This window comes from Streptomyces sp. NPDC018026 (assembly GCF_044327745.1).
In the GTDB taxonomy this organism is placed as follows: Bacteria; Actinomycetota; Actinomycetes; order Streptomycetales; family Streptomycetaceae; genus Streptomyces; species Streptomyces rubrogriseus.
This window is the reverse complement of record NZ_JBIRFY010000001.1, coordinates 753,698-984,383: the sequence shown is the minus strand read 5'-3', so window position 1 is coordinate 984,383 and position 230,686 is coordinate 753,698. Positions and strand designations below refer to the sequence as shown.

Genomic DNA, 230,686 nt, shown 5'->3' with positions numbered 1-230,686 from the left:
GAGATGGAGTTCACGCCGAGCCCGGGTCGCGAGGACGTAGTACGCCATGCGCAGAGCCGCCGAGGTCGGGTCGGTGGCCGCGTCCGTGTGGGTGTCCGGGACGACGACGGTGTCGAAGCCCAGGCCCTTGGCGCTGGCCCGGTGGACGATGACGATGCCGGGGCGGCCGAGGTCGAGATTGCGGTACTGACCTCCTTTGGCCTCCGACGTGTACAGCTGGGGCTTCAGCCGTGGTGCCCTGCGCGACAGGCTGCCCAGCAAGGAGAACTGGGTGTGCCTGGAGTTGACGATCACTCCGATGGTGTCCCCGGGGTGCCGCTCGGCGAGCAGCGCCAGCAGATCGGCCGCGCCTCGCTCGGGGAACCGGTGCAGCCGGGGCGGCGGGCCCTGCCGGTCGGGCAGCAGCGGCGTACCGGCCCCCGTGCGGAAATGAGCCGCGAACGACGCGATCTGTTCCGTGTTGCGGTGGTTCCCGTCCAGGTCGTGGCGGCCACAGCGGCCGAGCCGTCCGGCGATCTCGGCGAGGGTGGAGTGGGTGTCGGTGAGGCGCTGGCACTCGTCCGCGAAGACCGTGACGCGGGCGCCGAGCATCCGGCAGAGCCGGTAGAACTCGGGCGGCAGATCCTGACCCTCGTCGACAACCAGGGTGAGGTCCGGCACCGGTCCGGTGTCGGCTGCCCGGTCGAACAGCGCGCTCCAGTCGTACCAGCCGTCCGCGGTGGTCGGAGCCTTGCCCTCGTACCACTGGGCGAGCCAGGCGTGCGCCGTGGTGACTCGCACACCTCGGTCGGTGGGGGCCAGTGCGTGGACCGTCGCGGCCAGCGACTGCCGCAGCAGGTTGGAGCGGGTGAGCAGGGCGACCGGGGGGCCGGTGAGGCTGAGCATGACGGCCCGTTGAGCCGCCAGGATGCTTTTGCCGCTGCCCGGCGGTCCACTGACCAGGTGGTTGCCGTCGAAGGGCAGGGCGTCGAGACCGGCCCGCTGATCGGGGGTGAGGTCGAGGTAGGTGAGGGTCACGACTCCTCCAACGCGTCGGCCGCGGCGGCCCGTGCGGCGGTGACGATCGGCTCCAGGTATCCCGGTACGTGCTCGCCGCCGACGACGAGGGTCCGGTCCAGGAGGGTGTTGCCGGTCTCACAGCTGGTCTCCGGCAGCAGTGCGCAGGCGTGGCAGGCCGCGCGGTTGAGGTTGCCGAAGCCCTGCCCCGTGTGTTCCGAGCACAGCGGGTCGGCGGAACACCAGGCGGCGGCCTCCGTCATGCGCAGCAGTGTCTCCGCGAGCCGCGGGGGCTCGCCCTGGCGTACGAGTCCGCCGAGAGTGCCCTCGGCGTCCCCGGCGGCGGTGTAGACGAGGATGCCGTACTGGTCCTGCTCGGGGCGGGCGTAGACGCGCTCGCGCAGGCTCGCGGTGGTGTAACCGGATTCGAAGGAGAGCTGGCGGATCAGCAGGTGCGCGAGCGTGTGCAGGAGGACGAACCGGGGGGCGAGTTCGGGTCCCGTGAGGGCTTCCAGACGGTCCCGCTGGAAGGAGCGGTCCAGGTCGGCCCGCATTCCGCTGACGCGCTTGCGTACCTCCCCGTCCACCTCCCAGCCGGCGAGTCCGGCCGGATTCAGACTGAGGAAGATCCCCTCGCCGAACACCTCGACGGCCGGCAGCCACTTGAGCCGGCGGGCGGTGTCGGCCGGTACCACCGCCGCGTCCGGGGAGACCCTCGTGAAGCCGGACAACGCGCGCACCTCGCGGAGCCGGTCGGCCAGGACGATCCTGCCGAAGCGGCGGTCGAGCGCAGCCCAGGGGTCGGCGCTCTCCCCCGCCAGGCCGAGGGTGGTCTCGCGCAACGCGAAGTCCCGGGTGGCGGGCGGCGTCGGCGCGGTGAACGCGGCCCACTCCTCACGGCTGAGGTCGGGGCGTGCCGGACCGGTCTGCGGATCGGACGACGGCACACCTGGGGAAGGCGCAGTCTCCCCCGTCTCCTGCGCGATCAGTGCGTCCAGGAGGGCGTCGTCGGCCCCGGTGTCCTCCTGGATCATCGTGCGGAACGCCGCGGCCCGCGGTGTCGCGGCCACCCGGCACAGGGGGACCCACAGGTCGTGCTCCCGCACCTTGGCCACGACGGCCTCGTCGCCGTGGGCCGCCGGTGCGTCGCTCTCCGGGATGTCGAGGGCCGAGTGCACGATCGGGTAGTACAGATTGCCGGCCGTGCGCTGCACGATCTGCACCGGTCGGGGGCATTCCACCCGTTCGTTCGCCCGCTGCCACGGGTTGCGTCCCGAGCAGCGCATGCCATGGGTGCCGAGGATGTCGAGCAGGTCGCGGGACGCACCGCAGCCCTTGGCGGTGCAGGTCACGGACAGCGCCTCGAGGCCGGACGCCCGTTCCGAGACCAGGAACCTCAGCCGGTCCCGCTCCGCACAGCGCCGACGTTCACCGGCGTCGCGCCGCGAGTGGGCCCAGAACCACCAGTCGACGTCGCTGAGGTGTCCGGCCTGGCAGATCTGCACGAACCGCATGGGCGCCAGCGTCCGGGCCGGTGAGCAGGAGGGGCAGCGCGGCGGCTGACCGGGCCTCTCGTCGGCGATCCGCCAGCGCTTCATCCGCCGACAGGACCCGCAGAACAGCCAGGACGGGAAACGGATGTACGGCGCTCCGGGCGCGTCCGGGACGTCGAAGCGGTCGTTCGCGGTCGCCGGGGCGGCGTAGAAGCCGGTGACGCCGAGGCGGGAGGCGAGACGGGCGGACTCGACCCGCTGCCTTCCCCTGGGGGGCCAGTCTCCGATGCCGGTGGCGACGAAGGACTCACCCTGGATGTCGAAGACCGCTCCGACGCCGAACGGCACCACCGTCTGCGACTGCCGTACCCGCAGTGTGCGGCTCACAGGTCCGCTCCCTTCACCGTCACCTGGCACTCCCGGTCCACGTTGCGCATGGAGTTCGGTGTCTCCCAGAGGCCGTAGTTCTGTTCGAAGCTCTTGATCAGGTTGGACTGGCCCTTGCCCTGGCTGCGGTAGTACAGCTCGCGGCCGTCCTTGTGGGCCTGGCGGGCCGCGTCCTCCCAGTCGGTGATCAGGCCCGCGAGTTCCGCCCGCACCTCGTCGCCGACGTCGGGTTCGGCGCCCACGGCACGCGCGGTCAGCTCGTCGGCGAGCGCTTCCAGCTCGGGTATGCGGTCCAGGACGTGTCCGGCCTGGTTCTCGGCGGCGAGCCCGAGCCGGTGCCGGACGAGGACGACCAGCGCGGCGTGCAGGGCCCGCCGGCGGGAGGGCACCGACCAGGGGGTGACGCTGGTGGGCTCCACCTGCCGGTACAAGGACCGGTGGTACACGTCGAAGGTCTCGTAGTGCGAACGGTCCCTGGGACGGGTGGCGTTGAAGAACGTCACCACGAGGCCGGGCACGGTGTGCCGGCCCACGCGGCTGGTGGCCTGGATGTACTCGGCGGTCGTCTTCGGCTGCCCCTGCATCAGCATCAGTGCGAGCCTCTTGACGTCCACGCCGACGGACAGCATGTTCGTGCAGGGCAGGAAGGACACCGACTGCGGGTCGTCCCAGCCCTTCTCCAACCGGTCCAGCAGTACGGGCTGTTCGGCCCGCGGGAGGTTGCTGGTCAGTTCCTGCACCTGGTGGTCGGGCAGGGCCCGAACCGCGTTGCCGGTGTCGAGTCCGGCGAGCTGGGCGGGGATGTCGTCGGCCGCGGCCGTGACCGTGCGGCCGAGCTCGCGCAGGCTGTGGTGGTAGGCCACCAGCGTCCAGTAGGCGTCCCGGTGTTCCAGGGGGAGTTCCCACGCCCCTTGGAGCAGCGCGGCGGCGGTGGCCACGGCGGCACGGCCGGCCGTGTGTCCCTGGGCCATGACGCCGAGGTAGCGGCGGCCGGGCCTGGAGGTGTCGGGTTCGGCGAAGTAGGAGTGGCGGGCGTCGAGACCGGCCGGCGGGAAGAGCTGGACGCTCCCGCCGTACAGGGCGCGGACCTGCTCTCCGGAGCGGCGGATGGTGGCGGTGGAGGCGACGACCTTGGGGCCGGTGCCGTCGGGCCCGACGCACAGCCCGAGGACGGCGGACTCGTACAGTCCGACGGTGGTGCCCAGTGGTCCGGTGAGCAGGTGCAGTTCGTCCTGGATGACGAGCGAGGGAGGCAGGTTTCCCGCGCCGGCGCCGCTCGGCGCGCCGAACAGCCGGCCCGCCCGCGGTTCCCAGGCCAGCCGGGCGAACTTGTCCACGGTCCCCAGGACGAACGTCGGCGGCCGGTCGTAGAGGTGCTCGTCCACGACGGCGACGGGCAGTTCGTCGTGGAAGACGCACTCTCGCCGCGGGCAGAAGAAGGCGAAGGAGTCGGCGGTCGCGCGCACCCCGTAGTCGCCCGCGTCGGGTGACTTGTGCGCGGGCAGGATGCGCGTACCGCACCAGGGGCAGCGGTCGAGGATGAAGACGTCGTCGGGCTGGGCGGCCTGGCGCGCGTTCTCGTAGGCGGTGCGGGCCTTGTCGTAGGTGTTCGGGGTGGTGGTCTCGCCCACCCACAGACCGATGGAGAACGGTTCGCTTCCGTACACCGCCGGTTCGGCACGGCGCAGCGTCTCGAGAGCGCAGACGGTGGTGGCGGCGCGCTGGAACTGCTGGGTGGTGAGCAGGCTGAGCGTGTAACGGCTGAGTACGGCCGTGCCCCCGCCGCCCGCTTCCCGTCGTCGCAGCACCATGGCGAAGGCGGCCAGCAACAGATACGCCTCGGTCTTGCCACCGCCGGTCGGGAACCAGATCAGGTCGGTCACGGCCCGGTCCGGGTGCCGCGGATCGGCCGTGCCGTCCACGGCGAGCAGGAAGAAGGCCAGCTGGAACGGGCGCCAGGTGGCCCCCTGGTACGGCTCGGGGTCCGGCGGTACCGCCTCGCCGGGCGAGCGCCGGGTACCCGCGAGATCAGCGGCGGAGTGGCGCATCTGCAGCGCCATGGCGCGGTTGGCGGCGCGGAAGGCGTGCAGCAGTTCGGGGCGGCGCGGGTCGCAGAGGGTGCGGACACCCGACTCGATGCGGGTCACCGCCGCGCCGATACGGTCGAGGACCCGGGCGGCGGCATCGCGTCCCCATTCGGGAACGTCCTCGTTCAGCTGCCCCACATACCAGGCCCGGTAGTGCGCGGCGAACTCGGCCAGCTCCTCTCGCAGTTGCTCGACCGACACGGCCGGGTCGGAGAGGTGCAGGAGATCGAGCACCGGCGAACCGCTGAGCCCCGCGGCCCGTACGCCGGTGACCTCGGCCTCCGGCATGACGGCCGCGCTCAGCTCGGTCACCTGCTCCCCGGCGTCGTCGCGCCGTTCCGCCACCGCGCATCCGTGGCCGACGGCATGGGTGCGGACGTGGCGGTACTGGAGGCGGAGTTCCTGCTCCTCCGGATCACGGCTCGCCAGTCGAACGCTGGGGTACTGCAGCACCCTGCCGTCCACGGGCCGGGCCCGCAGTTCCACCTGGAACAGCATCCGGTCCCAGTGGGCGGACTTGCCGAGACCGGGTTCGTGGCGGGCGGAGTTCACCAGCGCGACGGTGATGAGTCTGCCGGTGCCGAACGTCCGGTGCCGCACACGGATTTCGGCCCGGCCGTCCAGCACCGTGACCTGATCGCGATCGGGCGTGAGCCGGTGCGTCTCGGCCGGCAGCGGGACCCGCTGCCAGCTACGGCCCCGCTCGCTCGTGCCGGCCCGGGTCTCGTAGCGCGCGGCGGAGCAGTCGACCTCCACGGTGTCCGCGTCGGTGTAGAAGCTGAACCCGAGGGAGGAGGGCAGCCACGAGTTGGACTCGGGGACCGGGTCGGAGGCCGGGGCGGCGTCCTCGGCCCGGGTCTCCGTACCGGCACCTTCCAGTTCCTCGGCGGCCACTTCCAACTGACGCTGGAGATCGGCTTCCTGCGGATAGAGGGTTCCCATGAGGTACTGCCGGTCGGGCGGGGCGTCGAGACTCTCGCGTTCGCCTTCGGCCGGGCCGACGAGCTGCCGCCGGAGGTAGGAGACGAGTTCCTGTCGGGGGTCCATGGCGTTCCTGGGGGTGTGTCGAGTCCGTGAGGTGATCGGACGGAGCGAGGATGAGGGCGTCAGGCGGGGGGAGGTGGCGGCGCTGCACGGGCGGCGACGCCTCAGGTTCGGCGCCAGCGGTCCCGGATCGAGGTGCGGCCCACAGCCGCCTCCTGCGCCGGCGCCAGCTGCCCCTGCGCGTCGCCGAGTTGTGTTCGCAGATCGCTGAGCTGGGTCTGCAGGTCGCTGAGTTGTGTCTCCAGATCGGTGACACGCAGCCAGGCGTTGTGCTCGCTCTGCGCGATCCGCTGGGCCGCCTCCTGCTCGGCTTCCTCCGCACGCCGCCGGGCCGCCTGGACGAACAGGTCCCGCTGAGCGACCGCCGCCTCGGCGTCCCGCAGCCGCGCCTCCATCTCGACGGCTCGGGCACCGGCGGCGCGCTCCCGCTCGACGGCGACCGTCTCGGCGTCCCTCAGGCGGGACTCCAGCTCCCTGATCCGGACCTCCGCGCCCTCGCGGTAGTCGTACAGCCGCCGCTCCAGCTCCTGCGCCCGCCGCTCCCCGTCCGACGCGTCAAGAGCGACCTCCTCCGCGAGTTCGGCCCTGCGCAGCAACGCCGCGCAGGCCTCGCGATGACGTTCCTCCAGCTCCGCGACGCGCGCCTGCGTCTGGCGCCGCATGTGTGCCGCATGCCGTTCCCGTGCCCGGTCGGCGCGGTGCAGCAGCTCCTCTTCGAGCGCGTCGAGCTGTCTCTCGGCCTCCGCGCGGACCGCCGCCACCCGCTCGTCGGCGGCGTCGCGAACCGCGCCCAGCCGTCGCTCGTGTTCCTGCGCGAGCGCCGCGAGGGCCGTCTCGTGCCGAGCGCGGGCGTCGGGGTCGGGATCGGAGTCGGGGCTCGCGTCGACGGCGGCTTCGGGTTCGGTTTCCGTCTTGGCTTCGGCTTCGGCTTCGGCTTCGGCTTCGGCCGTAGCTTCGACAGGTGAGGAGTCGACTACAACCAGCGGCTGATCGACCGGACCGGATTCTGGCGAAGGGAAGGTTGCCGAACGTCCGGCGACGAACTCCCGCAAGGCCTCACTGACGGCGGCTCGCGACTCGGCCCGCACCAGTGGCTTCGAGGCCAGGTAGGTCCGGGGAGTCGCCCCGGCCAGCGCGGCGACAGGCCGTTCGAAGAAGTGCTCGGGTCGCAGACCTGCGTCCTTGACGGCGTCAAGGACCGTCTTGAGGACTTCAAGCGCCTCCACCACGGGCCGGTCGAGCATCCCCCGTTGCCGCGCGGACCGCACAACGGCATCCGTCACGGAAGGTCCCAGCAGTACGGTCAACTGCAGATGCCCGAGAGCCAGCAGCGCGTACTCGGCGAGCCAGCCGACTCCTCCGCCCATAGGCGGCTGCGTCAGGGTCAGGGCCTTGTCCCAGTCGGCGGTAGTCTGCGGCGCAGCCGGGGCGCTGCCCTCCCCCACGACCGGCGCAGGCTCGGCCTTGTCGGCTCCACTCACCGATTCCTGAGCTTGGGCGCCCATGCCTGTCTGTTCCGGCTCCTCCACCACCCGGTCACCGGAGGGCGCCGCGGCGAGCAGCTCTCGCAGGCTGTCGCGCACGGCCAGGCGCGACTCACGGTTCACCAGCGGCCTGACCGCGAGATAGCCGCGGGGCGTCGCCCCTCGCAGGGAATCGGCGGGGCGTTCGAAGAAGTCGTCCGGTCGCTGCCCGGCTTCCACCAGGGCGTCAAGCACCCGGCGCAGCACCTCCAGCGCGGTGAGCACGTCACGCGGAAGACGTCCGTTCCCCGGGGCGTCCCGCACCACCACGTCGGTGGCCGGCTGTCCCAGCAGAGCGGTCAAGCCCTCGTCTCCCAACGCCGTGCGCACGTAGTCGGCGAGCCACGAGACCTGGTCGACGGGTGCTCCCGCCATCCGACAGGCGCGTTCCCAGTCGGCGGCGACCGTCATCGAAACCCCGGCTTCAGCGGCCTCCGCCACGGGCTCGTTGTCCGCCAGCCGTCCCTGCTGCTGTTCCCGCTCCCGCCTCACCTGGGCCAGGCGCTCCGCCCTGGCCTTGCGAAGGGCGAACCGGGCTCGGGCCGTGCGGGCCGCGTGGGTGGCACGGACGTACCGTGCCGCTCTCTTGGCCGCGGCCGCCTTCTCCGCGGCGCGCTCGGCCTCCTCACACAGGGCGTCCAGACCGACGAGTCCCGCCGCGCGCACCCGCTCCCGCAGCAGCGGACGCGTCTTGACCTCGATCTGCCGGATCCGCTCCCGTGTGACGCCGAACTCTCGTCCGAGGTCGTCCAGCGTCGAGGGTTCGTCCCCGTCCAGGCCGAGCCGCCGCACGAGGATCCGCGCCTCGCGCTCGGTGAACGTGTCGACCACGTCCATGACGGCCTCGGCGAACAGGGCACCGATCACCTGCCGGTCGACCGAAGGCAGGAGGTGCGTCCGGGCCACGAAGTCCCCCAGGGTCGCGCCGTCACCGATGACGCGGTCCAGGGAGTCGGTGCGACGGGTGAGGCGGCGGATCTCCGCCACCTTCTGCAGGGTCATGTCGCACCGCACCGCGACGTCGGCCGCGCTCGCGTACCGTCCCTCGGCGACCAGACTGCGCTCGGCCCCGGCCACCTTGCGCATCTGTTCGTGCATGTGCACGGGGATCCGGATCAACGCGCCCTCGTCCGCGATGGCCCGGGTGATGGCCTGCCGGATCCACCAGGTGGCGTAGGTGGAGAACTTGTTGCCCATGGTCGGGTCGAACTTCCGCGTGGCCCGCATCAACCCGAGTACGCCGTGCTGCACCAGGTCGTCGTAGTCGAGCCCCTGTTCCAGATGGGGACGCACCAGGGAGTGCACGAGCCGCACATTGTGAAGGACCAGACAGTCGCGGGCCCGGACTCGGACGTCGTCGCGCGGCAGCGCCTTGAGCTCCTCCTCGCCGGGCTCCTGCGCGATGCGTTCCACCCCACCCCGCAGGAGTGCGGTCAGCCCCACCTCGGCCTCTGCGCTCAACAGTCGCTTATGTGCGTTGCGTTCGAACCGGTCGGTTTCCAGCACCGCCCGGGCGGCCGCCACAGCGCCGGCAAGATCGCCTTCCGGCGCGACGGCGGCCTCGTCGACCGACGGCGCCGCAGCGGTTCCCCGGAGCTCTTCGGACACCCCGGCGTCGCCCGTCACCTCAGCGTCCGCGGCATCCGCAACAGGTCGCACGTCGACCCCTGCCCGCAACGCCGCAGCCTCGCGGGCATCAAGCCCCGCCAGTCGTATCACGCCCTCGACGACCCGGGACGACAGGGCTCCATCGCCGTCCCTATAGCGGGAGAGCAGCGTCCGAGCGACCAACACACGCGAGGTCACATCTTCTTCACCTACGCATACAACCTTTTCACCATCAGGTGAGTCGACCTCCACGTGCATATGCAATTCCCGGACCAGGAGGCCCATCCGGGCCAGCTCGGCACGCAACCGAGCCCGTTCGGCGTCGCTCAGGCCGAGCGCGTGCGCCTCCTGGACGAACGCCTGCTCCGGCACCACCCCGTCGGCCGCGACAATCCGCAGCCGCTTGAGCAGCTCGCTCAGCGCGGCCGTCGACACGGGCATGCCGGACTCCTTCACCATGCGGCGCCTCACCATCTCCACTCCCTGAACGCGAGCGAGTCTACTGCCGCGTGTTGACAACATCAACGTGTTGACGACATAACTCTCGTGTACAGAATTGAGGAGGCGGCCATGGGCCACGAGCTGATCGACGACAGATGACGATCCTGCGCAGCCGAACGGGCGCCCTGATCGACACCGAGCCTGGAGAACCCGTTGGTGGACTGGACGGCGAGAGCTACACCTCCACCCTCACCCCGCCCCCCGGGCCACGGCCCTCGACCCTCCGCCCCCTGAGAGCACTCCCTTGATCGACAGCACGCCCACGCGGCGGGGCGGGTCCTCCCCCGTCCCGCCGTCCACCGTCCCCTCCCCCTCCGCAATCCGCGCAGAGCGCCGCCAACTCATCGAGTCGATCCGCGCCCTCCGCCGCCTCCTCGACAAGCGACCAGCCTTCGAGGTCTCCGACCAGCAACGCCTGAACCGCGAGGCGCGGGACCGCAACCGCGCCGAGGCGGTCCACGGCAAGGCCCTTCAGCGCATCCACGAGCGACAGGCACGCCAGGAAGCCTCGCTCAACCAACAGCTCAACGGCCTGGACGGCAAGCGCGAGACCCAGGAGACGCGCGCCCTGGCCGTCCTGCGCCGTGAGTCCATCGAGCGCACGCTCAGCCGCACGTACCTCACCTCGAGCGAGGTGAACGGCATCGGCAAGGGACTCATCCGCGACCTCGCAGCGCACGGAATCAGGACGGCCGCCGATTTCGAACGCGTCAGTTGGGAGAAGGCACCGAACGGCAAGGGCGGCGACGTCCTCTACATTCACCGCACCAAGGGCGGCAAGGTCCACATCAACGGCATCGGCCAGCACCGCGGACGTCCCCTCCTGGAATGGCGTCAGTCCGTCCTTGCCCGCGCGGAAGCCCGCGCCCCACGTCTGTTGCCGCCGGACGAACGCCACCGCATCGCCGAGATCATCGACGCCGAACGCGTCCGCCTGCGACAGGAACTGGCAGAGGCCCCGCGAGCAGCAGGCAAGGCGCGCGAGGAAGCCACCCAACTGCAGACCGAAACCCTCGGCCGACTCACCACCTCCGGAGAAGAGGCCAGTCGGCTCGCTGCGTCGCGCAGGGCTGAATTCGACGCCATGGCCGAGAAGCTGCTCGACCTCCAAACACAACTGTCGGCCCACATGGACACGTACGGCGACATCGGCCTCCGCATCCGCCGCGCGCAGCGCCGTGCCCTGCGGCCGATTCCCCAGGCTCCGCCGCTCTCCGGCATCCCGTCCCCGCGCACTGCGGGGGACGCCCCGGCCCTGGTCAACCTCACCAAGGTCACCGACCGGACCAGTGAGCCCACCCCACTCCCGGCACCCGGGCGCACCCCGGCTGGTTGGTCCCGATTCTCTACTTCACGCTCACAACCGTCGTCGGCGTCGGGGAACTCGGAGACAACACAGCTTCCCTCTCCCTGATGATCACGTCCCGTCTTGTGGCCTTCGCAGCCACCGTGGAGCTCCTGCGCCTGTGGGTGCCGCGCATCCGCTGGCGTACCGCAAGCCCCATGCCGTCCGGAACCGGCTGGCAGACCTCCGGAGTGTTCCTCGGTCTGACCGCCGCAGGCATGTTCGCGGACGAACACTCAGACGTCTTCGGAGCCGCCTGCGTCGTGTCCGTCCTCGCCGGATTGTGCTTGCTGGCGGGAACCGGCCTGCGCATCGCCGCCGCCCGCGCAAAGGGCGTGGTCCGTCACCACCATCCCCATGAGGAGCAGCGGTGACCGAGGTGCCCGGAGGCACGAGTCCCCGTACCGAGATCCTGGCCCTCCTGCTCGAGCCGCTGGGGGTCGACGCCATGGCCGGACAGGCCGCGCTCCGGCGGCTCGCCGAGAACGTGGACGCGGTGGCACAGGAGTACGGGTGTGCCGGTCTGCCCGCGTACGGGAGCACGCTTTCGTGGGTCTCGGACGCCCTGGCGACGTGCGTCGAGGAACACGAGCTGGCCGGTACGGGCGCGACCCCCGACGAGGCCAGGGCTCTGCGGGAGTTGGCGCGGCTCGAAGGAGCGCGATCGCACCTTCGGGCCCTTGAGGGCGTCCCGGTGGAGGCGCTACGGGCGGACCGCGCGTCTGTGACGACCGCGGAACGCCTGATACCCAAGGCCCTCGAACCGTACTGTCGTGCGGATCAGGACTGGCCCGAGGAGATCTGGCGTTCGATCGGCGACATCGACATGGACGGTGCTCTGGCCGACCTGAACCGCCCCCGCGCCACTCGTCGGGCGGCGGCCGCGCGGGAGCTCGTGCTCCAGCACAGCGTCTCGGCGGCCCAGGATCTGCAGAACCGGGAGCTGGCGGCGCGACTCGAGAAGGTGCGGATCTTCGTCGCGGCGCGGAAGGCGTACGACGCGTTCCTCGCCGCACGGCCGGGATGGTGGCGCTGGCTCGTGCCGGACGCGCACTCCGGGCTCGCATCGGACCGGCGCGACGCTCTGATGTGGGCGCTCACGGCCCGCGACACCGGCGCCCTGTCCGGGAGCGCTCTGGAACTGCTCGCAACGGACGCCTGCCGGGCCGTGCTCGCACACGCGCCGGGGCCGACGCCGGCACTGGCAGCGGCCGCCCCTCCCGCCTCCGCCATGTCCCTGGCCGTACCACCGCCGGCCACGAGTTCGGCCGCACGGCTCGTCTCGGGGCTTCTCTCGGTCGGCTCCCGGCACGACGCCGGCCGGCTGCACGCTCTCGAGTCCTGGTACGCGAAGAACATCGCGCTGTTCGACCGCGTGGCGGCGGCCATGGACCTGCGGGAGAGCGAACCTGGGCTCCGCGGCGCTCTCGACCCCCTGGTCGGCGAACTCGCCCTACCGCCCGGAGCGGTGGACACGAGCCGCTCGGACTACCGCGCCGTCCAGGCCGTTCTCCGGGCCGAGGTCGAGGACCCCCTGCGGCGAACGGGGCAAACGGTGCACTCCGGGCACGCAGTGGGGAGCGAGCGACTCGGCAGGGTCGTCGGCCGCGTCGGAACGGTCGAGCGTGAACTCCGCGATGCCATGCGACCCCTGCCTGCCGTCCGAGGCAAGTTGCTCGTGGCCGTCGCCGGAAGAACCAAGTCCGGGAAAACCACGCTCCGCAAGGCCCTGAGCCGCGACGCGGACCGGTCCGGGATCGGGCGAGGGGCGCACCGCACCACACGGAAGACCGCCGCATTCGACGTCGGACCCGTGACCTACCTGGACACGCCCGGCTTCGCCGCGAAGGACGACGACTTCGACGCGCAGCACGCGCGGGCGGCGTGCGACAGCGCCGACGCGGTCATCTGGAACTACGCCGACACGATGCACGACGAGGAGGCCGCGGAGTTCCAGCGGCTTCTCCTCTCCGGGAAGCCGCTGCTGGCCGTCGTCAATGTGAAGGGGAAGGTCAACGAAACCGCGCGCCTCGCGGTCTTCGCCAAGTCCCCGGACAGAGAATTCCGAGCCGCGTCGGGGCACACCGCACGGATCGAGCAGGTCGCCCGCGCGGCCGGGGCCGCCCCGCCCGTCGTCCTCACGGTCCATTCCGGTGCCGCGCACGAGTCGCTGTCCGTGGCGGATCGCGAGCTGGGCGACAAGGCCCTGGAGGCGAGCAGACTTCTCGAACTGGAGTTGGCCCTCACCCAGCTCCTGGCAGAGCGCTCGATTCCGCTTCGTGCCGTACGGCTGGCCGAGGACGTGCGACGGCCGCTCGCCATCTTCCACGACCGGGCGTCCGAAGAGCTCCCGCGGATCGGTCTCGCGCTCGACGCACTGGAACGCTCGACGCCTGGTGAACGGACCGCACTGCTAGAAGCGTTCCGGACCGCGGGCCGCGAGGCGCGCGAACGTCTCGAAGCCGAACGCCACCGGGCCCGGGAGCGGTTGCCGGAAACGGTCCGGAACCTGGGCGGCGAGGACCACGCACAGCGGTGGAGCGACTTCCTCACCGAACTGGAATGGGACGGCCTCATTCTCGGACTTGACGACGAACTCGCGCGGCGAGCGGGGGAACGGGGACGGACGCTGCGTGCACCGGCGAGCGTCCCGGAGCGGCAGGACGACGGACACCCGCGCGTGGAACCGCAACCCGGCCCGAAGATCGCTTCGGCCGCCGTCAAGGGGGCGGCCACCACCCTCCTGGAGTCGCTCTCCACCGAGGGGCTCGCCAAGGGACTCACCAAGGTGTTCTCCAAGAAACTGGCCGCCTCCGCCGCCACCACCGCGGCCTCGGCTCCCGTCACCGCGGCGCTCTACGCGACGGAGGCCCTGCTCGGTGCGATGAAGGCGGTGAGCAGCGAGATCGACCGCGCACGGCAGGCGGAGGAGGAGTGGGTCAGAACGGCCACGGAAGTGGCCGAGACCTGCCTCGACGATGTGTTCGACTGGGTCGACACCCGGCTGGCGAGCGTCCTCGAGGACGCGGCGGCCCAGGTCGAGGCTCAGTTCGCGGCAGAGACCACGGGCATCGGCAGCACCCGCGAGCGGTTCGAACGGCTCGGCCGGCTGCAGTCGTCCGTGGGGTCCGCCCTCGACACGATCGACCTCACCCTGGCACGCCGGCTGCTGTCTCTCGCGGGCGGGGACCCGGCGGCCGTCCTCGGAGCACGCCGGACGCCGGGGATCGAACTCCGCGTCTGGACCGATAGATCCCGCGTCGCGGACGTGCGGGCACACCTGCACGGGCACCTCGTGGATGTCCTTACCGAGCGGATCGAGGTCTGCCCGGATTCAAGAAGCGGAGAAGGCGATGGGACTGCGGACGACGGCTGACGGGGGGCCGAGCGCCCGCGTGCTCGCCCTGAGCGCACGGGCCGAGGAGGTTCTGAACGCCCACCCGCGCACGCGGGACCTGACGGCCTCGCTGCCCCGCACGGACACGGGCCCGCTACGGATCGCGCTCCTGGGCCCGTACAGCTCGGGGAAGTCGACACTCATCGCCGCACTCCTCCGACTCCCGGCGGCAGAGGTCGAAGAACTCGTCGACGCGGCACCCAAAACACTGGAGGAGACGCCGTACCCGTGGAAGGGCGTGACCCTGGTCGACCTGCCCGGAACCCTGTCGGGCGACGACTCGCACCTTGCCTCGGCCGAGCGCGGCGTGCGCGGCGCAGACGCGCTGATGATCGTGACGACGAGCGAACTGCCGGGCGAGGCGGAGACGGAGGCCATTGTCCGAGCCCTCGACGCCGACGGCTTCGCCGACCGGAGTGTGGTCGTCGTCAACAAGATGAACGCCGAGAACAGCGACCGCGAGGTCATTCTCGACGAGATGCGCAAACGGCTCGGCCCCTTCGCCGACCGGGTTGCCATCGTCCCAACCGATGCCCGCGACTTCCTCGACGCGGCCAACGATCCCGACCTCACCGCTGAAGAGCGCGAGTTGCTGGCTTCGGGGAGTGGCATCGACGCTCTCACCTCCGAGTTGCAAAGAATCGTCGCCCCCGGCGTCAGCGGCGTCCGGCCCAGGGCGCAGGCGTACGAACTCCTCCGGGTACTGGCGGACGCCGAAGACATGTGGCACCTGCACGGCGAGGACCTCGACGCCGTGCGGACCGCGGAGAAGGTCGAGGCGTCGCTTTCCCGGGCGAGGGAGGGCGTGCTGGAAGCCCTGGAGAGGGAGACCGAGGTCCTCGCCGCCAGGATCAGAACGGAAGGGGGCCGGATCGCCGACAGTGTCTCGGAGAAGAACGGCACCGTCCCTATCGGCATCGCGACCGACGCCGCCGGAAAGCTGGTCGATTCCCACACCGACTTCGACCTCAATTTCTCCTCCTCGACGAGGGCGGCGTACGACGCGCTGACCGCCGAGTACGGAGATGTCGTACCGGAGCCCGAGGAGTGGGTGAACGACGTCAATCCGCCCGAGGCGAATCCCGCCAAGCACACGCAGTCACCTCTTGAGGAAGCGGTCAAGAAGGCGGCGGAGAAGGCCGCGAAGCAGGGGGCCGGGAAGTTGTCGGAGTGGCTCAGGACGATCGCGAACGACAAAGATAAGGCAGCGGCCGTAGCGGACTGGCTCAACAAGAACAAGGTGGGCCAGAAGCTGCTCGACTCCGGCGGGAAGGTCACCAACGGTGTGAAGAAGTTCAAGCCGTGGGGCAAGGTCAACGCGACCAACAAGGTCTCCAGTTGGGCGGGAAAGGCACATTGGGCGGTGACGGCCATGGGCCCCACCCTGGACGCGGTGAGCCTCGTCAAGGACCAGAGCGAACGGATGGCGGTGGACAAACGCCGAAAGGAACTCCGGGACCACTTCGCCGACGAGGCTCTCCAGCAGCGGGACAGTCTGGTCGACGCCGGCGAAGAGCACCTGCGCGAGTGGATCGCCGCCGTGGAACAGGCACTGGGCGATCTCACCCACCCGGGCGGACGGATCGGCGCCACACGCGAGGCGGCGCTGAACGAGATCGGAAGTCTGCGCGACGCGGCGAAGAAGCTCATCGAGCAGACAGCAGGCTGACCCGGCGGGCCTTCGGCGCCACGTTCGGCGCCTTCTTCCTTATGCTGATCAGCGCCGGCATGAGCAGCGTCTGACGCTGCCGCACCCCGTGGAACGGCGGCCGGCCACCCGTATGATCGACTGCTCAGGGTCAGTCCGGGGTGGGGAGTGGGCACCGTGCCACAGCTTGCGTTCGCCAACAGTTTCTGGGAGAGCTACGACGCTCTCGAGAAGCCGGTCAGGAACGGCGTGCGCAAGGCGATGCAGAAGTTTCAGCAGCTCACCGTGCCGGAGCTGCAGCAGGACAAGGGGTTGCATCTCGAGTCGGTCGAGAAGGCCGCCGACCGTCGTATGCGGACCATCCGCATCAACGACTTCTGGCGGGGTGTCGTGCTGGCCCCGGACGACGGCAGTGATGTGTTCCTCCTGGTCAACGTGGTCAGGCACGACGACGCCTACACCTGGGCCGCCAAGCGGCTGTACACGACCAACTCCGCCACCCGGGCCCTCGAGGTGCGCAACGTACGGGCGATCGAGCAGCTGACGCCGCAGCTCGAGAAGGCGGCCGCCACCGCTGACTCGCTGCTGTTCGCCGGGTACTCGGACACGGTGCTGCGCGAGCTGGGTGTCGACGACCAGGTGCTGCGGGCCGTGCGCACCGTCATCGACAAGGCGCAGCTGGAGGCCTTCGGGACGTTGCTGCCGGAGGACCAGTTCGAGGTGCTGCAGTACCTCGCCGAGGGCTTTCCTCCCGAGGAGGTCTACCGGGACGTCGTCGCCGTACGGCGCCCGGTGCACGCCGGTCCCGATCCCGACGAGACGCTCGCCGCGGCCATCGCCAACACGGCGAGCCGGATCACCCTCGTCAGCGGGCCGGAGGAGCTCTCCGAGATCCTCGAGAAGCCGTTCGCCGCCTGGCGGGTGTTCCTGCATCCCTCGCAGCGCCGGGTCGCCTACCGGGTGTCGTACGGGGGCCCGGTGCAGGTGACCGGCGGGCCGGGGACGGGCAAGACGGTGGCCGCACTGCACCGGGTCAAGCATCTCCTGGCCAGATCGCCGGACACCCGGATTCTCCTCACCACGTACACCAACGCGCTGGCCGCCTCTTTGCGCGAGAGCCTCGGTCTGCTGCTGGACGGTGAGGAGTCGGTGCTCGACCGGGTGGAGGTGACCACGGTCAACGCGTACGCGCGCGGTGTCGTGGCCCGTGCCGAGGGCAGTGTGCTCTCCCCCGTCGGTGACCGGGAGGAGCGGCAGCTGTGGCAGCGGGTCGTCAAAAGGCTGGGGCTGCCGTGGACGGAGCAGTTCCTCGCGCAGGAGTACCGGCATGTGGTGCTGGCCCAGGACGTGCGCACGATGGAGTCCTACCGCTCGGTCTCTCGACGGGGACGCGGCAGCGCGTTGGGGCCGGCCCGGAGGGAGCAGCTGTGGCCTGCGGTCGAGCTGTTCGAGTCGATGCTGCGCGACCAGAGGGCGACGACGCATCTGAAGGTGTGTGCCAGGGCGGCGGAGCTCTTGGCCGCTTCGGCGCCCACGCACGATCACGTCGTGGTCGACGAGGCGCAGGACCTGCACCCGGCCCAGTGGCGGGTGCTGCGCGGCGCGGTGGCGGCGGGCAGCGACGACCTGTTCCTCACCGGCGATCCGCACCAGCGCATCTACGATTCCCGGGTCTCACTCGGTTCCCTCGGCATCTCCGTGGCGGGGCGCACCCATCGGCTGCGCATCAACTACCGCAGCACGGAGGAGATCCTCACCTGGTCGACCGGCATCCTGGCAACGGTGTCCGTCGACGACCTGGGAGGCGAGGGCAGTGACACGCTGGCCGGGTACCGTTCGCTGCTGCACGGCCGACGGCCGCAGGTGGCGGGGCACGGCTCGGAGCAGGCGGAGGTCGCGGCGCTGGTGGAGCGGGTCCGGGGCTGGATCGCTCAGGGCATCGCTCCGTCCGAGATCGGCGTGTGCACCCGGTTCAATGTGCTGCTGGACAAGGCGTACGACCGGTTGACCGCGGCCGGAGTACCTGTTGTCCGGGTCAAGGACGGTCAGGGATCGGGTGTTGACGGCGTGCGTCTCGCGACGATGCATGCCATGAAGGGGCTGGAGTTCCGTTGTGTCGCAGTCCTGGGTGTGACGGCGGGTGCGGTGCCGTTCGCGCGCGAGGTGACACCGGTCTCGGTCGACTCCTTGCAGCACGACTCCGACCTGATGCGGGAACGCTGCCTCTTGTTCGTTGCCTGCACCCGGGCACGCGAGGCTCTGGCCGTCACGTGGAGCGGAGCGGGCAGCCCGTTCATCCCGGACGCCTCGTGACGGGCCGTCACTCGGGCGGTCGCAGCGCACCGTTCCCGATGCCGTCGCGGGCCAGCTCGGATGCCTGTCTGCTCAGCTCGGCGACTCTGCGCGCCAGTTCCTGAAACGCCTGCAGCCTGCGGAAGGCATCTCCGTAACGGCGCTGCTCGGCGATGTCCATCTGCGGGATGCGGGCTCCCTTGCCGTCCAGCCGGAAGGTGCCGCTGGCGCTGGTGGAACGCCGGGTGTTGGACGCGCTGCGCAGGAAACCCTGGAGGAAGTCCGTGTCGAGCTGATCGCTGGTCGACACGGGTTCCAGGTCTCCGTACTCGACCAGACCGGCGCGCGCGAGGTCGGACACGCTCACCGAGGAACCGTCCAGGGCGCCGGAGCCCTCGCCGGAGACCAGCTCCGGCAGCGACTCGGCCAGCATCCGCACCTGTTCGCTCAACTCCTGCCGGACCACCGCGTACTCGGCCGCGTAGTCCCGGTGCGATCCCTCCACGTGGCGGCCGGGCGTGAGGTCGACCGTATCGTCGAGGAGGTCGATGAGCGGAACTTCGGCGATCTGCTCGGGTGCCGGCGCCAGCTCTCCGTCCGGGTCGTTGGCGGTCAGGTCGATCATGCGCACGCTCGTCGCAGCGTCGCTGACGGCCGCAGGGCGACGCAGGTGCCACAGGTGCACGGGGAGGGCGTGCGAGGCCGCGCTGCCCGCCGGCAGGGAGACGACCTGGGTGAGGACGCCGCGGCGCACCAGCTCGGCACGGATGCGCCGGCCCGCCTTGCGGTAGGCGACCGAAGCAGGCATGACCATGATGACCTGACCACCCGCTGCGGTGTGCGCGTAAGCGTGCTGGAGCCAGGCGAGCTCGCCTTCGGCACGCGAGGGTGTTCCGAGCTCCCACCGGGAGTCGAGAAGCAGGTCCTCCCGCCCCCAGTCGGCGTCGCCCACGGGAGGGTCGCAGACGACGAGGTCCGCCTTGAGGCTCGGCCATTTGTCATCACGCATGGAGTCTCCGGCGACGACCTCCACACCGGTACGGCTCGCGAGATCCGCGCGCAACTGGGCGAACCGAGCACTGTGCGGCTCGCTCTCCTGGCCTCGCCGTCTCGGGCCCCGGTCGGGACCGACGGCGAGCAGCAGAGAACCGATTCCGCATGCGGGATCGAAAACGGTGGCGTCAGATGCCACCTCGCCCGCGAAGTGACGCAGTGCCCGAACGATGCGCGGCGAGGTGACCTGGTCGGACCCGGCTCTGCGTACGGAGTCCGTGAAGCGCTCAGCCAGAGCCTCCACCACTTCACTTGCCGGCCCTGTCCCGGCAAGGGCATCCACCAGACGAACGGCGTCTGCCGGAAGCTCGGAGGATTGCGGCCTCTTCCCCTCGGAGAGAACCTGCGCAACCCCCGCGAGCCCCCGGATCATGTCCTCGCCGTAAGTCGCCCGCAACGCCTGCCAGAGCTGTACCTCCTCGGACACGTCCTGGCCCTTGCGCTGCTTGCTCAGCCATGCCTGCACGTCGGCCAAGGCGAAGAGCGGACTGTTCGCACTCCCACCGGCGGGCGCGGGGAAGTCGTCATACCGGCGTCTCCAATTGGAGACCGCGGCACGGGTGACGCCTGCGAGCCGAGCGATCTCGGAGCCGGTGACCATGGGGGCGTCCGGGGCCGCGGGAGTGTCTACCATAGTCCGCTACCGTACACACCGCTTACCGCCGGTTCAATGAACCCTTTCGTTGACTACGCTAACGGCACCATTGGGGCGATCGCTCGTAAAAGCGTGCCGGACTGCCCAGGCAGCCCGACTTGAGTCACACCGGCAGCGCGTGCAGCTTCTTGCCGTGCAGGGCGAAGACGTGTTTGCCGTCCGTTGCCACCAGCCAGGCGTGGTAGTCGCCCGTCTTGTCGTTGAAGGTCCAGCGCACCGCGCCGGTCCTCGCGTCCATGGCGATGATGCCGCCCTGCTTGTCCAGGTCCGTGGCGCCGTAGAGGGTGTCGCCCGCCTTGACGTACTGCCGCGGCACCTGGAGCCCGGCGTCCGCGAGGGCCTCGGACTTCCAGAGCTGTTTGCCGGTGCGCGGGTCCACGGCCCACATGGTCCTGGCGCTGTCGGAGATGTAGAGGACGTCCTCCAGTGCGGCCGGTTCGCGGAAGAGGGCCCCGTCCGACGCTTCCAGGGACCACTTCTCCTTGCCGTCGGCCAGGTTGAAGGCCTGGAGCACGTTCCCTTGGGGGACGATGACCAGGTCCTGGTGGACGGTGAAGAAGCCGTAGTTCGTCTTCGTCGTCTTGTGCGTCCACACCTGCCCGCCGCTCGCGGTGTCGCGCACGGTGAGGTTCTTCTTGAAGTCGGTGTAGACGAGGTGGCGGCCCCGGACGGCGGCGTGGATGCCGTTCTGCTCGGTGCCGACGTCGCGCTGTTCCTTCCAGGCGACCCTGCCCGTGGTGCTGTTGAGGGCGGCGATGACGTTGGTCTTGGACGAGCCGTCCTCCTCGAGGATCTCGGCGATGACGTACACCTGCTCCTCGTCCACCGCGATCGGTCGCGGCTGCCGGTACTCCTTGCCCAGCCGGCTGCGCCAGGTCTCCTTGCCGGAGGCCGGGGCGTATCCGATGACGGAGCCGTCGTACTCGCTGCTGGCCAGGTACAAGGTGTCCTCGCTGAGCAGCAGGGGTGCGCCGGGGACCGCGCCGCCCGGCAGGGTCCACTTCTGCCCGCCGGTCGCGGCGTCGAGGGCGGCCAGCGGGCTGCCGCTGGCGATCACGACGCCACCCGCGGCCACCAGCTCGTCGTTGTCCCCGTAGGTCTCGGCCGAAGTCGGCTTCGTCCACAGCGGCTCGGGGGCCTCGCCCTCCTTGCCGGCGCCGCCACCGTCTCCGGAGTCCTTGCCTCCGCCCTTCGGCTCGTCACCGCCGGCGCTTCCCGGCTCCTCGACCCCCACGGCATCCTCGTCGCAGCCGACCGTGCCGGCGGTCAGCGCCGCCAGCGCGAGACCGCCGCCGGCCAGCCGCAGTACCCGCCGCCGGGAAGGAGGAGCGTACGCCCCAGGTGTTCTGTCGTCCGACGTGCTGTCTCGCATGGCCATGTGCCGTACCCCCGTGATGCGTCAGTGCGGGAACCCGAGCAGGAAGACCCACGCCGTACCGAGCATACGGACGTGCGCCTCTGCGACCAGGAACGTTAGCCGGGCTCCCGCGCCGCTCCCACCGCCAGATCCCAACCGCGACAGCACCGTGAAGCAATCGAGACAACTCGTCGCCGATCACGTCACGCCCCTCACACGCCTCACGCACCCCACGACGGTGCCGCGCGCGGGGCCGCGCCGTCTGATCTCAGGCCCCCTCCGCAGCCGGGTCGAGGGCCTTGCCCAGGAGATCCACCAGCTGGCGCAGCTCCTCGTCCCCAAGCCGTGCGAAGGGCGTCAGCGCCAGCGTCGCCTCGATGACCGCCGCCCGCACACGGCGCCCGTCGTCCGTCAGGGCCACGACGCGGGAGCGGCGGTCGGCGGGGTCGGCGGAGCGTTCGACCAGGCCGCGGTCGGTGAGCTGGTTCATGACGAAGCTGAGGTTGGGCGCGTTGCAGTACAGGCGGCCGGCCAGCGTCTTCATCGAGGGCGGTGCCTGGTCCGGGTCGATGGCCCACAGGGCCTGAGCGGTCGCGGGGGTCAGGCCGTGCTCCGCCAGGACGGCCTCGATCCGGTCGCCGGTCCGCATGAAGAGCTCGTGGTTCGCCGCCACCGCCGCCTCGAGGGTGCTTCGCGTCATGGGCCCATCGTACGCCTATTTACTTCGAGACTCGAAGTGTATGTTGAGGGCCGAAGGATTGGTTCGAGGCTCGAAGCATTTGCCTGCGGGCCGTGCCATGCCTTCTTCCAGTCGCACTTTCTCCGGTCGCACAGAAAGCACTCACCCATGCACGACTACACGAACACCACCGCCCTGGTCACCGGCGCATCCAAGGGTCTGGGCGAGGCCTACGCACGCGAGCTCGCCTCCCGAGGCGCGCACTTGGTCCTCGTCGCCCGCTCGGCCGACGCCCTGAACGCCCTCGCCGACGAGATTCGCGCCACGCATTCCGTCCGCGTCGACGTGATCGCCGCGGACCTGTCCGACCGCCGGTCGCCGCAGCGGATCCTCGATGCCGTCGACGGGCTCGGCCTGGACGTGGATCTCCTGGTCAACAACGCCGGGATGGGGGCCGTGGGGCCCTTCCTCGACCGGCCTCTCGAACCCAATCTCCAGTCCGTCGACGTGAACGTCACCGCCCTGGTCGGCCTGGTCCACCTTCTGGGCGCCCGCATGGTCGAACGCGGTCACGGCGGCATCGTCAACATCGCCTCCACCGCCGCCTTCCAGCCCATGCCGTACCAGGCGAGCTACGCCGCGACCAAGGCGTTCGTGCTCTCGTTCACCGAGGCGGTCGCCGAGGAGGTCCGCGGCACCGGCGTACGGGTGATGGCGGCGCACCCGGGAGCCACCGCCACGGGGTTCTTCGAGCGGACGACCGCGTCCATGAACCCCAAGTTCACGGATGCCCCCGCCGACGTGGCCGCCAGGACGCTCGACGACTTCGCCCGGGGCCGGGCCGTCTCCTTCCCCGGGCGTGCGTCCCAGCGCATCGGGGTCTGGGCGTCGAGGGTGCTTCCCCGCACCACGGTCACGCGTGTCACGGGCGCCCTCAACCGCCGGCTGGGATTCCACGACGTCAGCGACCGCGACCCCGCCGCCGCGCCGGGGCGGTGATGATCCTGGGTGGCATACCGCGCGAAGAAGAGGAGTGAACAGGGGGCGGGCCGTGAAGTGGTCCCAGCGCGAGCGGGGGACCGGGCGGAGCCGGACCGGCCCGCTGGTGCGGTGACCGCGGCCCGAGGACGGTCGCTGCCGGACCGTGCCTCATCTGCGGGCGCTCGATCCAGGCGGGCAACCATCGGTGATCCGGGCTCAACGACCGTTGCCTCTCGGCGTGTTCATCACATAGGGTCCCGTGAGCGACACCAGGCGTCAGCCCCCGAACCGGGAGTGCAACGGTGGCATCAGCCTCTCCCCTCTCCGAAACCCTGCGGCGTCTCGACCGGGTCGTCCAGGAGAAGGAAGTCCGTTCGAAGCTGCCGGACGCGGCGGAGCTCGCCGGCCGGGCGGCACTGCCGGTGTCCACCGTCCGCAGCCTGCTCCAGGGCGGTGTGCCACCGGACGACTCCGTCAACGACCGGGTCCGGATGCGGATCGCCCGGCTCGCCGAAGCCGAGATGGCCGCGACCGGCAAACGCATGTCCGACCTGGCCTCGGACATCTCGGAGCGGCTCGGTGTCTCCGGGTACTGGGCCCGGCAGGTCTGCGACGGCAAGAAGGTGCCCAGCGTCGAGTTGCTGCACGGGCTCGTCGAGTACTTCGGGGTCGAGGAGGGGGAGGCGTTCTTCACCGCGTCGGCCGCCGACGCGCTGAACCGCGTCCTGCTCCCCGTCCTGCACGGCCTGGAGCACCCCGAGAACGATCCCGTGCTTGCCCTGATGGATCGGTACGGCGTGAGGTCCGCCGATCTGCGCGCGCACGGTTCCCTGACCCGCGAGCAGTTGGAGCGCCTCCTCGAAGGCGTCCTGCGGTCGGTCGTACCCCCGGACGGAGGTCGCGAGCGGTGAGCACCAAGGCGATGAAGTCCTTACTGTCCGTCCTGGGCCGGCACACGGCAGGGGCCATTCAGCGGCCGGCCGAGCCCCGGGAGGTCATGGAAGCCTTCTGCGAGGCCATGCGGGCACGCACCGGTCGGCCGATCCGCCTCGTGTTCCGGGGGTTCCCGCCGGACATTCCGGTCTCCGGCATGCGCCTGGACTGCGGGGACCACTCCATCATCGTGGTGGAGGAACACACGGTCCCCGAGGCGCAGTTGGTCATTCTGGGTCATGAGCTGTGGCACGAGGAGCAGGGGGACTGCGGGCACCACGTGGCGGGGATGCCGACCGCCGCCCGTGCACTGCCCACCGAGCAGGCCGGGGAAGTGATCGAGCGGGCCGTCGAACAGATCCTCGCAGCGCACGAGGTACCCCCGGACGCGCTCCTTGCCGTAGCGGCCCGTGCCGAGTCACGCGACGACCACGAGGCGGACGCCGAGACGTTCGGGCTCCTGTTCGGCCGGGAGGTCCGCACCTGGATGAAGGGCCGTTACGCGCGGGGCCCGGTCAGCGCGGACACCGTGGAAGGCCGCATCAATCTGTCCCTGAGCAACCGCGGCGGGCGCCTGCTGTCATGAGCCCGTCCTTCCACATTCCCTACATCCTGCCCACCGCGCTGCTGGCGCTGGCCCTGGTGCTGAAGCTCCCCACGTTCCTGCGGGCCTCGCGGGACCCTGACGTCAGGGCGACCACTCTCCTGTTGATCTGGGCCACCGCGGTCCTGGTCGTGATCACCCCGGTCAACATAGAACGGCTCAACGTCCTCACGGGTGTGCCGAACATCGCCTCGCCCTGGGCCTACTCCTTCCTGACCGCCTTCTGCGCCACCGGCCTGACCATGATCATGCGCTGGCGGGAGGCACCGTCGGTGGGACGGCGGCGCCGAATCCGCCGCATCTACTGGATCTACGCGGGGATCGTCGCAGTCCTGTGGCTGACGTTCATCCTGGCCGACGTCCCCACGGCACGCGTCTACGACCTGGACACCTACTACGCCGGCACCCCCTGGATGCGCGAGCACATCCTCCTCTACATCGCCGCGCACACGGTGTCGTCCCTCGTGGCGGTCTCCATGCTGTGGAAGTGGTTCCCCGAAGTGGCCGACCGCTGGCTGAAGGCGGGAGTGGTGTTCCTGCAACTGGGCTTCGCGTCCGGGCTCGTCTTCGACGGCGCGAAGCTGGCTGCCATCGGCGCCCGCTGGTCGGGACACGACTGGGACGCAGTGAGCACCCGGGCCGCGCCCCCGTTCGCGCTGCTGGAAGCCGCCCTGGTCGCGCTCGGCTTCATCGTCCCCCAGGCCGGGCCCTTCCTGCAGAAGTGGATCCGGGACCGGCGCGAGTACCGTCGGCTCGCCCCGCTGTGGCACGCGCTGAGCGGCCTCACCCCCGCGGCAGCCGAAGCACGCTTCGGACCGTGGACTCCACTCGACCTGCGGCTGTTGCAACGCCGGCAGCGCATCCACGACGCGCTGCGCATGCTCGGCCCCTACGTCGACCCGGCTCTCCACCAGCAGGCCCGCGAGGCCGCACGGGCCGGGTACGGCGTCCCGGACGCCGACGCGGACGGTGTCGCCGGAGCCGTCACGATCAGCGCCGCCATCAGCACCTACCAGCGGGGCGGACCTCCAGTCGCCCAACTCCAGGGGCCGCAGGGAAGCGCGGTCGTGGGCGGCCACATCGAAGGCATCGCGTCCGCCCTGCACCGGCCCCGCATTCTCCAAGACGTCCGCCGACGCATGACCAGCACAGAAAGCGCGCATCACCATGGCTGAAGGAACCGTCACCCGCCGGCCCACCGCAGTGGTCGTCGGCGCCAGTGCCACCGGTCTGTTCGCCGCGGCCGCCCTCGCGGACTTCGCCGACGTCACCGTCGTCGAACGCGACCGCCTCCCCGACGGGCCCGAACCGCGCAGGGGCGTTCCCCAGGCCCGCCACGCACACCTGGTGTGGAGCGGAGGAGTCAAGGCGTTCGACGACCTGCTCCCCGGTCTCACCGGTGAAATCGTCGCCCACGGCGGCCGCCTGGTGCACATCATGGGCGACATGGTCTCCCGGGCCCCCAACGAAGTGTGGTTCCGCCGTTTCACCTCCACCCATCACCGCAACCTGGTCTGCTCCCGCGACCTCCTCGACTCCGTCCTGCGCAACCGCGTCCTGGCCGACCAACGCATCACACTCCGCCAGGAGACCACCGCGCTCCGCCTCGAAGGGGACGCCACAGCGGTCACCGGAGTCCGCATACGCGCAGACACCGGCCCAGGCGCCGATGCCGATGCCGACGCCGACACTGCCGCCCGGGAACGCACCCTGCGCGCAGACCTGGTCGTCGACGCTTCGGGCCGAGGGTCCCGCGCGCCGCAATGGCTCACCGAGCTGGGAGCACCGAGCGTCACGGAGCGCGAGGTCAACGCCGGCGTCGCCTACGCCACCCGTCTCTACCGCGCCCCCGAAGCGGCCCGGAACATCAACTTCCCCCTCGTGAACGTGCAGGCCAACCCCGCCAAGGCACCCGGGCGGGGAGGCATCGTCCTGCCCATCGAGGGGAACCGCTGGATCGTCACGCTGGCCGGCACCCGCGGCGGTGAACCCACCGGCGATCGCGACGCCTTCGTCGACTTCGCACTCAACCTCGACGATCCCGTCATCGGCGAACTCCTCAAGGGCCTCGAGCCACTCGGGGACATCGTCACCACCCGGGCGACGGCCAACCGCCGCCGCTACTACGAGCAGGTCAAACGCTGGCCGGACGGCTTCCTCGTCCTCGGCGACGCCATCGCCGGCTACAACCCCGTCTACGGCCACGGTCTGACCGTCGCCGCCCAGTGCGCCCTCGCCGTCCGCGACACGCTCGGCGCGACGGGGCTCCAACAGCCGGGCCTCGCACGGCGTCTTCAGCGCGCCGCCGCACGACCGGTGGCCGCCGCCTGGGACTTGGCCGTCGGCCAGGACGCCCTGTATCCGGGAGCCGCCGACACCCGGCCGAACGGCATCGAACGTCTCCTCGCGCGCTTCGTCGACAAGGCCGTGGAGACCGGCGCACGCAATCCGCGCGCCATGGCCGCCCTGCTGGATGTCATGAGCCTGGAGCGGCCCGCGACCCGGCTGTTCTCCCCCGACATGCTCATCCCCATGCTCCTCGGTCCCAGGAGGCCGCACCTGCAAGGGCCGCCCCTCACCGACGCGGAGCGAAAAGCCGCCATGCCGTAGCGCTGTTGTGCCGTGCGTCCGCTACGACCAGCTCAGGAACATCGTGTACGTGTCGAGGAGGTCGTTGTCCACGCTGGTCGTCGCCCCACTGCCGCTGGTCGGCACCACTCTGAAGTCGGGCTTGCGGTACGAGTAGTCGTCGTCGCTCCGCCGGGCGTTGGGCTCGTGGACGGCGACGAGGAACCGCTTCCCGTCCGGCGACACCAGCATTCCCTCCGCGACGGTCCCGTCCTGCGGGCCGACCACGCTGACCGGGGCGCCCGAGGCTCGGCCGGTACGGGCGTCCATGATCCGGAAGTTGCCGGTCGAGGTGCGGCACAGCACCCGGTCGTCGCCGGTCCAGCCGACGACTCCCACACAGCCACTGAGCAGGGTGGCCCGGTGCGCCGAGCGAGAGGTGAGCGGTCCTGAGGAGTTCCAGGTGTCGAAGACGTTCCCGAAGACCTTCGGCGCCTTGGCGGTGAGCCGCCGGCCGCCCGGTGCGAGGTGGACCGTGTCCGCCTGGACGGCGCGCGGGGGCTTGCCCAGTACGGTCAGGGGCAGGCCGTGTCCGGCGGCCGGGCCCTCGTCGGACAGGTGGTGGGAGCCCTCGGTGGGGCGGGAGCCGATCCGCTGCCCGCCGCCCTTCGCCGTGTAGGTGAACCACACGCTGCGCCCGTCCGGCGACATCACCGCGTTCTGTTCGTCGGCACCCGCCGCCCCGCCCAACCGCACGACCTCGTCGAGGTCGGCGCCGCTCACCACGTAACCGACGTGGGAATCCGCCTTGTTGCCGGGATCACGCAGGACCACGGCCATGCGTGTGAAGGCCAGGTCGAAGAGTGCGCGGACCCGGGGAGCCATGTACTCCAGGGTGGCGACCTTGTAGGGGGACGGGTTGTCCGGATTCATGCCGCAGAGGTCCACCAGGGGGCTGTTGACCGCCTTCGCCCCGGCGTAGTTCGTGAACGCGGCGTCGCCGGGGATGGGGAACGTCCGTTCCGCGCGCGGTTGCCACGTCTCGGGGTCCCAGGCCCGGACGGTGACCGCGGCGTAGCGGGCACCCATGCCGCACGTGGCCGTGACGACCGTGTCGTCGCGGGTGAAGGGACTGTCCGGGAGGACGTAGTCCCGGTTGCCCAGGAAGGGCGCCCCCGACGAGGAGGACGTGGAGGCCGGTTTCTCCTCGGCCGATGGCGCGCTGCACCCCTGGATGCACAGGGCGGCCACGGCGGCCAGGGCGAGGGCGGTCACGGTCTTGGCGGTCAGACCAGGTCGCACAACGACCCCTCGGGATTCTTGTGGCACGGCGTCCAGGCGACGGAACCGAAGACCCACTTCTGCTGGAGGTCCGCCGGGACGGACTCCGTACGGATGCGCAGCGGCTTGCCCTTGGCGTCCTTCAGCTGGAGCCACTCGCCCTTCTGGTAGGAGTCGTTGTAGTGGACCTTGATGCCCCACTCGCACGCCTGTCCCGGTGGCGCGATCGCCTCCACCCTGAGGCCGCCCGAGGGCTGGCCGCCTCCGACCTCGATGTAGTGGGTGCCGAAGTAGGACTCGCCCTGCCCCTCGGCGTCGTCGGTGAGCACGGGCTCGTCGGCGCGCGGCGGAAGATGGAGCCGGATGCCCTGATAGGTGGCTCCGCCCTGGGGCGGCAGGGCGACGACGGTCTGCATGGTGCTCTTGTGGCACGTGATGTCGGTGGTCTTCCAGCCGTCGATGACCACGGCGGAGGACCGGGTGCTCAGCACGGTCATCTTGAACGCGTCGGTGAGTTCCAGGCGGCCGTCCCTGGTGTTCCGCTCGTACCGGTCGGGGGCGTGTTCCATCACGGACGCGTACACGAGCGGGCGCCCACCCAGCTCACGCAGGTAGGAGAAGGCGGAGCCGGGGTCGCCGGTCGTCAGCCTGCGCGTCTCGTCGGCGGTCAGCTTCCGGTCGAGGACCATCGCCCACGTCGAGGGCGCGCCCTCCTCCGGCCGCACCGACACCGTGAACGGGGTCTTGGCCGCGTCGATACCGGTGTTGGTCTCGTTCTCCCTGACCGTGCTCGGCTCGATCATGAAGTACGCCACCCACACCGCGCCCAGGACGCCCAGGAGCCCGACGGCCGCCTTCACGGACAGCCAGCGGAGCTTCTTGCGCCGGGAGGCGTCGGGGTCCACCCCGAGCACGTCGGAGACGAGCGCCTCGAAGCGCTCGTCGGGGCGGCCTCCCCCGTCGGCGGGCGGCGGGGGGTCGGCGGGCGGTGGCGGGGTGTCCCCGTCCGCGTCCGCGTGCTGCCCCGTGGGCTCGGCGGGGGCGCCGCCGTCGTCGTCAGGGCGCGGCTCCGGAGTCCCGTCCGGTGAAGCGGTCGTCGTCATGCTCGTCCCCCTGCAACACGTCGCGTCCCGTCTCCGGCGGCCGCGGCCGATGGCGCCCGCGTCGGCCGGATCGCTCGAAGCCCACCTGATCCCTGGTCACGTACCGGTTCACCCGTCACGTACAGCAGTCTGCCGTACCGGGGTCACCCCTGGTGACACACCGGTCACAGCCGGGGCCCCGGCGCCACGCACGTCGCTTCCCCACAGCACTACCCGCCCGACACGGCCATGGCAAGGGTGCTGTCGACGGAGGGGCCTCAGTCGGCCACGCCTTCCTCCTCGCTTCGCCGACGGGCGCGGTCCACCTCGGCCATGTGTGCCTCGGCCCACTCGCGGAGTGCGGCCAGCGGCTCTTCCAGGGTCAGGCCGAGCGGGGTGAGCCGGTAGTACACGCGCGGCGGGACCGTCGGCTCCACCCGGCGGCCGACCAGGCCGTCGCGGGTAAGGCCCTGAAGGGTCACCGACAGCATCTTCTGCGAGATGCCGGTCATCCTGCGCTGCAGTTCCGCGAACCGCACCTCCTCCGGGGAGGCCTCCGCGAGCACCTTGACGGCCATGGACGTCCACTTGGTGCCGATCCGGTCGAGGAGGCGGCGGGTGGGGCACTGCGGGTCGAACAGGTCTCCGCGAGGGACGTGCGGAGGGCGTGACGTCGAGGAGGTCACCCGGGGCTCACCACCTGTAGCGCAAGTGCGGTCTTGGATCGCCCAGCCTAGTTTCCTATCGTTCTGTTGTCACCATTGGTAACCGCCGCTTCGGGCGGCCGACCCCAGGGATCCTTGTGCATACGCCCGTCGCCTCGTCCCACTCCTCCGATCCCCTCCCTCCGGGCGTCGAACTCCGGCGCGTCGCGGTCAACGGCGTCGAACTCGACGTGGCCCTCCAGGGCGAGGGACCGGCCGTGCTGCTGCTGCACGGTTTCCCGCACACCTGGCGGCTGTGGACCCGTGTCATGGGCCCCCTCGCCGAACACCACCGGGTCGTCGCACCGGACATGCGGGGCGCGGGGGCGAGTACGCGTGCGGCGGACGGATACGACGCCGGCACACTCGCGTGCGATGCCGAAGCGCTGCTGGCGGCCCTCGGAGTCCGCTCGGCGGACGTGGTCGGCATCGATGCCGGAACACCGCCCGCGTTCCTTCTCGCCATGCGCCGGCCCGACCTCGTCAGGCGGCTCGTCGTCATGGAGTCACTGCTGGGCGGGCTGCCGGGGGCCGAGGAGTTCCTCGCGCGCGGGGCGCCCTGGTGGTTCGGCTTCCACGCGGTGCCCGGTCTCGCGGAGACGGTGCTGACCGGGCACGAGGCCCAGTACATCGACTGGTTCCTGGACGCCGGTTCCCTCGGGGAGGGCGTCGATCCCGCCGTCCGGGACGCCTTCGTACGGGCGTACACCGGGACGGACGCCCTGCGCTGCGCCTTCTCGTACTACCGGGCGCTGCCCACGAGCAGCGAGCAGATCGCGGAGGCCGTCGCCGGCGGGCGGTTGACCGTCCCCACCCTGGCCGTCGGCGCCCGTCCGGTGGGCCGGGCCCTCGAACGGCAGCTGCGGCCGGTCGCCGATCACCTGGTCGGCCACGTGATCGAGGACTGCGGGCACATCATCCCGCTGCATCGTCCCGAAGAGCTGCTCCGCCTCCTCGAACCGTTCCTCGCCGTCAGTGGTACTCCATCGGGAGCACCGATGATTTCCGGGCCGGCCGGCAGTCGTTACGGACACGAGAGCAAGGAGTCCGTCATGTCCGTGCAACGACCTGCCGCCGAGCAGCCCACGACCGAGCTCGACGCCCGCTACAGCTCCGCACTCCATCCCCGTCCCGGCGCCGCGGACGTCACCGCCACCGAGTGGGACGAGGCCCGGCGGCGTACGGAGGCCGCCGAGATCTTCTGGGCGGTCACGATGCGGCCCGGCGGCGGGCCGCACGTCACGCCGGTGATCGCGGCGTGGCACGACGGTGTGCTGTATTTCTCCACCGGGCCGGGTGAGCAGAAGGCCCGGAACCTGGCGCACGACGCGCACTGCGCGCTGATCACGGGTGGAAACTCGCTCACCGAGGGGTTCGACCTCGTCGTCGAGGGCGAGGCGGAGCCGGTCGGTGATCCTGCGGTGCTGGAGGGGGTGATCGCGGCGTACGAGGCGAAGTACGGGTCGCACATCACGTCGGCCGAAGGCACCTTCCACGGCATCGGGGACGCCATGCGGCGCGGCGACGCGGTGCTGTTCGCGGTGGCCCCGGTCACCGCGTACGGGTTCGGGCGGGACGACGGGGTCTACAGCCATACGCGGTGGGGGTTCTGAGCCGCCGGACGCCGTGTGTCAGCGGCCGACCGTCCAGGACGTACCAGCGCAGCCGCGGGCGGGAAAGACCCGTGCCGGCGCCCAGGCCGCAGCGGGGCGAGGGCGGTTGCCGCCGCCGACCTGCGCAGGCCTGTGTGCACGAAGCTCTCCCGGTGTCGTGCCGGTCAGTCGCCGACGCCGAGCGCCCCCAGCAGCATCGGCAGGGACGCGTGCAGCTCGCGCTCCCAGTAGGCCCAGCCGTGGGTCCCCGGGCCGTAGAAGTTGGTCGTCACGTGCCGCGCGCCGACGCGCTTCAGCTCGGCCGCGAGCGCGTGGTTCTGCCGGTTGAAGTCGGCCTCCAGGGCACTCGTGGCGCCCGGCGCGTCCAGGGGGCCGGTGGTGCCGTCGCCGCAGGAGAGGTAGACCGGGATCGACCTCAGTCGCTTGGCGAGGTGGAAGGGGTCGTGGGCCTGCCAGATGCCGCGTTGGGCGACCGGGTCGCCCCAGACGCGGAGCGGGTCGTCGCCCTGGCCGGCGAAGAAGCCCATGATGCGGTCGGCCGACTCGTCGTTCAGGAGGGGGTGGGCGGAGCCGGAGAAGGCGGCCGTCGCCCTGAACATCCCGGGGTGCCGGGCGGCGTACAGCAGGGCGCCCTGGCCGCCCATGGACAGGCCGGCGACCACGCGGTCGCTGCCCGCGCCCCAGTCGCGCTCCAGGAGGTGGCGCAGTTCCTTGGTGTGAAACGTCTCCCATGCCGGGTCGCCGCCCTGCCCGTGGTTCCACCAGTCGCTGTACCAGCCGTTCCAGCCCGCCTCGGGCATCACGACCAGGACGTCGCGCAGACTCTCCGTCTCCGCCACGTCCGTCATGCTCGTCCACGACGTGTAGTCGCCGCAGCAGCCGTGCAGGAGCCAGAGGGTGGGCCAGTGCTGCCGGTGGCGTCGGTCGTGCGGGTTCCAGCCGTCGGGGGTGAGGAGGCGGACCTCGACCGTGCGGCCACCCAGGGCCGTCGACCGTACCGACAGGTCGACCTGCCGGTCCGCGACCCTGGTGACGGCGACGACCTCCGCGCCGGGGCGGGTGGCGCCGGTCTCCGGTCTCCCGGCGGCCAGGGCGCCCGGAGCGGTCGGCGTCAGGACGGCCAGCAGGACGGCGAGGACCAGGAGGAGTCTGGCTCGCACTGGGGTGAGGAAAGTGGGCACGTTCGCGAACACGGCGGCTCCCTGGGTGGGTTGCTGTGCGTGGTGCGTGGTGCGTGGTGCTTGGTGCGTTGTATGTGGTGCGTGGTCGTCCGGCGGGCGGTCGCGGCGGACCGCGGCAGGGTCAGGTGTCGTGCCGGTGCGGCAGGATCAACAGCGCGTCGCCGACCGGGCGTTCGCCTGCGGCGTCCGAGGGGGAGTTGAGTACGGCGCCCTCGGCCACCATCGTCGTCGAGCCGCCGCCGTCCAGGTTGACGGCGTCGCGCAGGCCGAGTGACCTCGCGACCTCCGCGCTCTCGCCGATGCTGAGCCCGAGGGAGTCCGTGCTGCGTCCGTCGGCGGTGACGAGGACGGTGCGGCCCGCGGCGTCCACCCCGGCCAGGGTGCGCGGGTTGCGCTTGTGGACCCAGCCGTAGTACCAGCTCGGGTCGCCGGGGTGCACCATGCCGTCGGTGGCGGGGGTGACGTGGACGCGGCCGTCGCGGACCAGCTCGGGACCGGCGTTCACGATGTCGGTACGGGGCGAGGTGGACATCCGGCGACCTCGGTCGTCCAGCAGGGTCGTGTTCACGCGCAGGCGGTCGCCCACGTGGGCCAGGGCGGTCAGGTCGGCGACGCGTTCGCCCGTCGCCTGGACCGCGCTGCCGCCCCGGGGGATGGTTCCACCGCGTGGTGAGCGCAGTTCCACGACCCGCTCGTGGGCGTCCAGCACTGCTTCCACGCCTTCGCCCGCGGGGGTGCGGCCGCCGTAGTCCGGGGTGAAGGCGACCAGCTCGTCGGGGTTGGTGCAGGTGACGTCGTGCAGCGGGAGCGACGTCGGGGTGTCGCCCGCGCCGCCGCCGCAGTTCCTGATCAGGCCGGGTACGCGGTTGACGCCGTTCAGGGGGAGGGAGGCGGCTCGGGTGGCGATCCGGCCCTGCCAGGTGAGGCGGGCGATCTCGGTGCGGCGGCCGTTGTCGTGGACGACCAGGGCCGGGCGTCCGGCCACCGGTTCGCTCAGCAGGCGGCCGTCGTACACGCCCACTCCGGCGGGGTCGCCCGGTGCGCCCGCCCTGGGGTCGAGGACGAAGAAGCCGGCGTTGACCGCGGCCGTCGCGGCGGCCGACGCCGAGAGGGCGCTGGTCGTCTCGCGGTTCTCCAGGTCGGGGCCGTAGGACGCGTCGAGGGTGCCGCGGAATGTGCGGGGGTCGATGGTGAGTACGTCGACACGCCACGGGCCCCGGTCCGTCGTCTCGCCGTCCCAGCCGGTGTAGACGGCGGAGCCCGAGTACCCGGCCGCTCTCAGGCGGGTGCGTTCGGCCGTCGCGGCGGCCTGCGAAGCGAAGGTGCCGATGCGGACCCGCCGGCCGAGGGTGCCGCCCCGGTAGTCGGCCGTCGCGGGTGTCGTCACCTCCTCCACCCTCGCTTCGAAGCCGTCGCGGCGCAGTTCGGCGGCCAGTTCCTCGGCGCTGGCCCGGTCCTTGAGGGCCGTCGGCGGCGCGTCGGGGTCCGGGGAGCTGTCGCCGCCGGGGATGGACGCCTCGACTGTCCAGTGGAGTGCCGGGTCGTCGGCGTTCCCGCGCACGATACGGGTCAGGGTGACGCCCGGCTGGAGGGTGGTCGTGGTGCGGCGCTCGGGGAGGCCTGCGGGGCCCAGCGGGAGGGGGGTGTGACGGGCCGTCGGCGGGTGCCCACCGGGGTGCGGGGACGCCACGGCGGCCGGTGGAAGCGCGGCCGGTGCGGTGAGGGCGCCGAGAAGGACTCCCGTGGCGGCCCACAGCCGCCTCTTCCTCTGCTTGATCTGCTTCATCTGTCGTCCCGTCCCACGCCGACCACGGACACCGACCGACCCATGCTGCGCACAAGTATCGGCCGGTCCCCGCCCACGTCAAGGCCGCCCCGGGAAACGGGAGTTCGTTCGCCTCGCACGCGGTCCCGGTCAGGGGGTCCGCGCCACGCCGGCGTAGAAGCCGCTGCGTTCCCGCACCGGTGCCGGTTCCTCCTGGTACCACTCGGTCGCGAACACCAGGCCGGGCTCGACGAGTTCGAGGCCGGAGAAGAAGGGCTCGACCTCGCTCCGGGTGCGCATCCGCAGCGGGATGGCCCCCTTCTTGTAGGCGGACTCGGTCTCCTGCTTCAGCTCCGGGTGCTGGTCGGCGGTGCCGTGCGACAGGAGCAGGTAGCTGCCCGAGGGCAGGGTGTCCACGAGGGTGCTCACGACACGGTACGGGTCCTCGTCGTCCGGCAGGAAGTGCAGGAGCGCGATCAGGGAGAGGGCGATCGGACGGTCGAAGTCCAGTACCTCGCGGGCGCGTTCGAGGATGGTCGCGGGCTGTCGTACGTCCGCGTGGAGGAAGTCCGTGACTCCCTGCGGAGTGCTGGTCAGCAGCGCCTCCGCGTGCCTGAGGACGATCGGGTCGTTGTCCGCGTAGACGATCCGGGCGGCCGGGTTGATCGCCTGCACGATCTGGTGCAGGTTGGGTTCGGTGGGGATGCCGGTGCCGATGTCCAGGAACTGGTCGACGCCGTTCTTCGCCAGCCAGGCCGCCGCGCGGTGCATGAACGCCCGGTTGCGGGCCGCGTTGCCGCGCGCCTCCTCGGGGAGGGTCTCGCCGACCCGCTGGTCGACGGGGTAGTTGTCCTTGCCGCCCAGCAGCCAGTCGTAGACGCGGGCCGGGTGCGGCTTGCTCGTGTCGATGTGAGGTCTGGGTGCACCGGCGGTCACAGGACACTCCTCCGTACGCGAAACGGCATCGTCGGGTCGTCAGCGTAGCGGGACCGACGCCCGCTCTCGTGCCAAGATGATGTTCCGACCGGCGCTCGCCCAGGTGCTCGGCACTCCAACGCCTTGGGTGGCCCACGAGTTGAGGACGGAGTCAGGCCGCATGACCTCCCTGAGCAGTGGCGAGAGCGCCGCCCACCCCGACCGGATCGACACGAGCAGGCCCCATCCGGCGCGGATGTACGACTACTTCCTCGGCGGGAAGGACAACTACGAGGTCGACCAGCGGGCCGCGGAGCAGTTCATGAAGGCGGCGCCCGAGGTGCGTGAGGGAGTCCTCGCCAACCGGCACTTCATGCACCGGGCGGTGCGGCACGTGGTGGCCGAGGGCGGCGTCCGCCAGATACTCGACGTGGGCACGGGCCTGCCCACCGAACCCAACGTGCACCAGATCGCGCGGTCCCTCGCGCCCGGTACCCGGGTCGCGTACGTCGACAACGACCCCATCGTCGCCACCCACTCGCGGGCCCTGGCGGACGATCCGGACACCGCCGTCGTCCTGGCCGACCTGCGCGATCCCCGCACGATCCTCGACCATCCCGAGGTGCGCGCGGTCATCGACTTCGACCGGCCGGTGGCGCTGCTGCTGGTCGCCGTCGTGCACTTCGTGGCCGACGCGCAGGACCCGGCGGGCATCGTCGCGACGCTGCGCGACGCGCTGCCCGCCGGTTCCTACCTCGTTCTGTCGCACGCGACGGGCGACGTCCACGAGGACCGGCGCGAGGACGCGGCGGCCGTCTACAACAAGGCCACCGCGTCCCTCAACCTGCGTTCGCACGCCGCGGTCCTCGACCTGTTCGGTGACTTCTCGATGGTCGAGCCGGGGCTGGTCCGGGTCACCGACTGGCGCCCCGAGGAGGCGCGGCGCCCCGACGCCCCGCCGATCGGCATCTACGGCGGAGTGGCACGGAAGGACGCCTGACGCACGGCGACGGCCCGGCCCCGCCCCGCCCGGTGGGGCCGGCTACCCCTTCTGCTCCACCCGCACCCAGTCCACCTCGGCCTGCACTCCCCCGGCCGCGATCCGGTCCACGCTGGACTGCGGCAGCCCCCAGTACGGACTGGTCACCTGGTTCCAGCCCGCCGGGTAGGCGCCGCCGAGCGCGAGGTTCAGGATGACGTACTGGTCGTGGTCGAAGACCCAGGCGCCGCGCGTCGACTCCAGCTTGTTGCGGGTCGTCTCCTGGACCACCCGGTCGTCGACGGAGAACTTCATGCCCGTCGGCGTCCACTCCACCGCGTAGGTGTGCCACTGGTCGGCCCGGCCGCCGCCCGGGTACACCTGGCGTGCGCCGATGTTGCCGTCGGCCGAGTAGCCGGGGCCGTGCAGGGCGCTGCTGGTCCAGTCGCCGTAGCCGATGTTCTCCATGATGTCGGTCTCGCCGGAGGCCGGCCAGGACACGGAGGGGTCGTCGACGTTGCTGCCGAGCAGCCAGAAGGCGGGCCAGAAGCCGTCGCCGACGGGGAGTTTCATGCGGGCGCTGACCCGGCCGTAGGTGAAGTCGAACTTGGTGTTGGTGTCGATGCGGCCGGACGTGAAGTCGTAGGTGCCGCCGCCTGCCTTGGTGCAGCCCTTGCAGTGCTCGGCACGCAGGACCAGGGCGCCGTTCTCCAGGCGGATGTTGTCGGCCGAGTCGACGTAGGCCTGCGACTCGCCGTTGACGGAGCCCATCTCCGTGCCGGTGCGGACGACGCGCCACTTGCCGCGGTCCAGCGCCGCCGCGGTGAAGTCGTCGAAGAACGTGGTCCGGTAGGTGCCGGACTGCTCGCCGGGCAGCGCCGGGTAGGCGGCGGCCGCGCTGCCTCCGGTGCCCCAGACCTCGAACTCGTAGAGGGAGTAGCCGAACTGGGCGGTGGCGGGTGCCGGGTTGTAGAAGGAGCGGCGTTCCTTGCCGAGCATGCGGACGTAGCGGCCGGTGGCGGGCTGGGGCAGGCGCACGGTGTCGTGGCGGCCGGTGGCCTCGCCCGGGGACCTGACGTCGGCGCGGCGGGCGGCGACCTCGTCGGCGGAGGGGCGGTACACGGTGCGCCAGGTGCGGTTGTCGTCGGAGACCTGGAGTTCGTAGTCGACGGCGTAGGCCGCCTCCCAGTACAGCTCGACCGTGTCGACGGTGGAGGTGGCGCCGAGGTCGACGGAGACCCAGCGGTCGGCGTTCCAGTCGCTGGACCAGCGGGTGGCGTCGGCCTTGAGGTCGGCGGGGCGGCCGCCGTCGGTGACGAACGCCGGTGAGTTGCCCGCGTGCTGGTAGACGTTGGAGTACGCGGGGTGGTTCAGGGCGAGGTTGGTGCGGGTGGTGGACGCGGGAGCCGGTTCGCCGCCGTAGACCTTGAAGGAGTAGAGGGAGTAGCCGTAGGGGGTGGCGCGTTCGATGCCGCGCATGCGGACGTAGCGGGCCCGCACCTCCTGCGGGTAGGTGTGCGCGGTGACCGAGCCTCCGGTGCCTGCGGTCTCGGTGTAGAAGGGCGTCCAGTCGGTGCCGTTCGTGGACGCCTCCAGTACGTATCTCTTGCCGTAGGCCGCCTCCCAGTCCAGGGTCACCCGGTCGACGCGGATCGTGGTGCCCAGGTCGACGCGGAGCCAGGCGCCGTCGGTGAAGTCGCTGGACCAGCGGGTGCCGCCGTCGCCGTCGAAGGCGAGGCCGGGCGCGGTGCCTCCGTTCTCACTGGCCGAGGCGGTGACCGCGGCCGGGTCGGCGGCGTACGCGGTGGCCGCCCGGTCGGTGTCCCAGGCCGCGGCCGCGGCGGCCGACGGTTCGGCGACGGCCGGGGTCGCGGCGGTGAGGGACGGGACCGCGGCCAGCAGGGCGAGCGCGGTCAGGGCGGTCAGAAGGGTGCGGGGGGTACGGGACGGCATGCGGTTCTTCTCCTTGGGACGACTGGACAACGCCATGGGTGACGGCATGGGGTATGTCATGCACCTGACAGAAGAGTTCGTGCGCGTGGACCGTGGTGGGCGCGGACTCCCGCATCCGCACCCACCACGGGGTCTCAGGCGGCCTTGCGCTCCCTCCCGCGCGCCCGGCCGACGATGTCCGCGTAGTGGTGTCCGCTGCCCTTGATCGTGCGGACCTGGGTCGCGTAGTCGACGTGGACCAGGCCGAAGCGCTTGTCGTAGCCGTACGCCCACTCGAAGTTGTCCAGCAGCGACCAGGCGAAGTAGCCGGCCAGCGGGGCTCCCCTGCGGGCGGCGGAGGCGCAGGCCGCGAGGTGGGCGGTCAGGTACTCCTGGCGCTCCGGGTCGTCGATCGTGCCGTCGGGACGGATCACGTCGGGGAAGGCGGAGCCGTTCTCGGTGACGTACAGCTTGCGCGGCCCGTACTCCTCGGTCAGGCGCAGCAGCAGGTCCTCGATGCCGCCGGCGTCGATCTCCCAGTCCATGCCGGTGCGCGGGACGCCGGTGCGGCGGACGGTGCGCACCTGCGGGGCGGGCCCGGTGGGGTCGGCGGCGACGGTCTGGGGGAAGTAGTAGTTCAGGCCCAGCCAGTCCAGTTCGGCGCCGATGAGCCGCATGTCGCCGGGCTGCTCGGGGAGTTCGACGCCGTAGACCTCGCGCATGTCCTCCGGGAAGCCGCGGCCGTGGATCGGGTCGAGCCACCAGCGGTTGGTGTGGCCGTCCATGCGGCGCGCGGCGGCCAGGTCCTCTTCGCGGTCGGTGGCGGCGTGGATGGTGGAGAGGTTGTTGACGATGCCCACCTGCGCGTCCGGGGCCGCCGCGCGGATGGCCTCCATCGCCAGGCCGTGGCCGAGGAGCAGGTGGTAGGAGGCGCGGACGGCCGCCGTCAGATCGGTCCAGCCGGGGGCCATCTTGCCCTCCAGGTGACCGATCCAGGCCGAGCACAGCGGCTCGTTGAGGGTGGCCCAGTGGCCGACTCGGTCCCCGAGGCGTTCGGCGACGACGGCGGCGTACGCGGCGAAGTGTTCGGCGGTCGCCCGCTCCGGCCAGCCGCCCCGGTCCTGGAGCACCTGGGGCAGGTCCCAGTGGTAGAGGGTGACGGACGGGGTGATGCCGGCCGCCAGCAGGTCGTCGACGAGCCGGTCGTAGAAGGCCAGGCCCTTCGCGTTGACCGGGCCGTCGCCGCCCGGCAGGACGCGCGGCCAGGCGATGGAGAGGCGGTAGGCGTTGGTGCCCAGCCGCCGCATCAGCTCGATGTCCTCGTGGGTGCGGTGGTAGTGGTCGCAGGCGACGTCGCCGTGGTCGTTGTTGTCGATCTTCCCGGGGGTGTGCGAGAAGGTGTCCCAGATCGACGGCGAACGTCCGTCCTCCGCCACGGCTCCCTCGATCTGGTACGCCGATGTGGCCGTGCCCCACAGGAAGTCGTCCGGGAGTGCGGCGAAGTCGATGGTCACGAAGGTCCTTTCGGTTTGGGGAAGGGTGCGGCGCGCGGGGACGGTGGTCACTTCACCGCTCCGGCCGTCAGGCCCGCCACGAGATAGCGCTGGAGGAGCAGGAAGCCCGCGACCACGGGGACGCTCACGACCAGCGAGGCGGCCATGATCTGGTTCCAGTAGACGTCGTTCTGCGTGGAGTAGCCCTGGAGTCCCACCGCGAGGGTGCGGGTGGCGTCGTTGGTCATCACCGAGGCGAACAGGACCTCGCCCCAGGCGGTCATGAAGGCGTAGACGGCGACGGCGACGATGCCGGGGACCGCGGCGGGCACCACGACCTTGAACAGGGCGCGCAGCGGCCCGCAGCCGTCCACGAGGGCCGCCTCGTCCAGGTCGCGGGGGACCGAGTCGAAGTACCCGATCAGCATCCAGATGGAGAAGGGCAGGGAGAAGGTCAGATAGGTGAGGATGAGGCCGCCGCGGGAGCCGAACAGGGCGATGCCGGTGGCGTTGCCGATGTTGACGTAGATCAGGAACAGGGGCAGCAGGAAGAGGATGCCCGGGAACATCTGCGTGGACAGGACGGTCACCGAGAAGACCCGCTTGCCGCGGAACTCGTAGCGGCTGACGGCGTAGGCGGCGAAGACCGCGATCACGACCGAGCAGACGGTCGCCGCGCCCGCCACGATCAGCGAGTTCACGAAGTACTTCGCCAGCGGGACGGTCGACCAGATGTCGATGTAGGGGCGGACGGTGAGGTTGCTCGGCAGCCAGTGGAACTGGCTGGAGACGTCCTCCAGCGGCTTCAGCGAACTGGACACCATGACGTACACCGGCAGCAGGACGAAGCCGGTCAGCAGGGTGAGGAAGACGCGTCGGGTCCAGGTGAAGGAACGCGGCGCCGCCATCGGGGACCTAGACATCGGCCGTCTTCCTTTCCTCGTGCTTCCGCGGCGCCCGTGGGGTCCTGGTGGCCCTGGAGGTCACGAACAGGTACACGCCCGTCACCAGCAGCAGAAAGAGCAGCAGCAGGACCGACATCGCGGAGCCCGCGCCGAAGTTCCAGGTGACGAACGACGACTGGTAGATGTGGATGGAGATCAGGTCGGCGGCTTCCGGCGCCGCCTTGCCGAACAGGACGAACGGCGTGTTGAAGTCGTTGAAGGTCCACAGGAACAGCACCAGGACCAGGACCTGGTTGACCGGACGCAGCGACGGCAGGGTGATGCGGCGGATCTGCTGCCAGACGCCGGCGCCGTCCAGGGCGGCGGCCTCGTACAGCTCCTTGGGGATGTTCTGCAGTCCGGCCATGACGATGAGGAAGGCGAACGGCCAGCCCTTCCACACCGACACGACGAGCAGCGCGACGAAGCTGTTGTCGCCGATCAGCCAGAAGGAGGGCTTGTCGGTGAGGCCGAGCTGGTCGTGCAGGACGTGGTTCACCAGGCCGTTGTCGTGCTGGAACATGAACGCCCAGGTGATGACGGCCGCGTAGACCGGCAGGGCGTACGGCACCAGGAAGATCGCGCGGAGCAGGCCCCGGCCGCGGAAGGCGTCCTGCATGCAGATCGCGGCGGCGGTGCCGATCAGCCAGCACAGGCCGACGGAGAGGATCGTGAAGGCGCAGGTGACGAGGAAGGAGTGGAGCAGCGCCTCGCCGACGGGGGCGTCGAAGTCCACCGACATGGTGAAGTTGTCGAGCCCGGTCCACGGGGCGGTGGTCCAGTCGCGGATGTAGAACTGGGTGAGTTCCTTGAAGCTCATCACGATGCCGATGACCATCGGCACCAGGTGGACGAGGAGTTCGAGGAGCAGGGCCGGCAGGAGCAGCAGGTAGGGCAGGCCGATGCGGCGGATCCGCCCGGGGCGGCGGCGGGGTCCGCGCGCCGTCCCGGGGGAGCTCTTGCCGACCGTCCGCTCGCCGGGCTGCGCCGAGGCGGTCGTGGTGGTCATCGCTGGGTCCGTGTCCGTGTCGGAGTCGGTGGGGCTGGGACGAAGGTCGGGGCGCTCACTTGTTGGGCATCTGCTGCTGTGCCTTGGCGAGCTTCTCCTTGACGGACTCGGTGGTCACCTCGCGCCCGTTCGCGGCGTCGGCGAAGAGTTCCTTGACGGCGGTGCCGACCGCGGTCTCGAACTGCGACTCGTCGGGCACCTGGGGCAGGGCCGCGGCACTGGTGGCGAGGGTCTCGCGGAGCACGGCGGTGGCCTGGGTGTTGAAGGCCGGGTCGGACTGGGCGGCCTTGACCGGCGGGATGGAGCCGTAGGCCTTGTTGAGGAGCTTCTGCTCGGCGTCGCCGGTCATGAACTTCACGAACTTGGTGGCGCCGTCGATGTTGTCGCTGTTCTTGAAGACGGCCATGTTGATGCCCGCGACCATGGAGTTGGTGGCCTTGTCGGCGCCGGGGGCCCCGGACGGGACGGGTGCGGGGGCGACGCCCCACTCGTCGTCCTTCATGCCCATGGTCTTGAAGGTGGCGGAGGCGGTCTGCCACAGCACCATCGCGGTCTTGCCCTTGGCGAAGTCGCTGAGGGACTGGTTCTGGGCGTACTCGGCGTTGCCGGGCGCGACGACCTTGTCCACGGCCATCAGGTCGACGTACTGCTTGACGGCGGCGACGGCGCCGTCGGAGGTGAAGTCGGGCTTGCCGTCGGCGGTGAAGAAGTCGGCGCCGTGCTGCTTGGCGAGGACGAAGACCTGGTGGATGTTGTTGGACAGGTTGGAGCCCTCGGCGCCCAGGCCCCACTTGCCGTCCTTGGAGATCTTCTTGCCGGTCGCCACCAGCTCGTCCCAGGTGGCCGGGGGCTTGGTGATGCCGGCGTCGGCGAACATCTGCTTGTTGTAGTAGAGCGCGTAGGCCATCGAGTACAGCGGGACCGCGGCCGGGTCCTGGCCCTCGACGCCGGTGGAGCCGAGCGCGGATTCGACGAAGCGGTCCCTGCCGCCGATCTTGTCGAAGTTCTTGGCGTCCCAGGGCAGTAGTGCGCCGGTGGCCTGGAGGGAGGCGCTCCAGGTGTTGCCGATGTTCAGGACGTCGGGGCCCTGTCCCGAGGTGGTGGCGGTGAGGATCCGGTTCAGCAGGTCGGACCAGGGCACCACCTCCAGTTTCACCTTGATGCCGGTCTCCTTCTCGAACTTGTCGAGTTCGGGCTGGAGGACCTTCTTGTCGACCTCGACACTGGCGCCCTGGTTGGAGGCCCAGTAGGTGAGTTCCTTCGGCGAGTCGTTGGATCCGCCGCCCGAGGAGGAGCCCCCTCCGCAGGCCGTGGCGGCGAGTGCGAGAGACATGGTGACGGCGCCTACGGCCGCGGCTCGGATGCTGCGCATGGCTCCTGGGTTCCTTCCGGGAGTCGGTCGGGAAGTCCCGACGGCGGCTTCGGCTGTTTCCCTTCCGAAGCCCCTCATGGCTTAATTTAGGACGTGAGTTAAACCCCGAGAGAAAGACTCGTCAAGGTCTCGCGCACGTTCGAGGGGCCTGCGGGGGCGGAAAGGGAAGGGGCCGGATGGCCAGGCACGGCGGGCGCACGGTCCGTGACCTGCGGCGGGAGAGTCGCAGCACCGTTCTGCAACGGTTGTATTTCGACGGGCCGATGAGCCGGCTCGCACTGGGCTCGGCGGCCGGCCTGAGTTCGGGTTCCGTCAGCACCGTGGTCGCCGAGCTGATGGCCGACGGACTGGTGGAGGAGGCGGGCACCCTCGGCGCGGACGGCGGACGGCCGCGCACCCTGGTCCGCGTCGCGGCGGACCGGGGGCGGCTCGTCGGGGTCGACGTCGGCGAGACCCGGGTACGCGTGGAGCTGTTCGACCTGTCGATGTCCGAACTCGCCCGCACGGAGCGCGTGCTGCCCGGCCACGGGTCGCGCTCCTACGACGTCGGTGTCGTCGCCGGGCACATCCTCGACGGGGTCGCGGAAGTGCTGAGTGCCGATGGCTCCGACCGCGCCGACGGCTCCGACGGCCGGGCGCAGGGCCGCGGGGAGCTGCTGGGGGTCGGCATCGGTGTCCCCGGCATCGTCGAGCACGCCGCCGACGGCACCCTGGTGCACGGCCAGACCGTCGGCTGGGACGCGGTCCCGCTGGAGGCGCTGTTGCGCGACCCGGGCCGGCTGCCCGCGCACGTACCGCTGTTCATCGAGAACGGCGCCAGGACGCTGGGGCAGGCGGAGATGTGGTTCGGCGGCGGACGCGGCGCGCGCAACGCCGTGGTCGTGCTCTTCGGCTCCGGGGTCGGCGCGTGCGTCGTCACCGACGAGGTCGAGCAGGGACGCGCGGTGGAGTGGGGACACCTGACGGTACGGGTGCGCGGGCGCCGCTGCCGGTGCGGCGCCCAGGGCTGTCTGGAGGCGTACGCCGGGGCGGAGGCGCTGCTCGCGCGGTGGCGGGAGGCGGGCGGACAGCCGCCGTCCGGCGTCGACGAGGAGGCCGCGCTGACCGCCATGCTGTCCGCGGCCAGGCCGGCGGACGGGGGCGAACCTGACCCGGTGGCGTCGCGGGTGCTGGCGGAGACCGCCGAGTACCTGGGCGCGGGGCTGGCCGACCTGGTCAACCTCTTCCAGCCCGAGCGGATCCTGGTAGGCGGCTGGGCCGGACTGCAACTGGGCCCGGCCTTCCTGGAGTCCGTACGGGCCCACACGCTCGCCCACGCCCTGCGGCACCCCGCCGGACGGGTGGGCATCGCGCTGGGCCGCCTCGGACCCGACGCAGTGACGGTGGGCGCCGCGATCCTGCCCCTGGCGGCGTTCTTCGCCCGCGGCGGTCGGCGTCCGCCGGTCGACTCCCCCGCGCCGGCCCCGGCGTGGCGGGCGGCCCTCGGCGGGCGGCTGGCGGGGCAGCGCGGCGGGGCATGAGGGCATGCGCGCGGCGCGTGCAACGGCAGGCGCGTGGACTAGGCTGAGCCGACCGGCAGGGCCGGGCGGGAGCGACCCATGGCGTCCGGCGGCGACCGATAACGTCCGACGGCGACCCATGGCGACCGATGGCGACCGATGGCGACCGATGGCGACAGGGAGAACGACGAGATGGCAGGCCGAAGGCGCTGGTCGACCGAGCAGATCCTGGACGCGGCGGCGGAGCTGCTGCTCGCGGGTGACGCCGAGACGTTCAGCGTGCGCAAGCTCGCCGCGGCACTGGGAACCGACTCCTCCAGCCTCTACCGGCACTTCCGCAACAAGACCGAACTGCTGCGCGCGGTTGCCGACCGGATCCTGCTGTCCGCCATGGACGGTTACCGGCCCGAGGGTGACTGGAAGCAGCGCCTCACCGCCGTGGCCCTGCGGCTGCGGGAGGCCTTCGGGCAGCAGCCGCAGCTCGCCGCGGTCTGGGGGCGCCACGGGTCGGGCGGCACTGGTTCCCGGCTGATGATGGAAGAGGTATTGCAGGCCCTGCGCGCCTCGGGCCTGCCGGACGACGAGATCCCGGGGCGCTACCACCGGCTCGTGATCCTGATCTCCTCGCTGATCACCGCCGAGGGCGGATTCGGCGCCGTCGGCGCCCAGGAGCACGAGCAGGGCATGGAGCAGTTCCGGGTCGCGGTGCTGGGCGCCGATCCCGAGCGCTTCCCCGCGCTGGCCCACTTCGCCCGCGAGATCCGCCCGCTGGGCGCGGACCGCGGCGCCGCCTTCGAGGAGATCCTCGCCGCCCACCTCGCCCACGTCGAGGCCGCGATCCCCTGACCCGGACCGCCCTGGCTATGCCGACTCCCGTACCACCAGCTCCGGGTCGAAGATCACCGACGTAGGCTCGCCGCGCGCGCCCTTGATGTGGTCGTCGAGGAGACGTGCCATCGTGGCCGCCATCTCCTCCACCGGCTGCCGTACGGTGGTCAGCCGGGGCCGGCAGGTGACGGCCACGCTGGAGTCGTCGAAGCCGACGACCGCGACGTCCTGCGGCACCCGGCGCCCGTGGTCCCGCAGCACCTGGACGGCGCCCTGGGCCATCAGGTCGTTGGCGGTGAACACGCCGTCGGTGTCGGGGTGTTCGGCGAGCAGTGCCGTCATCGCGGCCATGCCGCTGTCCACCGTGAAGCCGCCCTCGGCCACCGGCACGTACGGGTGCCCGTGCCGGGCCAGGGTGTCGCGGAAGCCGGCCAGCCGCTCCTGGCTGGCCGCGACCGCCAGCGGGCCCGCGACGGTGGCTATCCGGCGGCACCCCCGCTCCAGCAGGTGCTCCGCGGCGAGCCGGCCGCCGTCGCGGTGGGCCAGGTCGACGTAGCTGAGCGGCACGGGGCGGCCCGGACGCGCGAACAGCACCGCCGGCAGTCCGGCTCCGGCGAGCAGCGCGGGCAGCGGGTCGTCGGGGTGCGTGGACACCACCAGCGCACCGTCCGCGCCACCCTGCCTGAGGTAGGCCACGACCTCCTGCCGGGCCTCGGGCGTCTCGGCGAACATCAGCACCGGATGCATCCTGCGCGGCCGCAGATGCCCGACCACGCCGCCGACGACGCGGCCGAAGAAGGGGTCGGCGAAGACCCGCGTGGCGAACGCGTTCTGCTCCGTGTCCGTGGCGTCGCCCGCGCCCGAGACGACCAGCGCGACGGTGGTCGTGCGCCGGGTGACCAGCTGTCTGGCTGCCTGGTTGGGGGCGTACCCGGTCCGTTCGATGGCGCGGCGGACCAGGTCCTGGATGGCCGGGTCCACGTTGCGGACGCCGTTGACCACCCGCGAGACGGTGGCCCGGGAGACGCCGGCCTCCCGGGCCACGTCCTCCAGGGTCGGGGCCTGTCTGCTCATGCCCGCACCCTAACCGGCGGGGTCCGGCGCACGGTAGAGCGCTCTCCGCGCACCCGACGCGCTCTGCCCGACGCGCTCTGCCCTGCGCACTCTGCCCGACGCGCTCTGCCCGCCGTGCTCCGGCCGCCTCGCTCCGGCCGCCTCGCTCCGACCGCAGCCCTCACGCGGAGGCCGGAGGCACCGCCTCCACCACCTCCACCTCCGCGGCCAGCGGCACGTCCCCCGCCGACCGCCCGGCCAGCACCCGGCAGGGCCCCGCCTCCGTACGCCAGGCGTGCTCCGCGACCGACCAGTGGCGCAGGGCCCGCGCCGGGACGCGTACCGTCGCCGTCACCGTCTCCCCCGGGCGCGCCCGCACCGCCGCGTACCCGGCGAGCCACCGCGCGGGACGGTCGAGGACCGACGCGGGCCGGGCCAGGTACACCTGGACGACCTCCCGGCCGGCTCGCGCACCGGTGTTGCGCACCCGCACGCGCACGGTGAGGGCATCGCCCGCCCGGGTCACCGGCGGGGCGGTCAGCTCCTCGTACCGCCACGTGGTGTAGCCGAGCCCGTGTCCGAACCAGTAGGCGGGCGTGCGGTGGTGGCGCAGCCAGCCCCGGTGACCGAGGTGCAGGCCCTCGTCGTAGTCGAGGCGGCCGCCGTCGGGGCGGGTGCGGGTGACCGGGGCGTCGGCGAGGGCGGCCGGCCAGGTGGTGGGCAGCCGGCCGCCCGGCTCGGCGTGTCCGAAGAGCACGTCGGCCAGTCCACGCCCGCCCTCCTGTCCGGGAAACCAGGCCAGCAGCACCGCGCCCGCCTGTTCCCGCCAGGGCAGTTCCACCGGGCCGCCGCTGTTGACGACGGCGACGGTGCGCGGGTTGGCGGCCGCGACGGCGCGGACCAGCGCGTCCTGGGTGGCGCCGAGCGCCAGGCCCGTACGGTCGTAGCCCTCCGACTCCCCGTGCTCGGTGGTGCCGACGACCACGACCGCGGCGTCCGCCGCACCCGCCGCGCGGGCGGCCTCGGCGAGCGAAGCGGTCACGTCCGGGGCGGGCGGGGCCGCGACGAGGACGGTCGCCCGGCCGGTGCCGGGTGCCAGCTCGCGCCGGGCCACCAGCAGGGTGTCCCGGCCGGTGGTGAGGTCGGCGGTGGCGTACTGGGCGGGCGGGTTGACGTGCACCACCGCCGGATCGTCGGTGGACGGCGGGAAGTCCCCCTCCAGCAGGGTGCGTCCGTCCATCGTCAGGCTCATCCGGCCGAACCCGGCCACGCCCAGGGACCAGGAGCCGCCGGTGCGGGGACACAGCCGGGCGCGGATCTCGACGGTGTGCGCGCCCGGCACCAGGCGGGGCTCCAGCAGGCGTCCGCCGCGGCGCCGTTCGGCGTACAGCTCGCGGCCGTCCGCGTCGAGCATCCGCAGCAGGACGCCAGGGAGCCCCGAGCGCGGGTCGGTGCAGGTGTCCGGGTCCAGTGGAGGTGCGGGGCCGTCCGGCCGGGGGCCCGGGACGTGCACGACGCGGGCCCGGCCGCGCAGTTCGGCCCGGATGCCGTCGAGGACGGACACCTCGTCCTGCGGGAACACGCCCGCGCTGCCGCCGCCCTGGGTACGGGTCCGCACGGCGTGCGCACCGATCACGGCGACCGTCCCGAGGCGCTCGGGGTCGAGTGGCAGGACGTCCCTGTTGGCCAGCAGTACGGCACCGGCTGCGACGGCCCGACGGGCCAGCGCCCTACCGTCACCGGCACGCTCCGGGGCCGACGAGTCGGTCGGCCGGTGCGGGACCGGCGAGTCGGCAGGCCTGCCCGGGGCCGGTGACCGTGACGCGTCGCGCCCGCCCAGCGCGCCCAGCCACGCCGCGAGTCGCAGCAGGCGCCGCGCCTTGTCGTCGACGGCCGGCTCGGGCACCGCGCCCTCGGCCACCGCGCGGGCCAGCGCCTCGCCCCAGGGGCCGTCGGGTCCCGGCATGGCGAGGTCGAGGCCGGCGCGGGCGGTGTCGGCGGTGGCACGCACCGCGCCCCAGTCGGAGACGACGACGCCGTCGAATCCCCACTCGCTCTTCAGCGGGTCGGTGAGCAGGGCGTTCGCGGTCATCGTGGTGCCGTTGACCGCGTTGTACCCCGCCATGACGAGCCGGACCCCGGCGGCCACCGCCGCCTCGAAGGGGGCGAGGTAGACCTCTCGCAGCGCCCGTTCGCCCATCCGCACGTCGACGGTGAGGCGGTCGGTCTCGGAGTCGTTGGCCACGTAGTGCTTGGCGGTGGCGGCCACGCCGTGCGCCTGGATCCCGCGGACCAGCGCGACGCCGATCCGGCCGGTCAGCTCGGGGTCCTCGGAGAGGCACTCGAAGTGCCGGCCGCCCAGCGGGCTGCGGTGCAGGTTGAGGGTCGGGGCGAGGAGGACGTCCACGCCCTTGCGCCGGGCCTCGGCGGCGAGCAGGCCGCCGAGGCCTTCGACCAGCGCCTCGTCCCAGGTGGCGGCGAGCGCCGAGGCGGAGGGCAGCAGGATGGAGGTGCTCCGCTCGTCCCAGGCCTCGCCCCGTACGCCCGCCGGACCGTCCGACATCACCAACTCCCGGAGACCCACCGCCGGTTCCGCCTTCGTGCGCCAGGTCGTGGCGCCGTTCAGCAGCAGCGCGCGGGCGCGCGGTGTCAGTTTGCCGAGCAGCCGGTCGATCTCTTCGTCACTCGTCCCCACCCGGGTCTCCCCCCTTCCCCTCGTCCCCGGCGTCAGGCGTAGACGCCGAACTCGTACAGCGAGTAGCCGTAACCCGTGCCGCGTGCGGTGCCGTTGACCCGTACGTAGCGGCCGGTGCCGGACACGTCGAGGGTGTCGACGCCGCCGTTGCCGTCGGTCACCGTGGACACGGTCCGCCAGTTCTGTCCGTCGTCCGAGGTCTGGACGGTGTAGGCCTTGGCGTAGGAGGCCTCCCAGTACAGCTGGACGTGCCGGAAGTCGGTGCGGGTGCCGAGGTCCACCTGGACCCACTGCGGGTCGCTCCAGTCGCTGGCCCACCGGGTGTCCGGGTTCCCGTCCACGGCGTTGGCGGCGGTGCAGGGGCAGTCGCCGTAGCTGGGCTGGAAGGAGGACGCGGTGGCCGGTTTGCCCAGGGCGACGTTCGTACCGTCCACGGCGGGCGGCACGACCCGCGCCGAGAGGGTCTCGACGCCGACGTTGCCCTTGCCGTCGGTGGCCTTGACGTACAGCTTCCAGACGCCGGGCCGGTCGGGGGCGGTGACCTTGAGGCGTCCGCCGCCGAGGTCGGTGACGGGGAGGGTGGTCAACTGCTTGCTCTGGTCGATGTAGTTGCTGTTGGCCAGCACCTCGTACGCGATCGGGTCGCCGTCCGGGTCACTGGCGCGCACCGTGAGGACCAGGTCCTTGCCGGCCTGCACCTTGCCCGCGTCGCCCTCGACGCCGAAGCCGCTCACCACCGGCGGGGTGTTGTCGCCGGAGGTGTCACCGCCGTAGGCCCGCTTCACGGCGTAGTACGACAGCCGCTTCTGGCCGGCGGGCAGCAGGTTGAACCAGATGCCGCCGAAGTCGTACTCGGTGCCGTAGTGGAACAGGGTCGCGCCCAGGGCGACTCCGCGGTGCCCGGTGACGCAGTTCCAGGCGTCGGTGTAGCCCTGCGCCTTGGCCTGGTCGGTGGGTTCCTCCGGTACGCCGTTGGCGTCGTCCGGCACCTCCCACTCGCCGGCCGGTCCCGACTCGGTGACGATGTACGGCTTGGTGTAGCCGCCCTGTTCCCAGGCGGCCCGGACGTCGCAGACGGCGTCGTAGGAGTTGACGGCGTACAGGTCCAGGTCGGGGGCGTTCTTCTTGTAGTAGGGCCAGGCGCCGACCCAGGCGTCGGTGGAGGTGACCGGGTGGTTCGGGTCGACGGCGTGGATCTTCTTGGTGACGTCGTTGACGAAGGTGGTGTAGGCGTCGCGCTGGCGCTCCAGTTCGTCACCGCTGTAGCAGTTCTGCAGGCCCAGCACCGACTCGTTGCCGACGTTCCACATCAGCACGCCGGGGTGGTCCTTGTACTCCTGGACCCAGCGCGGGAACTCGGCGAGCATCTGGTCCTTGTACGCGGTGTCGGTCAGGTAGTTGACGCACCCACCGCTGCCCGGACCACCGCCGGGCTGGAGCCAGAAGCCCGCGACGACCTTGACGCCGTGGGCGGCGGCGGAGTCGAGGAGCGGACGGCTGCTCGCGTCGGTGCCCCAGGTGCGGATGGTGTTGACGCCCATGGACGCCAGGTCGGGCATGTACCGCTCGGCGTCGGCGGGGGACGGGCCCCAGGTGAGGCCCTTGACGGTGTACGGGCTGCCGTCCACGGTCAGCTGCCAGTTGCCCTGGCTGCCGGTGACCTTCACGACGCTGCCTGCGGCGTGCGCCTGCGCGGCGGGCAGGGCGGTGAGTGCGCCGAGCGTGAGCAGGCCGGCCGTCAGGGGGGCGGTGAGTCTGCGGGCGGGGGTGAGTCTGCTGGTGGGGGTACGGGGTCGGCTCATCGGGATGTGTCTCCGGTCTGCGGGGTATGGGGGGCGGCCCGGCCGTGGCGGGGACAGGGACGGCCGGGCCGGTCTCAGGGCCGAGGGGCGGTCAGGGCAGCTCGTAGTCCTCGTTGAGCGCCGCTCCGGCCTCCGGGTGGTTCTGGTCGTAGCCGCGCGCGTCGCACTGGAGCCCGCCGACGATGCAGTGGCCGACCATGGCGTCCAGGGTCGCCTCGTCCCAGGCGTTGAAGAAGTCGTAGTGGAACGAGTAGCTCGCGCCACTGGCCAGCCGTACCCGGGAGAGGTCGCCGTTGACCGGGAAGGCCATCTTGAACTCGATCATCGGCAGGGCGACCGGGTGGTCGGCCGGGCAGATGTTGTTGTTGGTCCCGGGGTTGACCACCGGATACGCCATGTGGCTCTTGTGGTCCGGTGTGTCCAGGTTCTTGCCGTCCCAGCAACTGGGCGCCTGGAAGCGGATGTTGACCTGGACGTCCTGGCGTTCGGGGCAGTCGGTCGGGAAGTCGACGTTGAAGAAGCTGTCGCCGCACTCCCAGCCCTCGACGAACCCGGGGTGGTCGCGGAACTCCTCAGCGCTCTGCATCGGGCTGGCGACGACGTAGCGCAGGCCCTTCGGGAAGGGCCGCACGCTGGTGTAGTCGGTGACGCCGGCCTTGTAGTAGATGACCTGCGGGCCGACCGGGAGCACCGGGCGGTCGCCGTCGTACATGGTCGGCATCCAGTAGCCCGAGCGGTCGCCGGGCGCCAGGCAGGTGGTGGACCCGGCGTCGAGCGAGGCGGTGGTGCTGTACGCGTTGGTCGTCGTGTTGCCCATGAAGGTGTGGTCGCGGGACTTCCCCGGCTGCTGCGCGTAGACGATCGGGTCGTCGGGCGCCGTGTGGCTGACCCCGCAGTTGGCCTGGAACTCGTGGAAGTAGCGGTGCGGCGGCTCCTTCGTGGACGGGGTGACACCGGTGACCGGCGGATTGGCGGGGATGTAGCCGTCGCCGTCCGGGTCCTCGGGCGAGGCGGCGGTCGAGACCGCCATGGTGTGCCCGGCGTGCGCGGCTCGGGCGGGGGCGGACGCGGCGGTCGCGGCGGGTGTGTCCGCGTTGGCGGCGACCGTGCCGATACCGATCGAGGTCAGCAGTAACGCGCTCGCGACGAGGGTGCCGGACAGAACTTTCGATCTCCGTGGCATGGAGACCTCCTGAGAAGGTCGGGGAAATTCTCGGAGAGCGCTCTCCCACGTCGGAGTGTTGAGGGCACGGGGGAAGGGTGTCAAGGGCTTGGACGGAAGCGGCGCCTGGTGGACCAACGCGCCGCGCCCCCCTACTTGTTGAACGCAGCACACAAGAAACGGTCGCAACTCTTGACGTGTCGTGCGCGCGGATGAAGCATGCACACCCAGAGAGCGCTCCCCCACCCCCACTTCGTTCACTTTCCGAACAAGGAGAGCCGCCCGCATGCCCTCTTCCCCCACGCCCTCCCCCACGCCCCCGTCCGCGCCCGAGCCCTCCGGGGTACGGCGCCGCAGCCTCCTCGCGGCAGCCGCCGCGGCACCCGTGCTGGCCTCACTCGCCGGCGCGGCAACCGCCGCCGCCGACTCCCCCGACGGCCCTCGTGCCCTGCCCGGCGGTGGCGACCTCGGGCCGAACGTCATCGTCTTCGACCCGTCCACGGCGAACATCCAGGGCAGACTGGACGAGATCTTCAAGCAGCAGGAGTCCGCCCAGTTCGGCACGGGGCGCTACGCGCTGCTGTTCAAGCCCGGCACCTACAGCGGACTCAACGCCCAGCTCGGCTTCTACACCTCCATCGCGGGTCTCGGCTTCTCCCCCGACGACACCACCATCAACGGCGACGTCACGGTGGACGCCGGCTGGTTCGACGGCAACGCCACGCAGAACTTCTGGCGTTCGGCGGAGAACCTCGCACTGGTCCCGGTCAGCGGCACCAACCGCTGGGCGGTCTCGCAGGCGGCGCCCTTCCGGCGCATGCACGTGCGCGGCGGCCTCAACCTCGCCCCCGACGGCTACGGCTGGGCCAGCGGCGGCTACATCGCCGACAGCCGGATCGACGGCACGGTCGGCCCGTACTCCCAGCAGCAGTGGTACACCCGGGACAGCTCGGTCGGCGGCTGGCTCAACGCCGTGTGGAACATGGTGTTCTCCGGCGTGGAGGGCGCGCCCGCGCAGAGCTTCCCCGAACCGCCGTACACGACGCTGGAGACGACGCCCGTCTCCCGGGAGAAGCCGTTCCTGTACCTCGACGGCGACGAGTACCGCGTCTTCCTGCCGGAGAAGCGCACCGACGCCCGCGGCGTCTCCTGGGGCAACGGCACCCCGCGCGGCACCTCGCTCCCGCTGTCCCAGTTCTACGTGGCCAAGCCCGACGACTCGGCGGCCACCCTCAACCAGGCACTGGAGGAGGGCCTGCACCTGCTGCTGACGCCGGGGATCTACCACCTCGACCGGACCGTGGACGTGAAGCGGGCGGGCACGGTCGTCCTGGGCCTCGGCTACGCCACGCTCATCCCCGACAACGGCGTCACCGCACTGAAGGTCGCCGACGTGGACGGCGTAAGGCTGGCCGGGTTCCTCGTGGACGCGGGTCCGGTCAACTCCGCGACCCTGGTGGAGGTCGGGCCCGAGGGGGCGTCAGCGGACCACTCGGCCAACCCGACCACCGTGCAGGACGTGTTCGTCCGGATCGGCGGCGCGGGCCCCGGCAAGGCGACCACGAGCCTGGTCGTCAACAGCCGGCACACCATCGTGGACCACACCTGGGTGTGGCGCGCCGACCACGGCGACGGCGTCGGCTGGGAGACCAACCGCGCCGACTACGGCGTGGTGGTCAACGGCGACGACGTACTGATCACCGGCCTGTTCGTGGAGCACTTCAACAAGTACGACGTGCAGTGGAACGGCGAGCGCGGCCGCACGGTCTTCTTCCAGAACGAGAAGGCGTACGACGCCCCGGACCAGGCCGCGATCCAGAACGGCTCGGTCAAGGGCTATGCCGCCTACAAGGTCGGCGACGACGTCACCGAGCACGAGGGCTGGGGTCTGGGCAGCTACTGCTACTACAACGTGAACCCGTCCATCGTGCAGCACCACGGCTTCGCCGCGCCGAACCGTTCCGGGGTGCGCTTCCACGGGCTGCTCGTGGTGTCGCTCGGCGGCAACGGGCAGTACGAGTGCGTCATCAACGACACGGGTTCACCCACGTCGGGAACGGACACCGTGCCGTCGAAGGTGGTGCAGTACCCCTGAGCCGAACGTGACGTCGGCCTTCGGGACCCGGCTGCCCGGCTGCGGTCCTGGAGGCCGACGTCACGTGCCAGGTGATCGATGTCAACGATAGGCTCGGCCCGTGATGCGCATGACAGCAAGCGGGCGGTGGCTCTTCGCCGTGCTCGCCGCGTCCGCGGTGCTCGTCTCGGGGTGCTCGGGGCCGGTCGACCCGGAGAAGCTGCCCGGTGTGTACCGCAATGACGAGGGCGGGCACATCGAACTCTCGGAAGACGGCACGTTCTCGGCCACCCGCGTGACGACGAGCGACGGCTCGGATCCGGCCGACTTCAGCGGCAGCTGGGACTACGAGGATCCGGGTGGTTCCGACGATTTCGTGTACCTGGGCATCGAGGACGGCGGGCTCGGCAGGATCGGCGGCATCCAGCTGTACGTCGACGATCAGGACACGCTGTACTTCCGGTCCGATCCGGACGGGCCGATCACGCAGAAGCTCAGCAGGAAGGGCTGAACGGCCCGCCTCACCCGGATCCCTGTGCGGTGGAGGGTGCGGGTCTGGCGTGCGGGGTGCCCCCTGGGTCGGGCGGGGGCACCCCGCACTTCTACCACGCGCCTACCGCACTCCTACCGCGCGGCTGCCGTCGGCGTCGGCGCCGGCGCGTAACCGGTGGGCCGGGCGGTGAAGGTGCCCCGGCCCTGGGTGCGGCTGCGCAGCCGGGTCGCGTAGCCGAACAGCTCGGCCAGCGGGACCGTGGCCGTGACGACCGCCGCGCCGCCCCGCGTGTCGGAACCGGTGACCCGGCCGCGGCGCGCGGCGAGGTCACCGAGCACGCCGCCGACACCGTCCTCGGGCACGGTGACCGTGACCTCCACGACCGGTTCGAGCAGGATCATCGCCGAGGCGCGCAGGGCGTCGCGGAGACCGAACCGGCCGGCGGTGCGGAAGGCCGTGTCCGAGGAGTCCTTCACGTGCGTCTGACCGTCGGTCAGCGTGACCCGCAGGCCGGTCACCGGGTGGCCGCCCAGCGGACCCTCGGCGAGGGCGTCCCGGCAGCCCGCCTCGACGGCCCGGACGTACTCCTGCGGCACGCGTCCGCCGACGACCGTCGAGCGGAACACGAAGCCGCCGCCCGCACCGTCCTCGTCCGCGTCCTCCTCCCAGGGCTCGACGTCGAGCACGACGTGCGCGAACTGCCCGGCGCCGCCGTCCTGTTTGACGTGCCGGTGGACGAAGCCGGTGACCCCTTCGCCGACCGTCTCGCGGTACGCCACACCGGGGCGGCCGACCGTGACCTCCAGCCCGTGCTCGCGCCGGACGCGCTCCACCGCGACCTCCAGGTGCAGTTCGCCCATGCCCGACAGCACGGTCTGCCCGGTCTCCGGGTCGGTCCGCACGGCCAGCGAGGGGTCCTCCTCGGTGAGCCGGGCGAGCGCGGCGGCCAGCCGGTCTGTTTCGGTGGCACGCCGGGCCTCCACGGCCACGTGCACCACCGGTTCGGCCACGCCCGGGGGTTCCAGGAGCAGTGGCTCGCCCGGTGCGCACAGGGTGGAGCCGGCGCGGGCCGTCTTCAGCCCGACCACGGCCACGATGTCCCCGGCGACCGCGCGCTCCAGCGGGTCGTGCCGGTCGGCCCGTACCCGCAGGATGCGCCCGACGCGCTCGGTGCGGCGCGTGCCCGCGTCCAGCACGGTGTCTCCCTTCCCGATCGTGCCCGAGTACACCCTCAGGTACGTCAGCCGTCCCGTCGGGGTGGCGTTCACCTTGAACGCCAGTGCCGCCATCGGCGCCGCCGGATCGGCGGGCCGCTCCCGCTCCGCGCCGTCGTGCGTGCCGCGTACCGGGGGCACGTCCAGCGGCGAGGGCAGGTACGCCACCACGGCGTCCAGCAGCGGTTCGACGCCGCGGTTGCGGTAGGCGGAGCCGCACAGCACGACCACGCCGTCGCCGGTGCGCGTCAGGTCGCGCAGGGCGCCGGTGAGGGTGGCCGCGGTGAGCGTCTCCCGGTCGCAGAACTCCTCCAGCGCGCCCGGGTGGCGTTCGGCGACCGCCTCCTCCAGCAGCCGACGCCTGCGGGCGGCCTCCTCGCGCAGCGTCTCGGGCACCGGACCCTCCTCGGCCGTGTCCGCGCCGTCGGCCCATACGAGGGCGCGCATGCGCGGCAGGTCGACGACGCCGGTGAAGCCGTCCTCGGTGCCGATGGGCAGCTGCACGACCAGGGGTACGGGGTGCAGCCGCTCGCGGATCGAGGCGACGGCGGAGTCGAGGTCGGCGCCCGCCCGGTCCATCTTGTTGACGAACGCGATCCTGGGCACGCCGTGCCGGTCGGCCTGCCGCCACACGGACTCGCTCTGCGGCTCCACGCCCGCGACCGCGTCGAAGACGGCGACCGCGCCGTCCAGCACGCGCAGGGAGCGTTCGACCTCGTCGGCGAAGTCGACGTGGCCCGGGGTGTCGATGAGGTTGATCCGGTGGCCCGCCCAGGCGCAACTGACGGCCGCGGCGAAGATGGTGATGCCGCGGTCGCGTTCCTGCGGGTCGAAGTCGGTGACGGTGGTGCCGTCGTGGACCTCGCCGCGCTTGTGGGTGGTACCGGTGAGGTAGAGGATCCGCTCGGTGACGGTGGTCTTCCCGGCGTCGACATGGGCGAGGATGCCCAGGTTGCGGACGGTGGTGAGCGGGTTGGTGCGCATGGCCCGAAGCCTTTCGGAGGAACCGGAGAAGGGCAGCGCGATTTCTCCCGACGCACGCGCCGGACGTTCCCGGCAGGGAACGTCGGCTGTCAGATGTGCGTCGCGGGCATCCGGTGCCGGCCGCGCAGCGGGCACCGGACGGCCGAAGACACCAGGATCACCTCGTGCCGGGACGGGGGAACGACGGGTGCGGTGCGGCTGCGCACGGCCCTGCTCCCCTCACTCGGTCTCGGTGTCACGGTGAGTGTAGGGAGGCCGGGATCCGGACCGCATCGTATTTTTCGGCGGTCCACGAAACGAGAGATGCCGGACGGGACATCTCCCGGCCGGCATCTCTGTTTGATCTTCTGCGTCTTCTGTTCTTCGGTGTCCGAGGGGGGACTTGAACCCCCACGCCCGATAAAGGGCACTAGCACCTCAAGCTAGCGCGTCTGCCATTCCGCCACCCGGACCAGGTGTCTGTCGCGGTGCGGGGGTGCTCCCCGCGGCGACATGGACAACCATACCAAGGTTTCGCGGTGCCTTTCACCTGCGTTTCCTTCCCCACTCCTCCCCTGAGCGGCGGTCCGGGACCGGCGGCCGAGCTGCGCCTAGGGTCGCACCATGAGTGACTGGATGGTTACGCAGGGCCCGCTTCCGCGCCGTCGGCCGCGGGCGTTGTCGCCGCTCCGGGAGCATCTGCGGGACACGTTCTGGTTCGCGCCCACCGCGGCGATGGCGGGTGTCTTCGTGGTCTGGCTGGTGGCCCAGGAGCTCGACGCGGCCCTCGTCCGTTCGCTGCAGGACGACGGCGACTACGACACGCTCGCCGAGCTGCTGCGTTTCGCGGACGACGCGAAGACGGTGGTGTCGGCGGTCGGCTCGGCGATGATGACCTTCATCGGTGTGGTGTTCAGCATCTCCCTGGTCGCGGTGCAGATGGCGAGTGGACAGTTCACCCCGCGGGTGGTGCGGCTCTTCGTCCGCAGCCGGATCACCAAGGCGACGTTCGCCGTCTTCCTCGCCACCTTCGTGCTGACGCTGCTCGTGCTGACCAGCTACGACAGCAGTCCCGACCCCCGCGCCGCCACGTCCGTCCCGCTGGTGCAGTCGGTACTCACCCTGGTGATGGTCGCGTTGAGTCTGCTGCTCTTCGTGATGTACGTGAACGCCACCCTGCGCCTGATGCGGGTCAGCCATGTGATCGCCCGCATCGCCGCCGAGTCCTTCCGGGTGGCGGCGCTGATGCCGGGGCCGGCGGACGGCGGCGCGGCGCCCGGGCTCGGGCCCGTGACGGCGTGGATCGCCCACGACGGGCCGGGCGGCGTACTGCGGGACGTGCACATCGCCCGGCTGATGCGGGTGGCCCGGGGGCACGGGGTGGTGCTGCGGCTGGTCCCGCGGATCGGTGACTTCCTGGTGCCGGGCACACCGGTCCTGGCGGTGCACGGCGGGGCGGCTCCGCCGCGCCGTGCGCTGCGCCACGCCCTGTCCGTGGGGGTGGAGCGCACCTTCCACCAGGACCTGGCGTTCGGGTTGCGCCAGCTGTCCGACATCGGGCTGCGTGCCCTGTCGCCCGCGGTCAACGATCCGACGACCGCGGTGCAGGCGCTGGACCGGGTCGTGCAGATCCTGGCCACGCTGTCCCGGCGGCCGCTGGACGCCGCGCTGCACCGGGACCGCCGCGGCGCGCTCCGGCTGGTGCAGCCCGTACCCGGCTGGGCGGAGCTGGTGGACCTGGGGTTCGCCGAGGTCCGGGTCTGCGCCACCGGGTCGCCGCAGGTCACCCGGCGCCTGGTGGCCGGTCTCGACGACCTGCTGCGGCTCGTGCCGCCGGAGCGGCGCGCACCGCTGCTGCGCCACCGTGAGCTGCTGCGGCAGGCCGTCGAGCGGACCGCGCCGACCGCGGCGGACCGGGCCTTCGCCCTGCGGCCGGACCGCCAGGGCATCGGCTGACCGCCCCGAAAGCACCCGTCCCCTTCCCCCCCGTTACGGCATGAGGTGGTGGTCCGGGAAGTTCCCCGGCAGCCGCTCCCCCGCCGGTCCGCGGGTCACGGCGCGCACCAGCAGCTCGCCGCCCACGAAGGCGCCCCGCCAGGACGCCCCGTGTCCGCCGAACAGCTCGTCGCGGTCCCCGCGGGAGCGCGGTACGCCGTGGCCGACCTTGAACGCGCGGATCTGCGGCGCCAGCCTGTCGTACGTCGCCGGGTCGTCCGTGGACAGCGTGGCCACCAGGGCGCCGTTGGAGGCGTTCATCGCGGCGAGCAGCTCGGCCTCGGTGTCGACCAGGACGATGGTGTCGACCGGGCCGAAGGGTTCCGCGTGGTGCAGGGGTGAGGAGCGGGGCGGGTTGAGCAGGGTGACCGGCTGGACGTAGGCCGAGGTGTCCTGGCCGGGCAGGAACCGGGCGTCGGCCGCGCCGGCGCGGTGCAGCGGGACGGCGCCCCGGTCGACGGCCTCGGCGACCTGGTCGTGCAGCTCCTTGGCCTTGGCCGCGTTGATCACCGGGCCGAAGTCGAGTGCCGGGTACGGGTCGTCCGGCGCGGCCACGGCGAGCGGGTGGCCGACGCGCAGGGTGCGAACGGCCGGGAGGTACGCCGCGAGGAACGCGTCGAACCGCTGCCGCTGGACGACGAAGCGCGGGTAGGCGGTGCAGCGTTGCTTGGCGTAGTCGAAGAGCTTCGGGACGACCCGGGTGAGCGCGTCCCAGTCCGTGAAGTTCCAGATGCCCCAGGTGTTGAGTCCTTCCTGTTCGAGGATGTGCCGCTTGCCGAGGTCGGCGAGGGCGGTGGCGACGTGCGCGCCGGTGTCCCGGCCGCCGACGAAGGAGACACAGCCGATCTCGGGCGCCCGGACCAGTGCCTGGGACAGCTCCCGGCCGCTGCCGCTGAGGAGGGTGACGGGAAGTCCTTCGCGGGCGGCGAGTGCGCAGGCCAGGGTCAGGCAGGCTACTCCGCCGTCGGTCGGGGTCTTGGCGATGACCGCGTTGCCCGCCAGTGCCTGGATGAGCAGGGCGTGGACGAGGACGCTCATCGGGTAGTTCCAGCTGGCGATGTTGGACACCGGGCCGTCCAGCGGAGCGCGCCCGTCGAGCATGTCCTCGATGCCGTCCAGGTACCAGCGCACGCCGTCGACGGCCCGGTCGACATCGGCCGTCGCCGACCGCCAGGGCTTGCCGATCTCCCAGACCAGCAGCAGCGCGAGCAGTTCGCGGTGCTGGGCGAGGGCGTCGAGGGTGGCCGCGACGCGGGCGCGGCGCTCGGGCAGCGGGACGTGGCGCCAGGCCCGGTGCTGGTCGAGCGAGGCGCGTACGGCGTGGTGGGCCGTGGCGGCGTCGATCCGGGGCGGGCCTGCGATCGGGGTGCCGTCGACCGGGCTGGTGGCCGGCAGGACCCGGCCGTCCGCCCGCCAGCCGGCGTCCCAGAGGTTGAGGACGCGGTCGTCGCGGAAGGCCTCGGGGGCGACGGCGCGGCAGCGGTGCCAGGAGTCGGTCCAGGAGGTGCCCGACTTCAGGGTGCGGGGCGCGGTGTCCGCAGCGCCGGCCGCCGTCATGCGCGGGCTCCGTCGCGGGCCGCGCCGTCCGGTGCGGCACCTCGGGGTGCGTCGAGTACGTCGAGTGCCTTGAGTACGTGCCGTGCCGTCTCGGTCGGTGTGCTCCCGACCCGTACGCCGGCCGACTCCAGCGCCTCCTGCTTCGCCCGCGCCGTGCCCGAGGAGCCGGAGACGATGGCGCCGGCGTGGCCCATCGTCCTGCCCTCGGGCGCGGTGAAGCCGGCGATGTAGGCGACGACGGGCTTGGTGACGTGCGCGCGGATGTGGGCCGCCGCGCGTTCCTCCGCGTCGCCGCCGATCTCGCCGATGAGGACGATCAGCTCGGTGTCGGGGTCGTCCTCGAAGGCGGCGAGGCAGTCGATGTGACTGGTGCCGACGACCGGGTCGCCGCCGATGCCGACGCAGGTGGAGAAGCCGATGTCGCGCAGTTCGTACATGAGTTGGTAGGTGAGGGTGCCCGACTTGGAGACCAGGCCGATGCGGCCGGGCTTGGTGATGTCGGGCGGGATGATGCCCGCGTTGGACTGGCCGGGGGTGATCAGGCCGGGGCAGTTGGGGCCGATGACGCGGGTGCCCTTGGCCCGGGCGTGGGCGGTGAGGGCGACGGAGTCGTGGACCGGGATGCCCTCGGTGATGACGACCGCGAGGCCGATACCGGCGTCGGCGGCCTCGACGACCGCATCCTGGGCGAAGGCGGGCGGCACGAAGACGACCGTGACGTCGGCGCCCGTGCGTTCGACGCCCTCGCGGACCGACCCGAAGACCGGGACGTTGCGGTGGTCGAAGTCGACGGTGCGGCCCGCCTTGCGCGGGTTGACGCCGCCGACGACGTCGGTGCCCGCGGCCAGCATGCGGCGGGTGTGCTTCATGCCCTCGGCACCGGTCATGCCCTGGACGAGGACCTTGCTCTCCTTGGTGAGGTAGATCGCCATGTCGTCCTGTCTCCTTATCCGGCTTGTCCGGCGGTGGATGCCGCGGCGGCGAGCCGGGCGGCACGGCGGGCGGCGCCGTCCATGGTGGTGGCCTGTTCGACCAGGGGATGCGCGTGTGCGTCGAGCAGGGCCCGGCCCCGCGCGGCGTTGTTGCCGTCGAGGCGTACGACGAGCGGTTTGGTGAGCCGGACCTCGTCGAGGGCGCGCACGATGCCGTCGGCGACCGCGTCGCAGGCGGTGATGCCGCCGAAGACGTTGACGAGGACGGACCGCACGTCGGGGTCGGAGAGGACGACCGACAGCCCGTCGGCCATGACCCTGGCGGAGGCGCCGCCGCCGATGTCGAGGAAGTTGGCGGGGCGGGCACCGCATCCGGCGACCACGTCGAGTGTCGACATGACCAGCCCGGCGCCGTTGCCGATGACGCCGACCTCGCCGTCCAGCTTGACGTAGTTGAGGCCCTTGGCACCGGCCCGCGCCTCCAGGGAGTCGGCGGCCTCCTGCTTCGGCTCGCCCCAACGGGACTGCCGGAAGCGGGCGTTGTCGTCGAGGGTGACCTTGCCGTCGAGGGCCACGATCCGGCCCTCGGCCGTCCTGACCAACGGGTTGACCTCGACCAGGAGGGCGTCCTCGCGGACCAGTACCTTCCACAGCCGCACCAGCGTGTCGACGGTCTGCGGGGGCAGGCCCGCGGCGTCGGCGATGCGTACCGCGGTGGCCGTGTGCACGCCCGTGGCGGGGTCGACGGGGATGCGTGCCACGGCCTCGGGCCGCCGGGCGGCGACCTCCTCGATCTCCATGCCGCCCTCGGCGGAGGCGATGGCGAGGAAGCCGCCGGACGCCCGGTCGAGGACGTAGGAGACGTAGAACTCCCGCTCGATGGCGCAGGGTTCGGCGAGCATGACGGTGTCGACCGGGTGCCCCTTGATGTCCATGCCGAGGATGTGCCGAGCCGCCTCCTCGGCCTCGGCGGGGTCGGCGGCGAGCCGCACTCCGCCCGCCTTGCCGCGGCCGCCGGTCTTCACCTGCGCCTTGACGACGGCGCGGCCGCCGAGTGCGCGGGCGATCTCCCGGGCCCGTTCGGGCGAGTCGGTGACCTCGGCCCTCGGGACCACGATCCCGTGTTCCTTGAAGAGTTCCCTTGCCTGGTGTTCGTACAGGTCCATCTCGGCTCCTGACTGAAAGTGCCGCACGCCCCCTGGACACCACCCACCGGATGCGGGATAACAAGCTTCATACAGTATTCGTCGACTGTATGCAATGTACCGCGAGAGCGCCCCAACCCCTCGTGAAGGGACAGGACTTCGCCATGCCCGACGACACCCAGGACGTCATCTCCGGCGGCCACCTCGTTGCCAAGGCACTCAAGGCAGAGGGGGTCGACCGCATCTACACGCTGTGCGGCGGCCACATCATCGACATCTACGACGGCTGCGTCGACGAGGGCATCGAGGTCGTCGACGTACGCCACGAGCAGGTCGCCGCGCACGCCGCCGACGGATACGCCCGTATCACCGGCAGGCCCGGCTGCGCGGTGGTCACCGCGGGGCCGGGCACCACCGACGCCGTGACCGGGGTCGCCAACGCCTTCCGCGCCGAGTCGCCCATGCTGCTGATCGGCGGTCAGGGCGCGCACACCCAGCACAAGATGGGGTCGCTCCAGGACCTGCCGCACGTCGACATGATGACGCCGATCACCAAGTTCGCGGCGACCGTGCCGGACACCGCCCGCACCGCCGACATGGTGTCGATGGCGTTCAGGGAGTGCTACCACGGGGCCCCGGGGCCGTCCTTCCTGGAGATTCCGCGCGACGTGCTGGACGCCAAGGTGCCGGCGGAGAAGGCGCGGGTGCCGCAGGCTGGGGCCTACCGCGCCTCCACCCGGTCGGCCGGTGACCCGGAGGCCGTCGAGAAGCTCGCCGACCTGCTGGTGCACGCCGAGAAGCCGGCCATCCTGCTCGGCAGCCAGGTGTGGACGACCCGCGCGACCGAGGCCGCCGTCGAGCTGGTCCGCACGCTGAACGTCCCGGCGTACATGAACGGCGCCGGACGCGGCACCCTGCCGCCGGGCGACCCGCACCACTTCCAGCTCTCCCGCCGCTACGCCTTCTCCAACGCCGACGTGATCGTCATCGTCGGCACCCCCTTCGACTTCCGGATGGGCTACGGCAAGCGGCTCTCCCCGGACGCGACCGTCGTGCAGATCGACCTCGACTACCGCACCGTCGGCAAGAACCGCGACATCGACCTCGGCATCGTCGGCGACGCGGGACTGGTGCTGAAGTCGGTGACCGAGGCCGCGTCCGGACGGATCAACGGGGGCGCGGCGAAGCGCAAGGAATGGCTGGACGAACTGCGCGCGGCCGAGCGGACGGCGCTGGACAAGCGGCTGCCGCAGCTCAGGTCGGACGCCTCCCCCATCCACCCGTACCGGCTGGTCAGCGAGATCAACGACTTCCTCACCGAGGACTCGATCTACATCGGCGACGGCGGCGACATCGTCACCTTCTCCGGGCAGGTCGTGCAGCCCAAGTCACCCGGCCACTGGATGGACCCCGGCCCGCTCGGCACCCTCGGCGTCGGCGTCCCCTTCGTGCTGGCCGCCAAGCAGGCGCGGCCCGACAAGGAGGTCGTCGCCCTCTTCGGCGACGGCGCCTTCTCGCTCACCGGCTGGGACTTCGAGACCCTCGTCCGCTACGACCTCCCCTTCGTCGGCATCATCGGCAACAACTCCTCGATGAACCAGATCCGCTACGGCCAGGCCGTGAAGTACGGCAAGGAGCGCGAGCGGGTCGGCAACACGCTCGGCGACGTGCCGTACGACCGGTTCGCACGAATGCTCGGCGGCCACGGCGAGGAGGTCCGCGACCCCGCCGACATCGGCCCCGCGCTGCGCCGCGCCCGCGAGTCCGGCAAACCGTCCCTGATCAACGTCTGGGTGGACCCGGACGCGTACGCCCCCGGAACCATGAACCAGACGATGTACAAGTGAGGTGACCCCCCATGACAGGCACGCCTGCGAAGGCTCTTGAGGGCATCCGCGTCCTGGACATGACGCATGTGCAGTCCGGGCCCTCGGCGACCCAGCTGCTCGCCTGGCTCGGCGCGGACGTCGTGAAGCTGGAGGCGCCGCACGGCGACATCACGCGCGGGCAGTTGCGCGATCTGCCGGACGTCGACTCCCTCTACTTCACGATGCTCAACTGCAACAAGCGCAGCATCACCCTGAACACCAAGACCGAGCGCGGCAAGGAGATCCTCACCGAGCTGATCCGACGCTCGGACGTCATGGTCGAGAACTTCGGACCGGGCGCGGTGGACCGGATGGGCTTCACCTGGGACCGCATCAAGGAGATCAATCCACGGATCGTCTATGCCTCCATCAAGGGGTTCGGCGAGGGCCCGTACACCGCGTTCAAGGCGTACGAGGTCGTCGCGCAGGCCATGGGCGGATCGATGTCCACCACCGGTTTCGAGGACGGGCCGCCGCTGGCGACGGGGGCCCAGATAGGGGACTCGGGCACGGGCGTGCACGTCGTGGCGGGCATCCTCGCCGCGCTCTACCAGCGGGAGCACACCGGACGTGGCCAGCGGGTGAACGTGGCCATGCAGCACGCGGTGCTCAACCTCTGCCGGGTGAAGCTGCGCGACCAGCAGCGCCTGAGCCATGGTCCACTCGCCGAATATCCCAACGAGGACTTCGGCGACGAGGTTCCCAGGTCCGGCAACGCGTCCGGCGGCGGGCAGCCGGGGTGGGCGGTCAAGTGCGCGCCGGGCGGCCCCAACGACTACGTGTACGTCATCGTCCAGCCGGTCGGCTGGCAGCCGCTCAGTGAACTGATCGGCCGGCCCGAGCTGGCCGACGACCCCGAGTGGGCGACCCCGCGGGCCCGGCTGCCGAAGCTGAACAAGATGTTCCAGCTGATCGAGGAGTGGTCGTCCACCCTGCCCAAGTGGGAGGTGCTGGAGCGGCTCAACGCCCACAACATCCCGTGCGGGCCGATCCTGTCCACGAAGGAGATCATCGAGGACGAGTCCCTGGTCGCCAACGAGATGGTCGTCACCGTCCCGCACCCCGAGCGGGGCGAGTTCGTGACCGTGGGCAGCCCGCTCAAGCTCTCCGACTCCCCGGTGGAGGTGACCGGTTCACCGCTGCTCGGCGAGCACAACGAAGAGGTCTACGTCGGCGAGCTGGGCCTCGGCGACGAGGAACTGCGGCTGCTCAAGTCGAGCGGGGTGATCTGACGTGATGGCCGAGGACCGCCTGGCGCGGGTGCGCGGGCTCCTGGACGCCGTACGGGCCGAGGGGCGCACCGCGCTCACCGCACCGGAGGGCAAGGTGCTCGCCGACGCGTACGGGATCGCCGTACCGGGCGAGGAGCTGGCGCGGGACGTCGACGAGGCGGTGGCGTGCGCGGCCCGGTTCGGCGGAGCCGTGGTGATGAAGATCGTCTCGCCGGACATCCTGCACAAGACCGACGCCGGCGGTGTGGTCGTCGGGGTGGAGGGCGCGGCGGAGGTGAGGGCGGCGTTCTGCCGGATCGTCGACAACGCGCGCGCGTACGACGCCTCCGCGCGGATCGAGGGCGTGCAGATCCAGGAGCTGCTGCCGCAGGGGCAGGAGGTCATCGTCGGGGCGGTCACCGACCCGACGTTCGGCAAGGTGGTGGCGTTCGGGCTCGGCGGGGTGCTGGTCGAAGTGCTGAAGGACGTCACCTTCCGGCTGGCTCCCGTGGACGCCGACGAGGCGCTGTCCATGCTGGACTCGATCAGGGCGGCCGAGGTGCTGCGCGGGGTGCGCGGGCGGGCCGGGGTGGACCGGTGGGCGGTGGCGGAGCAGATCCGCCGGGTCTCCGAGCTGGTCGCCGACTTCCCGGAGATCGCCGAGGTGGACCTGAATCCCGTGATCGCCACGCCCGGGGGTGCGGTCGCCGCCGACATCAGGGTGATCCTGGCGACCGGCACGCCGAAGGAGCGGCGCCGGTACACACGCGAGGAGATCCTCACCTCGATGCGCCGCCTGATGCAGCCCGCGTCGGTCGCGGTGATCGGCGCGTCGGGCGAGCCGGGGAAGATCGGCAACTCCGTGATGCGCAACCTCGTCGACGGCGGCTTCGCGGGCGAGATCCACCCGGTGAACCCCAGGGCCGATGACATCTTGGGCCGCAAGGCGTACAAGAGTGTCACCGACGTTCCCGGTGAGGTGGATGTGGCGGTCTTCGCGATCCCCGCGCGGTTCGTGGCGGCGGCCCTGGAGGAGGTGGGGCGCAAGCGGATCCCCAACGCCGTGCTCATCCCCTCCGGCTTCGCCGAGACCGGGGAACAGGCGCTCCAGGACGAGATCGTGGCGGTCGCCGAACGGCACGGCATCCGGCTGCTGGGGCCGAACATCTACGGCTACTACTCCACCTGGCAGGACCTGTGCGCCACGTTCTGCACGCCGTACGACGTCAAGGGCGGCGTCGCGCTGACCTCGCAGTCGGGCGGCATCGGCATGGCCATCCTGGGCTTCGCGCGGACGACGAAGACCGGCGTGTCGGCGATCGTGGGGCTGGGCAACAAGTCGGACCTGGACGAGGACGACCTGCTGACCTGGTTCGGCGAGGACCCGCACACCGAGTGCATCGCGATGCACCTGGAGGACCTCAAGGACGGCCGTGCCTTCGTCGAGGCCGCGCGCGCGACCGTGCCGAGGAAGCCGGTCGTGGTGCTCAAGGCGGGGCGTACGGCGGCGGGCGCCAAGGCGGCCGGGTCGCACACCGGGGCACTGGCCGGGGACGACGCCGTGTACGACGACATCCTGCGGCAGGCCGGCGTCATCCGGGCGCCGGGGCTGAACGAGATGCTGGAGTACGCGCGCGCGTTGCCCGTGCTGCCCGCCCCCAAGGGCGACAACGTGGTCATCGTCACCGGCGCCGGCGGCAGCGGTGTGCTGCTGTCCGACGCGGTGACGGACAACGGGCTGTCGCTGATGGAGATTCCGCCCGACCTGGACAGGGCGTTCCGCGCCTTCATCCCGCCGTTCGGTGCGGCCGGCAACCCGGTGGACATCACCGGGGGCGAGCCGCCGTCGACGTACGAGGCGACGATCCGGCTCGGCCTGGAGGACCCGCGCATCCACGCGCTCGTCCTCGGCTACTGGCACACCATCGTCACGCCTCCCATGGTGTTCGCCGAACTCACCGCGCGCGTGGTGGCCGAGTTCCGCGAACGCGGCGTCGAGAAGCCCGTGGTGGCCTCCCTGGCGGGCGACGTGGAGGTGGAGGAGGCGTGCCAGTACCTCTTCGAGCGCGGCGTCGTGGCGTATCCGTACACGACCGAGAAGCCGGTGGCGGTCCTGGGCGCGAAGTACCGGTGGGCGCGGGCCGCGGGGTTGTTGGGGGGCGGTTCATGACGTGAGACGGCGAGGGGCCGGCCGACGGGTGCGCGTCGGCCGGCCCCGGGGACCCGCGCGCGCACGAAAGGCATTGGACAGGGGGCGCTGGCCAGAACTTTCGACGCTAGGGGTGCAAACGACATGACAACCACCGATGTCACACGGGTCGCCGCCTACCGGGAGGTGACCGACAGGAACGGACGCCTCTACCGCGTGGGCGAGTCCGACATCGACATCATGGGGCGCAAGCGCAAGTGGATGGTGATCCTGCCCTGGATCGGGATGATGGGCATCTCCTCCGCCGAGTACGCGTTCGCGTCCGCCGAGGACACGCTGCACGAGGCCCACCACTGGTCCAGCGGCAGCATCTACTGGATGATGACCGCCTGGGTGTTCTGCCAGGCCGCGGTCGCGTTTCCGGCGGGGCGGCTGCGGGAGAGCGGCAGGCTGCCGGCCCGCTGGGCGATGATGCTGGGGTCGGCCGGCACGCTGCTGGGCTATCTGTCGCTGGCGTACGCGCCACATGTCTCGCTCGCCTTCATCGGGTTCGGCGTGTTCAGCGGCATGGGTGCCGGCATGGTGTACGCGACCTGCGTCAACATGGTCGGCAAGTGGTACCCGGAGCGCCGGGGCGGGAAGACCGGCTTCGTCAACGGCGGTTTCGCCTACGGCTCGGTGCCGTTCGTCTTCATCTTCCACGGCTACATGGACACGTCCAACTTCCGCTGGGTGCTGGTCTCGGCGGGTGTCCTGCTCGCCGCGATGGTGGCGGTCGCCGGCTTCTACTTCCGGGACCCGCCGAAGAACTGGTGGCCGTCCGCCGTCGACCCGCTGAACCCGCCGGCCGACCCGCGGGCCCGGCGTTCACTGGAGAAGAACCCGCCGGCCGTCAAGCAGTACTCCCCGATGGAGGCCTGGCGGACCGGCCGGGTGGCGCTGATGTGGTTCTGTCTCGCCTGCACCTCCGGCGTGAACATCTTCGGCATCGCCTTCCAGGTCGACATCGGCGAGGAGGCGGGCTTCGCGGCCGGGATCGTGGCCACCGCGATGTCGCTCAAGGCGATCGTCAACGGCACCGGACGCGGCGTCATCGGCTGGCTCTCCGACCTGTACGGCCGCAAGCGGTGCCTGCTGTACGTGTGCGCCATCCTGGGCCTCGCCCAGTTCGGCATCATCTGGTCGGCCGAGATCAAGAACCTGCCGCTGTTCCTGATCTTCTCCGCCGTCTCCGGTTTCGGCGGCGGTGCCATCTTCCCGATGTTCGCCGCGCTGACGGCGGACTACTTCGGGGAGAACAACAACGCCACCAACTACGGGATGGTCTACAGCTCCAAGCTGGTCTCCGGCCTGGGCGCGGGCATGGGGTCCGTGGTCGTCGGCGCCTGGGGCTACAACGGTGCCTTCAGCCTGGCGGGCAGCATCTCGATCTTCGCCGGGTTCGTGGCGCTGTTCCTGCAGCCACCGGGACGCTCGAAGGGCAAGCGCGTCACGCCCAATCCCCAGCCGCTCGGCGAGGGATGAACCGACGGAGGCTTCTTCGCACGGACCGGGCGGCCCCTCCCCAGAACGCTGGGAGGGGCCGCCCGGTCCGTGCTCCGGGTCAGTGGCGCCGCTTGCGCAGGGCGGCCAGGTTGTCGTAGCTGATCTTGGCCTCCCGCAGGGACTGCGAGGGATCGGTGGCACTCGGGGAGTTGTCGTCCTCGATCATCGGGTTGTGGTAGTTGCGCTGTCCGACCCGGGAGAAGAACGTCGTGTAGTCGATGACACCGGTACCGAACGGCACCATGTCGTAGCCCATGCCGTTGGTGGTGCTGACCACGCCGTCCTTGGCGTGGAAGAGCGGGTAGCGCCGGTTGTTGCGGACGACCAGGCCGGCCGGGTCGAAGACGTTCTTCCGGGTGGAGCCGTCGTGGGCGGTGTACTCGTGGAACTTGTACTGGGCGACGTGCGCCCAGAAGATGTCCATCTCCAGCCAGACCACCCGCGGGTCGGTGATCTTGAGGAAGTACTCCAGCTTCCGGATGCCCGAACTGCGGGTCGGCCGGCCCTGGTCGTCCAGCGGGCCACCGTCGAGCAGGAAGCCGTAGGCGCCGTCGTGGTTGTGGGTGTAGAGCTTGATGCCCTCCCGGTGGGCGATCGCGCCGAGGGCGTTCCACTTGTCGGCGGCCACGTCCCAGTCGGCACGGTAGGAGCTGCCGGTCGGGTCGCCGCCGGTGCCCATGTGGTCCATGCCGAGGATGTTGGCGATCTCCAGGTGCTTCTTGAAGGTGTCCTTGTCCGCCTGGGTCAGCGGCCAGGAGGACGGGATGAAGCCGTGGTTGCCCTGGGCGCGCAGCCCGTAGTCGTCGAGCCAGGAGCGCAGCAGCCGGGCGCCCTGGACGGACTCCAGGCTGGCGCCGCCCGGCGCGTTGGCGTGCTGGTTGTATCCGGCGAACTCCACCTGGCGGTAGCCGTGGCGGGACAGCTGCTTGAAGACCTCGCGGAAGCCGGAGGGCAGGTCGGAGGCGAGGGGGTCGCGGGCGGTGGCGTCGCGGACGGTGTAGAGGATGATGCCGCGCTTGTCCGCCGGGACGAGGATCTGCCCGTGGCCGTGCCCATGGCCGTGGTCGTGGTCGTGGTCGTGGTCTCTGCCCCGGTCGTGGGCGAGCGCCGGGGAGGCGCCGAAGACGGGCGCGGCGACGGCTCCGGCGGCCACTGCGGTGCAGGTGCTGAGGAAGCGGCGCCGGTTCACGCCGAGGGAGCGGCGCAGGCTCTCGCCCGGGCCGTCGGCGGACGGGTCGGCGTCGGTGCGGGAGGAGTCGGTGAACGGGGTCACGGATGCCTGCCTTCTGGGTCGTGGCCTGCGCCGATGCGGTTCGGGCGGGCCGTTGTCAGTGCCGTGTGTTTCACTCTCAGTAGTCGGAATTCGGCGGGCGTACCGGGTGGTGCGTCAGCCGAGTCCGGCCAGCCGGAGCAGGAGTTGTTTCACGTCGGTGGCCGCGACGCGGTCTCCGACAGCGCGGGGGGTGGAGCAGATGAGGAGCGGACCGTCGTCGTCGCTCGCGGGGAGGCGGCCGTGGCTGCCTCGAATAGGTGAGGCGTCCAGGGGCACGACCGCCATGCGGTAGCGCATGCCGAGCTTCTTGCGGGCCAGTGCGCCGGCCGCCTTGACCTTGACGTAGGGGTCGTGCGGGTCCATGAACAGTTCGACCGGGTCGTAGCCGGGTTTGCGGTGGATCTCGACGAGCTGCGCGAAGTCGGGCGCGCGGTCGTCGTCGAGCCAGTAGTAGTACGTGAACCAGGCGTCCGGCTCTGCGACGGCGACCAGTTCGCCGGCCCGCGGGTGGTCGAGGTGCTGGGCCTTCTTGCCCTCGTCGTCGAGGAGTTGCTCGATGCCGGGCAGTCCGTCCAGGGCGGCACGGGTGGCGTCGAGGTCCTCGGGGCGGCGGACGTACACGTGGGCGATCTGGTGGTCGGCGACCGCGAAGGCGCGGGAGGCCATCGGGTCGAGGTACTCCATGCCGTCCTGGGTGTGCACCTCGAGGAGTCCGGCGCGGCGCAGGGCGCGGTTGATGTCCACGGGCCGGCTGACGGGGGTGATGCCGTACTCGGACAGCGCGACGACGGTGCGGCCCTCGGCGCGGGCGTCGTCGAGCAGTGGGGCCAGCGCCGCGTCGAGGTCGGCGGCGGCCTTCAGGGAGCGCGGGTCGTCGGGGCCGAAGCGCTGCAGGTCGTAGTCGAGGTGGGGGAGGTAGCACAGGGTCAGGTCGGGGTGCCGGGTGGCCATGATGTGCCGGGTGGCGTCGATGATCCACTGGCTGGAGACCAGGTCGGCGCCGGGTCCCCAGAAGTGGAAGAGGGGGAAGGTGCCGAGTTTGGCGGTGAGTTCGTCGTGCAGGGCCGGGGGCCTGGTGTAGCAGTCGGGTTCCTTGCGGCCGTCGGCGTAGTAGACGGGACGGGGGGTGACGGTGATGTCGGTGTCGGCGCCCATGGCGTACCACCAGCAGATGTTGGCGACGGTGTAGCCGGGGTGGGCGCGGCGGGCGGCGTCCCAGAGTTTGTCGCCGGCCACGAGTCCGTTGTGCTGGCGCCACAGCAGGACGTCGCCGAGTTCGCGGAAGTACCAGCCGTTGCCGACGATGCCGTGCTCGGAGGGCATGGTGCCGGTCAGGAAGGTGGACTGGGCCGCGCAGGTGACGGCGGGCAGCACGGTGCCGAGCGGCGCCCGGGAGCCGGACTGGCCGAGCTGCTTGAGGTGGGGCATGTGATCGAGGAGACGGGGGGTGAGGCCGACGACGTCGAGGACGAGGAGGGGGGTCGGTCCGTCGGAGGGGGTGGGTCGGGTCATGGCAGTTCCTTCAGGCCGAGGTCCGTCAACAGGTCGCGGGCGAGGGTCAGCTCGGCGGCGATGCCGTCGGTGAGCTGGGCGCGGGCGCGGGGCCGCAGCTCGGGCGGGAGGGCCTGCCAGGTGTAGGTCTCGACCTCCAGGTTGCGGGTGAGGGGGTGCGGGCCGCCGACGAGCCGGGTCAGCGCGGCCTTGAGGACCGGAAGGGTGGAGGTGAGGGGCGCGGCGGGGGCCGCGTGCAGGGGGACGTGGAAGTGGGCGCGCCAGGGTGCGGTGCCGGGCAGCGGGCCGCCGTCCGCGAGGGCCTCGTCGAGGTCGTCGGTGCCGTGCAGGCCGCCGGAAGGGGTGGTGGTGCGGGTCTGGTGCAGGAAGCGCGGCTCGGCGAAGGCGGCCAGGGCTTCGCGGACCGCGGGGTCGGCGGGGTGTTCGGCGTGCAGTGCGGCGGACAGCTGGGACTTGACGATGGGCACGCGGGCGGCCGTGAGGGCGTCCAGGGCGGTGTGCGGGTCTTCGAAGGAGGTGGCGAGGTGGCAGGTGTCGACGCAGACGCCGATGCGGTCGTGGGCGATCGCGGTCAGCGGGGCGATGGCGTCGTGGGTGGTCTCGACGACGCAGCCGGGTTCCGGTTCCAGGCCGACGCGGATGGAGCGGCCGGTGAGTTCCTGGAGCGCGTCGAGGCGTTCGGCGAGGGTGCCGAGGGCGGCGCGTGCCTGGTCGGCGCGGTTTTCGTCGTACGCGGTGCGCCAGGCCAGCGGCAGGGTGGAGATGGTGCCGTCCGTGACGTCGTCGGGCAGCAGTCCGGCGAGGAGACGGGCCAGGGAGGTGGTGTGTTCGAGGCGTTCGGGATCGGCCCAGTCCGGCTTGTAGACGCGGTACTTGACCTCTTCGGCGCCGAAGCCCTCATAGGGGAAGCCGTTGAGGGTGACGACCTCCAGGCCGCGCCGGTCGAGTTCGGTGCGCAGGCCGCGCAGCGCGGCTGGGTCGGTGACCAGGGCGTGGGCGGCGTCGCGGGCGAGCCACAGGCCGATGCCGAGGCGGTCGCGGCCCAGGCGTTTGCGGACCGGCTCGCAGTGGTCGCGGAGCTGGGCGAGGACGCCGTCCAGGGTTTCGGCGGGGTGCACGTTGGTGCAGTAGGCGAGGTGGACGGTGGAGCCGTCGGGGTGCCTGAAGCGCATGGCTCACTCCCCGCCGCGCAGGATGGAGTTGCCCTCGTGCGTGGCGTCCCCGGCGGCCACGTCGAGTTCCAGGCGCCCGCTGAGCCCGTAGAAGGCGACGGGGTTGCGCCACAGCACGCGGTCCACGTCGTCCTCGGTGAAGCCCTCGGCGAGCATCAGGTCGCCGACCTTGCGGGTCTTGAGCGGGTCGCTCTTCCCCCAGTCGGCGGCGGAGTTCACCAGGACCCGCTCCGGACCGTACTCGCGCAGCAGGGCGACCATCCGGGCCTCGTCCATCTTGGTGTCCGGATAGACGGAAAAGCCGAGCCAGGCGCCCGAGTCCTTGGCTTCCTTGACGGTGGTCTCGTTGAGGTGGTCGACCAGGACCCGCTCCGTCGGCAGCGCGGACTCCCGGACCGCGTCCAGGGTGCGGCGCAGGCCGGCGAGTTTGTCGCGGTGCGGGGTGTGCACGAGGGCGGGCAGCCCGTGGTCGGCGGCGAGCTGGAGCTGGGTGGCCAGGGCGGTGTCCTCGGCGGGCGTCATCGAGTCGTAGCCGATCTCGCCGACCGCCACCACCCGGTCCTTGACGAGATAGCGGGGCAGCTCGTCGAGGACGGGCAGGCACCGGGGGTCGTTGGCCTCCTTGGGGTTCAGGGCGATGGTGCAGTGGTGGGCGATGCCGTACTGGGCGGCGCGGAAGGGTTCCCAGCCGAGCAGGGCGTCGAAGTAGTCGCGGAAGGAGTCGGGCGAGGTGCGGGGCTGGCCCAGCCAGAAGGACGGCTCGACGAGGGCGCGGACACCGGCCGCGTACATGGCCTCGTAGTCGTCGGTGGTGCGGGAGGTCATGTGGATGTGGGGGTCGAAGATGCGCATCAGGACTCCTTGCCGTGGGGGTCGGCCGTGCCGGGCGCGGGGCGTCCGGACTCGGTCAGGGCCAGGACGCGGTGCAGGTCTTCGGGGACGGTGCGGTCCGCGGCGGTGCGTTCGGCGGCGTAGTCGGCGAGCATGCGGGCGAGTTCGTCGTCCCCGCGGGACCGGCGGGCGAGGTCCGCCACGCTGTCGACGGGGACACCGGTGAACAGGCACTTGAGCACGGCGTGCCGCCACTGGTGGCCGTCGAGGTGCCGGGCGGCGTACGGGCCGAGGGCGGCGGCGACGAGCCGGGTGTCGTTGGTGCGCAGGGCGTCCTCGACGAGCGGGAGGGCGTCCGGTCCCGGCACCAGGTGGGGCAGGGCGTGCAGGACGGCGCGGCGTTCGTCGGCGGTGCCCTGGGAGTACACCCGGGTCAGGGCGCCGGTGTCGGCGCGGGCGGCGTGCAGGACGAGGACGCGTGCGGCGTCGGCGTGGGCGGGCCCGCAGCGGCGGCCGGCCTCGGCGAGGCGCAGTTCCCACACCGAGATGGGGCCGTGGGTGCCGGGGTGGGAGGCGGCCTCGTCGAGGGCCTGGTCCAGCCAGGCCCGGGCGGCTCCGCCGAGCCGGGCGGCGAGGGCGGCGCGCAGGTCGGCGGGCGGGACGTGGGCGGGGGTGGTGCCCTGGGGGTCCTGCCCGTCGGGAGTGCCGTCCGCGTCCTGGGTGTCGGGGGTGACGTGGGCGGTGTGCGGCTGCGTCATGGTGCGGCTCCCTTCAGTGGGTGGCGGAGGGCTCGCCCGAGCGGTTGGTGCGGGGTGGTGCCGGGGCGGCCCGGCGCAGGAACGGGAGGGAGCGTTCGGCGAAGTGGGGACCGGCGTGCGAGTGGCGGGGCAGTTCGACGACGGTCAGGCCCTGGTAGCCGGTGGCGGCGAGGGCCTCGAGGACGGGCGGGAAGTCGATCTCGCCGTCACCGAAGGGGAGGTGTTCGTGGACGCCGCGGCGCATGTCCTCGATCTGCACGTGGCGCAGCCAAGGGGCGGCGGCGCGCACGCAGTCGGCGGGAGGGAGCGGTTCGAGGCACTGGCAGTGGCCGATGTCCAGGGTGAGTCCGAGGTGTCCGGGATCGCCGAGGGCGTGGCGCAGGGTGTGGAAGTCGGCGAGGGTGGCGAGCAGGTGCCCCGGTTCGGGCTCCACCGCGAGGGGGACGCCCGCGGTGGCGGCGGCGTCCAGGACCGGCGTGAGGGCTTCGGCCAGCCGCTTCCAGGCCGTGTCCTCGTCCGTGCCCACCGGGGTGACGCCGCTGAAGCAGTGCACGGCGTGGGCCCCGAGTTCGGCGGCGACGTCGACGGCGCGCAGCAGGAGGCCGGTGCGGCGGGCGCGGTCCTCCGGGTCGGGGTCGAGCAGGGAGGGTCCGTGTTTGCGGCGCGGGTCGAGCACGTAGCGGGCGCCGGTCTCCACGGTGACGCCCAGACCGAGGGTGTCCAGCCGCCGGGCGAGGCGGCGGGTGCGGGCGGCGAGGTCGTCGGCGAGGGGGTCGAGGTGCATGTGGTCGAGGGTCAGGCCGACGCCGTCGTACCCGAGGTCGGCGAGCAGGGCGAGGGCGTCGTCGAGGCGGAGGTCGGCGAGGCCGTTGGTGCCGTAGCCGAAGCGGAGCGGGTGGGTGGCGGGACCGTCTCCGGCCCCGTTCGGCCCCTGGTTCGGGTTCCGGCTCACGTGATGCTCACCTTCCTCATGGCGGACCTCTTCGCGAACCGCCGGCCGGCCGGCGCGAGGGCCGCCACCAGCAGGGACGTGGCGCCGGCACCGGAGCGGGCGGCGAGCGCGGCCTGGAGCGGGATCGTGGCCCGGATGCCGCCGCCCACGGCGCGCTGGGTGAGCGGGGGTGAGGGGTTGAGCGCGGCGTGGAAGTAGGGGCGGGCGGCCGTCGCGGCGTAGGCGGCGCCCAGGGCGGCCGCGAGGGCGTCGGTGACGGTGGGTGCCGGGGTGGAGCCCGACAGGCCGGGGGCGGCTGCTGCCCGCCGGCCTGCCGGGAGTCGGGTGCGGCGCCGGGCGACCAGGCCGGTCAGTGCGCCCGTCGTCGCGAGGGCGGCGAGCGGGGCCAAGACGGAACCGCCGGTGGTCTCCCGGCGGGAGACGGCCGTGACCGCGAGGGTGTGGCTGCCGAGCAGGGCGGCGGAGGGCAGCGCGGCACGGGTGCCGCCGCCGGTGGCGGCCGCGCCCAGGAGCAGGTCCAGCCCGCGGGCGGCCGCCATGGCCGCGGGGCCGGCCGGAGTGTGCTTCAGGCGGAGGTCGTAGGCCCAGACGGTGGCCGCCAGCGGCGCCGCGAGGGCGAGGGCGGGACGTCCCGCACCGGCCGCCAGCGCCAGGCCCGCGCCGGTGAGCACCCCGGCGGCGGTGAGGGCGGCGGCGGGGCGGATACGGCCGGACGGGAGGGGGCGGTGCGGGCGTTCCGCGGCGTCCTCCGCGCGGTCGGCCCAGTCGTTGAGGGCCATGCCGGCCTCGTACAGGCACAGGGAGGATCCGATGGCGAGCAGGGTGCGGGGCCCGGGGCGCGCACCGGCGGCCGCCGCGCCGGCCAGGGCGTCGCCGGGGACGGTGAACAGGGCGGGCAGCCGCAGCAGTTCGGCCCAGGCGCCGAGGCGGGCGGAGCGCGTGCGGGGAGCGGGCGGGGTGCGAGGCTCGGGACGATCGGAGGGAGGTGGGGTGTCCCGGGAGCCGGCGGCGTCGGCCTGCGGTGCTCCGGGCTCCCGTGCGGTCGTCGCCCGGTCCGTGGCGACGGTGCGGTTCATCGCCGCGCCCCGCGATCGCCGGTGGCGTCGGATTCGGCGTCGGCGTCGGAGTCGAGGGCGGCGCCGTCGGCCAGCCGTCCGGCGAAGCGTTTCAGCTCCGTGTACTGCTCGGCCAGGGACGACGGTCCTTCCCCCACCGGGTCCTTGAAGAAGAAGCCCAGTTCGCCCAGGGGTCCGGACAGGCCCCGCTCGTGGGCGCGGGCGACCAGGCGGGCCAGGTCCAGGACGAGCGGTGCGGCCAGCGACGAGTCGCAGCCCTGCCAGGTGGTCTGGAGGAACATGCGGGCGCCGAGGAAGCCGTCGAAGGCGATGTGGTCCCAGGCGGTCTTCCAGTCGCCGAGCGCGGGCACGTCGTCGATGTGGACCTCGCCCTCGACGGGCGCGCCGAGGGTGTCGGCGAGCACGCGCTCCTTTCCGGCGTTCTTCGCCGCGGCGGCCGCCGGGTCGGCGAGGGCGGCGCCGTCGCCCCCGCCCAGGAGGTTGGTGCCGGACCAGGCACGCACCGCCAGCGCCCGCTGCGCGAACATCGGGCCGAGCACCGAGCGCAGCAGGGTCTGCCCGGTCTTGCCGTCGCGGCCCGCGTAGGGCAGGCCGCTCGCGTCCGCCTGCGCGGACAGCGCCGGGTGGTGCAGGCCGGTCGACGGGGTGAAGTTGACGTACGGGCAGCCGGCCCGCAGGGCGGCGGCCGCGTACAGCGAGCTGGCGGGGAGGGCGCCCCCGGCGGGCGCGGGTTCGGTGGAGGCCACGTTCACCACCACCGTCCGCTCCGCACCCGAGCGGCGCGCGAAGTCGGTGATGTCCGCGGCGAACGCGGCGATCAGCTCCTCCTCGCCGCGGGTGTCGCCGGGCAGGGGGCCGCCGGGGCGGATCTCGCGGTCGGCCGCGGCCAGTTCCGCGTGCACGGCGGAGGGCAGTCCGTGCGGCAGCACGCCACCGTCGGCCAGGGCCTCGGCCCGCTTGGGCAGGGGGCAGTCCACGGTGTCGTGACCGCCGAAGACGAGGGCCGGGAGGGCGGTCAGTCCCGCGTCGGCGAAGTCGGGGGATTCGGTGACCATGCCGGTCGGCGGGTGCAGCCCCGCGGTCACGGCGGCGCAGCCCGCCACCACCGTGGTGGCGACGGAGCCGCGGGCTCCGATCAGCCAGACACCGGTACGGGAGCCACGGGAGGAAGCAGAGGGGGACGCGGACATGGGCAGCCTCCTTGTCGAGCGCGTCGGGCACACACGAGCGGTGGTACGGCCGGGAGGTTTGGTTCGGGGTGACGGCGGGCGGAGGTCCGGCGTCCTCCGCCCGCCGCCGTTCCGGTCGCCCCCTCAGGGGCGGGTCCGCCCTAGGAGGGCAGTTCCTTGAGCTGGATGTTGCGGAAGGAGACCTGGTCGTCGGCGCCGTGGTTCTGCAGGCCGATGTAGCCGTCGGTCAGGCTCCGCTCGGGGTCCTTGTTGGTGAAGTCGTTGATCTTGACTCCGTTGAGGAACACCTGGAGGCGTTCGCCCCGGACCTTGATCTCGTAGGAGTTCCACTGGCCGGGCGGCCGCAGAACCTGGTCACGGGCCTTGATGTTCGCCGCCTTGAAGGTGTAGATCGCACCGGTGGTGCGGTCCACGGCGTCCGTGGCGTCGATCTGGATCTCGTAGCCCTTGTTGACGGCGGACCAGGGGTCGTCGGAGGCCGGGAAGCCCACGAAGACGCCGGAGTTGTCGTCGCCCCGCATCTTCCAGTCGAGCTTGAGGGAGTACGACTTCAGTTCCTTGGCCTGGTACCAGAGCAGGCCCATGCCGCCCTCGGACTCCAGGACGCCGTCCTTGACGTTGAACTTTCCGGGGCCGGCCTGCTTCCAGCCTTCCAGGGTCTGGCCGTTGAAGATGTCCCGGTAGCCCTTGGCCGGCTTGCAGTCCGCCTTGACCTGGCCGGTGGCGTACTGCATGCCGCCGAGCAGGTGGCCGCGGAAGGCCTCGTCCGCGTAGGACTCCTTGGTGTGGCCGAGGCCGGTGTAGAAGGCGCGGCCGCCCTCGTAGGGCTGGCACCAGGCGATCGGGTGGTCGCCCTTCATGTTGCCGCCCTGGTAGGTGGTCTCGTCGAGGGTGGCGAGGACCTTGGCCTGCTCACGCGGGTTGGTGCGGTAGTTGTACAGCTCGTCGGTGTGCACCCAGGCGTCGTCCAGGTGGGCGGTGGCCGGGTGGTCGTGGTCCTCGACGCGGACGGTGGCCTTCTGGATCGCCGGGTGCGAGTCGAAGTAGGCGCCGACGAGGCCGCCGTAGAACTCCCAGTCGTACTCGGTGTCGGCGGCGGCGTGGATGCCCATGTAGCCGCCGCCGTTCTTGACGTAGTTCTCGAACGCCTTCTGCTGATCGGCGTTGAGTACGTCACCGGTGGTGGACAGGAAGGCGACCGCGTCGTACTTGGCGAGGTTGGCCGTGGTGAACTGTCCGGCCTCCTCGGTCGCGGTGACCGAGATGCCGGCCGGGGTGCCCAGCTCCTTCAGGGCGGCGATGCCGGCCGGGATGGAGTCGTGGCGGAAGCCCGCGGTCCTGGAGAAGACCAGGACCTTCTTGCCGGCCTTGAACGGCTCCGTGGAGAACTCGAAGTCGTCGATGTCGAACAGCGCGCCCTCGCCGCCCCTGAAGACCAGGTAGACGTCGGTGGTCTTCTTGGGCAGGGCCCGCAGCGGCACGTCGACGTTCTGGAAGGTCTCCCAGCTGCCGGTCGGCGGGATGTACGCGGAGCCGTGCAGCGGACCGGTGGGCGAGCCGGTGCGGACCTCGACGTAGCCGCCGGCGCCGCCGGAGGAGGCCCGTACGGTCAGCTTCTTCTGCCCGTCGAACTTGTAGGGGCTGAAGGAGATCCAGTCGCCGTCGTTGATGTCGCCGACGGTCTTGCCGCCGTTGGCGCCGGTCTTGTCGATCGGCGACACGCCCTGCTGGGTGGTGAAGTGCTCGGCCTGGCGGTGCGGGGGCTGGATCACGGTGCGGGCGGTGCCGGTCAGCGCCTCCTGGCCGTTGGCCCCGCCGTCGGTGTAGCTGGCGCCGACGACGCCGTAGATGTTGGCGTTGGGGTCGTGGCCGCCGTCGCCGGGCGGCGGGTTGAGGGTGCCCTCACAGCCCATCTCGCTGGTCAGCTCGTGGGCGTGGGAGTCGTGGCCGAGGCTGTAGGCGACCTTGACCTTGGAGCAGTCGATCGTCTCCTCGGGGTCGGTGACCTTCACCTTGAAGGGGATGGGCTCGCCCATGGGCAGCAGCGTGCCGTTGCCGGGGGTCTCGATGACCACCTTGGGCTCGGTGTTGCCGACCACGATCCGGACGCTGGCGTTGCCGGTGTTGCCCTCGGGGTCCTTGGCGGTGAAGGTCGCGGTGTAGGTGCCGACCTTCTTGTACTTGTGGGTGGGGTTCAGCCCCTCGCCCTTGGTGCCGTCGCCGAAGTCCCAGCCGTAGGTGAGGTCCGGGGAGTCGGCGTCCTTGGCCGTGGCGGTGAAGGCGACCTTCAGTCCGGCCGCGCCGGAGGTCTTGTTCGCGCTCACCTCGGCGATCGGCGAGAAGCCGTCCGCGGCGTTCTCGATCCGGTACAGGGCGGAGTCCTTGTCGCCCTGGAACCAGGACAGGCCGTAGTCCAGGACGTAGAGCGCGCCGTCGGGGCCGAACTCCATGTCCATGATCTGGGTGCCGGTCCACGGGAAGTCGTTGATCTTGGAGACCGCGCCGTCCTCGGTCTGCTCGATCCGCTTGATCCAGCGGCGGCCGAACTCACCGGCGAAGAAGTCCCCGTCGTACTCCTCGGGGAACTTCACGCTGGAGTCGAGGTCGGGGTCGTAGCGGTAGACCGGGCCGCCCATCGGGGACTCGGAGCCGCTGCCGAACTCGGGCACGGAGTCGTCGTCGTAGGGGATCCACGCGGCCTGCGCGGGCGGCAGGTCGGTGAGGCCGGTGTTGTGCGGCGAGGTGTTCTTCGGGGCCGCGCAGTCGAAGGTCTCGCCGGAGGTGCCGGTGGCGAAGTCGTAGTCGACGTACGGGTCGTTGTCGCCGGTGCAGAAGGGCCAGCCGAAGTTGGCGGCCTTGGTGACCTTGGCGAACTCGACCTGTCCGGCCGGACCGCGCTTCGGGTCGGCGGCGCCGGCGTCGGGGCCGTAGTCGCCGACGTAGACCGTGCCGGTCTTCTTGTCGACGCTGATCCGGAACGGGTTGCGGAAGCCCATCGCGTAGATCTCGGGCCGGGTCTTCTCGGTGCCGGGCTCGAAGAGGTTGCCCTCCGGGATGGTGTACGAGCCGTCCTCGGCGACCTTGATGCGCAGCAGCTTGCCGCGCAGGTCGTTGGTGTTGCCGGCGCTGCGGCGGGCGTCGAAGGCCGGGTTGCGGTCGGCGCGCTCGTCGATCGGCGTGTAGCCGTCGGAGGCGAACGGGTTGGTGTCGTCGCCGGTGGAGAGGTAGAGGTTGCCCTCGGCGTCGAAGGCGATGTCGCCGCCGACGTGGCAGCAGGTGCCGCGGGAGGCCGCGACGTCCAGGACCTTCTTCTCGCTGGACATGTCCAGCGTGCCGTTGGCGTTCAGGACGAAGCGGGAGAGGCGGTTGACGCCGTCGAACGGCTTGAAGTCCTCGGCGGTGCCGTTCTCCGGGGCGTCGCCCGCGGGGGTGTCGAGCGGCGGGGCGTAGTACAGGTAGATCGCCCGGTTGTTCTCGAAGTCCGGGTCGATGCCGACGCCCTGCAGGCCCTCCTCGTCGTGGTTGTAGACGGGGATCTTGCCGGCGACCTTGGTGACGCCGCCCTGGTCGGTCAGGCGCAGTGTGCCGTCGCGGGCGGTGTGCAGGACGCTGCGGTCCGGGAGTACGGCGAGCGACATCGGCTCGCCCATCTCGGGCTCGCCCTTGGCGAGCGGTACCTGCTGGAACTGTCCCTCGGCGGCGGCCGCGGTCTCGTCGTGCTCCGGGTGGCCCGGGTGGGCTCCGGCGACGGTCGCCGGGGTGCCCACGGCCAGCAGCAGGCCGGTGAACAGGGCGAGGGTGGTGCGAAGCCTGGGGCGCCTCGCGGAGCTGGTGCCTCTGAGTCTGGTTCTGTGCACGAAGTCCCTCCGGGAACGGGTGGGCCGTACGGGATGGGTGCGAAGACGTGCGATGCGGGCGCCGGGGTGCGCCGTCACCCCGGAGGCGTGAGTGTCCTGAACACTTCAGGGACGGTAACCGCGTTCTTCCGGGGCGAACACCCCTTGGACCGCAGCTGGTTGAACTTTTTCCCAACTCAGGACAAAGCGGGATTCGGGCAGGCCGGACCGGGGACCGGCGGGTGGTCCGGTCCCCGTCCCGGCCTGCGGTCGGGAGCGCGCGATCAGCTGTTGAACGCGGCGTCGAAGGACGCGCTGGGCGGCTCGAAGTCGAAGGCCTTGAGCCGGGTGAGGGCCTCGGGCGCGCCCTGCAGCCGGTCCATGCCGGCGTCCTCCCACTCGACGGAGACGGGCCCCTGGTAGTCGATGGAGCGCAGCATGCGGAAGACGTCCTCCCAGGGGACGTCGCCGTGCCCGGCCGACACGAAGTCCCAGCCGCGCCGCGGGTCGCCCCACGGCAGGTGGGAGCCGAGCCGCCCGTTGCGGCCGTCGAGGCGCTTGCGGGCCTCCTTGCAGTCGACGTGGTAGATGCGGTCGCGGAAGTCCCACAGGAAGCCGACGGGGTCGAGGTCCTGCCACACGAAGTGGGAGGGGTCGAAGTTGAGGCCGAACGCGGGCCGGTGGCCGACCGCCTCCAGGGCCCTCTGCGTGGTCCAGTAGTCGTAGGCGATCTCGCTGGGGTGCACCTCGTGGGCGAATCGCACGCCCTCGGCGTCGAAGACGTCCAGGATCGGGTTCCAGCGGTCCGCGAAGTCCTGGTAGCCGCGCTCGATCATGGATTCGGGCGCCGGCGGGAACATGGCGACCAGGTGCCAGATCGCCGAGCCGGTGAAGCCGATGACGGTGTCGACGCCGAGCCGGGCGGCGGCGCGTGCGGTGTCCTTGATCTCGGCGGCGGCGCGCTGCCGTACGCCTTCCGCGTCGCCGTCGCCCCAGATGCGGGCGGGCAGGATGGCCTCGTGGCGCTCGTCGATGATGGCGTCGCAGACGGCCTGGCCGACCAGGTGGTTGGAGATGGCCCAGCACTTGAGGCCGTACTTGTCGAGCAGCTGGTGCCGGGAGTCCACGTAGGAGGGATCCGCGAGGGCCTTGTCGACCTCGAAGTGGTCGCCCCAGCAGGCGAGTTCCAGGCCGTCGTAGCCGAAGTCGCGGGCGAGGCGGCAGACCTCCTCCAGCGGCAGGTCCGCCCACTGTCCGGTGAAGAGCGTGAAGTTGCGTGGCATGGCGCTGCCGGCCTCCTCAGGGGGTGATCGGTGTGTAGACGGAGTTCTTCTCGGCGCTCTCCTCCACGGCGGCGAGCACGCGCTGTACCTGCAGCCCGTCCGCGAAGGAGGGTTCGGGGCCCCGGCCTTCGGCGACGGCGTGCACGAGGTCGCGCGCCTGGTGCACGAAGGTGTGCTCGTAGCCGAGTCCGTGGCCCGGCGGCCACCAGGCGTCCAGGTAGGGGTGTCCGGGTTCGGTGACCAGGATGCGGCGGAAGCCCGCGTGCTCCCCCGGTTCGGTCCCGTCGTGGTACTCCAGTTCGTTGAGCCGTTCCAGGTCGAAGGCGAGTGAGCCGCGCTCGCCGTTGAGTTCGATGCGCAGGGCGTTCTTGCGGCCGGTGGCGTAGCGGGTGGCCTCGAAGGAGACCAGGGCGCCGGAGGTGAGGCGGCCGGTGAACACGGCGGCGTCGTCGACGGTCACCTGTCCCGTCGCCCCGTCCGCCGAGCCCGCGGACAGGCCCCGGGGGGCACCGGCGGGCAGCGGGCGTTCCCGTACGAAGGTCTCGGTGAGGGCGGAGACGCCCGCGATCCGCTCCCCCGACAGGTACTGGGCGAGGTCGACGATGTGGGCGCCCAGGTCGCCGAGCGCCCCCGACCCGGCCAGCTCCTTGCGCAGCCGCCAGGTGAGCGGGGCCTTCAGGTCGACCAGCCAGTCCTGGAGGTAGGTCACCCGCAGGTGCCGCAGCCGGCCGACGCGGCCCTCGGCGACCATCCGCCGGGCCAGCGCGGTGGCGGGAACCCGGCGGTAGTTGAAGCCGACCATCGCCAACTGGCCCCGGCCCGCGGCCTCCTCGGCGGCGCGGGTCATCGCCTGCGCCTCCTCGACGGTGTTGGCCAGCGGCTTCTCGCACAGCACGTGTTTCCCGGCGGCGAGCGCGGCCAGCGCGATCTCGGCGTGGCTGTCGCCGGGGGTGCAGATGTCGACGAGGTCGATGTCGTCCCGTTCGACCAGGGTCCGCCAGTCGGTCTCGGTGCTCGCCCAGCCGTGCCGGTCGGCCGCCAGGCGGACGGCGTCGGCGTCCCGTCCGCAGATCGCGGCCAGTACCGGGTTCAGCGGCAGGTCGAAGACCCGGCCGGCGGTGCGCCAGCCCTGGGAGTGCGCGGCGCCCATGAAGGCGTAGCCGACCATGCCGACCCGCAGGGGCGGTCTGGTCGCGGACGCCCCCGTCGCCGCCCCGGCCCCGGCACCGGTCCCGGTATCGGCACCGGCACCGGTATCGGTCCCGGCACCGGTCCCGCTGTCGGTCCCGGCGGCTGCCTCCTCGGCGCCGGCCCCCTCGGGCTGCTGCGGCTGTCCCATGCGGATGTCCTCCTCGTCGTGGTGGCGCGGTGGGGTGGGCCCCGCCCCGGCGGCGGCTGGTCAGGCCGCTGCCGGAGCGGCAGCCCTCACTTGAAGCCCGTGGACATGTACTGGTCGACGTTGTCCTTGTCGACGACGGCCGAGTAGCAGGTGACGGTCGAGGGGATCTCGAACTCGGCGAGACCGCTGACGCCCTTGCCCTGGCCGAGGGCGCGGGCCAGGTCGATCGCGGAGGCGGCCATGGTCGGCGGGTAGAGCACCGTCGCCTTGAGTACGCCGCTGTCGGCCTTGATGGCCTCGAAGGCGGAGAGCGCGCCCGCGCCGCCGACCATCAGGAAGTCGTCGCGTCCGGCCTGCTCGATGGCGCGCAGGGCGCCCACGCCCTGGTCGTCGTCGTGGTTCCACAGGGCGTCGAAGTCCGACTGGGCCTGGAGCAGCTGGGCCATCTTGGCCTGGCCGGACTCGACGGTGAACTCGGCGGCCTGGCGGGCCACCTTCTTGATGTTCGGGTAGTTCTTCAGGCCGTCGTCGAAGCCCTGGGTGCGCTGCTGGGTGAGTTCCAGGTTGTCGATGCCGGCCAGCTCGATGACCTTGGCGTCCGACTTGTCCTTGAGCTTCTGGCCGATGTAGTGGGCGGCGTTGAGACCCATGCCGTAGTTGTCGCCGCCGACCCAGCAGCGGTAGGCCTGGGGGCTGTTGAAGATCCGGTCGAGGTTGATGACCGGGATGCCCGCCCGCATCGCCTTCAGGCCGACCTGGGTGAGGGCCTTGCCGTCGGCCGGCAGGATGACCAGGACGTCGACCTTCTTGTTGATAAGGGTCTCGATCTGGCCGATCTGCTGCGCGGTGTCGTTGGAGCCCTCGGTGATCTCCATGGTGATCTCGGAGTACTTCTCGGCGCGCTTCTTGGCCTGGTCGTTGACGGCGTTGAGCCAGCCGTGGTCGGCCTGCGGGCCGGCGTAGCCGATGGTGACCGGCTTGCCGGGCTTGTCGTCGGCGGCCGGCTGGGTGTCCGCGGCGGCCTTGTCGTCGCCGCCGTCGGGGTCGTTGCTGGTGCACCCGGCGAGGACGGCACCGGCGGACACGGCGGCGGCCCCGAAGAGCATCCCTCTGCGACTCGTGAGCTTCGTCATGACGGTGAACCCTTTCCTCAATGCGTGCTTGCGGTACGGCGCTGGACCAGCACGGCGGCGACGATGATCGCGCCCTTGGCGATCTGCTGGACGTCGCTCTGCAGGTTGTTCAGGGCGAAGATGTTGGTGATCGTGGTGAAGATCAGGACGCCGAGCACGGAGCCGAGGATGTGGCCCCGGCCGCCGGTCAGCAGCGTTCCGCCGATGATCGCGGCGGCGATGGCGTCGAGTTCGTAGAGGTTGCCGTTGGTGTTCTGGCCGGAGCCGGCGAGGGCCACCAGCAGGAAGGCGGCGATGCCGCAGCACAGCCCGGACAGCAGGTAGAGGTAGAGCCGCTGGCGGCGGACGTCGATGCCGGCCAGCCGGGCGGCCTCGGCGTTGCCGCCGACGGCGACGGTGCGGCGGCCGAAGGTGGTCCGGTTCAGGACCAGCCAGCCGACGACGGTGACGGCCGCGAAGACCAGCACCAGCGGCGGTATGCCGAGCACGTACGAGTCGCGCTCGGCGAGGTCGAGGACGCTCGGCACGGTGACGACCTGGGTGCGGCCGTCGGTGATCTGGAGCGCCAGTCCGCGCGCCGAGGCCAGCATGGCGAGGGTGGCGATGAACGGGACCATCCCGCCGAAGGAGATGAGCAGGCCGTTGACCAGGCCGCAGCCGACGCCGACCACGATCGCCGTGAAGAGGATGCCGGCGAAGCCGAACTCCTGGGTGGCCACCGTGGTCGCCCACACCGAGGAGAGGGCGACGATGGCGCCGACCGACAGGTCGATGCCGCCGGAGATGATCACGAAGGTGACGCCGACGGTGACGACGCCGATCACGGACGCCTGGGTGAGCACCAGTTGCAGGTTGCGGGTGTCGAGGAACGCGTCGGGCTGGGTGATGCCGCCGATGAGGACCAGTGCGGCGAGCACACCGAGCAGGGTGAGGGTGCGGACGTCGGCGCGGCCCAACCGGACCCGCCAGGCGGGCGGCCCCTCCACGGGTGCCGCCTTGTCGGTGCCGCCCCGTGGCGGGGACACGTGCTGCGTCATGACGCCGGGCTTCCTTCCATCACGAGGTCGAGTACGCGGTGTTCGTCGAGTTCGCGGGCGGGGGCCTCGTGCACCACGCGGCCCTCGCGCAGCACCAGTACGCGGTCGGCGAGGCCCAGCACCTCGGGCACCTCGCTGGAGACCAGCAGGACGGCGAGGCCCTCGTCGGCGAGGCGCCGGATGACGGCGTACAGCTCGGCGCGGGCGCCGACGTCGACGCCGCGGGTGGGTTCGTCGAGCAGCAGGACCCGGCAGCCGCGCAGCAGCCAGCGGGCGAGGACCGCCTTCTGCTGGTTGCCGCCGGACAGGGTGCGCACGGGCACCGCCGGGTTGTCGGGCCGCAGCGACAGCTCGCGGGTCGCCTTGTGGGCCGCGCCGAGTTCGGCGCCGTGGTCGATCCAGCCGCCGCGCGAGAAGCGGGACATGGCGGAGACCGACACGTTGCGGGTAACGGACTCCAGCATCAGCAGGGCCTGGGCCTTGCGTTCCTCGGGGGCGAGACCGAGCCCGGCGCGGACCGCGGCGCGCACGCTGCCGGGCCTGAGCGGCCGCCCGTCGACGAGGACCTGGCCGGTGCTCGCCTTCCGGGCGCCGTAGACCGTCTCCAGGATCTCGGAGCGGCCGGAGCCGACCAGTCCGGCGAGGCCGACGATCTCGCCGGGGCGCACCTCCAGGTCGAGCCGGTCGAACTCGCCGGCCCGGGACAGTCCCTTGACGCTCAGCACGGGTTCGCCCGCGGGCGGTGCGGTGGGCCGGTCCGGGAAGACGTACTCGACGTTGCGGCCGGTCATCAGCGCCACCACCTCGCTGGTCGGCGTCGACTCGGCGGGCAGCCCGCCGGCCACCGCGCGGCCGTCCTTGAGGACGGTGACCCGGTCGCCGATGCGGCGGATCTCCTCCAGGCGGTGCGAGATGTAGACGACGGCGACTCCGTCCGCGGTGAGGTCGGCGACGATGCGGAAGAGGTTGTCGACCTCGTCCGGGTCGAGAGCGGCGGACGGCTCGTCCATCACGATCAGCCGTACGTCGTGCGACAGCGCCCGGGCCATGGACACGATCTGCTGCTGCGCCGCCGACAGCTCCCCGACCAGCCGCCCCGGATCGACCTCGGGGTGCCCGAGCCGCTTGAGCAGCGCGGCCGTCGACGCCTTGGCCGCCCGCCCCCGTACGACGAAGCCGGCGGCGGTCGGCTCGTGACCGAGGTGGACGTTCTCGGCGACCGACAGGTGCTCGACCAGGTCGAGTTCCTGGTAGATGGTGGCGATGCCGAGGCGCATGGCCGCGATGGGCGAGCGCAGGGTGACCTCCTCGCCGCGCCAGCGGATGGTGCCGGTGTCGGGCTGGTGGGCGCCGGCCAGCACCTTGATGAGGGTGGACTTCCCGGCGCCGTTCTGACCGAGGAGGCAGTGCACCTCGCCGGCCTGGACGTCGAGGTCGACGCCGTCCAGGGCCCGGACTCCGGGGAACGACTTGGTGATGCCGGACATGCTGAGCAGCGGTGGTTCTGGTGCCATGTGAGGTCCCCTCGGCGGGCGTGCGGGCCGGTGTCAGGGCAGAGCAGGGCTGGGCGTGGCGGAACAGGACGTGACGGTACGGAGCAGGGCAGGGCTGAGTAGAGCGCTGTGCTGGGTGGTGCTCAAGAACCGAACGGTGCTACGCGGGTGAGAACAGGTGGTCGCTGATCAGCCGGGCCGCGCCGATGACTCCGGCGGTGGGGCCCAGCTCCCCCAGAACGATGGGCAGGTTGCCGGTCGCCAGGGGCAGCGACTGGCGGTAGACCTGGGTGCGGATCGCGGCGAGCAGGTTGTGGCCGAGGCCGGTCACCCCGCCGCCGATCACCACCAGGCCCGGGTTGAAGAAGCTGACCAGGCCGGCGATGACCTGGCCGGTGCTGCGGCCGCCCTCCCTGATCAGGTCCAGTGCGGTGGCGTCGCCCGCGGCCGCCGCGGCGGCGACGTCGGCGGCGCTGAGGCCTCCGTTCGCCTCCAGCCGGTTCGCCAGCTCGACCGACTGCCCCTGCTCGGCGGCCTCCGTGGCGTCGCGGGCCAGGGCCGCGCCGCTGAAGTGGGCCTCCAGGCAGCCCCGGTTGCCGCAGGCGCACTGGCGTCCGTCGGGCACGGCCTGGATGTGCCCGATGTCGCCCGCGCTGCCGGTCGTACCGCGGTAGACCTCGCCGCCGACGACGATGCCGCAGCCGATGCCGGTACCGATCTTGACGACGAGGAAGTCGTGCTGGGTGCGGGCGACGCCCGCGTGCTGCTCCCCCAGCGCCATCAGGTTCACGTCGTTGTCGACCATGACCGGGCAGCCGAGTTCCTGGCTGAGCGCCTCCCGTACGGGGAAGCCGTCCCAGCCCGGCATGATCGGCGGAGCCACCGGCACGCCCTCGGGGAAGCGGACCGGTCCCGGGACGCCGATACCGGCGCCGTCGAAGCCTTCGGCGAGCCCGGAGGCGCGCAGTTTCGCGGCCATGGAGAGCACTTGCTCGAAGACCGCGACCGGGCCCTCGCGCACGTCCAGTGGCTGGTTGATGTGTCCGAGGATCTCCAGCTCGGCGTTGGTGACGGCGACGTCGACCGAGGTCGCGCCGATGTCGACGCCGAGGAAGCGGAGTTCGGGGTTGAGGCGGACGTTGTGGCTGCGGCGCCCGCCGCGCGAGGCGGCGAGTCCGTCGGCCACGACGAGTCCGGTCTCCAGCAGCCGGTCCACCTCGACGGCCAGCTTGGACCTGGAGAGGTCGACCTGGTCGCCCAGCTGGGCACGGGAGTTGGGCCCTCCGTCGCGCAGCAGCTGGAGCAGTCGCGCTTGGTGGGCGTTAGCGGGTCGTGCGGTCATGCGTCTCACGAGCCCCTCCCCGCCTCGATCGGCCTTGGGTCCGCCGGTTTCCGGCCACGTCCGTGACTTGTCGGCGTGGCGTGCTTTCGGAGGGAACGTAGCAGTGGGCGCCGGGTGTGGGAAGAAGTCACGCATGAATTGCTGCGAACTTTCTCCACTGAGTGGACAAAGGAGGGTGCGGCGCAGGACGGCCCCGGACACGACGAGGCCGTCCGGACCATGTGCCGGACGGCCTGTGAACCCGCTGCGGAAGGGCTGTGACCTTACGATTCTCCGCGGGCGTGGTACGAGCGGCGGGTGTGCTCGGTGTGCTCGCGCATCAGCCGGGTCGCCGCCTGCTCGTCCCGTTCGGTGACGGCGGCGATCAGCCCGCGGTGCTCGATCCAGGACTGACGGCCGCGCTGACGGGCGACCGGCGTGTAGTACCAGCGGACCCGGCGGTCGACCTGCGCGGCGAGTTCGGCGAGGACGGCGTTGCCCGCCAACTCCATGACCTTGCCGTGGAATCGGGCGTTGCAGGCGACGGCGGCGTCCACGTCCTCGGCGGCGACGGCCCGCTCCCCCTCCTCGCACAGTTCCTCCAGCGCCGCGATGCCTGCGCTGGAGGCGTTGGCGGCGGCGAGCCGGGCCGCCTCGGCCTCCAGGAGCGTGCGCACCGTCAGGAGCTGGTCCGCCTCCTCCTCCGTCGGCTCGTGCACGAACGCGCCCTGCGCGGGGCGCAGATCGACCCAGCCCTCGGTGTTCAGCCGTTGCAGCGCCTCGCGCACGGGCTGCCTCGACACCCCGAGGTGACCGGCGAGTTCGCTCTCCACGAGGTGCTGGCCGGGCTGGAGGGCCCGGGTGGTGATGAGTTCGAGCAGCGCCTCGTAGACACGGTCCCGCAGCGGGCCGGGCCTTTCGAGCCTGGGCACCGCGCCCTGCGGCAGTCCTGCGGACAACATCGGTCCCCCCTCGACGGCCGGAACACAACCAGTACGCGAAGTATTGATTGTCTTTCGTCTACAGTCTACGGCGCGCCGAGGCCGGGACGCCGCGGGTGTAGGCCACGTCACATCAAGGGACGGTCCGGGGACGGTCCGGGACCGTCCGGGACGTTCAGGGGCAGCGGACGACCTGTCCGGCGTAGGAGAGGTTGCCGCCGAAGCCGAAGAGCAGGGCCGGGTCGCCGGTGGTGATCTCGCCCCGCTCCACGAGCTTGGAGAGCGCCAGCGGGATGCTCGCGGCGGAGGTGTTGCCGGATTCGACGACGTCGCGGGCGACCACGGCGTTGACGGCGCCGATCTTCGCGGCGAGTGGTTCGACGATGCGCAGGTTGGCCTGGTGCAGGACGACCGCGGCGAGGTCGGCCGGCTGGAGACCGGACCGCTCGCAGGCCTGGCGTGCGATGGCGGGCAGCCGGGTGGTGGCCCAGCGGTAGACGCTCTGCCCCTCCTGTGCGAAACGCGGCGGCGTCCCCTCGATGCGGACCGCGTTGCCCATCTCGGGCACCGACCCCCACAGCACGGGACCGATCCCCGGCTGCTCGCCCGGAGCGCAGGCCTCGACGACGGCGGCCCCCGCCCCGTCGCCGACCAGCACGCAGGTGGTGCGGTCGGTCCAGTCGACGACCTCGGACATCTTGTCCGCGCCGACGACCAGCGCCCGGCTCGCGGAACCGGCCCGTACGGCGTGGTCGGCGGTGGCCAGGGCGTGGGTGAAGCCGGCGCACACGACGTTGAGGTCCAGCGCGGCCGGGCCGGGGATGCCGAGGCGGGCCGCGACGCGGGCGGCGGTGTTCGGGGAGCGGTCGATCGCGGTGGAGGTGGCGACCACGACCAGGTCCACGTCGGCGGGGGTCAGCCCGGCCGCCGCGAGCGCCTTCGCGGCGGCGTGGCCGGCCAGCTCGTCGACCGGCTCGTCGGGCCCGGCGATCCGGCGCGTACGAATGCCCACCCGGCTCCGGATCCACTCGTCGCTGGTGTCGACCATGCCCGCCAGGTCCTCGTTGGTGAGGATCCGGGCGGGCTGGTAGTGGCCGACGGCGGTGATGCGGGAGCCTTGGTGCATGGGTGGAGTCCTCGCTGCCTCGGGGTACGGGATCCACCAGTGTGATCAGTGACCGACGGGTACGACGGCAGGTGATACGACAGGATTCCGGCGCCCGGCTTGTCGGCTTCGGTCAGCATCCTCAGCCGCCCTCGACCGTCCCGGGCCGCCGGCCCGCGCGCTCACCCGGTGAAGAGCTGGGTCGCCTTCCGCACGAGTTCGTAGAGACCGTAGGCGAGCGGCGCGCCCACCCAGAGCCAGGTGAAGGCGATCAGCGGCCGCCGGTCGGGCGTCCCGGCGGCGTCAGGCGGACTCTGGCTGCGGTCGGGTGACATCGTTGCCCTCCTGCTGCGTCGGGGTGGCGGGTTCGTGGTGCCGGGCGTGGACGGGGCGGACGAGTTCGTTGGCGACGAAGCCGACGACCAGCAGCCCGATCATGATGAGGAAGGACGTGCCGTACAGGGCCGAGCCGTGCCGTCCGGCCTCCTCCTGGTGATCGGCGATCCAGTTCACGATCAGCGGCCCGAGGACACCGGCCAGCGACCAGGCGGTGAGCAGCCGCCCGTGGATCGCGCCGACCTGGTAGGTGCCGAAGAGATCCTTGAGGTAGGCGGGGGCCGTGGCGAAGCCGCCGCCGTAGAAGGACACGACGACCAGGGCGCACAGGACGAACAGCGGTTTGGAGGAGTCGCCGAACAGCGCGATCAGCGTGTACATCAGCGCGCCGACGCCGAGGTACACGCGGTAGATGTTCTTGCGTCCGATCAGGTCGGAGGCGGAGGACCAGCCGAACCGGCCCGCCATGTTGGCCGCCGACAGCAGGGCCACGAAACCGGCCGCGGCGGTCACGGACACCGGCGTGGAGGTGTCGGAGAAGAAGTCCGTGATCATCGGCGCGGCCTTCTCCAGGATGCCGATGCCGGCCGTGACGTTCATGCAGAGCACGAGCCACAGCAGCCAGAACTGCGGGGTGCGCATGGCCGACCGCGCCGAGACCTGGACCCCTTCGAGCGGGGCGGGGCGGCCGTCGGCCCGCTCCTTGGGCCGCGGCACCCGGACCAGCAGCACACCGAGGAGCATGAAGACGGCGTACGTCAGTCCGTGGACGAGGAAGGCGAGGGCGATCCCCGAGTTGTCGGTGCCGAAGGACTTCAGCATCTGCGCCGACCAGGGCGAGGCGATGAGCGCGCCGCCGCCGAAGCCCATGATGGCGATGCCGGTGGCCATGCCCGGCCGGTCGGGGAACCACTTGATCAGTGTGGAGACGGGCGAGATGTAGCCGATACCGAGGCCGATGCCGCCGACGAAGCCGTAGCCGAGGACGATCAGCCAGTACTGCTCGGCCGCCGCGCCAAGCGCGGAGAGCAGGAAGCCGGACGAGAAGCAGATCAGCGCGACCGTCATCGCCCAGCGCGGCCCGTGCCGTTCCACGAGCGTGCCGCCGAACGCGGCCGAGAGCCCGAGCATGACGATGCCGAGCTGGAAGGGCAGCGCGCTCTGCGTGCCGCTGAGGCCGAGCGCGGACTCCAGGGGCGGTTTGAACACGGACCAGGCGTAGGCCTGGCCGATGGAGAGGTGGACCGAGAGAGCGGCCGGGGGAACGAGCCAGCGGCTCCAGCCCGGGGGTGCGACGGGGGGACTCATGGGTCCCCAACCGTAGGCATCCGGAAAGCGCTTGAGAAGACTGTTGAGCGGACAACTACAGACCACCACTACTGCTGCACAAAGCCTTGCTGCTCCAACCTCCATACTGTAGACAATATTTCGTCGACAGACACTTTTCGGTTCCTCCTCGGTATCCCTCGACCGAACGGAGCTCCCCCGCCATGAAAGTCGCAGTCCTCGGCGCCGGGGCGATCGGCGCCTACGTCGGCGCCGCGCTCCACCGTGCGGGCGCCGACGTGCATCTCATCGCCCGTGGACCGCATCTGGCGGCCATGAGGCAGTACGGAGTACGGGTGCGCAGCCCGCGCGGCGACTTCACCGCGCGTCCGCACGCCACCGACGACCCGGCCGAAGTCGGCCCGGTCGACTACGTGTTCCTGGGTCTGAAGGCCAACTCGTACGCGGCGTGCGGGCCGCTGATCGAGCCGCTGCTGCACCCGGCCACGGCGGTCGTGGCCGCCCAGAACGGCATCCCCTGGTGGTACTTCCACCGACACGGCGGCCCGTACGACGGGCGCCGCCTCGAAAGCGTCGACCCGGCCGGCGCGGTCAGTGCGGTGCTCGCGCCCGAACGGGCCGTCGGCTGCGTCGTGTACGCGGCCACCGAACTGGAACAGCCGGGCGTCGTACGGCATGTGGAAGGCACCCGGTTCTCGATCGGCGAGCCCGGCCGGGAGGTCTCGCCGCGGTGTCTGGCGCTCAGCGAGGCGATGCGGGCGGGCGGCCTGAAGTGCCCGGTCGAGCCGGACCTGCGGGGCGACATCTGGCTGAAGCTGCTGGGCAACATCTCCTTCAACCCGATCAGCGCCCTGGCCCGGGCCACCATGCGCCAGATGTGCCTGCACGGCGGCACCCGCGAGGTCATCGAGACCATGATGACCGAGACGCTGGCGGTCGCCGCGGCCCTCGGCTGCGAGGTCGGCGTCTCCATCGAACGCCGGCTCGCGGGCGCCGAACGGGTCGGCGACCACCGCACCTCCACGCTCCAGGACCTGGAGCGCGGCAAGCCGCTCGAACTCGACGTGCTGCTCGCGGCCGTCGTCGAACTGGCGGAGATCACCGGGGTCCCGGTGCCCACCCTGCGCACCGTGCACGCCCTGTCGGACCTGCTCGCGCTGAGGAGCGCCGCATGAGGAAACGCGACCGAACCCCCAACACCTACACCCGCCTCACCCACCCCCTGGTCCGGGACTCGCGCGAGGCGCCCTTCCGCCGGGCGACCTGGGAGGAGGCCCTGGACCGCACGGCCCGGGGCCTTACGGCGGCGCGCGGCGCGTTCGGGATGTTCTCCTGCGCGCGGGCGACCAACGAGATGAACTACGTGGCGCAGAAGTTCGCCCGGGTGGTCATGGGCACCCACAACGTGGACTCCTGCAACCGCACCTGTCACGCACCGAGCGTGGCGGGCCTGTCGGCCGCCTTCGGCTCGGGCGGCGGCACCTCCTCCTACGAGGAGATCGAGCACACCGACGTCATCGTGATGTGGGGCTCCAACGCCCGCTTCGCGCACCCGATCTTCTTCCAGCACGTGCTGAAGGGCATCCGGGGCGGCGCCCGCATGTACGCGGTGGACCCGCGCCGCACCTCGACCGCCGAGTGGGCGGAGAGCTGGCTCGGACCGAACGTCGGCACGGACATACCGCTGGCGCACGCGGTCGGCCGGGAGATCATCCACGCGGGCCTGGCCAACGAGGCGTTCATCGAACGCGCGACGACGGGCTACGACGACTACAAGGCCCTGGTCGAGCCCTGGACCCTCTCCCTCGCCGAGAAGGTGACCGGCGTACCGGCCGCCGCCATCCGCGAACTGGCGCACGCCTACGCCCGCGCCGAGCGCGCCCAGCTGTGCTGGACCCTCGGCATCACCGAGCACCACAACGGCACGGACAACGTCCGCGCCCTGATCAACCTCTCCCTGCTCACCGGCCACGTCGGCCGCTACGGCTCCGGGCTGCAACCCCTGCGCGGGCAGAACAACGTGCAGGGCGGCGGCGACATGGGCGCCATCCCCAACCGCCTGCCCGGCTTCCAGGACGTCCTCGACCCGGAGGTCCGCCGGAAGTTCGAGACGGCGTGGGACACGGTGGTCGAGCCGCGCCACGGCCTCACCCTGACGGAGATGTTCGAGGCGATGGACGAGGGCACGCTCCGCGCCGTCTACTGCATCGGCGAGAACCCGGCCCAGTCGGAGGCGGACGCCGACCGGGCGGTACGCCGCCTGCGCGCCCTGGACTTCCTGGTGGTCCAGGACATCTTCCTCACCAAGACCGCCGAACTGGCCGACGTGGTCCTCCCGGCGACGGCGGGCTGGGCGGAGACCGAGGGCACCACCACCAACAGCGAACGACGGGTGCAACGCGTCCGCAGGGCCGTGGCCCCGCCCGGCGAGGCCCGCGAGGACATCGACATCCTCTGCGACCTCGCCGCCCGCCTGGGCCACGACTGGAAGTACGCCGACGCCGAGGCGGTCTGGAACGAGCTGCGCTCCCTCTCCCCCGACCACCACGGCATGACCTACGCCCGCCTGGAGGAGCACCAGGGCATCCAGTGGCCGTGCCCGAGCACGGAGGAGCTGGAACCGACGTACCTGCACGGCAGGTTGTGGGCCCCGGACCCGGCCGACCGGGGCCACCGGGCCCCCTTCGGCCTCGTCCGGCACGACCCGCCGGTGGACCTCACCGACGAGCGGTACCCGATCCGGCTGACCACGGGACGCCGCCTCGACTCCTACAACACGGGGGTGCAGAGCGGCGGTTACGCCTCCCCGCTGCGCCGCGGCGAGTCCGTCGAGCTGTGCCCGGAGGACGCCGAGCGCTACGGGGTCGTGGTCGGCGAGGAGGTCCGGGTCACCTCCCGGCGCGGTTCGCTCCTCGCGCCCGTCTGGGTCGACACGGCCCTGCGCCCCGGCCTGGCCTTCATGAGCTTCCACTTTCCCGACGAGGTGGACACCAACCAGCTGACCATCGAGGCGAACTGTCCCATCGCCGGGACGGCGGAGTTCAAGGCCTCGGCGATCCGGATCGAGAAGGTGAGCACCGGTGGACCTGCGCTTCGGTGACGGCAAGCCCACGGACGAGGAACGCGCGGCCGTGGACGCCCTGCTCGGCCCGCCCGAGTCCTCCTGGGAGGGCGCGGACCGCTCCGACGCGGACCTCAGATGGGCACGCGGCGGCCGGGCGGCCCGGGACCGCCGCGACCAGCTCCTCCCGGCCCTGCACGCGCTCAACGACCGCGTCGGCTGGATCAGCGAGGGCGCCCTGGACTACGTGTGCCGCCGCCTGACCGTCCCCCCGGCCGAGGCGTACGGCGTGGCCACCTTCTACGCCATGTTCTCGGTCCGCCCCCGCCCGGCCACGGTCCTGCACGTCTGCACGGACCTGGCGTGCACGGCGGCGGGCGCGAGTGAGTTGTGCGCGGCGGTGGAGTCACGGCTGGGCCCGGAGAGCGGAGTGAAGGTCGAACGGTCTCCATGCCTGGGCCTGTGCGAACGTGCCCCGGCGACTCTGACGATCCGGGCGGGCACTCCAGCCCGTCCGGCGCTTGAGGACGAGGCCGTCCAGGCCGAAGGGGGGTCCGGGGGCGCAGCCCCCAGGGACGGGACAGGGAAGGGGCGGCGGGGGCGAAACACCCTCCACGCGACGGCGGTATGCGCCCCCGCAACCCCCGCCCAAGCGATCGCGGCGGCCACCACCCCCGAATCCGCCCCCACCGAACCCGCCCCCGAGACCGCCGTCCCCCAGACCGGCACCCCTACCCTCACCCTCCTGCACCGCATCGGCACCACGGACCCCACCTCCCTCGACGACTACCGCGCCCACGGCGGCTACACCGCCCTCCGCCGCGCCTTCGCCCTCGGCCCCGCCGCCGTCATCCGCGAGGTCACCGACGCCGGCCTGGTCGGCCGCGGCGGCGCCGCCTTCCCCACCGGCCGCAAGTGGCAGGCGACGGCCGCCCAGCCCGACCACCCGCACTACCTCGTCTGCAACGCCGACGAATCAGAACCGGGCACCTTCAAGGACCGCGTCCTGATGGAGGGCGACCCGTACGCACTGGTCGAGGCCATGACGATCGCGGCCTACGCGACCGGTGCCCACCGGGGCCACCTCTACCTCCGCGGCGAGTACCCCCGCGCGCTGGCCCGCCTCACCCACGCCGTCGAGCAGGCCCGCACCCGCGGCCTGCTCGGCGACGACGTCCTCGGCCAGGGGTACGCCTTCGACATCGAGATCCGGCGCGGCGCCGGCGCGTACATCTGCGGCGAGGAGACGGCCCTGTTCAACTCCATCGAGGGCCACCGCGGCGAGCCCCGCTCCAAGCCGCCGTTCCCGGTCGAGAAGGGCCTGTTCGGCAAACCCACGGTGGAGAACAACGTCGAGACGCTGGTCAACGTCCTGCCCATCCTCACGATGGGCGCCGAGGCGTACGCCGCCATCGGCACGCCGACGTCCACCGGCCCGAAGCTGTTCTGCGTGTCCGGCACGGTGGCCCGCCCCGGCGTCTACGAACTCCCCTTCGGCGCGACGCTCGGCGAGCTGCTCACCCTCGCCGGGGTCCGCGACAACCTCCGCGCGGTCCTGCTCGGCGGCGCCGCGGGCGGCTTCGTCCGCCCCGACGAACTGGACATCCCGCTCACCTTCGAAGGCACCCGCGAGGCGGGCACGACCCTGGGCTCCGGCGTCGTCATGGCCTTCGACGACACGGTCCCGCTCCCCCGCCTGCTCCTGCGGATCGCCGAGTTCTTCCGCGACGAGTCGTGCGGCCAGTGCGTGCCGTGCCGGGTCGGCACCGTACGCCAGGAGGAGGCCCTCCAGCGGATCGTCGACCGTACGGGCGCCGACGCCGCCGGTGACATCACCCTCCTGCGCGAGGTCGGCCGCGCGATGCGGGACGCCTCGATCTGCGGTCTGGGGCAGACCGCGTGGAACGCCGTGGAATCCGCCATCGACCGTCTGGGGGCGTACGAATGACCGCGATACCGCTCGGAGTGCCGCGCCGCCTGGTGGAGTTCACCCTCGACGGACAGGAGGCCCGGGTCCCCGAAGGGTCCACGATCCTCGACGCCTGCCGGGCCGCGGGGAAGGACGTGCCGACCCTGTGCGAGGGCGACACGCTCACCCCGAAGAACGCCTGTCGGGTCTGCGTGGTGGACGTGGAGGGCGCCAGGACCCTCGCGCCGGCCTGCTCACGCAAGGCGGAGCCCGGCATGGTGGTGCGCACGGACACCGACCGCGCCCGGCACAGCCGCAAGGTCGTCCTCGAACTCCTCGCCTCCTCGGTCGACCTGTCCACGACCCCCTCGGTCGCCCAGTGGATCAAGGAGTACGAGGCCAAGCCCGACCGCTTCGGCCCGGACGCGGCCCGCGTCGACGAGGAACCGCGCGTCGACAACGACCTCTACGTGCGCGACTACGGCAAGTGCATCCTCTGCTACAAGTGTGTGGACGCCTGCGGCGACCAGTGGCAGAACAGCTTCGCCATCTCGGTCTCCGGCCGCGGCTTCGACGCCCGGATCTCGGTCGAGCACGACGGCCCGCTGACCGACTCGGCGTGCGTGTACTGCGGCAACTGCATCGAGGTGTGCCCCACGGGCGCCCTGTCCTTCAAGTCGGAGTACGACATGCGGGCGGCGGGCACCTGGGACGAGGAGCGGCAGACGGAGACGACGACGGTGTGCGCCTACTGCGGTGTGGGCTGCAATCTCACGCTCCATGTGCAGGACAATGAGATCGTGAAGGTCACCTCTCCGCACGACAATCCGGTGACCCACGGCAACCTGTGCATCAAGGGCCGCTTCGGCTACCAGCACGTACAGAACCGGGACTGACCGGCACACCGACCGGCGCAAGGGGCACGAACATGGGACGAGTCACGGAACGACGCAAGGTCATCCGCATCAGGGACGGAGCGGTCTCCACCCGCCCGGACACGCTCGTCGCCGAGGAACCGCTGGAGATCCGGCTCAACGGCAAGCCCCTCGCCATCACCATGCGCACCCCCGGCGACGACTTCGCGCTGGCGGCGGGCTTCCTGGTGAGCGAGGGGGTGCTCGCCGAGCAGGGAGACCTCCAGAACATCGTGTACTGCGCGGGCGCCACCGTCGACGGCTCCAACACCTACAACGTCGTCGACGTACGGACGGCCCCCGGCGTGCGCGTCCCGGACATCACCCTGGAGCGGAACGTCTACACCACCTCGTCCTGCGGGCTGTGCGGCAAGGCGAGCCTGGACGCGGTGCGCACGACGGCCCGCTGGCCCATCGCCGACACTCCGCCGGTCCGCGTCACCCCGGAGCTGCTGGCCGACCTGCCCGGCCGGCTGCGCGCGTCCCAGCGGGTCTTCGACCGGACCGGCGGGCTGCACGCGGCGGCACTGTTCACCGAGGACGGTGAGCTGGTGGACGTGCGGGAGGACGTGGGCCGGCACAACGCGGTCGACAAACTGGTCGGGCGTGCCCTGCAGAACGGGGACCTGCCGCTGTCCCGTTCCGTGCTGCTGGTGTCGGGCCGGGCCTCCTTCGAGCTGGCGCAGAAGGCCGTGATGGCGGGCATCCCGGTACTGGCCGCGGTCTCCGCGCCGTCCTCGCTGGCCGTGGACCTGGCCGCCGAGACCGGTCTGACACTGGTGGGCTTCCTGCGCGGCAGCTCCATGAACGTGTACGCGGGTGAGGACCGGGTCGCCCTGCGGGCCGCGGTCGCCCAGGGCTGACCCCGCCCTCCCCGCTGCACGGCGGCGGGGCCCCTGCCGGGCGGGGAGCGCCCCCTGCGCCCCGGGGGCCCCGCCTCGACCCGTCGGTGTCCGACACGCGGGGGACGGTGCGGTCCCCGCGGACACAAGGTGTCTCTTGTACTGATGTCCGCACGAATGGGTCCCCTCCACCAGCCGCCCGAAGGGCAGACCGCGCCATGCCCCCTCGAACCCGCCGTCCCTTCTGGCTCGCGCTCGCCACGTCCTGCGCGCTCGCCCTGTCGTCTCCCTTCCCGGCCCACGCGCGACCCGGCGACCGCGCACCCGGGTTCGAGGAGCAGGTGCTCTTCGACGCGGCCCGCGATCCCGGCGGGTACGCCTGCTTCCGTATCCCGGCGATCGTGCGCACGACGGACGGCACGCTGCTCGCCTTCGCCGAGGGCCGCGTCCTGGACTGCGGGGACGCCGGTGACATCGACGTCGTCCTCAAGCGCTCCACCGACGGCGGAGTCACCTGGGGCCCGCTCCAGGTCGTCAACGACGGCGGCGGCGACACCCACGGCAATCCGGCCCCGGTCGTCGACCGTGCCACCGGCCGCGTCCTGCTTCTGGAGACGTACAACGCGGGCCGCACCGACGGCGCCAACTGCGCGGTGCCCTGCGCCCGCAGGCCGTACCTCCAGCACAGCGACGACGACGGCCGCACCTGGTCCGCGCCCCGCGACCTGGGCTCCGAGATCCTGCCGCCCGACTGGAACTCCTGGTACGCCACCGGCCCCGTGCACGGCGTCCAGCTCACCGGCGGCGCCCACCCCGGCCGGCTCGTCGTCGGCGTCAACGCCGAGACGTGGGACGGCACCCGCGTCACCGCCAACCACGCGGCCCTCGTGGTCAGCGACGACGGCGGCGAGCACTGGCGGACCGGCGCCACCGACACCTGGCCCGTCGCCGCCGACGGCACCTTCCGGCAGAAGCCCTCCGAACTGACCCTCACCGAACGCGCGGACGGTGCGCTCCTGGTCAGCGGCCGGGAGGAGAACGGCACCGACCTCGGCCACCGCACCCAGGCGCTCAGCCGGGACGGCGGCGACGGTTTCGCGGCCCCGTTCCGGGCCCTGCCCGACCTGTACGCCCCGCAGGTGCAGGGTGCGGTGCTGCGGCTCGGCGACCGCATCCTGCTGTCGGCGCCCGCCGACCCCGACCGCCGCCGGACGATGACGGTCCGCTCCTCCCGGGACGGCGGCGCGACCTGGGACAGCGTGGACCGCGGCACGGTCGTCACCCGGGACTGGTCGGGCTACTCGGACCTGGTGACGGTCGACGACGACACCGTGGGCCTGCTGTACGAGGGCGGGAAGACCGACGCCCGCGACGAGATCCGCTTCGCCCGCCTCGCCGCGGACCGGCTCGCTCCGCCCCGGGGTCCCGACCCCACCACCCCCGACCTCGCCGCCGGTGCCGCCCCCGCGGCCGTGCTCGGCGGGGCCGCGCCGACCGCGGACGGCGCGGTGGGCGGCGCGCTCGCGTTCGACGGCGCGGACGACGCCGTACGGCTGCCCTACGACGGGCGGCTGGCGCTCGGGGAGGGGGACTTCACGGCGTCGCTGTGGTTCCGGTACTCGGCGGCCGACGGGGAGCAGCCGCTGCTGTGGCTGGGCGGCATCGGCACCACCCAGCCCCAGGTGTGGCTGCGCGCCGAACCGGACGCCGGGCGGGTACAGGGGCTGATCACCGCGCGCGACGGCGCGACGGCCCCGCGCTCGGCCTGGGTGCGCACGGACCGCGCGTACGACGACGGGCGGTGGCACCGTCTGACGCTGCGCCGCGGCGGGGGGCGGCTCACCCTGTTCGTCGACGGTTCGGCGGCGGCCGACGCGGCGGACGTGCCGGGCTCGGTCAGCCGGAACTCGCCCTTCGGGGTGCACATCGGGGAACGGATGGACGGCCGGGCCCGCTTCACCGGCGCCGTCGACGACGTACGGGTGTGGAACAGGGCCCTGACGGACGCGGAGATCGCCGCGGGTGACGCGCCCGCCACCACTGGGAGCACCGTCCTGCACCTCCCCCTGGACCGGGTGGACGAGGCGGCCACGGACACCGGCACGGGCGTGGCCACGGGCGGCTGACCGGCACCGCGTCGGAACGCGGCGGCCTCAGCCGGAACGGCTGCCGGTGCCGACCGCGGTCCGCACCGGGGCGGCCGGCTCCTCGGACGCGAGCGCCTCCGGGTCGCGCGACCGGCGTTTGGCGATCACGGCGCACACCATCAGCTGCATCTGGTGGAAGAGCATCAGCGGCAGCACCGCCAGCGAGGCCTGGGCGCCGAACAGCACGCTCGCCATGGGCAGTCCGGCGGCCAGCGACTTCTTGGACCCGGCGAACTGGATCGCGATCCGGTCCTCCCGCCCGAAGCCGAGACCCTTCGCCCCGTACCAGGTCAGGGCGAGCATCACGGCCAGGAGCACCGCCTGGACGGCCAGCAGCCCGGCCAGCCGCGCCGGACTCACCTGGTGCCAGATGCCCTGGACCATGCCCTCGCTGAACGCGGTGTAGACGACCAGGAGGATCGAGCCGCGGTCGACGAGCCCGAGCGCCCTCTTGTGCCGGGCGACGAAGCCTCCGATCCACCGGCGCAGCAGTTGCCCGGCCACGAACGGCACCAGCAGTTGCAGCACGATCTTCACCACCGAGTCGGCGGAGAACCCGCCCCCGCTGCCGCCCAGCAGGGCGGCGGCCAGCAGCGGTGTGACGACGATGCCGACCAGCGAGGAGAAGGACCCGGCGCAGATGGCGGCGGGCACGTTGCCGCGGGCGATGGAGGTGAAGGCGATCGACGACTGGATGGTCGACGGGACCAGGGTGAGGAAGAGCAGGCCCTGCTGGAGGGGGTCGGTCAGGAGCACCGGGACCAGACCGCGCGACGCGAGGCCGAGCAGCGGGAAGACGACGAAGGTGCAGGCCAGCACGGTGACGTGGAGCCGCCAGTGCCGTACGCCGTCCATCGCCTCACGGGTGGAGAGCCGGGCGCCGTAGAGGAAGAAGAGGAACGCGATCGCGCCGGTGGAGGCGCCGGAGGCAACGTCCGCGCCCGTGCCGCGGGCCGGCAGCAGCGCCGCGAGGCCCACCGTGCCGAGCAGCAGCAGGATGTACGGGTCGATCGGCATCCAACGCGGCCAACGCAGGCGTTTCACGGTGCTCCACTTGCTCGCTGCTTACTCGTTCCCGCTCGTTCCGATGGGGTCGCGGGTCCCCGCTCCATCGTGCTCCTCCGTCCGGCGATCGGGAATCCGGCATACCACTCTGACTGTCATCATGATCTCCGATCACCGATAGCCTGGGGTCATGTACGACCCCTCGCATCTGCGCACCTTCCTGTCGGTGGCCCAGACGCTGAGCTTCACTCAGGCCGCCCGGCGGCTCGGGCTGCGTCAGTCGACGGTGAGCCAGCACGTGCGGCGGCTGGAGGACGCCACCGGGCGGCAGCTGTTCAGCCGGGACACGCACTCCGTGGAGCTGACGGAGGACGGGGAGGCGATGCTCGGGTTCGCGCGCCGGATCCTGGAGGTGCACGAGCAGGCGACGGCCTTCTTCACGGGCACCCGGCTGCGCGGGCGGCTGCGGTTCGGCGCCTCCGAGGACTTCGTGCTGACCCGGCTGCCGGAGATCCTGGAGGCCTTCCGGCACGACCACCCCGAGGTCGACCTGGAGCTGACGGTCGAGCTGTCGGGCACGCTGCACGAGCGGTTGGCGGCCGGGAAGCTGGACCTGGTGCTCGCCAAGCGGCGGCCCGAGGACCCGCGCGGCGAGCCGGTGTGGAGCGACCGGCTGGTGTGGATCGGCGCGGAGCGGCTGCGCCTGGATGCGGACCGCCCGGTGCCGCTCATCGTCTACCCGCCGCCCGGCATCACCCGCGCACTCGCCCTGGACGCGCTGCAGCGGGAGGGCCACGCGTGGCACATCGCGTGCACGAGCGGCAGCCTCAACGGCCTGATCGCCGCCGCCCGGGCGGGCCTGGGCGTGATGGCGCACTCGCGCGGCCTGGTCCCGCCCGGGCTGGTACGGGTGCCGGACCGGGCCGGGCTGCCCGAGCTGGGCGGCGTCGACTTCGTGCTGGTGCACGGCCGCCGCCGCCCCTCCGCGCAGGGCGCCGCCGACGCGCTGGCGGCGGCGATCCTGGCGGGCGGCGACCGGCTGCACCGGCCTCAGCGCACGGGCCGCGGATAGGTGAGCTGCTTGACCCGGCGCAGATACGGGGACGCCTCCACGTGCTGGACGCCCTCCAGACGGCCGAGCGGGCCGCTGAGGTAGGCGTAGAGGTCGGCCGTGCTGCGGACGACCGCGGTGGCGACGATGTTGGACGGGCCCGCGGTGGCCGCGGCGTGGGCGATCTCGTCGTGTGCGGCGAGCGCCTCGCCGACCCGGTGCAGGGCGGCCGGACCGGTGGTGAGCCACAGGACGGCGGCGGTCGGATATCCGAGGATCTCCGAGTGGTACTCCACGTCGATGTACACGGCGCCGGAGCCGAGCAGCGCGGCCAGGCGGCGCTTGACCGCGGACTCGGAGCGGCCGGTGGCGCGCTGGAGTTCGGGGTGTCCGGCGCGCCCGTCGCGTTCCAGGACGTCGAGCAGCGGTTCGTCCTCGGGGTCGATACGGGCCGGTCCGGGCGGGGGCGGGCCGGTCTGCGGCCGCAGCGCCGCGACCTGGTCGGCGCTGAGGACGCCGAACTTGCGGAGCCAGCCGCTGGGTCCGCCGTAGAAGCGGTGCAGGATCTGGTGGGCGTGGATCTCCAGCACGCTCGGGGTGCGCGGCAGCTTGCCGAGGAGCAGGTCGTCCCGGTCGCCGGGGCTGCGCGGCCGGGTGCCGAAGATGATCTCCGTGCCGCCCGCGGCCAGCCCGATCCAGTTGGTGTCGGGGCGCTTGGCGAGGGCGTCCGCGATGGCCGGTGCGCTGTCGGGGACGCAGCGCAGCCGAAGCGTCCAGTGGTCCTGGCCGAGCCGCTCGGCGTCCCGGACGGCGACCACCCGCAGCCCGCCCTCGGCGCACAGCCTGCGGTAGCGGCGGGCGACGGTCTGGTCGGAGACGCCGAGTACCGCCCCGATGCGGCTGAAGGAGGCGCGGCCGTTCACCTCCAGCGCGTCCAGCACACGCAGGTCGAGTTCGTCGAAGGTGTCGGATTCCATCCGCATGCCGGTCACTCCTGTCGGATTCCGTCCCGGTGTCGCCGTGAACCCGTGCGATCGTCCGGATGAGCACCATCGTACGAGGGCACGGACATCACGTACGACACGGGAGAGAAGACGGAACATGCGTACATGGGGGCCGCTCACGGCGGTGTGCCTGGGGACGTTCATGCTGTTGCTGGACGTGACGATCGCGGTCGTCGCGCTGCCGGACATGGCCCGGGGGCTGCACGCCTCGCTGAGCGATCTGCAGTGGGTGATGGACGGCTACGCGCTGGCGCTGGCCGCGCTGCTGCTGGGACTGGGGGCGGCGGCCGACGTCCTGGGACGGCGCCGGGTGCACGTGGTGGGCGTGGTGCTGTTCGCGGTGGCGTCGCTGCTGTGCGGGCTGGCCACCGGGCCGGGCATGCTGGTCGCCGCGCGCGGGCTGCAGGGGCTGGGCGCGGCGGCGATGTTCGCCACCACGCTGCCGCTGCTCGGCTCGGTCTACCAGGGGCGCCGGCGGTCGATGGCGCTCGGGGTGTGGGGTGCGGTCAGCGGGGCGGCGGCGGCCGTGGGTCCGGTGCTGGGCGGGCTGCTCACCGACGGTCCGGGCTGGCGCTGGATCTTCTGGGTGAACCTGCCGGTGAGCGTGGCGGCGGTCTGGCTGACGCTGCGCGTGGTGCCGGAGTCGCGCGGGGCGGCCGGGCGCCGCGTGGACTGGGCGGGTACGGCCACGTTCGCGGCGTTCGCCGGGGCGGTGACGTACGGGGCGGTGCGGGCCGGGTCGCACGGGTGGACGGAGGGCGGCACGCTCGTCTCCTTCGTGCTCGCGGTGGTGGCGCTGGGCGCGTTCGTCGCCGTGGAGCGCCGGGTCGCCGATCCGCTGCTGGACCCTCGGCTGTTCCTGCGGCCCGCCTTCTCGGGCGTGATGCTGGGCGGGCTGGCCTTCAACGCGGCGGCGTTCGGGGTGATGGCGTACACCTCCATATGGCTGCAGACGATGCTGGGCATGAGCCCGGTGCGCGGCGGTCTGGTGTTCGTGTGGCTGTCCCTGGCGTCGTTCGTGGTGGCCGCGGCGGGCGGGCGGCTGCTGCACGGGGTGCCGGCCCGGCTGACCATCGGCGGCGGGCTGCTGCTGATCGCGGCGGGGCAGTTCTGCATGGCGTTCCTGGACGCGGGTTCCACGGCGTCCGCCCTGGTGCCGGGGCTGCTCCTGGTGGGCGTCGGAACGGGCCTGGTGTCGCCCGGCATCGCGGGCGCGGCGCTGGCCGCGGTCCCGGCGGAGCGGTCCGGCATGGCCGGGGGTGCGGTCAACACCTTCCGCCAGCTCGGGTACGCGCTCGGCATCGCCGTGTTCGGCACGGTGCTGACCTCGCGGATGCAGGACACGCTTCCGCACGACGCGGCGCACGGTCTGGCGGGCGGTGCGGCGGGCGCCCTGCGGGGGGTGTTCGGCGAGCACGCGCTGCGGGCCTCGTTCGCCTCCGGACTGAACGCGGCCGCGGTGGCCGCGGGCGCGGTCGCGGCGGTCGCCGGGGTGCTGGTGCTCCTGCTGGTGAGGGCCGATCGCGGCGGCCGGAATGCCGGTGTGACGGATTCCGCGCCGCCCGCGCTGAAAGAGGAGGAGGCCGTTCCGGCACCGCCGTACCGGCGGTAGGCGGGTCGTACAGATTCGGTGGAGATTACGGCACCGAAACTTACTCAACCGTCAGGAAACTGTCCGACCCTTCCCCATGTGAGCGCATTTCCTCTCGCTGACCAGCGCGAACATGAGCCCTGTTCGATTTTGCCGCCCCTCCCGTCCCCGCGCCGGGTGGGGTAGCTTTCACCGCGCTGTGCGGGGGCGACATCGAAAAGCGGGGATCGAAAAGCGGGGAGCGGGGTTTGCGCGAGTTCACCAGTCCTCCGTTGACGTTGGCACCACCGGTGGGCGGTCTGGCCGACGTCGTCTTCGAGCATGCCCGGGAGGATCCGCGGCACATCGCGCTCGGCCGCAAGGACGAGGCCGGGCAGTGGCGGGACGTCACCGCCGGTGCCTTCCGCGACGAGGTGCTGGCCCTCGCCAAGGGGCTGCTGGCCCAGGGCATCCGCTTCGGCGACCGGGTCGCCATCATGTCCCGCACCCGCTACGAGTGGACCCTGTTCGACTTCGCCCTGTGGACGATCGGCGCCCAGGTGGTGCCGATCTACCCGACCTCCTCGGCCGAGCAGTGCATGTGGATGCTCTACGACGCCGAGGTGACGGCCGCGGTCGTGGAGCACGAGGACCACGCCATGACGATCGCCACCGTCATCGACCGGCTGCCGCACCTGCGCGGTCTGTGGCAGCTGGACTCCGGAGCCGTGCAGGAGCTGTACGACGCGGGCGCGCACCTCGACGACGAGGTGGTCCACCGGCACCGCAAGGCGGTCACACCGGAATCGGTCGCCACCGTCATCTACACCTCGGGCACGACCGGCCGCCCCAAGGGCTGTGTGCTGACCCACGGCAACTTCATGTACGAGGCGGACACCGTCATCGCGCGCTGGGAGCCGGTGTTCCACTCCAAGCGGGGCGACGAGGCGGCGACGCTGCTGTTCCTGCCGCTCGCGCACGTCTTCGGCCGGATGGTGGAGGTCGCGGCGATCCGCGGCCGGGTCCGCTTCGGCCACCAGCCGCAGCTCAACGCCGCGGCGCTGCTGCCCGACCTGGCCGCCTTCCGGCCGACCTTCATCCTCGCGGTGCCGTACATCTTCGAGAAGGTGTTCAACGCGGCGCGGCGCAAGGCGGAGAAGGAGGGGAAGGCCGGCCCCTTCGAGAAGGCCGTGGACGTGGCCGTGAAGTACGCCGAGGCGGTGGAGGCGAAGGCCTGGGGCATCGGGCCGGGCCCCTCGGCGGGGCTGCGGATGCAGCACCAGCTCTTCGACAAGCTCGTCTACGCCAAGGTGCGGGCGGCCATGGGTGGTCGCATCCGCAACGCCATGTCGGGCGGGTCGGCGATGGACCGGCGGCTGGGACTGTTCTTCGCGGGCGCGGGCGTGCAGATCTACGAGGGCTACGGCCTGACCGAGTCCACGGCGGCCGCCACCGCCAACCCGCCCGAGCGCACCCGCTACGGCACCGTCGGGCAGCCGATACCGGGCATGACCGTGCACATCGCGGACGACGGCGAGATCTGGCTCAACGGCGACAACGTCTTCGAGGGCTACCTGAACAACCCCAAGGCCACCGACGAGACCCTGCACGACGGCTGGCTGGCCACCGGCGACCTCGGCGCCCTGGACGAGGACGGCTACCTCACCATCACCGGCCGCAAGAAGGAGATCCTGGTGACCTCCGGCGGCAAGAGCGTCTCCCCGGGACTCCTGGAGGAGCGGGTGCGCGACCATCCGCTGGTCAACCAGTGCATCGTCGTCGGCAACGACCGCCCCTACGTCGCCGCCCTGATCACGCTGGACCAGGAGGCGGTCGAGCACTGGCTGACGATGCGCAACAAGCCGCAGATGTCCCCGGCCGACCTGGTGCACGACGCCGACCTGGAGACGGAGGTGCGGCGCGCGGTCGTCGCCGCCAACACGCTGGTGTCCCAGGCCGAGTCGATCCGCACCTTCCGCATCCTCGCCCAGCCGTTCACCGAGGAGCACGGGCTGCTGACGCCCTCGCTGAAGCTGAAGCGCAAGGCCATCGAGAACGCCTACGGGACCGAGGTCGAGGCCCTTTACACAGCGTGAGTTCCACGGTCAGGAATGCGTCCGGGCTCGTGATCGTTGACGATATGAGTACCACCTGACCACAACCGAAGGATCAAGAGCTCGTGAGCAGCAAGGTCCCCCCGATCATCCTGAACAACGGCGTCGAGATGCCCCAGCTGGGCTTCGGCGTCTGGCAGGTGCCGGACGACGAGGCGCAGACCGCCGTCGCCCTGGCCCTGGAGGCCGGGTACCGCAGCATCGACACAGCGGCGATCTACGGCAATGAAGAGGGCACCGGCAGGGCGCTCGCCGCCTCCGGTCTGGCCCGCGAGGACCTCTTCGTCACCACCAAGCTCTGGAACAGCGACCAGGGGTACGACTCCACCCTCCGCGCCTTCGACGCCTCGATGGCGAAGCTCGGCCTGGAGTACCTCGACCTCTACCTGATCCACTGGCCCATGCCGGCCAGGGAGAAGTACGTCGACAGCTACAAGGCGTTCGAGAAGCTCCTGGCCGACGGCCGGGTCCGCGCCATCGGCGTGTCCAACTTCCTGCCGGAGCACCTGGAGCGGCTGACCGCCGAGACGTCGGTGATCCCGGCCGTCAACCAGATCGAGCTGCACCCCCACCTCCAGCAGCACGCCGCCCGCGAGGTGCACGCGGAGCAGGGCATCGCCACCGAGGCCTGGTCCCCGCTCGGCTCCGGCAAGGGCATCCTGGACATCCCGGCGATCGTGGCGATCGCCCAGAAGCACGGGCGCACCCCGGCCCAGGTCGTGCTGCGCTGGCACCTCCAGCTGGGCAACGTGGTGATCCCGAAGTCCGTGACGCCGTCCCGGATCAAGGAGAACCTCGACGTGTTCGGCTTCAGCCTGGACACCGAGGACCTCGCGGCGATCAGCGCGCTCAACGAGGACCGTCGGCTGGGCTCGGACCCGGCGGACGTCAACTCCTGAGCGGCACGCACGGACGGAGGGGCTCGGCCGCGTACTCGGCCGAGCCCCTCCGTCCGTTTTCAGTTGGGCTGCCCGAGCGGCCGTACGACCACGGTGTTGACGTCGACCCCGGCGGGCTGGGTCATGGCCCAGACGACCGAGTCGGCGATCTGCCCGGCGGTCAGCAGCTCGCCGGGCGGCAGGCCGCCGGTGCCGTCCCAGAACGGGGTCTCCACCCGGCCGGGCGCGATCAGGGTCACGCCCACGCCCCACTGCGTCACCTCGCGCCGGGTGTTCTCGGCGAGACCGGTCACCGCCCACTTGGTGGCGCCGTAGATGTTGCCCGGGGTGTTCACGAAACCGGCGACGCTGCCCACCAGCACGATCCGGCCGCGGCTCTCCTTGAGCGCGTCGATGGAGGCCCTGATCAGCAGGGCCGGGCCGAGGACGTTGGTCAGCACCATCTCGGTCCAGCCCGCGGGGTCGCCCTCGGCGACCGAGTCATGGGTGGCGAAACCGGCGTTGGCGACGACCGTGTCGAGACGGCCGAACTCCTTGAGCGTGGCCTCGACCGCGGAGGCCACCTGTGCGTGCTCGGCGGCACTGCCCCGAATCGTCAGCAGGCCCTCGGGATCGCCGAGTTCCGCACTGAACGCCCGCAGCCTCGCCTCCCCGCGCCCGGTGACGGCCACCCGCTGCCCCGCGTCCAGCAGCCGGCGGGCGACGGCGGCTCCGATGCCGCTGCCGCCGCCGGTGATGAGCGTGACCGGTGTGTCGGTCATGAGTCCCCCTGTGTCTGTTCCTGCTTCTCTCACGGACAGCGGGGAGTCCATCACTTGGAGCGCTCTCGAAGTCAAGCGCGAGCGTCGGCCTCAGACCGGCCGTACCGCCGTGTAGACGGTGTGCGCCACCAGTACGAACAGATCCTGGCGGCGGTGCACACCCGCCTCGTCGGCGGGATCGAGCAGCCGGTCCAGGGTGGCGCGGTCCTCGGCGTCGAGGCGCTCGCCGATCCGCTCGCGCAGCCGGGACAGTGACGTGGTGACGTAGTCGCGGGCCGCTTCGGAGAGGGGCGCGGGCAGGTCGAGCAGGAAGCTGCGGGTGCCGGTGTGCTCCAGTCCGGCGGCCGTCAGCATCGCGGGCCAGTCCTCGGCCTCGGCCACGGAGTCCGGCAGGTCCGCGCGCATCTCGGCGAACGCGTCCTCCTCCACGGCGCGGATCCTGGCCTGGAGCCCGGGGCGTCCGGTCCCGATGTCACGGGGCAGGAACCGGGCGGGCAGTCCGCCCTCCAGGATCGCCAGGGTGCCGCCGGGCGCGAGGTGCCCGCCGAGAGCGGCGAGGGCGGCCCGCTGGTCGGGGAGGTGGTGCAGGCTCTGGCTGGCCCACATCAGGTCGGCGGGGTAGTCCAGCTCGGCCAGTGCGCCGGGCAGGTCCCCGGCGAGGGTCCCGAAGCGGTCGCCGAACCCGAGCCGCTCGGCGCGGGCGCGGGCCCGCTCCAGGAGCGGTGCGGCGCCGTCCGCGGCGACCACGCGGGCGCCGGGGAAGGTGTCGGCGAACAGGGAGGAGACGACGCCGGGTCCGCTGCCGACGTCGACGATCAGACCGGGCTCCGTGACCTCCCCGGCCAGCCAGGACAGGGCCTGCCGGTACAGCGGCGTGTACAGCTCGGCCTGCGCCTCCAGGTGCGGGGCCATCTCGGACCAGTCGATGTCGGCGTGGTCGTGCGGGTGGTGATGATCTTCGTGATGGTGGTCGTGCGCCATGCGTGCAGCCTCCCGTTCGCGGTGCCGCCAGGGTGCGACGACTCACCGGACCGGGGCAACCGATGTTGCCGCTCCCGCAAAAAAGAGCAGGCCGCCGGGGCCCGGCCCGCAAGGACCGGACCCCGGCGGTTCACCCGCGCGGCATGCGCGGGCACCCGCTCACGACAGGGGCGGGTAGGCGTTCTTCATCAGCTCCTGGAACTGCGCGGAGAACCAGGCCCCGGAGATCGGGGCGTCGGGCAGGGCGCCCGACATGCTGTTGCCGTTGCGCTCGTTGCCCGTGTAGGTGGGGTCGCACATCCGGTCGAAGCCCTTGCCGTCCGGGTTCTCGATCAGCTTGCTGGAGCCGTCGGACTCGCCCGGGGGCTTCATCCACACGTACGCGTCGATCCCGGCGGCGGGGCTGGCCTGCGGGCGTTCACCGAGGCCGGCTCCGGACTGGTTGCACCAGTTGCCGGGGTGGATGCGGCGGTCGTAGCGCCCGTCGTTCACGTAGGTGTTCACGTCGGTCGTCGCGCCCGGTCCGGTGGGCCGGTCGGCGCCGCCCCAGCCGTTGCGGGAGGTGTCGATCAGCATGCCGAGGTTGCTGTCGAAGCCGAGCGAGACCAGCTTGTCGCGCATGGCCTGGGCGTAGGACAGCTCGTCGGTGTACTGGTTCCAGTCGACCCAGTCGGACTGGCGCACGGAGGTCCCGTTCACCGAGTCCGTGATCTTGAAGTTCTCCTCCTTCAGGGCGCTGTAGTTGGCGGTGTTGACGATGAAGCCGTGCACGTCGTCGAGGGTCGCCCCCTCGGTGGTGGCGGCGGTCTTGAAGATCTCGGCTGAGGGGCCGAAGTTGCTGTCCCAGCCGAGCCAGCCGTGGTGCCCGGCGTCGACGTAGTTGTAGACGTTGCCGGCGTCGGCGAGCTTGTTCAGGGCGTAGCCGACGCCCTTCTGGTAGTTGCCGTTGGCCTTCATCACGTCGCAGTTCTCCGTGACGGTCGGCCGCCCGGAGACGTTGGTGATCAGGTTGGGCAGGGAGTCGATCTCGACCGTGGTGACGATCCGGAGGTCCGCGTACTTCGAGTCGGAGAGGATCTCGGCGATCGGGTCGATGTACTCGGTCTTGTACCGGTCGATCTCGGTCGGGCCCAGCTCGCCGTTGGAGGCGAGGGCGGAGCAGTCGCGTCCCGGCAGGTTGTAGATGACCAGCTGGACGACCATCTCGCCGGAGCCCTTCTGCTCCAGCGCGGCGTCCAGGTGGTCGCGCAGGCCCATGCCGCCGTTCGCGCCCTCGATGGCGGCGATCCGGTCGAGCCACACACCGGTCGGCTGGTCGGCGATGCGGTCACCGCCGGGTTCGGCCGCGGCGTGGGCGGACCACTCGGGGTTCACGTAGACCTGGGCGCCGTCATAGGGGTTGTCCACCCGGTCGCCCGGGCCGGTGGGGTCGGTCGGCGGGTCGGTCGGATCGGTGGGCGGGTCCGTGGGGTCGGTCCCGCCGTCCACGTTGCAGGTCACGCCGTTGAGGGTGAAGGTGTCCGGGATCGCGTTGCTGCCGCTGTAGGTGCCCTGGAAGCCGAAGCTCGCCGAACCGCCGGTGGACAGGGTGCCGTTGTAGGACTCGTTGGCCGCGGTGACGGCGGCACCGCTCTGAGTGACCTTCGCGTTCCAGCTGTTGGTGACCTTCTGGCTGCCTGCGTAGGTCCATCCCAGCGACCAGTTGGACGTGGCGGCACCGTTGTTGGTGACGGTCACGGCAGCGGTGAATCCGCTTCCCCAGTCGTTCTGCACCTGGTAGTCGACGGTGCAGGCGGCGGCCGCGGCCCCGGCGCTCGCGGAGTGGGCGGCCAGTGCCGTGCCGGAGGCGCCGGCGACCAGGGTCAGGGCGGCGAGCATCGCGGTTCTGGTACGGGTCATGAGTGCGGGTTCCTTCTTTCGTGGGGGTGCTGCTGTCGTCCCGGGCCGCGCCTGGGTCGGCGCGGCCCGCTGCCGATCGGCATGGGGGTGCCGTCGTGATCGGAGGTCAGGAACGGCCCGCGGGCACGGTGGAACGGCCCGCGGGGTGAGCGATCCGGCACACGGGCCGGCGAGGCGTCGGACACGTAGCGGCCACGGCTGCGGCAACGGCTAAAAGTCCTGAACGCGGGGGGTGGAGCGGGGGGTGGCGCATGAGCGACTCCTTGCAGTTCGGGCGCGCCGTGACGGACGCGTCGACTGGTGGAACCGCTCCCACTGGTGCAGCGAAGGTAGCGCCAAGTGACGGTAAAGAACAGAGGAGTTACCGACTTTCTCCCCGTCGAACCCGTCGAATCTTTTCGACTGTTCACACATCTTGACCGCACCAGGCACCCTCTCCACTATGGGAGCGCTCCCACTGGTTCAAGGCTTGTTGCTCCTCCCCCACCCCCTCCCCGAGCCGCAAGGAGGAACCAGCACCATGCACTCACGACACAGACCCGGACGCCGCACCGCGCGGCGCTGGTGGACCGCCGCGCTGGCGGCGCTCGCACTCCCTCTCACGATGCTGGGCACAGGTTCAACTCCGGCCCAGGCGGCCGCACTTCAGTGCAGCGTGGACTACAGGACCAACGACTGGGGCGCCGGCTTCACCGCGGAGCTGACGCTGACCAACCACGGCACCGACGCCCTCGACGGCTGGACGCTGACCTACTCCTACGCGGGCAACCAGAAGCTCACGAACGGCTGGAACGGCACCTGGTCCCAGTCCGGCCAGAACGTCACCGTGCAGAACGCCTCGTACAACGCGCGGATCGCCGCCGGGGCCGCCGTCTCCACCGGCGGACAGTTCACGTACAGCGGCAGCAACGCCGCACCGACCGACTTCGCGGTCAACGGCACCTCCTGCACCGGCGCGCACCAGCCGCCGATCACCGTGCTGACCAGCCCGGAGGCGGGCGCCGTGTACTCGCAGGGCGAGGCGGTGCCGCTGGCGGCCACGGCGGCCGCCGCCGACGGCGCCACGATCAGCAAGGTGGAGTTCTACGACGACGCCACCCTGCTGGGCACCGACACCAGCTCGCCCTACACGTACTCCGCCTCTGGCTTGACCGTGGGCAGTCATTCTCTGGTGGCGAAGGCCTACGACAGCATGGGTGCCTCCGCGGACTCGACCCCGGTCGGCGTCACGGTGGCCGCGGGACCGACCGTGGTCGCCTCACCGAGTCAACTGGGCGTCCAGCAGGGCGAGTCGGGGACCTTCGAGGTCAAACTCTCGGAGCAGCCGACCGCGGACGTGACCGTCACGACCACCCGCGCGAGCGGCAACACGGGCCTGTCGCTCACCGGCGGCGCGAGCCTCACCTTCACCCCGTCCGACTGGGACACCGCCCAGCCGGTGACCGTCTCGGCGGACGCCTCCGGCAACGGCTCGGCGGTCTTCGAGTCGACGGCCCCGGGCCACGGCAAGGCCACGGTCACCGTGACCGAGCTGGCGGCGGCGAAGGACTACGACGCCCGCTTCCTGGAGCTGTACGGCAAGATCACCGACCCGGCGAACGGCTACTTCTCGCCCGAGGGCATCCCCTACCACTCGGTGGAGACCCTCATCGTCGAGGCGCCCGACCACGGCCACGAGACCACGTCGGAGGCGTACAGCTACCTGCTGTGGCTCCAGGCCATGTACGGCAAGGTGACCGGCGACTGGTCGAAGTTCAACAACGCCTGGGAGATCATGGAGACGTACATGATCCCCACCCACGCGGACCAGCCGACCAACTCCTCCTACAACGCCTCGAAGCCGGCGACCTACGCGCCCGAGCTGGACACGCCGAACGAGTACCCGGCGCCGCTGGACGGCACCGTCTCGGTGGGCTCCGACCCGATCGCCGGTGAGCTGAAGTCGGCGTACGGCACGGACGACGTGTACGGCATGCACTGGCTCCAGGACGTCGACAACACCTACGGCTACGGCAACTCGCCCGGCAACTGCGAGGCGGGCCCCTCGGACACCGGTCCCTCCTACATCAACACCTTCCAGCGCGGCGCGCAGGAGTCGGTGTGGGAGACGGTGCCGCAGCCGACCTGCGACGCCTTCAAGTACGGCGGGAAGAACGGCTACCTGGACCTGTTCACCGGTGACGCCTCCTACGCCAAGCAGTGGAAGTTCACCAACGCCCCGGACGCCGACGCGCGCGCCGTGCAGGCCGCGTACTGGGCGGACATCTGGGCCGGTGAGCAGGGCAAGAGCGACGAGATCTCCGCGACCCTGGACAAGGCCGCGAAGATGGGCGACTACCTGCGCTACGCCATGTTCGACAAGTACTTCAAGAAGATCGGCGACTGCGTCGGGCCGTCGGCCTGCCCGGCAGGCACCGGCAAGGACTCCTCGATGTACCTGCTGTCCTGGTACTACGCCTGGGGCGGCGCGGTGGACACCTCGGCGGGCTGGGCCTGGCGCATCGGCTCCAGCCACACCCACGGCGGCTACCAGAACCCGCTGGCCGCGTACGCGCTGAGCACCGACGCCGACCTGAAGCCGAAGTCGGCGACGGGCCAGTCCGACTGGGCCAAGTCCCTGGACCGGCAGGTGGAGTTCTACCGCTGGCTGCAGTCCGACGAGGGTGCCATCGCGGGCGGCGCGACCAACAGCTGGGCGGGCCGCTACGCGACGCCGCCGGCCGGTACGCCGACCTTCTACGGCATGTACTACGACGAGAAGCCGGTGTACCACGACCCGCCGTCCAACCAGTGGTTCGGCTTCCAGGCGTGGTCGATGGAGCGGGTCGCCGAGTACTACCAGCAGAGCGGTGACGCCGACGCCAAGGCGGTCCTGGACAAGTGGGTCGACTGGGCGCTGTCGGAGACGACCGTCAACCCGGACGGCACCTTCCGGATCCCCTCGACGCTCCAGTGGTCGGGGCAGCCCGACACCTGGAACGCCGCGTCCCCGGGTGACAACGGCGGCCTGCACGTCGAGGTCGCGGACTACACCAACGACGTCGGTGTGGCGGCGGCGTACGCCAAGACCCTGACGTACTACGCCGACCGCTCGGGCGACACCGAGGCGGCCTCGACCGCCAAGGCGCTGCTCGACGGCATGTGGGAGAACAACCAGGACGCGCTCGGCATCGCCGTCCCGGAGACCCGCGCCGACTACAACCGCTTCGACGACGGCATCTACGTCCCGAGCGGCTGGAGCGGCACCATGCCGAACGGCGACACGGTCGACGCCTCGTCGACCTTCGCCTCGATCCGGTCCTTCTACCAGGACGACCCGGCGTGGTCGAAGATCGAGAGCTATCTCCAGGGCGGCGCCGCGCCCACGTTCACGTACCACCGGTTCTGGGCCCAGGCGGACATAGCCCTCGCCATGGGTTCGTACGCGGAGCTACTGGAATAGCCCCCGCGAAGCGCTCCGCGGGTTGGGCGGTTCGATTTCGGCTGCGGGCTGAGTGTGGCTGGTCGCGCAGTTCCCCGCGCCCCTGACGGGGCGCTGTGGGCACCGTCTCCTTCCCGGTAGCGCTTGACGGCTCCGCGTGCTCGGTCTCGTCACCGGACGACGGGACCAACCGACCGGGCGGCCCCTGCCCACGCCTGGGGCCGCCCGGTCCTCGCATGTGTTCTGTTCCTGACGGAAGGACGGTTCCCCACCGTGCGAAGAACCCGGATCCTCACCGTGCTGCTGGCCCTCGCGGCCGGTCTGCTGGCGGGCAGTCCGCCCACCGCGCTGGCCGCCGAAACTCCGAGGGCGGCGGCCTCCGCCGACAGTTACACCTGGAAGAACGCCCGCATCGACGGCGGCGGCTTCGTGCCCGGCATCGTCTTCAACCGCACCGAGAAGGACCTGGCCTACGCCCGCACCGACATCGGCGGCGCCTACCGCTGGCAGGAGTCGTCCCACACCTGGACGCCGCTCCTGGACCACGTCGGCTGGGACGACTGGGGCCACACCGGCGTGGTGAGCGTCGCCTCCGACTCCGTCGACCCCGACCGGGTGTACACGGCGGTCGGCACGTACACCAACGACTGGGACCCGACGAACGGCGCGGTGCTGCGCTCCGGCGACCGCGGCGCGACCTGGGAGAAGACGGACCTGCCGTTCAAGCTGGGCGGCAACATGCCCGGCCGCGGCATGGGCGAGCGCCTGGCCGTCGACCCGAACGACAACGACGTGCTGTACCTGGGTGCCCCCAGCGGCCACGGGCTGTGGCGGTCCACCGACGCGGGCGTCACCTGGTCCGAGGTGACGGCCTTCCCCAACCCGGGCAACTACGCCCAGGACCCGGGCGACACGTCCGGCTACGCCTCCGACAACCAGGGCATCACCTGGGTCACCTTCGACGAGTCGACGGGCAGCGCGGGTACGGCCACGACGACGGTGTACGTCGGGGTCGCCGACAAGGAGAACGCGGTCTACCGCTCGACGGACGCCGGCGCGACCTGGGAGCGGCTCGCGGGGCAGCCCACGGGCTACCTGGCCCACAAGGGCGTGCTGGACGCGGAGAACGGCTACCTCTACCTGGCCTACAGCGACACGGGCGGCCCGTACGACGGCGGCAAGGGGCGGTTGTACCGGTACGCGACGGCGACCGGTACCTGGACGGACATCAGCCCGGCCGCGGAGGCGGACACGTACTACGGCTTCAGCGGCCTGACGGTCGACCGGCAGCGCCCGGGGACGGTGATGGCGACCGCGTACAGCTCGTGGTGGCCGGACACGCAGATCTTCCGCTCGACGGACAGCGGCGCGACGTGGTCCCAGGCGTGGAGCTACACCTCCTACCCGGACCGCGCGAACCGCTACACGATGGACGTGTCCTCGTCCCCGTGGCTCACCTGGGGCGCGAACCCGGCGCCGCCCGAACAGACCCCGAAGCTGGGCTGGATGACGGAGGCGCTGGAGATCGACCCGTTCGACTCGGACCGGATGGTGTACGGCACGGGCGCCACGATCTACGGCACGGAGAACCTGACGAACTGGGACGACGAGGGCGGCACGTTCGACGTCGAGCCCATGGTGCGCGGCCTGGAGGAGACCGCGGTCAACGACCTGGCCTCGCCCCCGTCCGGCGCCCCGCTGCTGAGCGCGCTGGGTGACGTCGGCGGCTTCCGGCACACCAGCCTGACCGAGGTCCCGTCGATGATGTACACCTCGCCGAACTTCACCTCGACGACGAGCCTGGACTTCGCGGAGACGAAGCCGGACGTCGTGGTCCGGGCGGGCAACCTCGACTCCGGCCCGCACATCGCGTTCTCCACGGACAACGGCGCCAACTGGTTCGGCGGCACCGACCCGTCCGGGGTCAGCGGCGGCGGCACGGTCGCGGCGGGCGCGGACGGCAGCCGCTTCGTGTGGAGCCCGGAGGGCACCGGCGTGCGGTACACGACCGGCTTCGGTACGTCCTGGCAGGCGTCGACCGGCCTCCCGGCGGGCGCGATCGTCGAGTCGGACCGGGTGAACCCCACGACCTTCTACGGCTTCAAGTCCGGGAAGTTCTACGTCAGTACCGACGGCGGCGCGACCTTCACCGCCTCGGCGGCGACCGGGCTGCCCGCCGGTGACAGCGTCCGCTTCAAGGCTCTGCCGGGCGGGGAGGGCGACGTCTGGCTGGCCGGCGGGGCGGCGGACGGCCCGTACGGGCTGTGGCACTCGACGGACGGCGGGGAGACCTTCACCAAGCTGGCGGGTGTCGACGCGGCGGACACCGTCGGCTTCGGCAAGGCGGCCCCGGGCGCCTCCTACCAGACCCTCTTCACCAGCGCGGAGATCGGCGGGGTGCGCGGCATCTTCCGCTCCACCGACGCGGGCGCGACCTGGACCCGCATCAACGACGACGCCCACCAGTGGGGCTGGACCGGCGCCGCCATCACCGGCGACCCGCGGGTGTACGGCAGGGTGTACGTGGCGACCAACGGCCGGGGGGTGATCTACGGCGACACCTCGGACACCGGCGGGGGCACCGATCCGGGGCCCGGACCCGACCCCACCCCCACCGGCGCCTGCGAGCTGACGTACACGGTCACGAACCAGTGGTCGGGCGGCTTCCAGGCGGACGTCCGCCTCACCAACACCGGCACGTCGGCCTGGAACGGCTGGACCCTGGGCTGGTCGTTCCCCGGCGACCAGCAGGTGACGCAGATGTGGAACGCCGAGCACACCCGGACGGGTACGACGGAGACTGCGAAGAACGTCGGCTGGAACAGCGGCGTGGCACCGGGCGCTTCGGTGGGCTTCGGGTTCACGGGCACGTGGTCGGGCACGAACACGGAACCGGCGTCCTTCCGGCTGGGTGCCGAGGTCTGTACCCGCCGGTGATCCTCCGGGAGGGCGCGTGTCGACGGCGCCCTCTCCCGGGTTCGTGCCCCATGTGCCCGTTTCACGCCCTTGTGGCTCCGCCGCCCTTCTTCGACCGTTGAGTGGGCGGGAGTGGTGGCGAGGACTGGGGGCTGCATGGCACGAACCTGGGAGGGACCGGCGGGGCGGCTGCTGCTCGGACTTGCGGTGCTGCTGCACCGGACGGTCACGGACAGGGCCGCTAAGAGAAGACTCGAACACTGGCGCAACGCCGCTCTGCGCGCCGCGTACCGGCGGGGCGTGCCCGTCGAGGTGCTCGCCTCCCGGACGCGGCTGACGCAGAGGTGGGTCAGGACGGTTGTCACCGGCGGGAAGCCCCCGCCGGTGGACGAGGCCGCATGAGGGTCAGGGCGTGTGGACCGACGGCCGCGGGGCCGTCGGCATCCCGCTTCCGATGAAGAAGCTCGGGTGCGGGGGCTGGTTGTAGGCGGTGTTCTGCCAGGCCAGGGCGGTGCGGTACTGGGTGTCGTGGAGGAGGGTCGTGATGCGGGTGTCCGTGTCGTAGGGGGTGGAGTAGATGCGCAGGGCCGTGTTGTTCGACGTGCGCCAGACGACCTCCTCGCGCCAGTCGCCGAGGATGTCGCCGGCCAGGACCGGGGTGGCCTTGGTGCCGTTGTTGGAGGCGACGCCGGAGCCGGTGAGCAGGCGGGTGTCGCCGGAGGGGGCGTACTTGTCGATGCGGGTGCCGTCGAGGAGTTCGCGGACGGTGTCGCCGTCCCACCAGGACAGGAAGTTGGCGCTGGAGGGCTTGCGGCCGTTCACCACCGTGCCCTTGGGGTTGCGGATGCCGCTCTCCGCCGACGACCAGGACTCGGCGCCCGCGCTGCCCGACCAGATGTCCCCGGAGACGCCGCGGCCGTTGTCGCCGCTCGCGCCGGTGGACCAGAGGATCTGGCCCGTGCGCGCGTCCGCCATGTACGACGAGGGCTTCGAGCCGTCCTCGTCGACCTTGAACTCCTCCAGGCCCGCACGGGACGGGTCGAGGTCGCCGACGTGCATGGCGTCGCCGTGGCCGTTCCGGGTGGTCCACAGGGCGTAGCCGTTGTCGTCGACGGCCATCGCGCCGTAGACGATCTCGTCCCGGCCGTCGCCGTCGACGTCCGCGACGGAGAGCTGGTGGTTGCCCTGGCCGTCGTAGCCCTTGCCGCTGTTGGTGGAGGAGTTGGTGTCGAAGGTCCAGCGGCGGGTGAACCGGCCGTCCCGCCAGTCCCAGGCCGCGATCACCGTGCGCGTGTAGTAGCCGCGCGCCATGATCACGGAGGGGCGGGAGCCGTCCAGGTACGCCGTGCCGGCCAGGAAGCGGTCGACGCGGTTGCCGTAGGAGTCGCCCCAGGAGGAGACCGAGCCGCGGGCGGGGACGTAGTCGACGGTGCCCATGGCGCTGCCGGTCCGGCCGTTGAACATGGTGAGGTATTCGGGGCCCGAGAGGACGTAGCCGCTGGAGTTGCGGTGGTCCGCCGAGGAACTGCCGATGACCGTGCCGGTGCCGTCCCTGGTGCCGTCGGCGGTCTTCATGGCGACCTCCGCCCGGCCGTCGCCGTCGTAGTCGTACACCTGGAACTGGGTGTAGTGGGCGCCGGAGCGGATGTTGCGGCCCAGGTCGACGCGCCACAGGCGGGTGCCGTCGAGCTTGATGCCGTCGACGATGGTGTTGCCGGTGTAGCCGGACTGGGAGTTGTCCTTGGCGTTGGTCGGCTGCCACTTGAGGACGATGTCGAGCGCGCCGTCGCCGTCGAGGTCGCCGACGGAGGCGTCGTTGGCCTCGTAGGTGTAGGAGACGCCGTCGGGGGTGGTGCCGCCGGACGGCGGGCTGATCGGTACGTCCTTGTAGCCGGCGCGGAACTGGATGGCGTGGACGGAGTCGCCCTGCTCGGTGCCGTTCACGACCGCGCGGACGGTGTAGTCGGCGTGGGAGGGCGCGCCGGAGTGGAAGTAGGTGGTGGAGCCGGTGACGGGGCTGGAGTTGACCTTCGTACCGGCCCGGTAGACGTTGAACGCGACGTTGTCCGGGTCGGTGCCGAGCCAGCGCCAGCCGACCAGGTTCCCGTCGCCGGTGTGGACGCTGACGACGCCCCGGTCCAGGGCCTCGACCTGGCGTGCCGTGGCGGCCTCGGCGGTGTCGGGGGCCAGCGTCGTCAGGCCCGCGCCGAGGAGTCCGGCGGCGGCGAGGGCCGCGGCCAGGGCGCGTGGGCGTCTGCGGTGCGGGTGGGGGGCGTGCGGGCGGGTGTGGGGGTGCCTCACGGGACGAACCTCCTGGAGGGCGGATGGATTCCGCCTCTCAGTCGCCGCCCGGGGCGTCCGGGTTGCCGCCCTGCGCCGAGGACTTCGTGAACGCCGCGAGGGTGAAGACCGGGTCGGGCCGGGGCCGGTCCTGGTCCGGCAGGGCCGCGAGGCGCGCGGCGAACTCCTCCGCGAGCGGCTCCCCCGGCGGCAGCGTGACGAACCAGCCGCGCCGCAGGTCGGCGACGGTCCGGCGGGGGCTGCGACCCTGGCCGTGTCCGGTGAAGCGGGCCCCGCCGACGGGAACCAGGCCGTTCTCGCGGGCGTACGCCTCGACCAGGTGGGCGGCGTCGTGGGCGATGCTGGGCGGCCGGGCGGCGAGCACGGCGTCGATGTCGCTGCCCACGTTGTGCGAGGCGCCCTTGTCGACGGTGGTCACATAGGTCCCGCCGGGCCGCAGCACCCGGGCGCACTCGGCGACGATCGCCCGCACGTTCTCGGCGCCGCCGGCCAGGTGCAGCAGCCACACGCTGGTGACCGCGTCGAACTCCCCGTCGGCGAAGGGCAGTCGGCGGCTGTCGGCGAGGACGACGGCGCCGGGCAGCCGGGCGGCGGCGCGGTGGGCCATGGCGGGGGCGAGGTCGACGCCGGTCACCCGCAGGCCGCCGTCGCGGCCGGCCGCGATCCGGCGGGTGACGATGCCGGTGCCGCAGGCCACGTCGAGCAGCCGGCGGGCCTGCGGCGGCACCAGGCTCAGCACGCCCTCCGCGGCCGCCGCGGCCCTGGGCTCGCCGCCGCGGGAGTCGTCGTAGCGTTCCGCTTCCTTGTCGTAGTCGAGCACACCGTCAGTGTGCCCCGTGACCGGCGGCCAGGTCCTCCACCCTGCGGGCGAGCTCGACGTCCTTCTCGGTGACGGCGCCGCCCGCGCTGTGGGTGTGCACCGCGAGGGCGACCGTGTTGTAGCCGAGGGTCAGGTCGGAGTGGTGGTCGAGCTCCTCCTGCACCTGGGCGACGTGGACGACCATCGCGGCCGCCGCGAAGTGCGAGCCGAGCCGGTAGGAGCGGGTGAGACGGCCGGCGTCGAGGGACCAGCCGGGCAGTGCGGCCAGCCGCTCCTCGACCTCCTGCGGCGACAGCGGTTCGACGGGCATGGGCTGCGCTCCTCTCCTGGGCGGGTTCGCCTCAGCCTGCCACAGCGCGGCCGCTCCGGCGCGCCCCGGCGTCGACTACCGTTCCGGGTATGACCGCACTCGTGTCCGGCACCTCCCCCTCCACCGACCGGGGCGTGGGACCGATGCTGCGTGCCTGGCGGGAGCGGCGGCGGGTCAGCCAGCTCGAGCTGGCGCTGCGCGCCGACTCCTCCGCCCGGCACATCAGCTTCGTCGAGACGGGCCGCTCCCGGCCGAGCGAGGAGATGGTGCTTCGCCTGGCCGAGCACCTGGACGTCCCGGTGCGTGAGCGCAACGCGCTGCTGCTCGCGGCCGGTTACGCCCCGCACTACCCGGAGACCCCGCTGGACGACCCCGCGCTGGGCGCCCTGCGCGAGGGCATGGAGCGGCTGATCCGGGGGTACGAGCCGTATCCGGCGCTGGTCGTCGACGCGAGGTACCAGGTGCTGGCGGCCAACCGGGGGATCGCGATGCTGATGGACGGCGTCGCGGAGCACCTGCTCGCGCCGCCGCTGAACGCCATCCGGCTGACGCTGCACCCGGACGGCCTGGCGCCGCGCATCCGCAACCTGCGCGAGTGGCGCGGACACCTGCTGGAGCAGATGGAGCGGCAGATCGCCCTGCACCGCTCGCGGCCGCTGCGGGAGCTGTACGACGAGGTGGCCGCCTATCCGGTGCCGGAGAGCGAGCCGGGCGCCGAGCCGGACGAACCGGTGCCGTACTTCGCGCTGCCCATGCAGATCGAGCACGAGGGACACGTCCTGTCGTTCATCTCGTCCATCTCCACCTTCAACACCCCGATGGATGTGACCGTCGCCGAGCTGGCCATCGAGACGCTGCTCCCGGCCGACCCGGCGACGGTCAAGTACCTTCAGACGCTGCTGCCCTGATCCTGTCTCAGGGCCCCGTACTGGAGCAGCGCGAACGCGGCGACGACGAGGGCCTGGAGCACCGTCCACACCGCCCCGGCCGCGGTGGGCGTGAGCCACAGGGCGAGGGCGGCGAAGCTGACGGCCGCCCAGGCGAGGTTGACCTCGACGACGGCCCGGACGCCGAGCGCCGGGGGCAGGGGGCGGGCAGCCAGCAGGCCCACGCACCCCGCGTACACCGCGAGGAGGGCGCCGAGGGCTATGAGCAGCCCGGAGCCGGCGCCGAGGTAGCGGCCGAGCGGGCCGGACAGGGCGAGGTAGGCGAGCGCGTTGGCGCCGGTCACCGCCGCGTCGAAGGCCAGGAAGCGGCGGAGCATCAGCCGCGGTTCGGCCGTACGGGCGAGTGCGGCAAGCTGGTGCGTGGACATGACGAGTCACCCTCCGTCGGGTCGGAGATGCTGGGGTCGGGCCGGGTTCCGGGCCGGAGTGCGCCGGACCGGAACCCGGTGGCTCCACGATCCCGCCCCGCACGGGCGCGGTCGATTACCTGCCGGGTAATGCGTCCGGTCCGAGAATGATCCACGAACACCCCTGTGAGACTGACAGAGGAACATGACAGACTGCGACGAGACTTGGGCGCGTTGGGGAGGCGTGGCGTGAGCGAGCGACGGGCCGCACCCACCGTGGGCCAGGTGGTCCTCGGCAGACGGCTGCAGGAACTGCGGGAGACGGCGGGACTCAAGCGCGAGGAGGCCGCCAAGGTGCTCCGCGTGGCCCCGGCGACCGTGCGGCGCATGGAAATGGCCGAGGTCGCGCTGAAAATACCGTATGTCCAGATACTGCTGACGGCGTACGGAGTCGCCTCCGACGAGGTCGCGGCGTTCGTCGCGCTCGCCGAGGAGGCGAACCAGCCGGGCTGGTGGCAGCGGTACCACGACGTGCTGCCGGACTGGTTCAGCCTCTATGTGAGCCTGGAGGGCGCCGCGCGGATCGTCCGGTCCTACGAGCCGCACTTCGTCCCCGGGCTGCTGCAGACCGAGGACTACGCGCGCTCGGTCCTGGAGGCCGGGACGATCGGCAACGCGGGCGCGGACGCGGTGGAGCGGCACGTGTCCCTGCGCATGGAGCGGCAGCGGCTCCTCGACCGCCCGGACCCGCCCCACCTGTGGGTGGTGATGGACGAGACGGTGCTGCGGCGGCCGGTGAGCATCCACGGCCGGGTGATGCGCGAGCAGCTCGACAAGCTGCTGGAGTTCGCCGGCCGGGACCGGGTGACGCTCCAGGTCGCCGAGTTCGAGGACGGGCCGCACCCCGGGACGTACGCGCCGTTCACCCTGTTCCGCTTCGCGGAGCCGGAGCTGCCCGACATGGTCTTCACCGAGTACCTGACGGGCGCGCTGTACCTGGACTCCCGTACCGAGGTCTCGGCGCACCTGGAGGTCCTGGACCACATGACGGCGCGCGCCGCCTCGACCCAGCGCACCGAGAAGATCCTGTGCGCGTACCGCGAGAACTTCTGACCGGCGAGACCCGCACGCAGCCCGCACAGCCAGCCCTGAGGAGACGACACCGCATGACCGGTTCCGAGCCCGCGCCCCTCGACACCAGCAGGCCGCACCCGGCCCGGGTCTACGACTGGTGGCTGGGCGGCAAGGACAACTACCCGGTGGACGAGGAGCTGGCCCGCAGGATCCTCGCGGCGGACAGCACGGCGGTGCGCGGGGCGCGCGCGAACCGCCGGTTCATGCACCGGGCGGTGCGTACCCTCGCCGAGGCCGGGATCCGGCAGTTCCTGGACATAGGCACCGGCATCCCCACCGAGCCGAACCTGCACCAGGTGGCGCAGGCGGTGGCCCCCGAGTCGCGGGTCGTCTACGCCGACAACGACCCGATCGTCCTCCGGCACGCCGAGGCGCTGCTGCACGGCTCGGCGGAGGGCGCCACCGAGTACGTCCACGCGGACGTCCGGGACCCGGACCTGATCCTGCGGCTGGCGGGCGAGTCCCTGGACTTCGGCCGGCCCGTCGCCCTGTCGCTGGTGGCCCTGACGCACTACCTCGGCGACGCGGCCGACGGCGACGACGTGCACGGCCTGCTCAAGCGGTACAAGGACGTGCTCGCGCCGGGCAGCTACCTGGTCCTCTCGCAGGTCACGCCCGATCTGAACCCGGCGGCGGTGGGGAAGGCCGCGGAGCTGTTCGCCCGCGGCGGCACACCCTTCCACCCGCGCTCCCTCACCGAGTTCGCGCGCTTCTTCGACGGTCTGGAACTGCTGGGCCCCGGCATCATCCCGGTCACCGGCTGGCGGCCGGACCCGGAGGACGTGGCGGCCCAGACGGAGGGCATCGTGCCGGTGTACGCGGGGGTGGCCCGCAAGCCCTGACCCGTACGGGCGCCGCGAACAGGTGCGCTCCCGCGCCCGGCCCTAGGTTCGTGAACCAGGGCCTGGCGAGCACCCGGCACCGGGTGAGCAAGGGAGCGCACGTGACCGACACGCGGACACCGCCCACCGAGCCGGGCGCGGCGCTGCTGCGCGCGGGACGGTTCTTCCGGCCGGGCACCGCCGCACCCGACCTGCACAGCATCGGACTGGTCGGCGGGCGGGAGTCGGACGCCTTCTACCGGGACCGCTGGAGCCACGACAAGGTCGTGACGTCGACGCACGGCGTGAACTGCACGGGTTCGTGCCGGTGGAACGTGTACGTCAAGGACGGCATCATCACCTGGGAGACCCAGGCCACGGACTATCCGTCGGTCGGCCCCGACCGCCCCGAGTACGAGCCGCGCGGCTGCCCCCGGGGCGCGGCGTTCTCCTGGTACACCTACTCCCCCACCCGCGTGCGGTACCCGTACGTGCGCGGCGTGCTGCTGACGATGTACCGGGAGGCGAAGGCCCGGCTGACGGACCCGGTCCTGGCGTGGGCCGACATCCAGGGCGATCCCGAGCGGCGCGGGCGCTACCAGCGGGCGCGCGGCAAGGGCGGCCTGGTCCGGGCGAGCTGGGACGAGGCGGTCGAGATGGTCGCCGCCGCCCACGTGCACACCATCCGCACCCAGGGCCCCGACCGCATCGCGGGCTTCTCCCCCATCCCCGCGATGTCGATGGTGTCGCACGCGGCGGGCGCCCGCTTCCACTCGCTGATCGGCGCCCCGATGCTGTCGTTCTACGACTGGTACGCCGACCTGCCCGTGGCGTCCCCGCAGGTCTTCGGGGACCAGACGGACGTGCCGGAGTCGGGCGACTGGTGGGACGCGGCGTACCTGATCATGTGGGGCACGAACGTGCCGGTGACCCGCACGCCGGACGCGCACTGGATGGCGGAGGCCCGCTACCGGGGCCAGAAGGTGGTCGTGGTCTCGCCCGACTACGCCGACAACACCAAGTTCGCCGACCAGTGGCTGCACCCGCACCCCGGGACGGACGCGGCGCTCGCCATGGCGATGGGGCACGTGGTGCTCAAGGAGTTCTTCGTCGACCGGACGACCCCGTTCTTCGACGACTACGTGCGGCGCTTCACCGACCTGCCGTTCCTGGTGACGCTGGCCGAACGGGACGGGGCGTACGTGCCGGACAAGTTCCTGCGCGCCGCCGACCTGGGGCAGGGCGGCGACGACGCCCGCTGGAAGACGGTCGTCCTGGACGAGGCGACGGGCCGCGCGGTGGTCCCGAACGGCTCGCTGGGCTTCCGCTGGAACGACGCCGACCGGGGGAAGTGGAACCTGGACCTGGGCGACGTACGCCCCCGGCTGAGCCTGCACGGCCACGAGATGGGCTCGGGCGTGGAAGTGCTCCTCCCCCGCTTCGACACCGAGGGCGGCACCCACGGGCAGGGGCGCGGCGACGTCCTGCGCCGCGGGGTGCCGGCGACCCGCCTCGGCGGGGCGACCGGTCCGCTGGTGACGACGGTCTTCGACCTGATGCTGGCCCAGTACGGCGTGACCCGGCCGGACCTGCCGGGCGACTGGCCGGTGTCGTACGAGGACGCCGAGGCGCCCGCGACCCCCGCCTGGCAGGAGACGCACACCTCGGTCCCGGCGGCGGCCTGCGTCCGCATCGCCCGGGAGTTCGCGCGCACCGCCGAACGCTCCAAGGGCCGCTGCATGATCCTGATGGGCGCGGGCACCAACCACTGGTTCCACTCCGAGACGATCTACCGGGGCTTTTTGGCCCTGCTCCAGCTGACCGGCTGCCAGGGCCGCAACGGCGGCGGCTGGGCGCACTACGTGGGCCAGGAGAAGTGCCGCCCGGTGACCGGCTGGGCGTCGCTGGCCGCCGCGTCGGACTGGTCGCGCCCGCCGCGCCAGGCGATCGGCACCGGCTACTGGTACCTGCACACCGACCAGTGGCGCTACGACCGGTTCCGCGCCGACGTCCTCGCCTCGCCGCTGGGCGAGGGGCGGCTGGCCGGGATGGCCGGCGCGGACTGCCTCGCCCTGTCGGCGCGCACGGGCTGGATGCCCTCGTACCCGACCTTCGACCGCAACCCGCTGGAGCTGGGCGAGTCCTTCGGCGACCCGGTGGCGAACGCGGTGGCCGAACTGCGGGCGGGGACGCTCAAGTTCGCGGGCGAGGACCCGGACGCGCCGGAGAACTGGCCGCGGATCGTGACCCTGTGGCGGGCCAACCTGCTCGGTTCGTCCGGCAAGGGCGCCGAGTACTTCACCAAGCACCTACTGGGCACCCAGTCCTCGCTGCGGGCCGAGGAGGCGGCGCCCGGCGAGCGGCCCCGGGACGTGGTCTGGCACGAGGAGGCGCCCGAGGGAAAACTCGACCTGCTCCTCTCCCTGGACTTCCGGCACACCTCGTCCACACTGCTGTCCGACGTGGTGCTGCCCGCCGCGACCTGGTACGAGAAGCACGACCTGTCCAGCACGGACATGCACCCCTACGTGCACGCCTTCTCCCCGGCGGTGAACCCGCCCTGGCAGGCGCGCACCGACTTCGACACCTTCAAGCTCCTCGCGGAGAAGCTGAGCGAGCTGGCCGAGGACCATCTCGGGGTGCGCAAGGACCTGGTGGCGGCGCCGCTCCAGCACGACACCCCGGGCGAGATCGCCCAGCCGGGCGGTGTCGTACGGGACTGGCGGCGCGGGGAGTGCGAGCCGGAGCCCGGGAAGACCATGCCGAACCTCGTGGTCGTCGAGCGCGACTACCCGGCGGTCGGCGCGAAGTTCGCGGCGCTGGGCCCGCTGGTGGAGGCCAAGGGGCTGCCCGCCAAGGGCATCACGCTGCGGCCGGACGAGGAGGTGGCGCGGCTGCGGGACCTGAACGGCACGGTGCGCGGCGGCCCGGCCGACGGGCGCCCGGCGCTGGACACGGCCGTGAAGGCTGCCAACACCATCCTGACCCTGTCCGGCACCACCAACGGCCGCCTGGCCACCCAGGGCTTCCACACCCTGGAGGCGAAGACCGGGCAGGAGATGGCCCACCTGGCCGCCGAGCACGAGGGCAAGCGCATCACCTACGCCGACACCCAGGCGGCGCCCGTGCCGGTGATCACCTCGCCGGAGTGGTCGGGCAGCGAGGCGGGCGGGCGGCGCTACACGGCGTTCACGCTCAACACCGAGCACCTCAAGCCCTGGCACACCCTCACCGGCCGGCAGCACTTCTTCGTCGACCACGACTGGATGCACGAGCTGGGCGAGGCGCTGCCCGTGTACCGGCCGCCGCTGGACATGCACCGGCTGTTCGGCGAGCCGCGGCTGGGTCCCGACGGGCACCGCGAGGTGACGGTGCGCTACCTCACCCCGCACAACAAGTGGTCCATCCACTCCGAGTACCAGGACAACCTGTTCATGCTGGCGCTGTCCCGGGGCGGGCAGACCATCTGGATGTCCGTCGAGGACGCGGCGGCGATCGGGGTCGCCGACGACGACTGGATCGAGGCGGTCAACCGCAACGGCGTCGTCGTGGCCCGCGCGATCGTCTCGCACCGCATGCCGGCCGGCACGGTCTTCATGCACCACGCCCAGGAACGCACGGTGAACGTCCCGCTCACGGAGACCACCGGGAAACGCGGCGGCGTCCACAACTCACTCACCCGTCTGCTCCTCAAGCCGACCCATCTCATCGGCGGCTACGCCCAGTTGTCCTGGGCGTTCAACTACCTGGGCCCGACGGGCAACCAGCGCGACGAGGTGACGGTCATCCGCCGCCGCTCCCAGGAGGTCGAGTACTGATGCGTCCGATGGCCCAGGTGGCGATGGTCATGAACCTCGACAAGTGCATCGGCTGCCACACCTGTTCGGTCACCTGCAAACAGGCGTGGACCAACCGGCGGGGCATGGAGTACGTCTGGTTCAACAACGTCGAGACCCGCCCGGGACAGGGCTATCCGCGCCGCTACGAGGACCAGGAGAAGTGGCGGGGCGGCTGGGAGCTGAACCGGCGCGGCGCGCTGCGGCTGAAGGCGGGCGGCCGGTTCAAGAAGCTCGCCGGGATCTTCTCCAACCCCCGGCTCCCGGAGATCAAGGACTACTACGAGCCCTGGACGTACGACTACAGGAACCTCACCGACGCCCCGCTCGGCACGGACTACCCCGTCGCCCGGCCGGTCTCCCAGCTCGACGGCAAGCCGATGAAGATCGGCTGGTCCTCCAACTGGGACGACAGCCTGGGCGGCGCCCCCGCCTACGGCGACCTGGACCCGATGGTGGAGCGCACCCGGCAACAGGCTTCGGAGAAGGTGCGGTTCGCGTACGAAGAGACGTTCATGTTCTACCTGCCGCGCATCTGCGAGCACTGTCTGAACCCGTCGTGCGTGGCGTCGTGTCCGTCCGGGGCGATGTACAAGCGCTCGGAGGACGGCATCGTCCTGGTCGACCAGGACCGCTGCCGGGGCTGGCGGATGTGCGTGACCGGCTGCCCGTACAAGAAGGTGTACTTCAACCACCGCACCGGCAAGGCGGAGAAGTGCACCTTCTGCTACCCGCGCATCGAGGTCGGCCAGCCCACGGTCTGCTCGGAGACCTGCGTGGGACGGCTCAGGTACCTGGGCGTGGTCCTGTACGACGCCGACAAGGTGACCGAGGCCGCCGAGACGCCGAACGAACGCGACCTGTACGAGGCACAGTTGGGTGTCTTCCTCGATCCGGAGGACCCCGGGGTGCGGCGGGCCGCCGAGGAGGCGGGGATCCCGTTCGACTGGATCGAGGCGGCCCGCCGCTCCCCCGTGCACGCGCTGGTCAGCAAGTACAAGGTGGCGCTGCCGCTGCATCCGGAGTACCGCACGATGCCGATGGTCTGGTACATCCCGCCGCTGTCGCCGGTCGTGGACGCGCTGACGGAGACCGGGCACGACGGCGAGGACGCGGACAACCTGTTCGGCGCCATCGACACGCTGCGCATCCCGCTGGAGTACCTGGCGGAGCTGTTCACCGCCGGAGACACCGGCCCGGTGCGGGCGTCGCTGGAGAAGCTCGCCGCGATGCGGGCCCACATGCGGTCGGTCAACCTCGGCGAGGACCCCGACCCGGCCGTCTGCGCGGGCGTCGGCATGCGCCCCGAGGAGGTCGAGGAGATGTACCGGCTGCTGGCGATCGCCAAGTACGAGGAGCGGTACGTGATCCCGACGGCGGCCGTCGGGGACGCGCACCGGCTGGAGGCGTCCGCGCTGCCGGACACGTGCAGCCTGGACACCGACGGCGGCCCCGGCATGGGCGGCGACGGGCCGTTCGGCCAGGACTCGGGACGCAAACGGCTGCCGCTGGTGCCGGTGGAGAACTTCCACATCCTGCGCAGGCGGCAGACCGCGGACGACGAGAGGGAGGTCTGAACCGATGCCCGGCTTCGAGGTGCTCTACCAGGCGGCGGCGCTCTGTCTGACGTATCCCGACGACGACTTCCGCGCCCGGCTGCCGCTGCTGCGCGAGGCGGCGCCGCAACTGCGCGGCTTCACCGACCACGCGGCGGCGACCGGGCAGAGTGAACTCCAGGCGCACTACGTCGAGGTCTTCGACTTCAGGAACCGGCACAGCCTGTACCTGAGCTGGTGGACCGACGGCGACACCCGCAACCGCGGGATGTCCCTGGTCCGCTTCAAGGAGCTGTACCGCGCCCACGGCCTGGAGTTCACCGGCGAGGAGCTGCCGGACTTCCTGCCCGCGGTCCTGGAGTTCGTCTCCCGCACCGGGGACATGGGGATGCTCACCGAGCACCGCGACGCCCTGGACCAGCTGCGCGCCCGGCTCACCGCCTTCGGCACGCCCTACGCGTGCGTCCTGGACGCCGTGTGCGCCACCCTGCCGCCCGCACCCACCGGAGTCCGCCGATGAACGTCTTCCTGTGGGGCGTGCTGCCCTACGCCGCCTTCGCGCTGCTGATCGCGGGGCTGGTCTGGCGGCACCGCTACGACCGCTTCGGCTGGACGACCCGCTCCTCGCAGGTCTACGAGTCCAAGCTGCTGAACATCGCCTCGCCGGTCTTCCACTACGGCATCCTGTTCGTGCTGGCCGGCCATCTGATCGGCCTGTTCATTCCGGCGTCCTGGACCCAGGCCATCGGCATCAACGAGCATGCGTACCACCTGTTCTCGCTCTACGGCGGCACGGTCTCCGGGGTCCTCGCGGTCGCCGGGATCGGCATCCTGATCTACCGGCGCCGCACCAACGCGCCCGTGTTCCGTGCCACCACGGCCAACGACAAGCTCATGTACGTCTTCCTGCTCGGCGCCCTGCTCCTGGGCATGATCGCCAAGCTCTCCGACACCTCCGGCAACGGCTACGACTACCGCAGCACCATCGCCCCCTGGTCGCGCAGTCTGTTCACGCTGAATCCGAAGACGGAGCTGATGGAGGGCGTCCCGGTGCTTTACCACGTGCACGCGGTGGTCGGCATGGTGCTGATCGCCCTGGTGCCCTACACCCGCCTGGTGCACATGTTCAGCGCGCCCTTGCAGTACCTGACCCGCCCGTACGTGGTCTACCGGTCGCGCGACCCCAGGCAGCTGGGGCCGCGCCCGGACCGGCGGGGCTGGGAGCGCGCGGGCTCCTAGCCGAGGTCAGGCCAGCTTGGCCGACAGGGTGATGGTCGTGCCGGTCAGGGCCTGGCTGACCGGGCAGTTCTTCTTGGCGTCCTCGGCGGCGGCGACGAACGCGTCGTTGTCCAGGCCGGGGACGGTGCCCTCCACGGTGAGGTGGATGCCCTTGATGCCCTCGCCGGGCTGGAAGGTGACGTCGGCGGAGGTGGTGAGCTTGGTGGGCGGGGTGCCGGCGCCGGCCAGGCCGTGCGACAGCGCCATGGAGAAGCAGCTGGAGTGGGCGGCGGCGATCAGCTCTTCGGGGCTGGTCTTGCCGTTCGCCTGCTCGGCGCGCGACGGCCACGACACCGGCTGCTCGCCGATGCCGGACGAGTCGAAGGTGACGACACCGTTACCCTCGAGCAGGTTGCCTTCCCAGACGGTGTGTGCGGAGCGCGTGGTTGCCACGGCGGTTCCTCTCGAATTCTCTTGCTGTACCTGGGTGGTGGGAGACCGGCGGCCGGGCTCCCACCCCCCATCCGATCACACTCCGGCTCAGCTCACCCGGAAGACCGGCCCTCGGGCGGTGAACGGCAGCCGCGCGCCCTGCGGAATCAGGTAGGCGTGCTCGCGCCGCACCCGCAGGACGTCGCACCAGCCGTCGGTGACGACGAGGACCGGCGCGGTGGGCGGGAAGTCCTCGGCGCGCAGCAGCAGATCGATGCCGGGCTGAAGGACGGTGCCGCCCCGGCCGTGCACCCGCACCCTCCCGGCGATGTCCGTCACCGGGAGGTACCCGGCGTCGTGCGGCGCGGCGTCGCAGAACACGACCCGGGCGGCGGGCACGTCGCGGGCCTCGGCGTAGGAGGCGATCGCGCCGAGCGCCTTGCCGAGCAGGGTGCGGTCCATGGAGCCGGAGGTGTCCAGGACGACGCCGAAGGTGCAGCGGGCGATCTCCTCCGGGGGGAAGTACCGTCCGGCGCGCGGGATGCCGGGGGTGGCGGCCTGGCGCCGGGAGGGGCGGGCGTAGGTCCGTACGGGCTCGGGGCGGGGCACGAACTCGTCGAACCAGCGGGCGAGCCGCGCGTCCCAGGGCAGCGGCGGGTGGCTGAGGACGCGGATCTCCTGGACCAGGCCGGCGGGCAGGAAGCCGCGCTCCTGCTGCTGGTGCAGGTCGAATCCCTGGGTCAGGCCCCGGCGGTAGAAGCCGTCGAGGTCGACGTGGTCGCGGGGCGGGCCGAGCGGGCCGCCGAGGACGTCGCCGACGCCCTTGCCGCGCAGGGTGGACAGGCGGCGCATGCGGCGCAGGTCCGCGGCGATGCGGTCGTAGACCTCCTCGGCGGAGAGCCCGGCCAGCTCCGGGTCGTGCAGCAGTCCCTCGGGCATGGTGCCGACCTGCATCTCGACGAGCCAGCCGTTGATGACGTAGTCGCAGGCCACGTTGAACAGGTACGGGTCGCGGGTGCCGCAGCGGTCGCCGTGGCGTAGGGCGGCGTGCAGCATCTCGTGGGCGAGGATGAAGCGCCATTCCTCGTCGTCGTACCGGCGCAGCGGGTTGACGTAGATCTCCCCCGCCTCGGCGTTGACGGCGGCGACGGAGATGCCGTGGGCGCGGGCCAGTTCGGCGTCGGCGACGAGGGTGATGCCGGAGGCGATGCCGCCGAGCAGCGGATAGGAGGAGACGAACCAGCTCAGGGCCCGCTGCCAGGGCTGAAGCCGGGTGGGGCCGCCGAGCATGGCGTCGCGGCGGCCGCCCGCGAGGTCGAGGGCGGTGGACATGGTGCGGGTGAGGGCGTGGGCGAAGGCCAGTTGCCAGTCGGGGACCTGGAGGTTCCAGCCGTCCCAGGGGACGAGCAGCTGGTCGGGGTCGCCGCCCGCGGTGCCGCAGTGCTCGTAGGCGGCGGGGATGCCGCCCTCGCGGCGCCAGGCGGCGGCGATGCGCTCCTCGTCGCCGTCGGGGTACGTCGGCGGCAGGTGGTCCGGGGTGCGGCCGACCGGGAAGGTCAGCAGGAAGCGGTTGACCACGGTGCAGCGGGCGGCGAGGTCGTAGCGGTCGGGCTGGACGCGTTCGCCGCTTGCGGCGGGGACGTGACCGAAGCCGAGGTGGATCAGGGCGTGGGCGATGGCCCAGGCCCAGTCGGCGGGTTCGGCGTGGCGGGTGGGGTTCAGGTGGACCCGGCCGTTGGAGCTGACGCGGACGAGGCCCTGCCGGGGTGCGACCTCGCACTCCTCCTCCCGGCAGAGCTTGACCTCCATGGCCGCGAGCGCCGGGTTGGCCCACACCAGCTGCACGCCCTTGGCGCAGTCCTCGGCGGCCGGGTCCTTCTTCTTCTGCTGCTGCTTCTGCCTGCGGGTGCGGCTCATCGGCGGGCCTCAACCAGCCGGGGCATGTCGCGGGCGGCCTCGACGAGGAACCAGGCGGGCAGCAGCGGGTTGCCGTCGGCGTCGGAGGCGATGACGCTCTGGGCGACCTCGACGGAGATCTCGGCGAGCTGCACGAGCAGCGACTTGGCGCGGTAGGCGGTCTGGCGGCCGTTCGCCGACATGTGCTCCTTGCTCGCGGGCAGTTCCTTGACCAGGCGGCCGCGGAAGGACTCGGCGAGGTAGTAGAGCAGGTCGCGGTCCTGGAGGCGGCTGGGCCAGCGGGCCTCGCCCTTGAGGATCGCCTCGATGCCGAAGCGGCTGCGGACGATCTTGACGTAGCCGCAGAAGGCGGTCGCGTGGGCCGGGGTGAGGGTGCCGTGGGCGAGGACCTTCAGGGTCTCCTCGTCGAGGTCCTTCCCGAAGGAGTGCAGGGCGTCGGAGAGCATGTGCCAGGAGCGCGGGGTGGAGAACGGCTCCTCGGTCTTGGGTGGCTTGGACCACAGGTGGTCGGGGCGGTCGGTGAGGTGGTCGGTGATCCACGGGTGGATGCCGTTCTCTCCTGCCCACACCAGCCAGTCCTTGGCGGAGGCGTCCAGGTGGACGTGGGTGAGGCGGTTGACCAGCGCGGAGGCGATGGGGCGGGCCAGCGCGTTGTCGGTGGCGCGGTTTCCGGCGCCGATGACGATGGAGCCCTTGGGGAGTTCGTAGTTCCCGATGCGGCGGTCGAGGATCAGCGAGTAGAACGCCTTCTGCACGTCCGGGGTGGCCGCGTTCAGCTCGTCCAGGAAGAGGCAGTACGGCTCGTCGCGGGCGATGGACTCGGGCGGGCAGAACACCGACCGGCCGTCCCGGATCTGCGGAACGCCGATCAGGTCCTCGGGCGCGAGCTGGGTGCCGAGCAGGCTCACGCACTCCAGGCCCAGCGAGTCGGCGAAGTTCCTCACCAGGGAGGACTTGCCGATGCCGGGTGCGCCCCACAGGAAGACCGGCCGCACGGTGGCGAGGCCGAGCAGCAGTTCCGGGAGGCGGGCGGGAGTGACGGTGACGGCTGCCTGCACGCAGGGGCTCCTTGGCGGGAGAGGGGGGCGGGAGGTGACCGGCCCAGTGTGCGTGCCCGCCGGGGTGCCGCGCAGCCGAATTACGGGGCGCCGGACGTCTCCGCGCGCCGCCTGCGGGCCGCCATCACCGCGTACACGAGCACGCCCGCGAAGAGGAACAGCACGCCCTGGTAGACCGCCGCGTAGCCGGCGCCCGCGACCAGCCACAGGGAGAAGGCCGCCGCGACGGACGCGACGATGCCGTCCCGCACCAGTCGCGCCCGGTCGACCTTCTCGCCCTGTCCGGAGACCAGGTGGAAGAGCTGGGCTGCCGTGGCCAGCAGGTAGGGCACGGTGGCGGTGAAGGTGGTGACCAGGACCAGGACCTCGAAGACCTTCGCCGAACCGGACGTGTAGTTGTAGACGGTGAGGAGGGAGGCGAGGACCACGGTGACGCCGACGCCCACCGTGGGCACCCCGCGCCGCTTGCGCGCGAACGCGGCCGGGAAGAGGCCGTCCCTGGCCGCCGCGTACGGGGTCTGGGCGCTGAGCAGGGTCCAGCCGTTGAGGCACCCGGTCATCGAGACCAGCGCGGCCAACGCGACGGCCCAGCCGCCCCACGCGCCGCCGAACATGGCGTTCACGGCGTCCGAAAAGGGAGCGTCCGAGGTGACCAGGCGGTCGTGGGCGACGGTGCCGAAGACCGAGAGGGTGCCGAGCAGGTAGACGAGGGCGGCGCCCGCGGTGCCGATGACCGTGGCGCGGCCGACGGTGCGGCGGGGGTCCTTGACCTCCCCGGCGCTGACGGCGGCGGACTCCACGCCGAGGTAGGAGAAGAGCAGGATCGCGGCGGCGGCGGAGACCGCGCCGATACCGCTGGAGCCGCTCGCGTTGAACGGGCCGAGGTTGTCCGGGTCGAAGAAGAACAGTCCGCCGACCGCGACCAGCAGCAGCGGCGCGAACTTCAGCACGGTGGAGACCAGTTGCACGGCGCCCACCCAGCGGGTGCCGGCGAAGTTGGCGAGCGCGGGCAGCCACTGGATGACGAGGGCGGCCAGGCACGCGGTCCAGCGGTGGTCGTTCACCGGGATCAGGACGTCGAGGTAGCCGACGGCGGCGACGGCGAGGGCCGCGTTGGACACCCAGGTGGTGATCCAGTACGCCCAGGCGGCGAGGAACCCGGCGAAGTCGCCGAAGGCCTCACGGGCGTAGACGTAGGGGCCGCCGGTGCGCGGGTCGCGGGCGGCGAGGCGGCCGAAGACCAGCGCGAGGGCGATGGCGCCGACGGTGAGGACGCCGAAGGCGAGCAGGCTGATGGTGCCGAAGGGGGCGACGGAGGCCGGGAGCAGGAAGATGCCGCCGCCGATGATGTTGCCCATGACCAGGGCGGTGGCGACGGGCAGGCCGAAGCGGCGGGCGTGCCGGGTGCTGTCGGATACGGGGGCCGCGGGGGTCTCCTGCGGTTCCGGAGCCGGTGGGGGGACGGTCCCGGTGACGTGCATGGGGTGGTGCGCCTCTCATGGAACGGGGCCCGGGATCGCCGGACCCGCCCCATGGTCCGGTAACGCTGGACAATGTGCCAAATCAGGCGCTTTTGTCCTGCACGAACCCCTCCGCGACGGGAAAAGGTGCGCCGCCCACGACGTCGGACCGTGAATCCTCCACGGGCACCTGCGGGCCGTTCGACTCGCGCAGCCAGCGGCGCAGCACCCGGTGGACGTGTTCGGCGCCGACGATCTCCACGCCCTCGTCGACGGGCGCGGACAGCACGACCGGCGACAGCAGGAAGGCGCGCGACTGGGCGCCGCCGAGTCCGCCGTGCGAGCCGATCTGCTCCTCGAAGGCGAGGACCTCGCCGTCGGCCGGGTCGTGGAAGGAGTTGACCATGATGTCGGCGGTGTGCGGGAAGGAGTGCGTGCGGCGTACGGCGTCGGCGGCACCGGCGCCGAAGGGGGCGAGCGGCCCCGGGTCCTCGTCGAGCCGGTCCAGGGGCACCTCGGCGCCGCGCGCGCCGAGCACGACCCCGCCGTGCTCCTCGCTGCGCACCAGCAGGAAGCCGATCCCGGGGTGGTTGGCGAGGGTCGGCAGCAGGGCGGGGTGGCGGGCGTCGATCTCCTCGCGGGTCATCCGGTGCGGCACGTCCGGGAAGGAGACCAGGCCGAGGTTGCCCGAGGCCAGCACGATCGGCTCGGAGCGGCGCCCGGTGGGGGTGTCGGCGGGCCGCTGCTGCTCGGCGCCCTCCTCCACGGGGCGGTGCAGGGCGGCCCGTACGGTGTTGCGGGCCTCGGCGCCGCTGCGGGTGCGCCGGGCGCTGCGCGGCACGGGCAGCCCGCAGCCGGCCCGCACCAGGTCGGCGAGGGTCAGGCCGTAGCGGGCGCGGAAGGTCTCGCCGGGGCTCTGGCCGTGGTCGGACAGAAGCACGATCCGGTACGGGCGGGGAGCGTGCTCGGCGACCTTCTCGATCAGGGCGAGGGACCGGTCGAGCCGCTGGAGGACCTTGGCGGCGTCCCGGCCGCCCGGCCCGGAGTGGTGGGCGACCTCGTCGTAGGCCACCAGGTCGGCGTAGACGGCGGTGCGGCCGGCCAGCATGTCGCCCATGACCGCGGCGACGACGACGTCGCGTTCGACGACGGTCGCGAAGGCGCGCACGAAGGGGTAGAGGCCGCCGCGGGAGACGCGCGGGCGGACCTTGTGGACGCGGGCGCGGGTGGACTGGCCGATCTCCCGGCACACCTCGGCGACGAAGGACATCGCGGTGCGCACGGCGTTGGCCGGGTCGGAGAAGTAGGCGAAGTAGCCGGATCTGGAGCGGGTCTCGCGGCTGCGGCGGCGGGTGGCTATGGACAGCACGAGGGCCTGTTCGTCGGCGCCGCCGCCGAACAGGTTGCCGCGGCTGGCGCCGTCGAGGCTGAGCAGTCCGCCGTCGCCGGTGCGCCGCACGGCGCGGTACTGGAGTTCGGCGGCGCTGGTCGGGCGGTTGCAGACCACGACCTCGCCGCTGTCCTTCTCGTACCAGCGGAAGGCGGGGACGTCGTGGTTGCTGCCGTGCAGGATGCCGAGCTGGCTGGCGCCGGTCTGGCTGGACCAGTCGGTACGCCACTCGGCGAGCCGGTGGGTCGCCGAGGTGCCGTCGCGGCCGAGCCAGCGGGCGACGGTGGGCATGGCGCCGCGGTCGACGGCGTCCCGCAGGGCGTCGTGGCCGACGCCGTCCAGCTGCAGGAAAACGGTGCCGGGGCCGGCCGGGCAGGGCGGTCCTGATCTGCGGCGGCGGTCGGCGAGGCGGTAGAGGCGGCGGCGGTAGGCGTCGTCGTCGCGCACCGCCAGGGCACCGCCGGTGGCGGAGGCGACGGCGGACATGACGGCGGCCACCACGACCGCCGTCTCGGGTGCGACGCCGCCGCGCCCGGCCGGGTTCACGTCGATCGCGAGGAGCAGCAGTCCGCCGTTGAGGAAGAAGACCAGCAGGCCGAGGACGAGCGCCGGCACCAGGAGCAGCAGGCGGACCATGAGCGGCCAGACCAGGGCGGAGAGCAGGCCGAAGGCTCCGGCGCCGACCGCGGCGGTCATGGCGATGTCGGTGGCGCTGTCCCCGTCGGGCGACTGGAGCCGGAAGTCCGGCAGGATCCCGGCGAGCACGAGCATGGTGAGCGTGGACACGGCCCACACCGTGACACTCCGACCGACCTGACTGGCGACCCGGCGCCAACGCCCTCCACCCACGCTCCGCACACCTCACGTCCCGGGCCCGTCGTCCGTGCGGGCCTTCCCCACCCTGCCACAACGCTCCGGAGTGCCCGTTTGTCCCCCCGGGTCCGGTTCACACCCCGCGGCGGCGGTCAGCGGCCGTCGTACCCGGCCGTCGGCATCGACAGTCTGCGGTGCACGCACGCCTTCATCCGGGCGTCGTAGGACGGTTCGGCGCGGCCGACGGTCTCGACGCGGACGCCGCGCCGCGCGCACTCCGCGCTGAAGTCGTCGGCGGAGGCCAGCGCGCTCTCCAGCACCCGTCGGCTGGGCGCCACGAACAGGTCGCGCCCGGGGCGCACTCCGTCCCACAGGGCGTCGTGGTCGGGCCGCAGACCGCGCACCAGCAGCTGTCTGGCGACGACGTAGCCGTGCTCCGCGGCCCAGCGGGCGCACATGGCGTGCTGGCTGCGGGAGTCGACCAGGAAGGGGTCGTCGTCCAGCTGCTCCAGTGGCGTCAGGCTCGCGATCGCCGTCACCCGCACCGGCCCCATGGTGTCCCCCCTCACCTCCCGTCACCTCCCGTTTTCGCCGCCGACCCTACTCCTGGACGTAGGCTTCGGGGAGTCGCGCGAAGGAGGCAAAGGAGTGCCGGTGGAGCTCACGTGGTGGGGTCACGCCACCTGCACGGTCGAGGATTCGGGCGTTCGCGTGCTCACCGATCCTCTGTTCGTCCGCCGGCTGGCCCATCTGCGTCGCAGGCGGGGCGCGGTGCCGCCGCCCGAGGCGTGGCGCGCGGACGTGGCGCTGGTGTCCCATCTGCACGCCGACCACCTGCATGTGCCGTCGCTCGCGCGGCTCGCGCCGGGCACGCGCCTGCTTGTGCCCCGGGGCGCACGCCGGGCGGTGCCCGGGCTGCGCCGGCTCCGGCACCTGGAGCTGACCGAGGTGGCGCCGGGTGACGAGACGACCGTCGGTGACCTGCGCATACGGGCGGTCCCCGCGCGGCACGACGGGCGGCGGCTGCCGGTCGGACGGCACCGCGCCCCCGCGCTCGGGTATGTCGTCGAGGGCGAGGGGCGGACGTACTTCGCCGGGGACACCGGCCTGTTCGACGGCATGGAGCAGGAGGTGGGGCCGGTCGACGTGGCGCTGCTGCCGGTGGGCGGCTGGGGCCCCTACCTGGGTGCGGAGCACCTGGACGCGGGGCGGGCGGCCGAGGCGCTGGCCCGGCTGGCGCCGCGCACGGCGGTGCCGGTGCACTACGGCACGTACTGGCCGATCGGGATGGACGCCGTGCGCCCCCACGAGTTCCACACGCCGGGCGAGGAGTTCGTGCGCCTGTCGGCGCTGCGCGCGCCGGGCGTGGCGGTGCACCGGCTGGGGCACGGCGAGAGTGTGCGGGTGGAGGTCGCGCGGTGAGCTGGCTGGCGGCCGCGACCCTGGACATACCGACGGAGCCGACGCAGCAGGCGCTCGGCTACCCGTCGCTGTTCCTGCTGGTCCTGATCGGCGCGCTGGTGCCGGTGGTGCCGACGGGGGCGCTGGTGAGTTCGGCGGCGGTGGTGGCGATGCACCAGACGCTGCCGTTCGCCATGCTGATGGTGTTCGCGACGGCGTCGCTGGCCGCGTTCTGCGGGGACATGGCGCTGTACTGGCTGGGCCGGCGCGGGGTGGGCTCGAAGAACGGCTCGCGCTGGCTGGAGGCGATCCGGTCCCGGGCGCCCGAGGACCGGCTGGAGCAGGCGCAGGAGAAGCTCGCCGAGCACGACGTCGCGGTGCTGGTGCTCTCCCGGCTGGTGCCGGCGGGCCGGATACCGGTGATGCTGGCCTGTCTGCTGGCCGAGTGGCCGCTGCGCCGCTTCGCCCGGGGCAACCTGCCGGCCTGTCTGGCCTGGGCGGTGACGTACCAGCTGATCGGGATCCTCAGCGGCGCCCTGTTCAGCAAGCCGTGGGAGGGTGTGGCCGCGGCGATCGCACTGACCGTGCTGGTCAGCGTGGCGCCGGGGGTGTGGCGGCGGTTCCGGGGCCCGGCGAAGGCGTAGGCCTCCGGCGGTCAGCGGGGACGGGTACGGGGGTGTCACTCCAGTACGCGGGAGGCGCCGACCGGCAGGTCCCACAGGCGTTCGCGGAGCAGGCCCGCCTGCTGCCAGGCCGCGCGGACACGGGTGAGGGGTTCCAGTACCGGCTCCGCGGAGAGCACGAACGTGCCCCAGTGCATCGGCGCCATGTGGCGCGCACCGACGTCCTGGGCGGCCCGTACCGCCTCCTCCGGGTCGCAGTGCACGTCGCTGAGCCACCAGCGGGGGTCGTAGGCGCCGATGGGGAGCAGCGCGAGGTCGATGCCGGGGTAGCGGCGGCCGATGCGGCCGAACCAGTGGCCGTATCCCGTGTCGCCGGCGAAGTAGACGCGCCGGGCGTCGGGGTCGGTGAGCACCCAGCCGCCCCACAGGCTGCGGCAGGTGTCGGTCAGGGTGCGCTTGGACCAGTGGTGGGCCGGGACGAAGTCGAACCGGACCCCGTTCAGCTCGGTCGCCTCCCACCAGTCCAGCTCGGTGACCCGGGTGAAGCGGCGGCGGTGGAACCAGCGGCCGAGCCCGGCGGGCACCAGGACGGGTGTGTCGCGCGGGAGCCTGCGCAGGGTGGGGGCGTCCAGATGGTCGTAGTGGTTGTGGCTGATGACGACGGCGTCGACGCGGGGAAGGGCGCTCCAGGGGACGCCGACGGGCGTGATCCGGGCCGGGGTACCGAGGATCCGGCGGGACCAGACCGGGTCCGTGAGCACGGTGAGGCCGCCGATCCGCACCACCCAGCTGGCGTGTCCGGCCCAGGTGACGGCGACGGTGCGCGCGTCCACCCGGGGCAGCGGGCCGGGGGCGCAGGGCAGCCGGGGGACGTCGGCGAGTCCGGCCGGGCCGGGTCTGACCGCCCCCTCGCGGGCGAATCTGGCGAAGGCCTTCAGCCCGGGCAGCGGTGCGGTCAGCCGGTCGTGGAAGGTCCGCGGCCACACCCGGTGCTCGGCCGGCGGCCGGGGGGCGGCGAGCGGCGGGTGGGCGGCGGCCTCGGCGGAGGCGGGGGTGCTCGTGGTCGACCGGGGCTGCTGCGTCATCGAGGGGGCTCCCATCGCTGAGCGTCGCGGAGACCGTCGAAGACCGACTTCAGAGCGGTCAACGCGCGTTGCACGTGTGGCAGTTCCAACGGGTCCGGGGAACGGAGGCATTCCGCGCGCCGCTCGTCGGTGCCCGCGTCGAGCAGCGGGCCGGTGGCGAGCCGGACACGCAGGGCGGGCAGGTCGTCGCCGAAGCGGTGTCCGCCGGGGGCGGGCATGCCGAGCCGGGCGGTGAGGAAGTCCTCCAGTTCCTGCGCGTCGCCGACGCCCTCGGCGCCGAGCGCGTCGCGCAGCGGGCCGAGGTCGGCGTAGAGGTGGCGCCCTGCCTGCGGGGGGCGGGCGGTGGCGCCCGAGGCGACGACGGCCGCGTGCGCGGCGGCGGCCAGGCGCGCGTGCAGGCGTACGGCGGCCGCCCGCCGTACGGTGACCGGCTCGGGTTCGCCGAGCGCGTACCCGGCCGCGGCGGCGACGGGGGCGGCGACCCGGGCGCCCAGCGCGGTGAGTACATCCAGCACGCGCGCGTGCAGTCCGTTCCCGGCGGCGGAGGCGGGGAAGCGGGCCACGGCGGCCGGCCAGGCCGGCGGGAGCAGCGCACCGGCCAGGTCGGTGACGACGGTGACCCGCTCGGGCAGCATCTCGGCGGGGCTGAGGAGCACGGTGGCGTGCGGGTCGTGCAGGGTGTCGCGCCATGTCTCGTCGCTGACCAGGTGCAGGCCCTCGCCGGTGGCGGCCTCGACGGTCTCGTGCAGCAGCTCGGGCGGCGCGACGGTGCCGGTGGGGTCGTCGGCGACGGACAGCACCAGCAGCCGGGGGTCGCCGCCCTCCGCGCGGACCCGGCGGACGGTCTCCAGGAGGGCGTACGGGTCCGGTACGCCGCCGGACTCGGCGGGCGTCGGTACGTGGAAGACGGGACGGCCCAGCAGGCGGGCGTACGGTGCCCACCAGGCGGCGCAGGGGCGGGGCACCAGGACGTCGCCGCCCAGCGCGGCGGTCAGCGCGAGGAGCAGGGCGCCCGCGCCGGGAGCGGCGGCGAGGTGACCGGGGTCGGTGGTCAGGCCGCGCCGGTCCCAGTAGCCGCTCGCCGCCTCCAGGAGGGCGGGGGCGCCGCCCGCCGGTTCACCGCGTGCGCGGCCCGCGGCGGCGGCGAGCACGGCGGACAGTTCGGGCAGCACCGGCAGGCCGTCGTCGGGGAAGTGCGGGCCGTAACGCACCGGACCGTGTCCCACGGCACCGGGTCCCGCGCCGGGGCTGCCGGCGGGGTCGTGGCCTGCGGGGTCCGTGGCCGGGCTCTCGGGGTGCGTGCGCCGCATGCCGTACCTCCGCGCCGTCCGTGCCGCCTGTCCGTGCCGTGCCCTGGTCCCGTCGGTCCCGTTTCCCGTCGGTCCCGTTTCCGCTCCCGTAGGTCCCGTTCCCGTCGGTCCTGTGCTTCGCTCGCCGCTCGTTGATCCCAGTACCCACCGTGGCACCCCGCCAAGGCTCCGGCTCCGACTGCGCGGGTCACGGCCGGGCCGGCGCCCGCGCGGGGTCAGCGTTCCCCGTCCTCCCCGCGCAGGCGCAGCCGCAGCCGGTGTGCGGCCGCCCCGCAGGCGCCCGCGATCAGGACGCCGCCCGCGACCAGGGCGGGCACCGAGTCGCCGAAGCTCCCGCCGGCACCGGCCCGCACCCCGTGCTCCGCCGTCGCACCGGCGCAGGGCGTGCCGTGCGCGGAGGTCCCCGCGCGCGGGGCGGCGGACTCCCGGCACGCGGGCTCGGCGGCCCCCGCACCGGCACCGGCGCCGCTCTCCTCCGGCACGCTCATGGTCGCGCTCCAGGGGTCTCCGCCCTCGCCGCCCGAGGCGTCCGGGCAGGCACCGTCGACGGTCCAGTCGTCGGCGGCCTCAGCGGCGTCGCCGGTCTCGGCCCGGCCCTCGGTCGCCGCGAAGTCCTCGGCGGCGGCTATGCGCGCTGTGCCGCGGTAGGCCGGCCCGGACGCCGTCCCCGCGTCGTCCGCCACCTTGCGCAGTGCGACGGTGCCCTCCTCGAAGGCCGCCGAGGTGGCGTCGAGGCTCGCGGGCGCGGATCCGCCCGTCGGACCGCACGAGACCGAGACCGTGACGGTGTCTCCGGGGGCGGCGTCCGCCGGGCTGATCCGCGCGGCGGCTTGCCCGGCAGACGGTGGCACGGCCTCTTCGGCGGACGGCGGCACAGCCTCCTCGGCGGACGGCGGCGGCACGGCGGCCGAGTCGTCGGCGGGCGGAGGGACGACGGGTTCCCCCGCGCCGGACGGGGGCGGCGGGACACCCGGGTCGGCGACGCCGGCTCCCGCGGAGAGACCGAGGGCGGCACTGGCCAGCACGGCGACGGACAGGGCGCGGGCGGTGCGGCGCATGGGGCGGGCTCCTTCGAGCGACGGCTTGCGGGGCACTGCACTCGCGCCCCTCGGCCATCACAGCCCGCCCGGCACGGCCACGCCCGTCACCGTGCTCCGTTCGCGCGAACGGAGCGGCCGGGCGGGTGAGTCCCAGGTTTCACGCCTCCGGACCCGGATCCCGCAGGACCTGCTCCCGCACCCGGTCGCAGCAGCGGGTGATCAGGCGGGAGACGTGCATCTGGGAGATGCCGAGCTGTTCGGCGATACGGCTCTGGGTCATGTCGTCGAAGAAGCGCATGTACAGGATGGCGCGCTCGCGCGGGGGCAGGGCGGCCAGCCGGTCCTTGACCGCCTCGCGGTCGACGACCGTGTCGAGGGCCGGGTCGGGGGCGCCGAGCGCGTCGCCCAGCGAGTAGCCGTCCTCGCTGCCGGGGAGTTCGGCGTCCAGGGACAGGGCGGTGAAGCTCTCCAGCGCCTCGAGCCCGACCCGGACGTCCTCCTCGCACAGGTCGGCGCGCTCGGCGATCTCGGCGACGGTGGGCCTGCGGCCCGGGATGGTCTGGGACAGGTCCTGGCCGGCGAAGCGCACGCGGTTGCGCAGTTCCTGGACCCGGCGCGGCACGTGCAGGGTCCACATGTGGTCGCGGAAGTGGCGCTTGATCTCGCCGGTGACGGTCGGTACGGCGTAGCTCTCGAAGGCGTTGCCGCGCTCGGGGTCGTACCGGTCCACGGCCTTGACCAGGCCGAGGGCCGCGACCTGGCGCAGGTCCTCGTAGCTCTCGCCGCGGCTGCGGAATCGTCCCGCCAGCCGTTCGGCCATGGGCAGCCAGGCCTCGACGATCCGGTCGCGCAGCGCGTCGCGCTCGGGACCGTCGGGGAGGGTGGCGAGCCGACGGAAGGCGTCGGCGGTGTCGGGGGCGTCGTCGTGCGGGTGCTTCACACTGGCGTGGATCGGCATGGTGCGTCGCAACTCCCTCGGAGCGCGGGGTCCCGTCGTCGCACCGGGCGGCAGCCCGGTCGGTGCGGCCCCGCGGATCGCGGCCGGAGGTTTCGGCACCTGCGGCTCGCGGGGCGGCGGCACCGTGACGACGACGGGGCCCTTGGTCGGGCGGTCACCGTGGGAGGGCGTCCGGCCCCCGGACGGACGCATCCGTGGCGGCGTCACGCCGCTCCCACGGACGTGCCTCCTGTCCGAAGCACTGACCTTGCGCATGCCCCCTGTCCCCCGCGGCAAACCCCGGCTTCTCAGCCCTTGCGCGGACGGTGCAGGCGCACCATGTTCCCGGCCGGGTCGCGGAAGGCGCAGTCGCGGACGCCGTAGGGCTGGTCGACCGGTTCCTGGAGGACCTCGGCGCCCGCCGAGCGGACGTGTTCGAAGGCGGCGTCGACGTCGTCGGTGCTGAGGATGACGCCGCGCAGGTGGCCCTTGGCCAGCAGGTCGGCCATCGCCTGCCGGTCGGCGGCCGAGGCGTTGGGGTCCGCGAGCGGGGGTTCGAGAACGATGTCCACGTCGGGCTGCGCCGGGGAGCCGAGGGTCACCCAGCGCATTCCCTCGTACCCGACGTCGCCCCGGACCTCAAGACCGAGCACGTCCCGGTAGAAGGCGAGCGCCCGGTCGTGGTCGTCGACGGCTATGAAGCACTGCGAGAGGCTGATGTCCATGTGCGTCACGCTACGGGCGGCGGCGCGGGCGTCGCTTCTCCGTTCCTGACCGACTCGCTGCTCTTCCCGGCCGGCTCGCCGTGCCTGACCGGCCGGGTGTAGACCTTGGCGACGCAGGCCGGGAGGGCGGCCCCGTCGGCGTGGTCGCGGTCCCGGTAGGCGCTCGGGCTCTCGCCGACCAGTTCGGTGAACCGCGAGCTGAACGACCCCAGCGAGGTACAGCCGACCGCGAAGCAGACCTCGGTGACGCTCATGTCGCCGCGCCGCAGCAGCGCCATGGCGCGCTCGATGCGGCGCGTCATCAGGTAGCTGTACGGCGTCTCCCCGTAGGCCGCGCGGAAGCTGCGGGAGAAGTGGCCCGCCGACATGAGGGCGACGCGCGCCAGCGCCGGCACGTCGAGCGGCTCGGCGTACTCGCGGTCCATCAGGTCGCGGGCCCGGCGCAGCCGGGCCAGATCCTCCAGCGTCGTCACCCGACCACGATCCCACAGCGCCGGACACCCCCGGTAGCGGTTCCGGCGCCGTGGGCAAAGGACACGCTCAGGCGCCGACGTAGGCGGCGAGGTGCTCGCCGGTGAGGGTGGAGCGGTCGGCGACGAGGTCGGCGGGGGTGCCCTCGAAGACGATCCGCCCGCCGTCGTGACCGGCGCCGGGGCCGAGGTCGATGATCCAGTCGGCGTGCGCCATGACGGCCTGGTGGTGCTCGATGACGATGACCGACTTGCCGGCGTCGACGAGGCGGTCGAGCAGGCCGAGCAGTTGCTCGACGTCGGCGAGGTGCAGTCCCGTGGTGGGTTCGTCCAGAACGTACACGCCGCCCTTCTCGCCCATGTGGGTGGCCAGCTTCAGGCGCTGCCGTTCGCCGCCGGAGAGGGTGGTGAGCGGCTGGCCGAGGGTGAGGTAGCCGAGGCCGACGTCGGCGAGCCGCTCAAGGATCCTGTGCGCGGCCGGGGTGCGCGCCTCCCCGGCGCCGAAGAACTCCTCCGCCCGGTCCACCGACATCGCGAGCACCTCGCTGATGTCCCGGCCGCCGAAACGGTACTCCAGTACGGCGGGCTGGAACCGCTTGCCCTCGCAGTCCTCGCAGGGGGTGGCGACGCCGGCCATCATCGCCAGGTCGGTGTAGATGACCCCGGCGCCGTTGCAGGTGGGGCAGGCGCCCTCGGAGTTGGCGCTGAACAGGGCCGGCTTCACGCCGTTGGCCTTGGCGAAGGCCTTGCGGATCGGGTCGAGCAGTCCGGTGTACGTCGCGGGGTTGCTGCGCCGCGAGCCCTTGATGGGGCTCTGGTCGACCGACACGACGTCGGCGCCCGCGCCGGCCGGGACGGAGCCGTGGATCAGCGAGCTCTTGCCGGAGCCCGCCACGCCGGTGACCACGCAGAGCACACCGAGCGGGACGTCGACGTCGACGCCCTGGAGGTTGTGCGTCCGCGCGTCGCGGATCTCCAGGGCGCCGGTGGGCTTGCGGACCGACCCCTTGAGGACGGCCCGGTCGTCGAGGTGGCGGCCGGTGACGGTGTCGGCGGCCCGCAGCTCCTCGACGGTGCCCTCGAAGCAGACGGTGCCGCCCGCGGTGCCCGCACCGGGGCCGAGGTCGACCACGTGGTCGGCGATCGCGATCGCCTCCGGCTTGTGCTCGACGACGAGGACCGTGTTGCCCTTGTCCCGCAGGCGCAGCAGCAGGTCGTTCATCCGCTGGATGTCGTGCGGGTGCAGTCCGACGGTGGGCTCGTCGAAGACGTACGTGGTGTCGGTGAGCGAGGAGCCGAGGTGGCGGATCATCTTGACGCGCTGTGCCTCGCCGCCGGACAGGGTGCCCGCCGGCCGGTCCAGCGAGAGGTAGCCGAGGCCGATCTCCACGAAGGAGTCGAGGGTGTCGCGCAGCGCGGTGAGCAGCGGCGCCACCGAGGGCTCGGCCAGGTCCCGGACCCACTCGGCGAGGTCCCGGATCTCCATCGCGCAGGCGTCGGCGATGCTGATCTTCCTGATCTTCGACGAGCGGGCGCCCTCGCTCAGCCGGGTGCCCTCGCACTCGGGACAGGTGGTGAAGGTGACGGCCCGTTCCACGAAGGCCCTGATGTGCGGCTGCATGGCCTCCTTGTCCTTGGACAGGAAGGACTTCTGGATCTTGGGGATCAGGCCCTCGTAGGTGAGGTTGACGCCGTTGACCTTCACCTTGACCGGCTCGCCGTACAGGAAGTCCCGCAGTTCCTTGTCGGTGTACTCGCGGATCGGCTTGTCCGGGTCGACGAAGCCGGACTGGGCGTACACCTGCACGGTCCACTGGCTGTCCGACTTCCAGCCGGGGATGGTGAACGCGCCCTCGGCGAGCGACTTGGAGTCGTCGTAGAGCTGGGTGAGGTCGATGTCGGAGACGGTGCCGCGGCCCTCGCAGTGGGTGCACATGCCGCCGGTGCGCTCGAAGGTCGCCCTGACCGCCTTCTTGTTGCCGCGTTCGACGGTGATCGCGCCGCTGGCCCGGACCGAGGCGGTGTTGAAGGAGTACGCGCTGGGCGGGCCGATGTGCGGCTCGCCGAGGCGGCTGAAGAGGATGCGCAGCATGGCGTTGACGTCGGTGGCGGTGCCGACGGTGGAGCGGGGGTCGGCGCCCATCCGCTGCTGGTCCACGATGATGGCGGTGGTGAGGCCGTCCAGGACGTCCACCTCGGGGCGGGCGAGGGTGGGCATGAAGCCCTGGACGAACGCGCTGTACGTCTCGTTGATCAGCCGCTGGGACTCGGCGGCGATCGTGTTGAACACCAGTGAGCTCTTGCCCGAGCCGGAGACTCCGGTGAACACGGTCAGCCGGCGCTTGGGGATGTCGATGCTGACGTCCTTGAGGTTGTTCTCGCGGGCGCCGTGCACACGGATCAGGTCGTGGCTGTCGGCGACGTGCGACCCGGGTCCCTGCGTGCCCGGCCTCTTGGCGCTGCTCATCGTGTCTCCATCTGTCGGGGGCTCGGTGAAGGTGACGCCCTCAGTGCCTCGGTGGTCACACGCTAGAGGGCGCCGGGCGGCCCGCGCTTCTCGATTACTGATCCGCTCCGGGGCCACGGAAATCGGAGCGGACCCGTCCGGATGAATCCGTGTCGGTCCGCGGTGTCCGGGTACGCGGTCGGCACCCCCTGAGGATCTGGAGGGAGACATGCAGCGAGGCAGCGACCGGATGAGCGTCCACCGCGACGACGAGATGAAGCATGAACTGCAGGGTCTGCTCAGGTCCGGGCACCCCACCCGCAGCGAGGAGTGGAACGACCCGGAGCCGGCCGCCGAGGACGATCCGGACGTCATGTACGGACCGGTGACACCGGGCCGCGGACCGACGTACCTGGAGGCCCTGCGGCTCGAACTGGCCCGGAACCTGACCCGGGGCAGCTTCCCCGCGGGACCGCGGGAACTGACCCGCACACTGCGCCGCGGCAACGCGCCGGACGCCCTCGTCGAGGAGCTGGACCGACTGCCGCACAAGGCGCGCTACGACAACGTCCAGGAGCTGGCGGTGGCCCTCACCGAGAGCGGCCGGTCCGGTCCGCAGGGCGCGTAGGCGCCGGAAGGGAAACCGAAACTCCATGCGCATCGCATTTCTGACCGCGCCCGAGGGCGTGGAGCAGGTGGAACTGACCGAGCCGTGGCGGGCGGCGAAGGACGCCGGGCACGACCCGGTGCTCGTCTCCACGCGGTCCGGCGAGGTCCAGGGCTTCGACCACCTCGACAAGGCGGACACGTTCCCCGTCGACGAGGTGGTGGGCGAGACCTCCGCCGACGCGTTCGGCGGTCTCGTCCTGCCCGGCGGGGTGGCCAATCCGGACTTCCTGCGAACGGACGGGAAGGCCGTGGCGTTCGTCAAGGACTTCTTCACGCAGGGCCGGCCGGTGGCCGCCATCTGTCACGCGCCGTGGACGCTCGTGGAGGCGGACGTGGTGGGCGGCCGCACCATGACCTCGTGGCCCAGTCTGCGCACGGATCTGCGCAACGCGGGCGCCACCTGGGTCGACGAACGGGTCGTGGTCTGCGACGCGGGCGACAACGTCCTGATCACCAGCCGCAAGCCGGACGACCTCGGGGCGTTCTGCGAGACCTACCTCGCGCAGTTCGCCAAGGCGGCCGGCTGAGGCGGGCAGCCGGCCTGAGGCGGGCAGCCGGGCTGAGGCGGGCAGCCGAGCGACGGCGACGGGCGGGCGGGCCACCGGTGACTGGATCGCCGGTGGCCCGTCCGCCCGCCGTCGCGCTCAGCCACCGGGCGCGGCGGTCTGGCCGCAGCCGCGTTCCCGGGCGCCCTCGCGGGTACGGCCGGGGGCCACCGGGCGCCGGGGGTTGCGGCGCAGCCACTCGCCCTCCAGCCGGGCCATGCGGTCGTTGTGGGCCCGCAGCGCGTCGTTCGACCCGTACAGCAGGGTGTCGTGGCGCGTGCGGTGGATGGTCTCCAGCTCTTTCATCAGCTGCTGGTCGTCCAGGCGTCCCGGGTCCACTCCGGTCATGGTGTCGTCCCGCGTGTCGTGTTCGTTCATGCGTCCCGGGTACCCGCCCCGCAGCACTACCACCCCCGAGCGGCACCCGGGAGGGCAGCCACATGGATCTCGCGTTTCTGCACCCCCTCTACGAACACCAGGGGCCCTGGGCCTCCGTCTACGTCGACCTCTCCCGGCACACGGAGGACACCCCCCACGAGCGCGAGCTGACGGCCGCCGCGGTGGCCCGGGAGCTGGCGGAGCAGGGCGCGGACGACGCCACCTGCCGGGCGGTGCGCGAGGCGGTGGACGAGCTGCGGCACGCCACCGATCCGCACGGGCGGGCCCTGTTCGCCTGTGCGGGACAGGTGGTCCTCGATCCGCCGCTGGCCCGGCCCCCGTACGGCGGGACCACCGCCGACTGGGCCCCGCTGCCGCACGTCACACCGCTGCTCGACCTGGCGGGCGAGGACCCGGTGTGCGTGGTGGCGTACATCGACCGCAAGGGTGCCGACTTCGAGCTGCGCTCCGCGCTGGGCAGCTCCGACGCGGGCGGCGTGACCGGCAGGCAGTGGCCGGTGCACCGCACGAGCAGCGCGGACTGGTCGGAGCGCCACTTCCAGCTCCGGGTGGAGAACACCTGGGAGCACAACGCGGCGGAGATCGCGGACGCGCTCGCCGTGTGCCAGGAGGAGACCGGCGCCGACCTGCTGATCCTGGTGGGTGACGACCGGGAGCGGCGCTCGGTGCACGAGCGGCTGCCCTCGCGTCTCCAGGAGCGCGTCGCCGAGGCCTCCCGCGGCGCCGGCAGCAGGCTGCTGGACGACGAGGTGGAGGGGCTGCGCGACGACCATGTCAGGGCCCGTGCCCGGGAGGACCTGGACCGGTTCCTGGCCGCCCGGTCGCCGGACGACGAGGGCCGGGCCCGCGCGGCGGAGGGCGTGCCCGCGCTGGTCGAGGCCGCCCGGGAGCACCGCATCGACGAGTTGCTGGTCATCCCGGACGCCCCCGACACGCACCGCGAGGTGTGGATCGGCGAGGACGCCGACCAGGTGGCGGTGCGCCGTACGGAGCTGAAGACGCTCGGCGAGCAGAACTCCTGGTCGGCGCGGGCGGACGACGCCCTGCTGCGGTCGGCGGTGATGACCGGCGCACCCGCGATCTCGGTGACGCCGGTGCTGCCGCCGGAGACCTCCCAGAAGGCGCCGGTGGGCGGCCTGGGAGCGCTGCTGCGCTGGAAGTGATCTCCCCGGGGCCCCGGCCCCGGCCCCGGGTCACCGGCGGAGTGCGGACGTCAGCGGGCCCGCTCCACCCGCCGTTCGTCCCAGACCGGTTCCGTCGTCTCGCGCACCCGGCCGTCGCTGCCGAAGACCAGGTACCGGTCGAAGGAGCGCGCGAACCAGCGGTCGTGGGTGACCGAGAGGACCGTGCCCTCGAAGCCCTCCAGGCCCTCCTGGAGGGCTTCGGCCGATTCCAGGTCGAGGTTGTCGGTGGGCTCGTCGAGGAGCAGCGCGGTGACGCCCTGGAGTTCCAGCAGCAGGATCTGGAAGCGGGCCTGCTGGCCGCCGGAGAGCCGGTCGAAGGCCTGCTCGGCCTGCTGGGTCAGTTCGTAGCGGCGCAGCCGGGACATGGCGGCGCCCCGGTCCTGGGCGTGCTCGGTCCACAGGATGTCCAGGAGGGGGCGGCCCAGCAGCTCGGGGTGGGCGTGGGTCTGCGCGAAGTGGCCGGGCACCACGCGCGCTCCCAGCTTCCAGTTCCCGGTGTGCGCCACGTCGTCTCCGGCCAGCAGCCGCAGGAAGTGCGACTTGCCGGAGCCGTTGGAGCCGAGGACGGCGACCCGTTCGCCGTAGAAGACCTCCAGGTCGAAGGGTTTCATCAGGCCGGTGAGTTCCAGTTGCTCGCAGGTGACGGCGCGGACGCCGGTGCGGCCGCCCTTCAGGCGCATCCTGATGTCCTGCTCGCGCGGCGGCTCGGGCGGCGGCCCGGCCTCCTCGAACTTGCGCAGCCGGGTCTGGGCCGCGCGGTAGCGGGACGCCATGTCGTGGCTGTTCTCCGCGGCCTGGCGCAGCGTCAGTACCAGCTTCTTCAACTGGGCGTGCTTCTCGTCCCAGCGGCGGCGCAGTTCCTCGAAGCGGGCGAAGCGTTCGCGGCGGGCCTCGTGGAAGGTGGTGAAGCCACCGCCGTGCACCCAGGCGTCGGCGCCCGCGGGCCCGGGCTCGACCGAGACGATCTTCTCGGCGGCGCGCGCCAGCAGTTCCCGGTCGTGGGAGACGAACAGCACGGTCTTGCGGGTCTCGGCGAGCCGCTCCTCCAGCCAGCGCTTGCCGGGCACGTCGAGGTAGTTGTCCGGCTCGTCGAGCAGCAGCACCTCGTCGGTGCCGCGCAGCAGCGCCTCCAGGACGAGGCGCTTCTGTTCACCTCCGGACAGGGTGCGCACCTGCCGCCACTGCGCCTTGTCGTACGGCATCCCCAGCGCGGCCGTGGTGCACATGTCCCACAGGGTCTCCGCCTCGTACCCCCGCGCCTCGGCCCAGTCGGAGAGCGCCTGCGCGTAGGTGAGCTGGGCGGCCTCGTCGTCCACCGTCATGATCGCGTGCTCGGCGGCGTCGACGGCGCGCGCGGCCTCGCGGATCCGGGGCGGCGCGACGGACACCAGCAGGTCGCGCACGGTGGTCTCGTCGCGTACGGAGCCCACGAACTGGCGCATCACGCCGAGGCCGCCACCGACGGCCACGGTCCCGCCGTGCGGTTTCAGCTCACCGGCCAGCAGGCGCAGCAGGGTGGTCTTGCCCGCGCCGTTGGGTCCGACGAGGGCCACGACGGCCCCCTCCCCCACCCGGAAGGAGACGTCGCCGAGGAGCGCCCTCCCGTCGGGGAGGTAGTACTCCAGGTGCGCGGCTTCGAGGTGACCCATGGGACGCGATTCTGCGGCTCCGGCCGCCTGCCGGGCAAACCCATTTCCGCCGCGGCGCCCGAGCCCCGGGCATGTGGCGCGGACCACCGGCAGGAAACGCCGTCCGCAGGGTAGGCGGGATCCATGAGTCCCGACGTAGACCTCACCGCCGCCACGCCCGGCCCGCATCCCCTCCGCAACGGTTTCCTGCGGCTGGACCAGCGGGCGTTCGAGGCCGTCGCCTCCCGCACCTGGCCGGGCGCGGACCCGCTGCTGCCCCGGTTGAGCCGCAGCGCCAATCACGGAGTGCTGTGGTTCGCGGTGGGTGCCGCCCTGGCCGCGTCGCGCACCCCGAGGGCCCGGCGCGCGGCCGCCCGGGGACTCGCCTCGCTGGGCCTGGCCTCGCTGACGATCAACACGCTGGGCAAGCGCTCGGTGCGGCGCCCCCGTCCGGTGCTGGACACGGTGCCGCTGGTCCGGCAGCTGAAGCGGCAGCCGATCACGACGTCCTTCCCCTCGGGGCACGCCGCGTCGGCCACCGCGTTCGCGACCGGGGTCGCGCTGGAGTCCCCGGCGTGGGGTGCGGCGGTGGCCCCGGTGGCCGCCGCGGTGGCCCTGTCCCGGGTCTACACCGGCGTCCACTTCCCGAGCGACGTCCTGGTCGGTGCGGCCCTCGGCGCGGGGGCCGCGTTCGCCGTACGGGGCCTGGTGCCGACCCGGGCCCAGCACACCCCACCGGCCCGGCCGCGCGCCGAGGTGCCCGCGCTGCCGGGGGGCGAGGGGCTCGTCATGGTCGCCAACGTCGGCTCGGGCACCTCGGACCGGGTGCGGGCCCTGTGCGACGCGCTGCCCGACGCGGAGGTGGTGGAGTGCGAGCCCGGGGACGTCCGGGCCGAACTCGAGAAGGCGGCCGGTCACGCCCAGGCGCTCGGCGTGTGCGGCGGCGACGGCACCGTGAACGCCGCGGCCGAGATCGCGCTCCGCCACGGCCTGCCGCTCGCGGTGCTGCCCGGCGGCACGCTCAACCACTTCGCCTACGACCTGGGCGTGGAGGACGTACGGGATCTGTGCGGGGCGCTGGAGCGGGGCGAGGGGGTGCGGGTGGACGTGGGCCGGTTCGCCTCCGGCGGGCGGCGCGGCGTCTTCCTGAACACCTTCAGCCTCGGCGTGTACCCGGAGCTGGTCAACGAGCGGGAGCGCTGGTCGCCCCGGATCGGCGGCTGGCCGGCCGGGGTGCTCGCCGCCGTGCGGGTGCTGCGCGCCGACCGGCACCCGCTGGAGGCCGAGGTGCGGGGCCGCCGGCGCCCGCTGTGGATGCTGTTCGCGGGCAACGGCACCTACCACCGCCGCGGGCTCGCCTCGGGGCGCCGGCTCGATCTGGCCGACGGACAGCTGGACGTGCGGGTGGTGCACGGGGGCCGCCGGCCCGCCCTGCGGCTGCTGTCCGCGGCCTTCGCGGGTCCGCTCACCCGCTCCCCCGCGCACGCCGCGGTCCAGGTGCGCAGGCTGCGCCTGTCGGGGGTCGCGCCGGGCACGCTGATGGCGTACGACGGCGAGCTGACCGAGACCGAGGGCGACCTCACGCTGGAGAAGCTGCCCGAGGCGCTCACGGTGTACCGGCCGCTGCCGGGCGACGGCCTGTTCTCCTGACACCGACCCCCTTTCCCTGACACCCCATCAGCCCACATGGCAAAACGACTATCTCACCATGCGACTGGCGGGCGTACCGTGATCACACTGTCGGGAGAGGGGATCGACCATGCCGAAGCCGCATGAGACCGCCGTCTACACGCACGGGCACCATGAGTCCGTGCTGCGCTCGCACACCTGGCGCACCGCCGAGAACTCCGCCGCCTACCTGCTCGACTCCCTGCGGCCCCACATGCGGATCCTGGACATCGGCTGCGGGCCGGGCACCATCACCGCCGACCTGGCGGAACTGGTCCCGGACGGCCACGTCACCGGCGTGGACCGGTCGCCGGAGATCGTGGAGCGGGCCAGGGCCACGGCCGCCGCGCGGGGGCTGGAGAACACCGACTTCGCGGTCGCGGACGTGCACGCACTGGACTACCCGGACGACACCTTCTGCGTGGTCCACGCCCACCAGGTGCTCCAGCACGTGGGTGACCCGGTGCAGGCGCTGCGCGAGATGAAGCGGGTGGCGCGGCCGGGCGGGTTCGTCGCCGTCCGTGATTCCGACTACGGGGCCATGACCTGGTACCCCGCGTCCCCGGGCATGGACGACTGGCTGGACCTGTACCACCGGGTGGCCCGCGCCAACGGCGGCGAGCCGGACGCCGGACGCCGGCTGAAGGCCTGGGCGCTGGAGGCGGGCTTCACCGACATCACGGCGACCTCGGGCACCTGGACCTTCACCACGCCCGAGGAGCGGGAGTGGTGGAGCGGCCTGTGGGCGGACCGCACCCTGGCGTCGGCGTACGCGGAGCGCGCCACCGAGGGCGGCCATGCGACGCCGGAGCGACTGCGCGCCGTCTCGGCGGCCTGGCGGGACTGGGGAAGGCACCCGGAGAGCTGGTTCAGCGTTCTGCACGGAGAAGTTCTGTGCCGAAAGGAAGCCTGACCGGCGCACGACGGGTGCCGAACAACAGGTGACGAACACCGGGTGACGAACAACAGGTGGGGGCAGCAGGTGACGAGGTCGCTGTTCCGGGAGTGCTCACTCCCGGGGCAGCAGCGGTCCCAGCGGCCCGAGGTCCAGGTTCAGGTCCTCGGGCCGCAGTCCGTAGCGGTCGCGCAGTTCGGTCATGCGGTCGTCGAGGAGCATCAGGGTGAGCCCGATCCGCTCTTCCTGGTCCTCGCTCAGGTCGCCCTCGTCGACACGGCGCAGCGCCTGGCGTTCCATGAGCTGGCGCAGCAGTTCGACGACCGTCAGGACCAGCTTGATCAGGTCGCGCTCCACCGTGTCGGGCTCGAGGTCGAGGCGGCGCTTGCGGGGCTCGGCGGGTTCGGTCACGTCAGTCCCCGAACGGTGCGGGAACGTTGCGGTTGACCGAGCTGATCAGCGCGTTCAGGTCGATGCGGACCAGGTCGACGTCCGCGATGCGCAGCGTGACGTCACCGGTGATGACGACCCCGCCCGCCAGCAGCCGGTCGAGCAGGTCGACCAACGCGATCTCGCGGCGCTCCACGACGGTCATGCCCCCTCCTCCTCTGTCTCGCCGGCGAAGGAGTAGGCCGCCCACGGACCGGTGAGTTCCACGCGGATTCCGGGGGCGTCGTCCTTCGTACGGTCCACCGTTTCGACGAATTCCTCGGATGCGTCGCGGGCCACCAGATAGGCGGCGTTGAGAACGTTCCGGCCGGCGGCACCGGAAAGGCGGGGGTTCTGCGGCGCGTGCAGCCGGGCGCCGTCGGCGCGGTCGGACAGCGTCGCGTGCAGCCCGGTGGCGAACTCCTCGGCCCTGCTCCACAGGTCGTCGTTCGCCCGGGACTGCCGACGCCGCTGCCGAAGGTAGTCCCGACCCGAGGCGGGCTTCGGCTCGGGCTGTGCCGACGCGGCCGGCCGCGCGGACCGCGCCTGCTGCGCCGGATCCGCCTCGACGTACACCTTCACGCCCCACTCCACCCGGCCGTCCAGCCGGTCGAGCGTGCGCCGGAAGGCCGCCGCGCGCTCCTCCAGCATCACGCGTACGCCGCTGTCGTCCCTGAAGACGGTGGCCAGCCGGAGCGGCAGCGGGGTGGTGACGACGGTGAGCGCGTCGACCACCTGCTGGTGGGCACGGGCGGTGGCGGTCAGCCAGTCCAGGTCCTCCAGGTGGTCGCGCAGCGCCTCCTCGCCGAAGTCGGCCTCGGGCACATGGCTGACGACGGCGACCAGGTCTCCGTGCGGCAGCAGCCGGGGCGGGTCGTCCGCCACGCCCGTGAGCTGGGACTGAAGGGGCGCGCCGAAGGGGCGGCACACGGCGTAGACGTAGCGCAGTCCGGTCACGACGCCTCCTCCCTCGGCACCCGGCCCGGGTCAAGCTCACGCAGGCGTTCGCGGAGCGCCGCGTTCTCCCGGGTGAGTTCGTCGCGCCGGGCGCGCGAGGACAGTGCGGGGTCGCTCTCCCACCAGTCGATGCCCATCTCCTTGGCCTTGTCGACGGAGGCGACCACCAGCCGCAGCTTGATGGTGAGCAACTCGATGTCGAGCAGGTTGATCCGGATGTCGCCCGCGATGACGACACCCTTGTCGAGCACCCGCTCCAGGATGTCGGCGAGGTTGGCGCTCTGTCCCTGGCCGTAGGGATCGGGCAGCCGGCTGGGGGTCGTCATCGACGGCTCCCGCCCTCGGCGTCCTCGTACTCGTACTCCTCTGCGGGCTCGTACTCGTCCTCGTACTCGTCTTCGTACTCCTCCGCGGGCTCGCCCTCCTCTTCCTCCTCGGCGATCGCGTCCTCGTGGCTGCGGACGACCTCGCCGTCGCGGATCTCGCCGCGCCAGCCGTCGTCGGCCTCGCCCTTGAAGGTGATGTGGCGGACGTAGTTCTTGAGGTCGAGCCGGGCCCGGCGGCCCTGGGCGCGCCAGATGTTGCCGGTCTTCTCGAACAGGCCCTTCGGGTAGTACTCGATGACCAGGACGACCCGGGTCAGATTGGCGGCGAGCTCGTGGAAGCTGACGACGCCCTTGGTGGAGCCCTTGGCGCCCTCCGACGTCCAGGAGATCCGGTCGTCGGGCACCTGCTCGGTGGTCGTCGCCTTCCAGCTGCGGTTGGACCACAAGACCTTCAGCTGCCAGTCGGAGGACGTGTCGTCGGCGCGGTTCGCGCTCTTGACGCCCTTCGCGAAGGTGCTGAAGTCCTGGTACTGGGTCCACTGGTCGTAGGCCGTGCGCAGCGGCACGCCCACGTCGACGTACTCGATGACGACGGTCGGCTTCTGACCCCCACCGCCCTTCTTGCGGCCCTTGCCGCCGGTGAGGTTCTTGACGGCGCCGAGCACGTTGTCCTTCACCTTGCCGGCGCCGACCTCGAAGGCGGCCCGCACCGGGCTCTTGCCCTCGGCGAGCTTGCGTCCGCCGTCGAGGGCGAGCTTGGCGAATCCGGGGCTGTTGCCCTCGGCGATGTCGTTGAGTTTGCCGGTGGTCTCGCCGAGCTTGGTGCCGACCCCGGTCAGCAGCCGGGTCGCCTGTGCGGCGAGGTAGTCCTGCACCTCGGCCTTGAGGCGGTCGGCCGCCTCGCTCTGCGCCACGTCGGCCAGTGGGTTCTTCTTCGCGGCCGTTCCCGCCGTGGAGGCCGCGGACCCGAGGGAGTCGCTCATCGCTCACCACCGTCCTTAGACTGCCGGGCACGGGCACCGCGGGCGGCACTCCCGGCCCCTGCCGTCTTCTTTCCGGCCGCCTTCTTGGCGGGCTGGGCGCGCTTGGCCGCCGTCTTCTTCTTCGCGGGGGCCTTGGCGGCGGCCTTCGTCGCGGGCCGCGCGCGCCGGGGCGCCCGCCGCTCCGAGGCCTCCGAGGCCTTCGAGGCCTTCGAGTCCTCGGAGTCATGGAGGTCGCGGGCGTCGTCGGATCCGGTGCCGGGCGCCCGGGACGCCACGCCGGAGAGCTGGTCGCGCATCTCGGCGGTGCGCCCGTGCAGCCGGTCGGCGAGCGCGTCCATCTGCCGCTCGACCATGGCGCCCGAGGCGGCCTTGCCCACGCCCCGCAGGTCCGTGCGCAACTGGTCCCCGATCTCCTTGAACTGCGGGTTGTCCTGCAGTTGGCCCGAGACCAGTTCGGCGACGCCCTTCGGGGTCAGATTCAGCTTCTTGCCGGCCACCATGGTGCCCACGGCGACCGCCATTTTCAGCTTCTTCGTGCGTCCCAGCAGGTATCCGGCCCCTATGGCGAGGCCCAGTCCCACTCGATTCATGGTGCCGTCCCGTTGCCCAATCCCGCGCTCGTGCGCGTAGCGATCTCCAGCCGGTCCAGAAGCTCGTCCTCCTGTCGGTCGAACTTTTCCTCCGTGATCTCACCGGCCTCCAACTTCTCTTCCAGGCGGGCGAGTTCGGCCCGAACAGTGGCAGGGTCGCAGTAGATCCGCTCGGCTTCCGCCAGCACCTGTCCGATGACCCAGCCGCTGCCGCGCACCGGTGCGAACGGCAGCAGCAGGACCTCCGAGATCAGTCCCATGTCGTCACCCCGCTCCGGCGTCCGCACCGCCGGCCGCCGTACCCGCGGGCTCGGCGGGGCCGGGCTCGACGAAGCTGTACGGCGGCAGCGGGCCGTTCACCCGGACCTCCAGGTGCGGCATCCGGCCGCGAGCCCGCTCGACGGCGGCCAGGAACTCGTCGGCCGCCTCCCGCTTCACCAGGAACGAGACGTTGGCCAGCCAGCCGGTGGACTCGGGGCCCACGCTCACGGCGTCGGCGACGGCCTCCAGGGCGCGCTCCAGCGCCGTGCCGTCCGCGACCTCCCTGTCCTTGACCGCGGCCGCGACCATCTCACCGAGCCGGATCTTCGTCTCGTAGGTCCCGCCGCCCGCCTGCCTGTTGGACTCGGCGAGGGCGCGGATCTCGGGGTTCTCGGCCATCACGTGATGCAGTACGGCCTCTTCGACGTGGTTGGCCTTGACGTTGTACTCGACACGGCCGCCCAGCGCCCCCAGGCGTTCCGCGTAGTGCTCGGCACGCTCGGCGAGGACTCCGGTGACCGCCTTGTCGTCGGGGGCGAGGCTGCCGAAGCGCATGGGCAGCACACAGCCGTCCGCGCCGATCTCGCTCAGCACGTTCTGGTGGGCGAGCAGTTCCCTGCGCTTGGGGCGCAGTCCCTCGGGGGCGTCGCTGACGACGGCCGCCAGTTCGCCCTCCACGAGGATCCGCACCTTGCGCGGCGGGTCCCCGACCCCGCCCGTGTCCTCGGGAAGCGAGGGATGCGTGGCGGCGGTGATGCCGTAGACGTACGTACTCACTCCTGCTCCTCCTTCCGGCGCGAGGGCGCGGCCTTGCGGGCCGGCGGCCGCGAGGACGTCTCACGCTCGGCGCCGCCGTCGTCACGGGCCTGCTTGAACGCGTCGGAGATCGTCTCGGCGGCGCCGGACAGCGCCCCCTTGGACTTGCCCCGGGCGCCGGACTCGGTCATCTCGCCGACCAGGTCGGGCAGTCCCGGGTCCTTGCGCGGCCCGGCCTCCAGGTCCAGCCTGTTGCATGCCTCGGCGAAGCGCAGATAGGTGTCCACGCTGGCGACGACGACACGGACGTCGATCTTCAGGATCTCGATGCCGACCAGGGAGACGCGCACGAATGCGTCGATGACGAGCCCCCTGTCCAGAACAAGCTCAAGCACGTCGTATAGGCCGCTGCTGCCGCCTCCACCGCCGGTCTGTTGTGCCGGTACGACAGTCATCCCAGCTGTTCCTCCGTATTCTCGGTCGCGTCCACGGTTTCTCTGTCTCGTCCTCGGCCTCGGCCTCGGCCTAGCGGCCGCCGCGGGAGTCGGCCCGTCCGCGCTCGTAGCGCCGGGCGCGCCGGTAGCCCGTGAGCTGCCCGTCGGCGTCCAGTTCCACCTGGTAGCTCGCCATCAGGCTCATGGTGTCGGGCACCCGCTCCAGTTCCAGGACCTCGACCTCAAGGGCCCAGCCCTCCTCCGTCTGCTCGAAGGACGACACGGACTCGGCGGTCATGCCGGTGAGCTCCGCGAGCTGGGCTCGCGCCTCGCGCAGAACCTCCATGGGCTTGGGGCGCTGCGACCTCTGTGGTGTCTGTGAGTCCTGCGAGTCCTGTGACTCGTGTGAACCTCGTTGCGAATCGTGGGATTCGGGCGTCTTCTTGGTGTTGGTCATGGCCACCTCGTCCACTCGGGTGGCCGTATGTGTGTTCGCCAAACCTCGCCGAGTTGCGCGAGCCGCTCAGCCGTGCCCAGCGTTCAGCCGTGCAGGGCGTTCAGGCGCCGCCGGGCGGGGCCCAGGGCACGGGGACGGTTCATGACCCCGGCCCAGGGCCGGGTGCGGGCCTGCTCCACGGCGTCGGCGACTGTCCAGCGGCGGGCGTGCAGGGCCGGGTCGTCCAGCTGGTCCCAGGAGATGGGCGTGGCCACGGGGGCGCCGGGGCGGGCCCGGACGGTGAGGGGGGCGACGGCGGTCTGCGCGTAGGCGTTGCGCTGGATGTCGAGGTAGAGCCGGTCCCCGCGGTCCTTCTTGCGGGCGGCGGTGGTGAGCCGGCCGGGGTGGGCGGCGGCCAGGACGTCGGCGACGGCCCGCGCGAACTCCCGTACGTCGTCGAAGTGTTGGCGGCCGTCCAGCGGCACGACGACGTGCAGACCCCGGGACCCGGTGGTCATCGGCGCGGAGGGCAGCTTCAGCTCGTCGAGCAGTTCGCCCAGCAGCCGGGCCGCCCCGCGCACCGCCTCGAAGTCGTCCTGGGCCGGGTCGAGGTCGAAGACCATGCGGTCGGGCCGGTCGAGCCGCCCGGTCCGGGACAGCCAGCGGTGCAGGGTGAGCGCGGCCTGGTCGGCGAGGTACACGAGGGTGGCGGAGTCGTCGCACACGGTGTGGCAGACGGTGCCGCCCTCCTTGCCGACCTCGACGCGGTCGATCCACTCCGGGTAGTGCTCCGGGGTGTTCTTCTGCATGAACCGCGGTCCGCCGACGCCGTCCGGATGCCGTTCCAGCATCAGCGGGCGGCCCCGCAGCTGCGGCAGCATGAACGGGGCGACGGCACGGTGGTAGTCGACGAGATCGGCCTTGGTGTACTCCTGCGCACCGCCCTCACCGGCCGGGAACAGCACCTTGTCCGGCCGGTGGACCTCCACCGTGTGCCGTCCGGCCCGCACGGTCCGGGCGCCGCCGCCCCCGCCATCCCTGCCGCCGCCACTCCTGCTCACGGAACGATCGCCTGCTCCACGAGCATCCGTGCGGCCGCCTCGATGGACTCGGCGTCGATCCCCGCGGCGTGGAGTTCCTCCGCCGGGGTCGCGGAGCCCGGCATCGTCGTGACCGCGAGCCGCACCAGCCGGGGCACGGGCCGCCCGTCCGTGAAGGCGTCCAGGACGGCGTCGCCGATGCCGCCCTCCCGCCGGTGGTCCTCCACGGTCACCAGGCAGCCGGTCTCCTCGGCGGCCGCGCGCAGGGTGGCCCGGTCGACGGGCTTGACCGAGTACAGGTCGATCACCCGGACCGGGATGCCGTCCGCTCCGAGTGCGTCGGCCGCGGCGAGCGCCTCGTGCAGGGTGACCCCGGCCGCGACGACGGTGAGCCGGTCGGCGTCGGAGGAGCGCAGCACCTTGCTGCCGCCGACGGGGAACTCCTCGTCGGGGCCGTAGATCACCGTGCTCTCGCCCCGCGAGGTGCGCAGATAGCGGATGCCCTCCAGGCCGGCCATCTCGGCGACGAGGCGCGCGGCCTGGTTGGCGTCGCACGGGTACAGCACAGTCGAGCCGTGGATGGCCCGCATCATGGCGAGGTCCTCCAGCCCCATCTGGCTGGGCCCGTCCTGGCCGATGGCGACCCCCGCGTGGGAGCCGACGAGGTTGATGCCGGCGCCGCTGATCGAGGCCATGCGCACGAAATCGTGGGCGCGGGTCAGGAAGGCGGCGAAGGTGGTGGCGAACGGCACCCAGCCGCGGGCCGCCATCCCCACCGCGGCGGCGACCATCTGCTGCTCGGCGATGTAGCACTCGAAGTAGCGCTCGGGGTGTTCCTTGGCGAAGAACTCGGCCCGGGTAGAGTCGCCGACCTCGCCGTCGAGGGCGACGACGTCGCCGCGCGCGGTGCCGACCGCGGCGAGCGCCTCGCCGAAGGCGTTGCGGGTGGCGACCTCGTCGCCCCGGTCGTAGCGGGGCAGCTCGGTCTGCCCGGTGCCCGTCGAACGCAGCGACCGGGCGTCCTCGGGCGCGTGCACCCGCACTGTGATGTCACGGGGGCCGCCGAGTTCGGCGACGGCCTCCTCGGCGTCGGGCACCGGCTTGCCGTGCTGGCCCTCGCGGTCCTCCACGGCCTGCACGCCCTTGCCCTTGAGGGTGCGGGCGATGATCGCGGTGGGCTGGCCCCTGGTGGACAAGGCCTCGCCGTAGGCGCGGTCGACGGCGTCGACGTCATGGCCGTCGACCTCGATCGTGTGCCACTCGAAGGCCCGGAACCGGCGCGCGTACGCGTCGAGGTCGTGGCCGTGCCGGGTGGGGCCGCGCTGGCCGAGCCGGTTGACGTCGACGATCACGGTGAGGTTGTCGAGGTGCTCGTACCCGGCGTGCTCGGCGGCCTCCCACACCGATCCCTCGGCCATCTCGCTGTCCCCGCACAGCACCCACACGCGGTAGTCGGTGTGGTCGAGCCGCTTGCCGGACAGCGCGATGCCGACGCCCACGGGCAGTCCCTGCCCGAGCGAACCGGTGGCCGTCTCGACCCACGGCAGCCGCTGCGGCGTGGGGTGCCCCTCCAGACGGCTGCCCCGCTTGCGGAAGGTGAGCAGTTCCTCGTCGTCGACGGCGCCCGCCGCCTTGAAGGCGGAGTACAGCAGGGGCGAGGCGTGTCCCTTGGAGAGTACGAAGCGGTCGTTGCCGGGGTGGGCGGGGCGCTCGAAGTCGTAGCGGAGGTGGTTGGCCAGCAGTACGGCCATCAGGTCCGCGGCGGACATCGACGACGTCGGGTGCCCGGAGCCCGCGGCGGCGGCCGCCCGTACGCTGTCGACGCGCAACTGCTGTCCGAGGTCGACGAGTTCACCGGTGTTCATGAGTCTCCTTCCGCGGCACGTCCGTCGGTTCGCTTGACGGGGCCGGGGGCGATGTCGGGTCCGGGGGGCGGCTGGTGCGCCGGCGGCTCGGGACCTGGGTCGGCCGGCGGGCCCGCGGACCGGCTCGGTCCGGACGGGGCGGTGGGCCGTTTCCCGGCGGAGCCCGCTCCGGAGGCGCGGGAGGACTGGCCCGGCTTGCCCGCCTTGCCTGCCTTGCCGGAGCCTTCTCGGGCGGGGCGCGGTCCGGCGGCCTCGACGGCGCGGCGCGGCTTGCCGGACGCGCGGGGCGAGCCGGACTGGCTCCGCTTCGCCCGCTCACCGTGCGACCGGCTCCCGGCGGACCCGGCGTCGGTCCCCGTCTGGGCCGGCTCCCCGCCCGGCTGGTTCTTCGCGGGCTCACCGCCCGGCTGGTTCTTTCCGGGCTCACCACCCGGCTGCCCCTTCGCGGGCTCGTCGCCGTCGGCATGCTTCCCGGCGGCCCCGGCGGCCCCGGCGGCCTTCCCGGTCCGCTCAGGACGTCCCGGCACCCGTGCGACCTCCGGCGACGACGATTCCAGCGGCACCGACCAGGACCGTACGAGGCCCAGCTGTACGGCCTGGCGGGGCAGCACCGCGTCGAGCAGCCAGTCGGCGGCGACCCGCACGCGGTTGGCCGGCATCGCCGCGAGGTGGTAGCCCCGGGTGACCGCACCCGCCGCCGGGCCGGACATCGGCAGGCCGAGCGGGTTGGCCGCGGCCTTGGCGCCGCCGAGGTCCACGACGAACCCCAGGTCACGGTGGCGGTAGGCCCGCCGCTCCCCGCGGCCGAGCGAGGCGACGACGTTGTGGGCGCAGACCTTGCCGTGCCGCCAGGCGTGCTGTGCGGTCATCGGCGTGTACTGGCCCGGGTGGTTCAGGTCGGGCACCGCCGCCACGTCACCGCAGGCGAACAGCTCGGGCCGGCCCGGCACCTGGAGGTGGGAGTCGACGAGCAGCCGACCGCGTTCCATGGGCAGCCCCAGGGACTCCACCAGCGGGTCGGGCCGCACGCCCACGCACCACACGAGTGTGCGGGTGTCGACGGTGGACCCGTCGGTCAGTACGACCCCGTCGCGGGTGGCCTCCTTCACGGAGGTCCCCATCCGCACCTCGACGCCCCGCTGCCGCAGGACCCGCTCGGCGGTGCGGGAGAGCCGTTCGTCCATCTCGGGCATGACCCGAGGCGCCACGTCGAGCAGCATCCAGCGCGGCCGCATGCCGGTCCGCATCGGGTGCTTGCGGACCTGCGCGTCGGTGTACATCGCGCCGTGCGCGGCGACCTCGGTGCCGGTGTACCCCGCACCGACCACGACGAACGTGCACCGCGCGGCGCACTCCGCCCGGTCGTCGGCCGCGGCGGCCAGTTCCACCTGCCGGGTCACGTGGTCGCGCAGGTAGAGCGCCTCCGGCAGCCCGCGGAAGCCGTGGGCGTGCTCGGCGACGCCGGGGACGGGCAGCAGTTTGTTGACGCTGCCCGCGGCGAGCACCAGCCGGTCGTAGGCCAGGGTGCCCTCCTCGCCCTCCGGGCCGGTGTAGCGCACGGTGCGCCCGTCGAGGTCGATCCCCTCGGCCTCGCCCAGCACCAGCCGGACGTGCGGCAGCGTGCCCGACAGGGACACGCTGACCCGGCGCGGTTCCAGGATTCCGGCGGCGACCTGGGGCAGCAGGGGCAGGTAGAGGAAGTAGTCGGTCGGGTTGAGCAGGGTGATGTCGGCCTGGTGCCGGGTGAGCCGGGACAGGGTGCGGGCCGTCCGGTACCCGGCGAAACCGGCACCGACGATCACGATGCGGGGTCGGCTCACGGTTCGCCTCCGGGCTGTCGCGTACCTCATGAGCCTTCCGCGTCCCCTGGGCCGGGGCGCCCAAACGTCCGCGGGGAGGTCGCGGCACCTCCGGGGAGGTCGACGCGGTGATGACCGGCGGCCGGTTCCGGCTGGGCGTCGGTCCGCGACAGCCGGGGGTGCGGCGACGACGTGGACGAGCACGTGGCGGGGCTGAAGCAGTTCGCCGACGCCGGTTTCGACCGGGTCTGCATGGGTTGCGGGTACCCGCCGGTCCCGCCGGTCCCGCCGGTCCAACTAGGCTCGTCCGTATGGACATTCTGGGAGCCACACTGCGCATCTACGTCGACGACCTGGACAAGGCGATCCCCTTCTACGAGGGTCTGGCGGGCGGCGAGGCCCTCCGCTTCGAACGCGGCGGCGTCCAGGTCGCCGCCATCGGCTGCTTCCTGCTGATGAGCGGGCCGGAGTCGCAACTCGAGGTGCTGCGCAAGGTGGCCGCGACGATCGCCGTGTCGGACGTCGAGGAGACCCGTCGCGTACTGGGCTCACTGGGCGCCGACATCATCGCCGGGCCGGTCGCCACTCCCGTCGGCCGCAACCTGATCGCCCGGCACCCGGACGGGGCGATCTACGAGTACGTGGACCGGCAGCAGTAGGGCCCCGGCACGTCACCCGAGGGGCCGGGCGGGGCTCACTCCCCGTCCGGCCACATCCGGAAGTCGTAGCGGGCCGGGAGCGGTGCGTCGTCCAGCCGTGCCCACAGCAGGCCGATGCCGTCGGCGCCCTCCCTGAGGTCGGCGACCTCGAAGCCCTCGTCGAACACGGCACGGGCGTCCTCGCGCCGGCCCTCCGCGGCCAGCAGTCCGGCCTCGATCAGCCGGTACCGGCCGCGGGCCGCCGTCTCCGGATCCAGCCGTTCCCACACGGCCCGGGCGTCCGCGGTGCGCCCGGCCGCGAGCAGCGCCCCGATCGCCTCCCGGCCCAGCGACGCGGTGACGGCCGCCCATCCGTCGTCCCCCTTCGCCGCGTCGCTCCGGCGTGCGCACAGGTCGTCGAAGGCCTCCGCGTACCGGTCGGCGGCCCGCTCGCCGTGGCCGTCCTCCTGGTCGGCGACGGCGAGGCAGCGCAGCAACGGCCAGCGGTCCGTGGCGGACTTGAGGCCGCGCTCCCAACTGCGCACCGCCTGCGCCCGGTCGTCGCCGTGCCACTGGGCGACACCGAGGTGGTACTCGGCCGACGGCGTGGCGGCCGTGGTCTCCAGCATGTCCCGCCAGGGCCGGGCGACCAGCGTCCCGCCGGGCGGCTCGTCGTGCCGCGGCGCGGGCAGTGACCCGGTGCGCAACAGGTGCAGCCAGGGCCGCTGTTCCGCGCCGAGGGTGTCCTCCGCGAAGGGCGTGCCGGGCAGCTTCCAGCCGGCCCGCAGCACCTCCAGCGCGCCCCATCCCGACCCGGTGGCCAGGCGCTCGCCCGGCTCGGTGTCGGCACACGGCCGCCAGGCGTCGTACGCGGCGTCGACGTCGGCCCGCGGCAGGGCGGCCTCCAGTCGGTCCTCGGCCCGGCGCAGCACGGTGTGCCAGTCGCCGTCGGGCCGGGCGTCGAGCGGTCCGTACGCCTCCAGCCAGGACACCTCGCTCTCCGCCTCCAGCTTGACGTGTTCGAGCTGGGTGCGGACGAGCCCCGCCTGGATCTCGCAGTAGCCGCCGGTGCCCGGTTCGGTGAGCCACTCCTGCCAGCGGCGTCCGCCGGGTCCGGTGCCCCACACGAACAGCTTGCGGCCGCGCAGCAGGTCGGTCGAGGTCTGCACCAGCCCGTGGCCGTCGTCGTCGAGCGCGGCGATCCAGCGGCGCCGGTCGTCCGGCACCTCGTAGAAGTAGTCGGCGGCGTAGGTGCTGTTCAGTGGGTACGTGCGGTCGACGCCGTCGTACTCCGGCACCGGGACCCGGCGCAGCCTGCGCTCGTAACCGAAGTGCCAGGCCTCGTCGGCCGGGGCCAGGACGCGGCGGTCCTCGGGGACGGCGATGTTGGACCACCAGTAGGTGGGCGCCGGGCGTTCGTGCGGGTTGCGGATGCGGGCGCCGACGTAGAGGAAGTCCGAGCCCTCCGGCAGCCACAGGTCGACCTGGAAGGGCAGGTCGCGCAGCCGTTCCCACTCCCACAGGCGCAGCATCCGGCCGCCGTCGGGGGCGGGGACGCGGGCGGCGTGCACGGGCGAGCAGGACAGGGTGGTGTGGCCGGTGGCGCCGATGTTCCATTCGATGCCGCCGGAGAACCAGGCGCCGTTGAGGGCGAAGTTGGCGGGCTGGAGGACCGGGTTGGCGTAGAGCAGTTCGCGGTCGGTCGGCTTGTGGTGGAGCGAGGCGATGCGGCCGCCGAGGGCAGGCAGGACGGTGACCCGCAGCCGGTCGTTCTCGATGACGAGGGCGTCCAGCCCACGCGGTTCGCGCCCGCGGCCGTAGCCGTCCCGGACCTGGGCGGGCAGCAGGCTGCGCAGGGGCTCGTAGTCGATCTGGCGGGCCATGTCGCGCGGCAGGCCCGCCCGGTCCCGGTCGTCGATGCGGTGGGCCTCGTCCAGGGGGCGCAGCGGCGGCAGGGGGTTGTCCGGCCCCGGCGGCGCGGCGGGCAGGGTCAGTACCTCGCGTCGGATCGTCGTCACGCTTCCCCATGGAAGCCGCTCCCCGGCGCGGTGAACAGGGTCTCCGTGGACCGGGCCGGGGCGACGTGCCTCACGTTTAATCCGCTGGGACCCGTAAGTGCGCGGGCGTAGGGTCAGGCGGTCGACGCGCGTACCAGGACGAAGAAGACTAAGGAGAGCGGCCGTGAGTGAGCAGCACACCTACCGGGTGATCGTCCGGGGCACCTGGGAGGGGCTGACCGAGGAGGCGCGGGACCGGCTGCTCGCCGAGGCGGGCGAGCACGGGATGGCGAGCATGCGGTTCACCGAGGAGGGCTCGCTGTCGTACGAACCCGCACCGCTGAAGCATTTTTCGATGCGCTACGTGGTGGTGTCGGACGCGGCGGACGGCGAGGAGATGGCGGGAGCGATCGCCGAGGACCGGGCGGAGGGCACGCTGCGCGGGCTCGGCTACGGGTTCGGCGACCTCAAGTCCACGGTGACGGACCTGGACACGATGAAGATCAACCGGAAGTCACGGTCTCGGCGGTGATCGCCCAGCGCTGGTGGTCGCGCCAGGCGCCGTCGATGTAGAGCATCTTCGGCGAGAAGCCCTCCAGGTGGAAGCCGCAGGCGCGGGCCAGTGCGATCGAGGCGGCGTTGCCCGGCTGGACGTTGATCTCCAGCCGGTGCAGCCGCATCGGCCCGAACGCGTACCGCACCACGAGGTCCAGCCCCTCGCGCATCAGCCCCCGGCCGGCCGCGTGCGCGAAGGCGCCGTAGCCGAGCGCGCCGCTGAGGAAGCCGCCCTCGACGATGTTGTTGATGTTGACGAACCCGGCGATGGAGCCGCCGTCCGGCCCTGGGCCCGTCGGCCCGTCCACCCCGTCCGCCGCCGCCGTGCCCTTCTCGCACACCAGGAACCCGGCCTTGGTGCGGTCCTCGATGAGCCGGCCCGCGTAGGCCTCGTACGCCTGGACGCTCTCCGGCGGGAAGAGCCAGGGGTGGTGCAGGTCCTTGCTCTGCCGTGCCCGGGCGGTGAACTCGGCGGCGTCCGCGTGGCTGAAGTGCCGGATGCCGACGCGCGGGCCCTCGGCGAGGTGGCGGGGCGGGGTGTGCGGCATGGGGTCAGCCTACGCCGGGCGGCACAGCGCCGGCCGGTCCAGCGTCAAGGTGCCCGCGTCCGCGTCGAGTTCCGCCGGTACGCCGAACGGGACGGTCAGCGCACCCTCGCAGTGCCCGAACCCGAAGTCCTCGACGACCGGCACGCCGAGGCCGCCGAGCCGGTCGGCCAGCAGGGGCCGCAGCCGTTCGTAGGGCCCGCACTCGGCCCACGAGCCGAGCAGCACGCCGCCGACCCCGTCGAGCCAGCCGGAGCGCAGCAACTGCGTGAGGTAGCGGTCGATGCGGTACGTCTCCTCCCCCACGTCCTCCAGGCACAGCAGGCCGCCGCGCGCGGAGGGCCGGGCGTGCGGGGTGCCCAGGTCGGCGGCGAGCAGGGCGAGGCAGCCGCCCAGGGTGACGCCCCGGGCCCGGCCGGGCACCAGCGGGGTGCCGCCGGAGGTGATCACACGGACCGTCTCCGGGTCGAACAGGGTGGCCCGCAGGTGCTCCTGCGCCCGGGCGTTCTTGATGAAGTCGATCCCAGCCGCCATCGGCCCGTGCAGCGTGACCAGGCCGAGGCGGGTGGCGAACGCCTCGTGCAGCGCGGTGATGTCGCTGAAGCCGACGAACACCTTGGGACCGGCCGCGCGCATCGCCTCCCAGTCGAGCAGGTCGGCCATGCGCTGGACGCCGTATCCGCCGCGGGCGCACAGCACGGCGTCCACGGCGGGGTCGCACCAGGCGGCCTGGAGGTCGGCGGCCCGGTCGGTGTCGGTGCCCGCGAGGTAGTCGAAGCTGCCGTGCCGGTCCAGGACGTGCGGCGCCACGACCGGGTCGAGGTCCCAGCCGCGCAGCACGTCCAGGCCCGCCTGGAGCCGCTCCTCGGGCACGGGGCCGCTGGGCGCGACGACGGCCACCCGGGCGCCGGGGGCGAGCCGGGCCGGCCGGACCAGCTCCCGCACCCGGCTCATCGGGTCAGCTCCAGGGCCGGGACGCCGGGCGGGGTCAGCCCGAAGACCTGTGCGTAGAGGGACAGCTCCGCCTCCAGGGCGCGCACCATGGTCTCCGCACGGCGGAAGCCGTGCCCCTCGCCCTCGAAGGCGAGGTAGGCGTGGGGTACGCCGCGGCCCGCCATCCGGTCGAGGAACCGCTCGCACTGCACGGGCGGGCAGATCACGTCGTCCAGTCCCTGGAGCAGCAGGAACGGGGCGGTGACGCGCTCGGCGTGCTCGGCGGGCGACCGGTCGGTGTAGCGGCCCGGGACCTCGGCGTACGGGCCGATCAGGCTCTCCAGGTACTGCGACTCGAAGTCGTGGGTCTCACCGGTCCCCCAGCCGGTCAGGTCGAGGATCGGGTAGCTGATCGTGCCGCAGGCGTAGACGTCGGTGGTGGCCAGGGAGGCGGCGGACGTCCAGCCGCCGGCGCTGCCGCCGCGCACGGCGAGCCGGTCCCGGTCGGCGGTGCCCTCGTCGGCGAGGGCGAGGGCGACGGCCGCGCAGTCCTCGACGTCGACGACGCCCCACTGCTCGCGCAGCCGGTTGCGGTACTCCCTGCCGTGGCCGCTGGAACCCCCGTAGTTGACCTCGGCGACGCCGATGCCGCGGGAGGTGAAGTAGGCGATCTCCAGGTCGAGGACGAGCGGGGAACGGCTGGTGGGGCCGCCGTGCGCCCAGATGACGTACGGCGGCAGTTCGCCGTCCGGGGCCCGGCAGCCGGGGTGGTGCGGCGGGTAGAGGTGGGCGTGGATCTCCCGTCCGCCCGGTCCCGTGAAGGTCCGGATCCGCGGCCGCGGGTAGAACTCCGGGTCCGTGGCGTCCTCGTGCGGGGCGCCGATCACCCGGGCGCGGCCGGTGCGGGCGTCCAGCTCGACGACCTCGTAGCCGCTGCGGGGGCTCGCGCCGACGGCGACGACCCGCTCCCCGTGCGTGGCGAGGGCGGGCGCGAACTCCGTCCAGGGACCCGCCGCGTCTACGACCTCGCCGGTCTCGGGGTCGAGTATGCCGAGGACGGCGGCGCCCCGGCCGTGCAGGACCGCGATCAGGCCGCTGTCCAGGGGTGCGAACCAGCGCTGCCCGAACTTCCACAGCGGCCCGCCGAACTCCTCCTCGCGGGGGCACAGCGGCCGCCCGTCGCGGTACAGGTTCCACCAGCCGGTGCGGTCGGAGGCGTACAGCAGGGTGCCGTCCGGGGCCCAGTCCGCCTGGGCGATCGACTCCTCGGGCCCGCCGGCGACGGTCCGGGCCTGCTGGAAGGTGCCCTCGGGACCGACCTCGGCGACGATCAGCTCGGTGCCGTCCCAGGGCATGCGGGGGTGGTCCCAGGCGAGCCAGGCGGCGCGGCGCCCGTCGGGCGAGAGGCGGGGTCCGGTGACGAAGCGGTGCCGCTCGGGGGCCAGTTCACGGACCGCGCCCCGGTCGTCGGCGGCGGAGCCGTCCAACGGCACCGCCACCGGCACGCGGCGCAGGTCGGTGGGCCCGTCGCCGGTGAACTCCTCCAGGACGCACCACACCTCGCCGCGCTCGGGACGCGGGTCCGGCTCGATCCAGCGCAGCCCGCCGCCCACCGCGGACAGCGGCGTCAGCGGACGCGGCTCGCCGCCGCCCGGGGTGAAGGCGTACAGCCGCTGGTCGGCGAAGTTCACGAAGACCACCAGCGGACCGGAGCCGGTCGTGGCCGCGCCCCAGGGACGGCCGCCGTACTCGATGACGCGGCTGCGCACGTTCCACGGTGCGGGCAGCACCGGCTCCTCGGTGCCGTCGGCGTGCCGCCGCACCAGGGTGCGCCGTCCGCCCTCGGTGGGCCGGGGCGCGGTCCACCACACCTCGTCACCGACGAAGCCGACGTCGTCGGGCCGTCCGTCGTGCGCGGCGGCGAGGGCCGCGTCGACGGGCGAGGGCCACGATCCGTATGACAGAGTCCGCACTGACTCTCCCACTTCTCCTCCAGCTGCTTGCTCGTCCGGGCGGTGCCGGGGTCTTTACGCCGTGCGCAGGAAACGGTCGAGGACATGGACTCCGAAGTGCAGCGCCTCGACCGGGACCCGTTCGTCCACGCCGTGGAAGAGCGCCTGGTAGTCGAAGCCCTCGGGCAGCTTCAGCGGCGCGAACCCGTATCCGGTGATGCCGAGCCGGGAGAACTGCTTGGCGTCGGTGCCCCCGGACATGCAGTAGGGCACGACGTGCCCCTCGGGCGCGAACTCCTCCACGGCCGCACGCATCCGGGCGTACGTCGGCGAGTCCACCGGCGCCTGGAGGGCCACCTCGCGGTGGACGAACTCCCAGTCCACGTCCGGCCCGGTGAGCCGGTCGAGGGTGCTGCGGAACTCGTCCTCGGCGCCGTACAGGAACCGCCCGTCGACGTGGGCGACGGCCTCTCCCGGGATGACGTTGACCTTGTACCCGGCGTCCAGCATGGTCGGGTTGCTGCTGTTGCGGACGGTGGACTCGACCAGCTTCCCGGCCTCGCCGAGCTTGTCCAGCAGCGCGTCGACGTCGCTCAGGTCGGTCTCGATGCCGTAGACGGCGGCGATCTCGGTCAGGGCCGCGCGCACGGTCGGGGTCAGGCGCAGCGGCCACTCGTGGTCGCCGATGCGGGTGATCGCGGCGGCGAGCCGGGTGACCGCGTTCTGACGGTTCACCTTGGAGCCGTGCCCGGCCCGCCCGCGCGCGGTGAGCTTGAGCCAGCCCGTGCCGCGCTCACCGGCGGCGATCGGGTAGAACTGCCGCCCGGCCCCGTCGTGGAAGGTGAACGCCCCGGACTCGCTGACGCCCTCGGTGCACCCCTCGAAGAGCTCGGCGTGCCGGTCGGCGAGGAAGCCGGAGCCGTCCTCGGCGCTGGCTTCCTCGTCCGCGGTGAAGGCGATCACCACGTCGCGCCGGGGCCGCACGCCGCGCCGGGCCCAGTCGCGGACGACGGCGAGGATCATCGCGTCCATGTTCTTCATGTCGACCGCGCCGCGTCCCCAGACGACGCCGTCGCGGATCTCCCCGGAGAACGGGTGCACGCTCCAGTCGGCGGCCTCGGCGGGCACCACGTCCAGGTGACCGTGGACCAGCAGCGCGTCGGCCGACGGGTCGGTGCCCTCGATGCGGGCCACCACGTTGGTACGGCCCGCGGTGCGCTCCAGCAGCGTGGGCTCGATCCCGGCCTCGGCGAGCCGTGCGGCCGCGTACTCGGCGGCCGGCCGCTCCTGGCAGTCGCCGCCACCGCGGTTGGTGGTATCGATCCGGATCAGCTCGGAGGTGAACCGGACGACCTCGTCCAGCGCCTGTGCGCCCGTGCCGGTGCCGGTGCCGGTCTGCTCAGCCATACTGCTCCTCCACCGCGGCCGAGACGATCGTCGTGACCGCCTTGAACGTCCGGATCGCCTCGAACATCGTGTCGTGGGTGTACGCCACCTTCCGCTCCCCGACCTGCGCCACCCCGGGCACCACGGTCGCGGCCGCCGCCAGGTGCTCGGCGTCGAACTCCAGGGCGAGGGTGAACGGTCCGCCGCTCACCGGCTCGTGCCGCACGGCGAGCGCGGCGGCCTCCTTGGCCGCGGCCCGGATGTCGGCGGCGGTCCTGGCGGGCGTACGGCACACGGCCGCGTACCGCGACACATGGTCCTTGACCGCGACCTTGCGCGCCTCGGGCGCGTACCCGAGCGCGTCCTCGCAGGCCACGTCGTCGCCGGTGACCAGCACCACGGGCACTCCGTACTCGGCGACCACGTGGGCGTTGAGCAGGCCCTCACTGGCCCGTACGTCGTTCAGCCAGACGCCGGTGAGCTGGTTGGCGAGGTAGGTGTGGGCGAGGACGCCCTCCATGCCGGCGCCCGCGTGGTACCCGATGAACGCGATGCCGTCCACGTCTCCGTGCTGGACGCCCTCCACCATGGACAGCGCCTTGTGCCGCCCGGTGAGCATCTCCGTGCGCTCGTCGAGCCGCTCCAGGAGGAGGTTGCGCATGCTCCAGTGCGCCTCGTTGACCAGCACCTCGTCGGCGCCGCCGTCGTAGAAGCCCAGCACGGCCGCGTTCACGTCCGAGGTGAACATCGACCGGCAGCGCTCCCACTGCGGCGTCCCCGGCAGCACGTCGGCCGGCCAGGTGACGCCGGTGGCGCCCTCCATGTCGGCACTGATGAGGATCTTCATGGCTCGAACCGTACGCGCTGCCCCGCCACCTCTGCCAGGGCTGTGGATAACCATCGGTGGTCTAGACCACCAAAAGAGCCCCGTACGGCCTACGAGCAGCGCTTTCCCGGAAGTCCCCGGAGATGCCGCGTGCTACGCGGTGCCCGCCACCACCCACGTCGACGGCAGCTCGATGCGGGTGCCGTCCGTCGTGTACTCCGTGGTGACCAGCGGGAGTTCACCGCTCGCCAGGACGCTGAGGCCCGCCGCGCGAAGGTACTCGGGAACCGCCTCGTCGGGGACGGCGCCGGGCGTCAGACCGTGGCGCAGGACGGGGGCGAGTTTGGCCGGCGGCCCGGCGGGCCCCTGGGCCAGGCCCATCAGGACGGTCTTGGCCTCCTGGGAGGGCTCGACCAGGAAGGCGCGACCGCGTTCGCCGAGGAGCGCGGCGAGGGCGTCGGCCAGGGGCTGCCGGTCGTCGGGCTCGCACTGGTGCAGGACGCCCCGAACGTACACGTTGGCGTCGCCCAGCTCCGCGTGCAGCGCCTCCGCCTCGGCCTTGTCGGCGGCGTCCAGCTGCCGGTACGCGGCCAGTCCGGCCGGGTCGGCGTGGCGGGCGTGGGCGAGGGCGGCGGCGGCCAGGTCGGCGCCGACGACGTGCGGGAAGCGCTCGGCGAAGTAGCGGGTCTGGGTGCCGTTGCCGCAGCCCAGGTCGATCAGCGGCAGGGCTGGGTCGGTCAGGTGCGGCTCGAAGTGGGCCAGGTGGCGACCGGCGGTCAGCGTCGGCTCCGCGTCCCAGAACACCGCCCCCCGGTCCCCGGAGGCCTCGTTCCAGAAGCCCTCCCAGGCGTCCCGGTACCGACTCGTCACGCTCATGCCCGTCTCCCCAGGTGCGACGACGTACGACCCGTCGGCGACGGGTCCGTACGGTGTATCGCGCCCGGCGCACGGCCACAAGCGCCGGGCGCATTCCTTCACCGGTAGTTCGCGCCGGGCGGATCCGGGCCACGGGCGGGTCGGCTAGATTACGTCGGCCGGCCGGGAAAGATGGGGCGGTCGGCCGGGGAAGAGGCGACGAGAGCGGTCATGGGAACGGGGGAGCACGTGGGTGTCGGAAGATATCGGGACATCGAGGTCGCGGACATGCCACCGGTGCTCGCCGCCGTCCTCGGCGTGCTCCTCCTGGGCGTGTTCTGCGGCGTCATCTGGTACCTCACCAGGCTCGACCACACGAAACTCAGGGACCCACGGGCGCGTGCGCGGGCCGAGCGGCGCAAGAAGAGCCGCCGCAGGCAGCAGGAGCTGCGCGCCCGGCGGGAGTCCCTGCAACGCAGGGCGGAACGGCGCCGCGACGAGGCCTGACACCTCGGCACCCGGGCGGCGCCGCGCTAACGGTGCCGGGCGGGCAGGGTCAGCTCGAACCACACCGTCTTGCCCGCGCCGGTGCGGCTGGCGCCCCATTCGCGGGCGAGGGTGCTGACCACGCGCAGACCGCGCCCGGTCTCGTCGCCGGGGCCCGCGCTCCTGAGCGTGGGCAGTTCGTGGTCGTCGTCGTCCACCTCGCACAGCAGCGTGTCGGCGCGCACCAGGCGCAGTGCGACGGGGCGGGCGTGGGAGTGGCGTACGGCGTTGGTGACGAGTTCGCTGACCATCAGCTCGGCGTGGGCCACCAGCTTCGGCAGCCCCCAGTCGTGGAGTTGCTCGCGGACCGCCGCGCGGGCGCGGCCCACCTCCGCCGGGTCGCGGGCGAGGCGCCACTCGGCGACGGCGTCGGGCTCGATGCCGGTCAGCCGGGCCATCAGCAGGGCGACGTCGTCCTTGCGGCCGCCGCCGGTGCCCAGGGCCCGGATGATGGTGTCGCAGGCGTCGTCCATGGAGGCTGCCGGGTGGGCGGCGGACTCGCAGAGGGTGGCGAGGCCGACACCGATGTCCTCGCCGCGCACCTCCACCAGGCCGTCGGTGCACATCACCAGCCGGTCCCCGGGCGCCACGGGGACACGCACCGACTCGAAGGGCACCCCTCCGACGCCGATCGGTGCTCCCGTCGGCAGGTCGGTCAGCTCGCTGGCGCCGTCCTCGGCGCGCACCAGGACGGGCGGGATGTGGCCGGCGTTGGCGAGGTGCAGTTCCCCGGCGATGGGGTCGTAGACGGCGTACAGGCAGGTCGCCAGGTGGGTGTCGCCGAGCCGCTGGGCGAGGTCGTCGAGGTTGCGCAGGAGCTGGGCCGGGGGCAGGTCGAGGCCGGCCATGGTCTGGACGGCGGTGCGCAACTGGCCCATCATCGCGGCCGAGTTGAGACCGTGCCCCATGACGTCGCCGACGACGAGGGCGGTGCGGGCGCCGGGCAGCTTGACCGCGTCGAACCAGTCGCCGCCGACCCGGCCGAGCAGCGTGCCCGGCAGGTAGCGGGTGGCGATGTCGCAGCCGGCCAGGCGCGCCGGGATGTGCGGGAGCATGCTGTCCTGGAGCGTCTCGGCGACGTTCTCCTGGTGGGTGTACATGCGCGCGTTGTCCAGGACGAGGCCCGCGCGGGCGGCGAGTTCGGCGCCGGTGACGCGGTCCATGTCGTTGAAGACGGGCCGCTCCGGGTGCCGCAGCAGGATCATGAAGCCGAGGACGACGGTGCGTGCCTTCAGCGGCACCAGCAGCATCGAGCGGCCCGTGATGAGCGGCCGGATGTCCCGCTTCTCGAACTGGGAGGCGATGGCGTGGCCCATCTCCTCGGTGATGCGGGGCACCAGGACCGGCTCACCGGTGGTCATGCACTGGAAGAAGGGGGTGTGCGCCGGGAAGGGCATCGCCTCGCCGACCGGTACGACGTCGTCCCAGCGGCCGGGTTCGTCGGTGTGTTCCAGGGCGACCCGATGCCACATCGTCGTCGTGTCGGGCACGCCGTCGGGGAAGCCCTCTCCGGCGACGACCTGTTCCCGCAGATAGGTGCCGGCGACGTCGGTGAAGCGCGGGACGACCGCCCGGCTCACCTCGACGATGGTCCGGGAGAGGTCCAGCGAGGTGCCGATCGCGCCGCTGACCTCGTTGAGGAACTCCAGGCGTTCGCGGACCGCGGTGTACTCCAGGTCCTCGGCCTCGTCCCGCAGGTCGTCCGGGACCGGTTCACCGGCCGCCAGCGCCCGCGCGGCCCGTTCGCGGCGCGCCCGGCGCTCGGCCCGCCGGGGCACGCCCCAGTCGGGGGTGACGGGCACCCGGTCGTTCCGGCTGAACTCCAGGACGGGGTAGCCCAGTTCGAGCACCTGCGCGACGATGCGGGCGCTTTCGCCGACGCTCATGCTGGGCAGGATCTCGGGGAGTCGGCGGGCGAGTTCGTCGGCGCCGGGGAAGTCGGTGTGCAGGGCGAATCCGGGGGCCATCCGCTCGACGACGGCCGGCCCCGCGCCGTCGTCGGCCGCGTCGGCGCAGTCCCGCCGCAGCCCGTCCGCGTCGGCGGCCAGCACGAGCAGCCGCTCCGGACCGGGTCCCACCAGGGGGTAGGCCCACCAGAGCACGTCGACGCGGTCGTCGGCCCGCACGGTCAGCCGGGCCCGGCCCGCGGCGGGGTAGGACAGCCGCCCGTCGAGGGAGGACTCCAGGCCGGGCCCCAGGCCGTCGTGGGCGGTGTACGAGCGGTAGGAGTCGTCGTGCCCGGCGCCGTCCGGCTCCGTGTCCTCGGGGAGCACGCCCGAGACGGGCAGCAGATCGGGGGCGGGCCGTCCGATCGCCTCTTCCTTGGGCAGGGCGAACAGCCGCCGTGCACCACGGCTCCAGTGGGAGACCAGTCCGTCGCGGTCCACCACGACGACGGCCAGCGGGACGCGGCCGGTCACGGGGTCGGCCGGCACGGTGCCGGGTCCGGCACGGTGGCCGGGAGGTGCGTCCCGCTCGGTGCCATGGTCCATGGCGTCAGGCCCTCTCTGCCCACGGCTCCGCAAGATCTGTGTCGCCGTCACCACCGTACGGGGGTGGCCGGTGACCATGTGCGGCATCGGGGGAATTGGTGGCGCGCGAACACACCGGCGCGCGCCCGCACGCCGGTGTGCCGGTCTCAGTCTTCGTGGCCGAGCTGCAGGTCGCGCTCCGTCCGGCCGCCGCCGGCCACCTGGAGCACGGTCGCGACCGGCGGGTATCCGGCCGCGATGACGGTGTACTCGCCGGACGACAGGTCGATGAACCGGAACGTGCCGTCCGGGCCGGTGGTGAGGGTGTCCACCACGTTGCCCGCGGCGTCGAGGAGCGTCACGCGCGCGTCCTCCACGGCCCGCCCGCCGCCGGCCCGCACGGTGCCGCGCAGCACGGCGCCGCCGGCCAGCTCGACGTCCTGGCGGGTCTCCCGGGCGGCCTGGACGCTGACCGGCAGCGCGGCCGGGCGGAAGGCGGGGGCGCTGCCTGCGAGGGTGTACTCGCCGGCCACCAGCTCCGTGATGACGTAGCCGCCCTCGCGGCCGCTGCGGGTGGTGGCGACGACCTCGCCGTGGACGTTGGTGAGGGTGACGGTCGCGTCGCGTACGGGGCTGCCGTCGGCGGTCACGACGCTGCCCGCGAGGCGTCCGGCACCGCCGAGGACCACGTCGAGTTCCACCGGGCGTTCGCCGACCGTGACCGAGACCGCCTGCGGCTGGTGGCCGCCGGCCGCGGCGATCAGGACGTACGCCCCGGAGCCGGGCGTGGCCAGCGCGTACCGTCCGTCGTCGCCGCTGGCACCCCGGCCGATCTGCTGTCCGCCGACGTCGATGAGGGTGAGCGCCGCGCGGGGCACGACGGTGCCGTCGGGGTGCTGCACCGTGCCGCAGACGGGGATGCCGCCGGCGTAGGGCGACCGGGCCGGCGGAACCTGCGCGGCCGGCTGGGCGGCCTGCGTCGCGTGCTGTGCGTGCGCCGCGTGCCGTGCGGTCTCCGGGTCGGTGACGGGGGCGTTGTGGGACACCAGGGGTTTCTCCTTGAGGAAGAGGGCGATGACGAGCCCGAGGACGAGCACCGGCACCAGGTAGAGGAAGATCCGCGGCATGGCGTCGGCGTACGCCGCGATGTAGGCGTCGCGCAGCGCCGGGGGCAGGGAGTGCACGAGCTGGGGGGTGATGGCCTCGGCGTCGGGGAGGTCGACTCCCGCTTCGGCGGGGATCCGGTCGGCCAGGGCGTCCGTGAGCCGGCCCGCGAAGAGGGTGCCGAAGACGGCCGCGCCGACGCTGCCGCCGATCTGCCGGAAGTAGTTGTTGGCGCTGGTGGCGGTGCCCAGGTCGGTGGGGCGCACCGAGTTCTGGACGGCGAGGACGAGGACGGGCATCACCAGGCCGATACCGGCACCGAGGACGGCCATCCAGATGCTGTAGTGCAGCCGGGACGTGTCGGTGCCGAGGCGGGAGAGCAGCCACATGCCGACGACGGACAGCGCGCTGCCGAGGATCGGGTGGATCCGGTAGTGACCGGTACGGCTGATGAGCTGTCCGGAGATGATCGAGGCGCCGACGACTCCGCCCATCATCGGCAGCATCAGCAGGCCGGACTCGGTGGCGCTGGCACCGTCGACCATCTGGAGGAAGGTCGGCAGGTAGCTGGCGGCGCCGAACAGGGCGACGCCGACGACGAGGCCGACCAGGGCGGTGACGTTGAAGATGGAGTCCCGGAACAGGCGCAGCGGGATCAGGGGTTCGGGCGCGAAGTGCTCGGCGACCAGGAAGAGCAGGGTGGCCGCGACCGCTCCGGCGCCGAGGCCGAGGATGACCCGCGAGTCCCAGTCGTACTCGGTGCCGCCCCAACTGGTGAGCAGTACCAGGCAGGTGGAGGCGGCGGCGAGCAGCACGGCGCCGAGGATGTCGAGGCGCGGCTTGACGCGCGGCCTGGGCAGCTTGAGGACGACGGCGACGACGGCCATGGTGACCAGGCCGAAGGGCACGTTGATGTAGAAGCACCAGCGCCAGGAGAGGTGGTCGGTGAAGTAGCCGCCCAGGAGCGGCCCGGCGACCGAGGCGAGTCCGAAGGCGGCGCCGATCAGGCCCATGTACCGACCGCGTTCGCGGGGCGGCACGATGTCCGCGATGATCGCCTGGACGCCGATCATCAGGCCGCCCGCGCCGACGCCCTGCACCGCGCGGAAGGCGATCAGCTGGTCCATGGTCTGCGCGCGTCCGGCGAGCGCGGAGCCGACGACGAAGACCAGGATGGCGAACTGGAAGACGCCCTTGCGGCCGAAGAGGTCGCCGAGCTTGCCGTAGATGGGCAGTCCGACGGTCGAGGTGAGCAGGTACGCGGTGATCGCCCAGGACATCTTCTCCAGGCCGTGCAGCTCACCGACGATCTTCGGCAGCGCCGTGGCGACGATCATCTGCTCCAGCGCGGCGAGCAGCAGCGCCAGCATCAGCCCGACGAAGACCAGCCGCACCCGGCGCGGGCTCAGTCCCGCGTCCCGCTCCCCGTCCGGCCCGGGGACGGGAGGCCCAGGAGGTTCCTGGGCCGCGACGACCGCCGCGACGACCGGTTCGTCCTGTGCGGGATCCCTTACCGGGTCCTGCACCAGAGTGATCCCGCCCACGTACCGCTCCCCTCGTCACACCTGCTCACATTTGCCGCCTGAGGCGACAACTGCGAACAAGTGCGACGAGTTACGGACGTACGGCTGGTTCGCGCGGAGATCACTCGAACCGGTGAGGCGGCCAACGGCCGCCCCCTGTCTGCCCTTTGGCTACTTCTCGACCTCGGCGGCGAGCTTGGCGAGCAGGGCGTCGTAGATCCGGGCGAGGCCCTTGGGGGCGAAGGTCTTCTCGAAGAAGCCGCCGACGCCGCCCGCACCCTGCCAGGTGGTGACCACGACGACCCGGGACTTGCCCTCGCCCGCCGGGGTGACCCGCCAGGTGGTGACCATGGAGGAGTTGCGGTCCTTCTCGACCAGCTCGCCGTCGGTCGGCTCGGTGACCTCCAGCAGGCAATCACGGACGCGCTTGCTGGTGGCCTGGAGCTTCCAGTGCACGAGGGTGCCCTCGCCGTCGCCGCCCTCCCGGACCTCGTACTCGCTGAAGTGCTCGGGCAGCAGCTTCTCGCGGGTGCCGCTGTAGTCGGCGAGGGTGTCGAACACCGTCTCCGCGTCCGCTGCGACGATCCGCTCCGTCGTCGCCTCGACCTGCGCCATCGGGTTCCTCCAGGGCCTGGTTCTCGGGTTCGGGGCAAGCCAACCACCCCGCCGCCCGGCCACCAAATCGGGGGGCGCGAAGCGACCCCGCGCGACTCGCCCGCAGCCTCGTCCGCACGGCTCGTCCACAGCCTCGTCCGTAGCCTCGTCCGCACGATCAAGGGAACAAGTGTTCTATTGTGTCGGCAGTGCTACCGAGGAGGCCTCAATGCGCTGGGAGAACCTCACGGACTCCGACCACGCCCGGGCGGCGGACACCGCGCTGTTCGGCGCGGACGCCGTCGTCACCCGCACGTTCGACACGCCCGAGTTCAGAGGCATCACCTTCCACGAGGTGCGGGCCCGCTCGATCCTGAACCGGGTGCCGGGGGCCTCGCGCATGCCGTTCGAGTGGACGGTGAACCCCTACCGGGGCTGCACGCACGCGTGCGTGTACTGCTTCGCGCGCAAGACCCACAGCTACCTGGACCTCGACACGGGGCTCGGCTTCGACTCCCAGATCGTCGTCAAGGTGAACGCGCCCGAGGTGCTGCGCCGCCAGCTGGCCTCGCGCCGCTGGCAGGGCGAACACGTCGCGATGGGCACCAACGTCGACTGCTACCAGCGCGCGGAGGGCCGCTACCGGTTGATGCCGGGCATCATCGAGGCCCTCACCGAGCGGGCGAACCCCTTCTCGATCCTCACCAAGGGCACGCTGATCCTGCGCGACCTGGACCTGCTGACGCGGGCGGCGCGGGTGACGGACGTGGGCATCTCGGTCTCGGTCGGCTTCACCGACGCGGAGCTGTGGCGCACCGTGGAGCCGGGCACCCCGGCCCCGGAGCGCCGGCTCGAGGTCGTCCGGGCCCTCGGCGATCGCGGCATCGGCTGCGGGGTGCTGATGGCACCGGTCATCCCCTTCCTCGGCGACGAACCGGCCCAGCTCAGGGCCACGGTGCGGGCCATCGCAGCCGCCGGCGCCACCTCGGTCACACCCCTGGTGCTGCACCTGCGTCCGGGGGCCCGCGAGTGGTTCATGGCCTGGCTCGGCCGGCACCACCCGCACCTGGTCCGCCGCTACGAACGGCTGTACGCGGACGGCGCCTACGCCCCGAAGTGGTACCAGCGCCGGATCACGCGTCAGGTGCACGACCTGGCCCGCGAGTACGGCATCGGTCCCGCGCGCGCGGGGATGCCGCGGAGGATCGCGGAGCCGGAGCACGCGCACCCGGCCGATCCCGCGCCCCCGGAGCCGGAGCCGGTACAGCTTTCCCTCATCTGACAGCCTCCGGGTACGCACTCCGGTCGAAGAAGTCGGCCTGCCCAGAGTGAAAGGGATCCTCCATGACCTACGGCTGCATCAATTCGATGAAGACCCGGCCCGGCTTCCGCGAGGAGGTGGTCTCCCTTCTGCTGAGCGCCGCCGACGGCCTGCGGGACGCCGGATGCGAGCTGTATCTCGTGGGCCTGTCCGACGACGACGAGACGACGATCTGGGTGACCGAGGTGTGGCGCACCCGGGAACATCACGACGCTTCGCTGGAGCTGCCCGGGGCGAAGGACGCGATCGGCCGGGCCATGCCGATGCTGACCGGGGAGTTCACCAAGCGGGAGATGTCGGTCGCGGGCGGGCTCGGGCTCTGACGGCACCGTGAGGCCACCCGGAGCGGCCGAGTAAGAGCATTGGAGGGCATCTTCCGACCCAATCGGGTCAAGTATGGACAGGTCTCGTTCTTCCGAAGGCGCTCCCCGGGACGATCCCGCGAGGACCGCGACCCGCGCGGACCGCAGCCCCGCCGTCCTGGGAGTCCTGGGAGAACGCCATGAGACAACGCGCAGCCGTGCTGTGCGGCGCCGCCGTCATCGCCGCCGGGACCGTCACCGCCGTCCCCGCCGACGCGAGCGCACCGCGGCCCACGCACCCCGCGCCCGCGTCGCCCGCGTCGCCCGCGGCGGGCCTGCACTGGGAGAAGTGCGCCACGGAGGACTACCCGACGCTCCAGTGCGCGTCCCTGAAGGTGCCGCTCGACCACGCGCGTCCGCGCGGGAGGCAGATCACGCTGGCGCTGTCCCGCGTCCCGCACACCGCCAGGACGTACCAGGGCCCCTTGCTGGTGAACCCCGGCGGTCCCGGCGGCAGCGGGCTGACGCTCGCCGGGTTCGTGGCGTCGTCGCTGCCCGCGAAGGTGGCCGCCCAGTACGACGTCATCGGCTTCGACCCGCGCGGCGTGGGCAAGAGCACCCCCGCGCTGGACTGTCTGCCGGGCCACTTCGACCCGGTGCGCCCCGACTCGCTGCCGGACACGCCGGACGTCGAGCAGGCCAACCTCGCCCGCGCGAAGTCCTTCGCCGACGCCTGCGGCGAGAAGTACGCGGACGTGCTGCCGTACATCGACACGGTCGACGCGGCGCGGGACGTCGACGCGATCCGCGCGGCGCTCGGCTCCAAGAAGCTCAACTACTTCGGCTACTCGTACGGCACCTATCTGGGCGCCGTCTACGCCAAGCTCTATCCCGACCGGGTGCGACGGCTGGTCCTGGACTCCGTCGTCGGGCCGGACGACGTCTGGTACGACGCCAACCTCAACCAGGACCTCGCCTTCAACGACCGCCACCGGGCGTTCCTGGCCTGGATCGCCGAGCACGACGCGGCCTACGGTCTGGGCAGCGACCCGGAGCGGGTCGAGGCCGCCTGGTACGCCATGCGGACGGCGCTGGCCGAGCGGCCGGCCGGCGGGAAGGTCGGCGCCTCCGAACTGGAGGACACCTACATGCCCGGCGGGTACTACAACGGCTACTGGCCCTACCTGGCCAAGGCGTTCGCCGCGTACGTGAACGACGAGGACACCGGCCCGCTGGTCGAGGCGTACGAGAACTTCGGCGCCCTGGACGCCTCCGGGGACAACGGCTACAGCGTCTACACCGCGGTGCAGTGCCGTGACGCCGCCTGGCCCCGGGACTGGGACGAGTGGCGCGACGACAGCTGGGACCTGTACGAGAAGGCGCCTTTCCTGGTGTGGAACAACGCCTGGTACAACGCGCCGTGCGCGTTCTGGCCCACGGGGTCCGGGCAGCCGGTGGACGTCGCCGGCGGCGACCTGCCCCCGGTCCTGCTGTTCCAGGCGACCGGCGACGCGGCCACGCCGTACGAGGGCGGTGTCGCCGCGCACCGGCTGCTGCGCGACTCCGCCCTCGTCGTCGAGGAGGGCGGCGGGAACCACGGCATCACGCTGAGCGGCAACGACTGCCTGGACGAGCACCTGGCCGCCTACCTGACCGACGGAACGGTGCCGCGCGGCGACGGTGGCGAGGCGGACGCGGTGTGCCCGGCGCTGCCGGACCCGAAGCCGCTGGAGTCCAAGGCCGCGTCCACGTCCTCGCGCGGTTCGACCCTGCACGCGCTGCTCGGCTTCCGCGGCTAGCCGTCCCGCTCACCCCGCCCCCGTCGGCGCGTTGTCAGTGGCGTGGTCCACGATGGACACATGAGTGAGCTGACCAGGATCCCCGCCCCCGAGGGCGTCGCGCCCGCCGCGCAGTACACCCATGTCGTCCTCGGCACCGGGCGGTTCGTGGCCGTCTCCGGGCAGCTCGCCCTGGACGAGGACGGCAAGACGGTCGGCGAGGGCGACCCCGCGGCCCAGGCCCGCCAGGTGTTCGAGAACCTGCGCCGGTGCCTGGCCTCGGCCGGTGCGACCTTCGACGACGTGGTGAAGCTGACCTTCTTCGTCACGGACATGGCCCACATGGGCGCGATCCGCGCGGCCCGCGCCGAGCACATACCCGACGACCGGCTGCCGGCCGCGTCGGCGGTGCAGGTGGCCGCGCTGGTCCGGCCGGAGTTCCTCATGGAGATCGAGGCGTTCGCGGTCGTGGCGCCGTGAGCGGCCCGCAGGCGCGCGTGCGGGTGCGGGAGATGGTCCTCGCGGACTGCGACCGCGTGGCCCTGATCCGCGTCCGTGGCTGGCAGAGCGCCTACCGGGGCCTGATGCCGCAGCAGCACCTCGACGCGATGGACCCCGCCGCCGACGCGGAGCGGCGTCGCGCCATGTTCGCCCTGCCTCCAGAGGGCGTGGTGAACCTGGTCGCCGAGGACGAGGGCGGCGAGGTCGTCGGCTGGGCCTGCCACGGTCCCTACCGGGACGGCGAGGTGCGCACCGCGGACGCCGAGCTGTACGCCCTCTACGTCGACGCCGGACGGCTCGGCACGGGCGTCGGGCGGACCCTGACGCAGGAGTCGGTGCGCCGGTGCGAGAGCGCCGGACACGCGCGCATGCTCCTGTGGGTACTCAAGGGCAACGCCCGCGCCCGGCGGTTCTACGAGCGGGCGGGCTTTCGGCCGGACGGCGCCGAGGAGCCCTTCGACGTCGACGGCGTCGCGGTGCCCGAGGTGCGGTACGCCCGGCCGCTGACCGGCTGACGGGACGTCACCACGAAGACCGGCACCGGCCCGGCACCGGCCGGTGCCTCACCGCTGCCCCGGGATGCGCGCCAGCGCCCGCACCGCCGCCTCGGCCAGTACCGGGTGGGCGAGGGCGTCGTTCAGGACGGGTGCGGCACGCTCGTCGCCGAGGGTGCCGAGACCCTCGACGCAGGCGAGCGCGACGCGCCGGTACGGGTCGTGCGGGCGCAGCCGCCGCTCCAGGGTGGCGATCAGCGCGGGCACCGACTCGGGGGCCCGCAGCTCGACCAGCAGTCGCACCGGGTGCAGGGCGTAGGCGACCCGCAGTTCGTTGGTGGCGAGGGCCGCGGCCGCCCGGGCGGTGCGCGGGTCGCCGAGGCGGGCCAGGGCATGTGCGGCCGAGGCACAGCGCGGCGGGTCACGGTGGTTGAGCAGCAGTACGAGTGACTCGAAGGCCCGCCGGTCCCCCGCCACCCCCAGCCGGAACGCGGCCAGTTCCCGGGCCCACAGCGGGTGTCCGGGCTCGGTGAGCACGGCGGCCAGTTCGTCCTGGTCCCCGGTCGCCACGAGCCGGTCGTACACGGCCGCGGCTTCCCGAACGCCCGACGCCGCCGCCTCGGCCCGTAAGCGCTCCGTGAGCGCCCGCAACTCTTCGTCCATGACACCGAGGTTAGGGGCGTCACACCCCGTCTGGGACGTACATCACGAACGTCGGGGGCTGGCGCGCTCGTTACCCGCGGGTTAACCTCAGACGAGCGGGTCACCCACCCGCAGCAACTCCTCACGGTGGTCTGGTGACGCAACCACCGGGAGGGCAGTCGGTCCGGTACCTCGGGTACCGCATCAGGACTCGGCCTCGGGACAGGGCCGGTCACAGGCCGCCGGGCGGGCGTGTGCGCGCCCTCCAGGACGGCACCGGGCGTGTGCGCGAGTCGGCCCGGCAGCACCCGCACTCCCTTCCTTCTCCTCCTTCTCACGCACCCGGTGCGCCCCACGGCGTACCCGGGCGTGCTTCCGTCGTCACCCTCATTCCTGGAGTCCCGCGATGGCCACTCCCCTGTCCGACACCCCTCTGTCCCCGCTGCGCACCGTCGCCGTCGTCGGCCTCGGCACCATGGGCACCGGCATCGCCGAGATCCTGGCCGGAGCCGGCCGCGAGGTCATCGGCATCGACGTCAGCGAGGCGCAGGCCGTCAAGGCGGTCGCCGCGCTGGAGTCCTCCACCGCCCGTGCCGTCGAGCGCGGGCGCCTGACCGGGCAGGAGCGCGCCGACGCCCTGGGCCGCGTCCGCACCTCCACCGACCTGCGGGCCGCCGCCGACGCCGACCTGGTGATCGAGGTCGTTCCGGAGTCGTACGAGATCAAGCAGCGGGTCTTGCGGGAGCTGGACGGGATCGTGCGTCCCGAGACGATCCTGGCGACCGGCACCAACGCACTGTCCGTCACGCGGCTCGCCGCCGACTCGGCCCGCCCGGAGCGGGTGCTCGGCCTGCACTTCTTCAACCCGGCGCCGGCGATGAAGCTGGTCGAGGTCGTCTCCTCGGTGCTGACCGCGCCCGCCGCCGTCACGGCCGTCACCGACCTCGCCCTCGACCTGGGCAAGGAGCCGGTCGCGGTCGGGGACCGGCCCGGCTTCGTCGCGGACGGGCTGCTGTTCGGCTACCTCAACCAGGCGGCCGCGATGTACGAGGCGAACTACGCCTCCCGCGAGGACATCGACGCCGCGATGCGGCTCGGCTGCGGACTGCCGATGGGGCCGCTGGCCCTGCTCGACCTGGTGGGCGTGGACACCGCGCGCACGGTCCTGGAGGCCATGTACGCCGCCTCCCGGGACCGTCTGCACGCCCCCGCCCCGATCCTGCGGCAGCTCAGCGAGGCGGGCCTGACGGGGCGCAAGGCGGGGCGCGGCTTCTACACCTACGAGGCGCCCGGCAGCGCGGTCGTCGTGCCGGACGCGCTGCCCCCTGCCGGGGACGGCGCCCCGGTCGCCGGGCGGCCGGTCCGCGCGGTGGGCGTGGCGGGCTCGGGCACCATGGCGTCCGGCATCGCCGAGGTGTTCGCCAAGGCCGGGTACGAGGTGGTGCTGGCCGCCCGCAGCGCGGAGAAGGCGCAGGGGGCCAAGGCCCGGATCGGGAAGTCCCTGGCCCGGTCGGTCGACAAGGGGCGCATGAGCGCCGAGGCGGCCGCGCGGACCCTGGAGCTGATCACTGCGACCGGCACGTACGACGACTTCGCCGACGTCGACCTGGCCGTGGAGGCCGTCGCCGAGGACCTGGAGGTCAAGCGGCAGCTCTTCGGCACGCTGGACAAGGTCTGCAAGCCCGGCGCGGTGCTGGCCACCACCACGTCCTCGCTGCCGGTCGTCGCCTGCGCCCGCGCCACCTCGCGCCCGCAGGACGTGATCGGGATGCACTTCTTCAACCCGGCCCCGGCGATGAAGCTGGTCGAGGTGGTCCGCACCGTGCTGACCGCCGACGACGTGCACGCCACCGTGCACGAGGTCTGCGCCAAGGTGCGCAAGCACGCCGTGGACTGCGGCGACCGGGCCGGGTTCATCGTGAACGCGCTGCTGTTCCCGTATCTCAACAACGCGGTCAAGATGGTGCAGGAGCACTACGCGACCCTCGACGACATCGACGCGGCGATGAAGCTGGGCGGCGGTTACCCGATGGGCCCGTTCGAGCTGCTCGACGTGGTCGGACTCGACGTGTCGCTCGCCATCGAGAAGGTGCTGCACCGGGAGTTCCGCGACCCGGGCCTCGCACCGGCGCCGCTGCTGGAGCACCTGGTGGCCGCGGGCTGCCTCGGCCGCAAGACGGGCCGCGGCTTCCGCGAGCATGCCCGCCGCTGAGCCGCCCGGCGACCGGCCGCGGTCCGAGGAGGACTGGGGCGGACTGCTCGATCCCGCCGGGTCTCCCCCGCCCCGCGCGGGCGGGGGAATCCCCGGTCACGCGCATGATTGCGCCCGCATGCAGTACGTTCGGGTCATGTCCCAGCCCGCCAAGTCCTCACGTACCTCAGCCACGTCCGACGCGCCGGAGAGCGCGGCCGGCAGCCGGGCCGCCGCCCAGCGGCTCAAAATGCGCCGGGAGCTGGCGGCGGCGGCGATGGAGCTGTTCGCGACCAAGGGGTACGAGGCGACCACCGTCGACGAGATCGCGGCCCAGGCCGGGGTCGCCCGCCGCACCTTCTTCCGCCACTTCCGCTCCAAGGAGGAGGCGATCTTCCCGGACCACGACGACACCCTGGTGCGGGCCGAGGCGGTGCTCAACGCGGCGCCCGCGCACGAGCATCCGCTCGACACGGTGTGCCGCGGCATCAAGGAAGTCATGAAGATGTACGCGGCCCGGCCGGAGATCTCGGTGGCCCGCTACAAGCTGACGCGCGAGGTGCCCACCCTGCGCGAGGCGGAGATCGCGTCGGTGGCCCGTTACGAGCGGCTGTTCACCCGCTATCTGCTCGGCCACTTCGACGAGCACGCGCCGGACGACGACGCGGGCGACGACCCGCTGCTCGCGGAGGTCGCGGCGTCCGCCGTGGTGACCGCGCACAACCACGTGCTGCGGCGCTGGCTGCGGGCCGACGGGCAGGGCGACGTCGAGGCCGAGCTGGACCATGCCTTCGCGATCGTGCGGAAGACCTTCGGCACGGGCATCGGGGCGGGCCGCAGCACGGCCTCCACCGCCCGCCCCGCCGCCTCCTCGGCCTCCGTGCGGGGCGAGGTTCTCGTGACGGTGGCGCGCACCGACGCGCCGCTGCACGAGGTCATGCGCACCATCGAGCAGGCGCTCAAGGAGCGCTGACCGCCCCCTCCGTACCGTTCCACGCTGTGACGACGGCCACCCACCGGGTGGCCGTTTTTGCATGTCGGCGCCCGTTTTTCCCCTTCGGCGGGAGATGATTCGATCGATCATCGCTCATCTGTCACGTAAAGATTTCATCTGAGAAGAGTTTCTGGCACTCAGTGCCTTGCGGGGTGACACGCGGTGTCATACGTTGAAGGTGTTCGGGCTGTCCCCGCACCTCATCCCCTGCGCGCCCGAACGCCTGCGTCACAGGCACACACCCTCACCTCAGCAGCACCGACGTACCCCTCAGCGCCCCTCCCTCAGGGCGCTCACCGCCGGAGGCAACACCGTGACCGTGAAGGACATCCTGGACGCGATCCAGTCGCCCGACTCCACGCCGGCCGACATCGCCGCACTGCCGCTCCCCGAGTCGTACCGCGCGATCACCGTGCACAAGGACGAGACCGAGATGTTCGCGGGCCTCGAGACCCGCGACAAGGACCCCCGCAAGTCGATCCACCTGGACGAAGTGCCGGTGCCCGAGCTGGGCCCCGGCGAGGCCCTGGTGGCCGTCATGGCCTCCTCGGTCAACTACAACTCGGTGTGGACCTCGATCTTCGAGCCGCTGTCCACCTTCGGGTTCCTGGAGCGCTACGGCCGGGTCAGCGACCTCGCCAAGCGCCACGACCTGCCGTACCACGTCATCGGCTCCGACCTCGCCGGTGTCGTCCTGCGCACCGGACCGGGCGTCAACGCCTGGCAGGCGGGCGACGAGGTCGTCGCGCACTGCCTCTCCGTCGAGCTGGAGTCCTCCGACGGCCACAACGACACGATGCTCGACCCCGAGCAGCGCATCTGGGGCTTCGAGACCAACTTCGGCGGCCTCGCGGAGATCGCGCTGGTCAAGTCCAACCAGCTGATGCCGAAGCCCGGCCACCTCAGCTGGGAGGAGGCCGCCGCTCCCGGCCTGGTCAACTCCACCGCGTACCGGCAGCTGGTCTCCCGCAACGGCGCCGGCATGAAGCAGGGCGACAACGTCCTCATCTGGGGCGCGAGCGGCGGACTCGGCTCGTACGCCACCCAGTTCGCCCTCGCCGGCGGCGCCAACCCGATCTGCGTCGTCTCCAGCGAGCAGAAGGCGGACATCTGCCGGGCGATGGGCGCCGACGCGATCATCGACCGCAGCGCCGAGGGCTACCGGTTCTGGAAGGACGAGAACACCCAGGACCCCAAGGAGTGGAAGCGCTTCGGCAAGCGCATCCGCGAACTGACCGGCGGCGAGGACATCGACATCGTCTTCGAGCACCCCGGCCGCGAGACCTTCGGCGCCTCCGTCTTCGTCACCCGCAAGGGCGGCACCATCACCACCTGCGCCTCGACCTCGGGCTACATGCACGAGTACGACAACCGCTACCTGTGGATGTCCCTGAAGCGCATCATCGGCTCCCACTTCGCCAACTACCGCGAGGCGTGGGAGGCCAACCGCCTCATCGCCAAGGGCAGGATCCACCCCACGCTCTCCAAGGTGTACTCGATGGAGGACACCGGCCAGGCGGCGTACGACGTCCACCGCAACCTCCACCAGGGCAAGGTCGGCGTGCTCTGCCTGGCACCCGAGGAGGGCCTGGGCGTGCGCGACCGGGAGAAGCGCGCCCAGCACCTCGACGCCATCAACCGCTTCCGGAACATCTGAGGGCGACGGAGTCCATACATGACTGAGCGCCAGAAGGACCGGCCGTGGCTCATGCGCACCTACGCCGGGCACTCCACGGCCGAGGCGTCCAACGAGCTGTACCGGCGCAACCTCGCCAAGGGGCAGACGGGTCTGTCGGTCGCCTTCGACCTGCCGACCCAGACCGGCTACGACTCCGACCACGTCCTCGCCCGCGGTGAGGTCGGCCGGGTCGGCGTGCCGGTCGCGCACCTCGGTGACATGCGCCGGCTGTTCCAGGACATCCCCCTGGAGCAGATGAACACCTCGATGACCATCAACGCCACGGCCATGTGGCTGCTGGCGCTCTACCAGGTCGTCGCCGAGGAGCAGGGCGCGGACATCACCAAGCTCCAGGGCACGACCCAGAACGACATCGTCAAGGAGTACCTGTCCCGGGGCACGCACGTCTTCCCGCCGGGGCCGTCGCTCCGCCTGACCACCGACATGATCGCGTACACGGTCTCCCACCTGCCCAAGTGGAACCCGATCAACATCTGCAGCTACCACCTGCAGGAGGCGGGCGCCACGCCGGTGCAGGAGATCGCGTACGCGATGTCCACCGCGATCGCCGTGCTCGACGCGGTGCGGGACAGCGGTCAGGTGCCGCAGGAGCGCATGGGCGACGTGGTCGGCCGCATCTCCTTCTTCGTGAACGCGGGCGTCCGCTTCGTCGAGGAGATGTGCAAGATGCGCGCCTTCGGCCGCATCTGGGACCGCGTCACCCGCGAGCGCTACGGCATCGAGGACCCCAAGCACCGCCGCTTCCGCTACGGCGTCCAGGTCAACTCCCTGGGCCTGACCGAGGCGCAGCCGGAGAACAACGTCCAGCGGATCGTCCTTGAGATGCTGGCGGTCACCCTCTCCAAGGACGCACGCGCGCGTGCCGTGCAGTTGCCCGCCTGGAACGAGGCGCTGGGCCTGCCCCGCCCCTGGGACCAGCAGTGGTCGCTGCGCATCCAGCAGGTGCTGGCGCACGAGAGCGACCTGCTGGAGTACGAGGACCTCTTCGAGGGTTCGAAGGTGGTCGAGGCGAAGGTCGACGAGCTGGTCGAGTCGGCATTCGCGGAGATCGGCCGCATCCAGGAGATGGGCGGCGCGATGGCCGCCGTGGAGTCCGGCTACCTCAAGTCGCAGCTGGTCGCCTCGCACGCCGAGCGCCGGGCCCGGATCGAGTCCGGCGAGGAGAAGATCATCGGTGTCAACGCCTTCGAGGGCACCGAGCCCAACCCGCTGACCGCGGACCTGGACACCGCGATCCAGACGGTCGACCCGGCGGTGGAGGCCCGCGTCGTCGCCTCGCTGCGGAACTGGCGCGACACGCGGTACCAGCCGCCCTTCAACCACCCGCGACCCTGCAAGGCGCTGGAGAAGCTGAAGGAGGCCGCGCGCGGCACCGGCAACCTCATGGAGGCCACCCTGGAGTGCGCCCGGGCCGGCGCCACGACCGGCGAGTGGGCCGGGGCGCTGCGCGAGGTCTTCGGCGAGTTCCGCGCCCCGACCGGCGTGTCCTCGGCGCCGGTCGCGGTCACCGCCGAGGAGGGTTCGGCCCTCTCCGAGGTGCGCCGCAAGGTGGAGCTGACGGCCAAGGAGATGGAGGTCGGCAAGCTCCGCTTCCTGGTCGGCAAGCCCGGCCTGGACGGCCACTCCAACGGCGCCGAGCAGATCGCCGTGCGGGCCCGCGACGCCGGGTTCGAGGTGGTCTACCAGGGCATCCGGCTCACCCCCGAGCAGATCGTGGACGCCGCCCTCGCGGAGGACGTGCACGCGGTGGGCCTGTCCATCCTGTCCGGCTCGCACGCCCAACTGGTGCCGGACGTACTCGAACGGCTCCGTGTGGCCGGTGCCACAGACATCCCGGTGATCGCCGGTGGCATCATCCCGAACGGTGACGCCGAGGAACTGCGGGCCGCGGGAGTGGCCGCGGTCTTCACCCCGAAGGACTTCGACATCACCGGCATCATCGGCCGGATCGTCGACGAGATCCGGTACGCGAACAAGCTCGACCCCCTGGAGGTCCCCGCATGACCACGGTCAACCGTCTCCGCCCCCGGCGTTCCTGCCTGGCGGTCCCGGGCTCGAACCCGCGCTTCCTGGAGAAGGCCCAGGGCCTCCCCGCCGACCAGGTCTTCCTCGACCTGGAGGACGCCTGCGCGCCGCTCGCCAAGCCCGAGGCGCGGCACACGATCGTCAAGTTCCTCAACGAGGGCGACTGGACCGGCAAGACCCGCGTCGTGCGCGTCAACGACTGGACGACCGAGTGGACGTACCGCGACGTCGTGACGGTGGTGGAGGGCGCGGGCCCCAACCTGGACTGCATCATGCTGCCGAAGGTCCAGGACGCCCAGCAGGTCGTCGCGCTCGACCTCCTCCTCACCCAGATCGAGAAGACGATGGGCTTCGAGGTCGGCCGGATCGGCATCGAGGCGCAGATCGAGAACGCGCAGGGCCTGAACAACGTCAACGAGATCGCCCAGGCCAGCCCGCGCGTGGAGACCATCATCTTCGGCCCGGCCGACTTCATGGCGTCCATCAACATGAAGTCCCTGGTCGTGGGCGAGCAGCCGCCCGGCTACCCGGCGGACGCCTACCACTACATCCTGATGAAGATCCTGATGGCCGCCCGCGCCAACAACCTCCAGGCGATCGACGGCCCCTACCTGCAGATCCGCAACGTCGACGGCTACCGCGAGGTCGCGCAGCGCGCCGCCGCCCTCGGCTTCGACGGCAAGTGGGTGCTGCACCCCGGCCAGGTCGAGGCGTCCAACGAGATCTTCTCGCCCTCCCAGGAGGACTACGACCACGCCGAGCTGATCCTGGACGCGTACGACTACTACACGTCCGAGGCGGGCGGCAAGAAGGGCTCGGCGATGCTCGGCGACGAGATGATCGACGAGGCCAGCCGCAAGATGGCGCTGGTCGTCTCCGGCAAGGGGCGCGCGGCCGGTATGCGGCGCACGTCCAAGTTCGAGATCCCGGAGGGCTGAGGGCGATGCAGTTCGGACGCACCTACGAGGAGTTCGAGGTCGGGGCGACCTACAAGCACTGGCCGGGGAAGACGGTCACGGAGTACGACGACCACCTGTTCTGTCTCCTCACCATGAACCACCACCCGCTCCACATGGACGCCAACTACGCCGAGAAGACGACGGACTTCGGCAAGAACGTGGTGGTCGGCAACTACATCTACTCGCTCCTGCTCGGCATGTCCGTCCCGGACATCAGCGGCAAGGCGATCGCCAACCTGGAGATCGAGTCGCTCAAGCACGTGGCGCCGACCTTCCACGGCGACACGCTGTACGGCCAGACGACGGTGCTCGACAAGTGGCCGTCGAAGTCGAAGAACGACCGCGGCATCGTCCACGTCGAGACCAAGGGCTACAAGCAGGACGGCACCCTGGTCTGCGTCTTCCGCCGCAAGGTGATGGTGCCGACCGAGACGTACATCAAGGAGCGCGGCGGCGAGCAGCCCGGCCGGCCCGAGCTGAAGGAACAGGGGAAGTAGAGATGAGCCGCCTCGCCCAGACCCACGGCCTCACGGACGTCCAGCGGGAGATCCTCTCCACTGTCCGGGACTTCGTGGACAAGGAGATCATCCCGGTCGCCACCGAGCTGGAGCACCGGGACGAGTACCCGCAGGACATCGTGGACGGGCTGAAGGAACTCGGCCTGTTCGGGCTGATGATTCCGGAGGAGTACGGGGGCCTGGGCGAGTCGCTCCTGACCTACGCCCTGTGCGTGGAGGAGATCGCCCGCGGCTGGATGTCGGTGTCCGGCATCGTCAACACGCACTTCATCGTGGCGTACATGCTCAAGCAGCACGGCACGCAGGAGCAGAAGGACCACTTCCTGCCCCGCATGGCCGCGGGCGACATCCGGGGTGCCTTCTCGATGTCCGAGCCGGCGCTGGGCTCCGACGTCTCGGCGATCTCCTCGAAGGCCGTACGGGACGGCGAGGAGTACGTGCTGAACGGCCAGAAGATGTGGCTGACGAACGGCGGCACGTCGTCGCTGGTGGCCGTTCTGGTCCGGAGTGAGGAGGGTCACCCCGAGGGGACGGCGCCGCACAAGTCGATGACGACCTTCCTGGTGGAGAAGGAGCCCGGCTTCGGCGAGGTCCGCCCTGGCCTGACCATCCCCGGGAAGATCGACAAGATGGGCTACAAGGGTGTCGACACCACCGAGCTCATCATGGACGGCCTGCGCATTCCGGCCAATCGGGTGCTCGGCGGCGTCACCGGCCGAGGTTTTTACCAAATGATGGACGGCGTCGAGGTCGGCCGCGTCAACGTGGCGGCCCGTGGCTGCGGCGTCGCTCAGCGTGCCTTCGAACTCGGTGTCCGGTACGCCCAGCAGCGTCACACTTTCGGCAAGCAGATCGCCCAGCACCAGGCCATCCAGTTCAAGCTCGCGGAGATGGCTACCAAGGTGGAGGCGGCGCATGCGATGATGGTGAACGCTGCGCGCAAAAAGGACTCGGGCGAACGAAACGACCTGGAAGCGGGGATGGCCAAGTACCTCGCCTCCGAGTACTGCAAGGAGGTCGTGGAGGACGCCTTCCGGATCCACGGCGGGTACGGCTTCTCCAAGGAGTACGAGATCGAGCGCCTCTACCGCGAGGCGCCGATGCTGCTCATCGGTGAAGGCACCGCCGAGATCCAGAAAATGATCATCGGCCGCCGACTGCTCGAAGAGTATCGATTCCAGGGTTAGATGTCCGGATACGGGGTGTTTTCTTGGAGAAGAAGGTCACACCCCGTAGGCAGTGTTCGGCCGCCGACTCAGCTTCCTGGCTTACCCAGTTGCGGCGCGGAGCCGCTACGATCGCCGGAAAGCCGCCGTCCCCCGTCATAGCGCGGCATCATCCGCTACGAAGGTCATCCATGCCCCACAGCCAAACCTCTGCACCTCGCGACAGCCTCGCCGGCGTACGCCTCGCGCGCGGAGCCTCGCCGTGGCTTCTGCCGACCGTCGCCACCGCAGCCGTCAGCCTCCTGCGGGCCCGCCGCTCCGGCGCTGCCAAGGCCGTCGCCGTCCCCGCCACCGCGCTCGCGGCGGGGATGCTGTGGTTCTTCCGCGACCCCGAGCGCGAGATCACCCAGGGCCGGGTCATCTCGCCCGCCGACGGTGTGGTGCAGAGCATCATGCCGTGGAAGGACGGCCGCACCCGCGTCGCGATCTTCATGAGCCCGCTCAACGTCCACGTCAACCGCGCCCCGCTGTCGGGCACGGTGACGTCGGTCGAGCACGTGCCGGGCGGCTTCGTTCCCGCTTTCAACAAGGAGAGCGAGAACAACGAGCGCGTCGTGTGGCACTTCGACACGGAGCTCGGCGACATCGAGATGATCCAGATCGCCGGCGCCGTGGCCCGCCGTATCGTCCCGTACGTGCCGCAGGGCACCAAGGTCGAGCAGGGCGAGCGGGTCGGTCTGATCCGCTTCGGCTCCCGCGTCGACCTGTACCTGCCGGAGGGTGTGGAGGTCGACGTCGAGGTGGGGCAGAAGACGGTGGCTGGGGTGACTCGAATTGACCGTGCTTGATCCACAGACCCAGGCCGGATGGGTGCCGGAGGCCGACGAGGTGGACGACGAGGAGGAGATGCCGCTCTCGCTCCGCCTGTCGATAGCGGACACGCTCACGCTCGGCAACGCGACCTGCGGCTTCATGGCGGTGTACTTCACCACCACCGGCATCCTGATCCCGCACCTCATGGGCAGCGACGAGTCGGGCATGGCCCGGCACAGCGCGGCCACCGCGGTCATCCTGATGCTGTGCGCGGCGATCTTCGACCTGTTCGACGGTCTGGTCGCCCGCAAGCTGCGGTCCTCGCCGATGGGCGCGGAGCTGGACAACCTCTCCGACCTGATCAGCTTCGGCCTCGCGCCGGCGTACTTCGTCCTCGTCTACGGCATGGTCGCGGACGACGCCTACCAGCGGGTGGCGGCGGTGGGGGCGATCGTGGTGCTGCTGGCGGTGGTGCTGAGGCTCGCGCGGTTCTCCTGCGTCACCGTCAAGGACGGCACCTTCCAGGGCATGCCGTCGCCGTTCGGGGCGCTGACGGTGGTGTCGATCGTGCTGCTCGAGCTGCCCTTCGTGGCGACGCTGCTGGCGATCATCGGCACGGCCTGGCTGATGGTGAGCCGGGTCGAGTACCCGAAGCCGCGGGGGCGCCTCGCGGTGGCGATGCTGTCCTGGATCGTCCTGTCGATGGGTCTGCTGGCCGGCTGGGCGTTCGACGCGCCGAGCGGGCAGCTGCTGTTGCAGACGGGGTGTGCGCTGCAGTTGGTGATGGGGGCGGTGATCCCCCTGTTCGCCACCGCTCGCAGGGTGAACAATTTCCGTGACAATCGGCGGGAGGCGCGGGCCGCGCAATTGCCGTGACGGCGTCTTGAGGGCCCCGAACCTGGTTGGGTTCGGGGCCCTTCGCTTTTCGGGCGCCCGGCGTCGGCGTCGGCGTCCCTGGGGGCTCCGCCCCCAGACCCCCGGGCCTATGCCCACCCACCACCCGACTCGGTGGGGAGAGAGGTGAGCCTCCCAGCCCGTCCGGCGTTTGAGGACGAGGCCCGTTCAGGGCCGTGAGCGGGGGTCTGGGGGCGGCAGCCCCCAGGGTCGGGAATGGGAAGGGGCGGCGGGGGCGAGACTCCCTACGCGACGAAGTCCCGCGCGATGGACTCGGCCACCCGCTCCAGGATGGGCCCGGCATCCGCGATGCATTTCGCGACGTCCGGCTCGACATCCGTCAGCGGATACGCCCGCCGGATCCCGGCCCGCCCCAGCGCCTCCGCCGGCAGCGCGAGGCGCCCGCACACCGCGACGACCTCCTTGCCCGCGGCCCGAGCCGCCGCCGCGACGCCCGCCGGTGCCTTCCCGTGCAGGGTCTGCTCGTCCAGCGAGCCCTCCCCGGTGATCACCAGCTCCGCCCGCTCCAGCGCCGGCGCGAAGCCCAGCACGTCCAGCATCACCTCGATGCCGGGCCGGAACCGCGCGCCCAGCAGCATCGCGCCGAAGCCGATGCCGCCCGCCGCACCCGCGCCCGGCGACGCGGCGTACTCGGCGGCACGCGCGCCCACGCCCTCCGTCCGCTCCAGCACCTGCGCGAAGTGCGCGAGGGCCGCGTCCAGGGCCGTCACGTCGTCCGGCGAGGCACCCTTCTGCGGCCCGTAGACCGCCGGGGCGCCCTTCGGCCCGGTCAGCGGATTGTCGACGTCGCTGGCGAGCACCAGCCGCACGTCGGACAGGCGCGGGTCGAGACCGGACAGGTCGGCCGAGACCAGTCCCGCGAGGCCGCCCCCGCCCGGCGCGACGGGCTCCCCGTCCGCGCCGAGGAACCGTGCGCCCAGCGCGGCCAGCATCCCGGCGCCGCCGTCCGTGGTGGCGCTGCCGCCGACCCCGAACACGATCGTCCGCGCGCCCGCGTCCAGCGCGGCCCGCAGCAGCTCGCCCGAGCCGTACGTGGACGACGTCAGCGGCGCGAGGACGCCTTCCGGGAGCCGCTGGAGGCCGCTGGCCTCGGCCATCTCCACCACGGCGGTGTCCTCGCGCAGCGCGTACGCCGCCGTCACCCGGTCGCCGAGGGGACCGGCGACCCGTACCTCCCGGCGTTCGAACCCGGCCGCGACCGCGGCGGCCACCGTGCCGTCGCCGCCGTCGGCGACGGGCAGCGCCTCGACCAGGACGTCCGGCACGACGCGGCGCAGTCCGGCCGTGACGCGCTCGGCGACCTCGACGGCCGTCAGCGAGCCCTTGAACTTGTCCGCGGCGACGAGTACCCGGCGGGTCCCGTCCACAGCAGCGTCAGCCACCTTGCTCTCCCCTTGCTCTCCGAGCCTTGCGCACGTCAAGGCAGTCGCGCCGCTGCGACCCTAACCGGAGGACGCCCGCGCCGTCATGCCCTGCCCACACCGTGGAACCTGCCGGGCACCCGCTCCGGGAGGGCGCCGGGCCCGCGGCCGGGCCGCTCGCTAACCTTCCGGGATGACCACTGCTGACTACGCCACCTACATCGCCGGACTGCCCCGCGTCCTGGCCGGTGCCGCCGCGGTCTTCCGGGACGCCGCGGGACGCGTACTGCTCGTCGAGCCCAACTACCGCGAGGGGTGGGCGCTGCCCGGCGGGACGATCGAGTCCGACGACGGGGAGACCCCGCGGCAGGGCGCGTGGCGAGAGACCCTGGAGGAGATCGGGCTCGACGTGCGGATCGGACGCCTGCTCACGGTGGACTGGGTGCACGGGCCGGGCAGGCCGCCGATCGTCGCGTACCTGTACGACGGCGGGGTCCTGTCGGAGGACGACCTCAAGGCGATCCGGCTGCAGGAGGAGGAGCTGCTGTCCTGGCGGCTGGTGCCGCGCGAGGAACTCGGCGACCACCTGCTCGGTTCCCTGCACGGCCGGGTGCTGGCCGCGCTGGACGTACTGGCGGACGGCTCCGGCACGGCCGAGCTGGTCGACGGCCTACGGGTCGACCGATAACCGTTCGCCGACCGCATCCCGGCGTCCTACCCTCGACCGCATGACCGGCAAGCCCCTCGTCGCCATCCTCAGCGGTGCCGGCGTCTCCACCGACTCCGGCATTCCCGACTACCGCGGTCCGAACGGTCTGTGGCGGCGCGACCCGGAGGCCGAGAAGCTCGTCACCTACGAGTACTACATGGGCGATCCGGAGATCAGGCGGCGCTCCTGGCTGATGCGGCGCGACAGCGCCGCGCTGCACGCCCAGCCGAACGCGGCGCACCGCGCGGTGGCCGACCTGGAGCGGCGCGGGGTACCGGTCCGCGTGCTCACGCAGAACGTGGACGGTCTGCACCAGCTCGCCGGGGTCTCCGCCCGCAAGGTCCTCGAACTGCACGGCACCGCGCGCGCCTACGTGTGCACCGGCTGCGGGGCCCGGGGGCAGATGGCGGACGCGCTGGCCCGGATCGAGGCCGGTGAGGCCGACCCGCCCTGTCTGGAGTGCGGCGGCATTCTGAAGTCGGCGACCGTGATGTTCGGCGAGCGCCTCGACCCGGTGGTGCTGAGCGAGGCGGCCGCCATCAGCCAGGCGTGCCAGGTGTTCGTCGCGGTCGGCACCAGTCTCCGGGTGGAGCCCGCCGCCGGGCTGGCCGGCCTCGCCGTCGAGCACGGGGCCCGGCTGGTCGTCGTGAACGCCGAACCGACGCCGTACGACGAGCTGGCCGACGAGGTGGTCCGGGAGCCGATCGGCTCGGCCCTGCCCGAGCTGCTGCGCGGGCTGGGCTGAGCCGCGGCGGCGGGACCGGGAGCCGGAGCCCCGTCAGAACACGGTGTCGGCGAGGCGGTCGACCTGGTCCGGGTCGGAGGACCAGCAGTAGAGCACGACCTCGTCGGCGCCGATGTCCCGGAAGGCGTCGACGGCGGCGCGGATCTCCCCCGCGGTGGTGAGCAGGCCCTTGGTCATGTACTCGGCGCGCCCGGTGAAGGCGTAGTAGTCGCGGAGGTTGCTCCGGGCCCGCCGCACCGTGTCGTCGGGGCCGAGGGCGACGCTCGCCTGGGCGACCAGGCGCGGCCGGCCCGGACGGTCGTACTTGTGCCAGATGGCCTCGGCCTGGCGGAACAGGCCGTTCATGTGCGCGGCGGGCAGCGCGGCGCCGAGGAACCCGTCGCCGAACCGGCCGACCCGTTCCAGGGCGGCCGGGGCGAAGCCGCCGAACAGCACCTCCGGTCCGCCGGGCGTGGCGGGGCGGGGACCGACGGGGCCGACGCCGCGGCCGTAGGGTTCGCCGGCCCAGGTGCGGCGCAGGAGGGCCATCTGCTCGTCGAGGCGGCGGCCCCGGCGGTGCGGGTCGATGCCGGCCGCGAGGCAGTCGTCGGCGCGCCCGCCGACTCCGATGCCGAGCGTGAAGCGGCCGTCCGACAGCCGGTCGAGGGTGGCGGTCTGCTTGGCGAGCAGCGCGGTGTTGTGGACCGGGGCGATCAGCACCTCGGTCTGCAGGCGGATGCGGGAGGTGGCGCCCGCGAGGGTCGCGAGGGTGATCAGGGGTTCGGGGTTGTCGTAGACGAGCCGGTCCAGCAGACCGAGCGTGCTGAAGGGGAGCGCGTCGGCGCGCCGGGCCCAGGCCGGCAGCAGGGCGGGGTCGTCGACGGGCAGGCCGAGGCCGATGTGCGGGCGGTGCGTGGAATGCATGGGTGCGGTCCTCCGGAGGGCATGCCAATACGGTGGCGCCGCCCCTCCGTGGCTCCGGGCTGCCGTGCGCGGGCCTGCTCCCCATCTGCGGCATCGTTCGGGAGAGCGTGGTCTTCAGAGTCCGGTGAGCGTAACGGGCCCCGCGGCGCCCGGGCAACGCGTTTTCGCCCGGGCGCCGCGCGGCTAGAACAGGGCTTCCGGTCCCGCCGTCCCCCGCTCGAAGTCCAGCAGCCGCTGCTTGCGCTCCAGACCGCCGCCGTAGCCGGTGAGGCCGCCGCTCGCGCCGATGACGCGGTGGCAGGGGACGATGATGCCGATCGGGTTGCGGCCGTTGGCGAGGCCCACGGCGCGGGAGGCGGCCGGGTTGCCGAGGGCGGCGGCGAGTTCGCCGTAGGTGCGGGTCTCGCCGTACGGGATCTTCTGGAGCTGTGCCCAGACCGTGCGCTGGAACGGGGTGCCGTTCAGCCGCAGGCCGAGGGTGAAGTCCTTCAGTTCGCCGGTGAAGTAGGCCTCCAGCTGCTCCTCGGTCTCGGCGAAGGGGCGCTCGTCGCGGGCGCCGAAGGTCTCCTCCGCCGGGCGGTGGCGCTGGTCGGTCATGTAGAGGCCGCACAGGGCGCCGTCCTCGGCGACCAGGGTGAGTGCGCCGTAGGGGCTGTCGATCACGGTGTGCTGTTTCACGGGTTTCGCTCCGGCTCCTCGAGCGGGCTCGACGGTCTCATACGGGCAGGAAGTTGATCGGGTGGTCGTCGGTCGCCCACAGGTACTGCACGGCGTACGCGCGCCAGGGCCGCCAGGCCGCCGCGCGGGCGGTGAGCGCGGCCGGGGTGGAGGGCAGGCCCAGTTCGGCGGCGGCGCGGCGGATGCCGAGGTCGGTGGGGAGGAAGGCGTCGGGGTCGCCGAGGGCGCGCATGGCGATGACGTCGGCGGTCCAGGGGCCGAAGCCGGGGAGGGCCAGGAGCCGGGCGCGGGTCTCGGCCCAGTCGCTCTCCACGCCCGGGTTGACGGAGCCGTCGGCCAGGTGGGCGACCAGGGTGGTGAAGGTGGTGCGGCGGGTCCTGGGCATCGCCAGGGTCTCCGGGTCCACCGCCGCCAGCGCCCCGGTCGACGGGAAGAGGTGGGTGAGGCCCCCCTCGGGGTCGTCCACCGGATCGCCGTGCGCGGTGACCAGGCGGGCGGCGTGGGTGCGGGCGGCGGCGGTGGAGACCTGCTGGCCGAGCACGGCCCGTACCGCGAACTCCGCCTCGTCCACGGTGCGGGGGACGCGCCGGCCGGGGGCCTTGTCGACGAGCGGCGCGAGCAGCGGGTCGGCGCGCAGCTGGTCGTCGATCGCCGTCGGGTCGGCGTCCAGGTCGAGCAGGCGCCGGCAGCGGCTGATGGCGACGGTCAGGTCGCGCAGGTCGCTGAGGGTGAGGCGGCAGGCGATGTGGTCGGGGTTCGGGGTGAGGGCCACGATGCCGTGACCGTACGGGAGGCGCAGGGTGCGCCGGTACGCGCCGTCCTTCCACTCCTCCACGCCGGGTACGGCGGTGGCGGCGAGGTGGCCGAAGAGGTTGTCGGGGTTGAGGGGGGTGCGGAAGGGGAGGCGGAGGGACAGGGCGCCGGGCGCGGTGGCGGCGGGGCGGTTCCTGGGGGCGCGGGTGCGCAGTTCGCTCGGGGAGAGGGCGTAGACCTCGCGGACCGTGTCGTTGAAGGTGCGGATGGAGGAGAAACCGGCCGCGAAGGCGATGTCCGCCATCGGCAGCGGGGTGGTCTCGATCAGCAGCCGTGCGGTCTGGGCGCGCTGTGCGCGGGCGAGGGCGAGGGGTCCTGCGCCCAGTTCGGCCAGCAGCTGGCGTTCGACCTGGCGGGTGCTGTAGCCGAGGCGGGCGGCGAGGCCGGGTACGCCCTCGCGGTCGACGACGCCGTCGGCGATCAGGCGCATGGCGCGGGCCGTGAGGTCGGCGCGCAGGTTCCACTCGGGCGAGCCGGGGCTGGTGTCCGGGCGGCAGCGCTTGCACGCCCGGAACCCGGCCTGCTGGCAGGCCGCCGCACTCGGGTAGAAGGTCATGTTCTCGGGCTTGGGCGGCACCACCGGGCAGCTGGGCCGGCAGTAGATGCGGGTGGTCAGGACGGCCGTGAAGAACCAGCCGTCGAACCGCGCGTCCTTCGACCGGACGGCGCGCACGCAGCGCTCGGTGTCGGTGTGCATTCCCGTCTGCATATGTCCAGGATGGTGCACCGGCCGGGCGGGGGCTGGCGGGAATCCGACATGGAGGTGCCGCGTGCTGGGGCCTGGCGGATCACTCCGGGCGCCAGGCCGACTCGCGCAGCAGTCGCAGGCCGTTCAGTCCGACCAGCACGGTCGAGCCCTCGTGGCCCGCGACGCCGAGCGGCAGCGGGAGGTGGCCGACGAGGTCCCACAGGACGAGGACGGTGATGAAGACCCCGGCCACGGCCAGGTTCTGGACGACCAGCCGGCGGGCGTGCCGGGAGAGCCGTACGACGGCGGGTACGGCCGTCAGCTCGTCGCGTACGACGATCGCGTCGGCGGTCTCCAGAGCGAGGTCGGAGCCGGCCCCGCCCATGGCGACGCCGGCGTGTGCGGCGGCCAGCGCGGGGGCGTCGTTGACGCCGTCGCCGACGAAGAGCACCTTGCGCCCGGCCCGCTCCTGTTCCCGTACGGCCTCGACCTTGCCCTCGGGCAGCAGTCCGGCGCGGACGTCGGTGATGCCGGTCGCGTCGGCCACGCGGGCGGCGGCGGCCGCGTGGTCGCCGGTGAGCAGGGTGGGGGCGGTGCCGGTGAGGGCGGTGAGCCGGGTGGTGGCTCGGGCTGCGTCGGCGCGGAGGCGGTCGGTGAGGGCGAGGGTGCCGAGGAGGGCGCCGTCGCGGGTGACGCGGACGGTGGTCTCGGCGCCCGCGGCGCCCTCGGTGGGATCGGTGGGATCGGTGGGATCGGCGCGGCCGACGTGCACCGTGCGGCCGTCGATCACGGCCGTCACGCCGCGGCCGGGAGCCGCCGTGAAGTCGTCGGCGGGCGCGATGCGCAGTCCCCGGTCGCGGGCGGCGGCCACGATCGCGCGGGCCAGCGGGTGTTCGCTGGGGTGCTCGGCCGCGGCGGCGAGGGCGAGGAGGGCGTCCTCGTCGAGGCCGGAGCCGGCGAGGGGGCGTACGGCGGTCACCTCGGGGGTGCCCTCGGTGAGGGTGCCGGTCTTGTCGAGGGCGGCGGTGTCGATCTCGCCGAGGCGCTCCATGGCGACCGCCGACTTGACCAGGACGCCGTGCCGGCCGGCGTTGGCGATGGCCGAGAGCAGCGGTGGCATGGTCGCCAGGACGACCGCGCACGGCGAGGCGACGATCATGAAGGTCATGGCGCGCAGCAGGGCGGCCGTGAGGTCGGCGCCGAAGGCGAGCGGGATGCCGAAGACCGCGAGCGTGGCGACGACCACGCCGACCGAGTAGCGCTGCTCGATCTTCTCGATGAACAGCTGGGTCGGCGCCTTGGTGCGGGACGCCTCCTCGACCAGGGTGACGATCCGGGCGATGACCGAGTCGGCCGGGTCGCGCCCGACCCGGACGCGCAGCGCGCCGGTGCCGTTGAGGGTGCCGGCGAAGACGTCGTCGCCGGGGCGCTTGAGGGCGGGCAGGGACTCGCCGGTGATGGTGGCCTGGTCGACCTCCCCGGTGCCCTCGACGACCGTGCCGTCGGCGCCGATGCGCTCTCCCGGCCGGACCAGGACGAGATCGCCGACGGCGAGGTCGGCGGCCGGGACGGTCTCCTCACCGCCCTCTCGCAGGCGGGTCGCGGTGGTGGGCGCGAGGTCGAGCAGGCCGCGCACGGAGTCGGCGGTGCGGGCGGTGGCCAGGGCCTCCAGGGCGCCGGAGGTGGCGAAGATGACGATCAGCAGGGCGCCGTCGAGGACCTGCCCGATGGCGGCCGCGCCGAGCGCCGCGACGATCATCAGCAGGTCGACGTCCAGGGTCTTCTCGCGCAGCGCCCGCAGCCCTTCGAGCGCGGGCTCCCAGCCGCCGGCGGCGTAGGCGACCGCGTACAGCGGGCCGTACGTCCAGGCGGGGGCGGAGCCGAGGTCGAGGGGCAGGGCCGCGAGGAAGGCGACGAGGGAGAGGAGCGCCCAGCGGGCCTCGGGCAGGGCGAGGACGCGGGTGCGGCGGCGGGGCGGTGCCGCGGCGGCGGGCGCGGTCCGCGGAGCGGGGGCGAGGGTGGTGGACACGCGGCACACCATACAGGAACATATGAAGACTCATTCATTCGTTCATCCGTTCATGTGCCCCCGGGAGTCCTTCGGTGGATGCGTAAGATGACCGCATGGGTCACGGAGCCGCCACCACCGCGCAGGACGCCGCCGAGCGGGTGCGCCTGGACGCGGAGAACGTCGCGAAGGTCGCCACGACCCTCCAGGCCCTGTCCACCCCGTCCCGGCTGCTGATCCTGGCCCGGCTGCGCGAAGGGCCGCTGCCCGCCACCGAGTTGGCGGCGGAGGTCGGCATGGAGCAGTCGGCCTGCTCGCACCAGCTGCGGCTGCTGCGCAACCTCGGTCTGGTGGTCGGCGAGCGCAAGGGCCGTTCGGTGGTGTACGCCCTGCACGACGACCATGTCGCCGGGCTGCTCGACCAGGCCGTGTACCACGTAGAGCACCTGCGGCTGGGGATCAGCGACGCCGCCGGCTGACGGCGCCGCTCCCCCGCACCCGTCCGTTGCTCCCGTCCGTTGCTCCCGTCCGCTACTCGGCCGCCGTGGGCCGCCGCGAGGCGCGCGTCGCGTCCCGCACGTCGGTGAGCGGGCGCAGCCGGTAGGTGTACGCGTAGTCCCGGTCGGCGAAGAGCTTGAACTCGTCGTGGGTGTGCGCGCCCCAGCTGTTGTCGCCGCCGACGCCCATCTGCCGGTGGTTCAGGCGCAGGACGACCTGGTCCCTCGGGGTGAGCTGGTAGTCGTGCCGCGCCCCGGCCGACAGATCCTCCGGCGTGAAGTACGAGGCGTTGGCCTCCAGGAGGGGTTCGCCGGAGGCGAGCAGGCCCACGCCGCGGCGGTCGGTGAGGGCGATCCAGCGGACGTCGGTCTTGTTCCCGTTCTCCTGCGGGCGGATGTACGGCGTCCACTGCTCGGCGACGGTCCCGGAGTGGAGGCCGACGTCCGTGCCGTCGTTGCGGTCCCAGTGGTTCTCCTCGGGGCCGCGGCCGTACCAGTGCACGCGGTCCAGGCCGCGCGGCAGGAACAGCATCGTGCCGACCTCGGGGAGGTAGGGCAGGTTCGCGGCGCCCGGGTGCAGGGTGTTGTCGACCTTGATCTCGCCGTTGCCGAACACGGTGTAGGTGGTGCCGTACGTGGACTCCACCGAGGTGGGCAGCGTGCCGGTGACCTTGATCTCGACGGCCCGGTCGCCGAGCGCGCGCACGGTGACGCCGGTGACCTCGCGGCGGGCGCCCGCGTCGCGCCAGGTCTGGTTGCGGGTGTGCTGGCCGTTGCCCTTGTCGTTGTCGGTGGGCGCGCGCCAGAAGTTGGGCACCGGTCCGGAGGCGATCAGCCGGGTGCCCTTGGCCTCGTAGGAGGTGATGGTGCCGGTGCGCTTGTCGACGGTGACCGAGAAGCCCTTGCCGGTGACCTCGACCTCCTGGTCGCGGTCCTCGTGGCGCAGCGCCGGGACGCTCTCCAGGCTGGTCGGGGTCACGGCGGGGACGTCGGCCTCGACGGGGAGCTGCCGGCGGGCCACCTCGAATCCCGCCTTCGCCCACGGGGTGGACTCCTTGGTGGTGAAGAAGAGTTGCAGGAAGTACTCGGTGCCCGGGCCGGGACGGCCCGGCAGCCGGACGGGGACGGTGATGTCCTTGCTGGAGCGCGGTGCCACGTCCAGCTGCTCCCGGGTCAGCCTCCCGCGCCCTACGACCTCGCCGTCGGCGACGAGTTCCCAGTGGCCGTCGAACTCGCGGAGGCGGGTGAAGAGGTACTCGTTGGTGAGGGTGACGGCGCCGGGGCCGCCGCCCGGGGTGCGGGCGGCGTCGATCGCCTGGTAGACGCGCTTGACCTCGGCGGCCTTGCCGGTGTGGCCGCGGTCGGCGGTGACGATGCCGTCCGCGACGAAGGCGCCGTCGTTGGGGTTGTCGCCCCAGTCGCCGCCGTAGGCGAGGAACGTCTTGTCCCGGGGGCGCCGCGTCGAGGTCTTCACCGTGGCGGCGTCGAACCAGAACCGCACACCGTCGTCGCCGGGGCCGCGGCCTTCGGAGGCCAGTTCGGCGGCGCCGAGGGCGCGGGCGTAGACGCGGGCGCGGCGGATCGTGCCGCTGAACTCCCGGACCTGGTTGTCGGCGTCGGAGACGAGGGCGAGGGGCGCGGTGTTGCTGCTGGGGCGCCGGTCCGTGGTGCGGGTGGCACGTTCGACGCCGTCGACGTAGAGGGTCAGGGTCCCGGCGTCCGCGTCGAAGACGCCCGCGAGGTGGTGCTCGCGGCCGGTCCAGTCGTCCGGCACGGTCCAGTTCGCGGTGATCCACTGGCCTTCGGAGTGGATGAAGAACTCCAGGGTCCGGCCGTTCTGCTTCAGCGCGTACTGGGTGTCGCCCTTGGCGATGACCGGCTGGTGGTAGCCCGTCACGTGCGGGGTGACCCAGGCCTCCAGGGTCAGGGAGCCCGTGAGGTCGAGGCTGTCGTCGCGCTCGAAGACGGTGATGCCGGACAGGCCCTTGTCGCGGTCGAGGCTGCCGCGGGTGGCGAGGATCTCGCCGCGCAGCCCGGCGGGCCCGGTCTCGGTGAGCAGGGTGCGGGCGGGGACGGGCGTGTAGAGGGACTGGTCGACGAAGTCCCAGATCCAGCCGCCCTGGAGGACGTCGTACCGGCGGACGATGTCCCAGTACTTCTTGAAGTTGCCGGTGGAGTTCCCCATCGAGTGGGCGTACTCGATCATGACGTACGGCCGGGTGTCGGCGGTGTCCTTCGCGCGCTGCTCGACGCGCTGCGGGCTGTCGTACATCTCCGAGCGGATGTCGCTGACGCCGGGGCGGTCGTCGCCCTCGTACTGGATGACGCGGGTGTCGTCGTAGGAGCGGATCCAGTCGTGCATGGCGGTGAAGGTGGAGCCGCCGCCCGCCTCGTTGCCCAGCGACCAGATGACGACCGAGGCGTGGTTCTTGTCGCGGTGCACCATGTTCTGGGCGCGGGCCACGCAGGCGGCGGTCCAGTCCGGGTGGTCGCCGGGGTACTCGTCCCGGATGCCGTGGGTCTCCAGGTTGGTCTCGTCGACGAGGTAGAGGCCGTACTCGTCGGCCAGTTCCAGCCAGTACGGGTTGTTCGGGTAGTGCGAGGTGCGGACGCTGTTCATGTTCATCCGCTTGATGATCCTGATGTCCTCGGCCATGTCCTCGCGGGTCAGCGCGGTGCCGCGGGAGGGGTGCATCTCGTGGCGGTTGGTGCCGCGGAAGGACACCGGCTCGCCGTTGATCCGCATCAGCCCGTCCTTGAGCGCGAACTCGCGGAATCCGACCCGGTGCGACAGGGTCTCGGTCACCTTGCCCGCCGGGTCCCGCAGGCGCAGTACGGCGGTGTAGAGGTTCGGGTGCTCGGCCGACCAGAGCCTGGGCTTCGGCACGGCCTTCGCGGCCCGTACCGTGACGTCCTCGCCCGCGCGGGCCCCGCCGACGTCCACGGGCTGCTGCAACGGCCGGGACCAGACGGCGTGGCCGCGCGCGTCGTACAGCTGGGTCTCGACGGTGTAGCGGCCGGTGCCGCCCTCGCCGCACGCCCGCACGCTCGCGGTGACGGCCAGTTCGGCGGCGGTGTAGGTGTCGTCGAGCGGGGTGTCCAGCTTGAAGTCGCGCAGGTGCACGGCGGGGGTGGAGTAGAGGTGGACCGAGCGGAAGATGCCGCTCAGCCGGATCATGTCCTGGTCCTCCATCCAGTCGCCGTCGGAGTAGCGGTAGACCTCGACGGCGATCTGGTTGGTGCCCGGCTTGAGGAGGTCGGTGACGTCGTACTCGGAGGGTGTGTAGGAGTCCTCGTCGTAGCCGGCCAGTTCGCCGTTGATCCAGACGTAGTGCGCGGACTTGACGCCCTCGAAGTGGAGGAAGGTGCGCCGGCCCGTCCAGTCCCTGGGGACGGTGAAGGTGCGCCGGTACTGGCCGACCGGGTTGTAGCGGGTCGGCGCGGCGGGCGGCCGCGGCTCCTCGCCGAGGCCGTTGGGGCCCCAGTACGGGTAGGTGATGTTCAGGTAGATGGGGAAGTCGTGGCCGTGCAGCTGCCACACGGACGGGACGGGGATGGTCCCCCAGTCCCCGTCGTCCACGTCGGTGCGGTGGAAGTCGGCGTCCCGGTCCTCGGGGCGGTCGGCGTAGGCGAACTTCCAGGTGCCGTCCAGGCTGAGCCGGTAGGGCGAGCGGGCGCGGTCACCGGCGAGCGCCTGCTCGACGTCCGCGTACGGCGTGAGCGTGGTGTGCGGCGGCTGGGTGCCGAGCCGGAAGACGCCGAAGTCGTTCCACTCCGGCGGCTCGTCGGCCGCCGCCCGCCGTACGGCCGCCTGTGCCGTGAGGGGCGACGCGGACAGCGCGAGGGCGCCGAGGACGGCGGCTCCGCCCTCCAGGAGACGGCGGCGGCTGACGACCGGGCGGGGCCGGCCGGGCTGAGGGGCCGGGGATTCGGTGGGTGACACGGGCGAGTGCGGCATGACCGTGGCCTTCCGTGGGCTTCGGGGGCGGCTCAACGCACGGTGCTGTGAAAGCAGTTGCCGTGGGGGTGGAACGCAACTGCCGGTGACGCGGCGACTACTGGGTCACGGGTCACCCTAGAACTCGAACACAACCGAATCAATTACCCCGTCGGGGATTGTTTGTTCCTGGTGAACACGGGGGTCTCGGGACGGTCCCCGGGACGATCGGTCACGTGCGTCCGGGCCGTTGGGGCACCCGGGTCTGCCCCTGGGGCTCCTGACGGTGTCCGGATCGCCGCGTAACGTCATCCCGTGAGCCTGTGGACTTCCCTGGAGCCCGCGTCCGCGACGGTGGACCCCGGCAGCAGTACGCGCGTACGACTGCGGGTGCGAAACACCGGTGACGTGGTGGACGAGTACCGGTTCGAGCCGGTCGGGGACATGGCGCCCTGGACGACGGTCGAGCCGCAGACGCTGCGCCTGTATCCGGGCACGACCGGCACGGTGGAGCTGACCTTCGCCCCGCCGCGGACGCCGGACGCGGTGGCGGGCCCCCACCCGTACGCGGTGCGGATCACGCCGACGGAGCACCCCGACGCGGTGACGGTCCCGGAGGGGAACCTGACGATCACGACGTTCTCCGAGGTGCGGGCCGAGTTGGTGCCGCACACGGTGAAGGGGCGGTTCCGGGGGCGGCCGCGGCTGGCGGTCGACAACCTCGGCAACACGAAGGTGACGGCGTCGCTCACGGGCAGCGACACCGGCGACCACCTCTCGTACGAGATCCGGCCCTCGAACGTGCAGATCGAGCCGGGGCGTGCGGCGTTCGTCGAGACGACCCTGAAGCCGCGGCAGATCACCTGGTTCGGGGCGAAGCAGGAGCGGCCGTACACGCTGGCGGTGCGCCGGTCGGGGGTGGAACCGACCGATGTCGAGGGGACCTTCGTGCAGCGCGGGTTCCTGCCCCGCTGGCTGGCGACGTTTTTCGGGATCTTCCTGGCGTTGGCGATCGCGTTCGTGATGATCTGGATCGCCTACAAGCCGCAGGTCCGCACCAGCGCCACCGAGCAGACCGAGCAGGCGGGTGCCGCGCTGGCGCCCAGTCCCAGCGCGACCCCGGAGCTGCTGCCCAGCACCGCCGGGTCGGCGCCCGCCGAGCAGCCGCAGCCGCAGCAGCCGGCCACCCCGGAGCCGGAGAAGGGCAACGGCGGAGGCGGTGGCGAAGAGGCGCCGGCTCCCGAGAAGCGCGAGCAGCCCGAGAAGGAGACGTCGGGCGGGGGCGGCGGCGACGAGAAGCCGGACGTCGAGGCACCGGAGCCCGTCGCCCCCGGCACGACCATCTACGGCCACGCCTCGAACCGCTGCATCGAGGTGGCGGGCCACAAGTGGCGGGACGGTGCGCCGCTGCAGATCGCGGACTGCACCGGCAAGAACTGGCAGAAGTGGGACTTCCGTCCCGACGGCACGATCCGCTCACTGGGCCTGTGCATGGACGCGACCTGGGGCGGCACGGCCAACGGCACGGTGGTCCAGGTGGCGGTGTGCAGCGGCAACCCGGCACAGCAGTTCATCCTGGCCGGCCCCCGGGACCTGGTCAACGTGCAGGCCAACAAGTGCGTGGACGTCGTCGACGAGAAGACGGGCAACGGCGCCAGGCTCCAGCTCTGGGAGTGCAGCGGCCGCGACAACCAGAAGTGGAGCACGCGCTGACGGACCCGGGCGGGTCAGCGGGTCAGCGCTCGGTCTCGGACACCAGGGACGCCCACTCGACGGTGCGGTCGCACCAGCGGCCGAGGAGGACCCGGTCGTGGCCGACGGCCAGCAGGCCCGCACCGGTGGCGGCCCGGTAGTCCTCCACGACCCGCACCAGGGCGGCCGTGGTCGAGGCGTCGAGCATCGCCGTCATCTCGTCGCACACCAGCCAGCGGGGGCGCAGCACCAGGGCGCGGGCCAGGCAGGCGCGCTGCAACTGGCCGTCGCTGACCTCGTGCGGGCGCCGGGTCAGCAGGTCGGCGGTCAGGCCCACGGTCGCGGACAGCTCCGCGACCCGGTCGGCGGCGCCCTCCCCGCGGCCGGTGGCGCGCAGCGGCTCGGCGATCAGGTCGGCCAGCCGCAACCGGGGGTCCGCGGAGAGCCGGGCCTGCTGGAAGACGACGCCGAAAGCGGTGCGCTGTTCCCTCGGGGCGCGGTGCCGCCAGTGCCGTACGGGGGTGCCGTCGAGGTGCAGCGCTCCGGCGTCGGGCCGGTGCAGCAGGGCCGCGACGCGGGCGAGGGTGGACTTGCCGCAGCCGCTGGGGCCGAGCAGGCCGACCGCCTCTCCCGGCGCGACGGACAGGGAGACGTCCCGGAACACCGGAGCGTTCCTGGTGTATCCGGCGGTGACGGTGCGCAGTTCAAGCACGGTCGGCGGCCTCCGTGAGCGCGGCGTGCGGGTGGTGGCAGGCCACCGCCTGGCGCAGCGGGGGCAGGGCGGCACAGGCGTCGGTGGCCCGGTCGCAGCGGGCGGCGAAGGCGCAGCCGCCCGGGAGCGCGCCCAGTTCGGGCGGCAGGCCGGGGATGGGGGTGAAGGCGCGGTCGGGCAGCGCGTCGAGCAGGCCGCGGCTGTAGGGGTGGCGCGGGCCGGGGGTGCCGAAGAAGGCTCCGGCGTCGGCGAGTTCGACGATGCGCCCGGCGTACATCACGGCGACGCGGTCGGCGATGCGTGCGGCGGCGGCCAGGTCGTGGGTGATCATCAGCAGGGCGCGGCTCCCGGCGTCGTCTCGGGCCCCCCTGCCCTCGGTGTTGTCGACATGTCGCCGCAGTTCGTCCACGGTGCGGTCCACCAGGTCCCGGTCGAGTCCGGTGGTCGGCTCGTCGGCGAGCAGCAGCGGGGCGTCGCCGACCAGGGCGAGGGCGGTGGCGGCGCGCTGGGCGAGGCCGCCGGAGAGTTCGTGCGGATGGTGGTCGAGGTGGTCCGCGGGGAACGCGGCACGCTCGGCGGCGGCCTCCGCGGCCTCGCGCAGGGCCTTGCGTCCGCCGCGGACGCCGGTGAGTTCCGCGACCGTCTCCTCCAGTTGCGAGCGGACGGTGCGGACCGGGGTGAGGTGGGCGGCGGGGCTCTGCGGGACCAGGCCGATCAGCCGGCCCCGCACCGTGCGGGCGAAGGTCCGCTCGTCCGCGGCGAGCAGGTCCAGGTCGCCGAGGAGCGCGCGGCCCGCGGTCTGCGCGTTGCCGGGCAGCAGGCCGAGCAGGGCGGAGGCGAGGACGGACTTGCCGCAGCCGCTCTCGCCGATCAGGGCCAGGCACTCGCCGGGCGCCACGTCGAAGTGGGCGTCGGTGACGGCGGCGATCCGGCGCCCGCCCGGCATCAGGAACCGCACCGACAGACCGCGCACCGACAGCACGGGGGCTCGCCCGGTCACAGCATCAGCTCCGATCGGCGGCGCGGGTTGATCCGCTCCCGCCAGGCGCCCGCGAGTCCGGCGACGGCGAGGGTGGGCACGATGATGAACAGGCCGGGGAAGAGGGTGGGCCACCACTGCCCGGCCAGCAGTGAACCCCGCGCCTCCTGGATCAGGTTGCCGAGGCTCGCGGTGTGGGTGGGCAGTCCGAGGCCGAGGAAGGACAGCGCCGACTCGTGCCACATGGCGTGCGGCACCATCAGTACGGCGGCCAGCGCGGCCTGCGGCAGCACGCCCGGCAGCAGGTGCCGCACGGCCACCCGCCACCGGGACGCGCCGCCGGAGACGGCCGCGTCGATGTGGGGACGGGCGCGCAGGGACAGCACTTCGGCGCGGACGATGCGCGCGGTGGACAGCCAGTGGGTGAGCGCGACGGAGGCCACCACCGGCCAGACGCCCGGCCGGAACATCGCGACGATGAAGATGCCCATCAGCAGGTGGGGCACGGAGGACAGGGCGTCGACGACCCGCATGACGCCCCGGTCGACCCAGCCGCCGAGCGCACCGGCGGTGGCGCCCACGGCGGTGCCGACGACCGTCGCGGTCAGCGCGGCGGCCACCCCGACGAGCAGGGAGACGCGCAGGCCGTACACGCAGCGCAGCAGCAGGTCGCGGCCGACGTCGTCGGTGCCGAAGGGGTGCGCCCAGCCGGGGGCCTGGAGCTTGGCGGCCAGGTCCACGGCCTGCTGGTCGAGCCGCACCAGCGGTGGCACGAGCAGCACCGCGAGCACGGTCACGGTCAGCAGCACCGCGGAGGTGCGCAGGCGCAGGGTGCGGTGGGAACGGCGGGCGTCACCGCGGGAGCGCCAGGCGGGTGCGGCGCCCTGCGTCCTCTCGGCCGAGGTCTCAGCCACGGACACCACCGCCCCTCACGGACACCGCACCCGACGGGACATCACATCTCACTGAGCTTCACCCTCGGGTCGAAGAGTCCGTAGAGCAGGTCGGCCAGCAGGTTGCCGGCGAGTACGGCGACGGTGGCGAGCACGGTCAGGGCGGCGAGCAGCGGGAAGTCGACGGCGGTGGCGGCCTCGACGGTGGCCGCGGCGATGCCCGGCCAGCTGAAGACGCTCTCCACCAGCAGGGCCCCGGTGATGAGTTCGGGCACGCGGGAGCCGATCAGGGTGAGCACGGGCAGCAGCCCCGAGCGCAGCGCGTGTGAGACCAGGACGGTGCCCTCCCCCAGTCCGCGGGCCCGGGCGCCGCGCACCGGGTCCTCCGCGAGCGCGTCGCCGACGCCCTGGCGCACGTAGAGGGTGAACCAGGGCAGTTGGGAGACGGCGAGCACACCGGCGGGCAGCACGATGTGGCCCGCGACCTGTCCCGGGGTGACCTGCCGGCTGGCGGTGTCGGTCAGACCGCCGGCGGGCAGCACGTCCCACTGGAGGGCGAACAGCCACACGGCGAGCAGCGCGATCCAGAACACCGGCGCCGCCTCCAGGGTGTAGGCGAGGGAGGTGACCGCCCGGTCGAGCACCGAGCCCGGCCGGCGGGCGGCCAGCACGCCGAGGAGCATGCCGAGGGTGACGGCGACAGCGAAGGCGACGGCGCACAACAGCACTGACCAGACGAGCCGTTCACCGATCACCTGCGTCACCGGCTGCCGCAGCACGCTGGAGTGGCCCAGGTCGCCGGTGAGCGCGGAGGTCAGCCAGTGCCACCAGCGGACGACGAAGGACTCGTCCACCCCGAGGTTCTCGCGCAGCCGGTCCAGGGTCTCCTGGTCGGCGCCGAGCGCGGCGGTGCCGGCGTACGCCCTGACGGGGTCGAAGGGTGAGGCGGCGGCGATCGCGAACGCGCCGAAGGTGACGACGAGGACCACGGGCACGGCGAACAGCGCCCGCCGCCCCGCCAGCCGTGCCATCGCGCCCCAGGGCAGCCGTCGGGCCGGTCGGCTCACTTCTTCGGCCGCCAGTCCTCGATGTTCCACCAGGGGCCGCTGGCGAAGCCGTGCTCGTGCGGCTCCAGTTGGGTGGTCAGTCCGTCCCAGCGGTCGGCCAGGACGTAGAGGTGGTCGATGTGGGTGAGGAAGGTGTATCCCGGGTCCGCCACGAGCGCCTTCTGGATCTTCCGGTAGGCGGCGGCGCGCACCTTCGGGTCCTGGCTGCGGCGCCCGGTGTCGAGCGCCTCGTCCACGGCCGGGTTGGCGTAGTGGGCCATGTTGTTGAAGCCGTCACCGGCGAGGGTGGAGTGCAGCAGGGTGTAGAGGCCGAAGTCGGGGTCGCCGACGCTGCCCAGGCCCGCGAGGACGGCGTCGGTCTTCATCCGCGGCTCGATGACCTCCCAGGTGGCGCCCTCGACCTTCACCTCGATGCCGGCCTTCTTGGCGTCGGAGGCGTAGGCGAGCGCGTGGTCCTGGCGGACCTTGTCGCCGGAGGGGTAGTAGAGGGTGAAGGAGGCGCGCTGTCCGTCCCTGGCGCGGACGCCGCCGGAGCCGGGCTGCCACCCGGCCTCGTCCAGGATGCGTCCGGCCTCGGCGAGGTCGTGTGGGCGCTCGATGCCGCGCTCGTACCAGGGGTCGTCGACGGGCAACGGCCCGTACGCGGGCCGGCCCGCGCCGTCGAGGATCTTGTCGACCATGGCCTGCCGGTCCACGGCGGCGTCCAGGGCCCTGCGGATCGCGCGGTCGCCGGTGACCTTGCCGGCGGTGGGCAGGGTGACCGCCCGGAAGTCGTAGGACCTGGCCCGGTAGGTGCGCCTGCCGTCGTCCTTCTCGAAGGTGGCGGCGAGGTTGGGCGGCAGCACGGCGCCGTCGAGGTCGCCGGAGCGCAGCCGGGTGGCGCGTACGTTGTCGTCGGCGATGACTGCCATGGTGAACGACTTCACCGCGGGCTTGTCGCCCCAGTAGTGCGGGTTGGCCCGGAAGCCGAGCTTCTCGCCCTTGCTCCAGCCGGTGAGCGCGTACGGTCCGGTGCCGACCGGCTCGGTGTTGAAGTCACCGGTGTTGGGGTCCTGCTTTCCCGCCACGTGCTCGGGGACGATGGGCAGGACGGTGCGGGCGGCGAAGGGCGCGTAAGGGTACTTGAGGGTGAAGACGACGGTGTCGTCCCCGCTCGCGCGGACGTCCTCGACGGCGGCGAGTTCACTGCGGGCGGTGTTGTTGGTCTTCTCGTCGAGGACGGTGCGGTACGTGTAGACCACGTCCTCGGCCGTCAGCGGTTCGCCGTCGCTGAACTTCACGCCCTCGCGCAGGGTGTACGTGTACGTCCGGCCGCCGTCGCCGACCTTCGGCAGCGCGGCGGCGAGCGCGGGCTTCAGCTCCAGGTCGGCGTCGCGGGCGAGCAGCCCGTCGAAGATCTTGGAGTTTCCGTCCTTGCCGTAGCCGAGCAGCGGGCTGAGGGTGTCCGGTTCCGAGGCGACTCCGATCACGACGGACTCGGCCGCCTCGGCGCCGCCGTCCTCTCCCCCGTCCGAGGGGGCGGAGCAGGCGGTCGCACCGGCGGCGAACGCCACCGCGGCGGCGGCACTGCGTATCGGAAGTCTCCGATCGGTCCGACGGGTCCGACGGGCTGTCATGTCTCCCCCACGCTTGTTGTCGATGCGCAGCTATTGCACATCACTCGCAACAAAGCGTCAAGCCAGGTGGGGAGGGTGCCCGGCGAGGAGCGGCGGATGTTCAGGGCGGTGCAGCGCCTTGCTGAACAACCCGGCGGCCGCTGGACTGGGCACGGGGCGGCGGGCCGGGACGGCGCGGCCGCGCCCGACACCGCCTCGCGACGACGGGAACGGACCGGCCGATGGAAGAGATACAGAACAGCCTGCGCAACGGGCTGTACTGGTGTCTGGTGTTCTCGGTCATCCTGCTGCCGGTGGGGTTCGCGACCGGGTGGTGGGGGTGGGTCGTCCTGGGGTACGCGGCGATCATCTGCGTGAGCGGGATCGTGGGCGTGGTTTTGGCCATCGACGGCCCGGTCCTGACGGTGGCGGCCTTCCTCCTGTGGCTGCTCGCCCTCTCGGCCGGCGTCGGGCTGATCGCCTTCGGCGTGCACGCCGTCGTGACGTTCGAGCCGTACTGCGTCCCGTCCGAGACGGTCGACTGCCGGCTGCTGCTCAACGGGCAGGACGTGGGCAAGGCGACCGTGGCCGATCAGCGCAGGAGCATGGTCGTGGATTCGCTGTATCCCGTCGGCGGCGGTGCCGCGATCGCCGTCACCACCCTGGTCGTCGGGGCCGTACGCGTGCGTGCCCGCTTCTCGCACGGCGGACTCCGCCTCCGCCGCCGGTAGGTCGCCGGGACCGGTCGGGCCGCCGACCGTGCTCAGCCCACCCGCGCCGCGAACGCCTCGTACGCGCGGGCGTCGAAGAGGACGAAGCGGACCTCCGTCACCGATGTCCCGGTGGCCGCCACCGTCTCGACGGCGATGCGGGCCGCGTCGTCCATCGGCCAGCGGTAGACGCCGGTGGAGATGGCGGGGAAGGCCACCGTGCGGGCGCCCAACTCGTCGGCGGTGCGCAGGGATGCGCGGTAGCAGGAGGCGAGCAGGCCGGAGCGGTCCTCGGTGGCGGACCAGACCGGGCCGACCGTGTGGATCACCCAGCGGGCGTCCAGGTCGCCCGCGGTGGTGGCGACCGCACGGCCCGTGGGCAGGCCCTTGCCGAGGTGACCCGCGCGGAGCCTGCGGCACTCCGCCAGGATCGCGGGGCCGCCGCGCCGGTGGATGGCGCCGTCGACGCCGCCTCCGCCGAGGAGGGAGGAGTTGGCGGCGTTGACGATCGCGTCGGCGCTCTCGCGGGTGATGTCGCCCTGGACGAGGGTGATGTCGGTCATGTCTGCCTCAGCCTGCGCCAGACGGCCTTCGCCGCGTTGTGGCCCGACATGCCGTGGACGCCGGGGCCGGGCGGGGTGGCCGACGAGCAGATGAACACGGCCGGGTGCGGGGTCGAGTACGGGAACAGGGAGATCTTGGGGCGCAGCAGCAGCTGGAGGCCGGAGACCGCGCCGGAGGAGATGTCGCCGCCGACGTAGTTGGCGTTGCGGGCGGCCAGTTCGGCCGGTCCCGCGGTGGCGCGGGCGAGGACGCGGTCGCGGAAGCCGGGGGCGAAGCGCTCCAGTTGGCGTTCCATGGCGTCGGTGAGGTCGCCGCTCCAGCCGTTGGGGACGTGGCCGTAGGCCCAGAAGACGTGCTTGCCGGCCGGGGCGCGGGTGGGGTCGGCGACGCTGGGCTGCACGGTGATCAGGAACGGCCGCTCGGGTGCGCGGTCGGTGCCGTAGGCGGCGTGCAGGGCGGCGCCGATCTCCGTGCTGTCGGCGCCGATCTGCACGGTGCCCGCGCTGCGCGGCTCCTCGGCCGTCCACGGGACGGGTCCGTCCAGCGCGTAGTCGATCTTGAAGACGCTGGGGCCGTAGCGGTAGTTCGCGTAGTGGCTGCCGAGACCGGCGATGCGGGCCAGGGCCGTGGGCGAGGTGTCGAAGACGTACGCGCGCGCGGGCGGCAGGTCGTCGAGGCGTTTGACCTCGTAGTCGGTGTGGACGGCGCCGCCGAGGTCCTGGAGGTACCCGGTGAGGGCGTCGGAGATGGACTGGGAGCCGCCGCGGGCGACGGGCCAGCCGCGGGCGTGCGCGGCCAGGGCGAAGACCAGGCCTATGGCGCCGGTGGCGAAGCCGCCGAGCGGGGCCATGACGTGCGCGACGAGCCCGGCGAAGAGGGTCTTGGCCTTCTCGTCGCGGAAGCGGCGCATCAGCCAGGTCGACGGGGGCAGACCGACCAGGCCGAACCGGGCCAGGGTGACCGGGTCGCGGGGCAGCGCGGTCAGCGGCAGGGACATGAAGTCCCGGGCCAGCGTGTCCCACCTGGGCAGGAAACGCTCGACCAGCCTGCGGTACGGACCGGCGTCGCGCGCTCCGAAGGAGGCGGCGGTCTCGCCGACCGAGCGGGACAGCACAGCGGCCGAGCCGTCGAGGAAGGGGTGTGCCATGGGCAGCCCGGGGTGCAGCCACTGAAGGCCGTACCGCTCCAGGGGGAGGTCGCGGAAGGCGGGTGAGTTGATACCGAGCGGGTGCGCGGCCGAGCACGGGTCGTGCCGGAAGCCGGGCAGGGTCAGCTCCTCCGTGCGCGCGCCGCCGCCCACGGTGCCCCGCGCCTCGAACACGGCGACCGAGAATCCGCGGCGGGCCAGCTCCACGGCGGCGGTCAGTCCGTTCGGCCCCGCACCCACTACGACCGCATCGAGCATCGACGGCACCTTCGGACCCCTTCGTCAGCCGATGGCCACTGGGGATCAGGATATGCCCGGGGTCCGACAGCGCACGGTCTCGGGTGGGCGGGACCGCGCGCCGGGGTTCAGGCCGCCGCCGCGGCGCGGAATGTGCTGGGGCTCTGGCCCCGGTGGCGTTTGAAGGCGGCGCTGAAACCGAACGCGTCGGCATAGCCGACGGACCTGGCGATCCGGGCGATGCTGAGGTCGGTGTCGGTCAGCAGTGCCTCGGCGTCGGCCATCCGGCATTCGGTGAGGTAGGCGAGGGGCGGGCGGCCCATCAGCTCGGTGAAGCGTTTGGCGAACAGCGCCCGGGAGACACCCGCCCGGCCGGCGAGCGACGCCACCGTCCAGGACTCGGCGGGCCGGTTGTGGAAGGCATGCAGGGCGGGGCCGAGGACCGGGTCGGCCAGGCCGCGGTACCAGCTGGGCGCGTCGGCACCGGCCTGGTCGAACCAGTTGCGCAGGGTGCAGACCAGGGCCCAGTCGAGGAGCCGGTCCATCAGCGCCTGGGAACCGGCCGAGAGCCGGGCGGCGTCGGCCGCGGCCGTCTCCAGCCAGGCACAGACCTCGACGTCCTCGTTGACGACCAGGACCGGCGGCAGGGTGCGCAGGAGCCGCTCGTGGCGGTGCCCCGAGGCGCGGTAGGCGCCCACGATCAGCGCCGTCGCGCCGTCCGGATCGGTGCCCCAGCGGATCCCGCCGAGGTCCTGGGCGGTGCACTCGGGGTCCTCGGTGAAGCACGCGATCTCGTACTCGGTGTGCGGGCGGTCGGCCGTGGCGGGCCGGTCGGCGAGCAGGAACGGCGCGGGGCCGCGGACGAGGGCCGTGTCGCCCACGCCGACCGCCCGTCGGGTGCCGTCGGGCAGCAGCAGGGTGCCGCCGCCGCGCAGCACGCTGACCATGGTGAGCGGTGCGCGGTCGGTGAAGCGGATGGTCCAGGGCGCCGTCAGTACGGCGTGGCTGACGACCGCGCCCTCGGCCCGGATGCCGCTCAGCAGTGAACTCAGGGGATCCACGCCGGTCATCGTAGACGATCTCTTATGTTTCCGAGAGTTTCTCCCATGGATCATCCATGCGGCCGCGGCTGTACTGAATTCGTCGCACTGACCGAGACCAGCCGGGAGACCCCGTGACGCAGCACAGCAGCAACCACGCCAGGACCGCCCTCGTGGTCGTCGCGCACCACCGCGACGATTCCCTCACCGCGCACACCGCCCGCCGTACCGCCGACCGGCTGGAGGCCGCCGGATACCGCGTCGACCTGCTCGACCTGCACGCCGAGGGTTTCGACCCGCGGATGAACACGGCGGACCAGCCGGACTGGGGCGACCGGGAGAAGGCGTACTCGGACGAGGCGCGGGCGCACATGCGGCGCGTGCTCGACGCCGAAGTGATCGTCGCCGTCTTCCCGGTGTACTGGCAGAGCGTGCCCGCCCTCCTCAAGGGATGGATCGACCGCGTGTGGAACTACGGCTTCGCCTACGGCCGCAGCAAGCCGCGCCTGGCGGGCAAGCGCATGCTCTGGCTGGGCCTGGCCGGTGCCACCGCGGACGATCCGATCACCGAGGCGATGCACGCCATACTGGAGACCAACCTCAGCGGGGGCATCGCCTACTACTGCGGCTTCTCCCACTCGTCCGTCGCTCTGCTCACCGACGCCGAGGATCGCCCGCAGCGCGTCGACGCCGAGGGCAGTCTGCTGGTCGGCGACGCGGTCGAGGGCGCCGAGCGGGAGGCGCAGTACGCCGACTTCGACCGTCGTGCGCGGGAGGCGGTGGAGAAGTTCCTCGCCGCGGAGGGGGTGGCGGCCTGACGGCGCAAGAGCCGCGCGGCGCGACCGGCGCGGGCCCGGTCGTCACAGGTCGAGCTGGTACTCCAGGGCCCGGTGCGTGGGGGCGTAGCCGAGCGCGTCGTTGATGCGGCGCATGTGCGTGTTGCTGTCGGCCGTGTCGGTGACCAGACCGGCGAGACCGGGGTGCTGCGCGCGGGCGAGGCGGATCGACTCGGCCTTCATCCAGCGGCCGAGGCCGTGGCCGCGGTGCCCGGGCAGCACACCGGTGCCGTAGTGCAGCCCGTCGCCCTTGCCGTCGCCGGGCACGACGAACTCCGAGAAGCCGGCGACCGAGCCGTCCGACTCGTCGACGACGGCCACCGTGGTGAGCTGCTCCCCGCGGTCGGCGACGGCCCGGGCGGCTGCCAGGACCCGCTCGACGTCCCAGACCACGACGCCGTAGTCGGTGTCGTCCATCGGCATGTCGTCCATCGCGCGGCGCGAGTCGGCGAAGGTCGCGGCCAGGTCGTCCGGGACGGTGCCGCGCCAGGACACCAACCGGTAGCCGGGGTGCGGCCGCCCGACGATCGCGTCGGTCTCGCCGGCCCGGCCGCCGCCCGTGCCGCTCAGGTCGAGCCGGGCGTACGTCAGGGCCAGCACCTTGCGGAAGCCGCTCGCGGCGAGGAAGTGGTCGCCGGGCGTGTCCGCGTCGGCCTGCGCGACGACCGACCGCCGGCCGGCCTCCCGCGCGGCGGCCACCGCCGTCTCCAGGAGCCGCGACCCGACGCGGCCGCGCCGCTCCGCCGGGTGCACGTTCAGCGTCAGCTCCGCCAGGTGGTCCTGCCCTTCCCGGGTGAACACCCGCAGGAACGCGTGCCCGAGCGGACGGCCGTCGTCCGCGCAGGCCAGCCAGGCCAGGCGATGGGCGGACGGGGTGCGGGCGGGGTCGGTGAGGGCGGTGACGTGCGGCGACAAGGTGACTCCGGTCGGTCGGCGAGCGCTGTTCCGGGCGACAGTCGACCACGCGACGGGCCTTTGGGGCACCGGATTTCCCGCACCCGGGTTCCGGGGCGGCGGCGCCGCTCTCCGGGGATCAGGCCTCGCCCGACAGCAGGGCCACCACCTGCCGGGCCGTGGCCGCGTCGCGGGCGGCGGTGAACGGCAGTTCGTTGCCCCCGGTGATGCGGAAGGGTTCGCCCGTGCGGGTCAGGTGGGTGCCGCCCGCCTCCTCGACCAGGAGAAGACCGGCCGCGTGGTCCCACGCCGCTTCCCAGGAGAAGGCGGTGGCGTCGGACTCGCCGCGGGCGACGGCCAGGTACTCCAGGCCGGCCGAGCCGCAGGGCCGGGGTGCCACGCCCGGGGTGCGCAGGGCCAGCAGGTCGCGCTTCTGCTCGTCCGTCGTGTAGTCCGGGTGGGAGGTGGCCACCCGCAGGTCCCGGCCGGGCTCGGGCGGCCCCGCGTACAGCCGCTCACCGTCCAGGAAGGCGCCCCCCGCGCGTACGGCCGTGGCGAGCCGGTCGTCGACCGGGGCGTAGGTCCAGGAGGCGTGCACGACCCCGCGGTGGGCGAGCGCCACCAGCGTGCAGAAGCCCTCCTCGCCGCGCACGAACTGCCGGGTCCCGTCGACCGGGTCGACGATCCACACCGGGGCCTCGCCGCGTATCGCCCCGTAGGACGCCGGGTTCGCGTGCACCGCTTCCTCGCCGACCACCACCGAGCCGGGCAGCAGGCGGGGCAGGACCTCCGTGAGGTGCAGCTCCGCCTTGCGGTCGGCGTCCGTCACCAGGTCGTGCGGGCCCGCCTTCTGGTCGACCTCGTGTGCCGCGAGCCGGCGCCAGCGCGGCATGATCTCCTGCGCGGCCGCCTTGCGGACGGCCTCCTCCACGTCGTCGGTGTGCCGGGCGAGAAACTCGTCGATGGTTTCGTTGTCCTCGATCATGACTCCATGAGAGCACGCGCCACTGACAATCCCCACCCGGGTGGTGTACTCCGGGTGGAATCGGCACGAACATCAGGTGCACGCGCGCGCGTGCCGGTCAGCGGCCCACCGCGTACCCCTGCATGCCGCGCGGGTTCGCCGCCGCCGACAGCACGCCCGTCTCCGGGTCCCGGGCGACGGCGCACAGCCGGCCCTCCGACCACGCCTCCCCCACCGTCACGTCGTGCCCGCGGCGCCGCAGCTCCTCTACGACCTCCGCCGGCATGCGGGACTCCACGGTGACCGAGCCCGCCCGCATGCCGCGCGGGAAGAAGGAGCCGGGGAAGCTGTCGTTGTGCCAGTTCGGGGCGTCGATCGCGCCCTGGAGGTCGAGACCGCCGCGTACCCGCGCGCGCAGCGCGACCGCCAGGAAGAAGTGCGTCTGCCACTGGTCCTGCTGGTCGCCGCCGGGGGTGCCGAAGGCCATGACCGGCACTCCGTCGCGCAGGGCGATGGAGGGGGTGAGCGTGGTGCGCGGGCGACGGCCCGGCGTGAGCGAGTTGGGCAGGCCCTCCTCCAGCCAGGTCATCTGGAGCCGGGTGCCGAGCGGGAAGCCCAGTTCGGGCACGACGGGGTTGGACTGGAGCCAGCCGCCGCTGGGCGTGGCCGAGACCATGTTGCCCCAGCGGTCCACGATGTCGAGGTGGCAGGTGTCGCCGCGGGTGCCTCCGTCGGCCGCCACGTCCGGCTCCCCCGGCACCGGGGACGCCGGGCTCTTGGCGACCGTCGGTTCACCGACCCCGAGGGCGTCGAGGCCCTCCCCTTCCACGGCGGCGACGAGCGCGTGGGCGGCGAGCCGCGGGACGCGCCCGCCCGGGGCGCCGGGGCGCAGTTCGAAGGAGGCCTTGTCGCCGACGAGTCGCCGCCGCGCCGCGTTGTACTCGGGCGACAGCAGCTCGTCCAGCGGTACGCGGTCCGCGCCGTCGGCGTCGCCGTACCAGGCCTCCCGGTCGGCCATGGCGAGCTTGCAGCCCTCGACCAGCAGATGGACGTAGTCGGCACCGCCGTGGTCGGGCAGCTCGGGCGGGAGCAGCGCCAACTGCTGGAGCAGGACGGGCCCCTGGCTCCACGGTCCGGCCTTGCACAGGGTCCAGCCGTTCCAGTCGTACGTCGCCGGGGCCTCGTAGTGCGCCGACCAGCCGGCCAGGTCGGCGGCGGTGAGGGTGCCGGTGCGGCGTTCGCCGCTGGTGTCCAGGGTGGGCCGCCCGGCCTGCCGTACGAGGGCCTCGGCGATGAACCCGGACCGCCAGATCTCCCGCGCGGCGTCGATCTCCGCCTCCCGGTCCGCCGCGCCGGCGGCCTCGGCGAGCAGCCGCTTCCAGGTGGCGGCCAGGGCCGGGTTGCGCAGCAGTTCGCCGGGGCGGGGCGGACGTCCGTCCGGCAGGTACACCTCGGCGGAGGAGGTCCACTCCGTCTCGAACAGCTCCCGTACGGTCTCGACGGTCTCGGCGACGCGCTCCACCGGTGCGTGCCCGTGCTCGGCGTAGCCGACGGCGTACTTCAGCACGTCGGCCAGCGGCTTGGTGCCGTGGTCGCGCAGCAGGAGCAGCCAGGCGTCGAAGGCCCCGGGCACGGCGGCGGCGAGCGGTCCGGTGCCGGGGACGAGACCGAGTCCGAGCCCCTTGTAGTGCGCCACCGTGGCCCCCGCCGGGGCCACACCCTGTCCGCACAGCACCCGCACCTCGCCCCCCGCGGGCGCGAGCAGGATCGGCACCTCCCCGGCGGGCCCGTTGAGGTGCGGTTCGACGACGTGCAGTACGAAGGCCCCGGCGACGGCCGCGTCGTAGGCGTTGCCCCCGTCCTCCAGCACCGCCATGGCCGACTGGGAGGCCAGCCAGTGGGTGGAGGACACCATGCCGAAGGTGCCCTGCAGGGTCGGCCGGGTAGTGAACATACGGGGTCTCACCTCGTTGTTTACGTGCGTCGGACGGTCGAATCCGTACTCAGGGTCGGGCCTGGGGCCCCATCCCTCAGCAGGCTATCGATCGCCTTGCGCCCCTTCTTCCCCGCCTCCGGCATGCAGTGCGCACAGCAGCGGGGCTTCCGCAGGAGCCGCCGGCCCGCCGTCGGAACCGCGGTGATCTTGGTCGAGAACCCGTGCTGAGGGGAAGCGCCCTCTGGCGGCACTTTCCAGGGGAACGCCCCCTCCTGGGCGGGCAGTTTGCGAAGCTCCGCCCGTTCACTCTCAGCGGGGCTCTGCCCGTCCACGCTCGAGCGCGGCGAGGACGTCGCCCGGGCCGATGTGCCGCCCGCCCCGGCCGTCCTCCTCCAGCGCGAGCGCCACCGCGAAGACCAGGTCCCCCTTGTGCGTGAGGGAGACCCGTATCTCCACGATGCCCGCCGCGGCCGCCCGGTCCGCCGCGGCCCCGGAGAGACGGACGAGGGGCGCGCCCTCGTCCGTCCGCAGCACGGCCACCTGACAGAGACGTACACCACCCGTCATGCCCGTACCGAGCGCCTTGAGCACCGCCTCCTTGGCGGCGAACCGCCCGGCCAGGAACTCCCGGGCGCGGTCCGGGCCGAAGCCCGCCGCGATCGCCGACTCCGCGTCCGCGTAGACGAAGGAGCGGAACCACGGGCGGGCCAGGAGCCGGTCGAGCTCGCCAAGGCGGAGCAGGTCGACGCCGATCCGCATCAGGCGGCGGCCGGTGCGGTGGTGAACACCGCGTGATGCTCGCGGCCGGTGCCGGGTTCGGTGTCGCGCAGGACGACCGTGTGATGGCTGCGCTGCCACTCCTGCCAGTGCGCGGCCAGCTCCAGCCACACTCCGGTGCAGTAGGTGCCGGACGGCGCACGGTGCACATCGGTCTTGTGCGGTACGTCGCTGCCGGTCGCGCAGGGGCCGAGCACGTGCAGGGTGCCGTCGCCGTCGAGGCCGTCGGGCAGCGCGCCCGATCCCACCCTCCCGAGCCGGAGGCCACCCCCGCCCGGCCCGCTCGCTGCCCGCAGCACCAGGGCCGCGGCCGAGTCCGTCAGCTCCTTCTCCCGGACCAGGGGTACGTCGACGGGCAGCGTGGTCTGCTCCAGGACGGCGAGGACCACCTCGGCCGCCCGGCCGGACCGGGCATGCGCGGCGGCGATCCGCAGCGCGGTGAACGGCGCCGCCAATCCCTGCTGGGAGAGGGCGAAATTGACCGCCTCGCCGCCGAGCCGCTCGGTGAGATGCGGCGCGACGGCGGTGAACGGGACCACGTCCGGCAGGGCGTGCGCGACGATCAGCAGCTGGGGGCGGGCGCCGCGTACCGCATCCGAGTCGACGAGCCGGTCCGCGAGGTGACGGTGCGTCACCTGTCGCCCGGAACGCAGGAGTTCCGCGTCGGGCTTGGCGCCGAAGGGGCCGAGCAGGTCCTCGAAGAAGCCCAGGTGCTCCAGCGTTGCGGCGGGCCCGGTGCCTTCGGGGGAACGGACCGCGGCGGTGGCGTGCAGTGCGAGCTGGGTCATTGCCCTTCCTCTCCGGCGCGCAGCAGCTCCTCGACGTAGTCGGCGAAGGAGCGGACGGAGCGCAGGTGGTCGATGTCGAGGGTCTCGGGATCGACGGCGGCGCCGGTGGAGTCCTCGACCAGGAGCAGGAGTTCGAGCACGGACGAGGAGTCGAGACGGAGGTCGTCGAAGAGGCGGGTGTCCTCGGTGAGCTCGGTGATCTCCCGCTCCAGGACCTCGGCGAGCCCCTTCTCGATCGCGGAGATCACCTCCTGGCGGTCGGTCATGCGGCAGCCGCTCCCTTCCGCCCGGCGCGATGGGTGATCACCATGGCGCCGAAGGTCGCGCCCAGGCCGACCGAGACCAGGACGTAGTGGGCCCCGTCGGTCAGCCGCCCCTCCTCGCGCAGGGTCGTGTAGTTGACGAAGACGTCGGAGGCGAAGGTGTGGCTGTAGCGGGGCACGTTGTCGAGGAAGACCTTCTCCGTCGGCACGTCGAGGGCCTTGATGGTCTGGCGCCAGGCCAGCATGTTGACGTTGTGCGGGATGATCAGGTCGACGTCGGCGAAGGTCAGGCCCGCCTCGGCCACGGCCCGGTCGATGACCTCGGCGATCCGGGTGCCGTACTGCTCCCCGAACTCGGTGTTCTGCTCGGGGGTCAGCTCCAGCCACTCGGCGTACTCGCCCAGGGTGCGGGTGGCGAAGGAGCGAACCTGGTCGCCGGCGCCGTCGAGGGTGACCAGGCAGGCAGCCGCGGCGTCCGCCATGATCGCGGTGTTGGGGATGTGCTGGACGACCGGTGAGTAGGCGCGCTCACCCGTGACCATCAGGGCGTAGGCGTTCTCGTCGCCGTCCGCGCGCAGCAGTTCACCGATCACGTCCAGGGCGCCGAGGCTGGAGACGCAGGCCTGGTGGCTGAGGGCGAACGCCTCGGTCTCGTCGAGCCCGAGGTCGGCGCGGACCACCTGGGCGACCTCCACGTCCGGGGGCGCGACGGCCTGGGTGGTGTGCGCGTAGACCAGATAGGACACGCGCGCACCGTCCGGCAGGGCGTCCAGGGCGCCGCGGGCGGCGGGCCGCAGCAGGTCGAAGAGGTTCAGGTCGGGGTCGAAGCGCAGGGTGTCGAGTCCGTAGAACTTGCGGAACACCCCCAGCGCGGCCCGGCGCAGACCGAGATGCTCGCCGAGCTCCTCGATCCGTACGCTCCGTTCCGGGAGGTACGACTCGATGCGCTCCAAGGTGGTGTGTGCGGCCATCAGGCGGCCACGGTCTCGGCGCGGATCAGCCACAGACGGTTGGCGCCGCGCCGGCTCCTCGGCTGGACCTCGTAGGGCCAGCGGCCCTCGCCGGCGCCCGGCTCGCCCGGCTCCTTGAGGTCGGTGATCTTCCAGCCGTGCGCCGTGAGGAATTCCTCCGGCTCGTCGGTGCCGAAGATCCACGGAGTGCCGTCCGCGGCCAGCGTGTCGAGGAAGCGCTTGGTGAAGGGGGAGCGCAGCAGCGCACGGCCGAGGATGTCGAAGGCGAGACGGCTGCCCGGCGCGGAGGCGGAGGCGAGCAACTCCAGCAGGCCGCCCGCCTGTTCCTCGGTGAGGAAGAAGGTGAGGGCCTCCGCGATCCACAGCGTGGGCTTGGCCGGGTCGAAGCCGGCACGCTCCAGGTCGGGCAGCCACTCGCCGGTCAGGTCGGCGGAGACCTCCCGCCGGTCGGTGCGCGGGGTGGCGCCCAGGGCGTCGAGGCGGCGGCGCTTCTCGGCGATGAGGGGGCCGTGGTCCACCTCGAAGACCGTGGCGGACTCGGGCCAGTCGAGACGGAAGGCGCGGGTGTCCATACCGGCGGCGATGAGCACCACCTGGGTGATCTCACCCTCGGCGAGGGTCGACTCGATGGACTCGTCGAGGTACTTGGTGCGGATCGAGATGAACGGCAGCAGCCCGCCTCCCTCGTAGCGGTCGATGAGTTCGAAGCCCTTGGGGGCGGCGAGGTCGTGGGCCAGCGGGTCGGTGTAGAGCGCGTCGTCGCGCTCGGACTCCAGGGCCCGGGCGGCGGCCATCCACTGGGC

The 230,686-nt window shown here is 72.3% G+C and carries 186 protein-coding genes, 1 tRNA gene and 1 pseudogene (2 of these 188 cut by a window edge); 72 read left to right on the top strand and 116 right to left on the bottom strand.

The genetic code is table 11. The features are described 5' to 3' along the window. The 4 genes from ACH4D3_RS03995 to ACH4D3_RS03980 all read right to left on the bottom strand — a co-directional run. Positions 1-1,017, bottom strand: partial view of a DNA helicase gene (locus ACH4D3_RS03995; RefSeq protein WP_398316040.1) — the 5' portion only. 69 nt of this gene lie to the left of the window's left edge; only the first 1,017 of its 1,086 coding nucleotides appear in the window; the start codon lies at positions 1,015-1,017; its stop codon lies off the left edge, out of view. Then, a complete protein-coding gene (gene drmB, locus ACH4D3_RS03990) occupies positions 1,014-2,876 on the bottom strand; it encodes a DrmB family protein (protein ID WP_398316038.1) in 1,863 nt (620 codons plus the stop codon). The genes ACH4D3_RS03995 and drmB overlap by 4 nt, the downstream gene beginning before the upstream one ends. Continuing rightward, the gene (locus ACH4D3_RS03985) at positions 2,873-6,010 is read right to left on the bottom strand and encodes a helicase-related protein (RefSeq protein WP_398316036.1); all 3,138 of its coding nucleotides are present in this window, start codon (positions 6,008-6,010) and stop codon (positions 2,873-2,875) included. Before ACH4D3_RS03985 ends, drmB begins: the two co-directional genes overlap by 4 nt. Positions 6,011-6,111: 101 nt before the next feature. Then, positions 6,112-9,717: a sigma-70 family RNA polymerase sigma factor gene (locus ACH4D3_RS03980; RefSeq protein WP_398316034.1), complete on the bottom strand. Its 3,606-nt coding sequence runs from the start codon at positions 9,715-9,717 to the stop codon at positions 6,112-6,114. A 166-nt stretch (positions 9,718-9,883) separates the two neighbouring features. On the opposite strand from ACH4D3_RS03980, the gene ACH4D3_RS03975 reads away from it, so the two are divergent. From ACH4D3_RS03975 to ACH4D3_RS03955, 5 genes are all read left to right on the top strand, one after another. Further along, positions 9,884-11,053, top strand: coding sequence for a hypothetical protein (locus tag ACH4D3_RS03975; RefSeq protein WP_398316032.1), 1,170 nt, complete (start codon positions 9,884-9,886; stop codon positions 11,051-11,053). Next, on the top strand, positions 11,053-11,358 hold the full coding sequence (locus ACH4D3_RS03970) for a hypothetical protein (RefSeq protein WP_398316030.1): 306 nt from the start codon (positions 11,053-11,055) through the stop codon (positions 11,356-11,358). The genes ACH4D3_RS03975 and ACH4D3_RS03970 overlap by 1 nt, the downstream gene beginning before the upstream one ends. Then, positions 11,355-14,360 (top strand): GTPase, encoded by a 3,006-nt coding sequence (locus ACH4D3_RS03965; RefSeq protein ID WP_398316029.1) that lies wholly within the window; start codon positions 11,355-11,357, stop codon positions 14,358-14,360. The genes ACH4D3_RS03970 and ACH4D3_RS03965 overlap by 4 nt, the downstream gene beginning before the upstream one ends. Beyond that, positions 14,338-16,050, top strand: coding sequence for a GTPase (locus tag ACH4D3_RS03960; protein WP_398316027.1), 1,713 nt, complete (start codon positions 14,338-14,340; stop codon positions 16,048-16,050). Before ACH4D3_RS03965 ends, ACH4D3_RS03960 begins: the two co-directional genes overlap by 23 nt. 156 nt (positions 16,051-16,206) lie before the next feature. Next, positions 16,207-18,342 carry a UvrD-helicase domain-containing protein gene (locus ACH4D3_RS03955; protein ID WP_398316025.1) on the top strand — a complete coding sequence of 712 codons (2,136 nt, stop codon included), beginning with the start codon at positions 16,207-16,209 and terminating at the stop codon, positions 18,340-18,342. Positions 18,343-18,349: 7 nt separating this feature from the next. On the opposite strand, the gene ACH4D3_RS03950 is transcribed toward ACH4D3_RS03955, so the two are convergent. The 3 genes from ACH4D3_RS03950 to ACH4D3_RS03940 all read right to left on the bottom strand — a co-directional run bounded on the left by ACH4D3_RS03950 (position 18,350) and on the right by ACH4D3_RS03940 (position 22,086). After that, positions 18,350-19,975, bottom strand: a complete 1,626-nt coding sequence (locus tag ACH4D3_RS03950) for an N-6 DNA methylase (RefSeq protein ID WP_398316635.1) — start codon at positions 19,973-19,975, stop codon at positions 18,350-18,352. A gap of 157 nt (positions 19,976-20,132) precedes the next feature. After that, positions 20,133-21,407, bottom strand: a complete 1,275-nt coding sequence (locus ACH4D3_RS03945) for a PQQ-binding-like beta-propeller repeat protein (RefSeq protein WP_398316023.1) — start codon at positions 21,405-21,407, stop codon at positions 20,133-20,135. A gap of 247 nt (positions 21,408-21,654) precedes the next feature. After that, entirely contained in the window at positions 21,655-22,086 is a 432-nt protein-coding gene (locus ACH4D3_RS03940) for a MarR family winged helix-turn-helix transcriptional regulator (RefSeq protein WP_398316021.1), read from the bottom strand. Positions 22,087-22,233: 147 nt separating this feature from the next. On the opposite strand from ACH4D3_RS03940, the gene ACH4D3_RS03935 reads away from it, so the two are divergent. The 5 genes from ACH4D3_RS03935 (at position 22,234) to ACH4D3_RS03915 (ending at position 27,193) form a co-directional block, all read left to right on the top strand. Further along, positions 22,234-23,064: an SDR family NAD(P)-dependent oxidoreductase gene (locus ACH4D3_RS03935; RefSeq protein ID WP_398316019.1), complete on the top strand. Its 831-nt coding sequence runs from the start codon at positions 22,234-22,236 to the stop codon at positions 23,062-23,064. A gap of 284 nt (positions 23,065-23,348) precedes the next feature. Next, on the top strand, positions 23,349-23,957 hold the full coding sequence (locus tag ACH4D3_RS03930; RefSeq protein WP_398316017.1) for a hypothetical protein: 609 nt from the start codon (positions 23,349-23,351) through the stop codon (positions 23,955-23,957). Next, positions 23,954-24,565 carry a toxin gene (locus ACH4D3_RS03925; RefSeq protein ID WP_398316015.1) on the top strand — a complete coding sequence of 204 codons (612 nt, stop codon included), beginning with the start codon at positions 23,954-23,956 and terminating at the stop codon, positions 24,563-24,565. Before ACH4D3_RS03930 ends, ACH4D3_RS03925 begins: the two co-directional genes overlap by 4 nt. Continuing rightward, entirely contained in the window at positions 24,562-25,758 is a 1,197-nt protein-coding gene (locus ACH4D3_RS03920) for an MAB_1171c family putative transporter (protein ID WP_398316013.1), read from the top strand. The genes ACH4D3_RS03925 and ACH4D3_RS03920 overlap by 4 nt, the downstream gene beginning before the upstream one ends. After that, complete coding sequence (locus ACH4D3_RS03915) at positions 25,751-27,193, top strand: FAD-dependent oxidoreductase (protein WP_398316011.1); 1,443 nt, start codon at positions 25,751-25,753, stop codon at positions 27,191-27,193. Before ACH4D3_RS03920 ends, ACH4D3_RS03915 begins: the two co-directional genes overlap by 8 nt. Before the next feature lie 21 nt (positions 27,194-27,214). Here the strand turns inward: ACH4D3_RS03915 and ACH4D3_RS03910 are convergent, their stop codons facing one another. The 3 genes from ACH4D3_RS03910 to ACH4D3_RS03900 form a co-directional block, all read right to left on the bottom strand. Next, positions 27,215-28,453: a hypothetical protein gene (locus ACH4D3_RS03910; RefSeq protein ID WP_398316009.1), complete on the bottom strand. Its 1,239-nt coding sequence runs from the start codon at positions 28,451-28,453 to the stop codon at positions 27,215-27,217. Then, positions 28,438-29,535, bottom strand: a complete 1,098-nt coding sequence (locus ACH4D3_RS03905) for a hypothetical protein (protein ID WP_398316007.1) — start codon at positions 29,533-29,535, stop codon at positions 28,438-28,440. Before ACH4D3_RS03905 ends, ACH4D3_RS03910 begins: the two co-directional genes overlap by 16 nt. Positions 29,536-29,792: 257 nt before the next feature. Then, positions 29,793-30,200, bottom strand: coding sequence for a winged helix-turn-helix transcriptional regulator (locus ACH4D3_RS03900; protein ID WP_398316005.1), 408 nt, complete (start codon positions 30,198-30,200; stop codon positions 29,793-29,795). Between the two features lie 116 nt (positions 30,201-30,316). Here ACH4D3_RS03900 and ACH4D3_RS03895 point away from each other — a divergent pair. Together ACH4D3_RS03895 and ACH4D3_RS03890 are read left to right on the top strand one after the other, a co-directional pair. After that, positions 30,317-31,210 (top strand): annotated as a pseudogene (locus ACH4D3_RS03895) (alpha/beta fold hydrolase); the annotation flags it as partial. 60 nt (positions 31,211-31,270) lie between these two features. Continuing rightward, positions 31,271-31,831 (top strand): pyridoxamine 5'-phosphate oxidase family protein, encoded by a 561-nt coding sequence (locus tag ACH4D3_RS03890; protein WP_398316633.1) that lies wholly within the window; start codon positions 31,271-31,273, stop codon positions 31,829-31,831. A gap of 164 nt (positions 31,832-31,995) precedes the next feature. On the opposite strand, the gene ACH4D3_RS03885 is transcribed toward ACH4D3_RS03890, so the two are convergent. From ACH4D3_RS03885 to ACH4D3_RS03875, 3 genes are all read right to left on the bottom strand, one after another. Further along, positions 31,996-33,024: an alpha/beta hydrolase gene (locus ACH4D3_RS03885; protein WP_398316003.1), complete on the bottom strand. Its 1,029-nt coding sequence runs from the start codon at positions 33,022-33,024 to the stop codon at positions 31,996-31,998. A gap of 109 nt (positions 33,025-33,133) precedes the next feature. Next, positions 33,134-34,798, bottom strand: a complete 1,665-nt coding sequence (locus ACH4D3_RS03880) for a phosphodiester glycosidase family protein (protein ID WP_398316001.1) — start codon at positions 34,796-34,798, stop codon at positions 33,134-33,136. 129 nt (positions 34,799-34,927) lie between these two features. After that, on the bottom strand, positions 34,928-35,713 hold the full coding sequence (locus tag ACH4D3_RS03875) for an SAM-dependent methyltransferase (protein WP_398315999.1): 786 nt from the start codon (positions 35,711-35,713) through the stop codon (positions 34,928-34,930). A 160-nt stretch (positions 35,714-35,873) separates the two neighbouring features. On the opposite strand from ACH4D3_RS03875, the gene ACH4D3_RS03870 reads away from it, so the two are divergent. Next, positions 35,874-36,692 carry an SAM-dependent methyltransferase gene (locus ACH4D3_RS03870; protein WP_398315997.1) on the top strand — a complete coding sequence of 273 codons (819 nt, stop codon included), beginning with the start codon at positions 35,874-35,876 and terminating at the stop codon, positions 36,690-36,692. A gap of 42 nt (positions 36,693-36,734) precedes the next feature. Here the strand turns inward: ACH4D3_RS03870 and ACH4D3_RS03865 are convergent, their stop codons facing one another. From ACH4D3_RS03865 to ACH4D3_RS03845, 5 genes are all read right to left on the bottom strand, one after another. Next, a complete protein-coding gene (locus tag ACH4D3_RS03865; RefSeq protein ID WP_398315995.1) occupies positions 36,735-38,624 on the bottom strand; it encodes a discoidin domain-containing protein in 1,890 nt (629 codons plus the stop codon). Positions 38,625-38,758: 134 nt separating this feature from the next. Continuing rightward, positions 38,759-40,117: a GH1 family beta-glucosidase gene (locus tag ACH4D3_RS03860; RefSeq protein WP_398315993.1), complete on the bottom strand. Its 1,359-nt coding sequence runs from the start codon at positions 40,115-40,117 to the stop codon at positions 38,759-38,761. Positions 40,118-40,164: 47 nt separating this feature from the next. Continuing rightward, positions 40,165-41,004, bottom strand: coding sequence for a carbohydrate ABC transporter permease (locus ACH4D3_RS03855; protein WP_398316631.1), 840 nt, complete (start codon positions 41,002-41,004; stop codon positions 40,165-40,167). A gap of 7 nt (positions 41,005-41,011) precedes the next feature. After that, positions 41,012-42,049 (bottom strand): carbohydrate ABC transporter permease, encoded by a 1,038-nt coding sequence (locus ACH4D3_RS03850; protein ID WP_385354475.1) that lies wholly within the window; start codon positions 42,047-42,049, stop codon positions 41,012-41,014. 55 nt (positions 42,050-42,104) lie between these two features. Continuing rightward, positions 42,105-43,421 carry an ABC transporter substrate-binding protein gene (locus tag ACH4D3_RS03845; RefSeq protein ID WP_398315990.1) on the bottom strand — a complete coding sequence of 439 codons (1,317 nt, stop codon included), beginning with the start codon at positions 43,419-43,421 and terminating at the stop codon, positions 42,105-42,107. Positions 43,422-43,597: 176 nt separating this feature from the next. On the opposite strand from ACH4D3_RS03845, the gene ACH4D3_RS03840 reads away from it, so the two are divergent. Both ACH4D3_RS03840 and ACH4D3_RS03835 read left to right on the top strand, forming a co-directional pair. Next, positions 43,598-44,941 (top strand): ROK family protein, encoded by a 1,344-nt coding sequence (locus ACH4D3_RS03840; protein ID WP_398315988.1) that lies wholly within the window; start codon positions 43,598-43,600, stop codon positions 44,939-44,941. A 171-nt stretch (positions 44,942-45,112) separates the two neighbouring features. After that, complete coding sequence (locus ACH4D3_RS03835; protein ID WP_398315986.1) at positions 45,113-45,766, top strand: TetR/AcrR family transcriptional regulator; 654 nt, start codon at positions 45,113-45,115, stop codon at positions 45,764-45,766. 15 nt (positions 45,767-45,781) lie between these two features. On the opposite strand, the gene ACH4D3_RS03830 is transcribed toward ACH4D3_RS03835, so the two are convergent. The 4 genes from ACH4D3_RS03830 to ACH4D3_RS03815 all read right to left on the bottom strand — a co-directional run bounded on the left by ACH4D3_RS03830 (position 45,782) and on the right by ACH4D3_RS03815 (position 52,481). Then, positions 45,782-46,822, bottom strand: coding sequence for a LacI family DNA-binding transcriptional regulator (locus tag ACH4D3_RS03830; protein WP_398315984.1), 1,041 nt, complete (start codon positions 46,820-46,822; stop codon positions 45,782-45,784). Between the two features lie 160 nt (positions 46,823-46,982). Continuing rightward, on the bottom strand, positions 46,983-49,496 hold the full coding sequence (locus ACH4D3_RS03825) for a glycoside hydrolase family 3 C-terminal domain-containing protein (protein ID WP_398315982.1): 2,514 nt from the start codon (positions 49,494-49,496) through the stop codon (positions 46,983-46,985). Positions 49,497-49,528: 32 nt separating this feature from the next. Further along, entirely contained in the window at positions 49,529-51,298 is a 1,770-nt protein-coding gene (locus ACH4D3_RS03820; protein WP_398315980.1) for a discoidin domain-containing protein, read from the bottom strand. A 91-nt stretch (positions 51,299-51,389) separates the two neighbouring features. Continuing rightward, positions 51,390-52,481, bottom strand: coding sequence for a DUF1996 domain-containing protein (locus ACH4D3_RS03815; RefSeq protein WP_398315978.1), 1,092 nt, complete (start codon positions 52,479-52,481; stop codon positions 51,390-51,392). A 265-nt stretch (positions 52,482-52,746) separates the two neighbouring features. Here ACH4D3_RS03815 and ACH4D3_RS03810 point away from each other — a divergent pair, with 265 nt between their 5' ends. Together ACH4D3_RS03810 and ACH4D3_RS03805 are read left to right on the top strand one after the other, a co-directional pair. Continuing rightward, on the top strand, positions 52,747-54,555 hold the full coding sequence (locus ACH4D3_RS03810; RefSeq protein ID WP_398315976.1) for a coagulation factor 5/8 type domain-containing protein: 1,809 nt from the start codon (positions 52,747-52,749) through the stop codon (positions 54,553-54,555). A 109-nt stretch (positions 54,556-54,664) separates the two neighbouring features. Next, a complete protein-coding gene (locus ACH4D3_RS03805) occupies positions 54,665-55,045 on the top strand; it encodes a hypothetical protein (protein ID WP_398315974.1) in 381 nt (126 codons plus the stop codon). A gap of 113 nt (positions 55,046-55,158) precedes the next feature. Here the strand turns inward: ACH4D3_RS03805 and fusA are convergent, their stop codons facing one another. Together fusA and ACH4D3_RS03795 are read right to left on the bottom strand one after the other, a co-directional pair. Then, positions 55,159-57,225 carry an elongation factor G gene (gene fusA, locus ACH4D3_RS03800; protein WP_398315972.1) on the bottom strand — a complete coding sequence of 689 codons (2,067 nt, stop codon included), beginning with the start codon at positions 57,223-57,225 and terminating at the stop codon, positions 55,159-55,161. Between the two features lie 367 nt (positions 57,226-57,592). Continuing rightward, a tRNA-Leu gene (locus ACH4D3_RS03795) sits at positions 57,593-57,677 on the bottom strand. Positions 57,678-57,828: 151 nt separating this feature from the next. On the opposite strand from ACH4D3_RS03795, the gene ACH4D3_RS03790 reads away from it, so the two are divergent. After that, a complete protein-coding gene (locus ACH4D3_RS03790) occupies positions 57,829-59,160 on the top strand; it encodes a DUF2254 domain-containing protein (protein WP_398315970.1) in 1,332 nt (443 codons plus the stop codon). A gap of 33 nt (positions 59,161-59,193) precedes the next feature. On the opposite strand, the gene ACH4D3_RS03785 is transcribed toward ACH4D3_RS03790, so the two are convergent. The 3 genes from ACH4D3_RS03785 to sucC are packed head-to-tail and all read right to left on the bottom strand — an operon-like array spanning position 59,194 to position 62,854. Then, entirely contained in the window at positions 59,194-60,756 is a 1,563-nt protein-coding gene (locus ACH4D3_RS03785; protein ID WP_398315968.1) for an aldehyde dehydrogenase family protein, read from the bottom strand. Then, the gene (gene sucD, locus ACH4D3_RS03780; RefSeq protein ID WP_398315966.1) at positions 60,753-61,688 is read right to left on the bottom strand and encodes a succinate--CoA ligase subunit alpha; all 936 of its coding nucleotides are present in this window, start codon (positions 61,686-61,688) and stop codon (positions 60,753-60,755) included. Before sucD ends, ACH4D3_RS03785 begins: the two co-directional genes overlap by 4 nt. Positions 61,689-61,702: 14 nt before the next feature. Then, entirely contained in the window at positions 61,703-62,854 is a 1,152-nt protein-coding gene (gene sucC / locus ACH4D3_RS03775) for an ADP-forming succinate--CoA ligase subunit beta (protein WP_398315964.1), read from the bottom strand. A 143-nt stretch (positions 62,855-62,997) separates the two neighbouring features. Between sucC and ACH4D3_RS03770 the strand changes: the two genes are divergently transcribed. The 4 genes from ACH4D3_RS03770 to ACH4D3_RS03755 all read left to right on the top strand — a co-directional run bounded on the left by ACH4D3_RS03770 (position 62,998) and on the right by ACH4D3_RS03755 (position 69,585). Further along, positions 62,998-64,680, top strand: coding sequence for a thiamine pyrophosphate-binding protein (locus tag ACH4D3_RS03770; protein ID WP_398315962.1), 1,683 nt, complete (start codon positions 62,998-63,000; stop codon positions 64,678-64,680). Positions 64,681-64,691: 11 nt separating this feature from the next. Continuing rightward, a complete protein-coding gene (frc, locus tag ACH4D3_RS03765) occupies positions 64,692-65,933 on the top strand; it encodes a formyl-CoA transferase (protein ID WP_398315960.1) in 1,242 nt (413 codons plus the stop codon). A 4-nt stretch (positions 65,934-65,937) separates the two neighbouring features. Further along, the gene (locus tag ACH4D3_RS03760; RefSeq protein ID WP_398315958.1) at positions 65,938-68,082 is read left to right on the top strand and encodes an acetate--CoA ligase family protein; all 2,145 of its coding nucleotides are present in this window, start codon (positions 65,938-65,940) and stop codon (positions 68,080-68,082) included. Positions 68,083-68,205: 123 nt separating this feature from the next. Continuing rightward, a complete protein-coding gene (locus ACH4D3_RS03755; RefSeq protein WP_398315956.1) occupies positions 68,206-69,585 on the top strand; it encodes an OFA family MFS transporter in 1,380 nt (459 codons plus the stop codon). 79 nt (positions 69,586-69,664) lie between these two features. On the opposite strand, the gene ACH4D3_RS03750 is transcribed toward ACH4D3_RS03755, so the two are convergent. The 19 genes from ACH4D3_RS03750 to ACH4D3_RS03660 all read right to left on the bottom strand — a co-directional run bounded on the left by ACH4D3_RS03750 (position 69,665) and on the right by ACH4D3_RS03660 (position 93,502). After that, a complete protein-coding gene (locus ACH4D3_RS03750; RefSeq protein WP_398315954.1) occupies positions 69,665-70,879 on the bottom strand; it encodes a sugar phosphate isomerase/epimerase family protein in 1,215 nt (404 codons plus the stop codon). Between the two features lie 114 nt (positions 70,880-70,993). Further along, entirely contained in the window at positions 70,994-72,391 is a 1,398-nt protein-coding gene (locus ACH4D3_RS03745; protein WP_398315952.1) for a nucleotide pyrophosphatase/phosphodiesterase family protein, read from the bottom strand. After that, positions 72,388-73,563 carry a metabolite traffic protein EboE gene (eboE, locus tag ACH4D3_RS03740; protein ID WP_398315950.1) on the bottom strand — a complete coding sequence of 392 codons (1,176 nt, stop codon included), beginning with the start codon at positions 73,561-73,563 and terminating at the stop codon, positions 72,388-72,390. Before eboE ends, ACH4D3_RS03745 begins: the two co-directional genes overlap by 4 nt. A gap of 3 nt (positions 73,564-73,566) precedes the next feature. After that, positions 73,567-74,415, bottom strand: a complete 849-nt coding sequence (locus ACH4D3_RS03735) for a TatD family hydrolase (protein ID WP_398315948.1) — start codon at positions 74,413-74,415, stop codon at positions 73,567-73,569. Beyond that, complete coding sequence (locus tag ACH4D3_RS03730; RefSeq protein ID WP_398315946.1) at positions 74,415-75,152, bottom strand: EboA domain-containing protein; 738 nt, start codon at positions 75,150-75,152, stop codon at positions 74,415-74,417. The genes ACH4D3_RS03735 and ACH4D3_RS03730 overlap by 1 nt, the downstream gene beginning before the upstream one ends. Positions 75,153-75,165: 13 nt before the next feature. Next, complete coding sequence (locus ACH4D3_RS03725; RefSeq protein ID WP_398315944.1) at positions 75,166-76,104, bottom strand: sugar phosphate isomerase/epimerase family protein; 939 nt, start codon at positions 76,102-76,104, stop codon at positions 75,166-75,168. Continuing rightward, positions 76,101-77,180 (bottom strand): SCO3242 family prenyltransferase, encoded by a 1,080-nt coding sequence (locus ACH4D3_RS03720; RefSeq protein ID WP_398315942.1) that lies wholly within the window; start codon positions 77,178-77,180, stop codon positions 76,101-76,103. The genes ACH4D3_RS03725 and ACH4D3_RS03720 overlap by 4 nt, the downstream gene beginning before the upstream one ends. After that, positions 77,177-78,370, bottom strand: a complete 1,194-nt coding sequence (locus ACH4D3_RS03715; protein WP_398315940.1) for an inositol-3-phosphate synthase — start codon at positions 78,368-78,370, stop codon at positions 77,177-77,179. The genes ACH4D3_RS03720 and ACH4D3_RS03715 overlap by 4 nt, the downstream gene beginning before the upstream one ends. 140 nt (positions 78,371-78,510) lie before the next feature. Next, entirely contained in the window at positions 78,511-82,227 is a 3,717-nt protein-coding gene (locus ACH4D3_RS03710) for a ThuA domain-containing protein (protein WP_398315938.1), read from the bottom strand. A 263-nt stretch (positions 82,228-82,490) separates the two neighbouring features. Beyond that, a complete protein-coding gene (locus ACH4D3_RS03705; RefSeq protein WP_007389000.1) occupies positions 82,491-83,489 on the bottom strand; it encodes a sugar phosphate isomerase/epimerase in 999 nt (332 codons plus the stop codon). 16 nt (positions 83,490-83,505) lie between these two features. After that, entirely contained in the window at positions 83,506-84,828 is a 1,323-nt protein-coding gene (locus tag ACH4D3_RS03700; RefSeq protein ID WP_398315935.1) for a Gfo/Idh/MocA family protein, read from the bottom strand. 86 nt (positions 84,829-84,914) lie between these two features. Further along, positions 84,915-85,961: a substrate-binding domain-containing protein gene (locus ACH4D3_RS03695; RefSeq protein WP_398315933.1), complete on the bottom strand. Its 1,047-nt coding sequence runs from the start codon at positions 85,959-85,961 to the stop codon at positions 84,915-84,917. A 17-nt stretch (positions 85,962-85,978) separates the two neighbouring features. After that, the gene (locus tag ACH4D3_RS03690; RefSeq protein ID WP_398315931.1) at positions 85,979-86,998 is read right to left on the bottom strand and encodes an ABC transporter permease; all 1,020 of its coding nucleotides are present in this window, start codon (positions 86,996-86,998) and stop codon (positions 85,979-85,981) included. Then, positions 86,995-88,512, bottom strand: a complete 1,518-nt coding sequence (locus tag ACH4D3_RS03685; protein ID WP_398315929.1) for a sugar ABC transporter ATP-binding protein — start codon at positions 88,510-88,512, stop codon at positions 86,995-86,997. The genes ACH4D3_RS03690 and ACH4D3_RS03685 overlap by 4 nt, the downstream gene beginning before the upstream one ends. Before the next feature lie 139 nt (positions 88,513-88,651). Beyond that, positions 88,652-89,833, bottom strand: coding sequence for an ROK family protein (locus tag ACH4D3_RS03680; RefSeq protein ID WP_388516479.1), 1,182 nt, complete (start codon positions 89,831-89,833; stop codon positions 88,652-88,654). 263 nt (positions 89,834-90,096) lie between these two features. Beyond that, the gene (locus ACH4D3_RS03675; protein ID WP_398315927.1) at positions 90,097-90,774 is read right to left on the bottom strand and encodes a GntR family transcriptional regulator; all 678 of its coding nucleotides are present in this window, start codon (positions 90,772-90,774) and stop codon (positions 90,097-90,099) included. Positions 90,775-90,928: 154 nt separating this feature from the next. Continuing rightward, complete coding sequence (locus ACH4D3_RS03670) at positions 90,929-91,879, bottom strand: beta-ketoacyl-ACP synthase III (protein ID WP_398315925.1); 951 nt, start codon at positions 91,877-91,879, stop codon at positions 90,929-90,931. Between the two features lie 161 nt (positions 91,880-92,040). Next, positions 92,041-92,193, bottom strand: a complete 153-nt coding sequence (locus tag ACH4D3_RS03665; protein ID WP_361005129.1) for a hypothetical protein — start codon at positions 92,191-92,193, stop codon at positions 92,041-92,043. Further along, positions 92,162-93,502, bottom strand: coding sequence for an OFA family MFS transporter (locus tag ACH4D3_RS03660; RefSeq protein ID WP_398315923.1), 1,341 nt, complete (start codon positions 93,500-93,502; stop codon positions 92,162-92,164). The genes ACH4D3_RS03665 and ACH4D3_RS03660 overlap by 32 nt, the downstream gene beginning before the upstream one ends. 182 nt (positions 93,503-93,684) lie before the next feature. On the opposite strand from ACH4D3_RS03660, the gene ACH4D3_RS03655 reads away from it, so the two are divergent. The 6 genes from ACH4D3_RS03655 (at position 93,685) to ACH4D3_RS03630 (ending at position 102,333) form a co-directional block, all read left to right on the top strand. Beyond that, positions 93,685-94,656: a 2-dehydropantoate 2-reductase gene (locus ACH4D3_RS03655; RefSeq protein WP_398315921.1), complete on the top strand. Its 972-nt coding sequence runs from the start codon at positions 93,685-93,687 to the stop codon at positions 94,654-94,656. Next, positions 94,653-96,581, top strand: a complete 1,929-nt coding sequence (locus ACH4D3_RS03650; RefSeq protein ID WP_398315919.1) for a molybdopterin oxidoreductase family protein — start codon at positions 94,653-94,655, stop codon at positions 96,579-96,581. The genes ACH4D3_RS03655 and ACH4D3_RS03650 overlap by 4 nt, the downstream gene beginning before the upstream one ends. Continuing rightward, entirely contained in the window at positions 96,562-98,490 is a 1,929-nt protein-coding gene (locus tag ACH4D3_RS03645) for an NAD(P)H-dependent oxidoreductase subunit E (protein ID WP_398315917.1), read from the top strand. The genes ACH4D3_RS03650 and ACH4D3_RS03645 overlap by 20 nt, the downstream gene beginning before the upstream one ends. After that, positions 98,487-99,347, top strand: coding sequence for a 2Fe-2S iron-sulfur cluster-binding protein (locus ACH4D3_RS03640; RefSeq protein WP_398315915.1), 861 nt, complete (start codon positions 98,487-98,489; stop codon positions 99,345-99,347). Before ACH4D3_RS03645 ends, ACH4D3_RS03640 begins: the two co-directional genes overlap by 4 nt. A 32-nt stretch (positions 99,348-99,379) precedes the next feature. Further along, positions 99,380-100,228 (top strand): formate dehydrogenase accessory sulfurtransferase FdhD, encoded by an 849-nt coding sequence (gene fdhD, locus ACH4D3_RS03635; protein ID WP_398315913.1) that lies wholly within the window; start codon positions 99,380-99,382, stop codon positions 100,226-100,228. Between the two features lie 197 nt (positions 100,229-100,425). After that, positions 100,426-102,333: an exo-alpha-sialidase gene (locus ACH4D3_RS03630; RefSeq protein ID WP_398315911.1), complete on the top strand. Its 1,908-nt coding sequence runs from the start codon at positions 100,426-100,428 to the stop codon at positions 102,331-102,333. A gap of 27 nt (positions 102,334-102,360) precedes the next feature. Here the strand turns inward: ACH4D3_RS03630 and ACH4D3_RS03625 are convergent, their stop codons facing one another. Then, entirely contained in the window at positions 102,361-103,398 is a 1,038-nt protein-coding gene (locus ACH4D3_RS03625) for a bile acid:sodium symporter family protein (RefSeq protein ID WP_398315909.1), read from the bottom strand. Positions 103,399-103,549: 151 nt separating this feature from the next. On the opposite strand from ACH4D3_RS03625, the gene ACH4D3_RS03620 reads away from it, so the two are divergent. After that, positions 103,550-104,431, top strand: a complete 882-nt coding sequence (locus ACH4D3_RS03620) for a LysR substrate-binding domain-containing protein (protein ID WP_398315907.1) — start codon at positions 103,550-103,552, stop codon at positions 104,429-104,431. Here ACH4D3_RS03620 and ACH4D3_RS03615 read toward each other — a convergent pair. Then, positions 104,410-105,393: an Lrp/AsnC family transcriptional regulator gene (locus tag ACH4D3_RS03615; protein WP_398315905.1), complete on the bottom strand. Its 984-nt coding sequence runs from the start codon at positions 105,391-105,393 to the stop codon at positions 104,410-104,412. The two genes, ACH4D3_RS03620 and ACH4D3_RS03615, sit on opposite strands and share 22 nt — an antisense overlap. A gap of 118 nt (positions 105,394-105,511) precedes the next feature. On the opposite strand from ACH4D3_RS03615, the gene ACH4D3_RS03610 reads away from it, so the two are divergent. The 3 genes from ACH4D3_RS03610 (at position 105,512) to ACH4D3_RS03600 (ending at position 109,997) form a co-directional block, all read left to right on the top strand. Further along, a complete protein-coding gene (locus ACH4D3_RS03610; RefSeq protein WP_398315903.1) occupies positions 105,512-107,026 on the top strand; it encodes an MFS transporter in 1,515 nt (504 codons plus the stop codon). A gap of 227 nt (positions 107,027-107,253) precedes the next feature. Then, entirely contained in the window at positions 107,254-109,080 is a 1,827-nt protein-coding gene (locus ACH4D3_RS03605; RefSeq protein ID WP_398315901.1) for an AMP-dependent synthetase/ligase, read from the top strand. An 83-nt stretch (positions 109,081-109,163) separates the two neighbouring features. Next, the gene (locus tag ACH4D3_RS03600) at positions 109,164-109,997 is read left to right on the top strand and encodes an aldo/keto reductase (protein ID WP_398315899.1); all 834 of its coding nucleotides are present in this window, start codon (positions 109,164-109,166) and stop codon (positions 109,995-109,997) included. Positions 109,998-110,056: 59 nt separating this feature from the next. Here ACH4D3_RS03600 and ACH4D3_RS03595 read toward each other — a convergent pair whose 3' ends face one another. The 3 genes from ACH4D3_RS03595 to ACH4D3_RS03585 all read right to left on the bottom strand — a co-directional run bounded on the left by ACH4D3_RS03595 (position 110,057) and on the right by ACH4D3_RS03585 (position 113,638). Continuing rightward, positions 110,057-110,758: an SDR family oxidoreductase gene (locus ACH4D3_RS03595; RefSeq protein WP_398315897.1), complete on the bottom strand. Its 702-nt coding sequence runs from the start codon at positions 110,756-110,758 to the stop codon at positions 110,057-110,059. A gap of 90 nt (positions 110,759-110,848) precedes the next feature. Further along, entirely contained in the window at positions 110,849-111,739 is an 891-nt protein-coding gene (locus tag ACH4D3_RS03590) for a class I SAM-dependent methyltransferase (RefSeq protein WP_398315895.1), read from the bottom strand. A gap of 159 nt (positions 111,740-111,898) precedes the next feature. Then, positions 111,899-113,638, bottom strand: coding sequence for a cellulose 1,4-beta-cellobiosidase (locus ACH4D3_RS03585; protein WP_398315893.1), 1,740 nt, complete (start codon positions 113,636-113,638; stop codon positions 111,899-111,901). Positions 113,639-114,158: 520 nt separating this feature from the next. On the opposite strand from ACH4D3_RS03585, the gene ACH4D3_RS03580 reads away from it, so the two are divergent. The 3 genes from ACH4D3_RS03580 (at position 114,159) to ACH4D3_RS03570 (ending at position 120,377) form a co-directional block, all read left to right on the top strand. Further along, positions 114,159-117,080, top strand: a complete 2,922-nt coding sequence (locus tag ACH4D3_RS03580) for a glycoside hydrolase family 48 protein (protein WP_398315891.1) — start codon at positions 114,159-114,161, stop codon at positions 117,078-117,080. 252 nt (positions 117,081-117,332) lie between these two features. After that, the gene (locus ACH4D3_RS03575; protein WP_398315889.1) at positions 117,333-119,996 is read left to right on the top strand and encodes a cellulose binding domain-containing protein; all 2,664 of its coding nucleotides are present in this window, start codon (positions 117,333-117,335) and stop codon (positions 119,994-119,996) included. A 135-nt stretch (positions 119,997-120,131) separates the two neighbouring features. Continuing rightward, positions 120,132-120,377, top strand: coding sequence for a hypothetical protein (locus tag ACH4D3_RS03570; RefSeq protein ID WP_398315887.1), 246 nt, complete (start codon positions 120,132-120,134; stop codon positions 120,375-120,377). Between the two features lie 3 nt (positions 120,378-120,380). Here ACH4D3_RS03570 and ACH4D3_RS03565 read toward each other — a convergent pair whose 3' ends face one another. The 3 genes from ACH4D3_RS03565 to ACH4D3_RS03555 are packed head-to-tail and all read right to left on the bottom strand — an operon-like array spanning position 120,381 to position 123,406. Continuing rightward, the gene (locus ACH4D3_RS03565; RefSeq protein WP_398315885.1) at positions 120,381-122,276 is read right to left on the bottom strand and encodes a rhamnogalacturonan lyase; all 1,896 of its coding nucleotides are present in this window, start codon (positions 122,274-122,276) and stop codon (positions 120,381-120,383) included. Between the two features lie 37 nt (positions 122,277-122,313). Beyond that, positions 122,314-123,096, bottom strand: a complete 783-nt coding sequence (locus tag ACH4D3_RS03560; protein ID WP_398315883.1) for a class I SAM-dependent methyltransferase — start codon at positions 123,094-123,096, stop codon at positions 122,314-122,316. 4 nt (positions 123,097-123,100) lie between these two features. Continuing rightward, a complete protein-coding gene (locus ACH4D3_RS03555; RefSeq protein ID WP_398315881.1) occupies positions 123,101-123,406 on the bottom strand; it encodes a 4a-hydroxytetrahydrobiopterin dehydratase in 306 nt (101 codons plus the stop codon). An 89-nt stretch (positions 123,407-123,495) separates the two neighbouring features. On the opposite strand from ACH4D3_RS03555, the gene ACH4D3_RS03550 reads away from it, so the two are divergent. Next, on the top strand, positions 123,496-124,314 hold the full coding sequence (locus ACH4D3_RS03550; protein WP_398315879.1) for a helix-turn-helix domain-containing protein: 819 nt from the start codon (positions 123,496-123,498) through the stop codon (positions 124,312-124,314). Here ACH4D3_RS03550 and ACH4D3_RS03545 read toward each other — a convergent pair. Then, a complete protein-coding gene (locus tag ACH4D3_RS03545; RefSeq protein WP_398315877.1) occupies positions 124,296-124,721 on the bottom strand; it encodes a hypothetical protein in 426 nt (141 codons plus the stop codon). The genes ACH4D3_RS03550 and ACH4D3_RS03545 overlap by 19 nt on opposite strands. A gap of 228 nt (positions 124,722-124,949) precedes the next feature. Here ACH4D3_RS03545 and ACH4D3_RS03540 point away from each other — a divergent pair, with 228 nt between their 5' ends. The 6 genes from ACH4D3_RS03540 to narI all read left to right on the top strand — a co-directional run bounded on the left by ACH4D3_RS03540 (position 124,950) and on the right by narI (position 133,286). Beyond that, on the top strand, positions 124,950-125,813 hold the full coding sequence (locus ACH4D3_RS03540) for a helix-turn-helix domain-containing protein (protein ID WP_398315875.1): 864 nt from the start codon (positions 124,950-124,952) through the stop codon (positions 125,811-125,813). Between the two features lie 53 nt (positions 125,814-125,866). Continuing rightward, positions 125,867-126,676 (top strand): SAM-dependent methyltransferase, encoded by an 810-nt coding sequence (locus tag ACH4D3_RS03535; protein WP_398315873.1) that lies wholly within the window; start codon positions 125,867-125,869, stop codon positions 126,674-126,676. Positions 126,677-126,777: 101 nt separating this feature from the next. Next, entirely contained in the window at positions 126,778-130,473 is a 3,696-nt protein-coding gene (locus ACH4D3_RS03530) for a nitrate reductase subunit alpha (RefSeq protein ID WP_398315871.1), read from the top strand. Next, entirely contained in the window at positions 130,473-132,068 is a 1,596-nt protein-coding gene (gene narH, locus ACH4D3_RS03525; RefSeq protein WP_398315869.1) for a nitrate reductase subunit beta, read from the top strand. The genes ACH4D3_RS03530 and narH overlap by 1 nt, the downstream gene beginning before the upstream one ends. Before the next feature lie 4 nt (positions 132,069-132,072). Beyond that, the gene (gene narJ / locus ACH4D3_RS03520) at positions 132,073-132,567 is read left to right on the top strand and encodes a nitrate reductase molybdenum cofactor assembly chaperone (RefSeq protein ID WP_398315867.1); all 495 of its coding nucleotides are present in this window, start codon (positions 132,073-132,075) and stop codon (positions 132,565-132,567) included. After that, a complete protein-coding gene (gene narI, locus ACH4D3_RS03515) occupies positions 132,564-133,286 on the top strand; it encodes a respiratory nitrate reductase subunit gamma (protein ID WP_398315865.1) in 723 nt (240 codons plus the stop codon). The genes narJ and narI overlap by 4 nt, the downstream gene beginning before the upstream one ends. Positions 133,287-133,292: 6 nt before the next feature. Here the strand turns inward: narI and ACH4D3_RS03510 are convergent, their stop codons facing one another. The 6 genes from ACH4D3_RS03510 to ACH4D3_RS03485 all read right to left on the bottom strand — a co-directional run bounded on the left by ACH4D3_RS03510 (position 133,293) and on the right by ACH4D3_RS03485 (position 140,889). Then, positions 133,293-133,718, bottom strand: a complete 426-nt coding sequence (locus tag ACH4D3_RS03510) for an OsmC family protein (protein WP_003972448.1) — start codon at positions 133,716-133,718, stop codon at positions 133,293-133,295. Between the two features lie 87 nt (positions 133,719-133,805). Then, positions 133,806-135,614, bottom strand: a complete 1,809-nt coding sequence (locus ACH4D3_RS03505; protein WP_398315863.1) for a hypothetical protein — start codon at positions 135,612-135,614, stop codon at positions 133,806-133,808. Further along, on the bottom strand, positions 135,611-136,672 hold the full coding sequence (locus tag ACH4D3_RS03500; RefSeq protein ID WP_398315861.1) for an ATP-binding protein: 1,062 nt from the start codon (positions 136,670-136,672) through the stop codon (positions 135,611-135,613). Before ACH4D3_RS03500 ends, ACH4D3_RS03505 begins: the two co-directional genes overlap by 4 nt. 80 nt (positions 136,673-136,752) lie before the next feature. Continuing rightward, complete coding sequence (locus tag ACH4D3_RS03495) at positions 136,753-138,153, bottom strand: amino acid permease (RefSeq protein WP_398315859.1); 1,401 nt, start codon at positions 138,151-138,153, stop codon at positions 136,753-136,755. Positions 138,154-138,235: 82 nt separating this feature from the next. Then, positions 138,236-140,371 carry a phage holin family protein gene (locus ACH4D3_RS03490; RefSeq protein ID WP_398315857.1) on the bottom strand — a complete coding sequence of 712 codons (2,136 nt, stop codon included), beginning with the start codon at positions 140,369-140,371 and terminating at the stop codon, positions 138,236-138,238. 116 nt (positions 140,372-140,487) lie between these two features. After that, entirely contained in the window at positions 140,488-140,889 is a 402-nt protein-coding gene (locus tag ACH4D3_RS03485; protein WP_398316629.1) for a hypothetical protein, read from the bottom strand. Positions 140,890-140,983: 94 nt separating this feature from the next. Between ACH4D3_RS03485 and ACH4D3_RS03480 the strand changes: the two genes are divergently transcribed. Together ACH4D3_RS03480 and ACH4D3_RS03475 are read left to right on the top strand one after the other, a co-directional pair. Then, complete coding sequence (locus tag ACH4D3_RS03480; protein ID WP_398315855.1) at positions 140,984-141,757, top strand: MBL fold metallo-hydrolase; 774 nt, start codon at positions 140,984-140,986, stop codon at positions 141,755-141,757. Beyond that, positions 141,754-142,380 (top strand): DedA family protein, encoded by a 627-nt coding sequence (locus ACH4D3_RS03475; RefSeq protein ID WP_127896778.1) that lies wholly within the window; start codon positions 141,754-141,756, stop codon positions 142,378-142,380. The genes ACH4D3_RS03480 and ACH4D3_RS03475 overlap by 4 nt, the downstream gene beginning before the upstream one ends. A gap of 35 nt (positions 142,381-142,415) precedes the next feature. Here ACH4D3_RS03475 and ACH4D3_RS03470 read toward each other — a convergent pair whose 3' ends face one another. From ACH4D3_RS03470 to ACH4D3_RS03440, 7 genes are all read right to left on the bottom strand, one after another. After that, positions 142,416-143,444 (bottom strand): MBL fold metallo-hydrolase, encoded by a 1,029-nt coding sequence (locus ACH4D3_RS03470; protein WP_398315853.1) that lies wholly within the window; start codon positions 143,442-143,444, stop codon positions 142,416-142,418. After that, complete coding sequence (locus ACH4D3_RS03465; protein ID WP_398315851.1) at positions 143,441-144,754, bottom strand: aminotransferase class I/II-fold pyridoxal phosphate-dependent enzyme; 1,314 nt, start codon at positions 144,752-144,754, stop codon at positions 143,441-143,443. The genes ACH4D3_RS03470 and ACH4D3_RS03465 overlap by 4 nt, the downstream gene beginning before the upstream one ends. Positions 144,755-144,969: 215 nt before the next feature. Beyond that, a complete protein-coding gene (locus ACH4D3_RS03460; protein ID WP_398315849.1) occupies positions 144,970-145,812 on the bottom strand; it encodes a hypothetical protein in 843 nt (280 codons plus the stop codon). A gap of 139 nt (positions 145,813-145,951) precedes the next feature. Continuing rightward, positions 145,952-146,752 carry an RNA polymerase sigma factor SigF gene (locus ACH4D3_RS03455; protein WP_398315847.1) on the bottom strand — a complete coding sequence of 267 codons (801 nt, stop codon included), beginning with the start codon at positions 146,750-146,752 and terminating at the stop codon, positions 145,952-145,954. A gap of 287 nt (positions 146,753-147,039) precedes the next feature. After that, on the bottom strand, positions 147,040-147,456 hold the full coding sequence (locus ACH4D3_RS03450; RefSeq protein ID WP_398315845.1) for a VOC family protein: 417 nt from the start codon (positions 147,454-147,456) through the stop codon (positions 147,040-147,042). Positions 147,457-147,461: 5 nt separating this feature from the next. Next, positions 147,462-147,929 (bottom strand): helix-turn-helix transcriptional regulator, encoded by a 468-nt coding sequence (locus ACH4D3_RS03445; RefSeq protein WP_398315843.1) that lies wholly within the window; start codon positions 147,927-147,929, stop codon positions 147,462-147,464. 67 nt (positions 147,930-147,996) lie between these two features. After that, entirely contained in the window at positions 147,997-150,393 is a 2,397-nt protein-coding gene (locus ACH4D3_RS03440) for an ATP-binding cassette domain-containing protein (protein WP_398315841.1), read from the bottom strand. A 208-nt stretch (positions 150,394-150,601) separates the two neighbouring features. Between ACH4D3_RS03440 and ACH4D3_RS03435 the strand changes: the two genes are divergently transcribed. Continuing rightward, positions 150,602-151,000, top strand: a complete 399-nt coding sequence (locus tag ACH4D3_RS03435; protein WP_385355973.1) for a DUF2795 domain-containing protein — start codon at positions 150,602-150,604, stop codon at positions 150,998-151,000. Positions 151,001-151,025: 25 nt separating this feature from the next. Next, complete coding sequence (locus ACH4D3_RS03430; protein ID WP_398315838.1) at positions 151,026-151,568, top strand: type 1 glutamine amidotransferase domain-containing protein; 543 nt, start codon at positions 151,026-151,028, stop codon at positions 151,566-151,568. A gap of 117 nt (positions 151,569-151,685) precedes the next feature. On the opposite strand, the gene ACH4D3_RS03425 is transcribed toward ACH4D3_RS03430, so the two are convergent. Then, positions 151,686-151,964: a DUF6158 family protein gene (locus tag ACH4D3_RS03425; RefSeq protein ID WP_388516592.1), complete on the bottom strand. Its 279-nt coding sequence runs from the start codon at positions 151,962-151,964 to the stop codon at positions 151,686-151,688. Between the two features lie 62 nt (positions 151,965-152,026). Here ACH4D3_RS03425 and ACH4D3_RS03420 point away from each other — a divergent pair, with 62 nt between their 5' ends. Beyond that, complete coding sequence (locus ACH4D3_RS03420; RefSeq protein ID WP_398315836.1) at positions 152,027-153,148, top strand: Vms1/Ankzf1 family peptidyl-tRNA hydrolase; 1,122 nt, start codon at positions 152,027-152,029, stop codon at positions 153,146-153,148. 50 nt (positions 153,149-153,198) lie between these two features. On the opposite strand, the gene ACH4D3_RS03415 is transcribed toward ACH4D3_RS03420, so the two are convergent. After that, positions 153,199-154,818 carry an ABC-F family ATP-binding cassette domain-containing protein gene (locus ACH4D3_RS03415; RefSeq protein ID WP_398315834.1) on the bottom strand — a complete coding sequence of 540 codons (1,620 nt, stop codon included), beginning with the start codon at positions 154,816-154,818 and terminating at the stop codon, positions 153,199-153,201. A gap of 123 nt (positions 154,819-154,941) precedes the next feature. Here ACH4D3_RS03415 and ACH4D3_RS03410 point away from each other — a divergent pair, with 123 nt between their 5' ends. Continuing rightward, positions 154,942-156,447 carry a bifunctional phosphatase PAP2/diacylglycerol kinase family protein gene (locus ACH4D3_RS03410; RefSeq protein WP_398315832.1) on the top strand — a complete coding sequence of 502 codons (1,506 nt, stop codon included), beginning with the start codon at positions 154,942-154,944 and terminating at the stop codon, positions 156,445-156,447. Between the two features lie 109 nt (positions 156,448-156,556). Continuing rightward, positions 156,557-157,378 carry a methyltransferase domain-containing protein gene (locus ACH4D3_RS03405; RefSeq protein WP_398315830.1) on the top strand — a complete coding sequence of 274 codons (822 nt, stop codon included), beginning with the start codon at positions 156,557-156,559 and terminating at the stop codon, positions 157,376-157,378. A gap of 96 nt (positions 157,379-157,474) precedes the next feature. Here ACH4D3_RS03405 and ACH4D3_RS03400 read toward each other — a convergent pair whose 3' ends face one another. The 13 genes from ACH4D3_RS03400 to ACH4D3_RS03340 form a co-directional block, all read right to left on the bottom strand. Then, the gene (locus ACH4D3_RS03400) at positions 157,475-157,771 is read right to left on the bottom strand and encodes a gas vesicle protein K (RefSeq protein ID WP_115745156.1); all 297 of its coding nucleotides are present in this window, start codon (positions 157,769-157,771) and stop codon (positions 157,475-157,477) included. Between the two features lies 1 nt (position 157,772). After that, positions 157,773-157,955, bottom strand: a complete 183-nt coding sequence (locus ACH4D3_RS03395; protein WP_398315828.1) for a gas vesicle protein — start codon at positions 157,953-157,955, stop codon at positions 157,773-157,775. Further along, positions 157,952-158,746 carry a GvpL/GvpF family gas vesicle protein gene (locus ACH4D3_RS03390; protein ID WP_398315826.1) on the bottom strand — a complete coding sequence of 265 codons (795 nt, stop codon included), beginning with the start codon at positions 158,744-158,746 and terminating at the stop codon, positions 157,952-157,954. The genes ACH4D3_RS03395 and ACH4D3_RS03390 overlap by 4 nt, the downstream gene beginning before the upstream one ends. After that, positions 158,743-159,072 (bottom strand): gas vesicle protein, encoded by a 330-nt coding sequence (locus tag ACH4D3_RS03385; protein ID WP_398315824.1) that lies wholly within the window; start codon positions 159,070-159,072, stop codon positions 158,743-158,745. Before ACH4D3_RS03385 ends, ACH4D3_RS03390 begins: the two co-directional genes overlap by 4 nt. Further along, positions 159,069-160,055, bottom strand: a complete 987-nt coding sequence (locus ACH4D3_RS03380; protein ID WP_398315822.1) for an SRPBCC family protein — start codon at positions 160,053-160,055, stop codon at positions 159,069-159,071. Before ACH4D3_RS03380 ends, ACH4D3_RS03385 begins: the two co-directional genes overlap by 4 nt. Further along, positions 160,052-160,645, bottom strand: a complete 594-nt coding sequence (locus ACH4D3_RS03375) for a DNA primase (RefSeq protein WP_398315820.1) — start codon at positions 160,643-160,645, stop codon at positions 160,052-160,054. Before ACH4D3_RS03375 ends, ACH4D3_RS03380 begins: the two co-directional genes overlap by 4 nt. Then, positions 160,642-160,905, bottom strand: a complete 264-nt coding sequence (locus tag ACH4D3_RS03370; RefSeq protein WP_398315818.1) for a gas vesicle protein GvpG — start codon at positions 160,903-160,905, stop codon at positions 160,642-160,644. The genes ACH4D3_RS03375 and ACH4D3_RS03370 overlap by 4 nt, the downstream gene beginning before the upstream one ends. A gap of 4 nt (positions 160,906-160,909) precedes the next feature. Continuing rightward, positions 160,910-161,683, bottom strand: a complete 774-nt coding sequence (locus ACH4D3_RS03365; protein WP_398315816.1) for a GvpL/GvpF family gas vesicle protein — start codon at positions 161,681-161,683, stop codon at positions 160,910-160,912. After that, positions 161,680-162,117: a gas vesicle structural protein GvpA gene (locus ACH4D3_RS03360; protein ID WP_398315814.1), complete on the bottom strand. Its 438-nt coding sequence runs from the start codon at positions 162,115-162,117 to the stop codon at positions 161,680-161,682. The genes ACH4D3_RS03365 and ACH4D3_RS03360 overlap by 4 nt, the downstream gene beginning before the upstream one ends. Before the next feature lie 70 nt (positions 162,118-162,187). Continuing rightward, entirely contained in the window at positions 162,188-162,553 is a 366-nt protein-coding gene (locus tag ACH4D3_RS03355; protein ID WP_398315812.1) for a gas vesicle protein, read from the bottom strand. Positions 162,554-162,636: 83 nt separating this feature from the next. Further along, on the bottom strand, positions 162,637-163,542 hold the full coding sequence (gene ligD / locus ACH4D3_RS03350) for a non-homologous end-joining DNA ligase (protein ID WP_398316627.1): 906 nt from the start codon (positions 163,540-163,542) through the stop codon (positions 162,637-162,639). 47 nt (positions 163,543-163,589) lie between these two features. Continuing rightward, the gene (locus tag ACH4D3_RS03345; protein WP_398315810.1) at positions 163,590-165,437 is read right to left on the bottom strand and encodes a transketolase; all 1,848 of its coding nucleotides are present in this window, start codon (positions 165,435-165,437) and stop codon (positions 163,590-163,592) included. Further along, complete coding sequence (locus ACH4D3_RS03340; protein WP_398315808.1) at positions 165,434-167,257, bottom strand: FAD-dependent oxidoreductase; 1,824 nt, start codon at positions 167,255-167,257, stop codon at positions 165,434-165,436. The genes ACH4D3_RS03345 and ACH4D3_RS03340 overlap by 4 nt, the downstream gene beginning before the upstream one ends. Positions 167,258-167,547: 290 nt before the next feature. Here ACH4D3_RS03340 and ACH4D3_RS03335 point away from each other — a divergent pair, with 290 nt between their 5' ends. Next, on the top strand, positions 167,548-167,895 hold the full coding sequence (locus ACH4D3_RS03335; RefSeq protein ID WP_398315806.1) for a VOC family protein: 348 nt from the start codon (positions 167,548-167,550) through the stop codon (positions 167,893-167,895). A gap of 35 nt (positions 167,896-167,930) precedes the next feature. Here the strand turns inward: ACH4D3_RS03335 and ACH4D3_RS03330 are convergent, their stop codons facing one another. Beyond that, positions 167,931-169,892, bottom strand: a complete 1,962-nt coding sequence (locus ACH4D3_RS03330; RefSeq protein ID WP_398315804.1) for a DUF5107 domain-containing protein — start codon at positions 169,890-169,892, stop codon at positions 167,931-167,933. Between the two features lie 163 nt (positions 169,893-170,055). Between ACH4D3_RS03330 and ACH4D3_RS03325 the strand changes: the two genes are divergently transcribed. After that, the gene (locus ACH4D3_RS03325; RefSeq protein ID WP_127894673.1) at positions 170,056-170,403 is read left to right on the top strand and encodes a DUF6204 family protein; all 348 of its coding nucleotides are present in this window, start codon (positions 170,056-170,058) and stop codon (positions 170,401-170,403) included. Here the strand turns inward: ACH4D3_RS03325 and ACH4D3_RS03320 are convergent. The 6 genes from ACH4D3_RS03320 to ACH4D3_RS03295 all read right to left on the bottom strand — a co-directional run bounded on the left by ACH4D3_RS03320 (position 170,375) and on the right by ACH4D3_RS03295 (position 176,944). Next, entirely contained in the window at positions 170,375-170,974 is a 600-nt protein-coding gene (locus ACH4D3_RS03320) for a GNAT family N-acetyltransferase (protein WP_398315802.1), read from the bottom strand. The two genes, ACH4D3_RS03325 and ACH4D3_RS03320, sit on opposite strands and share 29 nt — an antisense overlap. A gap of 9 nt (positions 170,975-170,983) precedes the next feature. After that, positions 170,984-171,925: an LD-carboxypeptidase gene (locus tag ACH4D3_RS03315; RefSeq protein WP_398315800.1), complete on the bottom strand. Its 942-nt coding sequence runs from the start codon at positions 171,923-171,925 to the stop codon at positions 170,984-170,986. Next, complete coding sequence (locus ACH4D3_RS03310) at positions 171,922-173,889, bottom strand: prolyl oligopeptidase family serine peptidase (protein WP_398315798.1); 1,968 nt, start codon at positions 173,887-173,889, stop codon at positions 171,922-171,924. Before ACH4D3_RS03310 ends, ACH4D3_RS03315 begins: the two co-directional genes overlap by 4 nt. 42 nt (positions 173,890-173,931) lie before the next feature. Further along, complete coding sequence (locus tag ACH4D3_RS03305) at positions 173,932-175,263, bottom strand: M20/M25/M40 family metallo-hydrolase (protein WP_398315796.1); 1,332 nt, start codon at positions 175,261-175,263, stop codon at positions 173,932-173,934. Further along, the gene (locus ACH4D3_RS03300) at positions 175,256-176,089 is read right to left on the bottom strand and encodes a M55 family metallopeptidase (protein ID WP_398315794.1); all 834 of its coding nucleotides are present in this window, start codon (positions 176,087-176,089) and stop codon (positions 175,256-175,258) included. The genes ACH4D3_RS03305 and ACH4D3_RS03300 overlap by 8 nt, the downstream gene beginning before the upstream one ends. Positions 176,090-176,221: 132 nt before the next feature. Continuing rightward, entirely contained in the window at positions 176,222-176,944 is a 723-nt protein-coding gene (locus tag ACH4D3_RS03295) for a methyltransferase domain-containing protein (RefSeq protein WP_398315792.1), read from the bottom strand. 228 nt (positions 176,945-177,172) lie between these two features. Here ACH4D3_RS03295 and ACH4D3_RS03290 point away from each other — a divergent pair, with 228 nt between their 5' ends. Continuing rightward, positions 177,173-177,430, top strand: coding sequence for a hypothetical protein (locus ACH4D3_RS03290; protein WP_398315790.1), 258 nt, complete (start codon positions 177,173-177,175; stop codon positions 177,428-177,430). A 26-nt stretch (positions 177,431-177,456) separates the two neighbouring features. Here the strand turns inward: ACH4D3_RS03290 and ACH4D3_RS03285 are convergent, their stop codons facing one another. The 3 genes from ACH4D3_RS03285 to ACH4D3_RS03275 all read right to left on the bottom strand — a co-directional run bounded on the left by ACH4D3_RS03285 (position 177,457) and on the right by ACH4D3_RS03275 (position 183,182). After that, complete coding sequence (locus tag ACH4D3_RS03285) at positions 177,457-179,961, bottom strand: SpoIIE family protein phosphatase (protein WP_398315788.1); 2,505 nt, start codon at positions 179,959-179,961, stop codon at positions 177,457-177,459. Positions 179,962-180,107: 146 nt separating this feature from the next. Continuing rightward, positions 180,108-182,588, bottom strand: a complete 2,481-nt coding sequence (locus ACH4D3_RS03280; protein ID WP_398315786.1) for an MFS transporter — start codon at positions 182,586-182,588, stop codon at positions 180,108-180,110. Between the two features lie 150 nt (positions 182,589-182,738). Next, positions 182,739-183,182, bottom strand: a complete 444-nt coding sequence (locus ACH4D3_RS03275) for an SRPBCC family protein (protein WP_127892813.1) — start codon at positions 183,180-183,182, stop codon at positions 182,739-182,741. A gap of 208 nt (positions 183,183-183,390) precedes the next feature. Between ACH4D3_RS03275 and ACH4D3_RS03270 the strand changes: the two genes are divergently transcribed. The 5 genes from ACH4D3_RS03270 to ACH4D3_RS03250 all read left to right on the top strand — a co-directional run bounded on the left by ACH4D3_RS03270 (position 183,391) and on the right by ACH4D3_RS03250 (position 187,578). After that, complete coding sequence (locus tag ACH4D3_RS03270) at positions 183,391-184,443, top strand: Rv2578c family radical SAM protein (RefSeq protein WP_398315784.1); 1,053 nt, start codon at positions 183,391-183,393, stop codon at positions 184,441-184,443. 62 nt (positions 184,444-184,505) lie between these two features. Then, on the top strand, positions 184,506-184,805 hold the full coding sequence (locus ACH4D3_RS03265; RefSeq protein WP_398315782.1) for a putative quinol monooxygenase: 300 nt from the start codon (positions 184,506-184,508) through the stop codon (positions 184,803-184,805). A 179-nt stretch (positions 184,806-184,984) separates the two neighbouring features. After that, complete coding sequence (locus ACH4D3_RS03260; RefSeq protein ID WP_398315780.1) at positions 184,985-186,583, top strand: alpha/beta hydrolase; 1,599 nt, start codon at positions 184,985-184,987, stop codon at positions 186,581-186,583. A 60-nt stretch (positions 186,584-186,643) separates the two neighbouring features. Beyond that, positions 186,644-187,042, top strand: a complete 399-nt coding sequence (locus ACH4D3_RS03255) for a RidA family protein (protein WP_210916930.1) — start codon at positions 186,644-186,646, stop codon at positions 187,040-187,042. Next, entirely contained in the window at positions 187,039-187,578 is a 540-nt protein-coding gene (locus tag ACH4D3_RS03250) for a GNAT family N-acetyltransferase (RefSeq protein ID WP_398315777.1), read from the top strand. Before ACH4D3_RS03255 ends, ACH4D3_RS03250 begins: the two co-directional genes overlap by 4 nt. A gap of 48 nt (positions 187,579-187,626) precedes the next feature. Here the strand turns inward: ACH4D3_RS03250 and ACH4D3_RS03245 are convergent, their stop codons facing one another. After that, the gene (locus ACH4D3_RS03245) at positions 187,627-188,220 is read right to left on the bottom strand and encodes an adenylosuccinate lyase (protein WP_398315775.1); all 594 of its coding nucleotides are present in this window, start codon (positions 188,218-188,220) and stop codon (positions 187,627-187,629) included. A gap of 385 nt (positions 188,221-188,605) precedes the next feature. Between ACH4D3_RS03245 and ACH4D3_RS03240 the strand changes: the two genes are divergently transcribed. From ACH4D3_RS03240 to pssA, 9 genes are all read left to right on the top strand, one after another. Next, on the top strand, positions 188,606-190,411 hold the full coding sequence (locus ACH4D3_RS03240) for a 3-hydroxyacyl-CoA dehydrogenase family protein (protein ID WP_398315773.1): 1,806 nt from the start codon (positions 188,606-188,608) through the stop codon (positions 190,409-190,411). Positions 190,412-190,547: 136 nt separating this feature from the next. Then, positions 190,548-191,363 carry a TetR family transcriptional regulator gene (locus tag ACH4D3_RS03235; RefSeq protein WP_398315771.1) on the top strand — a complete coding sequence of 272 codons (816 nt, stop codon included), beginning with the start codon at positions 190,548-190,550 and terminating at the stop codon, positions 191,361-191,363. Between the two features lie 334 nt (positions 191,364-191,697). Continuing rightward, positions 191,698-193,041 (top strand): crotonyl-CoA carboxylase/reductase, encoded by a 1,344-nt coding sequence (gene ccrA / locus ACH4D3_RS03230; protein WP_398315769.1) that lies wholly within the window; start codon positions 191,698-191,700, stop codon positions 193,039-193,041. A gap of 18 nt (positions 193,042-193,059) precedes the next feature. Continuing rightward, positions 193,060-195,087, top strand: coding sequence for a protein meaA (locus ACH4D3_RS03225; RefSeq protein ID WP_398315767.1), 2,028 nt, complete (start codon positions 193,060-193,062; stop codon positions 195,085-195,087). Continuing rightward, complete coding sequence (locus ACH4D3_RS03220) at positions 195,084-196,046, top strand: CoA ester lyase (protein ID WP_127892804.1); 963 nt, start codon at positions 195,084-195,086, stop codon at positions 196,044-196,046. Before ACH4D3_RS03225 ends, ACH4D3_RS03220 begins: the two co-directional genes overlap by 4 nt. Positions 196,047-196,051: 5 nt before the next feature. Continuing rightward, positions 196,052-196,564, top strand: a complete 513-nt coding sequence (locus tag ACH4D3_RS03215) for a MaoC family dehydratase (RefSeq protein WP_398315765.1) — start codon at positions 196,052-196,054, stop codon at positions 196,562-196,564. Between the two features lie 2 nt (positions 196,565-196,566). Next, entirely contained in the window at positions 196,567-197,772 is a 1,206-nt protein-coding gene (locus ACH4D3_RS03210; RefSeq protein WP_398315763.1) for an acyl-CoA dehydrogenase family protein, read from the top strand. A 170-nt stretch (positions 197,773-197,942) separates the two neighbouring features. Continuing rightward, complete coding sequence (locus ACH4D3_RS03205) at positions 197,943-198,599, top strand: phosphatidylserine decarboxylase (protein ID WP_398315761.1); 657 nt, start codon at positions 197,943-197,945, stop codon at positions 198,597-198,599. Positions 198,600-198,621: 22 nt separating this feature from the next. Next, on the top strand, positions 198,622-199,440 hold the full coding sequence (pssA, locus tag ACH4D3_RS03200; protein ID WP_031037634.1) for a CDP-diacylglycerol--serine O-phosphatidyltransferase: 819 nt from the start codon (positions 198,622-198,624) through the stop codon (positions 199,438-199,440). A gap of 263 nt (positions 199,441-199,703) precedes the next feature. Here the strand turns inward: pssA and ACH4D3_RS03195 are convergent, their stop codons facing one another. After that, positions 199,704-200,846: a glycerate kinase gene (locus ACH4D3_RS03195; protein WP_398316625.1), complete on the bottom strand. Its 1,143-nt coding sequence runs from the start codon at positions 200,844-200,846 to the stop codon at positions 199,704-199,706. Positions 200,847-201,033: 187 nt separating this feature from the next. Here ACH4D3_RS03195 and ACH4D3_RS03190 point away from each other — a divergent pair, with 187 nt between their 5' ends. Continuing rightward, entirely contained in the window at positions 201,034-201,528 is a 495-nt protein-coding gene (locus ACH4D3_RS03190; protein WP_398315759.1) for an NUDIX domain-containing protein, read from the top strand. Positions 201,529-201,568: 40 nt separating this feature from the next. Next, positions 201,569-202,294, top strand: coding sequence for a Sir2 family NAD-dependent protein deacetylase (locus ACH4D3_RS03185; protein WP_398315757.1), 726 nt, complete (start codon positions 201,569-201,571; stop codon positions 202,292-202,294). A 33-nt stretch (positions 202,295-202,327) separates the two neighbouring features. Here ACH4D3_RS03185 and ACH4D3_RS03180 read toward each other — a convergent pair whose 3' ends face one another. The 4 genes from ACH4D3_RS03180 to ACH4D3_RS03165 all read right to left on the bottom strand — a co-directional run bounded on the left by ACH4D3_RS03180 (position 202,328) and on the right by ACH4D3_RS03165 (position 207,417). Next, on the bottom strand, positions 202,328-203,197 hold the full coding sequence (locus ACH4D3_RS03180; protein ID WP_398315755.1) for an LLM class flavin-dependent oxidoreductase: 870 nt from the start codon (positions 203,195-203,197) through the stop codon (positions 202,328-202,330). Between the two features lie 183 nt (positions 203,198-203,380). After that, the gene (locus tag ACH4D3_RS03175; protein ID WP_398315753.1) at positions 203,381-203,875 is read right to left on the bottom strand and encodes a methylated-DNA--[protein]-cysteine S-methyltransferase; all 495 of its coding nucleotides are present in this window, start codon (positions 203,873-203,875) and stop codon (positions 203,381-203,383) included. 37 nt (positions 203,876-203,912) lie between these two features. After that, entirely contained in the window at positions 203,913-205,385 is a 1,473-nt protein-coding gene (locus ACH4D3_RS03170; RefSeq protein ID WP_398316624.1) for an AlkA N-terminal domain-containing protein, read from the bottom strand. Positions 205,386-205,476: 91 nt separating this feature from the next. Beyond that, entirely contained in the window at positions 205,477-207,417 is a 1,941-nt protein-coding gene (locus ACH4D3_RS03165; RefSeq protein WP_398315751.1) for a heavy metal translocating P-type ATPase, read from the bottom strand. Between the two features lie 83 nt (positions 207,418-207,500). Between ACH4D3_RS03165 and ACH4D3_RS03160 the strand changes: the two genes are divergently transcribed. Continuing rightward, on the top strand, positions 207,501-207,863 hold the full coding sequence (locus tag ACH4D3_RS03160; RefSeq protein ID WP_345961924.1) for a metalloregulator ArsR/SmtB family transcription factor: 363 nt from the start codon (positions 207,501-207,503) through the stop codon (positions 207,861-207,863). Positions 207,864-207,915: 52 nt separating this feature from the next. Here ACH4D3_RS03160 and ACH4D3_RS03155 read toward each other — a convergent pair whose 3' ends face one another. Continuing rightward, entirely contained in the window at positions 207,916-211,839 is a 3,924-nt protein-coding gene (locus ACH4D3_RS03155; protein WP_398315749.1) for a glycoside hydrolase family 2 TIM barrel-domain containing protein, read from the bottom strand. 294 nt (positions 211,840-212,133) lie between these two features. Here ACH4D3_RS03155 and ACH4D3_RS03150 point away from each other — a divergent pair, with 294 nt between their 5' ends. Next, complete coding sequence (locus tag ACH4D3_RS03150) at positions 212,134-213,531, top strand: ricin-type beta-trefoil lectin domain protein (RefSeq protein ID WP_398315747.1); 1,398 nt, start codon at positions 212,134-212,136, stop codon at positions 213,529-213,531. 22 nt (positions 213,532-213,553) lie between these two features. Here the strand turns inward: ACH4D3_RS03150 and ACH4D3_RS03145 are convergent, their stop codons facing one another. From ACH4D3_RS03145 to ACH4D3_RS03125, 5 genes are read right to left on the bottom strand one after another with little or no spacing between them, the layout of a single operon-like run. Beyond that, positions 213,554-214,222: an ABC transporter ATP-binding protein gene (locus tag ACH4D3_RS03145; RefSeq protein WP_398315745.1), complete on the bottom strand. Its 669-nt coding sequence runs from the start codon at positions 214,220-214,222 to the stop codon at positions 213,554-213,556. Beyond that, positions 214,215-215,222, bottom strand: coding sequence for an ABC transporter ATP-binding protein (locus tag ACH4D3_RS03140; protein ID WP_398315744.1), 1,008 nt, complete (start codon positions 215,220-215,222; stop codon positions 214,215-214,217). Before ACH4D3_RS03140 ends, ACH4D3_RS03145 begins: the two co-directional genes overlap by 8 nt. Next, the gene (locus ACH4D3_RS03135; RefSeq protein WP_398315742.1) at positions 215,219-216,115 is read right to left on the bottom strand and encodes an ABC transporter permease; all 897 of its coding nucleotides are present in this window, start codon (positions 216,113-216,115) and stop codon (positions 215,219-215,221) included. Before ACH4D3_RS03135 ends, ACH4D3_RS03140 begins: the two co-directional genes overlap by 4 nt. Before the next feature lie 41 nt (positions 216,116-216,156). Then, a complete protein-coding gene (locus ACH4D3_RS03130) occupies positions 216,157-217,125 on the bottom strand; it encodes an ABC transporter permease (RefSeq protein ID WP_398316622.1) in 969 nt (322 codons plus the stop codon). A 32-nt stretch (positions 217,126-217,157) separates the two neighbouring features. Then, complete coding sequence (locus ACH4D3_RS03125; protein WP_398315740.1) at positions 217,158-218,777, bottom strand: ABC transporter substrate-binding protein; 1,620 nt, start codon at positions 218,775-218,777, stop codon at positions 217,158-217,160. Positions 218,778-218,998: 221 nt separating this feature from the next. Between ACH4D3_RS03125 and ACH4D3_RS03120 the strand changes: the two genes are divergently transcribed. Then, positions 218,999-219,487 (top strand): hypothetical protein, encoded by a 489-nt coding sequence (locus tag ACH4D3_RS03120; protein ID WP_398315738.1) that lies wholly within the window; start codon positions 218,999-219,001, stop codon positions 219,485-219,487. A gap of 32 nt (positions 219,488-219,519) precedes the next feature. Here the strand turns inward: ACH4D3_RS03120 and ACH4D3_RS03115 are convergent, their stop codons facing one another. The 3 genes from ACH4D3_RS03115 to ACH4D3_RS03105 form a co-directional block, all read right to left on the bottom strand. Continuing rightward, positions 219,520-220,029: an O-acetyl-ADP-ribose deacetylase gene (locus tag ACH4D3_RS03115; protein WP_398315736.1), complete on the bottom strand. Its 510-nt coding sequence runs from the start codon at positions 220,027-220,029 to the stop codon at positions 219,520-219,522. After that, positions 220,026-221,435, bottom strand: coding sequence for a phytoene desaturase family protein (locus ACH4D3_RS03110; RefSeq protein ID WP_398315734.1), 1,410 nt, complete (start codon positions 221,433-221,435; stop codon positions 220,026-220,028). Before ACH4D3_RS03110 ends, ACH4D3_RS03115 begins: the two co-directional genes overlap by 4 nt. Positions 221,436-221,542: 107 nt before the next feature. Then, the gene (locus ACH4D3_RS03105) at positions 221,543-222,484 is read right to left on the bottom strand and encodes an AraC family transcriptional regulator (RefSeq protein WP_398315732.1); all 942 of its coding nucleotides are present in this window, start codon (positions 222,482-222,484) and stop codon (positions 221,543-221,545) included. Between the two features lie 104 nt (positions 222,485-222,588). Between ACH4D3_RS03105 and ACH4D3_RS03100 the strand changes: the two genes are divergently transcribed. Continuing rightward, the gene (locus ACH4D3_RS03100) at positions 222,589-223,272 is read left to right on the top strand and encodes an NAD(P)H oxidoreductase (protein WP_398315730.1); all 684 of its coding nucleotides are present in this window, start codon (positions 222,589-222,591) and stop codon (positions 223,270-223,272) included. Positions 223,273-223,314: 42 nt separating this feature from the next. Here ACH4D3_RS03100 and ACH4D3_RS03095 read toward each other — a convergent pair whose 3' ends face one another. The 8 genes from ACH4D3_RS03095 to ACH4D3_RS03060 all read right to left on the bottom strand — a co-directional run. Further along, positions 223,315-224,205 (bottom strand): GNAT family N-acetyltransferase, encoded by an 891-nt coding sequence (locus tag ACH4D3_RS03095; protein WP_398315728.1) that lies wholly within the window; start codon positions 224,203-224,205, stop codon positions 223,315-223,317. A gap of 118 nt (positions 224,206-224,323) precedes the next feature. Then, positions 224,324-225,169, bottom strand: coding sequence for an inositol monophosphatase family protein (locus ACH4D3_RS03090; protein ID WP_398315726.1), 846 nt, complete (start codon positions 225,167-225,169; stop codon positions 224,324-224,326). Positions 225,170-225,266: 97 nt separating this feature from the next. After that, positions 225,267-227,102, bottom strand: a complete 1,836-nt coding sequence (locus tag ACH4D3_RS03085) for a gamma-glutamyltransferase family protein (RefSeq protein ID WP_398315724.1) — start codon at positions 227,100-227,102, stop codon at positions 225,267-225,269. A gap of 291 nt (positions 227,103-227,393) precedes the next feature. Beyond that, on the bottom strand, positions 227,394-227,843 hold the full coding sequence (locus tag ACH4D3_RS03080; RefSeq protein ID WP_398315722.1) for a holo-ACP synthase: 450 nt from the start codon (positions 227,841-227,843) through the stop codon (positions 227,394-227,396). Beyond that, positions 227,843-228,649 carry a hypothetical protein gene (locus tag ACH4D3_RS03075; RefSeq protein WP_398315720.1) on the bottom strand — a complete coding sequence of 269 codons (807 nt, stop codon included), beginning with the start codon at positions 228,647-228,649 and terminating at the stop codon, positions 227,843-227,845. Before ACH4D3_RS03075 ends, ACH4D3_RS03080 begins: the two co-directional genes overlap by 1 nt. Continuing rightward, on the bottom strand, positions 228,646-228,915 hold the full coding sequence (locus tag ACH4D3_RS03070; protein ID WP_385356058.1) for a phosphopantetheine-binding protein: 270 nt from the start codon (positions 228,913-228,915) through the stop codon (positions 228,646-228,648). The genes ACH4D3_RS03075 and ACH4D3_RS03070 overlap by 4 nt, the downstream gene beginning before the upstream one ends. Next, complete coding sequence (locus ACH4D3_RS03065; RefSeq protein ID WP_398315718.1) at positions 228,912-229,883, bottom strand: 3-oxoacyl-[acyl-carrier-protein] synthase III C-terminal domain-containing protein; 972 nt, start codon at positions 229,881-229,883, stop codon at positions 228,912-228,914. Before ACH4D3_RS03065 ends, ACH4D3_RS03070 begins: the two co-directional genes overlap by 4 nt. Further along, positions 229,883-230,686, bottom strand: partial view of a class I SAM-dependent methyltransferase gene (locus ACH4D3_RS03060; RefSeq protein WP_385356061.1) — the 3' portion only. It continues 21 nt past the right edge of the window; the window shows 804 of its 825 coding nt (coding positions 22-825); its start codon lies off the right edge, out of view — the gene reads right to left on this strand; its stop codon occupies positions 229,883-229,885. The genes ACH4D3_RS03065 and ACH4D3_RS03060 overlap by 1 nt, the downstream gene beginning before the upstream one ends.

Coding starts and splice junctions, on each gene's coding strand:
- ACH4D3_RS03985 (WP_398316036.1), bottom strand. CDS start 6,010: ATGGACCCCCGACAGGAACTCGTCTCCTACCTCCGGCGGCAGCTCGTC.
- ACH4D3_RS03970 (WP_398316030.1), top strand. CDS start 11,053: ATGATCACGTCCCGTCTTGTGGCCTTCGCAGCCACCGTGGAGCTCCTG.
- ACH4D3_RS03960 (WP_398316027.1), top strand. CDS start 14,338: ATGGGACTGCGGACGACGGCTGACGGGGGGCCGAGCGCCCGCGTGCTC.
- ACH4D3_RS03950 (WP_398316635.1), bottom strand. CDS start 19,975: ATGGTCACCGGCTCCGAGATCGCTCGGCTCGCAGGCGTCACCCGTGCC.
- ACH4D3_RS03945 (WP_398316023.1), bottom strand. CDS start 21,407: ATGGCCATGCGAGACAGCACGTCGGACGACAGAACACCTGGGGCGTAC.
- ACH4D3_RS03940 (WP_398316021.1), bottom strand. CDS start 22,086: ATGACGCGAAGCACCCTCGAGGCGGCGGTGGCGGCGAACCACGAGCTC.
- ACH4D3_RS03935 (WP_398316019.1), top strand. CDS start 22,234: ATGCACGACTACACGAACACCACCGCCCTGGTCACCGGCGCATCCAAG.
- ACH4D3_RS03920 (WP_398316013.1), top strand. CDS start 24,562: ATGAGCCCGTCCTTCCACATTCCCTACATCCTGCCCACCGCGCTGCTG.
- ACH4D3_RS03915 (WP_398316011.1), top strand. CDS start 25,751: ATGGCTGAAGGAACCGTCACCCGCCGGCCCACCGCAGTGGTCGTCGGC.
- ACH4D3_RS03905 (WP_398316007.1), bottom strand. CDS start 29,535: ATGACGACGACCGCTTCACCGGACGGGACTCCGGAGCCGCGCCCTGAC.
- ACH4D3_RS03890 (WP_398316633.1), top strand. CDS start 31,271: ATGTCCGTGCAACGACCTGCCGCCGAGCAGCCCACGACCGAGCTCGAC.
- ACH4D3_RS03880 (WP_398316001.1), bottom strand. CDS start 34,798: ATGAAGCAGATCAAGCAGAGGAAGAGGCGGCTGTGGGCCGCCACGGGA.
- ACH4D3_RS03870 (WP_398315997.1), top strand. CDS start 35,874: ATGACCTCCCTGAGCAGTGGCGAGAGCGCCGCCCACCCCGACCGGATC.
- ACH4D3_RS03865 (WP_398315995.1), bottom strand. CDS start 38,624: ATGCCGTCCCGTACCCCCCGCACCCTTCTGACCGCCCTGACCGCGCTC.
- ACH4D3_RS03855 (WP_398316631.1), bottom strand. CDS start 41,004: ATGGCGGCGCCGCGTTCCTTCACCTGGACCCGACGCGTCTTCCTCACC.
- ACH4D3_RS03850 (WP_385354475.1), bottom strand. CDS start 42,049: ATGACCACCACGACCGCCTCGGCGCAGCCCGGCGAGCGGACGGTCGGC.
- ACH4D3_RS03845 (WP_398315990.1), bottom strand. CDS start 43,421: ATGCGCAGCATCCGAGCCGCGGCCGTAGGCGCCGTCACCATGTCTCTC.
- ACH4D3_RS03840 (WP_398315988.1), top strand. CDS start 43,598: ATGGCCAGGCACGGCGGGCGCACGGTCCGTGACCTGCGGCGGGAGAGT.
- ACH4D3_RS03835 (WP_398315986.1), top strand. CDS start 45,113: ATGGCAGGCCGAAGGCGCTGGTCGACCGAGCAGATCCTGGACGCGGCG.
- ACH4D3_RS03830 (WP_398315984.1), bottom strand. CDS start 46,822: ATGAGCAGACAGGCCCCGACCCTGGAGGACGTGGCCCGGGAGGCCGGC.
- ACH4D3_RS03820 (WP_398315980.1), bottom strand. CDS start 51,298: ATGAGCCGACCCCGTACCCCCACCAGCAGACTCACCCCCGCCCGCAGA.
- ACH4D3_RS03815 (WP_398315978.1), bottom strand. CDS start 52,481: ATGCCACGGAGATCGAAAGTTCTGTCCGGCACCCTCGTCGCGAGCGCG.
- ACH4D3_RS03810 (WP_398315976.1), top strand. CDS start 52,747: ATGCCCTCTTCCCCCACGCCCTCCCCCACGCCCCCGTCCGCGCCCGAG.
- ACH4D3_RS03805 (WP_398315974.1), top strand. CDS start 54,665: ATGACAGCAAGCGGGCGGTGGCTCTTCGCCGTGCTCGCCGCGTCCGCG.
- fusA (WP_398315972.1), bottom strand. CDS start 57,225: ATGCGCACCAACCCGCTCACCACCGTCCGCAACCTGGGCATCCTCGCC.
- ACH4D3_RS03790 (WP_398315970.1), top strand. CDS start 57,829: ATGAGTGACTGGATGGTTACGCAGGGCCCGCTTCCGCGCCGTCGGCCG.
- ACH4D3_RS03785 (WP_398315968.1), bottom strand. CDS start 60,756: ATGACGGCGGCCGGCGCTGCGGACACCGCGCCCCGCACCCTGAAGTCG.
- sucD (WP_398315966.1), bottom strand. CDS start 61,688: ATGGCGATCTACCTCACCAAGGAGAGCAAGGTCCTCGTCCAGGGCATG.
- sucC (WP_398315964.1), bottom strand. CDS start 62,854: ATGGACCTGTACGAACACCAGGCAAGGGAACTCTTCAAGGAACACGGG.
- ACH4D3_RS03770 (WP_398315962.1), top strand. CDS start 62,998: ATGCCCGACGACACCCAGGACGTCATCTCCGGCGGCCACCTCGTTGCC.
- frc (WP_398315960.1), top strand. CDS start 64,692: ATGACAGGCACGCCTGCGAAGGCTCTTGAGGGCATCCGCGTCCTGGAC.
- ACH4D3_RS03760 (WP_398315958.1), top strand. CDS start 65,938: ATGGCCGAGGACCGCCTGGCGCGGGTGCGCGGGCTCCTGGACGCCGTA.
- ACH4D3_RS03755 (WP_398315956.1), top strand. CDS start 68,206: ATGACAACCACCGATGTCACACGGGTCGCCGCCTACCGGGAGGTGACC.
- ACH4D3_RS03745 (WP_398315952.1), bottom strand. CDS start 72,391: ATGACCCGACCCACCCCCTCCGACGGACCGACCCCCCTCCTCGTCCTC.
- eboE (WP_398315950.1), bottom strand. CDS start 73,563: ATGCGCTTCAGGCACCCCGACGGCTCCACCGTCCACCTCGCCTACTGC.
- ACH4D3_RS03735 (WP_398315948.1), bottom strand. CDS start 74,415: ATGCGCATCTTCGACCCCCACATCCACATGACCTCCCGCACCACCGAC.
- ACH4D3_RS03730 (WP_398315946.1), bottom strand. CDS start 75,152: ATGACGCAGCCGCACACCGCCCACGTCACCCCCGACACCCAGGACGCG.
- ACH4D3_RS03720 (WP_398315942.1), bottom strand. CDS start 77,180: ATGAACCGCACCGTCGCCACGGACCGGGCGACGACCGCACGGGAGCCC.
- ACH4D3_RS03715 (WP_398315940.1), bottom strand. CDS start 78,370: ATGTCCGCGTCCCCCTCTGCTTCCTCCCGTGGCTCCCGTACCGGTGTC.
- ACH4D3_RS03705 (WP_007389000.1), bottom strand. CDS start 83,489: ATGCCACGCAACTTCACGCTCTTCACCGGACAGTGGGCGGACCTGCCG.
- ACH4D3_RS03700 (WP_398315935.1), bottom strand. CDS start 84,828: ATGGGACAGCCGCAGCAGCCCGAGGGGGCCGGCGCCGAGGAGGCAGCC.
- ACH4D3_RS03695 (WP_398315933.1), bottom strand. CDS start 85,961: ATGACGAAGCTCACGAGTCGCAGAGGGATGCTCTTCGGGGCCGCCGCC.
- ACH4D3_RS03690 (WP_398315931.1), bottom strand. CDS start 86,998: ATGACGCAGCACGTGTCCCCGCCACGGGGCGGCACCGACAAGGCGGCA.
- ACH4D3_RS03685 (WP_398315929.1), bottom strand. CDS start 88,512: ATGGCACCAGAACCACCGCTGCTCAGCATGTCCGGCATCACCAAGTCG.
- ACH4D3_RS03680 (WP_388516479.1), bottom strand. CDS start 89,833: ATGACCGCACGACCCGCTAACGCCCACCAAGCGCGACTGCTCCAGCTG.
- ACH4D3_RS03675 (WP_398315927.1), bottom strand. CDS start 90,774: ATGTTGTCCGCAGGACTGCCGCAGGGCGCGGTGCCCAGGCTCGAAAGG.
- ACH4D3_RS03670 (WP_398315925.1), bottom strand. CDS start 91,879: ATGCACCAAGGCTCCCGCATCACCGCCGTCGGCCACTACCAGCCCGCC.
- ACH4D3_RS03665 (WP_361005129.1), bottom strand. CDS start 92,193: ATGTCACCCGACCGCAGCCAGAGTCCGCCTGACGCCGCCGGGACGCCC.
- ACH4D3_RS03660 (WP_398315923.1), bottom strand. CDS start 93,502: ATGAGTCCCCCCGTCGCACCCCCGGGCTGGAGCCGCTGGCTCGTTCCC.
- ACH4D3_RS03655 (WP_398315921.1), top strand. CDS start 93,685: ATGAAAGTCGCAGTCCTCGGCGCCGGGGCGATCGGCGCCTACGTCGGC.
- ACH4D3_RS03650 (WP_398315919.1), top strand. CDS start 94,653: ATGAGGAAACGCGACCGAACCCCCAACACCTACACCCGCCTCACCCAC.
- ACH4D3_RS03640 (WP_398315915.1), top strand. CDS start 98,487: ATGACCGCGATACCGCTCGGAGTGCCGCGCCGCCTGGTGGAGTTCACC.
- fdhD (WP_398315913.1), top strand. CDS start 99,380: ATGGGACGAGTCACGGAACGACGCAAGGTCATCCGCATCAGGGACGGA.
- ACH4D3_RS03630 (WP_398315911.1), top strand. CDS start 100,426: ATGCCCCCTCGAACCCGCCGTCCCTTCTGGCTCGCGCTCGCCACGTCC.
- ACH4D3_RS03620 (WP_398315907.1), top strand. CDS start 103,550: ATGTACGACCCCTCGCATCTGCGCACCTTCCTGTCGGTGGCCCAGACG.
- ACH4D3_RS03615 (WP_398315905.1), bottom strand. CDS start 105,393: ATGCGGATGGAATCCGACACCTTCGACGAACTCGACCTGCGTGTGCTG.
- ACH4D3_RS03610 (WP_398315903.1), top strand. CDS start 105,512: ATGCGTACATGGGGGCCGCTCACGGCGGTGTGCCTGGGGACGTTCATG.
- ACH4D3_RS03595 (WP_398315897.1), bottom strand. CDS start 110,758: ATGACCGACACACCGGTCACGCTCATCACCGGCGGCGGCAGCGGCATC.
- ACH4D3_RS03590 (WP_398315895.1), bottom strand. CDS start 111,739: ATGGCGCACGACCACCATCACGAAGATCATCACCACCCGCACGACCAC.
- ACH4D3_RS03585 (WP_398315893.1), bottom strand. CDS start 113,638: ATGACCCGTACCAGAACCGCGATGCTCGCCGCCCTGACCCTGGTCGCC.
- ACH4D3_RS03580 (WP_398315891.1), top strand. CDS start 114,159: ATGCACTCACGACACAGACCCGGACGCCGCACCGCGCGGCGCTGGTGG.
- ACH4D3_RS03570 (WP_398315887.1), top strand. CDS start 120,132: ATGGCACGAACCTGGGAGGGACCGGCGGGGCGGCTGCTGCTCGGACTT.
- ACH4D3_RS03555 (WP_398315881.1), bottom strand. CDS start 123,406: ATGCCCGTCGAACCGCTGTCGCCGCAGGAGGTCGAGGAGCGGCTGGCC.
- ACH4D3_RS03550 (WP_398315879.1), top strand. CDS start 123,496: ATGACCGCACTCGTGTCCGGCACCTCCCCCTCCACCGACCGGGGCGTG.
- ACH4D3_RS03545 (WP_398315877.1), bottom strand. CDS start 124,721: ATGTCCACGCACCAGCTTGCCGCACTCGCCCGTACGGCCGAACCGCGG.
- ACH4D3_RS03535 (WP_398315873.1), top strand. CDS start 125,867: ATGACCGGTTCCGAGCCCGCGCCCCTCGACACCAGCAGGCCGCACCCG.
- narH (WP_398315869.1), top strand. CDS start 130,473: ATGCGTCCGATGGCCCAGGTGGCGATGGTCATGAACCTCGACAAGTGC.
- narJ (WP_398315867.1), top strand. CDS start 132,073: ATGCCCGGCTTCGAGGTGCTCTACCAGGCGGCGGCGCTCTGTCTGACG.
- narI (WP_398315865.1), top strand. CDS start 132,564: ATGAACGTCTTCCTGTGGGGCGTGCTGCCCTACGCCGCCTTCGCGCTG.
- ACH4D3_RS03505 (WP_398315863.1), bottom strand. CDS start 135,614: ATGAGCCGCACCCGCAGGCAGAAGCAGCAGCAGAAGAAGAAGGACCCG.
- ACH4D3_RS03495 (WP_398315859.1), bottom strand. CDS start 138,153: ATGCACGTCACCGGGACCGTCCCCCCACCGGCTCCGGAACCGCAGGAG.
- ACH4D3_RS03485 (WP_398316629.1), bottom strand. CDS start 140,889: ATGGGGCCGGTGCGGGTGACGGCGATCGCGAGCCTGACGCCACTGGAG.
- ACH4D3_RS03470 (WP_398315853.1), bottom strand. CDS start 143,444: ATGACGCAGCAGCCCCGGTCGACCACGAGCACCCCCGCCTCCGCCGAG.
- ACH4D3_RS03465 (WP_398315851.1), bottom strand. CDS start 144,754: ATGCGGCGCACGCACCCCGAGAGCCCGGCCACGGACCCCGCAGGCCAC.
- ACH4D3_RS03460 (WP_398315849.1), bottom strand. CDS start 145,812: ATGCGCCGCACCGCCCGCGCCCTGTCCGTCGCCGTGCTGGCCAGTGCC.
- ACH4D3_RS03455 (WP_398315847.1), bottom strand. CDS start 146,752: ATGCCGATCCACGCCAGTGTGAAGCACCCGCACGACGACGCCCCCGAC.
- ACH4D3_RS03450 (WP_398315845.1), bottom strand. CDS start 147,456: ATGGACATCAGCCTCTCGCAGTGCTTCATAGCCGTCGACGACCACGAC.
- ACH4D3_RS03440 (WP_398315841.1), bottom strand. CDS start 150,393: ATGAGCAGCGCCAAGAGGCCGGGCACGCAGGGACCCGGGTCGCACGTC.
- ACH4D3_RS03435 (WP_385355973.1), top strand. CDS start 150,602: ATGCAGCGAGGCAGCGACCGGATGAGCGTCCACCGCGACGACGAGATG.
- ACH4D3_RS03430 (WP_398315838.1), top strand. CDS start 151,026: ATGCGCATCGCATTTCTGACCGCGCCCGAGGGCGTGGAGCAGGTGGAA.
- ACH4D3_RS03425 (WP_388516592.1), bottom strand. CDS start 151,964: ATGAACGAACACGACACGCGGGACGACACCATGACCGGAGTGGACCCG.
- ACH4D3_RS03420 (WP_398315836.1), top strand. CDS start 152,027: ATGGATCTCGCGTTTCTGCACCCCCTCTACGAACACCAGGGGCCCTGG.
- ACH4D3_RS03415 (WP_398315834.1), bottom strand. CDS start 154,818: ATGGGTCACCTCGAAGCCGCGCACCTGGAGTACTACCTCCCCGACGGG.
- ACH4D3_RS03410 (WP_398315832.1), top strand. CDS start 154,942: ATGAGTCCCGACGTAGACCTCACCGCCGCCACGCCCGGCCCGCATCCC.
- ACH4D3_RS03405 (WP_398315830.1), top strand. CDS start 156,557: ATGCCGAAGCCGCATGAGACCGCCGTCTACACGCACGGGCACCATGAG.
- ACH4D3_RS03395 (WP_398315828.1), bottom strand. CDS start 157,955: ATGACCGTCGTGGAGCGCCGCGAGATCGCGTTGGTCGACCTGCTCGAC.
- ACH4D3_RS03385 (WP_398315824.1), bottom strand. CDS start 159,072: ATGACGACCCCCAGCCGGCTGCCCGATCCCTACGGCCAGGGACAGAGC.
- ACH4D3_RS03380 (WP_398315822.1), bottom strand. CDS start 160,055: ATGAGCGACTCCCTCGGGTCCGCGGCCTCCACGGCGGGAACGGCCGCG.
- ACH4D3_RS03375 (WP_398315820.1), bottom strand. CDS start 160,645: ATGAATCGAGTGGGACTGGGCCTCGCCATAGGGGCCGGATACCTGCTG.
- ACH4D3_RS03370 (WP_398315818.1), bottom strand. CDS start 160,905: ATGGGACTGATCTCGGAGGTCCTGCTGCTGCCGTTCGCACCGGTGCGC.
- ACH4D3_RS03360 (WP_398315814.1), bottom strand. CDS start 162,117: ATGACTGTCGTACCGGCACAACAGACCGGCGGTGGAGGCGGCAGCAGC.
- ACH4D3_RS03355 (WP_398315812.1), bottom strand. CDS start 162,553: ATGACCAACACCAAGAAGACGCCCGAATCCCACGATTCGCAACGAGGT.
- ACH4D3_RS03345 (WP_398315810.1), bottom strand. CDS start 165,437: ATGAACACCGGTGAACTCGTCGACCTCGGACAGCAGTTGCGCGTCGAC.
- ACH4D3_RS03335 (WP_398315806.1), top strand. CDS start 167,548: ATGGACATTCTGGGAGCCACACTGCGCATCTACGTCGACGACCTGGAC.
- ACH4D3_RS03320 (WP_398315802.1), bottom strand. CDS start 170,974: ATGCCGCACACCCCGCCCCGCCACCTCGCCGAGGGCCCGCGCGTCGGC.
- ACH4D3_RS03315 (WP_398315800.1), bottom strand. CDS start 171,925: ATGAGCCGGGTGCGGGAGCTGGTCCGGCCGGCCCGGCTCGCCCCCGGC.
- ACH4D3_RS03305 (WP_398315796.1), bottom strand. CDS start 175,263: ATGGCTGAGCAGACCGGCACCGGCACCGGCACGGGCGCACAGGCGCTG.
- ACH4D3_RS03300 (WP_398315794.1), bottom strand. CDS start 176,089: ATGAAGATCCTCATCAGTGCCGACATGGAGGGCGCCACCGGCGTCACC.
- ACH4D3_RS03295 (WP_398315792.1), bottom strand. CDS start 176,944: ATGAGCGTGACGAGTCGGTACCGGGACGCCTGGGAGGGCTTCTGGAAC.
- ACH4D3_RS03285 (WP_398315788.1), bottom strand. CDS start 179,961: ATGGACCATGGCACCGAGCGGGACGCACCTCCCGGCCACCGTGCCGGA.
- ACH4D3_RS03275 (WP_127892813.1), bottom strand. CDS start 183,182: ATGGCGCAGGTCGAGGCGACGACGGAGCGGATCGTCGCAGCGGACGCG.
- ACH4D3_RS03270 (WP_398315784.1), top strand. CDS start 183,391: ATGCGCTGGGAGAACCTCACGGACTCCGACCACGCCCGGGCGGCGGAC.
- ACH4D3_RS03265 (WP_398315782.1), top strand. CDS start 184,506: ATGACCTACGGCTGCATCAATTCGATGAAGACCCGGCCCGGCTTCCGC.
- ACH4D3_RS03260 (WP_398315780.1), top strand. CDS start 184,985: ATGAGACAACGCGCAGCCGTGCTGTGCGGCGCCGCCGTCATCGCCGCC.
- ACH4D3_RS03255 (WP_210916930.1), top strand. CDS start 186,644: ATGAGTGAGCTGACCAGGATCCCCGCCCCCGAGGGCGTCGCGCCCGCC.
- ACH4D3_RS03245 (WP_398315775.1), bottom strand. CDS start 188,220: ATGGACGAAGAGTTGCGGGCGCTCACGGAGCGCTTACGGGCCGAGGCG.
- ACH4D3_RS03240 (WP_398315773.1), top strand. CDS start 188,606: ATGGCCACTCCCCTGTCCGACACCCCTCTGTCCCCGCTGCGCACCGTC.
- ACH4D3_RS03235 (WP_398315771.1), top strand. CDS start 190,548: ATGTCCCAGCCCGCCAAGTCCTCACGTACCTCAGCCACGTCCGACGCG.
- ACH4D3_RS03225 (WP_398315767.1), top strand. CDS start 193,060: ATGACTGAGCGCCAGAAGGACCGGCCGTGGCTCATGCGCACCTACGCC.
- ACH4D3_RS03220 (WP_127892804.1), top strand. CDS start 195,084: ATGACCACGGTCAACCGTCTCCGCCCCCGGCGTTCCTGCCTGGCGGTC.
- ACH4D3_RS03215 (WP_398315765.1), top strand. CDS start 196,052: ATGCAGTTCGGACGCACCTACGAGGAGTTCGAGGTCGGGGCGACCTAC.
- ACH4D3_RS03210 (WP_398315763.1), top strand. CDS start 196,567: ATGAGCCGCCTCGCCCAGACCCACGGCCTCACGGACGTCCAGCGGGAG.
- ACH4D3_RS03205 (WP_398315761.1), top strand. CDS start 197,943: ATGCCCCACAGCCAAACCTCTGCACCTCGCGACAGCCTCGCCGGCGTA.
- ACH4D3_RS03190 (WP_398315759.1), top strand. CDS start 201,034: ATGACCACTGCTGACTACGCCACCTACATCGCCGGACTGCCCCGCGTC.
- ACH4D3_RS03185 (WP_398315757.1), top strand. CDS start 201,569: ATGACCGGCAAGCCCCTCGTCGCCATCCTCAGCGGTGCCGGCGTCTCC.
- ACH4D3_RS03180 (WP_398315755.1), bottom strand. CDS start 203,197: ATGCATTCCACGCACCGCCCGCACATCGGCCTCGGCCTGCCCGTCGAC.
- ACH4D3_RS03170 (WP_398316624.1), bottom strand. CDS start 205,385: ATGCACACCGACACCGAGCGCTGCGTGCGCGCCGTCCGGTCGAAGGAC.
- ACH4D3_RS03165 (WP_398315751.1), bottom strand. CDS start 207,417: ATGGTGTGCCGCGTGTCCACCACCCTCGCCCCCGCTCCGCGGACCGCG.
- ACH4D3_RS03160 (WP_345961924.1), top strand. CDS start 207,501: ATGGGTCACGGAGCCGCCACCACCGCGCAGGACGCCGCCGAGCGGGTG.
- ACH4D3_RS03155 (WP_398315749.1), bottom strand. CDS start 211,839: ATGCCGCACTCGCCCGTGTCACCCACCGAATCCCCGGCCCCTCAGCCC.
- ACH4D3_RS03130 (WP_398316622.1), bottom strand. CDS start 217,125: ATGGCACGGCTGGCGGGGCGGCGGGCGCTGTTCGCCGTGCCCGTGGTC.
- ACH4D3_RS03125 (WP_398315740.1), bottom strand. CDS start 218,777: ATGACAGCCCGTCGGACCCGTCGGACCGATCGGAGACTTCCGATACGC.
- ACH4D3_RS03120 (WP_398315738.1), top strand. CDS start 218,999: ATGGAAGAGATACAGAACAGCCTGCGCAACGGGCTGTACTGGTGTCTG.
- ACH4D3_RS03115 (WP_398315736.1), bottom strand. CDS start 220,029: ATGACCGACATCACCCTCGTCCAGGGCGACATCACCCGCGAGAGCGCC.
- ACH4D3_RS03110 (WP_398315734.1), bottom strand. CDS start 221,435: ATGCTCGATGCGGTCGTAGTGGGTGCGGGGCCGAACGGACTGACCGCC.
- ACH4D3_RS03105 (WP_398315732.1), bottom strand. CDS start 222,484: ATGACCGGCGTGGATCCCCTGAGTTCACTGCTGAGCGGCATCCGGGCC.
- ACH4D3_RS03090 (WP_398315726.1), bottom strand. CDS start 225,169: ATGATCGAGGACAACGAAACCATCGACGAGTTTCTCGCCCGGCACACC.
- ACH4D3_RS03085 (WP_398315724.1), bottom strand. CDS start 227,102: ATGTTCACTACCCGGCCGACCCTGCAGGGCACCTTCGGCATGGTGTCC.
- ACH4D3_RS03080 (WP_398315722.1), bottom strand. CDS start 227,843: ATGCGGATCGGCGTCGACCTGCTCCGCCTTGGCGAGCTCGACCGGCTC.
- ACH4D3_RS03075 (WP_398315720.1), bottom strand. CDS start 228,649: ATGACCCAGCTCGCACTGCACGCCACCGCCGCGGTCCGTTCCCCCGAA.
- ACH4D3_RS03070 (WP_385356058.1), bottom strand. CDS start 228,915: ATGACCGACCGCCAGGAGGTGATCTCCGCGATCGAGAAGGGGCTCGCC.
- ACH4D3_RS03065 (WP_398315718.1), bottom strand. CDS start 229,883: ATGGCCGCACACACCACCTTGGAGCGCATCGAGTCGTACCTCCCGGAA.